Annotated in this window: 219 protein-coding genes, 1 other RNA gene and 1 pseudogene (2 of these 221 only partly in view); 127 read left to right on the forward strand and 94 right to left on the reverse strand. The window is 61.5% G+C overall.

The features are described from left to right. From HKK54_RS11625 to HKK54_RS11635, 3 genes are all read right to left on the reverse strand, one after another. A protein-coding gene (locus HKK54_RS11625) for a class I adenylate cyclase (RefSeq protein WP_169386848.1) crosses the window boundary here: on the reverse strand, positions 1–2170 show its 5' portion. It extends 671 nt beyond the left edge of the window; the window shows 2170 of its 2841 coding nt (coding positions 1–2170); its start codon is at positions 2168–2170; the stop codon falls past the left edge of the window. A gap of 168 nt (positions 2171–2338) precedes the next feature. Continuing rightward, the gene (locus tag HKK54_RS11630; protein ID WP_003208812.1) at positions 2339–2587 is read right to left on the reverse strand and encodes a TIGR02647 family protein; all 249 of its coding nucleotides are present in this window, start codon (positions 2585–2587) and stop codon (positions 2339–2341) included. A 148-nt stretch (positions 2588–2735) separates the two neighbouring features. Next, positions 2736–3020 (reverse strand): hypothetical protein, encoded by a 285-nt coding sequence (locus HKK54_RS11635; protein WP_010168009.1) that lies wholly within the window; start codon positions 3018–3020, stop codon positions 2736–2738. 125 nt (positions 3021–3145) lie between these two features. On the opposite strand from HKK54_RS11635, the gene HKK54_RS11640 reads away from it, so the two are divergent. Beyond that, entirely contained in the window at positions 3146–3805 is a 660-nt protein-coding gene (locus tag HKK54_RS11640) for a glutathione S-transferase family protein (RefSeq protein ID WP_169386849.1), read from the forward strand. Between the two features lie 145 nt (positions 3806–3950). Here the strand turns inward: HKK54_RS11640 and argH are convergent, their stop codons facing one another. Beyond that, positions 3951–5345, reverse strand: a complete 1395-nt coding sequence (gene argH / locus HKK54_RS11645) for an argininosuccinate lyase (RefSeq protein WP_010168005.1) — start codon at positions 5343–5345, stop codon at positions 3951–3953. Between the two features lie 564 nt (positions 5346–5909). Here argH and HKK54_RS11650 point away from each other — a divergent pair. The 7 genes from HKK54_RS11650 to rsd all read left to right on the forward strand — a co-directional run bounded on the left by HKK54_RS11650 (position 5910) and on the right by rsd (position 12304). Beyond that, positions 5910–6656: a LytR/AlgR family response regulator transcription factor gene (locus HKK54_RS11650; RefSeq protein ID WP_169386850.1), complete on the forward strand. Its 747-nt coding sequence runs from the start codon at positions 5910–5912 to the stop codon at positions 6654–6656. A 137-nt stretch (positions 6657–6793) separates the two neighbouring features. Next, on the forward strand, positions 6794–7735 hold the full coding sequence (gene hemC / locus HKK54_RS11655) for a hydroxymethylbilane synthase (protein WP_169386851.1): 942 nt from the start codon (positions 6794–6796) through the stop codon (positions 7733–7735). Further along, complete coding sequence (locus HKK54_RS11660; RefSeq protein ID WP_169386852.1) at positions 7732–8499, forward strand: uroporphyrinogen-III synthase; 768 nt, start codon at positions 7732–7734, stop codon at positions 8497–8499. The genes hemC and HKK54_RS11660 overlap by 4 nt, the downstream gene beginning before the upstream one ends. Before the next feature lie 18 nt (positions 8500–8517). After that, positions 8518–9633 carry a uroporphyrinogen-III C-methyltransferase gene (locus HKK54_RS11665; RefSeq protein ID WP_169386853.1) on the forward strand — a complete coding sequence of 372 codons (1116 nt, stop codon included), beginning with the start codon at positions 8518–8520 and terminating at the stop codon, positions 9631–9633. A gap of 5 nt (positions 9634–9638) precedes the next feature. Beyond that, positions 9639–10880: a heme biosynthesis protein HemY gene (locus HKK54_RS11670; protein WP_169386854.1), complete on the forward strand. Its 1242-nt coding sequence runs from the start codon at positions 9639–9641 to the stop codon at positions 10878–10880. 237 nt (positions 10881–11117) lie between these two features. Further along, entirely contained in the window at positions 11118–11639 is a 522-nt protein-coding gene (locus HKK54_RS11675) for a disulfide bond formation protein B (protein WP_010167993.1), read from the forward strand. Between the two features lie 206 nt (positions 11640–11845). Further along, a complete protein-coding gene (gene rsd / locus HKK54_RS11680) occupies positions 11846–12304 on the forward strand; it encodes a sigma D regulator (RefSeq protein WP_169386855.1) in 459 nt (152 codons plus the stop codon). A 53-nt stretch (positions 12305–12357) separates the two neighbouring features. Here the strand turns inward: rsd and HKK54_RS11685 are convergent, their stop codons facing one another. Then, on the reverse strand, positions 12358–13023 hold the full coding sequence (locus HKK54_RS11685) for an FKBP-type peptidyl-prolyl cis-trans isomerase (protein ID WP_169386856.1): 666 nt from the start codon (positions 13021–13023) through the stop codon (positions 12358–12360). A 192-nt stretch (positions 13024–13215) separates the two neighbouring features. Between HKK54_RS11685 and HKK54_RS11690 the strand changes: the two are divergent. Next, positions 13216–14238 (forward strand): annotated as a pseudogene (locus HKK54_RS11690) (AlgP family protein); the annotation flags it as partial. Positions 14239–14480: 242 nt separating this feature from the next. Here HKK54_RS11690 and HKK54_RS11695 read toward each other — a convergent pair. Next, positions 14481–14942: a TIGR02444 family protein gene (locus HKK54_RS11695; RefSeq protein WP_169386858.1), complete on the reverse strand. Its 462-nt coding sequence runs from the start codon at positions 14940–14942 to the stop codon at positions 14481–14483. 50 nt (positions 14943–14992) lie between these two features. On the opposite strand from HKK54_RS11695, the gene HKK54_RS11700 reads away from it, so the two are divergent. From HKK54_RS11700 to HKK54_RS11710, 3 genes are all read left to right on the forward strand, one after another. Further along, entirely contained in the window at positions 14993–16903 is a 1911-nt protein-coding gene (locus tag HKK54_RS11700; RefSeq protein WP_003208841.1) for an ATP-binding cassette domain-containing protein, read from the forward strand. Further along, on the forward strand, positions 16903–17466 hold the full coding sequence (locus HKK54_RS11705) for a mechanosensitive ion channel family protein (protein ID WP_010167981.1): 564 nt from the start codon (positions 16903–16905) through the stop codon (positions 17464–17466). Before HKK54_RS11700 ends, HKK54_RS11705 begins: the two co-directional genes overlap by 1 nt. A gap of 164 nt (positions 17467–17630) precedes the next feature. Continuing rightward, on the forward strand, positions 17631–18263 hold the full coding sequence (locus tag HKK54_RS11710; RefSeq protein ID WP_003208844.1) for a LysE family transporter: 633 nt from the start codon (positions 17631–17633) through the stop codon (positions 18261–18263). Positions 18264–18401: 138 nt separating this feature from the next. Here HKK54_RS11710 and HKK54_RS11715 read toward each other — a convergent pair whose 3' ends face one another. Genes HKK54_RS11715 through HKK54_RS11730 form a run of 4 tightly spaced genes read right to left on the reverse strand, consistent with a single transcriptional unit; the run spans position 18402 to position 21545 of the window. After that, positions 18402–19145 carry a penicillin-binding protein activator LpoB gene (locus HKK54_RS11715; protein ID WP_169386859.1) on the reverse strand — a complete coding sequence of 248 codons (744 nt, stop codon included), beginning with the start codon at positions 19143–19145 and terminating at the stop codon, positions 18402–18404. A gap of 3 nt (positions 19146–19148) precedes the next feature. Next, positions 19149–19736: a penicillin-binding protein activator LpoB gene (lpoB, locus tag HKK54_RS11720; RefSeq protein ID WP_169386860.1), complete on the reverse strand. Its 588-nt coding sequence runs from the start codon at positions 19734–19736 to the stop codon at positions 19149–19151. 29 nt (positions 19737–19765) lie between these two features. Continuing rightward, positions 19766–20137 (reverse strand): YcfL family protein, encoded by a 372-nt coding sequence (locus tag HKK54_RS11725; RefSeq protein ID WP_003214024.1) that lies wholly within the window; start codon positions 20135–20137, stop codon positions 19766–19768. Positions 20138–20147: 10 nt separating this feature from the next. After that, complete coding sequence (locus HKK54_RS11730) at positions 20148–21545, reverse strand: COG3014 family protein (protein WP_169386861.1); 1398 nt, start codon at positions 21543–21545, stop codon at positions 20148–20150. A 306-nt stretch (positions 21546–21851) separates the two neighbouring features. Here HKK54_RS11730 and HKK54_RS11735 point away from each other — a divergent pair, with 306 nt between their 5' ends. Next, on the forward strand, positions 21852–23747 hold the full coding sequence (locus HKK54_RS11735; RefSeq protein ID WP_169386862.1) for an FTR1 family protein: 1896 nt from the start codon (positions 21852–21854) through the stop codon (positions 23745–23747). A 2-nt stretch (positions 23748–23749) separates the two neighbouring features. Beyond that, the gene (locus HKK54_RS11740; RefSeq protein ID WP_010167973.1) at positions 23750–24202 is read left to right on the forward strand and encodes a YaiI/YqxD family protein; all 453 of its coding nucleotides are present in this window, start codon (positions 23750–23752) and stop codon (positions 24200–24202) included. Here the strand turns inward: HKK54_RS11740 and elbB are convergent. After that, on the reverse strand, positions 24199–24864 hold the full coding sequence (gene elbB / locus HKK54_RS11745; protein WP_010167972.1) for an isoprenoid biosynthesis glyoxalase ElbB: 666 nt from the start codon (positions 24862–24864) through the stop codon (positions 24199–24201). The genes HKK54_RS11740 and elbB overlap by 4 nt on opposite strands. A 115-nt stretch (positions 24865–24979) precedes the next feature. On the opposite strand from elbB, the gene HKK54_RS11750 reads away from it, so the two are divergent. Further along, on the forward strand, positions 24980–26215 hold the full coding sequence (locus HKK54_RS11750; RefSeq protein WP_169386863.1) for a sterol desaturase family protein: 1236 nt from the start codon (positions 24980–24982) through the stop codon (positions 26213–26215). On the opposite strand, the gene HKK54_RS11755 is transcribed toward HKK54_RS11750, so the two are convergent. Continuing rightward, the gene (locus HKK54_RS11755) at positions 26196–26834 is read right to left on the reverse strand and encodes a DedA family protein (protein ID WP_169386864.1); all 639 of its coding nucleotides are present in this window, start codon (positions 26832–26834) and stop codon (positions 26196–26198) included. The genes HKK54_RS11750 and HKK54_RS11755 overlap by 20 nt on opposite strands. 229 nt (positions 26835–27063) lie before the next feature. Here HKK54_RS11755 and hemB point away from each other — a divergent pair, with 229 nt between their 5' ends. Together hemB and ppk1 are read left to right on the forward strand one after the other, a co-directional pair. After that, positions 27064–28077, forward strand: a complete 1014-nt coding sequence (gene hemB, locus HKK54_RS11760; RefSeq protein ID WP_169386865.1) for a porphobilinogen synthase — start codon at positions 27064–27066, stop codon at positions 28075–28077. Positions 28078–28095: 18 nt separating this feature from the next. Continuing rightward, the gene (gene ppk1 / locus HKK54_RS11765) at positions 28096–30324 is read left to right on the forward strand and encodes a polyphosphate kinase 1 (protein ID WP_169386866.1); all 2229 of its coding nucleotides are present in this window, start codon (positions 28096–28098) and stop codon (positions 30322–30324) included. A 232-nt stretch (positions 30325–30556) separates the two neighbouring features. Here ppk1 and ppx read toward each other — a convergent pair whose 3' ends face one another. Beyond that, positions 30557–32059 (reverse strand): exopolyphosphatase, encoded by a 1503-nt coding sequence (ppx, locus tag HKK54_RS11770; protein ID WP_010167962.1) that lies wholly within the window; start codon positions 32057–32059, stop codon positions 30557–30559. Positions 32060–32539: 480 nt separating this feature from the next. Between ppx and HKK54_RS11775 the strand changes: the two genes are divergently transcribed. The 4 genes from HKK54_RS11775 (at position 32540) to HKK54_RS11790 (ending at position 37110) form a co-directional block, all read left to right on the forward strand. Continuing rightward, the gene (locus tag HKK54_RS11775; RefSeq protein WP_010167959.1) at positions 32540–33187 is read left to right on the forward strand and encodes a DUF1120 domain-containing protein; all 648 of its coding nucleotides are present in this window, start codon (positions 32540–32542) and stop codon (positions 33185–33187) included. A 141-nt stretch (positions 33188–33328) separates the two neighbouring features. Further along, on the forward strand, positions 33329–34021 hold the full coding sequence (locus HKK54_RS11780; RefSeq protein ID WP_218192521.1) for a fimbria/pilus chaperone family protein: 693 nt from the start codon (positions 33329–33331) through the stop codon (positions 34019–34021). 97 nt (positions 34022–34118) lie between these two features. Further along, positions 34119–36557, forward strand: a complete 2439-nt coding sequence (locus tag HKK54_RS11785) for a fimbria/pilus outer membrane usher protein (RefSeq protein WP_169389272.1) — start codon at positions 34119–34121, stop codon at positions 36555–36557. A 154-nt stretch (positions 36558–36711) separates the two neighbouring features. Then, positions 36712–37110: a hypothetical protein gene (locus tag HKK54_RS11790; RefSeq protein WP_337999221.1), complete on the forward strand. Its 399-nt coding sequence runs from the start codon at positions 36712–36714 to the stop codon at positions 37108–37110. Here the strand turns inward: HKK54_RS11790 and HKK54_RS11795 are convergent. From HKK54_RS11795 to HKK54_RS11810, 4 genes are read right to left on the reverse strand one after another with little or no spacing between them, the layout of a single operon-like run. Then, on the reverse strand, positions 37082–37819 hold the full coding sequence (locus tag HKK54_RS11795) for an amino acid ABC transporter ATP-binding protein (RefSeq protein WP_010167951.1): 738 nt from the start codon (positions 37817–37819) through the stop codon (positions 37082–37084). The genes HKK54_RS11790 and HKK54_RS11795 overlap by 29 nt on opposite strands. After that, positions 37806–38456, reverse strand: coding sequence for an amino acid ABC transporter permease (locus HKK54_RS11800; protein WP_010167949.1), 651 nt, complete (start codon positions 38454–38456; stop codon positions 37806–37808). Before HKK54_RS11800 ends, HKK54_RS11795 begins: the two co-directional genes overlap by 14 nt. After that, entirely contained in the window at positions 38453–39121 is a 669-nt protein-coding gene (locus HKK54_RS11805; RefSeq protein WP_003213995.1) for an amino acid ABC transporter permease, read from the reverse strand. The genes HKK54_RS11800 and HKK54_RS11805 overlap by 4 nt, the downstream gene beginning before the upstream one ends. A gap of 21 nt (positions 39122–39142) precedes the next feature. Continuing rightward, positions 39143–39928 carry a transporter substrate-binding domain-containing protein gene (locus HKK54_RS11810; RefSeq protein ID WP_010167947.1) on the reverse strand — a complete coding sequence of 262 codons (786 nt, stop codon included), beginning with the start codon at positions 39926–39928 and terminating at the stop codon, positions 39143–39145. A 254-nt stretch (positions 39929–40182) separates the two neighbouring features. On the opposite strand from HKK54_RS11810, the gene HKK54_RS11815 reads away from it, so the two are divergent. From HKK54_RS11815 to HKK54_RS11840, 6 genes are all read left to right on the forward strand, one after another. Then, positions 40183–40878, forward strand: coding sequence for a FadR/GntR family transcriptional regulator (locus HKK54_RS11815; RefSeq protein WP_169386869.1), 696 nt, complete (start codon positions 40183–40185; stop codon positions 40876–40878). A 121-nt stretch (positions 40879–40999) separates the two neighbouring features. After that, positions 41000–41329 carry a thioredoxin TrxA gene (gene trxA, locus HKK54_RS11820; RefSeq protein ID WP_003213989.1) on the forward strand — a complete coding sequence of 110 codons (330 nt, stop codon included), beginning with the start codon at positions 41000–41002 and terminating at the stop codon, positions 41327–41329. Between the two features lie 234 nt (positions 41330–41563). Beyond that, positions 41564–42823, forward strand: a complete 1260-nt coding sequence (gene rho, locus HKK54_RS11825; protein WP_008438874.1) for a transcription termination factor Rho — start codon at positions 41564–41566, stop codon at positions 42821–42823. Positions 42824–42979: 156 nt separating this feature from the next. After that, positions 42980–44965 (forward strand): acyltransferase family protein, encoded by a 1986-nt coding sequence (locus HKK54_RS11830; protein WP_169386870.1) that lies wholly within the window; start codon positions 42980–42982, stop codon positions 44963–44965. A gap of 89 nt (positions 44966–45054) precedes the next feature. After that, positions 45055–46521: a 4-hydroxy-3-polyprenylbenzoate decarboxylase gene (ubiD, locus tag HKK54_RS11835; RefSeq protein WP_169386871.1), complete on the forward strand. Its 1467-nt coding sequence runs from the start codon at positions 45055–45057 to the stop codon at positions 46519–46521. Next, a complete protein-coding gene (locus HKK54_RS11840; protein WP_010167939.1) occupies positions 46521–47489 on the forward strand; it encodes a CDP-6-deoxy-delta-3,4-glucoseen reductase in 969 nt (322 codons plus the stop codon). The genes ubiD and HKK54_RS11840 overlap by 1 nt, the downstream gene beginning before the upstream one ends. A 52-nt stretch (positions 47490–47541) precedes the next feature. On the opposite strand, the gene HKK54_RS11845 is transcribed toward HKK54_RS11840, so the two are convergent. Next, positions 47542–48018: a hypothetical protein gene (locus tag HKK54_RS11845; protein ID WP_010167937.1), complete on the reverse strand. Its 477-nt coding sequence runs from the start codon at positions 48016–48018 to the stop codon at positions 47542–47544. 327 nt (positions 48019–48345) lie between these two features. Between HKK54_RS11845 and HKK54_RS11850 the strand changes: the two genes are divergently transcribed. After that, on the forward strand, positions 48346–50739 hold the full coding sequence (locus tag HKK54_RS11850) for a TonB-dependent receptor plug domain-containing protein (RefSeq protein ID WP_169386872.1): 2394 nt from the start codon (positions 48346–48348) through the stop codon (positions 50737–50739). Positions 50740–50779: 40 nt separating this feature from the next. Continuing rightward, entirely contained in the window at positions 50780–51433 is a 654-nt protein-coding gene (locus tag HKK54_RS11855) for a gamma-glutamylcyclotransferase (RefSeq protein WP_169386873.1), read from the forward strand. Here the strand turns inward: HKK54_RS11855 and glpT are convergent. The 3 genes from glpT to HKK54_RS11870 form a co-directional block, all read right to left on the reverse strand. After that, entirely contained in the window at positions 51430–52767 is a 1338-nt protein-coding gene (glpT, locus tag HKK54_RS11860) for a glycerol-3-phosphate transporter (RefSeq protein WP_010167932.1), read from the reverse strand. The two genes, HKK54_RS11855 and glpT, sit on opposite strands and share 4 nt — an antisense overlap. 341 nt (positions 52768–53108) lie before the next feature. Then, positions 53109–53720: a flagellar basal body-associated protein FliL gene (locus HKK54_RS11865; RefSeq protein ID WP_169386874.1), complete on the reverse strand. Its 612-nt coding sequence runs from the start codon at positions 53718–53720 to the stop codon at positions 53109–53111. Between the two features lie 75 nt (positions 53721–53795). Further along, positions 53796–54773, reverse strand: coding sequence for an NADPH:quinone oxidoreductase family protein (locus HKK54_RS11870; RefSeq protein ID WP_010167930.1), 978 nt, complete (start codon positions 54771–54773; stop codon positions 53796–53798). A gap of 149 nt (positions 54774–54922) precedes the next feature. On the opposite strand from HKK54_RS11870, the gene HKK54_RS11875 reads away from it, so the two are divergent. Continuing rightward, complete coding sequence (locus tag HKK54_RS11875; RefSeq protein WP_010167929.1) at positions 54923–55330, forward strand: flagellar basal body-associated protein FliL; 408 nt, start codon at positions 54923–54925, stop codon at positions 55328–55330. Between the two features lie 79 nt (positions 55331–55409). Here HKK54_RS11875 and HKK54_RS11880 read toward each other — a convergent pair whose 3' ends face one another. From HKK54_RS11880 to HKK54_RS11895, 4 genes are all read right to left on the reverse strand, one after another. Next, a complete protein-coding gene (locus HKK54_RS11880) occupies positions 55410–56528 on the reverse strand; it encodes an ABC transporter permease (protein WP_169386875.1) in 1119 nt (372 codons plus the stop codon). Then, on the reverse strand, positions 56528–59248 hold the full coding sequence (gene rbbA / locus HKK54_RS11885; protein WP_169386876.1) for a ribosome-associated ATPase/putative transporter RbbA: 2721 nt from the start codon (positions 59246–59248) through the stop codon (positions 56528–56530). Before rbbA ends, HKK54_RS11880 begins: the two co-directional genes overlap by 1 nt. Continuing rightward, positions 59245–60210: an HlyD family secretion protein gene (locus tag HKK54_RS11890; RefSeq protein WP_169386877.1), complete on the reverse strand. Its 966-nt coding sequence runs from the start codon at positions 60208–60210 to the stop codon at positions 59245–59247. The genes rbbA and HKK54_RS11890 overlap by 4 nt, the downstream gene beginning before the upstream one ends. 139 nt (positions 60211–60349) lie before the next feature. Then, the gene (locus HKK54_RS11895) at positions 60350–60799 is read right to left on the reverse strand and encodes an EVE domain-containing protein (RefSeq protein WP_169386878.1); all 450 of its coding nucleotides are present in this window, start codon (positions 60797–60799) and stop codon (positions 60350–60352) included. A 196-nt stretch (positions 60800–60995) separates the two neighbouring features. Between HKK54_RS11895 and HKK54_RS11900 the strand changes: the two genes are divergently transcribed. Beyond that, a complete protein-coding gene (locus tag HKK54_RS11900) occupies positions 60996–61145 on the forward strand; it encodes a hypothetical protein (protein ID WP_003213959.1) in 150 nt (49 codons plus the stop codon). Positions 61146–61152: 7 nt separating this feature from the next. Here the strand turns inward: HKK54_RS11900 and HKK54_RS11905 are convergent, their stop codons facing one another. The 4 genes from HKK54_RS11905 to HKK54_RS11920 form a co-directional block, all read right to left on the reverse strand. Further along, complete coding sequence (locus tag HKK54_RS11905) at positions 61153–61782, reverse strand: 5-formyltetrahydrofolate cyclo-ligase (RefSeq protein ID WP_169386879.1); 630 nt, start codon at positions 61780–61782, stop codon at positions 61153–61155. Between the two features lie 56 nt (positions 61783–61838). Then, a non-coding RNA gene (ssrS, locus tag HKK54_RS11910) (6S RNA) lies at positions 61839–62017 on the reverse strand. Between the two features lie 30 nt (positions 62018–62047). Beyond that, on the reverse strand, positions 62048–62365 hold the full coding sequence (locus tag HKK54_RS11915) for a cell division protein ZapA (protein WP_003213956.1): 318 nt from the start codon (positions 62363–62365) through the stop codon (positions 62048–62050). Continuing rightward, complete coding sequence (locus tag HKK54_RS11920) at positions 62362–62571, reverse strand: TIGR02449 family protein (protein WP_003213954.1); 210 nt, start codon at positions 62569–62571, stop codon at positions 62362–62364. The genes HKK54_RS11915 and HKK54_RS11920 overlap by 4 nt, the downstream gene beginning before the upstream one ends. Before the next feature lie 138 nt (positions 62572–62709). Between HKK54_RS11920 and HKK54_RS11925 the strand changes: the two genes are divergently transcribed. The 9 genes from HKK54_RS11925 to gcvH all read left to right on the forward strand — a co-directional run bounded on the left by HKK54_RS11925 (position 62710) and on the right by gcvH (position 72068). Continuing rightward, positions 62710–63267 carry a YecA/YgfB family protein gene (locus HKK54_RS11925; protein WP_003213952.1) on the forward strand — a complete coding sequence of 186 codons (558 nt, stop codon included), beginning with the start codon at positions 62710–62712 and terminating at the stop codon, positions 63265–63267. A 20-nt stretch (positions 63268–63287) separates the two neighbouring features. Beyond that, a complete protein-coding gene (gene pepP, locus HKK54_RS11930; protein ID WP_169386880.1) occupies positions 63288–64610 on the forward strand; it encodes a Xaa-Pro aminopeptidase in 1323 nt (440 codons plus the stop codon). Next, complete coding sequence (ubiH, locus tag HKK54_RS11935; RefSeq protein WP_010167900.1) at positions 64607–65794, forward strand: 2-octaprenyl-6-methoxyphenyl hydroxylase; 1188 nt, start codon at positions 64607–64609, stop codon at positions 65792–65794. The genes pepP and ubiH overlap by 4 nt, the downstream gene beginning before the upstream one ends. Further along, entirely contained in the window at positions 65787–66272 is a 486-nt protein-coding gene (locus HKK54_RS11940; RefSeq protein ID WP_010167898.1) for a DUF4442 domain-containing protein, read from the forward strand. Before ubiH ends, HKK54_RS11940 begins: the two co-directional genes overlap by 8 nt. A 9-nt stretch (positions 66273–66281) precedes the next feature. Further along, positions 66282–67499 carry a 2-octaprenyl-3-methyl-6-methoxy-1,4-benzoquinol hydroxylase gene (locus HKK54_RS11945; protein ID WP_169389273.1) on the forward strand — a complete coding sequence of 406 codons (1218 nt, stop codon included), beginning with the start codon at positions 66282–66284 and terminating at the stop codon, positions 67497–67499. A gap of 95 nt (positions 67500–67594) precedes the next feature. Continuing rightward, positions 67595–68599, forward strand: coding sequence for an extracellular solute-binding protein (locus HKK54_RS11950; RefSeq protein WP_169386881.1), 1005 nt, complete (start codon positions 67595–67597; stop codon positions 68597–68599). A 178-nt stretch (positions 68600–68777) separates the two neighbouring features. Beyond that, positions 68778–70394, forward strand: a complete 1617-nt coding sequence (locus HKK54_RS11955; protein ID WP_169386882.1) for an ABC transporter permease — start codon at positions 68778–68780, stop codon at positions 70392–70394. Between the two features lie 156 nt (positions 70395–70550). Continuing rightward, positions 70551–71633, forward strand: coding sequence for a glycine cleavage system aminomethyltransferase GcvT (gcvT, locus tag HKK54_RS11960; RefSeq protein ID WP_010167890.1), 1083 nt, complete (start codon positions 70551–70553; stop codon positions 71631–71633). Positions 71634–71684: 51 nt separating this feature from the next. After that, the gene (gcvH, locus tag HKK54_RS11965; RefSeq protein ID WP_010167888.1) at positions 71685–72068 is read left to right on the forward strand and encodes a glycine cleavage system protein GcvH; all 384 of its coding nucleotides are present in this window, start codon (positions 71685–71687) and stop codon (positions 72066–72068) included. 42 nt (positions 72069–72110) lie between these two features. Here the strand turns inward: gcvH and HKK54_RS11970 are convergent, their stop codons facing one another. The 7 genes from HKK54_RS11970 to HKK54_RS12000 form a co-directional block, all read right to left on the reverse strand. After that, complete coding sequence (locus HKK54_RS11970; RefSeq protein ID WP_169386883.1) at positions 72111–73250, reverse strand: DegT/DnrJ/EryC1/StrS family aminotransferase; 1140 nt, start codon at positions 73248–73250, stop codon at positions 72111–72113. Between the two features lie 160 nt (positions 73251–73410). Next, positions 73411–74082, reverse strand: coding sequence for an outer membrane protein (locus HKK54_RS11975; protein WP_169386884.1), 672 nt, complete (start codon positions 74080–74082; stop codon positions 73411–73413). Between the two features lie 160 nt (positions 74083–74242). Then, on the reverse strand, positions 74243–74560 hold the full coding sequence (locus HKK54_RS11980) for a DUF2388 domain-containing protein (protein ID WP_010167882.1): 318 nt from the start codon (positions 74558–74560) through the stop codon (positions 74243–74245). Between the two features lie 69 nt (positions 74561–74629). Beyond that, a complete protein-coding gene (locus tag HKK54_RS11985; protein WP_010167880.1) occupies positions 74630–75076 on the reverse strand; it encodes an NfeD family protein in 447 nt (148 codons plus the stop codon). A 10-nt stretch (positions 75077–75086) separates the two neighbouring features. Then, the gene (locus HKK54_RS11990) at positions 75087–76007 is read right to left on the reverse strand and encodes an SPFH domain-containing protein (RefSeq protein WP_003213925.1); all 921 of its coding nucleotides are present in this window, start codon (positions 76005–76007) and stop codon (positions 75087–75089) included. A gap of 59 nt (positions 76008–76066) precedes the next feature. Further along, a complete protein-coding gene (locus tag HKK54_RS11995; RefSeq protein WP_169386885.1) occupies positions 76067–77770 on the reverse strand; it encodes a GspE/PulE family protein in 1704 nt (567 codons plus the stop codon). 84 nt (positions 77771–77854) lie between these two features. Then, a complete protein-coding gene (locus HKK54_RS12000; protein ID WP_169386886.1) occupies positions 77855–78193 on the reverse strand; it encodes a hypothetical protein in 339 nt (112 codons plus the stop codon). Between the two features lie 127 nt (positions 78194–78320). Here HKK54_RS12000 and HKK54_RS12005 point away from each other — a divergent pair, with 127 nt between their 5' ends. Then, positions 78321–78791 carry an Lrp/AsnC family transcriptional regulator gene (locus HKK54_RS12005; protein ID WP_010167872.1) on the forward strand — a complete coding sequence of 157 codons (471 nt, stop codon included), beginning with the start codon at positions 78321–78323 and terminating at the stop codon, positions 78789–78791. A 35-nt stretch (positions 78792–78826) separates the two neighbouring features. Here HKK54_RS12005 and HKK54_RS12010 read toward each other — a convergent pair whose 3' ends face one another. After that, complete coding sequence (locus tag HKK54_RS12010; RefSeq protein ID WP_169386887.1) at positions 78827–80194, reverse strand: CYTH domain-containing protein; 1368 nt, start codon at positions 80192–80194, stop codon at positions 78827–78829. A 158-nt stretch (positions 80195–80352) separates the two neighbouring features. Between HKK54_RS12010 and argE the strand changes: the two genes are divergently transcribed. From argE to HKK54_RS12060, 10 genes are all read left to right on the forward strand, one after another. Continuing rightward, complete coding sequence (gene argE, locus HKK54_RS12015; RefSeq protein WP_010167868.1) at positions 80353–81501, forward strand: acetylornithine deacetylase; 1149 nt, start codon at positions 80353–80355, stop codon at positions 81499–81501. A gap of 135 nt (positions 81502–81636) precedes the next feature. Continuing rightward, entirely contained in the window at positions 81637–82935 is a 1299-nt protein-coding gene (gene argA / locus HKK54_RS12020; protein WP_010167865.1) for an amino-acid N-acetyltransferase, read from the forward strand. A gap of 594 nt (positions 82936–83529) precedes the next feature. After that, positions 83530–84888, forward strand: a complete 1359-nt coding sequence (locus HKK54_RS12025) for an OprD family porin (protein ID WP_003213912.1) — start codon at positions 83530–83532, stop codon at positions 84886–84888. 273 nt (positions 84889–85161) lie between these two features. Beyond that, on the forward strand, positions 85162–85800 hold the full coding sequence (locus HKK54_RS12030; protein ID WP_010167863.1) for a peroxiredoxin: 639 nt from the start codon (positions 85162–85164) through the stop codon (positions 85798–85800). 317 nt (positions 85801–86117) lie between these two features. Next, a complete protein-coding gene (gene ssuE, locus HKK54_RS12035; protein WP_003213909.1) occupies positions 86118–86711 on the forward strand; it encodes an NADPH-dependent FMN reductase in 594 nt (197 codons plus the stop codon). A 107-nt stretch (positions 86712–86818) separates the two neighbouring features. Next, a complete protein-coding gene (locus tag HKK54_RS12040) occupies positions 86819–87787 on the forward strand; it encodes a sulfonate ABC transporter substrate-binding protein (protein WP_010167860.1) in 969 nt (322 codons plus the stop codon). A gap of 25 nt (positions 87788–87812) precedes the next feature. Continuing rightward, a complete protein-coding gene (ssuD, locus tag HKK54_RS12045) occupies positions 87813–88961 on the forward strand; it encodes an FMNH2-dependent alkanesulfonate monooxygenase (protein ID WP_010167857.1) in 1149 nt (382 codons plus the stop codon). A gap of 9 nt (positions 88962–88970) precedes the next feature. Then, on the forward strand, positions 88971–89759 hold the full coding sequence (ssuC, locus tag HKK54_RS12050) for an aliphatic sulfonate ABC transporter permease SsuC (protein WP_010167854.1): 789 nt from the start codon (positions 88971–88973) through the stop codon (positions 89757–89759). Further along, on the forward strand, positions 89756–90562 hold the full coding sequence (ssuB, locus tag HKK54_RS12055; protein ID WP_010167853.1) for an aliphatic sulfonates ABC transporter ATP-binding protein: 807 nt from the start codon (positions 89756–89758) through the stop codon (positions 90560–90562). Before ssuC ends, ssuB begins: the two co-directional genes overlap by 4 nt. A gap of 29 nt (positions 90563–90591) precedes the next feature. Next, the gene (locus HKK54_RS12060; RefSeq protein ID WP_003213899.1) at positions 90592–90807 is read left to right on the forward strand and encodes a TOBE domain-containing protein; all 216 of its coding nucleotides are present in this window, start codon (positions 90592–90594) and stop codon (positions 90805–90807) included. 117 nt (positions 90808–90924) lie between these two features. Here HKK54_RS12060 and HKK54_RS12065 read toward each other — a convergent pair whose 3' ends face one another. Together HKK54_RS12065 and HKK54_RS12070 are read right to left on the reverse strand one after the other, a co-directional pair. Then, positions 90925–91563: a TetR/AcrR family transcriptional regulator gene (locus HKK54_RS12065; protein WP_010167852.1), complete on the reverse strand. Its 639-nt coding sequence runs from the start codon at positions 91561–91563 to the stop codon at positions 90925–90927. A gap of 251 nt (positions 91564–91814) precedes the next feature. Next, positions 91815–93191: a glutamine synthetase family protein gene (locus HKK54_RS12070; protein WP_003213894.1), complete on the reverse strand. Its 1377-nt coding sequence runs from the start codon at positions 93189–93191 to the stop codon at positions 91815–91817. A gap of 278 nt (positions 93192–93469) precedes the next feature. Between HKK54_RS12070 and HKK54_RS12075 the strand changes: the two genes are divergently transcribed. The 8 genes from HKK54_RS12075 to HKK54_RS12110 all read left to right on the forward strand — a co-directional run bounded on the left by HKK54_RS12075 (position 93470) and on the right by HKK54_RS12110 (position 102641). Then, entirely contained in the window at positions 93470–94249 is a 780-nt protein-coding gene (locus tag HKK54_RS12075) for a gamma-glutamyl-gamma-aminobutyrate hydrolase family protein (protein ID WP_169386888.1), read from the forward strand. A gap of 39 nt (positions 94250–94288) precedes the next feature. Next, the gene (locus HKK54_RS12080; RefSeq protein ID WP_010167850.1) at positions 94289–95647 is read left to right on the forward strand and encodes a glutamine synthetase family protein; all 1359 of its coding nucleotides are present in this window, start codon (positions 94289–94291) and stop codon (positions 95645–95647) included. Between the two features lie 58 nt (positions 95648–95705). Next, positions 95706–97070, forward strand: coding sequence for an aspartate aminotransferase family protein (locus tag HKK54_RS12085; RefSeq protein WP_010167849.1), 1365 nt, complete (start codon positions 95706–95708; stop codon positions 97068–97070). A 207-nt stretch (positions 97071–97277) separates the two neighbouring features. Continuing rightward, positions 97278–98372, forward strand: coding sequence for a polyamine ABC transporter substrate-binding protein (locus tag HKK54_RS12090; protein WP_010167848.1), 1095 nt, complete (start codon positions 97278–97280; stop codon positions 98370–98372). 163 nt (positions 98373–98535) lie between these two features. Further along, a complete protein-coding gene (locus HKK54_RS12095) occupies positions 98536–99630 on the forward strand; it encodes a polyamine ABC transporter substrate-binding protein (protein ID WP_169386889.1) in 1095 nt (364 codons plus the stop codon). 67 nt (positions 99631–99697) lie between these two features. Beyond that, the gene (locus tag HKK54_RS12100) at positions 99698–100840 is read left to right on the forward strand and encodes an ABC transporter ATP-binding protein (protein WP_010167845.1); all 1143 of its coding nucleotides are present in this window, start codon (positions 99698–99700) and stop codon (positions 100838–100840) included. Further along, positions 100837–101757: an ABC transporter permease subunit gene (locus HKK54_RS12105; RefSeq protein WP_003213882.1), complete on the forward strand. Its 921-nt coding sequence runs from the start codon at positions 100837–100839 to the stop codon at positions 101755–101757. Before HKK54_RS12100 ends, HKK54_RS12105 begins: the two co-directional genes overlap by 4 nt. After that, on the forward strand, positions 101754–102641 hold the full coding sequence (locus tag HKK54_RS12110; protein WP_010167842.1) for an ABC transporter permease subunit: 888 nt from the start codon (positions 101754–101756) through the stop codon (positions 102639–102641). The genes HKK54_RS12105 and HKK54_RS12110 overlap by 4 nt, the downstream gene beginning before the upstream one ends. Positions 102642–102783: 142 nt before the next feature. Here HKK54_RS12110 and HKK54_RS12115 read toward each other — a convergent pair whose 3' ends face one another. Next, the gene (locus HKK54_RS12115) at positions 102784–103425 is read right to left on the reverse strand and encodes an HD domain-containing protein (RefSeq protein WP_010167840.1); all 642 of its coding nucleotides are present in this window, start codon (positions 103423–103425) and stop codon (positions 102784–102786) included. A gap of 265 nt (positions 103426–103690) precedes the next feature. On the opposite strand from HKK54_RS12115, the gene HKK54_RS12120 reads away from it, so the two are divergent. Next, entirely contained in the window at positions 103691–104656 is a 966-nt protein-coding gene (locus tag HKK54_RS12120) for a GlxA family transcriptional regulator (RefSeq protein ID WP_010167836.1), read from the forward strand. Here HKK54_RS12120 and HKK54_RS12125 read toward each other — a convergent pair. Further along, entirely contained in the window at positions 104634–104987 is a 354-nt protein-coding gene (locus HKK54_RS12125; RefSeq protein ID WP_010167834.1) for a carboxymuconolactone decarboxylase family protein, read from the reverse strand. The two genes, HKK54_RS12120 and HKK54_RS12125, sit on opposite strands and share 23 nt — an antisense overlap. Positions 104988–105087: 100 nt before the next feature. Between HKK54_RS12125 and HKK54_RS12130 the strand changes: the two genes are divergently transcribed. Further along, positions 105088–105990 (forward strand): AraC family transcriptional regulator, encoded by a 903-nt coding sequence (locus HKK54_RS12130; protein WP_010167832.1) that lies wholly within the window; start codon positions 105088–105090, stop codon positions 105988–105990. Between the two features lie 128 nt (positions 105991–106118). On the opposite strand, the gene HKK54_RS12135 is transcribed toward HKK54_RS12130, so the two are convergent. Further along, a complete protein-coding gene (locus tag HKK54_RS12135) occupies positions 106119–108473 on the reverse strand; it encodes a penicillin acylase family protein (protein WP_169386890.1) in 2355 nt (784 codons plus the stop codon). Between the two features lie 226 nt (positions 108474–108699). On the opposite strand from HKK54_RS12135, the gene HKK54_RS12140 reads away from it, so the two are divergent. Together HKK54_RS12140 and HKK54_RS12145 are read left to right on the forward strand one after the other, a co-directional pair. Then, positions 108700–109785 carry a GNAT family N-acetyltransferase gene (locus tag HKK54_RS12140; protein ID WP_050543200.1) on the forward strand — a complete coding sequence of 362 codons (1086 nt, stop codon included), beginning with the start codon at positions 108700–108702 and terminating at the stop codon, positions 109783–109785. Then, positions 109782–110663, forward strand: a complete 882-nt coding sequence (locus HKK54_RS12145) for a hypothetical protein (protein WP_010167825.1) — start codon at positions 109782–109784, stop codon at positions 110661–110663. The genes HKK54_RS12140 and HKK54_RS12145 overlap by 4 nt, the downstream gene beginning before the upstream one ends. Here HKK54_RS12145 and HKK54_RS12150 read toward each other — a convergent pair. The 4 genes from HKK54_RS12150 to HKK54_RS12165 all read right to left on the reverse strand — a co-directional run bounded on the left by HKK54_RS12150 (position 110653) and on the right by HKK54_RS12165 (position 113339). Next, positions 110653–111879 carry a DegT/DnrJ/EryC1/StrS family aminotransferase gene (locus HKK54_RS12150; RefSeq protein WP_010167822.1) on the reverse strand — a complete coding sequence of 409 codons (1227 nt, stop codon included), beginning with the start codon at positions 111877–111879 and terminating at the stop codon, positions 110653–110655. The two genes, HKK54_RS12145 and HKK54_RS12150, sit on opposite strands and share 11 nt — an antisense overlap. Continuing rightward, positions 111876–112289 (reverse strand): DMT family transporter, encoded by a 414-nt coding sequence (locus HKK54_RS12155; protein WP_008438917.1) that lies wholly within the window; start codon positions 112287–112289, stop codon positions 111876–111878. Before HKK54_RS12155 ends, HKK54_RS12150 begins: the two co-directional genes overlap by 4 nt. Continuing rightward, positions 112289–112645, reverse strand: coding sequence for an EamA family transporter (locus HKK54_RS12160; RefSeq protein ID WP_010167818.1), 357 nt, complete (start codon positions 112643–112645; stop codon positions 112289–112291). The genes HKK54_RS12155 and HKK54_RS12160 overlap by 1 nt, the downstream gene beginning before the upstream one ends. Positions 112646–112754: 109 nt before the next feature. Continuing rightward, positions 112755–113339, reverse strand: coding sequence for a DUF6436 domain-containing protein (locus tag HKK54_RS12165; RefSeq protein WP_010167817.1), 585 nt, complete (start codon positions 113337–113339; stop codon positions 112755–112757). 111 nt (positions 113340–113450) lie between these two features. Between HKK54_RS12165 and HKK54_RS12170 the strand changes: the two genes are divergently transcribed. Next, positions 113451–114392, forward strand: a complete 942-nt coding sequence (locus tag HKK54_RS12170; protein ID WP_010167816.1) for an alpha/beta hydrolase — start codon at positions 113451–113453, stop codon at positions 114390–114392. 103 nt (positions 114393–114495) lie between these two features. Here HKK54_RS12170 and HKK54_RS12175 read toward each other — a convergent pair whose 3' ends face one another. Continuing rightward, entirely contained in the window at positions 114496–115248 is a 753-nt protein-coding gene (locus HKK54_RS12175; protein WP_010167815.1) for a DUF2059 domain-containing protein, read from the reverse strand. Between the two features lie 131 nt (positions 115249–115379). Between HKK54_RS12175 and HKK54_RS12180 the strand changes: the two genes are divergently transcribed. Then, positions 115380–116012 (forward strand): 2OG-Fe(II) oxygenase, encoded by a 633-nt coding sequence (locus HKK54_RS12180; protein ID WP_010167814.1) that lies wholly within the window; start codon positions 115380–115382, stop codon positions 116010–116012. 2 nt (positions 116013–116014) lie between these two features. Then, a complete protein-coding gene (locus tag HKK54_RS12185) occupies positions 116015–116509 on the forward strand; it encodes a DUF523 domain-containing protein (RefSeq protein ID WP_010167813.1) in 495 nt (164 codons plus the stop codon). Positions 116510–116618: 109 nt separating this feature from the next. On the opposite strand, the gene HKK54_RS12190 is transcribed toward HKK54_RS12185, so the two are convergent. Next, positions 116619–117398 carry a transporter substrate-binding domain-containing protein gene (locus tag HKK54_RS12190; protein ID WP_010167812.1) on the reverse strand — a complete coding sequence of 260 codons (780 nt, stop codon included), beginning with the start codon at positions 117396–117398 and terminating at the stop codon, positions 116619–116621. Positions 117399–117532: 134 nt separating this feature from the next. Here HKK54_RS12190 and HKK54_RS12195 point away from each other — a divergent pair, with 134 nt between their 5' ends. Next, positions 117533–117973 carry a DUF4399 domain-containing protein gene (locus tag HKK54_RS12195; protein ID WP_017139512.1) on the forward strand — a complete coding sequence of 147 codons (441 nt, stop codon included), beginning with the start codon at positions 117533–117535 and terminating at the stop codon, positions 117971–117973. Positions 117974–118034: 61 nt separating this feature from the next. Here HKK54_RS12195 and serA read toward each other — a convergent pair whose 3' ends face one another. Further along, positions 118035–119264, reverse strand: coding sequence for a phosphoglycerate dehydrogenase (gene serA / locus HKK54_RS12200; RefSeq protein ID WP_010167810.1), 1230 nt, complete (start codon positions 119262–119264; stop codon positions 118035–118037). 204 nt (positions 119265–119468) lie between these two features. Here serA and HKK54_RS12205 point away from each other — a divergent pair, with 204 nt between their 5' ends. From HKK54_RS12205 to HKK54_RS12220, 4 genes are all read left to right on the forward strand, one after another. Next, positions 119469–120863, forward strand: coding sequence for an FAD-binding oxidoreductase (locus tag HKK54_RS12205; protein WP_010167808.1), 1395 nt, complete (start codon positions 119469–119471; stop codon positions 120861–120863). 22 nt (positions 120864–120885) lie between these two features. Then, positions 120886–121551 (forward strand): fumarylacetoacetate hydrolase family protein, encoded by a 666-nt coding sequence (locus HKK54_RS12210; RefSeq protein WP_010167806.1) that lies wholly within the window; start codon positions 120886–120888, stop codon positions 121549–121551. 210 nt (positions 121552–121761) lie between these two features. Beyond that, on the forward strand, positions 121762–122691 hold the full coding sequence (locus HKK54_RS12215; protein WP_169386891.1) for an SdiA-regulated domain-containing protein: 930 nt from the start codon (positions 121762–121764) through the stop codon (positions 122689–122691). Between the two features lie 118 nt (positions 122692–122809). Beyond that, positions 122810–123715 carry an SdiA-regulated domain-containing protein gene (locus HKK54_RS12220; RefSeq protein WP_010167803.1) on the forward strand — a complete coding sequence of 302 codons (906 nt, stop codon included), beginning with the start codon at positions 122810–122812 and terminating at the stop codon, positions 123713–123715. A 133-nt stretch (positions 123716–123848) separates the two neighbouring features. On the opposite strand, the gene rpiA is transcribed toward HKK54_RS12220, so the two are convergent. Next, on the reverse strand, positions 123849–124520 hold the full coding sequence (rpiA, locus tag HKK54_RS12225) for a ribose-5-phosphate isomerase RpiA (RefSeq protein ID WP_003213836.1): 672 nt from the start codon (positions 124518–124520) through the stop codon (positions 123849–123851). Positions 124521–124656: 136 nt separating this feature from the next. Between rpiA and ilvA the strand changes: the two genes are divergently transcribed. Then, positions 124657–126171 carry a threonine ammonia-lyase, biosynthetic gene (gene ilvA / locus HKK54_RS12230; protein ID WP_010167801.1) on the forward strand — a complete coding sequence of 505 codons (1515 nt, stop codon included), beginning with the start codon at positions 124657–124659 and terminating at the stop codon, positions 126169–126171. Positions 126172–126211: 40 nt separating this feature from the next. Next, positions 126212–126625 carry a DUF2269 family protein gene (locus HKK54_RS12235; protein ID WP_169386892.1) on the forward strand — a complete coding sequence of 138 codons (414 nt, stop codon included), beginning with the start codon at positions 126212–126214 and terminating at the stop codon, positions 126623–126625. 84 nt (positions 126626–126709) lie between these two features. Here the strand turns inward: HKK54_RS12235 and HKK54_RS12240 are convergent, their stop codons facing one another. Then, positions 126710–127366 (reverse strand): HAD family hydrolase, encoded by a 657-nt coding sequence (locus HKK54_RS12240; protein WP_169386893.1) that lies wholly within the window; start codon positions 127364–127366, stop codon positions 126710–126712. Between the two features lie 143 nt (positions 127367–127509). On the opposite strand from HKK54_RS12240, the gene HKK54_RS12245 reads away from it, so the two are divergent. Next, positions 127510–127989 (forward strand): RNA pyrophosphohydrolase, encoded by a 480-nt coding sequence (locus HKK54_RS12245; protein ID WP_003176750.1) that lies wholly within the window; start codon positions 127510–127512, stop codon positions 127987–127989. Between the two features lie 22 nt (positions 127990–128011). Then, on the forward strand, positions 128012–130291 hold the full coding sequence (gene ptsP / locus HKK54_RS12250; RefSeq protein WP_003213828.1) for a phosphoenolpyruvate--protein phosphotransferase: 2280 nt from the start codon (positions 128012–128014) through the stop codon (positions 130289–130291). Between the two features lie 99 nt (positions 130292–130390). On the opposite strand, the gene HKK54_RS12255 is transcribed toward ptsP, so the two are convergent. Continuing rightward, complete coding sequence (locus HKK54_RS12255; RefSeq protein WP_169386894.1) at positions 130391–131137, reverse strand: NRDE family protein; 747 nt, start codon at positions 131135–131137, stop codon at positions 130391–130393. Positions 131138–131226: 89 nt separating this feature from the next. Here HKK54_RS12255 and HKK54_RS12260 point away from each other — a divergent pair, with 89 nt between their 5' ends. The 3 genes from HKK54_RS12260 (at position 131227) to HKK54_RS12270 (ending at position 133773) form a co-directional block, all read left to right on the forward strand. Further along, on the forward strand, positions 131227–132009 hold the full coding sequence (locus HKK54_RS12260) for a sulfite exporter TauE/SafE family protein (protein WP_010167787.1): 783 nt from the start codon (positions 131227–131229) through the stop codon (positions 132007–132009). A 66-nt stretch (positions 132010–132075) separates the two neighbouring features. Beyond that, positions 132076–132888, forward strand: coding sequence for a prolipoprotein diacylglyceryl transferase (lgt, locus tag HKK54_RS12265; protein ID WP_010167785.1), 813 nt, complete (start codon positions 132076–132078; stop codon positions 132886–132888). Positions 132889–132939: 51 nt separating this feature from the next. Continuing rightward, entirely contained in the window at positions 132940–133773 is an 834-nt protein-coding gene (locus tag HKK54_RS12270) for a thymidylate synthase (protein ID WP_010167783.1), read from the forward strand. Positions 133774–133884: 111 nt separating this feature from the next. Here HKK54_RS12270 and cadR read toward each other — a convergent pair whose 3' ends face one another. Beyond that, the gene (gene cadR / locus HKK54_RS12275; RefSeq protein ID WP_017476559.1) at positions 133885–134334 is read right to left on the reverse strand and encodes a Cd(II)/Pb(II)-responsive transcriptional regulator; all 450 of its coding nucleotides are present in this window, start codon (positions 134332–134334) and stop codon (positions 133885–133887) included. A gap of 85 nt (positions 134335–134419) precedes the next feature. Here cadR and HKK54_RS12280 point away from each other — a divergent pair, with 85 nt between their 5' ends. The 7 genes from HKK54_RS12280 (at position 134420) to HKK54_RS12310 (ending at position 143456) form a co-directional block, all read left to right on the forward strand. Further along, on the forward strand, positions 134420–136702 hold the full coding sequence (locus HKK54_RS12280; protein ID WP_169386895.1) for a heavy metal translocating P-type ATPase: 2283 nt from the start codon (positions 134420–134422) through the stop codon (positions 136700–136702). 16 nt (positions 136703–136718) lie between these two features. Further along, entirely contained in the window at positions 136719–137582 is an 864-nt protein-coding gene (locus HKK54_RS12285; protein WP_010167778.1) for a LysR family transcriptional regulator, read from the forward strand. A 229-nt stretch (positions 137583–137811) separates the two neighbouring features. Next, positions 137812–138876 (forward strand): putative 2-aminoethylphosphonate ABC transporter ATP-binding protein, encoded by a 1065-nt coding sequence (locus HKK54_RS12290; protein WP_010167776.1) that lies wholly within the window; start codon positions 137812–137814, stop codon positions 138874–138876. A gap of 1 nt (position 138877) precedes the next feature. Then, complete coding sequence (locus HKK54_RS12295) at positions 138878–140602, forward strand: putative 2-aminoethylphosphonate ABC transporter permease subunit (RefSeq protein WP_169386896.1); 1725 nt, start codon at positions 138878–138880, stop codon at positions 140600–140602. Between the two features lie 23 nt (positions 140603–140625). Next, positions 140626–141651 (forward strand): putative 2-aminoethylphosphonate ABC transporter substrate-binding protein, encoded by a 1026-nt coding sequence (locus tag HKK54_RS12300; protein ID WP_010167772.1) that lies wholly within the window; start codon positions 140626–140628, stop codon positions 141649–141651. Between the two features lie 126 nt (positions 141652–141777). Next, positions 141778–142902, forward strand: coding sequence for a TIGR03364 family FAD-dependent oxidoreductase (locus HKK54_RS12305; RefSeq protein WP_169386897.1), 1125 nt, complete (start codon positions 141778–141780; stop codon positions 142900–142902). Then, positions 142902–143456, forward strand: a complete 555-nt coding sequence (locus HKK54_RS12310) for a phosphonate degradation HD-domain oxygenase (protein WP_010167769.1) — start codon at positions 142902–142904, stop codon at positions 143454–143456. Before HKK54_RS12305 ends, HKK54_RS12310 begins: the two co-directional genes overlap by 1 nt. On the opposite strand, the gene HKK54_RS12315 is transcribed toward HKK54_RS12310, so the two are convergent. Together HKK54_RS12315 and HKK54_RS12320 are read right to left on the reverse strand one after the other, a co-directional pair. Beyond that, the gene (locus HKK54_RS12315; protein WP_169386898.1) at positions 143453–144826 is read right to left on the reverse strand and encodes a DUF3482 domain-containing protein; all 1374 of its coding nucleotides are present in this window, start codon (positions 144824–144826) and stop codon (positions 143453–143455) included. The genes HKK54_RS12310 and HKK54_RS12315 overlap by 4 nt on opposite strands. Next, entirely contained in the window at positions 144819–146198 is a 1380-nt protein-coding gene (locus tag HKK54_RS12320) for a DUF2868 domain-containing protein (RefSeq protein WP_169386899.1), read from the reverse strand. The genes HKK54_RS12315 and HKK54_RS12320 overlap by 8 nt, the downstream gene beginning before the upstream one ends. Before the next feature lie 90 nt (positions 146199–146288). On the opposite strand from HKK54_RS12320, the gene HKK54_RS12325 reads away from it, so the two are divergent. Then, a complete protein-coding gene (locus tag HKK54_RS12325; protein WP_010167763.1) occupies positions 146289–146801 on the forward strand; it encodes a dihydrofolate reductase in 513 nt (170 codons plus the stop codon). 95 nt (positions 146802–146896) lie between these two features. Here HKK54_RS12325 and HKK54_RS12330 read toward each other — a convergent pair whose 3' ends face one another. Continuing rightward, complete coding sequence (locus HKK54_RS12330) at positions 146897–148288, reverse strand: L-cystine transporter (protein WP_010167761.1); 1392 nt, start codon at positions 148286–148288, stop codon at positions 146897–146899. 241 nt (positions 148289–148529) lie between these two features. Between HKK54_RS12330 and HKK54_RS12335 the strand changes: the two genes are divergently transcribed. The 4 genes from HKK54_RS12335 to HKK54_RS12350 all read left to right on the forward strand — a co-directional run bounded on the left by HKK54_RS12335 (position 148530) and on the right by HKK54_RS12350 (position 153858). Beyond that, on the forward strand, positions 148530–149588 hold the full coding sequence (locus HKK54_RS12335) for a phosphorylcholine phosphatase (RefSeq protein ID WP_010167760.1): 1059 nt from the start codon (positions 148530–148532) through the stop codon (positions 149586–149588). A 212-nt stretch (positions 149589–149800) separates the two neighbouring features. After that, positions 149801–150334, forward strand: a complete 534-nt coding sequence (locus HKK54_RS12340; protein WP_010167759.1) for an RNA polymerase sigma factor — start codon at positions 149801–149803, stop codon at positions 150332–150334. Then, on the forward strand, positions 150331–151278 hold the full coding sequence (locus HKK54_RS12345) for a FecR family protein (protein ID WP_169386900.1): 948 nt from the start codon (positions 150331–150333) through the stop codon (positions 151276–151278). The genes HKK54_RS12340 and HKK54_RS12345 overlap by 4 nt, the downstream gene beginning before the upstream one ends. Before the next feature lie 132 nt (positions 151279–151410). Next, on the forward strand, positions 151411–153858 hold the full coding sequence (locus HKK54_RS12350) for a TonB-dependent siderophore receptor (protein ID WP_169386901.1): 2448 nt from the start codon (positions 151411–151413) through the stop codon (positions 153856–153858). A 54-nt stretch (positions 153859–153912) separates the two neighbouring features. On the opposite strand, the gene ilvD is transcribed toward HKK54_RS12350, so the two are convergent. From ilvD to HKK54_RS12365, 3 genes are all read right to left on the reverse strand, one after another. Continuing rightward, positions 153913–155754 (reverse strand): dihydroxy-acid dehydratase, encoded by a 1842-nt coding sequence (gene ilvD, locus HKK54_RS12355; protein ID WP_169386902.1) that lies wholly within the window; start codon positions 155752–155754, stop codon positions 153913–153915. Between the two features lie 260 nt (positions 155755–156014). Next, entirely contained in the window at positions 156015–157208 is a 1194-nt protein-coding gene (locus tag HKK54_RS12360; RefSeq protein WP_169386903.1) for an MFS transporter, read from the reverse strand. Between the two features lie 199 nt (positions 157209–157407). Continuing rightward, positions 157408–158604, reverse strand: coding sequence for a class I SAM-dependent rRNA methyltransferase (locus HKK54_RS12365; RefSeq protein WP_010167754.1), 1197 nt, complete (start codon positions 158602–158604; stop codon positions 157408–157410). A 189-nt stretch (positions 158605–158793) separates the two neighbouring features. Between HKK54_RS12365 and HKK54_RS12370 the strand changes: the two genes are divergently transcribed. Beyond that, positions 158794–159606, forward strand: a complete 813-nt coding sequence (locus tag HKK54_RS12370) for an HDOD domain-containing protein (RefSeq protein WP_177324986.1) — start codon at positions 158794–158796, stop codon at positions 159604–159606. Between the two features lie 21 nt (positions 159607–159627). Further along, complete coding sequence (gene mutM / locus HKK54_RS12375; protein ID WP_010167752.1) at positions 159628–160440, forward strand: bifunctional DNA-formamidopyrimidine glycosylase/DNA-(apurinic or apyrimidinic site) lyase; 813 nt, start codon at positions 159628–159630, stop codon at positions 160438–160440. On the opposite strand, the gene HKK54_RS12380 is transcribed toward mutM, so the two are convergent. The 5 genes from HKK54_RS12380 to HKK54_RS12400 form a co-directional block, all read right to left on the reverse strand. Next, positions 160437–160688 (reverse strand): YfhL family 4Fe-4S dicluster ferredoxin, encoded by a 252-nt coding sequence (locus HKK54_RS12380; protein WP_003213796.1) that lies wholly within the window; start codon positions 160686–160688, stop codon positions 160437–160439. The two genes, mutM and HKK54_RS12380, sit on opposite strands and share 4 nt — an antisense overlap. Positions 160689–160951: 263 nt before the next feature. Then, positions 160952–161431, reverse strand: coding sequence for a pantetheine-phosphate adenylyltransferase (gene coaD, locus HKK54_RS12385; RefSeq protein ID WP_003176711.1), 480 nt, complete (start codon positions 161429–161431; stop codon positions 160952–160954). Positions 161432–161545: 114 nt separating this feature from the next. Next, entirely contained in the window at positions 161546–163141 is a 1596-nt protein-coding gene (locus HKK54_RS12390) for a GMC family oxidoreductase (protein ID WP_169386904.1), read from the reverse strand. Positions 163142–163174: 33 nt separating this feature from the next. Further along, positions 163175–163720: a twin-arginine translocation pathway signal protein gene (locus HKK54_RS12395; RefSeq protein ID WP_169386905.1), complete on the reverse strand. Its 546-nt coding sequence runs from the start codon at positions 163718–163720 to the stop codon at positions 163175–163177. 28 nt (positions 163721–163748) lie between these two features. Continuing rightward, positions 163749–165176 carry a coniferyl aldehyde dehydrogenase gene (locus HKK54_RS12400; protein WP_169386906.1) on the reverse strand — a complete coding sequence of 476 codons (1428 nt, stop codon included), beginning with the start codon at positions 165174–165176 and terminating at the stop codon, positions 163749–163751. Positions 165177–165323: 147 nt separating this feature from the next. On the opposite strand from HKK54_RS12400, the gene HKK54_RS12405 reads away from it, so the two are divergent. Together HKK54_RS12405 and HKK54_RS12410 are read left to right on the forward strand one after the other, a co-directional pair. Next, entirely contained in the window at positions 165324–165995 is a 672-nt protein-coding gene (locus HKK54_RS12405; protein WP_010167733.1) for a TetR/AcrR family transcriptional regulator, read from the forward strand. Positions 165996–166034: 39 nt separating this feature from the next. Beyond that, the gene (locus HKK54_RS12410; RefSeq protein WP_169386907.1) at positions 166035–166889 is read left to right on the forward strand and encodes a sulfurtransferase; all 855 of its coding nucleotides are present in this window, start codon (positions 166035–166037) and stop codon (positions 166887–166889) included. A 58-nt stretch (positions 166890–166947) separates the two neighbouring features. Here the strand turns inward: HKK54_RS12410 and HKK54_RS12415 are convergent, their stop codons facing one another. From HKK54_RS12415 to HKK54_RS12430, 4 genes are all read right to left on the reverse strand, one after another. Further along, positions 166948–167943, reverse strand: coding sequence for a hydrolase (locus tag HKK54_RS12415; protein ID WP_169386908.1), 996 nt, complete (start codon positions 167941–167943; stop codon positions 166948–166950). Positions 167944–168054: 111 nt separating this feature from the next. Further along, the gene (rsmD, locus tag HKK54_RS12420; protein WP_169386909.1) at positions 168055–168672 is read right to left on the reverse strand and encodes a 16S rRNA (guanine(966)-N(2))-methyltransferase RsmD; all 618 of its coding nucleotides are present in this window, start codon (positions 168670–168672) and stop codon (positions 168055–168057) included. Continuing rightward, positions 168672–170162: a M16 family metallopeptidase gene (locus HKK54_RS12425; RefSeq protein WP_169386910.1), complete on the reverse strand. Its 1491-nt coding sequence runs from the start codon at positions 170160–170162 to the stop codon at positions 168672–168674. Before HKK54_RS12425 ends, rsmD begins: the two co-directional genes overlap by 1 nt. Further along, the gene (locus tag HKK54_RS12430) at positions 170155–171510 is read right to left on the reverse strand and encodes a M16 family metallopeptidase (RefSeq protein WP_169386911.1); all 1356 of its coding nucleotides are present in this window, start codon (positions 171508–171510) and stop codon (positions 170155–170157) included. Before HKK54_RS12430 ends, HKK54_RS12425 begins: the two co-directional genes overlap by 8 nt. A gap of 232 nt (positions 171511–171742) precedes the next feature. Here HKK54_RS12430 and ftsY point away from each other — a divergent pair, with 232 nt between their 5' ends. The 4 genes from ftsY (at position 171743) to rpoH (ending at position 175841) form a co-directional block, all read left to right on the forward strand. Continuing rightward, on the forward strand, positions 171743–173170 hold the full coding sequence (ftsY, locus tag HKK54_RS12435; RefSeq protein WP_169386912.1) for a signal recognition particle-docking protein FtsY: 1428 nt from the start codon (positions 171743–171745) through the stop codon (positions 173168–173170). Continuing rightward, entirely contained in the window at positions 173167–173838 is a 672-nt protein-coding gene (gene ftsE / locus HKK54_RS12440; protein ID WP_003213784.1) for a cell division ATP-binding protein FtsE, read from the forward strand. Before ftsY ends, ftsE begins: the two co-directional genes overlap by 4 nt. Beyond that, a complete protein-coding gene (ftsX, locus tag HKK54_RS12445) occupies positions 173835–174857 on the forward strand; it encodes a permease-like cell division protein FtsX (RefSeq protein ID WP_169386913.1) in 1023 nt (340 codons plus the stop codon). Before ftsE ends, ftsX begins: the two co-directional genes overlap by 4 nt. Before the next feature lie 129 nt (positions 174858–174986). Continuing rightward, a complete protein-coding gene (gene rpoH / locus HKK54_RS12450) occupies positions 174987–175841 on the forward strand; it encodes an RNA polymerase sigma factor RpoH (RefSeq protein ID WP_003176698.1) in 855 nt (284 codons plus the stop codon). A gap of 195 nt (positions 175842–176036) precedes the next feature. Here the strand turns inward: rpoH and mtgA are convergent, their stop codons facing one another. Continuing rightward, entirely contained in the window at positions 176037–176759 is a 723-nt protein-coding gene (mtgA, locus tag HKK54_RS12455) for a monofunctional biosynthetic peptidoglycan transglycosylase (protein WP_169386914.1), read from the reverse strand. Positions 176760–176833: 74 nt separating this feature from the next. On the opposite strand from mtgA, the gene HKK54_RS12460 reads away from it, so the two are divergent. The 4 genes from HKK54_RS12460 (at position 176834) to trmB (ending at position 179078) form a co-directional block, all read left to right on the forward strand. After that, the gene (locus tag HKK54_RS12460; protein ID WP_169386915.1) at positions 176834–177211 is read left to right on the forward strand and encodes a DUF423 domain-containing protein; all 378 of its coding nucleotides are present in this window, start codon (positions 176834–176836) and stop codon (positions 177209–177211) included. A 71-nt stretch (positions 177212–177282) separates the two neighbouring features. Then, positions 177283–177483, forward strand: coding sequence for a sulfur carrier protein ThiS (gene thiS / locus HKK54_RS12465; RefSeq protein WP_010167710.1), 201 nt, complete (start codon positions 177283–177285; stop codon positions 177481–177483). A 65-nt stretch (positions 177484–177548) separates the two neighbouring features. Further along, entirely contained in the window at positions 177549–178343 is a 795-nt protein-coding gene (locus HKK54_RS12470) for a thiazole synthase (RefSeq protein ID WP_010167708.1), read from the forward strand. 9 nt (positions 178344–178352) lie between these two features. Next, positions 178353–179078, forward strand: coding sequence for a tRNA (guanosine(46)-N7)-methyltransferase TrmB (trmB, locus tag HKK54_RS12475; RefSeq protein WP_169386916.1), 726 nt, complete (start codon positions 178353–178355; stop codon positions 179076–179078). 133 nt (positions 179079–179211) lie between these two features. Here the strand turns inward: trmB and HKK54_RS12480 are convergent, their stop codons facing one another. The 9 genes from HKK54_RS12480 to HKK54_RS12520 form a co-directional block, all read right to left on the reverse strand. Beyond that, positions 179212–179535 (reverse strand): DUF3392 domain-containing protein, encoded by a 324-nt coding sequence (locus HKK54_RS12480; protein WP_003213776.1) that lies wholly within the window; start codon positions 179533–179535, stop codon positions 179212–179214. A 19-nt stretch (positions 179536–179554) separates the two neighbouring features. Beyond that, positions 179555–180757 (reverse strand): radical SAM family heme chaperone HemW, encoded by a 1203-nt coding sequence (hemW, locus tag HKK54_RS12485; protein WP_010167704.1) that lies wholly within the window; start codon positions 180755–180757, stop codon positions 179555–179557. Beyond that, positions 180754–181350 carry an RdgB/HAM1 family non-canonical purine NTP pyrophosphatase gene (gene rdgB / locus HKK54_RS12490; RefSeq protein WP_010167702.1) on the reverse strand — a complete coding sequence of 199 codons (597 nt, stop codon included), beginning with the start codon at positions 181348–181350 and terminating at the stop codon, positions 180754–180756. Before rdgB ends, hemW begins: the two co-directional genes overlap by 4 nt. Beyond that, positions 181347–181781 (reverse strand): DUF4426 domain-containing protein, encoded by a 435-nt coding sequence (locus HKK54_RS12495; protein WP_010167700.1) that lies wholly within the window; start codon positions 181779–181781, stop codon positions 181347–181349. Before HKK54_RS12495 ends, rdgB begins: the two co-directional genes overlap by 4 nt. Positions 181782–181802: 21 nt before the next feature. Then, complete coding sequence (gene metW / locus HKK54_RS12500) at positions 181803–182423, reverse strand: methionine biosynthesis protein MetW (RefSeq protein ID WP_010167698.1); 621 nt, start codon at positions 182421–182423, stop codon at positions 181803–181805. 25 nt (positions 182424–182448) lie between these two features. Further along, positions 182449–183591, reverse strand: a complete 1143-nt coding sequence (gene metX, locus HKK54_RS12505; protein WP_010167696.1) for a homoserine O-succinyltransferase MetX — start codon at positions 183589–183591, stop codon at positions 182449–182451. Positions 183592–183719: 128 nt separating this feature from the next. Continuing rightward, positions 183720–184307, reverse strand: coding sequence for a YggT family protein (locus HKK54_RS12510; RefSeq protein WP_003213764.1), 588 nt, complete (start codon positions 184305–184307; stop codon positions 183720–183722). 24 nt (positions 184308–184331) lie between these two features. Then, positions 184332–185150 (reverse strand): pyrroline-5-carboxylate reductase, encoded by an 819-nt coding sequence (proC, locus tag HKK54_RS12515; RefSeq protein ID WP_010167692.1) that lies wholly within the window; start codon positions 185148–185150, stop codon positions 184332–184334. Between the two features lie 33 nt (positions 185151–185183). Beyond that, a complete protein-coding gene (locus tag HKK54_RS12520) occupies positions 185184–185870 on the reverse strand; it encodes a YggS family pyridoxal phosphate-dependent enzyme (protein ID WP_010167690.1) in 687 nt (228 codons plus the stop codon). 57 nt (positions 185871–185927) lie between these two features. Here HKK54_RS12520 and HKK54_RS12525 point away from each other — a divergent pair, with 57 nt between their 5' ends. Continuing rightward, a complete protein-coding gene (locus HKK54_RS12525; protein WP_010167688.1) occupies positions 185928–186962 on the forward strand; it encodes a type IV pilus twitching motility protein PilT in 1035 nt (344 codons plus the stop codon). Positions 186963–187135: 173 nt separating this feature from the next. Here HKK54_RS12525 and HKK54_RS12530 read toward each other — a convergent pair whose 3' ends face one another. After that, positions 187136–187771 carry a C40 family peptidase gene (locus tag HKK54_RS12530; RefSeq protein WP_032881810.1) on the reverse strand — a complete coding sequence of 212 codons (636 nt, stop codon included), beginning with the start codon at positions 187769–187771 and terminating at the stop codon, positions 187136–187138. A 250-nt stretch (positions 187772–188021) separates the two neighbouring features. On the opposite strand from HKK54_RS12530, the gene HKK54_RS12535 reads away from it, so the two are divergent. After that, entirely contained in the window at positions 188022–188450 is a 429-nt protein-coding gene (locus HKK54_RS12535; protein WP_010167684.1) for an NINE protein, read from the forward strand. 143 nt (positions 188451–188593) lie between these two features. Here the strand turns inward: HKK54_RS12535 and HKK54_RS12540 are convergent, their stop codons facing one another. From HKK54_RS12540 to gshB, 7 genes are all read right to left on the reverse strand, one after another. Next, positions 188594–189865, reverse strand: a complete 1272-nt coding sequence (locus HKK54_RS12540) for a dihydroorotase (RefSeq protein WP_010167682.1) — start codon at positions 189863–189865, stop codon at positions 188594–188596. After that, entirely contained in the window at positions 189862–190866 is a 1005-nt protein-coding gene (locus HKK54_RS12545; RefSeq protein ID WP_010167680.1) for an aspartate carbamoyltransferase catalytic subunit, read from the reverse strand. Before HKK54_RS12545 ends, HKK54_RS12540 begins: the two co-directional genes overlap by 4 nt. Positions 190867–190890: 24 nt before the next feature. After that, a complete protein-coding gene (gene pyrR, locus HKK54_RS12550; RefSeq protein WP_010167678.1) occupies positions 190891–191397 on the reverse strand; it encodes a bifunctional pyr operon transcriptional regulator/uracil phosphoribosyltransferase PyrR in 507 nt (168 codons plus the stop codon). Between the two features lie 72 nt (positions 191398–191469). After that, complete coding sequence (gene ruvX / locus HKK54_RS12555) at positions 191470–191907, reverse strand: Holliday junction resolvase RuvX (protein WP_003213744.1); 438 nt, start codon at positions 191905–191907, stop codon at positions 191470–191472. Continuing rightward, entirely contained in the window at positions 191907–192476 is a 570-nt protein-coding gene (locus tag HKK54_RS12560) for a YqgE/AlgH family protein (RefSeq protein ID WP_010167675.1), read from the reverse strand. The genes ruvX and HKK54_RS12560 overlap by 1 nt, the downstream gene beginning before the upstream one ends. A gap of 67 nt (positions 192477–192543) precedes the next feature. Continuing rightward, positions 192544–193443 (reverse strand): energy transducer TonB, encoded by a 900-nt coding sequence (locus tag HKK54_RS12565; RefSeq protein WP_010167674.1) that lies wholly within the window; start codon positions 193441–193443, stop codon positions 192544–192546. Positions 193444–193520: 77 nt separating this feature from the next. Then, the gene (gene gshB / locus HKK54_RS12570) at positions 193521–194474 is read right to left on the reverse strand and encodes a glutathione synthase (RefSeq protein ID WP_010167673.1); all 954 of its coding nucleotides are present in this window, start codon (positions 194472–194474) and stop codon (positions 193521–193523) included. Between the two features lie 239 nt (positions 194475–194713). Here gshB and pilG point away from each other — a divergent pair, with 239 nt between their 5' ends. The 6 genes from pilG to HKK54_RS12600 all read left to right on the forward strand — a co-directional run bounded on the left by pilG (position 194714) and on the right by HKK54_RS12600 (position 204627). Next, the gene (pilG, locus tag HKK54_RS12575) at positions 194714–195121 is read left to right on the forward strand and encodes a twitching motility response regulator PilG (RefSeq protein WP_010167670.1); all 408 of its coding nucleotides are present in this window, start codon (positions 194714–194716) and stop codon (positions 195119–195121) included. 47 nt (positions 195122–195168) lie between these two features. Further along, entirely contained in the window at positions 195169–195534 is a 366-nt protein-coding gene (gene pilH / locus HKK54_RS12580) for a twitching motility response regulator PilH (protein ID WP_010167668.1), read from the forward strand. A gap of 12 nt (positions 195535–195546) precedes the next feature. Further along, the gene (locus HKK54_RS12585; RefSeq protein WP_010167666.1) at positions 195547–196071 is read left to right on the forward strand and encodes a chemotaxis protein CheW; all 525 of its coding nucleotides are present in this window, start codon (positions 195547–195549) and stop codon (positions 196069–196071) included. Then, positions 196068–198119: a methyl-accepting chemotaxis protein gene (locus HKK54_RS12590; protein WP_010167664.1), complete on the forward strand. Its 2052-nt coding sequence runs from the start codon at positions 196068–196070 to the stop codon at positions 198117–198119. The genes HKK54_RS12585 and HKK54_RS12590 overlap by 4 nt, the downstream gene beginning before the upstream one ends. A 219-nt stretch (positions 198120–198338) precedes the next feature. Continuing rightward, positions 198339–204179, forward strand: coding sequence for an Hpt domain-containing protein (locus HKK54_RS12595; RefSeq protein ID WP_169386917.1), 5841 nt, complete (start codon positions 198339–198341; stop codon positions 204177–204179). Then, positions 204172–204627: a chemotaxis protein CheW gene (locus HKK54_RS12600; protein WP_010167660.1), complete on the forward strand. Its 456-nt coding sequence runs from the start codon at positions 204172–204174 to the stop codon at positions 204625–204627. The genes HKK54_RS12595 and HKK54_RS12600 overlap by 8 nt, the downstream gene beginning before the upstream one ends. 122 nt (positions 204628–204749) lie before the next feature. Here the strand turns inward: HKK54_RS12600 and HKK54_RS12605 are convergent, their stop codons facing one another. Together HKK54_RS12605 and HKK54_RS12610 are read right to left on the reverse strand one after the other, a co-directional pair. Beyond that, entirely contained in the window at positions 204750–205385 is a 636-nt protein-coding gene (locus tag HKK54_RS12605) for a LysE/ArgO family amino acid transporter (RefSeq protein ID WP_169386918.1), read from the reverse strand. Between the two features lie 22 nt (positions 205386–205407). Further along, positions 205408–206214, reverse strand: a complete 807-nt coding sequence (locus tag HKK54_RS12610) for a 2OG-Fe(II) oxygenase (protein WP_169386919.1) — start codon at positions 206212–206214, stop codon at positions 205408–205410. 231 nt (positions 206215–206445) lie between these two features. Here HKK54_RS12610 and HKK54_RS12615 point away from each other — a divergent pair, with 231 nt between their 5' ends. Next, positions 206446–207138: an NBR1-Ig-like domain-containing protein gene (locus HKK54_RS12615; RefSeq protein WP_169386920.1), complete on the forward strand. Its 693-nt coding sequence runs from the start codon at positions 206446–206448 to the stop codon at positions 207136–207138. A gap of 19 nt (positions 207139–207157) precedes the next feature. Here the strand turns inward: HKK54_RS12615 and HKK54_RS12620 are convergent, their stop codons facing one another. Both HKK54_RS12620 and HKK54_RS12625 read right to left on the reverse strand, forming a co-directional pair. Further along, entirely contained in the window at positions 207158–207445 is a 288-nt protein-coding gene (locus tag HKK54_RS12620; protein ID WP_010167658.1) for a HigA family addiction module antitoxin, read from the reverse strand. 14 nt (positions 207446–207459) lie between these two features. Beyond that, a complete protein-coding gene (locus tag HKK54_RS12625) occupies positions 207460–207738 on the reverse strand; it encodes a type II toxin-antitoxin system RelE/ParE family toxin (RefSeq protein ID WP_169389275.1) in 279 nt (92 codons plus the stop codon). A 488-nt stretch (positions 207739–208226) separates the two neighbouring features. Here HKK54_RS12625 and HKK54_RS12630 point away from each other — a divergent pair, with 488 nt between their 5' ends. The 12 genes from HKK54_RS12630 (at position 208227) to madM (ending at position 217036) form a co-directional block, all read left to right on the forward strand. Next, entirely contained in the window at positions 208227–208553 is a 327-nt protein-coding gene (locus HKK54_RS12630; RefSeq protein WP_169386921.1) for a DUF6124 family protein, read from the forward strand. 61 nt (positions 208554–208614) lie between these two features. Continuing rightward, on the forward strand, positions 208615–209244 hold the full coding sequence (locus tag HKK54_RS12635; protein WP_169386922.1) for a nucleotidyltransferase domain-containing protein: 630 nt from the start codon (positions 208615–208617) through the stop codon (positions 209242–209244). Next, complete coding sequence (locus HKK54_RS12640; protein WP_169386923.1) at positions 209207–209635, forward strand: hypothetical protein; 429 nt, start codon at positions 209207–209209, stop codon at positions 209633–209635. The genes HKK54_RS12635 and HKK54_RS12640 overlap by 38 nt, the downstream gene beginning before the upstream one ends. A 235-nt stretch (positions 209636–209870) precedes the next feature. Next, a complete protein-coding gene (gene mdcA / locus HKK54_RS12645; RefSeq protein WP_169386924.1) occupies positions 209871–211541 on the forward strand; it encodes a malonate decarboxylase subunit alpha in 1671 nt (556 codons plus the stop codon). Next, a complete protein-coding gene (locus tag HKK54_RS12650) occupies positions 211542–212390 on the forward strand; it encodes a triphosphoribosyl-dephospho-CoA synthase (protein WP_169386925.1) in 849 nt (282 codons plus the stop codon). Continuing rightward, on the forward strand, positions 212390–212689 hold the full coding sequence (locus HKK54_RS12655; RefSeq protein WP_169386926.1) for a malonate decarboxylase subunit delta: 300 nt from the start codon (positions 212390–212392) through the stop codon (positions 212687–212689). Before HKK54_RS12650 ends, HKK54_RS12655 begins: the two co-directional genes overlap by 1 nt. Next, positions 212682–213524 carry a biotin-independent malonate decarboxylase subunit beta gene (locus tag HKK54_RS12660; RefSeq protein WP_169386927.1) on the forward strand — a complete coding sequence of 281 codons (843 nt, stop codon included), beginning with the start codon at positions 212682–212684 and terminating at the stop codon, positions 213522–213524. Before HKK54_RS12655 ends, HKK54_RS12660 begins: the two co-directional genes overlap by 8 nt. Further along, entirely contained in the window at positions 213521–214297 is a 777-nt protein-coding gene (gene mdcE, locus HKK54_RS12665; RefSeq protein WP_169386928.1) for a biotin-independent malonate decarboxylase subunit gamma, read from the forward strand. Before HKK54_RS12660 ends, mdcE begins: the two co-directional genes overlap by 4 nt. Beyond that, positions 214291–214887 (forward strand): malonate decarboxylase holo-ACP synthase, encoded by a 597-nt coding sequence (locus HKK54_RS12670; RefSeq protein WP_169386929.1) that lies wholly within the window; start codon positions 214291–214293, stop codon positions 214885–214887. The genes mdcE and HKK54_RS12670 overlap by 7 nt, the downstream gene beginning before the upstream one ends. After that, the gene (mdcH, locus tag HKK54_RS12675) at positions 214884–215789 is read left to right on the forward strand and encodes a malonate decarboxylase subunit epsilon (RefSeq protein ID WP_169386930.1); all 906 of its coding nucleotides are present in this window, start codon (positions 214884–214886) and stop codon (positions 215787–215789) included. Before HKK54_RS12670 ends, mdcH begins: the two co-directional genes overlap by 4 nt. A gap of 67 nt (positions 215790–215856) precedes the next feature. Further along, on the forward strand, positions 215857–216270 hold the full coding sequence (gene madL / locus HKK54_RS12680; RefSeq protein ID WP_003216818.1) for a malonate transporter subunit MadL: 414 nt from the start codon (positions 215857–215859) through the stop codon (positions 216268–216270). Position 216271: 1 nt separating this feature from the next. After that, the gene (madM, locus tag HKK54_RS12685) at positions 216272–217036 is read left to right on the forward strand and encodes a malonate transporter subunit MadM (protein ID WP_169386931.1); all 765 of its coding nucleotides are present in this window, start codon (positions 216272–216274) and stop codon (positions 217034–217036) included. A 271-nt stretch (positions 217037–217307) separates the two neighbouring features. Here madM and HKK54_RS12690 read toward each other — a convergent pair whose 3' ends face one another. The 3 genes from HKK54_RS12690 to HKK54_RS12700 are packed head-to-tail and all read right to left on the reverse strand — an operon-like array spanning position 217308 to position 219368. Beyond that, a complete protein-coding gene (locus tag HKK54_RS12690) occupies positions 217308–218222 on the reverse strand; it encodes a LysR family transcriptional regulator (RefSeq protein WP_010167642.1) in 915 nt (304 codons plus the stop codon). A 37-nt stretch (positions 218223–218259) separates the two neighbouring features. Next, positions 218260–218802 carry a chromate transporter gene (locus HKK54_RS12695; RefSeq protein WP_169386932.1) on the reverse strand — a complete coding sequence of 181 codons (543 nt, stop codon included), beginning with the start codon at positions 218800–218802 and terminating at the stop codon, positions 218260–218262. Continuing rightward, positions 218802–219368, reverse strand: coding sequence for a chromate transporter (locus HKK54_RS12700; protein ID WP_003216826.1), 567 nt, complete (start codon positions 219366–219368; stop codon positions 218802–218804). Before HKK54_RS12700 ends, HKK54_RS12695 begins: the two co-directional genes overlap by 1 nt. A 163-nt stretch (positions 219369–219531) precedes the next feature. Between HKK54_RS12700 and trhA the strand changes: the two genes are divergently transcribed. Next, positions 219532–220149 carry a PAQR family membrane homeostasis protein TrhA gene (gene trhA, locus HKK54_RS12705; RefSeq protein ID WP_008434116.1) on the forward strand — a complete coding sequence of 206 codons (618 nt, stop codon included), beginning with the start codon at positions 219532–219534 and terminating at the stop codon, positions 220147–220149. Here trhA and HKK54_RS12710 read toward each other — a convergent pair. Then, positions 220144–221046, reverse strand: a complete 903-nt coding sequence (locus tag HKK54_RS12710) for a LysR family transcriptional regulator (RefSeq protein ID WP_169386933.1) — start codon at positions 221044–221046, stop codon at positions 220144–220146. The two genes, trhA and HKK54_RS12710, sit on opposite strands and share 6 nt — an antisense overlap. Before the next feature lie 108 nt (positions 221047–221154). On the opposite strand from HKK54_RS12710, the gene HKK54_RS12715 reads away from it, so the two are divergent. The 3 genes in view from HKK54_RS12715 to HKK54_RS12725 are tightly spaced (at most 24 nt apart) and all read left to right on the forward strand, a layout consistent with a single transcriptional unit that may run on beyond the window. Then, on the forward strand, positions 221155–222396 hold the full coding sequence (locus HKK54_RS12715; RefSeq protein WP_169386934.1) for a D-amino acid dehydrogenase: 1242 nt from the start codon (positions 221155–221157) through the stop codon (positions 222394–222396). A 10-nt stretch (positions 222397–222406) separates the two neighbouring features. After that, complete coding sequence (locus HKK54_RS12720; protein ID WP_169386935.1) at positions 222407–222760, forward strand: RidA family protein; 354 nt, start codon at positions 222407–222409, stop codon at positions 222758–222760. Between the two features lie 24 nt (positions 222761–222784). Further along, positions 222785–223546: the 5' portion of a transporter substrate-binding domain-containing protein gene (locus HKK54_RS12725; RefSeq protein WP_169386936.1), read on the forward strand. Its footprint extends 174 nt past the window's final position; only the first 762 of its 936 coding nucleotides appear in the window; it begins with the start codon at positions 222785–222787; the stop codon falls past the right edge of the window.

Genomic DNA, 223546 nt, shown 5'->3' on the forward strand with positions numbered 1-223546 from the left:
CTTCGCTGAGGTAGGCGATCAGCGCGTCCTGGGTCGCCAACGACACGTGGTTGGCTTGGCCGGGCGTCAGCTCCATCACGTGGTAGTGCTGTTGCACTTGCACCAGATAGCGGTGGTTCTCCTGGCCCAGCAGCAGGTTTTGCGCGGTGTCGAAGATTTCTTCCACGCGCTGAGCAATGAATTGCGCGCGGTTGTGGCAGAAGCAGCGCACCCGCAACCGCGGCAAGTGGTCGGCCGGCAATTGATTGAGGTAATCCCGCAGGCAGTCGAGCAGCGCGTGGGGGCCGTCGTAGCGGCTGACCATCACCTCGTTCCAGCTGTTGACGGTGACCTGGTCCAGGGTCAGCACCAGGTTCTCCCGCACGCCCGCGTAACTCAGGGAGTCGGTGCGCTCGGTGGTCATCAGGATGTTCAGGTCGCGGTGGTGCTTGAGCGGGTCGACGCCTACGTTGATCAGCAGCAGCACCTCCTCGGGCACCGCTGAGCGCAGCAGGCGATCTTCATCGACGCTGGCCAGGGGCAGGACGACTGTCTGTTGCAGGCTGCCCAGCAGGTTGAACAGCTCGAACTCGGTCATGTCGCTGGTGCCGGGGTGCAGAGCCAGGCGGGTGCTGCTGTCGATCACGCCGTTGCGGTGGCACCAGGTGAGCATCTCCAGCAGGTCGCGGCTGCGCTTGATCGGCGCAAAGTGCTCCCATTCCAGCGCGGTGAGGCTGCCGTTGTACAGGCCCCAATGATGCTGGCCGGGTTCTTTGCGGTTGGGCGACTGCACCAGGGTCAGGGTGTCTTCGGCCAGGTCCGGGGCAATGCCGGGGTTGATGAACTCGACCTTGCCGGCCTTGCGCTCGAACGCCGCGTAGAGCCGTCGGCCGAGCACGTTGAGGTCGCGCTTGTTGATCAGGCTGACGGTCTGTTCGGTGCGGGCAAACTGAGTCAGGAAGCGGTAGCTGTAGTTCAGCTCGTTGACCAGCGCCCGGCGCTCGGAGGCCACCTGGCGGACTTTCCATTGGCTGCGGCTGTCCAGCAGGGCCAGTTGGCGCTGGTCCCAACCCCACTCATTGGCCAGCCGTTCCAGCAGGAAGCGCTGCCAGCGGTCGGTGCGTTGGCCTGCCGTGAGCTTGCGGTTGACCTTCAGGTACAGGGCGCGCCGCACCAGTTCCAGGCGTTCCGGCTCGTTGCGGGCCTTGAGGTATTCCTCGATCCGGCGGTAGACCACGATGTATGGGTCCAGCTCGTCCAGGTCCATCTGGTTGGCAAACACGGCACGCTTGAAGCGCAGGCTCAGGCATTGCACCTTCGGGTGCTCGCTGGCGTAGACCTCGGTCAGCAGGAGTTTGAGTACCGACTTGTAGGGCGATTCGATGCCTTTGAACAATTGCCACAGGCCGGCGCCGATAAATTCACCGGGCGGGATGTGGGCGAGGTGGCCCAGGTCGAGGGTTTCATCGGCGCGGATAAAACGCTTGGAGATCAGCGCATGGGTGAACTCGGTGTAGCGGGTTTCTTCATACACCGGCACCAGCCACCAGATCGGCGTGCGCCCGGCGAGCCAGATGGCGGTGCGGTAGAACTCGTCCAGCAACAGGTAATGCTGGCTGGTGCCGCAGTCTTCGGAGCTCAGTTGAGTGTCACGCTCGCCCTGCATGAACCGCGTCGGTTCGATCAGGAAGAAGTGCGCCTCGGCGCCCATGCTCAGGGCCCAGGTTTCCAGCAATTGGCATTTTTTGCGCAGCTCGGCCAGCTCGTTTTCGCTGAGGTCGGCGGCGTGGCAGACCCACACGTCCATGTCACTTTGATCGGCCTGGGCCAGCGTACCCAGGCTGCCCATCAGGAACAGGCCGTGAATCGGGCGTGGCGGGTTGCCGTGCCGAGGCTTGTAGGAAAACGTGCGGGTCAGGCGCTGGGCCTCGGCCAGGGCTTGCGCATCGGGTTCAAAATTCGACAGGCCAGCCGGCGTACTGCCCGACACATAGCCCGGCAGCAGCGGGTGATTGACGTGGAAAAACAGCGGCAGCAGCGTCAATACGCTTTGCTGGCGCGGCGTCAGCCCTTCAACGGCCCGGGCCATGCGGCCTTCGTTCAGGGCCAGAAATCGCGCGCGTAACTGGGCCAGCACCTTGCGGTCGATGCCTTCGTCCAGGTCGGGGCGGATTTCGTGGGTGCGGGTCATGTCGAACTCGGTGGCTCGCAGGGCCCGACGTGGGCGGCCGTTGGGGAGTTTACAGCCAGTAGCGTAGGAGGTTTAGAGGGATTTTGTTTTTGACGCCGGAATTTTATCCCGGGCACGGGAATGCCCGCGGAATCCGTGAAAAGAGGATCCCGTGGGCGATACGAGGTGTCAGGCGGCTTCTTTAGCGGTCGTCAGAATAGTCAGCAGGCTTTGTGCGTGTTCGGCAGCATCCCGGCCGAGGCTGGTGAGGTAACCACCGTCTGGCTGGTCGATCAGGTCTTTATCAAACAGGCGCCGGGCAGCGGCAATGGCAGTGGGAGCGGCAGTCTGATGAACTTTCAGACCTTCCTGGGAGCTGCCCAGGTTGAAGAGTGCAAGGATTTCCAGTTCGGCAACCAACTCAGGGGTATACGACATAAGGACTCCAGACTTTCTAGGAATTTTTAGACGTTAGCAGCCATAAGGTGAACGCACTTTGGCGGCCTGTCCAGTCGGAACTCATGCGGCGTTGATGTAGGGCAGAATTGTGGCCAGCAAGAGTTTGCTGGCCAGCGCGGTGTCGGGCTTATTGCTTCTCGGGCGGCAGCTCGGGCAGTGCACGCAAGGCAGTTTCATACCATTCGGTATTGAAAGCGCGGTCTTCTTCGAGCAGGGCGTCGATTTCGACGGCGAGTACGTGGGCCATCATTTGCAGGATGTCTTCGCGCTCGTAGCCCACCAGGGTCAGCTTGTTGAACGTGGCTTTGGCGGCGGGCGGGTTGTCGCTTTCGATCTGGTTTTCGATCGCTTCAATCAAGGTGGTCTCGGCGAACTCTTCTTCGTCGTTGTCGATATCGGTTGGCTCGCTCATGGCAGGCTCCTGGAGGAAAGGGCGCCAGTCTACCCCCATTCACTCGGGTGATGCTGCTGGTCAGGCGCGGCATCCCGATCTATAACCACTGCTGCCAACCCCGTACACGGCCTGGAGGCTTTGTGATGCTCAAGCTTTATGGATTTTCAGTCAGCAACTACTACAACATGGTCAAACTGGCACTGCTGGAGAAAGGGCTGCCCTTCGAAGAGGTGCCGTTCTATGCAGGCCAGACCCCTGAAGCGCTGGCTGTGAGCCCGCGGGGCAAGGTGCCGGTGCTGGGTGTCGAGCAAGGGTTCATCAACGAAACCAGCGTGATCCTCGAATACCTCGAACAGACCCAGGGCGGCCGTTCGCTGCTGCCGAGCGATGCGTTCCAGCGCGCTCAGGTGCTGGCGTTGTGCAGGGAAATTGAGTTGTACATCGAACTGCCAGCCCGGGCGTGCTTCGCCGAGGCGTTTTTCGGAATGCCGGTGCCGGAGGCGATCAAGGAAAAATCCAGGACGGAGTTATTGCTGGGGATCGCATCGTTGGGGCGACACGGCAAGTTCGCGCCGTATGTGGCGGGGGACAGCTTCACGATTGCGGATTTGTATTTTGTGTACAGCGTGGACCTGGCCTGCGCCGTGGCCGGGAAGCTGTTCGGGCTGGACTTGCTGGCTGAGTTGCCGAAGGCCAAGGACTTGTTGGCGCGCTTGCAGGCGCTGCCGAATGCCCAGCGGGTGGCGGCGGACAAGGAAGCGGCGATGCCGGCGTTTATGGCGATGATTGCTGCCAAGAAATAAAGACTGCTTTTGTGGCGAGGGAGCTTGCTCCCGTTGGGCACCGAAGCGGCCCCAAAAAAGGGACTGCTGCGCAGTCCAACGGGAGCAAGCTCCCTCGCCACAGGTTCAGTGTTCGCCCTTATTTGCCGGGGTACTTACCTTTGGGTTAGCGGCTGGCGAGCAATGCCTGGCCGCGAGCAACGGCCGCCTTCACCTGCGCCGGCGCAGTCCCGCCGATATGGTTACGGGCATTTACCGACCCTTCCAGAGTCAGCACAGCAAACACGTCCTGTTCGATCTGGTCGCTGAACTTGCGCAGTTCTTCCAGGCTCATTTCCGCCAGGTCCTTGCCGCTGTCCACACCGTATTTCACGGCATGCCCAACGATTTCGTGGCAGTCGCGGAACGGCAGGCCACGGCGTACCAGGTAGTCCGCCAGGTCGGTGGCGGTGGAGAAACCGCGCAGGGCCGCTTCACGCATGATGGCATGCTTGGGCTTGATCGCCGGGATCATGTCGGCAAAGGCCCGCAGCGAGTCGCGCAGGGTGTCGGCGGCGTCGAACAGCGGTTCCTTGTCTTCCTGGTTGTCCTTGTTGTAGGCCAGCGGCTGGCCTTTCATCAGGGTCAGCAGGCCCATCAGCGCGCCGAAGACACGGCCGCTTTTGCCGCGTACCAGTTCCGGCACGTCGGGGTTTTTCTTTTGCGGCATGATCGAGCTGCCGGTGCAGAAGCGGTCCGGCAGGTCGATGAACTGGAATTGCGCGCTGGTCCACAGCACCAGTTCTTCGGAGAAACGCGACAGGTGCATCATCGCGATGCTGGCCGCGGCGCAGAATTCGATGGCGAAGTCACGGTCCGACACACCGTCCAGGGAGTTGCCGCCCACGGCGTCGAAGCCCAGCAGTTGCGCAGTGTATTCGCGGTCGATCGGGTAAGTGGTGCCGGCCAGTGCCGCGCTGCCCAGAGGCATGCGGTTGGCGCGCTTGCGGCAGTCCACCAGGCGCTCGTAGTCACGGCTGAGCATTTCGAACCAGGCCAGCAGGTGGTGGCCGAAGGTCACAGGCTGCGCGGTTTGCAGGTGGGTGAAGCCGGGCATGATGGTGCCGGATTCACGCTCTGCCTGTTCCAGCAGGCCTTTTTGCAGGCGGGTGATTTCCGCCAGGATCAGGTCGATCTCGTCCCGCAGCCACAGGCGGATATCGGTGGCCACCTGGTCGTTACGGCTGCGACCGGTGTGCAGTTTCTTGCCGGTCACACCGATGCGGTCGGTGAGGCGGGCCTCGATGTTCATGTGCACGTCTTCCAGGTCGACGCGCCAGTCGAAGGTGCCGGCTTCGATCTCGCCACGGATGGTGGTCAGGCCGTCGATGATGCTGTCGCGCTCGGCGTCGGTCAGCACGCCGACCTTGGCGAGCATCGTGGCGTGGGCGATCGAGCCCATGATGTCGTGGCGGTAGAGGCGCTGGTCGAAGGTGACGGAGGCGGTGAAGCGCGCGACGAAGGCGTCGACGGGTTCACTGAAGCGGCCGCCCCAGGACTGGTTGGTCTTGTCGGTGCTCATGGATTCGCTCGTGATCTGCTGGAAAGAGGGCATGAAAGTGTGGCGCCGATAATAACAGGGTTGCCCCCGGAGGCGATGATGCCGGGGCGCGGCATTTTTATTTGTTTCCAAGATGGCTAAGTGCCTTGCCGCCGGCCTCGCGCAGGACGAGACTGGAGCCAGGACCGAACGGGGGTTTAAAACGTGCGGTCCTGAGCCTGACAAAGCGTGTTTATTGAAACGATATTTGACGATTGAGCAATATCGTCTTCGCGAGCGTCTACAGTTGCACTGATAGAGCGTCGCGCTGACAGAAGGTGCACTGCACCAATGCCAGGCGATGAGGTCGAACTCCAGGCTATCCATTAGAGAGGGGGTGTTCGTATTGTGTATCAGCAAACCCTACGACGATGCCCGAAGGCAGCAGGCTTTGGGCGCGATTGAACAGGTCCGGGTAAATATTGGTGCCACTCTCGGGGCACTTTTTGCCGCTCGCGCTAGTCTTAGCGTGGATCGCCGTGACGGAAGTCACCGCACCTGTCTACGCTATCCTTGTGCGAGACTCACGCAGGAATCCAGCGCAATATGAATGTCCTGATCGTTGATGACGAACCCCAAGCCCGCGAGCGACTGAGCCGTTTGGTCAGTGAACTCGAGGGTTACAGTGTCCTTGAGCCGAACGCCACCAGTGGCGAGGAAGCCTTGGCCCTTATTGACAGCCTCAAGCCAGATGTCGTTTTGCTCGACATTCGCATGCCGGGCCTTGATGGCTTGCAGGTGGCTGCCCGCCTGAGCGAGCGAGAATCGCCGCCGTCGGTGGTGCTGTGCGCTTCCCAGGATGAGTTCTCTGCCGAGGCTCTGGACGCCAGCGGTGTCAGCTTCCTGGTCAAGCCGATCAATGCCGATGCATTGCTTCGCGCCTTGAAGAAGGCCGAACGCCCCAATCGTGTCCAGCTCGCCGCCCTGACCCAGCCTGCAGCGCAAAGCGGCAACGGTCCGCGCAGCCATATCAGCGCCCGTACCCGCAAGGGCATCGAGCTGATTCCCCTGGACCAGGTGGTCTATTTCATCGCCGATCACAAGTACGTGACCTTGCGTCACGAGGCCGGTGAAGTGCTGCTCGATGAGCCGCTCAAGGCCCTGGAAGATGAATTTGGCGACCGCTTTGTGCGCATCCACCGCAACGCGCTGGTGGCCCGCGAGCGTATCGAGCGCCTGCAGCGCACGCCGCTTGGGCATTTTCAGCTGTTCCTGAAAGGCCTCAATGGCGACGCCTTGATCGTCAGCCGGCGCCATGTCGCCGGTGTGCGCAAGATGATGCAGCAGCTTTAGCCCGAGGGCTGACGCGAGCTTCACCCCCATATCCCGGTGCGACGCGGCCAGGGAGGCCCCGCACTTGCTGATTCAAATCAAAGCGCATTAGCCTGAGCTGTTATTATCTGCCGTATCTATTCAGTACGGATTGATCCATGTCCTCTCGCGAAATCCGCATCGCCACCCGTAAAAGCGCCCTGGCCTTATGGCAGGCCGAGTACGTCAAAGCACGCCTTGAGCAAGCCCATCCCGGCCTCAAGGTGTCCCTGGTGCCCATGGTCAGTCGCGGCGACAAGCTGCTTGATTCGCCGCTGTCGAAAATCGGCGGCAAGGGCCTGTTCGTCAAGGAACTGGAAACCGCGCTGCTGGAGCACGAAGCCGACATCGCCGTGCATTCGATGAAAGACGTGCCCATGGACTTCCCTGAAGGCCTGGGCCTGTTTTGCATCTGCGAGCGAGAAGACCCGCGCGATGCCTTCGTTTCCAACACCTACGCCTCTCTGGACGAACTGCCGCTGGGCAGCATCGTCGGCACCTCCAGCCTGCGTCGCCAGGCACAGTTGCTGACCCGTCGTCCGGACCTGCAAATCCGCTTCCTGCGGGGCAACGTCAATACGCGCCTGGCCAAGCTGGACGCCGGTGAATATGACGCGATCATCCTCGCGGCGGCCGGCTTGATTCGCCTGGGCTTTGAAGACCGCATCACCTCGGCCATCAGTGTCGAAGACAGCTTGCCGGCTGGCGGGCAGGGCGCCGTGGGTATCGAATGCCGCACCGCCGACAGCGAAATTCATGCGCTGCTCAAGCCTCTGGACCACCACGACACCGAAATTCGCGTCACCGCCGAACGGGCCCTGAACAAGCACCTCAACGGTGGTTGCCAGGTGCCCATCGCCTGCTACGCCGTGCTTGAGGGCGAGAACCTCTGGCTGCGTGGCCTGGTGGGCGACCCGAGTGGCGGGTTGCTGCTCACTGCCGAAATTCGCGGGCCGCAAAGCGAGGCGACCAGCCTTGGCATCAAAGTCGCCGAAGAACTGCTCGAAAAAGGCGCCGGTGCCATTCTGCAAGCGGTGTACGGCGAGGCCGGTCCGCAGTGACGCAATGGCGTGTGCTGCTGACGCGGCCTGCCGAGGAGTCGGCAGCCCTGGCGGCGACGTTATCCGAGGAGGGTATTTTCAGCAGCTGCCTGCCGTTGCTGGAGATTGAGGCGCTGCCTGTCACGGCTGAACAGCAGGCGGCTTTTCGCGTGCTGGACCGCTATGACGCAGTGATCGTGGTGAGCAAGCCGGCGGCGCGTCTGGGCTTGCAGTTGTTGGCTCAACACTGGCCACAACCTCCCACGTTGCCGTGGTTTACCGTCGGCGCTGCTACGGCCCAGGTGCTGGCCGACCACGGCCTCGATGTCAGCTATCCCGAGCAGGGCGATGACAGTGAGGCCTTGCTTGAGCTGGCCGCCTTGCGCGAGGCTATCGCAGGGCCCGGGGCGCGGGTGCTGATCCTGCGGGGCGAGGGTGGCAGAGAGCTGCTGGCTGAGCGTTTACGCGAGCAAGGTGCTAGTGTCGACTATCTGGAGTTGTATCGCCGTTTCCTGCCGGATTACGACAGTGCAACCCTGACCCAGCGCATAAACGTGGAACGCTTGAACGGCGTGGTGGTCAGCAGTGGGCAGGGTTTTTTACACCTGCAAGCCCTGGCCGGCGCAGATTGGCCCCTGGTGGCCCGGCTGCCGTTGTTCGTGCCCAGCCCGCGAGTCGCCGAGATGGCGCGTGCCGCTGGCGCGCAAGAAGTTGTGGATTGTCGTGGCGCCAGTGCCGCGGCTTTGTTAGTGGCGTTACGGAGTCATTCCGTTCCCACTCTCTAATACGCAAAGGATGGATACGTGAGCGAAACAGCCTTGCCTAAAGATGAAGCTCAGCCCGCGCTTGAAGCGCCTGTTGAGACCCCGGTCACAGCCCCGCGCCGTGGCAACGGCCTGGCTATCGTGGCCCTGTTGCTCGGTGCTGCTGGCGTTGCCGCCGGTGGATGGGGGATCTGGCAGGTCCGCGCACTGCAGGCGAGCAGCCAGCAACAGCTGGGCCAAGTGCAAACCCTGGACGATCAATCCCAGAGCCTCAAGCAAAGCCAACAGCAGCTGTCGGCACGCCTGGGGCAACTGCCAGGCGCTGATGAGCTGGAAGAGCGCCGTCGGTTGGTGGCGCAATTGCAGGGTGATCAACAGCGCTTGAGCCAGCGCCTGGAAACCGTGTTGGGGGCCAGCCGCCAGGACTGGCGCCTGGCCGAAGCCGAGCACCTGATTCGCCTGGCCAGCCTGCGGCTTTCCGCCTTGCAGGACATCAACAGCGCTCAGGCGCTGGTCCAGGGCGCTGACGAAATCCTCCGCGAGCAGAGCGACCCGGGTTCCTATGCCGCGCGTGAGCAGTTGGCCAAGAGCCTCGCTGCCCTGCGCAATATCGAACAGCCGGACCGCACCGGGCTGTACCTGCAACTGGCCGCCTTGCGCGACCAGGTCGTGCAACTGGCGGCCATCGCCCCGGAATACCAGCTCCCGGAAGCCGCCAATGAGGGCCGTCTGACCGCCGATACGGACAACCGCTGGAGCCAGTGGTGGGAGCAGATCTCGCGGTATTTTCGCATCGACTTCAACCCCGATGACAACATTCGCCCGCTCTTGGCGGGGCAGGGCCTGAACCAGGTCCGCCTGGCCCTGAGCCTGGCGCTGGAGCAGGCCCAATGGGCAGCGCTCAATGGCGAGCCGGCGGTGTATAGCCGATCCCTGGGCGAGGCCCGCAGCGTGTTGCAGGACAACTTCAATCAAGACAACCCGCAAAGCAAAGCCATGCTGGCGCGTATTGCCGAGCTCGAGCCCAAGGCCGTCTCGGTGGTGACGCCAGACCTGGCCGCGAGCCTGGCTGCCGTGCAGGCTTACCTTGACCGTCGCCACCTGTCTGCCGAAGAAGCCAAGGCTTCCGCTGGCAAGCCGGCGACCCAGGAGTAAGGCCGATGAAGCGTTTCTACGTGATCCTGGTGCTGGCGATTGCGATCGCCCTGGCGCTGGCTGTGGGCATTTCGAAACACACCGGCTACGTGCTGATTACTTATCCCCATGTGCTGCATTACGAGTCCGGGCTGTGGTCGACGCTGGTGGCGTTGTTTGCCATCGGCCTGGCGATCTACCTGGTCAGGGCGCTGTTGGGCCTGGTGCTGACCTCGGGTGGTGTGGTCAACCCGTGGTCGCGGCGCAATCGCAGCCGTCGGGTCCAGGTCGCCATCGAGCAAGGCCAGATGGACCTCGCCGAAGGGCGCTGGGCCAGTGCCGAGCGTCACTTGCACCGTGCCGCCGAAGCCGAACGCCAGCCCTTGCTGTATTACCTCGGCGCTGCCCGCGCGGCCAACGAACAGGGGCGTTATGAAGAGGCAGACGGCCTGCTGGAGCGCGCGCTTGAGCGCCAGCCCCAGGCCGAACTGGCGGTGGCGTTGAGTCATGCGCAGTTGCAGGTGGACCGTGGCGACACCGAGGGTGCGCTGGTCACCTTGCAAGCCATGCATGAGCGTCATCCGCATAACGTCCAGGTACTGCGCCAGTTGCAGCGCCTGTATCAACAGCGCGGTGACTGGTCTTCGGTGATTCGGCTGCTGCCGGAACTGCGCAAGGACAAGGTACTGCCACCTGCCGAGTTGGCCGACCTGGAGCGTCGCGCCTGGGGTGAGAACCTGACGTTGGCGGCCCAGCGCGAAGAGCAGGGTGAGGCGGGCCAGCAATCCCTTGAACGGGCGTGGCAGCAACTGACTTCGGCCCAGCGCCAGGAGCCGCAACTGGTTCTGGCTTACGCCGAACAGCTGCGTCAATTGAGCGCGGACGCCAAGGCCGAAGAAGTGCTGCGCGGTGCGCTCAAACGCGAGTACGACAGCCACCTGATCAGGCTCTACGGATTGCTGCGTGGCAGCGACCCGGCGAAGCAGTTGAAGTTTGCCGAAGGCTGGCTCAAGGACCATCCGGGCGATGCCAGCCTGCTGCTGACCCTTGGCCGCCTGTGCCTGCAAAACAGCTTGTGGGGTAAGGCGCGGGACTATCTGGAAAGCAGCCTGCAGGTACAACGCAACCCCGAAGCCTGCGCCGAACTGGCACGCTTGCTGGCACAGTTGGGCGACACCGAGCGCAGCAACCAGTTGTTCCAGGAAGGCCTGGGCTTGCTGGACAAGCGTTTGCTGGCGGCACCGCTGCCAGTGCCGGCGCGGGTTTGACGTAGGAATCAGCGTAAGGGTTGGCTCAGAACTGTCCTGCTGCCAACCCTTCAATATCGCCGAATAGCTGTAGTCAATACGGCTTGTAGTAAACTCCTACGCAGACGAGCGTTTAATCGCTCCACTTCTGACGGGATATCCCTACGCTCTCGCGGAATCGTCTGCTCCGGCGCGTATTGAAAGGGGTAAGGCCTTTCCTCTACCGTAACTACCTATCTCTTGCGTTGCGGATAAACAATGTCTTTGGCCCCCTCACGCTCCCTGTTCCTCCTGGCTTTTTTGGCCGGTGCGCTGACGCTGGGCGCGTCCTTTTACCTGGAATACGCCGCGCTTCTGCGTCCTTGTTTCCTGTGCCAGGTGCAACGCATTCTTGTGGCTGCCTTCACGCTGATCAATCTGGTGGCGGCGATTCACGGACCCAGGCGGTCCGGGATCTACCTGTATTGGCTGGCGAGCATGGGTTGCGCCGTACTGGGGGCTATCACCGCTGTACGGCAGGTGCTGCTGCAGAATACGCCGCCGGAACAGCTGCCGGCCTGTTGGCCCGGCCTCCAATACATGATCGAGAACCTGTCGCTTCGGGAGACGGTAGCGCTGATCTTCAAGGGCACCGTCGACTGCGTGGAAATCAACTGGACGCTGTTCGACTTGAGTATTCCCGAGTGGAGCCTGCTGTTCTTCGTCGCCATGTTGATCCTTGGCGTGGCGCAGTTCTCACGGTTGCTGCTAAGCCAGCGTTTTGGCCTTGCTCGGCACTGACAGGTGTCCGCTGGTTGTAGGAAGGGATTAAACACTTGTATGAACTTTCTCTCCTGCGTACCTTGATGCCATAGTCATGCGGGCATAATCTGGCCCGCACGCGTTATTGAAACAGACTGTTCGATGCACCTTTGCCCGGTGGCCGCTTTAACCTTGAAGTGTTGCGCGGGCAGTGGGTGGCGCCCCTATAGGGAAGAGAGATCATCATGCTGGAAAGTTGTCAGAATGCTCAGGAACGCTGGGGTGGGGTGCACAAACTGATCGATGGTTGGTTGAAAGCGCGTCACGAACTGGTTCGGGCCTTTGATGCTCTCGGTGCCAAGCCCGAAGCGCTAGGCGAGAACCGCAAGCCATTGCAGGAATTCTGCGGCGTACTGGTGGACTACGTCTCTGCGGGGCACTTCGGTGTCTACGAGCAGTTGACCAAAGAGGCCGAGGCCTTCGACGATCAACGTGGCCTGGACCTGGCCGAGACGATTTACCCGCGCATCGACGTCATTACCGAGAAGCTGCTGGCCTTCAATGACCTGTGTGATGCCGGCAAGTGTGTTGCAGAAAAATTCAAAGAGTTGGGCGGTTTGCTTCATGAGCGTTTCGAGCTGGAAGATTGCCTGATCGAAGTGCTGCACAACGCTCACAAGGAAGAGTTGACGGCCAAGGCCTGACTCGCCGCAACACAAAAAAACGGTGCGCATTGCGCACCGTTTTTCGTTGGGGTTCAGGCACCCGCGCCGAGCAATTCGATCTCGAATACCAGCGGCGTATAAGGCGGGATCAACTCGCCAGCGCCGTCAGCGCCATAGGCCTGGCTGGATGGAATCACCAGGCGCCATTTCGCGCCCACCGGCATCTGTTGCAACGCGCTGCGCCAGCCGCTGATCATACTGTCCAGACGAAACCACTGCGGCTGTGTGCTCTTGTCGAAGACGGTCCCGTCGGGTAACCGCCCCACGTAATTCACTTGCACGCGATCATCGGCCGCCGGCTTTTTCCCGGTGCCAGGGGCCAGTTCGGTCAGCAGGATGCCGTCTGCCAATTCGCGCACACCACTTTTGGATTTCTCGCTGGCCAAAAATTGTTGCTCGGCCGCGAGTGCCTTTTCACTTTGGGGGGCGCGATTGTCTGGTGCGTTTTGCGCTTCGTGCTGGGCAAGAATCTGTTCGATGCGTGTGTCGTCCAGGGCCAGCGGCTTGCCTTGGTAGGCCTGTTTGAGGCCGTCGATCAACGCCTCCATTTGCAGGCCCGGCATCTCCTGGCGCAGGCGTTCACCCAGGCTCGCGCCCAGGCTGTAGGCCAGGTCGTGGTCATCTTTGGACGGGGATTTCTCGCTCGCGTTGGCCACTGAAAGCGCCACGCTCAACACTAAAAAAAGGTAACGCGACATGGGCATTCTCCAGCCGAAAGTGCGATGGATTATGCCAGTGTGAATGCTTAAAAAGTGGCGTGGTTTTTCGTTATATCGATAAGAATTTTCGTGCGGTGCAACGCAAGCCAATCGATACTGTCAACATGCCCTAGCGGCGGTAAGAGCAGAGGGCTAGTATGAGCCGCACCCACGTCAGCCAGGAGGTAAACCATGTCGGCCAAACAGAAGCCTGTAAATACCCCGTTGCATTTGCTCCAACAACTTTCGGGCAGCCTGCTCGAACATTTGGAAAGCGCTTGTTCACAAGCCTTGGCTGATGCTGAGAAGTTGCTCGCCAAGCTGGAAAAGCAACGCGGCAAAGCTCAGGAAAAACTGCACAAATCCCGTACCAAACTGCAAGGCGCAGCGACCGCTGGCAAAGCCAAGGCACAAGCCAAAGCCAAGGACGCCGTCAAAGAACTTGAGGACTTGCTCGACGCCCTCAAGGATCGTCAATCCGACACCCGCACCTACATTTCCCAACTCAAGCGTGATGCTTCCGAGAGCCTGAAACTGGCTCAGGGCGTTGGTCGTGTGAAGGAAGCTGTCGGCAAAGTGCTGAGCACCCGTGCTCCGGCTAAAGCCGTTGCAGCCAGCGCGGCGAAAAAGCCAGCCAGCAAGGCAGTCGCCGCCAAGGCACCTGCAAAAGCTGCGACCAAGCCTGCGGTAAAAGCACCGTCCAAACCGGCTGCCAAAACGGCTGCTGCCAAGCCAGCCGCTAAAACTGCTGCTGCAAAACCGGCGGCCAAGCCAGCTGCTAAAACTGCTGCCGCGAAACCGGCTGCGAAGCCAGCCGCTAAAACTACTGCTGCCAAACCGGCAGCCAAGCCAGCTGCTAAAACCGCTGCTGCGAAACCGGCAGCCAAGCCAGCGGCTAAGCCTGCTGCTGCGAAACCAGCTGCCAAACCGGCTGCTAAAACTGCTGCTGCGAAACCAGCTGCCAAACCGGCTGCTAAAACTGCTGCTGCGAAACCAGCTGCCAAACCGGCTGCTAAAACTGCTGCTGCGAAACCAGCTGCCAAGCCAGCAGCTAAACCTGCTGCTGCGAAACCAGCTGCCAAGCCGGCTGCTAAACCTGCTGCTGCGAAACCGGCAGCCAAGCCAGCGGCTAAACCAGCTGCTGCAAAACCAGCCGCCAAGCCGGCTGCTAAAACTGCTGCTGCGAAACCAGCTGCCAAGCCAGCGGCTAAACCAGCCGCCGCAAAACCTGCTGCCAAGCCAGCCGCCAAGCCAGCTGCTGCAAAACCTGCTGCTGCAAAACCAGCGGTCAAGCCAGCCGCCGCCAAGCCTGCACCGGCCAAGCCAGCGACGCCAGCGACGCCAGCTGCAAAGCCTGCGACCCCGGCCGCACCTGCTGCCAGCACCGCAGCGCCAACCGCTCCGGCCAGCAGCACGCCTGCACCGGCAGCGCCAAGCGTCACCCCAACCAGCGCTTCCTAAGTGCCGGTGACCGAGGCGCGCAGCTGATGCAGCGCGTCGTGGTCAAGGTTGGCGGCTTCGGCCGCCAGTCCTTCAAGCCACGCTTGAGTTCCCCCCTCGGCCCTCGGCCAACCCTGCGTCACGTCTTCCAGGCGCGATAAGAGCAGCCGCTCTGCTTCCAGTTCCAAAGCCTTGACCTGTTCCCGCAACGCTCCCAGCTCAGCGTCGTGCTGCGCCATGGCCCGCCATTGCGTGCGTACCTGCCGCAGCGGTTCAACCACCTCGGCCTGCCACGGCCCGGCTATTTGCCGCAGTGCCTGCAAACGCGACGGCTGCGGCGCCACACCACGTTGCTCCAGCCATAGCCCGCACAGCACCAGGCACACATCAGCCCCTTGCGCCTGCAAGCGCAGGCACGCGTCCTCGACGCCCGGGCGGGCGTAAGTCGAGAGGGCAAAGCTCCACAGGTCAGCGCACATATTCACACCCAAGCCAGCGGCCAACGAAGCTGGTAGACTCCGCCGCCATTATGATCCGACTTCAAAGCCTAACATTACAGCGTGGCCCGCAACGTCTTCTTGAAGACGCCGAGCTGACCCTGCACGCCGGTCACAAAGCCGGCCTGATCGGTGCCAACGGCGCCGGCAAATCCACGTTGTTCGCCTTGCTGCTGGGTGAGCTGACGCCCGACTCCGGGGATTGTCTGCTGCCCGCCGACTGGCGCATCGCCCATATGCGCCAGGAGATCGACACCCTCGACCGCATTGCGATCGACTACGTGCTCGATGGCGACCTGCGCCTGCGCCAGGTGCAACACGACCTCGCCGAGGCCGAGAAAGCCCAGGACGGCGCCGCACAGGCCCGCCTGCACTCGGAACTGGACAGCGCCGACGGCTACACCGCCGACGCCCGCGCCCGCAAGATGCTTGCCGGCCTGGGCTTTACCAACGAACAGATGGATCGCCCCGTCGCCGACTTCTCCGGCGGCTGGCGCATGCGCCTGAACCTGGCCCAGGCGCTGATGTGCCCGTCAGACCTGTTGCTGCTCGATGAGCCGACCAACCACCTGGACCTTGATGCGATCCTGTGGCTGGAAGACTTCCTGAAAAGCTACCCGGGCACCTTGCTGCTGATTTCCCACGACCGGGATTTCCTCGACGCCGTGGTGGACAACATTGCCCACGTCGACCAGAAGAAAATCACCCTGTACCGCGGCGGCTACAGCGCCTTCGAGCGCGCCCGTGCCGAACGCCTGGCCCAGCAACAGCAGGCCTACGAGAAGCAGCAGGCGCAACGCGCGCACATGGAAAGCTACATCGCCCGGTTCAAGGCCCAGGCCACCAAGGCCCGTCAGGCCCAGAGCCGCATCAAGGCGCTGGAGCGCATGGAAGAACTGTCGGCGGCCCACGTCGATTCACCGTTCGACTTTGTGTTCCGCGAGTCGGTGAAAATTTCCAGCCCGCTGCTGGACCTGTCCGACGCTCGCCTGGGCTATGGCGACAAGACCATCCTTGAGAAGGTCAAGTTGCAGCTCACCCCCGGCGCGCGGATCGGCCTGCTCGGCCCCAACGGGGCGGGCAAGTCGACCCTGATCAAAAACCTCTCGGGCGAATTGCAGCCCCTGGCCGGTCGCCTGGTGCGCGGTGAGAACCTGGTGGTGGGCTACTTCGCCCAGCACCAACTGGACTCCCTCGATGCCAAGGCCAGCCCGCTGCTGCACCTGCAACGCCTGGCGCCGACCGAGCGCGAACAGACCCTGCGGGACTTCCTCGGTGGTTTCGACTTCCGTGGTGCGCGCATCGACGAGCCGGTGCTGAATTTCTCCGGTGGCGAAAAGGCCCGCCTGGCCCTGGCGTTGATCGCCTGGGACCGGCCAAACCTGTTGCTGCTCGATGAACCGACCAACCACCTGGACCTGGAAATGCGCCTCGCGCTGACCATGGCCCTGCAAGAGTTCAGCGGCGCGGTGTTGGTGGTGTCTCACGATCGGCACCTGCTCAAGAGCACGACCGATAACTTCCTGCTGGTGGCTGACGGCAAGGTCGAGGAATTCGACGGCGACCTGGAAGACTACGCCCGTTGGCTGTCGGACTACCGCTTGCGCAACGCGCCGGTCAGCAACACGCCGGTTAACCCGGACAAGACCGACAAGAAGGCCCAGCGCCAGGCTGCCGCTGCATTGCGCCAGCAACTGGCCCCGCACAAGCGCGAAGCCGACAAGCTGGAAGCCGAGTTGGGCAAGATCCACGAGAAGCTGGCGAAGATCGAAACCAGCCTCGGCGACAGCGCCGTATACGAGCCGGCCCGCAAGGATGAATTGCGTGACCTGCTGGCTGAACAGGCCAAGCTCAAGGTGCGTGAAGCCCAGTTGGAGGAGACCTGGATGGAAGCCCTCGAACTGCTGGAATCCTTGCAGGCGGAGCTGGAGGCGCTGTCCTGATGGAAGCGCTGCAACTGCCGCTGCCGGCACAATGGGTCGCGCCGATCTGGGTGGCCGTGCAAATTCTGCTGATCCTGCTGGCCGGCTACTTCGCCCAGCGTTTCGTCGCCAAATGCCTGAATCGCCTGGGGGAACGTTATCCGTTCCCGCCGCAGTTGCTGATGCCCCTGCGCGGCGGCCTGCGCTGGCTGATCATGGGCAGTGCGCTGATATTCGTGCTGGAGCGCCTGGGCGTGTCCGCCACGGTGTTGTGGACGGCGTTGTCGGGCTTTGTGGCAGTGGCGGCGGTGGCGTTCTTCGCCATGTGGTCGGTGTTGTCCAACCTGCTGTGCGCCATCCTGATCTTCACCGTCGGGCCGTTTCGCCTCGGTGATGTGGTCGAGTTGGTGGACACGGTCGACAAGCCCGGCGTCAAAGGCCGGGTGGTGGCGATCAACCTGCTCTACACCACGCTGATCGAAGTCGAAGAGGCCGGAACGGGCAGCGTCATGGTGCAAGTACCCAACAGCCTGTTCTTTCAGCGCTCGGTGCGCCGCTGGCGCGGCAGTGACGTGCTGCCTTAACCTGTGGCGAGGGAGCTTGCTCCCGGCTTTTTTTGGGGCCGCTGCGCAGCCCAGCGGGAGCAAGCTCCCTCGCCACAAAGGCGCAACCCAAAATTTTTGTAGCCATTTCTCGGCCGGCAGCGTTAGTTTAGAAACATTCAGCAAACTAAGCTCTGAGGTGGGTAATGGCACTCGACACGTGGCTGGCCTTTTTCCTGGCCAGTTGGATCATCAGTCTCTCTCCTGGCGCTGGCGCCATTGCGTCGATGTCCAGCGGCCTGCAATACGGTTTCCTGCGCGGCTACTGGAATGCCCTGGGCCTGCAACTGGGCCTGGCGATGCAAATCGCCGTGGTGGCCGGCGGCCTCGGTGCGATTCTCGCGGCATCCTCCACGGCGTTCTATGCGATCAAGTGGTTTGGCGTGGCTTACCTGGTGTATCTCGCCATCAAGCAATGGCGCGCGCTGCCCACCGACCTTAGCGATGACGCGGCGATTCGCCCGATCGGCAAGCCGATGGCGATGATGTTCCGTGGGTTCCTGGTCAACGCCAGCAACCCCAAGGCCCTGGTGTTCATGCTGGCGGTGTTGCCGCAGTTCGTGAACCCGCAGGCGCCGCTGCTGAACCAATACCTGATCCTGGGCGCGACAATGATCTGCGTGGACATGATCGTGATGGCTGGCTACACCGGGCTGGCCTCGAAAGTGTTGCGCCTGTTGCGCACACCGAAGCAGCAGAAGCGCATGAACCGTACGTTTGCCGGGTTGTTCGTGGGCGCGGCGGGGTTCCTGGCCAGCTTGCATCGCGCAACGGCGTAACTGACCAAACCGGATCAAACATGTGGGAGCGGGCTTGCCTGCGATAGCGTCACCCTGGTGTAACTGATACACCGAGGCGTCTGCATCGCAGGCAAGCCAGCTCCCACATTGGTTTTGCGTTGCCCGTGCGTTTGGTAATCAGCGCAAGATCTTCGGCGCTTCATCCCGTGGCAGGTTATTGCGCAATGCAGGCTGCCCAGGTGCTTCCTGATTACCACCGCCGAGTTGTTCGGCCAACTGCCGTGCCACATCCTCTCCCAACGCCTTCGACACTTCTCGCACCACACGCGGCCGGTTCAGGCTCACACGCACGTCACGGTTGTTCACCAGCTTGGTGTCCTGACCTTCGCCCATGGCGGTAAACGCCGAGGTGATTTCGAAGGTGCGGGTGTTGATCAGGCTGAAATCTGCCACCAGCGTCAGGCCCAGCACCGCCGAATAGCTGTTGGTGTGGTCCAGCGCATTCACATCCTGGGTGAAGTCGATGTCCGACAAGGTGCCGAACAGCACGTAGTCCGCGCCCTTGAAGTTGCCGGCCTTGATCCGCTTGATCACGTCGTACACATCGCCCTTGGCGTCAGCCGTGTAAGGCGTGCCCTGCACCAGCTGGAACTGTCGGGACTTGAGGATTTCACCCTTGATGTCGCCGCTGAACTTGCGCAGCTCGGTTTGCTCGATGTAGCTGGTGCGGCTTTCGTACTCGCTGTAGCTCGACCCGCCGCTGGCGTTGTAGGCGCTGGCCTGGAAGTTGTTGCTGGCCGCGACCTGGTGGATGTACTCCTCCACCCGGGCCTCGTAGGCCAGGTCGGTTACCGCGATCTTCGGTGCGGCCGAGGCGCCAAAGGCGCACAGCAGGCCGATCATGCCGATCCATGCACGCATTGCTTAGCGCTCCGTGGTCTTGCGGATTTCTTTTTCGTCCATCCATTCGGCCAGGCCGCTTTCCACGTCAACCAGTTGCAGGCTGAACTTGTAGAACACGTCCTTGTAGTCCGAGCTGCGCTTGACGATGGAACTGATGGAGCCTTCCAGGCGGTACTTGGCGGCGACCATGTTGCCGGTCTTGCTGACGGTCGACTTCTTGTACAGGCCGCTCTGGTTCTGCAACTTCAACTGGTCGACCTGGCTTTGCATGTCGGTGTTGTCGCTGGCGAAGCGGGCGGTGCTGGTCTTCATCAGCTGGGTCTTGATCGACGTGGTGATCTCGCGGGTGTCGATGTACTCGCTGGTTTTGTTCTTCACGTCATACACCTGCACCACCGGGCGGCCCTGGAGAATGCCGGACTGTGCCAGGGAGCGGGTCATGCTTTCGGCGATCATCTGCAGGTCGGTGGAACCGAACTCGTTGGTCACCAGTTCCACGGCCTTGGTGTCGCCGTAGCTGATGTTTTTACCGCCCAGTACCGGCGAGGTGTTGGCGCAGCCGCTGGCCAGAACGGCCACCACGGCGAGGAACGAGAAGCGTGCAAACATGGGGAACTCTCTTAAAAAGGGTGGACGGCTCAAGGGGTTTTGACTTCAAGACGGAAGTCCGCCGCCTGGGGCAGGTTGGCGATGGCCGGCAGGAAGGTCGCCTGGTTTGCGTAGAGGTTCAGCACCTTCCAGGTCTCTTCGTCGCCCACCGGAAAACCATCGGCGCCCAGCCAGGCGAAGCGGTAATACATCATCTGGTTGCTGCTGGTGATGTTGCTCAGCTGCACCTTGGCGGTCAGGAAACCGTTTTCCCGAGCGACGCGGATAGCGCCCACGGCGATGCCCTTGAACTTGCCCATCACCACGATTTTGCTCGCGGCGCTGCCGGGTTCCGGCGGGGGCGGGGTGGCGCAGCCGGCCAGCAGGATCAGCGCCAGGGCGCCGAGGATGAAATGACGCATAGCGTGCTCCTTAAGGTTGTTTGAGAGTGGCGACTGCCTGGGGCGGATGGCTCTGCACCACGTGGGCCGCAAGACCGCCGGCGAATACCTGGTTGCCGACCACGCGCAGGGTGATCACCTGATAGCGCTGGTCCGCCTTGACCGTCACCAGCGTGCCGCCCAGGGCGTTGGGCAGGCTGACCTGATGCTCGCCGTGCTTGAGGCGCAGGCGTGTCACCTGGGTCATGTCCGGCAAAGTGCGCCAGGTGCGGGTGTCGGCGCCTTCGGTGACGGCCGAGGCGATACCGAGTACCAGGCCGGCCATCGGGTTGGTCTTGTTCAGGTTGTTCTGGGTGATACCGCGAGTGACGGCGCGCACGGTGGTGCGCAGGATGATGCCCGGCATGTCATCCCGCAGGGCGCGGCGGGACATGGCGGTGGTGCTGTTGAGGGCGGTGAGGTTCTGCTGCTGGCCGTCGACACCGATCTGGGCGAAGGTCGCCGTGGTGGTGTCGGGCTTGATCACCGGGAACGACAGCGGGGTGATCACCAGGTGGCCGTCGATGGGGATCGGCAGGGGCAGGCGAATCGAGTCGCGGGCCGGTGCCAGGCCGCTTTGCACCACGATCAGCACGTCGGTCTCATCGGCGCCGACTTTGGATTTATCCAGGTCGAGCAGGGCCTGCTCCAGCAGCGGTGTGTTGGGGCGCAGTTCGGCGGCCTTGCGATAACCCGGTGCGGCCAGGTCCTTTTCGCCCAGGGCTTCGTAGACGAAACCGGCCAGGTAATGGCTGAACGCACTCTGGTAGCTGTTCTTCAGGCCCACCACTTCCGGGGCATTGAGGCTTTCCACCGGGTATCCGCGCAGGTCCTTGAACTGGGTCGCGATGCCCTGGCGCTCGGCTTCGTTTTCGCTCTTGAGGTATTCCTTGTCCCGAAGGTCTGCAATCACCGCTTCGCGTTCGTGGGTCTTCTTGATTTCGGTTCGGGCGCCGTCGAAGTCATTCAGTGCCAGCAGGTTCAGGGCCATCTGCGTGGTGAGCATGACTTTTTCGTAGTCGTAGCCTTCGTAGCGGCGGACCTTGTCATTGACCAGAAAGGCGCCGAACTGCGCGAGGTACTTGTCGGTGTCGAACTTGACCGATTCTTCCCACTTGTAGACTTGCAGGTCGGCACTGCGCCAGGCGGTCTGGCTGCCGGTCAGGTCGCCCTTGGCCCGCAGCAATTCGCCCTTTTCGAAGTAGTAGAGAAGGTCTTTGTCGTCGCCGGTGTTGTTCTTCTCAAGCAGGGTCAGCGCGCCGTCGACATTGCCGGTGGCCAACTGCTGGTTGGTGGCTTGCAGCTCGGTGTCGTAGCTGCGAAACATCGAACAACCGGACAACAACGTGACCGCCGCGAGCGCGAGCGAGGTAAAGGCGCGAGATGCCATCGAAGAGCTTCTTCCCTGAACGTAATCGGCCGAATGTGCTGGTCGGGCCGAATCACCCATGGCAGGAGCGCGTAGCGACCCTGCCAATTCCTCATAAAAAGAGGAGCCGAAATGCCAATTCGCAATAACGAAGGCGCGGCATTATAAGCTGCATTGCTGGCAAAACAATGGCCTTTTGGATCCGTTTTTCGATGAGATGCCACTACCTCTGTGTTGGGATTCCCACTCCCAAATCACTAACGCCTTGAGTCAAAGCCCTTAAGGTTTGACAATGTGTTACTTCGTATTTCCCTTTGAGATTCATTCATGATTGCCCCCTTCCGTTTTCTTGCCTGGCTGGTGTTGCCGGCGTTGATGTCGTGCAGTTTCAACCTGCTGGCCGCAACTGCCGAGGGTGCCCCCCAGGCCCTGCATTTACTGGACTACATCGGCGCGGACTACCCGCCGACGGTGGAGGCGGGCAAGGTCATCGATGATTCGGAATACCGCGAACAGGTGGAGTTTCTTGGGGTTTTGCAGGGGTTGGTGGCTGAGCTACCGGAAAAACCCGAGCGCGCCGAGCTGATAAAAGGCGTGGATGAACTGCTCGCAGCCGTGACGGCCCATCAGGATGGCGCGGCGGTTGCCCATCAGGCCCGGCAATTGGGCGCCAAGCTGGCGGTGGCATATGAAGTCAGCCAGGCCCCGGCCATTACCCCCGACCCGACCCGTGGCGCGCCGCTGTATGCCCAGAACTGCTCGGTGTGCCACGGCGCCTCTGGCGCGGGTGATGGCCCGGCAAGCGTCGGCATGACCCCGCCGCCCGCCAACCTGCGGGACGCGGCACGCCTCGACCGCTTGAGCCTCTACGCGATCTACAACACCCTTGGGCTGGGCGTGGAAGGCACCGACATGCCGTCTTTCGCCGATCAACTGGACGACCGCCAGCGCTGGGACCTGGCCACCTACATCGCCGGCTTCACCGCCGACCCGGCTGCCGCGAAAAGCGAAAAGTCCTTCAACCTCGCCGACCTTGCGCGCCAGACCCCCAATGAAGTGCTGGCCGCCGAAGGCCCGGACGCCGTCGCCACCTTCCGTGCCCAGCGCGCCCAACCGCCGCAGGTCAAGCGTGGCCCGGCGCAGTTGCTCGACTACACCGCGGCCACCCTCGACAAAAGCCTCGCGGCCTTTCGTAATGGCGAGCACGAGCAGGCCTACGACCTTTCGGTAGCCGCTTACCTGGAGGGTTTCGAGCTGGTTGAAAGCTCCCTCGACAATGTCGACGCCAACGTGCGCAAGGACACCGAAAAGGCCCTGATGGCCTACCGGCAGTCCTTGCAGGACGGTTTGCCGATCGAGCAGGTCCAGCAGCGCCTGGACGTGGCCAAGGGCAAGCTCACCGAATCTGCCGGGCTGCTGGGCAGCGATGGCCTGAGTTGGTCCCTGAGCTACATCTCCGGTTTGCTGATCCTGCTGCGCGAAGGCCTGGAAGCGATTCTGGTGCTGGCGGCGATCCTCGCGTTCCTGCGTAACACCGGCCAGCAATCGGCGGTGCGCAGCGTCAACGTCGGCTGGGGCCTGGCGCTGTTGGCCGGTCTGGCCACCTGGGCGTTGGCGGCGTATGTGATTGACGTCAGCGGTGCCCAGCGTGAGTTGCTGGAAGGCTGCACCGCGCTGTTTGCCAGCGTGATGGTGCTGTGGCTCGGGGTTTGGATGCACGACCGCCGTCACGCAGCGGCCTGGCAGGACTACATCAAGAGCAGCCTGGTGGGCGGTGGCGGGCGCTTCGGTTTTGCCATGCTGGCGTTCTTCTCGGTGTACCGCGAGCTGTTCGAAGTGATCCTGTTCTACGAAACCCTGTGGCTGCAGGCCGGCCCGGCCGGGCACAACGCGGTTTTGGCTGGTGGTGCCACGGCGCTGGTGCTGTTGGTGGGCCTGGCCTGGGTGATTCTGCGGGGCTCGGCGAAACTGCCGCTGGCGCTGTTCTTCGGCATCAACGCGGCGTTGCTGTGCGCGCTGTCGGTGGTGTTTGCAGGGCATGGCGTCAAGGCGTTGCAGGAAGCCGGGATCTTCGGTACCCGGCCGGTGGCGTTCTTTGACTTTGACTGGCTGGGTATCCACGCCGATGCGTATTCGTTGGGTGCCCAGGCCGTGGCCATCCTGGCGATTGTGGTGCTGTACGGCCGCAGCCGCCTGGCTGAAAAACGCCGCGTGGTGGCCTAGCCATGCGCGTGTGGATCGATGCCGACGCCTGCCCGCGGGCGGCCAAGGATCAGGTGGTGAAGTTCGCCCTCAAGCGCCAGTTTGAAGTGGTGCTGGTGGCCGGGCAGAGCCAGATCAAGCCGAGCTTCGCGTGTGTGAAGCTGATCGTGGTGCCCAGCGGCCCGGACGCCGCCGATGACTACCTGGTGGAGCACGCGGTGCCCGGCGAGTTGGTGATCTGCAGCGATGTGCCGCTGGCCGACCGCCTGGTGAAGAAGGGCGTGACGGCGCTGGACCCGCGAGGCAAGGAGTTCAGTCCGCAAAACATGAGCGAGCGGCTGGCGGTGCGTAACCTGTTCACCGACCTGCGCGAGCAAGGCCAGATGGGCGGTGGTCCGCCGCCCCATGGGGACAAGGAGAAGCAGGCGTTTGCCAACTCACTGGATCGGATTCTGACCCGGTTGATGAAGGCTTAGTCGTTCTCGTGGGTCAGCTCCAGCACCCGGTCCACCAGCTTGTTGATGCCTGACGCCACTTCGCTGATGCGCTTGCCCAGCATGTAGGCCGGGGTGCTCACCAGCTTGCGCGCTTTGTCTTCGACGATGTCGTCTACGGCGCATTCCTGGTGGGTGGCGCCCATCTTGTCCATGGCGGCCGCAGTGTCGGCATCGTTGCCGATGGTGCAGGTCACGCCCGGGCCATAGATCTTCGCTGCGAGGGCCGGCGAGATGCAGATCAGCCCGACTGGCTTGCCCGCTTCGGCAAACGCCTCAGCCAGTTCCAGCACCTGCGGGTTGACGCTGCAGCCGGCGCCTTCCACGGCAAAGTTCGACAGGTTTTTTGCCGCACCAAACCCGCCGGGCACGATCAGCGCGTCGAAATCCTCGGCGTTGGCGTCACGGATGTCCTTCACCTCGCCCCGGGCAATGCGCGCCGACTCCACCAGCACGTTGCGCGACTCGGGCATTTCCTCGCCCGTCAGGTGGTTGATCACATGCAACTGGGCAATGTTCGGTGCAAAACACTGCACCTCCGCGCCGCGCTGGTCCAGGCGCAGCAGGGTGATCACGCTTTCATGAACCTCGGCCCCGTCGTACACGCCACAGCCGGAAAGGATCACTGCAATCTTTTTGCTCATGGGCATTTCTCCTGATTCATGGCGTTAAATGTCTACTCATTTGTCACTCATTGCCAATGGGATATCCAGCCGCTACACCTACTCTAGATGTAACAATAATTGACCGGACTTGCCCATGGACTTCGTCCCTTACGCGGTACCGTTTTTCATTGCGTTGATTGTGGTCGAGCTGCTGGCCGACTACCGGCGCGGCCAGCGCAACTACCGGGTGGCCGACGCCATCAACAGCCTCAGCACCGGCGTGTTGTCCACCACAACAGGGCTGCTGACCAAAGGGGTGGGCATCCTCACCTACGCTTTCGCCCTCAAGCACCTGGCGATCATCGAACTGTCGGCCCAGAGCGTCTGGACCTGGGTGTTCGCCTTCGTGTTCTACGACTTCTGCTACTACTGGCTGCATCGCATGGGCCATGAGCGCAACATCCTCTGGGCCGCCCATTCTGTGCATCACCAGAGCGAGGACTACAACCTCAGCACCGCCTTGCGCCAGACCAGCACCGGCTTCCTGCTGAGCTGGATCTTCTACCTGCCGCTGGCCGTACTCGGCGTCCCGCTGGTGGTGTTTATCAGCGTGGCTTCCCTCAACCTGCTGTATCAATTCTGGGTGCATACGCGCCATGTGCCCAAGCTCGGCTGGTACGAGTGGTTCTTCGTCACGCCATCCAATCATCGGGCCCACCATGCACAGAACGCTCTCTACATGGATCGCAACTACGGCGGGGTGTTCATTATTTGGGACCGCCTGTTCGGCTCTTTCCAGGAAGAAGACGACAACGAGCCGGTGATCTTTGGCGTGACCACGCCGTTGGCCAGCTGGAACCCGCTGTGGGCCAACTTGCAGTTTTATGCACAGCTGTGGAGTGACGCGCGGCGTACTGAAAGCGGGTGGGACAAGCTGCGTATCTGGTTCATGCGCACCGGCTGGCGCCCGGCGGATGTGGCGGCGAAGTACCCGATGGCCAAGCCGGACTTGAGCCAGTTCCGTAAATTCGAGGTGCCGCTGGATGGGCGCCAACAGATTTACATCGCCCTGCAGTTTGCCGCGTACGTGGGGTTTGGCAGCTATCTGATGAATTTTGGCGAGGGTTTGCCGACCGCCGCCCTGGTGTTGGGCTGGAGCGCGATGGCGTTGGGGTTGTTCACCCTGGGTGTGGCTTTGGAGAATCGCCCGTGGGCGCTGAAGGCCGAGCTGGTGCGCCTGGCGTTGAATGTGCCATTGGTGTGGCTGGCGCCGCTGGTGGGGCTGTGGCCGGCCAGCTCTTTGGGCTGGCTGGGCCTGGTCAGTTACAGCTTGCTCAGCGGCATTGGCCTCTACTGTTGCAGAGGCCGGCTTACTCGACTGGCGTCGTAGGCTTTTCGGTCTTTTCCGGTTCGCCTGCCGCCAGGCGAACCTTTTCGGCGGCGCAGGCTTCACGGGTCAGGCGGGCGTTCTTGATGCGCCGGCGTAGCCACAGGCCCAGGCCCAGCACCAGCAGTGCGCCCAGTACCCACAGCTCATACTTCTTGACGCTGCCCAGCATGCCTTCCAATACCGCGCCAAAATGGTAAGCCGCAGCCCCCAGCGCGGCGGCCCATACGGCGGCGCCAATCCCGTTGAGCAACAGGTAGCGTCCCGGCGGGTAGCCCGACAAGCCAATGGCCACCGGCATCACGGTGCGCAAACCGTAGACAAAGCGGAAGCTCAGCACCCAGATGTCCGGGTGCTTGCGGATATGTTCCAGCGCGCGATCGCCCAGCAATTGCCAGCGCGGTTTGCGTGCCAACAGCTTGCGGCCGTGCTTGCGCCCCAGGAAGTACCACAACTGGTCGCCGGCGTAGCTGCCGAAAAAGGCAACGACCACCACCAGGTTGATATCCATGTATCCACGGAACGCCAGGAAGCCTGCGAGAACCAGAATGGTTTCGCCTTCGAAGAAGGTGCCTAGGAACAGCGCAAAGTAGCCGAAGTCATGCAGAAATTGTTGAAGCATGGTCTGGGTGCTGGCGAAATGAACGCGCAGCCTACGCCTTCGTGAACATTCATGAAAGTATCGAGATGTGTCACGAAGTGAACAATTCTTACATAAACGACGAATGCGACTACAGGTCGCACGACTGTTGCCTTACGGTGTATGAGCTAACCACAACTGTAATTCCTTCGTCATAATGGCCGCTTATAACTGTCACGCTCGCCCGTCAAGCCGGGCTCAGGAGTCTGCCGTGAGCTTTACCCCCGCCAACCGTTTGTTTCCCGCCACCCGTCTGCGTCGCAACCGTCGTGATGATTTTTCACGTCGTCTGGTGCGTGAAAACGTCCTGACGGTGAATGATCTGATCCTGCCGGTGTTTGTGCTGGACGGTGAAAATCGTCGGGAAGCGGTGGCGTCGATGCCGGGTGTGGAGCGCTTGACCATTGATGTGCTGCTCGAAGAGGCGGCGAACTGGGTCGAACTGGGGATTCCGGCGCTGGCGCTGTTTCCGGTCACGCCGTCCGGGTTCAAGTCCCTGGACGCCGCCGAAGCCTGGAACCCGGACGGTATCGCCCAGCGCGCCACCCGTGCCTTGCGTGAACGCTTTCCGGAACTGGGGGTGATCACCGACGTGGCCCTGGACCCGTTCACCACCCACGGTCAGGATGGCATTCTCGACGAAGAAGGCTATGTTCAGAACGACATCACCGTTGATGCGCTGGTCAAGCAGGCCTTGTCCCATGCGGCGGCGGGTGCCCAGGTGGTGGCGCCGTCAGACATGATGGACGGCCGCATCCAGGCGATTCGCGAAGCGCTCGAGCTGGCCGGCCACGTCAACGTACGAATCATGGCCTACTCGGCCAAATACGCCAGCGCCTACTACGGCCCGTTCCGCGATGCGGTGGGCTCGGCGCTGAACCTGGGCAAGGCCAACAAGGCCTCGTACCAGATGGACCCGGCCAACAGCCACGAAGCCCTGCACGAAGTGGCGGCAGACCTGGCCGAAGGCGCCGACATGGTCATGGTCAAGCCCGGGATGCCGTACCTCGACATCCTTTATCGGGTCAAAGAGGAATTCAAGGTGCCGACCTTTGTCTATCAGGTGAGCGGTGAATACGCCATGCACATGGCCGCGATCCAGAATGGTTGGTTGAGTGAAGGGGTGATTCTTGAATCCCTGACTGCCTTTAAACGCGCGGGTGCTGATGGCATCCTGACTTACTTCGCCGCCCGCGCCGCCCAATTGCTTAGAGAGCAACAATAGCCCTCACAGGAACACTCGATGAATACCGAAGGACTCACAGAAGTTGCCGTAAAAGACGCTCACCCGGTGGTCGAACAAGTCACCGAGACCCCGCCGGAGCTGGAGCCGGCTCCACCCGTTGCGGTAGCCGAAACGCCAGCTGCCGCGCCGGCGCCGGTGGTTGCGATTACCAACCTGGATGACAGCAGCCTGTACATCCATCGCGAGCTGTCACAACTGCAATTCAACATCCGCGTGCTGGAACAGGCACTGGATGAGTCCTACCCCTTGCTGGAACGGCTGAAGTTTTTGCTGATTTTCTCCAGCAACCTGGACGAGTTCTTCGAGATTCGTGTCGCCGGCCTTAAAAAGCAGATCACCTTCGCCCGTGAACAAGCCGGCGCCGACGGCCTGCAACCGCATCAGGCCCTGGCGCGTATCAGCGAGCTGGTGCACGGCCACGTGGACCGCCAATACGCGATCCTCAACGACATCCTGTTGCCGGAACTGGAAAAACATCAGGTCCGCTTCATCCGTCGCCGCTACTGGACCACCAAGCTCAAGACCTGGGTACGCCGCTTCTTCCGCGACGAAATCTCGCCGATCATCACCCCGATCGGCCTCGACCCGACGCACCCGTTCCCGTTGCTGGTGAACAAGAGCCTGAACTTCATCGTCGAGCTGGAAGGTATCGACGCCTTCGGTCGCGACTCGGGCCTTGCGATTATCCCGGCGCCACGGTTGCTGCCACGGATTATCAAGGTACCGGAAGAGGTGGGGGGGCCTGGCGATAACTATGTATTCCTTTCGTCGATGATCCACGCTCACGCCGACGACCTGTTCCAGGGCATGAAGGTCAAGGGCTGCTACCAGTTCCGCCTGACCCGTAACGCCGACCTCGCGCTGGACTCCGAAGACGTCGAAGACTTGGCCCGTGCCCTGCGCGGCGAACTGTTCTCCCGTCGCTACGGCGACGCAGTACGTCTTGAAGTGGCGGACACCTGCCCGAAACACCTGTCCGACTACTTGCTCAAGCAGTTCAACCTGAGCGAGAGCGAGCTGTATCAAGTCAACGGTCCGGTGAACCTCACGCGCCTGTTCAGCATTACGGGCCTGGACAGCCACCCGGAGCTGCAATACAAGCCGTTCACCCCGCAGATCCCGAAACTGCTGCAAAACAGCGAGAACATCTTCAGCGTGGTAAGCAAGCAGGACATTCTGCTGCTGCACCCGTTCGAGTCCTTCACCCCGGTGGTCGACCTGTTGCGCCAGGCCGCCAAGGACCCGCACGTGCTGGCTGTGCGCCAGACCCTGTACCGCTCCGGCGCCAACTCGGAAATCGTCGATGCGCTGGTAGACGCCGCGCGTAACGGCAAGGAAGTGACGGCGGTGATCGAACTGCGCGCGCGGTTCGACGAGGAATCCAACCTGCAACTGGCCAGCCGGCTGCAAGCGGCCGGCGCGGTGGTGATCTACGGCGTGGTCGGCTTCAAGACCCACGCCAAGATGATGCTGATCCTGCGCCGCGAAGCCGGTGAGATCGTGCGTTACGCCCACTTGGGGACCGGCAACTACCACGCCGGCAACGCCAAGCTCTACACCGACTACAGCCTGCTGACTTCCGATGACGCCTTGTGTGAAGACGTCGGCAAACTGTTCAGCCAGTTGATCGGCATGGGCAAGACGTTGCGCATGAAGAAGCTGCTGCACGCGCCGTTCACCCTGAAGAAGGGCATGCTCGACATGATTGCCCGCGAGACCCAGTTCGCCCTCGACGGCAAGCCGGCGCACATCATAGCCAAGTTCAACTCGCTGACCGATCCGAAGATCATCCGCGCGTTGTACAAGGCCAGCCAGTCGGGCGTACGTATCGACCTGGTGGTGCGTGGCATGTGCTGCCTGCGTCCGGGCATCGCCGGGGTTTCCCATAACATCCACGTGCGTTCGATCATCGGGCGCTTCCTGGAGCACACGCGGGTGTTCTACTTCCTCAACGGCGGCGAGGAGCAGATGTTCCTCTCCAGCGCCGACTGGATGGAGCGCAACCTCGACAAGCGTGTGGAGACGTGCTTCCCGGTGGAAGGCAAGAAGCTGATCATGCGGGTCAAGAAGGAGCTGGAGAGTTACCTCACCGACAACACCCACAGCTGGAGCCTGCAGTCGGACGGGCGCTACGTGCGCAACACCCCGACCGGCAACCAGAACCCGCGCAGCGCCCAGGCGACGTTGCTGGAGAAGCTGGGCAGCCCGATTCTGACGGTGAATTGAGGCTGGAGTTGGCGGCATAAAAAAACGGCCCTATCGAGGGCCGTTTTTTTTGGGGCGCATAGGCATCAACAGAGCAGGGGATGCTTTTGTGGTGAGGGGGCTTGTCCCCCGCTGGGCTGCGCAGCAGCCCCTGATAACGCTACATCGCCCTGTCTGTCAGATTAGTTTTGCAGGTTTTGGGGCTGCTTCGCAGCCCAACGGGGGACAAGCCCCCTCGCCACAGTAGATCGTATCAGCGAACGTTCAGCGTAAACCCAACCCGCGTCAGCCACTCCGCTTCCTGGGCGAAATCCGCCTGGGTCAGCTGGTTTTCATCCAGCCAGTTTTTCGGGAACACCACATCCAGGCTGTCGGCATTGGCGCGCAGCACCACTTGCGGCATTTCCTGGGTACCACGGATGTGGTGGAACAGGATCGCAAAGCGCAGCAGCGCGCACAGGCGAATCAGCTTGATGCCTTCATCACCGAACTCGGCAAACTTGTCCTTCGGAATATTGCGACGGTGGCCGCGTACGAGCAGTGCGAGCATCTGCTGGTCTTCCCGGGAGAAGCCCGCCAGGTCCGAGTGCTCGATCAGGTAGGCGCCGTGCTTGTGGTAATGGTAGTGAGCGATGTCCAGCCCCACTTCATGGACCTTCGCGGCCCAACCCAGCAGTTCGCGCCAGACGCCGTCTTCCAGGTCCCAATCCGCTGCTACCTGGTCGAAGGCATGCAGCGCCTTGCGTTCAACCCGCGCCGCCTGTTCCAGGTCGACGTGGTAACGCTCCATCAGCGAGCTGAGGGTGCGTTCACGGACGTCCTCGTGGTGATGGCGGCCCAGCAGGTCATACAGCACACCTTCACGCAGGGCGCCGTCACAGTGGTCCATGCGTTGCAGTTCGAGGGCATCGAAAATCGCTTCGAGAATCGCCAGGCCCGCCGGGAAAATGGTGCGGCGGTCAGGCTTGATGCCGTCGAAGTCGATCTTCTCGGCATCCCCCAGCTTGAACAGCTTGCGCTTGAGCCAGGCCAGGCCTTCAGCGTTGACCTCACCGGCGCCGTGGCCGCCGGCCTTGAGCGCCAGGCCGATGGCGCGAATGGTGCCGGAAGAACCGATGGCCTCATCCCACGTCAGGCGGTGCAGGGCGTGCTCGATGCTCATGATCTCCAGCCGCGCCGCCGTGTACGCCTGGGCGTAACGGGCCGGGGTGATCTTGCCGTCCTTGAAATAGCGTTGGGTGTAGCTCACGCAACCCATCTGCAGGCTTTCGCGCAGCAGCGGCTCAAAACGCTGGCCAATGATGAACTCGGTACTGCCACCGCCGATGTCGGCCACCAGGCGCTTGCCCGGCGTATCGGCGAGTGTGTGGGACACGCCGAGGTAGATCAGGCGCGCTTCTTCACGGCCGGAGATGACCTCTACCGGGTGCCCGAGGATCTCCTCGGCACGGCGGATAAATTCGCCACGGTTGCGGGCTTCACGCAAGGCGTTGGTCCCGACGATCCGCACGGCACCCGGGGGCATGCCGTTGATCAGTTGGGCAAAGCGCTTGAGGCAATCGAGCCCGCGCTGCATGGATTCTTCATTGAGCTGACGCTCGTCGTCGATCCCGGCAGCCAGTTGCACTTTCTCGCCGAGCCGCTCAAGGATGCGGATTTCGCCGTTCTGGGCCTTGGCCACGACCATGTGAAAGCTGTTGGAGCCCAGGTCGATGGCGGCGATCAGGGACAGATTCTTGGCTTGGGATTGCGGCATGGGTAAGGGGTCTCGGTCGATAACCTCGCCATCGTGCCACGATCAACCGCTGACGCCAACGCGTAGTGCTATGGGAATTCTCCTATAGCTGTCCTGGAGCAAGATTTGTAGGAAATGTAGGGCGATTACTTTTGCGTCTGACGTTAAGTCCGAAGGGTATATAGGAAATAATTAATTTCCTCGATTTGGATGTTTTTACTGAATTTGCCTACGCTGGCGTATTACTTGTCCGGTCGATATGTTGCTTAGGACTACCGGCAGATCGGTTTGCAATGACAATCACTTTTTACTGCTCTGACAGTAGTTAAGGGTTTGTCTTATTCTTTCTCTGGGTATTAAAGAGCGAGACTGTCACTCGGCAATTAGGCCGTGGTGCTATTTATTTATGGTTTTGTATTTCAAGGATGAAGTGCGGTAGGGCAGTGGAGCGGCCCTGGCGATAATAAAAGGCGCCTGATAACTTTTAGTGACAGGTTGAACATGAAGAAAATATTGGGTTTGACGATGGGCGTTGTTTGCCTGGCTGCAAGTATTGGTGCTCAAGCGACGACAAATGCACAGTTGATTGTCAGGGGCACTATTATTCCCGGCGCCTGCAATCTCAGCCTGGGCGCTGGCGGAATTATTGATTACGGCCCGATTCTCTCTGGTGAGTTGTCGCCGACGGCCTTTAACCCCCGCGAAGAAAAGATCACCTCGCTGGTCGTCAATTGCGGTACCACCCCAGCGCAGTTCGGATTGACCCTTACCGACCTGCAAGCCCACACCAAAGTCCCGGGCATCCTGGGTGCTGGTTACACTGAGGCGCAAAATTATGGCTTGGGCGCCGAAGGCTCACGGCGCACCGGTGGTTACTCGGTTACTCTCCGGGACCTCAGGGCTGCGGGTGTAGTTCTGAATCCGATCATGCGGGTCGGCGGCGGGGCTTGGCAGAACAGTGATGGCAAAGTGGCCCAAACCCCCAGTCAATACTCGTGGCGCAACGGGGTGACTATTGTACCGGCCCGTGTTGCGCAACTAACAGGGACACTCGCAGTAAAGGCGGTTATCAACCGGGGGCAAGACTTAAACCTTACCCAGGATATTACGCTCGATGGGCGCACGACTCTCGTATTGAATTACATCTAAACGCCTGAAACAGCCGGTATTGAAACGGGAGCTTCTAAAAGTTTTCCGTTTCCTATCGGCTGCGCTTATCGGTTTATTTGTTAGGCAGCTGTTACTTTTAATGTGCGGGAGAGCTCAGTGAGTAGTCTTTCAAGGGGCACTATGGCGCTGCTGTGGTGTGCAAGTTGTGCTTTATTTTTTTCCTGCATGGCAGTAGCAGACGGTATGCAGCCCGAAACAACGGTTGTCGTTCTTTATGAAGAGGATGGAGAGGCGACGATCAACATAAGAAACACGGATGCCGGCCCTGCGCTACTTCATTCGGTCATTGAGAATATCCCCGAGGACCAGGAACCACTGTTGATTGTCACGCCGCCCATTACCCGTGTAGAAAGCGGCGAAACGCAGCTTGTGCGTTTCATCGGTACTCTTAAAGAGCCCCTCAAGACCCAGCGGTTGAAGCGTATTTCGTTCGAGGGTATTCCCCAGGCGCGTGCACCGGGGGGCACCACCATCGGAATCACCCTACGACAGAACCTGCCGTTGATCCTGCACCCGAAGGGGTTGCCCCGGCATCAATCGCCGTGGGAGTTGCTCAAATGGAAGCGGGAAGGCGAGCAACTGACCGTTCATAACGACAGTGCCTACGTAGTTCGCCTGGGACTGGAAGTACAACTGCACCCGCAAAAGCACCTGGCCATCTTGCCGCGGACCTATATTTTGCCCGGGGAAGTACTGATCGCCCAGGTTGACGGATCATTAACGGGCGTGGCTTCGGTCGAGTTTCATCCGGCCACGGTCTACGGGTATATGGTCGACAGCTACCGCGCCGCTCTTGTTGCTGATGCAGGTTGAGCGGGCCATGAGAACAATGAATATCGCAGGGCTGCGGCCCTCGCGCCAACCAGTTGTCAGCACCCCGGTTTTCTGGGTTTGCCGTACGAAGATTTTCATGGGGCTTGCAACGCTATGGGGCCTGCCCGGCTACGCCCCGGCGATTGAGTTGGGGGAGGGCTTTGATCTTGCCGCCTTGACCAGTCATGGGATTGACCCGAAGGTCTCTGATTACTTTCGCAGTGCCGCGCGGTTTCGTGAGGGGGTCCATGTGGTGGGCCTGCGAGTCAACGGAGCCCCGCTGGGGCTGGTGGATGCACGCTTCGATTACCAGGGGCAACTGTGCTTTACCCGCGGGCTGCTGGAAAAGGCTGGTTTGTGGGTGCCCACTGCAGTGATTCGCCCGGGGATTGCACCGGATCAGGCTTGTCATGACTTTCTCGGCGAATATCCCGCGACGATGGTGAGACTGCGCCCTGGCAGCGATGAGGTCTCGCTGGTGGTGCCGACCCAGTCCTTGCGCGAGCCAGAATGGGAGCCCGGGAGTTTTTCCCAGGGTGGGGCCGCGGCCTTGTTCAACTATGACGTATTGGCGTTCGATACCCGCTCGCGCGGAGCGCCTAGCCGCTATGTATCTGCTTATACCGAGGCGGGGTTCAACCTGGGTAACTGGGTTGTCCGTAGTCGTCAGTTCTATGTTTCAGACAATGGCAAGACCAGCACCGAGCATGTGCATGCTTATGCCCAGCGCGATATTGCCGCGTTGCGGTCGACGTTCCAGGTGGGTCAAATTTCCAGCAACAATCCGGTATTTGGCGGGATTCAGTTGTCGGGCGTGCAGTTTTCCCCAGACGGGCAGTCTCGAACGCCTTCTGCTGGCAACGCCGTGGTAGTCGAAGGTCTGGCGCAGGGCCAGTCGCGTATCGAAGTGCGCCAGGCAGGTGTGTTGATTCACACCACGCTGGTACCGGATGGGCCATTCAGGCTGACTGGCTTGCCGTTGCTTAATGGCACCAGCGACCTTGACGTAACCGTGATTGACGTCCGGGATGCAAAGCGCAGTTTCGTGGTGCCGGCAGCGTCCTTTCGAGGGATGGCCCCGGTAACGCCTGGTTATTACTTCTCCCTTGGCAAAGTGCGCGAGCGCTCAACCGACGACATCGAGCAGCCGGTAGTTGCCATGGGCAGCGGGACCTGGGGTGTTGGGCGGGGTGCATCGGTGGGTTTCGGATTGCTCAGTACCGATGACTATCAAGCCGCAGGCGGCACCCTGAGCAGTGTCTTCTTCCAGCGGGTTTCCGTGGGCCTGCGCCACACTCTTTCCCGTGACGGGCTGGACGAATTATCCGGAGCACGCAGCACGCTGTCCCTTGGCAGTCCATTGGTCGCCGGTATCGACATCAGCCTGAGCGCCACCACACAGACCCGGGGTTACCGCGAGGTACTGGAAGCGGGACAGTCATCAAGGGTCGATGATCTGGACGCCCGCTTCAAGAATCAGTACACGGCGGGTTTGAGTTGGGCCGAGCCGTCACTGGGCGGCTTCTCAATCAGCTATACCCGCAGCTCACAATTTGACGGACAAGCAACCGGGCACCTGTTTGCCTCGTGGAACAAAACGTTCAGTGGCGTCGATGTTTCGTTGATTGCCGATTCCCAGGTCGGTGGATCGCAGCCGCGCAATCAAAACGGTTTTGTCAGGGTGCGCCGTGAGGAGCAGGGGCCGGGAGGCGTGTCGATGCGGCTTCAGGTCAGCGTCCCCCTGGGAGAAGACCGTCGCCTGAGATCCTACGCCAGCCGTCGTGGCGACAGGTTCGATGTGGGCACCGCGCTCAGTGAGCGAGTCAATGAGTATGTGAACTATGAGGTGGCTGCGGAGCGGGATGTTGCCGACCGTGAGCAAACGGTTCGCGGCCATGTGGACGTAATGCCGCGCTATACCCGTGTCGGGCTCGGCGTGAGCCGCGACCCGTTGGGCACCAGTTATACCGGGCAATTGCACGGTGGCGTTGTGGCCCATGAGCGCGGGCTGACGTTCTCGCCCTACAGCGTTCAAGACACCTTCGGCGTCCTCTCTGTGGGTGATATTGGCGCCGCGAGGGTAGCGACCCCTCAGGGGCCGGTCTGGACGGACTATCGAGGGCATGCGGTGATTGCCGGCCTGCCGGCTTATACCAGCAGCCGCATTGAGGTACAGACCCAATCCCTGCCCAAGCGCGTCGATCTGAAGAACGGGACCAAGGTCCTCGCCGCCGGTCGCGGGTCCTTCAATACTGTGGATTTCGATGTGGTGAAAGTTCGCCGCGTACTGCTTGAAGCGCAAGACGAACAGGGGCGTCCTCTGCCTCAAGGCGCCTCGGTGTTCAGCAGGGACAATACCTTCCTGACCAGCGTCGTGGGGGAGGGAATGATCTTCCTGAACAATCTCAGTGAGCAGCAAACCCTGCATGTCTCACTGCCAGACTCAAGCATCTGCCTGTTGCACCTGAACCCTGAGCAAGAGATCAACGATGACAAACTCTACGAAACGGCTGGGGCGGTGTGTGTTGCCCGCTGAGCCTGGAAGCCTGCGATTGGGGCTTATGCTGTACTTCTTGCTTTTTGTAATCGCCATGGCGAACGAGGCGCGTGCTGATACGTGTCGACTGTCCTTGAGTCAGCCGCGGATTGACTATGGTCCTGTTCGGCATGGGCAGCAGGATGGCCAATCGGTGTCCTTGGGCACGCGTACCCTGCACCTGAACGTTGTCTGTGCTGATGCGTCGGTGATGGCGTTGCGATTTAGCGGCGTGCCAGCGGATGGCCAGGGATTCCGCTTTGGTCGCCAGGGGCAATTCACCCTGAACCTCAAGCACGCCCAGGTCGATGGCCAGGCTGTTGAATGGGCAGTCGCCCACTTGCCCGTCGAACCTGCCACCGGGCGCCTGTTGCCTGGCCAGACGCTGGTTGCGCGAGCGGCAGGATTGCCGTTGGTGGGCCGTCGGTTGACGGCCCAGGTTGATGTTGAGGCGCACGTGCCTTCCGCGGCCCTCGGGGTACGCAGCGAGACGCTGCTGGAGGGGCTGGGAAACCTTGAGCTGGTCAGCCTGGCTGTTCCACCGAACCGATGAAATTGGCCAGCTCGGCGGTCTGCGGGTTGGCAAACAGGATTTTCGGGTCGCCGACTTCGTGCACCTTGCCCTGGTGCATGAACACCAGCTTGTCGCCCACTTCCCGGGCAAAACGCATTTCATGGGTGACCATGATCAGCGTCATCCCATCCTTGGCCAGTTGGCGCACCACGCTGAGCACTTCGTTGACCAGTTCCGGGTCCAGGGCCGAGGTGATTTCATCGCACAGCAACACCTTGGGCGACATTGCCAGCGCCCGGGCGATGGCTACCCGCTGCTGCTGGCCGCCGGACAAGCGATCGGGGAAGGCGTCGAACTTCTCCCCCAGCCCAACCCGTTCGAGCATTTGTCGCGCCAGCTGCGCGGCCTTGGCCTTGGGTACTTTCTGCACCACCTGGGGGGCGAGCATGACGTTTTCCCCCACGGTCAGGTGCGGGAACAGGTTGAACTGCTGGAACACCATGCCGACTTTCTGCCGCAAGCTGCGCAGGTCGGCGCGTGCGGCGTCGAGGTATTCGCCGTCCACTTCGATCACCCCGTCGTTGATCGACTCCAGGCCATTGAGGGTACGCAGCAAGGTGGATTTGCCCGAGCCGCTGCGGCCGATGATCGCCACCACCTGGCCTTCTTCGACACTCAGGTCGATGCCCTTGAGTACATGGTGATCGCCGTAATACTTATGCAGGGCGGAAATTCTAAGCAGAGGCATGCAGTCTCCTTTCCAGGTAGCGCGCACTGAGGGACAAGGGGTAGCAGAGCAGGAAGTAACCCAGCGCCACCAGGCCATAGACCATGAAGGGTTCGAAGGTAGCGTTGGCGAGCATGCCGCCGGTTTTGGTCAGCTCGGTAAAGCCGATGATCGAGGTCACGGCGGTGCCTTTGACCACTTGCACCGAGAAACCCACGGTCGGCGCCACGGCAATGCGCAGGGCCTGGGGCAGGATCACGTAGCGCAGTTGTTCAAGCGGATTCAGGGCCAGGCTCGCGGACGCCTCCCATTGCCCGTGGGCGATGGAGTCGACGCAGCCCCGCCAGATCTCGGCCAGGTAGGCACTGGTGAACAGGGTCAAGGCAATCGCCGCTGCCAGCCAGGGCGAAATGTCCACGCCGAGCAAGGCGATGCCGAAGAACACCAGGAACAGCTGCATCAGCAGCGGCGTGCCCTGGAACAGTTCGATGTAGGTGCGGGCGACGTTGCGCGGGAAGGCCTTGTTACTGATGCGCAGGGTCATCACCAGCAAGCCGATCACGCCGCCGCCGATAAACGCCACCAGCGACAACAGCAAGGTCCACTGCAAGCCGGTGGCCAGGTTGCGCACGATGTCCCAGAAGGAAAAATCACTCATCGGGCGTTCCTCATCACATAGCGCCGACCGATCCAGTTGAGCAATTGGCGGATCATCAGTGCCATGCACAGGTAGACCAGGGTGGTCAGCGCGTAGGTTTCAAACGCACGGAAGTTGCGCGACTGGATAAAGTTGGCGGCAAAGCTCAGCTCTTCAGTGGCGATCTGCGAGCAGACCGCAGAACCGAGCATCACGATGATGATCTGGCTGCTCAAGGCCGGCCAGACCTTGCCCAGTGCCGGCAGCAGCACCACGTGGCGGAACGCTTCGAAGCGCGTCATCGCCAGTGCGGCCGCCGCTTCCAGTTGCCCGCGAGGGATCGCCTGGATCCCGGCGCGGATGATCTCCGTGGAGTACGCCCCGAGGTTGATCACCATCGCCAGCACCGCCGCCTGCCATTCGGTGATTTTCAGACCGAGGGACGGCAGGCCGAAGAAGATGAAAAACAACTGCACGAGGAACGGCGTGTTGCGGATCAACTCGACATACACCCCGAAGATCCAACTGAACGGCTGGATCTTCCACGCCCGCACCACGGCGCCGACGATTCCCAGCGCCACGCCCAGCACCGCACCGATGGCGGTCAGTTCAAGGGTGAACAGCGCGCCGCGCAGCAACAGATCGGTATTGGCCAGAACCGGCACAAAGTCGAATTGATAGGCCATAGTTAACCCTCGTTACCGCGATCAGAGATCAGCCGGCAGCGGCTCTTTAAGCCACTGCATTGCGTTCTTTTCCAGGCTGCCGTCGGCCTTGGCTGCCACCAGGATCTGGTTGACCTTGTCCAGCAACGCCGGCTCATTCTTGTTCACGCCCACGTACACCGGCGAGTCCTTGAGCTTCACTTTCAGTGCCGGCACGCGCTTGGGGTTGCGCTCGCTGATAGCCACCATCACCACGTTGCCGCTGGCGATCAGGTCCACCTGGCCGGCCAGGTAGGCGGCGATGGTCGAGTTGTTGTCTTCAAAGCGCTTGATCGTGGCTTCTTTAGGCGCAACGGCGGTCAGCTCGATGTCTTCAATGGCGCCACGGGTCACGCTGATGGTTTTGCCCTTGAGGTCGTCAACGGTGCTGACCGGCGCATCCGGCGGGCCGAACACGGCGAGGTAGAACGGCGCGTAGGCCTTGGAGAAGTCGATGACCTTCTCCCGTTCGGCGTTCTTGCCCAGGCTTGAAATCACCAGGTCGACCTTGCCGGTGGTGAGGAACGGAATGCGGTTGGTGCTGTTGACCGGGGTCAGTTCAAGTTTGACCTTGAGCTGGTCGGCCAGCAGTTTTGCGGTGTCGATGTCCAGGCCGCGGGGCTTCATGTCGGGGCCGACCGAGCCGAACGGCGGGAAGTCCTGAGGCACGGCCACCTTGAGGGTGCCACGGGCGACGATATCGTCCAGACCGTTGGCCTGGGCGGGCGCCTGGCTCAGCATCAGGCTGGCAAACAGGGCAGTGAGCAGGGCGCTGCAACGCTTGGTCATGGCAACTCTCCGAAAAGGACGAAAGGATTTTCTGAGTTTTGCCAGTGCACAGCCCATGCCAGTACTGCTCTTATTCGCGCAAAGGCCGGTAGCCGTTGAGTTCTGGCGGTCTTACTGGTCTGAACAGTTGATGCGCTTTCTGCACCCTTTTCGAGCGCCGCCAAAACCGCGCGAGCCCCTTTGGGGCGTGGCTTGCCGGGCGTCGAGAATAGCTTTACAACTAGCCGCTCAGTTGACGGGAAATTTGAGTTTTTATGAATTCCATCGCCCAAGCCGTACCGGAAGTGGCGTTACAGGCCATCCGCAAATTGATCGCCGATGAGGGCTTCGGGCCGGGCGATGCATTGCCCTCCCAGCGCGATTTGGCGCTGCAATTGGGCGTGAGCCGGGCCTCGTTGCGTGAAGCCTTGTCATCGCTCAGTGCCCTGGGCTTGGTCAGTGTGCAGCCGGGCAAAGGCGTGTTTGTGCAAGCCGCCGAGGAAGCTCCGGGGTTGGCCTGGCCATTTACGGCACAGGCAACGCCGCTGGATATCTTTCAGTTGCGCTACGCGCTGGAAGGCTTTGCGGCGGGGCTGGCGGCAGTGACGTTGACCACCGATGAACTGGACATTCTGGAAGACAATGTCGAGGCGATGCGCAAGGAGTTAAAGACTGGCGACTTTGAAGCGGCAGCCCGGCTGGACTTCGAATTCCACCGGCGCATCCTGCTGGCCAGCGGCAATCAGGCGATGGTGAGCATCCTCAGCGCCAGTGCGGAGGTGTTTTTGGAGAGCCAGAAGCTACCGTTCATCCGGCCAGAGCGGGCCATGGAGACCTGGCAGGAACACCGCAAGATCCTCCGTGCACTGGCTCGGCGCGCCAGCGGGGCGGCGCAGAAAAGCATGCAGGAACACGTACGTAACGCGGCGCTGCGTACGGGCATTGCGTTCATCACTCCCGTGACCCCTTGAGTTGGGCTATACCCAAACTCATGCACCACCATAGCAAGAGTCAATCAGCTGCGGCTTCCTGAACGCGGGAAGGGCGGCTATGATGGGCAACGTTTTTTTTGCTTACAACCCGGAGACATCCATGAGCAACGATCTTATCAAGCACGTCACCGACGCGACCTTTGAGGCCGAAGTACTGAAGGCCCAGGGCCCGGTGCTGGTTGACTACTGGGCTGAGTGGTGCGGTCCTTGCAAAATGATCGCTCCGGTCCTGGACGACATTGCTACTACTTACGAAGGCAAGTTGACCATTGCCAAGCTGAACATCGACGACAACCAGGAAACCCCGGCCAAGCACGGCGTGCGTGGTATCCCGACCCTGATGCTGTTCAAGAACGGCAATGTCGAGGCCACCAAGGTCGGCGCGCTGTCGAAGTCCCAGCTGCAAGCTTTCCTCGACGCTAACATCTAAGCGTCCTCAAAAAGCCCCGCAAATAGCGGGGCTTTTTCGTGATACAGGGCTAGACGCTCCGAAACTCAGGTGGTACATTCGGCCCCGCACTGGTTTCTCCACTGCCCCCTGCAAGCCGTCGCCGACGCTCTCCTTTTCGATTAGTACGCGATCCTGTCGCCTTCTCTGCGGCGCGGCCTCATTAAGCCAAAAGCTTAATTTCCCCCCCTCCATAAATGATTACGTCATTCCTATATGAATCTGACTGAACTCAAGCAAAAGCCGATTACCGAACTGCTCGAATTGGCCGAACAGATGGGCATAGAAAATATGGCCCGTTCGCGCAAGCAGGACGTGATTTTCTCCCTGCTGAAAAAGCACGCGAAAAGCGGCGAGGAAATCTCCGGTGATGGCGTGCTGGAGATTCTCCAGGACGGCTTCGGCTTCCTCCGCTCTGCAGACGCCTCCTATCTTGCCGGCCCAGACGATATCTACGTCTCGCCGAGCCAGATCCGTCGCTTCAACTTGCGCACCGGTGACACCATCGTTGGCAAGATCCGCCCTCCAAAGGAAGGCGAGCGTTATTTCGCCCTGCTCAAGGTCGACACGATCAACTACGATCGTCCGGAGAACGCGAAAAACAAGATTCTCTTCGAGAACCTGACCCCGCTGTTCCCGACCGTGCGCATGAAGATGGAAGCCGGTAACGGTTCCACCGAAGACTTGACCGGTCGTGTGATCGACCTGTGCGCCCCTATCGGTAAAGGCCAGCGCGGCCTGATCGTCGCTCCGCCGAAAGCCGGTAAGACCATCATGCTGCAGAACATCGCAGCAAACATCGCCCGTAACAATCCTGAAGTTCACCTGATCGTATTGCTGATTGATGAGCGTCCGGAAGAAGTGACCGAAATGCAGCGCACCGTGCGCGGCGAAGTGGTTGCCTCGACGTTCGATGAGCCGCCAACCCGCCACGTGCAGGTTGCCGAAATGGTGATCGAGAAGGCCAAGCGCCTGGTCGAACACAAGAAAGACGTGGTGATTCTGCTCGACTCCATCACCCGTCTGGCCCGTGCCTACAACACCGTGATCCCGAGCTCCGGCAAAGTGCTCACCGGTGGTGTCGATGCCCACGCCCTGGAGAAACCGAAACGTTTCTTCGGCGCTGCGCGGAACATCGAAGAAGGCGGCTCGCTGACCATCATCGCCACCGCGCTGGTTGAAACCGGCTCGAAGATGGATGAAGTGATCTACGAAGAGTTTAAAGGTACCGGCAACATGGAACTGCCTTTGGACCGTCGTATCGCTGAGAAGCGTGTGTTCCCTGCCATCAACATCAACCGCTCCGGCACACGCCGCGAAGAGTTGCTGACCGCCGACGACGAACTGCAGCGCATGTGGATCCTGCGCAAGCTGCTGCACCCGATGGACGAAGTTGCGGCCATCGAGTTCCTTATCGACAAGCTGAAAACCACCAAGACCAACGACGAGTTCTTCTTGTCGATGAAGCGCAAGTAACACGACGCTTCAGGTCCAAAAAAATGGCGCCCTACAGGGCGCCATTTTTTTTGTTTCTGAAAAGGGAGGTTTGGCCTTAGTGTGTGTCTGTTTAGTAACAAATTGGCGTGTGTGACTACACTCGCTGTCAATCTGATCAGGCTAACAACAAGATTTATGACCATTCTCGCTTATCGCAGGGACATTGACGGCCTGCGTGCCATAGCCGTTCTCGCTGTTGTGCTGTTTCATTTTGGTGTACCGGGCTTTACCGGCGGTTTTGTCGGTGTTGACGTCTTTTTCGTGATCTCCGGTTACTTGATCACCTCGATCATCTGGCGTGAGCGTGAGGCTGGCCGCTTCAGTTTTGTCGGCTTCTGGGCTCGGAGAGCGCGGCGTATCCTGCCGGCAATGTTTGTGATGATGCTCGGCACGCTGGTGGTGGGTTGGTTTCTGCTGGCGCCCAAGGATTACAGCGAGTTGGGGCGCTCGATGCATAACCAGGTGGTGTTTATCTCCAACCTGTTTTTCATGCGCCAGGACGGCTACTTTGATGTGGCCTCCGATATCAAGCCGTTGTTGCATACCTGGTCATTGTCGGTTGAGGAGCAGTTCTACATTCTCTTCCCACTGTTGCTGACACTGCTGTCGAGCCGGCTCAAACACTGGCGTGCGGCGCTGTTTGGGTTGTTGCTGGTGTCATTCGGGATGAGTGTGTGGGCGGTGGCCCACTCTCCGGAAAGGGCTTTTTTCCTGCTGCAGATGCGTGCCTGGGAACTGTTGGCGGGCGCCATGCTGGCCGTCATGCCGGTACGTGAGTACCGCGCAAGCCCGGTGTTGGCGCAGGCCGTCAGCCTTGCCGGCCTCGGCCTGATCCTGCTGGCGGTCTTCGCCTATGACCCGAGCACGCCGTTTCCCGGCGCCGCAGCACTGTTGCCGGTAGTGGGCGTGGTCTGCCTGATTTGGGCCAACGGTCAGCAAGCTACCCTGGCGAGCAAGCTGCTGGGTAGCCGTTTGCTGGTAGGGATTGGCCTGATCTCGTACTCCTGGTACCTGTGGCACTGGCCGGTGTATGTGTTCGGCAAGTACGCCAGCGTCGACGGGCTGGGCCCGTGGGAGTTGGGCGGGTTGTTTGTGTTGAGCCTGCTGCTGGGTTATGGATCCTGGCGATTCATCGAGGCGCCATTCCGTGAGCGTCGGTTGCTGGCAGGGCGCAAGCAAATCCTGGTGGCGGCGGGTATCGCGCTTCTTGGGGTGGGACTGCTGGGCAAAGGCCTGGTCTGGACGAAGGGGTTGCCTTGGCGCCTTTCGCCCGAGGCCTTGCAGTTTGCCCAGGCGCGCGAGTGGAGCCCGGACCTCATGGCCTGTCTGGTGGATGGGGGGAAAAACCGCCACCATGGATTTTGTCATTTCGGACCTCAGTCCGGGCCAACACGTGCGTTGGTTTGGGGCGATAGCCATGCCACGGCTCTGGTTCCGGCGTTGCAAGACGGCGCGAGCAAGTACGGTGTCAGCGTCACTCAGGCAGGTTACGCCGGCTGCCTGCCGTTTAATCGTAAAGAGAGTGTTCCGGGCTGCTTGAGCTTTAACCAGCGAGTCAGCCAACTGCTGGGCCAGGAAACCTTTAGCGACGTGGTGCTGGCGGCGCGCTGGAGTCTTTATGTCTATGGGCAGCTCGATGGTGACACCGAGGCCTCACTGCTCAACCCGGCGACCGGCACCTACGATCGTGGCGTCGCCGAGCAGCGTTTCGCCGAAAGCCTGCGCGCCCTTGTGCAGCAATTGCGCGCAGGCGGCCATCGGGTGTGGTTGGTCAAGGAAGTCCCGCTGCAGGAATTCAGTCCGCCTTACCGTCTCAGTCGCCTGGCAATGCTCGACCGGCCCACCGACAGAGAGGGAATGCCCCTGGCTGAGCATCTTCAGCGCCAGGCCTATATCAGCCACGTATTCGAGCAAATCGCTGCTGCTGATCCCGAGGTAAAGGTGCTGGATCCGGCGCCGAAGCTATGCAGTGTGAATGATTGGTGCCGGGTGGAACTGGACGGTCGGTCGCTGTACACCGATGACAATCACCTCTCGGCGGTCGGCTCGCGGTATGTCGAAGGGTTCCTTGAGCCGTTGTTCAAGGCCTTGCGCAATCAAAGCCAGGCATCGGCTCGTTGAGTCGGTGTCGTCGGCAATACTGCTCAATAAGCTGCCAGCGACCGTAAGAGCAGGTAGGATGTACGCCTATTTTACGGGTGGCATGGTTAATGAAATTCAAGGATCTTCGGGATTTCGTGCAGCAACTTGAGCAGCGCGGAGAGTTGAAACGTATCCAGGTGCCGATTTCCCCGGTGCTGGAAATGACTGAGATTTGCGACCGTACCCTGCGCAACAAGGGCCCGGCGCTGCTGTTCGAAAACCCGGTGGGCTTTGATATCCCGATACTTGGCAACCTGTTCGGCACCCCCGATCGCGTGGCGTTTGGCATGGGCGCCGAGTCGGTCAGCGAACTGCGCGAGATCGGCAAGCTGCTGGCCTTCCTCAAGGAGCCCGAGCCACCCAAGGGCCTGAAGGATGCCTGGTCCAAGCTGCCGATCTTCCGCAAGATCATTGCCATGGCCCCCAAGGTCGTGAAAGACGCGGTATGCCAGGAGGTGGTCATCGAAGGCGATGACGTCGACCTCGGCATGCTGCCCGTGCAAACCTGCTGGCCCGGCGACGTCGGCCCGCTGATCACCTGGGGCCTGACCGTCACCAAGGGCCCGAACAAGGACCGCCAGAACCTCGGCATCTACCGTCAGCAAGTGATCGGCCGCAACAAGGTCATCATGCGCTGGTTGAGCCACCGTGGCGGCGCGCTGGATTTCCGTGAGTGGTGCGAAAAGCATCCCGGCCAGCCCTTCCCGGTGTCCGTGGCCCTGGGCGCAGACCCGGCGACCATTCTCGGCGCTGTGACGCCGGTGCCCGACAGCCTGTCCGAGTACGCCTTCGCCGGCCTGTTGCGCGGTAACCGCACCGAGCTGGTGAAATGCCGTGGCAACGACCTGCAAGTGCCGGCCACCGCAGAAATCATCCTTGAAGGGGTGATTCACCCGGGCGAGATGGCCGATGAAGGCCCGTACGGCGACCACACCGGCTACTACAACGAAGTGGACAGCTTCCCGGTGTTCACCGTCGAGCGTATCACCCACCGCATCAAACCGATCTACCACAGCACCTACACCGGCCGTCCACCGGATGAGCCGGCGATCCTCGGCGTGGCGTTGAACGAAGTGTTTGTGCCGATCCTGCAAAAGCAGTTTCCGGAAATCACCGACTTCTACCTGCCGCCGGAAGGCTGCTCGTACCGCATGGCCATCGTGACGATGAAGAAGTCGTACCCGGGCCACGCCAAGCGGGTAATGCTGGGTGTGTGGTCGTTTTTGCGACAGTTCATGTACACCAAGTTCGTTATTGTCACCGACGACGACATCAACGCCCGGGACTGGAACGACGTGATCTGGGCCATCACCACGCGCATGGACCCCAAGCGCGACACCGTGATGATCGATAACACGCCGATCGACTACCTCGACTTCGCCTCGCCGGTATCGGGCCTCGGCTCGAAAATGGGCTTGGACGCCACCCATAAATGGCCGGGTGAAACCACCCGTGAATGGGGCCGCGTGATCGTCAAGGACGAAGCGGTAACTGCTCGTGTCGATGCGCTCTGGAAAGAATTAGGAATAGATTGATGCGTGTAACCCTGCAGCCTTCCGGTGCGGTACTTGAGCTGACCCCCGGCGAGCGGATCCTCGAGGGCGCGCGACGCCTGGGCTACGATTGCCCTCAGGCGTGCCGCAATGGCGTGTGTCACGTGTGTGCGGCGCTGTTGGTGGAAGGCCGGGTGCAGCAAGCCGGTGAGGTGCGTGACCATGGCGAGTTCTATACCTGCATTGCCGAGCCGCTGGAAGATTGCATCGTGTTGTGGGATGGCGTGCTGGCGCCGGGAGAGTTGCCGGTGCGCAAATTGTCTTGCCAATTGAGTGAATGCGTTGAAGTGGGCGGTGACGTATGGCGCGTGCGCCTGCGGGCCCCGGCGGGCAAGCCGGTGCGTTACCACGCCGGGCAATACTTGATGATCGAGCGGGAAAATGGCGAGAAGTCGGCATTCTCCCTGGCCTCGGCGCCCCACGCCGGGCGTGAGCTGGAATTGCATGTGCTGGCCCGGGAAGACAGCGCCCGCAGCCTGCTGGAGCAATTGCAGCGCAACCAGATGGCGCGTATCGAGCTGCCGTTTGGCGACACCCACCTGGCGGAACTGCCCGACGGGCCGCTGGTGCTGATCGCCGCCGGTACCGGCATGGCGCAGATGCACAGCCTGATCGAACACTGCCGCGCCAGCGGCTTCAAGCACCCGGTGCATCTGTATTGGGGCGTACGCCGGCCAGAAGATTTCTACGACATCGAGCACTGGGACCAGTGGCTGCAACTGCCCAACCTGTTCCTGCACAAAGTGGTCAGCGACCTGTGCGGCTGGGAAGGGCGCTGCGGGTTGTTGCATGAAGCGGTCTGCGAAGACATCAGCGACCTCACGGCCGTGCACGTCTACGCCAGCGGTTCACCGGCAATGATCTATGGCACGCTGGATGCGTTGGTCGACGCCGGCATGGATGCGCACCAGATGCGCGCCGATGTATTTGCCTACGCGCCCCGTCCGTAACATGTGGTGAGGGAGCAAGCTCCCTCGCCACAGAAGCCCTTCAGCGGTTCAATCAGAACCGAACGCCTGTCGTCACCATCGCCGCATTGAACCCGAGCAACACCAGCTCGGCGGCGACCGGTCCGTAGTGAGTGCCCACCGACGGGATGATCACCGGCGCTACGCCCAGCCCATTCAGTGGAATCTTGTCGCGGTACTTGCCGCGATAGCCCTGGATCAGGCCGCCTGTCAGCTTCAAATACACTGGGTAATCGGTCATGTCGTAGCGCTTGCCGGCGTAGACGTAGTACGAACGCTGGCTGAACGAGTTGCGAAACGTTGCCCCGCCATACACCAGGCCTGACGCTTCATTGCGCTCCAGACCGATCAAATCCTGATGATTGTTGTGGTCCTTGTCCGGCGCAAAGTGCCGGGTGTAGACGCTTGTCTGGGCGTACCAGAAGCCTTTTTCGTCCTGGCTGGGTGCTTCGACCGCCAGGGCGGTGGTGGCCTGTGCCAGGAACAGCAGGCTGGAAAGTCGATATTTCATGGTGCGACCTCGATAGTCGGTGATTGGGCGGCTAAGTGGGTCGTGACAGGTGGCCATTTTGAAGGCTCAGGCCCCATAAAGGCTGAACGGGCGCTGAAGGTACCGGGCGTGCACGGCTCAATCCTGATGAGCGGACGGGCGGTGCTTATGCATTCGCTTATTCTTTAAAGGTATTTAATTTGTTACATAAATATCATTAAGCTATATGGCAACGGACTACCGACTTTCTGCCAATAACCAATAAATGACCGCCACCGTCCGCCACACGGATCGATCGTACGAGCTCAGAGCATTGACGTTCTGGCTTTTGATTCCAAGGGGAGCGGTATGGGGAGCAACAAGCAGCACCTGCTGTACACGGCGATTTTGTCGGCTAATTTGCTGACCGCTGTGGGATTCAATCCAGTGGCAGCCGCCGAAACGGCCACTGCCGATGTACCCAAACTCGACACAGTCATCGTCACCGGCACCCGCGCCCAAGAGCGCACCGCCAGTGCTTCGCTGTCACCCATCGATGTGATTTCCGGCGACACCTTGCGCAGCACCGGTTCTGACGAACTGGGCGCGGTGTTGGCCCGTTTGATTCCTTCCATCAACTTCCCACGCCCAAGCCTGGTGGACGGCGCCGAACTGGTGCGCCCGGCGCAATTGCGCGGTTTGTCACCGGACCAGGTATTGGTGCTGGTCAATGGCAAGCGCCGCCACACCAGCGCCTTCGTCAACCTCGGTGGCGCCGTGGGGCGCGGCTCGGCACCGGCGGATCTAAATGCGATCCCGCTGGCGGCGGTGGACCATATCGAAGTGCTGCGTGACGGCGCCTCCGCCCGCTATGGCTCGGATGCGATTGCCGGGGTGATCAACGTGATCCTCAAGCATGACGACCACGGCGGCTCGATCACCAGCAAGTTCGGTGAATACAAAAAGGGCGACGGCATCCAGCGCAATCTCAGCGGCAACACCGGCGTGGCGCTGGGGGATAACGGTTTTATCAACGTCTCCGCCGAAGGTGCCGACAACGATTACACCAACCGCGCCGGCAAGGATTTCCGGCCGGGCAGCGTCGGCTCGACGACCTATGGCCAGCGCGTATTCCGCCAGGGCGAACCGGCCACCGATCAGGGCAAGCTGTTTCTCAACTCGGCCTATTCCTTCAGCGACGCGGCTGAGTTCTACGCGTTTGGTGGCTACAGCAAGACCCGTGGTGAGACTGCAGCGTTCTACCGGGCCAGCAACGCGAGCAACAACATTCCTGCGCTCAACCCCAACGGTTACCTGCCGCTGATTCGCGGTGACGTGGAAGACACGTCCCTGGCGGTGGGCTTGCGCGGGTTGTTGGCCTATGACTGGCACTACGATGTGTCGATCAACTACGGCAAGAACCAGTACCAGATCGGCACTGAAACCATCAACACCTCGCTGGGCCTGGCCACGCCGCGCAAGTTCGACAACGGCACCCTGGTCAATGACCAGAAGCAACTCAGCCTGGACCTGTCGCGGGAATTCAGCCTGGGCTGGTTGCCGTACCCGGTGTCGGTCGCGTTTGGTGGCGAGTACCTGGACCAGGGTTACCAAATCAAGGCGGGTGATCCGGCGTCCTACTACCAGACCGGCAGTTCGGGCCTGGGCGGCTTCCGTGATTCCGACGCCGGCACCAGCACGCGGCATAACTGGGCGCAGTACCTCGACCTGGAAACCAACTTCACCGAAAAACTCAGCGCCTCGGCTGCCGTGCGTCACGAGGATTACAGTGATTTTGGCTCAAACGTCAGCGGCTCGCTCTCGGCCCGTTACGACTTCACCCCGCAAGTGGCCTTGCGCGGCAGTGTTTCCAACGGCTTCCGCGCGCCATCCCTGGCACAGCAAAACTTTGCCTACACCTCGTCGCAACTGATCGGCAACACCATTCAGGAAGCCGGCACCTTCCCGGCCAACAGCCAGGTGGCGCGCCTGCTCGGTGCTGAAGACCTGAAAGCCGAGAAATCCCGCAACTACAGCCTCGGCCTGGTGCTGGAGCCGACCGACAACCTGACGGTGACCGCCGACGTCTACCGCATCGACATCAGCGACCGCATCAGCCTGTCCTCCAACCTGGACCTGAGCAAGAACCCGGCGGCGCTCGCGTATCTGCAGGCCAACGGCGTCGGCAACATCAATTACACCACCGTGCGCTACTTCACCAACGCCACCGACACCACCACCAACGGCATCGACCTGGTGGCCAACTATCGCTATCAACTGGATAACGGTGTGCGCTGGAACAGCACCGTGGGCTACAACTACAACCACACCAAGGTCACCGACGTAAAAGCCAACCCGGCGGTATTGGATAGCCTGGGGGCGAGCCTGGTGCGGGTGGACCGTCGCGAGCGCATCGGCCTGTTGGGCGACACCACGCCCCAGCACAAGCTGAGCCTGGGCAACGACCTGAGTTTCGGCAATTGGGCGCTGCACAGTAATTTGGTGCGCTATGGTTCATTTACCAGCTATCAGGCAGACCCCACCAACGACCAGAGCTTCAAGGCAGCCTGGCTATTGGACCTGTCGGCCGACTACAAGCTGAAAAACTGGACCTTCACCGTCGGCGGCGACAACGTCACCGACAAGTACCCGGAAAAACTCAATGCCTACGCCAGCAGTGGTGGCAATTTGGCCTATAGCACTTTTTCGCCGTACGGTTACAGCGGCGCGTTCTATTACGGTAAAGTTGCTTACAACTGGTAACAGCTTCTCGTAACAACAAAGGAGACCTAAGCGATCTGCCATGACCGCCATTGAATCTGATCTTTTGCAATTGGCTTACCCTCCGCGGCTCGATCTGGGGCCGCAACTCACTCACGAACAGTTGATGAGTTCGATGCAGGCCACCATGGCCCGGCATAAGGGGGGACCGGTCTGGCTGTTCGCTTACGGTTCGCTGATCTGGCGACCTGAATGTTCGTCGACACAACGGATGCGGGCACGGGTCTACGGTTATCACCGGGGCTTGTACCTGTGGTCCCATGAGCATCGGGGCACGCCGGAAATACCGGGGTTGGTGTTTGGCCTGGATCGCGGTGGCTCGTGCAGCGGGTTCGCTTACCGCTTGCCGGAAGATCAACTGGATGCCTCGCTGTATGCCCTGTGGCAGCGCGAGATGCCTTACCCCTCCTACCGGCCACACTGGCTGACCTGCCGTCTTGAAGATGGCAGCCAGGTGCAGGCATTGGGATTTGTGCTGGAGCGGCACCTGCCCAGTTATGCCGGTAACTTGCCCGACATTGTGCTGAATCACGTGCTGCAAAGCGCTTGCGGGCGTTACGGTACTACGCGCGATTATGTCGAGCAGACCGTCAACGCCCTGCGTAGCCACGCCATGCCAGACAAGAATCTGGAGGCGCGGCTCAAGCGTTGTTCCAAAGGCTGTTCCGACGATTAACGTGCGGTACTGACGCTATTGGTGTGCCACAAGGTGGGGATCAGGAACGCGATCGCCAGCAGGCACGCGCCGATCAGCAGCACAAAACCACCGTCCCAGCCGAAATGGTCAACGGTGTAGCCCATGGCCGCACTCGCTGCCACTGAACCACCCAGGTAACCAAACAAGCCCGTAAAGCCCGCTGCGGTACCGGCGGCTTTCTTCGGTGCCAGTTCCAGCGCCTGCAGGCCGATCAGCATCACCGGGCCGTAGATCAGGAAGCCGATGGAGAACAGCGCGATCATGTCGATCATCGGGTTGCCCGGCGGGTTGAGCCAGTAAACCAGGGTCGCCACGGTCACCAGGCCCATGAACACAATGCCGGTCAGGCCACGGTTGCCACGGAAGATCTTGTCCGACATCCAGCCGCACAGCAGCGTGCCCGGAATGCCTGCCCACTCGTAGAAGAAGTACGCCCACGAGGTTTTATCCACGTCGAAGTGCTTGGCTTCCTTGAGGTACGTCGGTGCCCAGTCCAGCACGCCGTAGCGCAGCAGGTAGACGAAGACGTTGGCGAAGGCGATGTACCAGAGCATTTTGTTGCGCAGCACGTACTTGACGAAGATTTCCTTGGCGCTGAACTCGTCTTCGTGGCTGGCGTCGTAGCCTTCCGGGTAGTCGTTCTTGTATTGCTCGATAGGCGGCAGGCCCACCGATTGCGGGGTGTCACGCATGGTGATGAAGGCAAACGCCGCCACCAGCAGGGCCACGGTGGCCGGGACGTAGAACGCCGCGTGCCAGTCGTTGAACCAGGCCATGCCCAGCAGGAACAGCGGGCCGATCAAGCCACCGCCGACGTTATGCGCCACGTTCCAGACGGAAACCACGCCGCCGCGTTCCTTCTGCGACCACCAGTGCACCATGGTCCGCCCACTTGGCGGCCAGCCCATGCCCTGGGCCCAGCCGTTGATGAACAGCAAAATGAACATCATGGTCACGCTGGACGTTGCCCAGGGTGCGAAACCGAAAATGAACATCACCCCGGCGGACACCAGCAGGCCGAAGGGCAGGAAGTAGCGCGGGTTGGAGCGGTCGGACACCAGGCCCATGAGGAACTTGGACAGGCCGTAGGCAATCGCAATCGCCGACATCGCCAGGCCCAGTTGGCCGCGGGTGTAACCCTCGTCAATCAGGTAGGGCATGGCCAGGGAGAAGTTTTTGCGCAGCAGGTAGTACCCGGCGTAACCGAAGAAAATACCGGCGAAGATCTGCCAGCGCAGGCGTCGATACGTGCTGTCTATCTTTTCTTCAGGCAGGGGCGCCTGATGTGCGGCAGGACGGAAGAAAGCAAACATTCAAGAGCTCCAGATTTCTTGTTTTGACTGCGGATGCGAATGTTACAGTTTCGTTACCGAAAATAGCACCGCCTCTTATCTGCGGGCATAGGAATTGAGTGCAATTGCATGTTCTTTTACGAACATGTCGCTTAGAGGCAAGTGAGGGGCGTTTTCAGAGGGATGATCGCCTGGCTAACACCCTGTGGCGAGGGGGCTTGTCCCCCGTTGGGCTGCGAAGCGGCCCCAGAAAGGTATTGAGTTCTTTCAGAAAGACGGCGTGGGCTGATTCAGGGCTGCTTCGCAGCCCAACAGGGGACAAGCCCCCTCGCCACAGTTGTTATTCGATAGCTGTGAACGCTCTATCCATTCGCTGCAATATCCCCTGGAAGCAGGTGCTCCTGGACCTTCTGGCTGCGGGATTCCACCAGTTGGCCCTGATCGTCGAAGCGCAACACGATCAGCCAGTCATACACATTTTCCGGCCATTTCTTCATGCCGGTCAGCGCCGGGCCGTCGCCGCCGAAAGCTTCGATCAGCTTGTCGATATGCCCGTGATGCCAGGCGATCAGCACGGTTTGCGCCTGGTTGGACTTGCGCAGGGACTTCACCAGCTTGCCGACTTGATCGTCTGAGTAGGGGGTTTCAAGTGGGAGCTGCAGGCGCTGGGCCAGGGGTGTCAGGGTCAGGCGAGGACGGGAGCTTTCCTTGCTGTCGCTGGTGGCGATCAGCCGCTGGGGCACCACGGAGATGCCGCTCAACAGCAGAGGGTCGAAATAGCTGGCATAGGCCGCCGCCCGTTGTTCGCCCTTGGGGCTCAGCAGCGGGCCCTCATCGGGTTTTTCCGCATGGCGCACGATCAGCACCGTCACGTTGTTCAGCCCACGTACATCCTTGTCCTCTTTATGGGCAAGGGCTTGGGCCGACACCACCATCAACACCCCCAGGAACAGCGCGCGCAACCGTGTGACCATTATTCTTCCTGCCAATGAGTATGTGCCTCGGCCGATCATGGGCCCAGGCACCTCGTGGACAAAATGAAACAATCGTCAGCGTAGCTGCACCACGACCTTGCCGACAGCCTTGCGCTGGCCCAGGTCATTGATCGCCTGCGCGGCCTGCTCCAGCGGGTACACCTGAGATACCAGCGGCTTGAGCTTGCCCTCGGCAAACCAACCGAACAGTTGCTGGAAATTGGCCGCGTTGTCCTGGGGCTGGCGCTGGGCGAACGAGCCCCAGAACACCCCGACCACCGCGGCGCCTTTGAGCAGCGCCAGGTTGACCGGCAGCTCGGGAATGCGCCCGCTGGCAAAACCCACCACCAGCAGCCGGCCATTCCAGGCGATGCCGCGGATGGCCTGGTCAAACAGGTCGCCGCCTACCGGGTCGTAGATCACATCCACACCGTTGCCGCCGGTGAGGCGTTTGATCTCGTCCTTGAGGCTGGCTTCGCTGTAGTTGATCAACTCATCGGCACCGGCGGCCTTGGCCACCGCCAGCTTGTCGGCGCTGCTGGCAGCGGCGATCACCCGGGCGCCCATGGCCTTGCCGATTTCCACCGCGGCCAGGCCGACGCCGCCGGAAGCACCGAGCACCAGCAGGGTTTCCCCGGGTTGCAGGTTGGCGCGCTGCTTGAGGGCGTGCATCGAGGTGCCGTAGGTCATGCTGAAGGCGGCGGCGGTGTTGAAGTCCATGCTCGGCGGGATCGGCAGCACGTTGTAGCCCGGCACGGCGACCTGCTCGGCGAAGCTGCCCCAGCCGGTCAGCGCCATCACCCGGTCGCCGACTTTCAGGTGGCTGACCTTTTCGCCGATCTCGCTGACTACGCCCGCCGCCTCACCGCCCGGTGAAAACGGGAACGGCGGCTTGAACTGGTACTTGCCCTCGATGATCAGGGTGTCCGGGAAATTGACCCCGGCGGCATGCACGTCCAACAGGATTTCGTTCTTCTTGATCGCCGGGCTTTCGACGTCTTCCAGCACCAGGTTTTCGGCGGGGCCGAAGGCTTTGCACAGCACAGCTTTCATCGGACTATTCCTTTTGGCGTGTTGGCCGATAAGTGTAGGTGGGCAGGGCGACGGGTCAACGAGCATGCCCCGGCCTGATAAGTCGCCATAAGCTTGTGCTCAGGGCTGCTAGCGTTATGCTACTGGGCAACCGAATTGAGGAATGAACTGTGAAAGCGTGGATCCTGTTGATGCTGGCCCTGACACTGCCGACGGCAGCCCTGGCCGAAGAAGCCAAAGAAGGCGACGCGCCGAAGGTCAGCTATATCAGCCTGAGCCCGCCGTTCGTCGGCAATTACGGCCTGGATGGCACCGCGAAGCTGCGGGTATTCAAGGCGGATATCGCCCTGCGCGTGACCGGCCCCGAGGCGGCTGCTGCCGTCAAAGCCAACGATGCGTTGATTCGCAACCAACTGGTGGCGCTGTTTACCCAGCAAACCAACGACACCATGAGCAGCGTCGACGGCAAGGAAAAACTGCGCCAGGAAGCCCTGAAGCAAACCCAGCAAGTGATGAACGACGAGACCGGCAAACCGCAGGTTGAGGATTTGTTGTTCAACAACCTGATCATCCAGTAATCCCACGCAATTGACGTCTGGTAAAAGGGCGCCCCTGTGGCGAGGGAGCAAGCTCCCTCGCCACGAAAGCGCATCGCTCTCAGGAGGCAAGGCTCTTCCTGAACCGCATCAACGCCACCGCAAAAAACAGCAACCCAATCGCCGCCAGCGCCAGCAAGTCCGGCCACACCACGCTCACCCCCGCATCCCTGAACAGAATCGCCGCGCTCAGGCTCACAAAGTGCGTCGACGGCGAGCCCTGCATCACCCATTGCAACCACTGCGGCATGCTGTCCAGCGGTGTGCTGCCGCCAGACAACAACAGCATCGGGATAATCACCGGGATCGCCAGCAGGCCGAACTGCGGTGTCGAGCGGGCGAGGGTAGCGAGGAAGATACCCAAGGCGGTACTGGCAAACAGGTACAGCGCGGTCACCAGCAAAAACAAGGTCAGCGACCCGGCCAGCGGCACGCCGAGCAAACCTTTCACCACCACTTCCAGCGACAGCCAGGTGCACAGCACCACCACCAGCATGTTGCTCCAGATTTTCGCCAACATGATTTCCAGCGCCGTCAGTGGCAGCACCAGCAAATGGTCGAGGGTGCCGTGCTCGCGTTCACGCAGCAGTGCGGTACCGGTCAGCACGATGGCGAGGATGGTGATGTTGTTGACGATCTGAATCACCGCCAAAAACCAGCCGCCTTCCAGGTTGGTATTGAACAGTGCCCGGGTGGTCAGCAGCGCCGGGGCCTTTTGGGCGGCATCAGCCTGGTTGCCATAGGTCAGCAACTCACGCTGGAAAATCCGCCCGATGTACCCGGCGCCCATGAACGCCTGGCTCATGGCCGTGGCATCGACGTTGACCTGCACCCCCGGCTGGCGCCCGGCCAACAGGTCGGCCTGGAAATTCGCCGGCACGTTGATTACAAAGGTGTACTGGCCGCTGTCCATCACGTTGTCCAGTTGGTCATAGGGCAGCGGTACCGCTGGCTGGAACTCCGGCGGTTGCAGCGCTTCGGCCAGTTGGCGGGACAGCGCGCTGTGGTCTTCATCCACAAAGGCCACGCTGGCGTTGTGCACGCCGATCACCGAGCCGGCCGCGGGCATATAGATGGCGACGGTAAACGCGTAGAACAGGAACAGCAGCAACACGCTGTCATGGCGCAGGCTGGTCAGTTCCTTGATGCCAAGGCGCAGGATATGGGCGAACGTATGCATCAGGCCTCCTGCTTCTTGAGCATGATCAGGCTAAGCCCGGTGAACCCCAGGAAAAACCCGAACAGCGCCAGGCACTGTGGCCATAACTGGCGCAGGTCCAGGGCCTTGGTAAAGGTCCCCACCGCAATGTCGAGGAAGTAACCCGCCGGGAACAGCATGCCCATCAACGCGGCGGCACCTTCCAGGGACGAGCGCGGCACAATCAGCCCGGAGAATTGGATGGTCGGCAGGCTGGTGATGATCATGGTGCCGAGGATCGCCGCGATCTGTGTGCGGGTGAATGCGGAAATCAGCAGGCCCATGCTGGTGGTGGCCAACACGTACAGCAGGCCGCCAAAGGCCAGGGTCACGCCGCTGCCCTTGAACGGCACGCCGAATAGCCAGCGGTTCATCGCCACCAGCAGCCCCAGGTTGATCAGGCTTACGGCCAGGTACGGCGCCTGCTTGCCCAGCAGGAATTCCAGGCGGGTGAGCGGTGTGGCGTAGAAGTTGGTGATCGAGCCCAGCTCCTTCTCCCGCACGATTCCCAGGGCCGTGAGCATCGCCGGGATAAACGCGAGGATCAGGGCCATCACGCCGGGGCCGATGGCGTTCACGCTGACCACGTCCTGGTTGTAGCGAAAGCGGGTTTCCAGTTTGGCGGCGGCTTGCGGGTTCAGCGGTGTGCTGTTCAGTTCGGCCAGTTGCTGGAGATTGGCCTGATGCACGGCCTCGACATAATTGCGGCTGGTTTCCGCACGGAACGGCATGCCACCGTCGAGCCAGGCGGCCACGGCGGGTTGGCGGCCAGCGTAGAGGTCACGGCCGAACCCCGGCGGAATCTCCAGCGCCAGTTTGATTTCCGAGCGTTGCAGGCGTTTGTGCAGTTCGCTGGCGTCGGTGATCGGCGGCTGTTCGGCGAAGTAGCGCGAGCTGCGGAAGGCCTCCAGGTAGGCGCGGCTTTGCGGCGTCTGGTCCTGGTCGTAGACGGCGAAAGCGAGCTTTTCCACGTCCAGGGAAATGCCGTAGCCGAAGATCACCATCATGAAAATCGCACCCAGCAGGGCGAAGGCCATGCGCACCTTGTCCCGCAGCAGTTCCTTGCCTTCGCGGCTGGCGACGGCCAACAGGCGGGCGACGCTGAATCCGCGCTTGCTGACGGGCGGAGCCATGGGTTCGCTGACGGTTTCGGTGGGTGCGGCTGCGGCTTCAGGTGCGCCCTGGGCTTGCTCCAGGCAGGTGACAAACGCCGCCTCCAGGGTCTCGCCGTGGAACTGCTGTTGCAGCGCATCCGGCGTGTCGCAGGCCAGCACCTTGCCCGCGTGCATCAGTGAGATGCGGTCGCAGCGCTGGGCCTCGTTCATGAAGTGGGTGGACAGGAAGATGGTCACGCCCTGTTCCCGGGACAGCTCGATCAGCAACCGCCAGAAGTCATCCCGGGCGGCCGGGTCGACGCCCGAGGTCGGTTCATCAAGGATCAGCACTTCCGGGCGGTGCAGCACCGCCACCGCCAGGGACAAGCGCTGGCGCAGGCCCAGGGGCAACTCGCCGGAAGGCTGCTCGGCGACGTCGCCCAGGTCAAAACGCTCGATCAACTCGTCGATGCGCTGGCCGCTCTCGGCTTTGGGCAGGTCGAACAACTGTGCGTGCAGTACCAGGTTCTGGCGCACGCTGAGTTCGCCATACAGCGAGAAGCTTTGCGACATGAAGCCCACGCGCTTGCGGGTGGCCAGGTCCTTGGCGTTTACCGGGTTGCCCAGTAGCGTGGCCGTGCCCTCGGTGGCCGGCATCAGCCCGGTGAGGACTTTCATGGTGGTGGTCTTGCCGCAGCCGTTGGAGCCGAGGAAACCAAAGATCTCGCCCCGGCCAATGGCGAAGCTGACCTTGTTGACTGCCGTGAAGTCGCCGAAGCGCAGGGTCAGGTCGTGGGCTTCAATGGCAATGTCAGTGTTGTCGCCCTGGCGTGGCGGGATCACCAGTGGCTGGTTGTTGTGGGCGCTGTCGCCCTGGAAATGGGTGAAAGCTTCATCCAGTTTGCCGCTGGGCGTCGCGGCGGCCAGTTCGCTGCTCAGGCCTTCGGCGATCAGTTTGCCGCGGTCGAGCATCAGGCAGTGTTCGAACTGCTCGGCTTCTTCCATGTAGGCCGTGGCCACCAGCAGCGTCAGTTGTGGGCGTTCGCTGCGTACGGTTTCTACCAGTTCCCAGAAGCGTCGACGGGACAGCGGATCGACGCCGGTGGTGGGCTCGTCGAGGATCAACAGGTCCGGGTCGTGGATCAGCGCGCAGCACAGGCCGAGTTTCTGTTTCATGCCGCCGGAGAGTTTGCCGGCAGGGCGGTCTGCGAAGCGCGCGAGGTCGGTGGCCAGCAGCAGGTTGTGCATGCGCTGGTCGCAGTCGGCTTTCGACAGCCCGAACAGCGTGGCGAAGAACCGGATGTTTTCGCTGATGGACAGTTCGGGGTACAGGTTGCCGCCCAGGCCCTGAGGCATGAAGGCGATTCGCGGGTACAGGCTGTTGCGGTGACGGCGGTCTTCGATGGAGCCACCGAGCACTTCCAGCTCGCCTTGTTGAAGCTTTTTAACCCCGGCGATCAAACCCAGCAGGCTCGACTTGCCGGCGCCGTCCGGGCCGATCAGCCCGCAGCGGGTGCCGGCGGGCAGGCTGAAGGCGATGTCGATCAGCGCCTGTTGCTTGCCGTAGCGATGGTTGATGCCCGTGGCGTGCAGCGCCAGGCCGTTCATTGCAGGTTGGCCGGCCAGTCCAGGTCAGCGGTGCGCACATAGCCGGCGCCGGGCATGCCCGGTTTGGCTTGTGGCACGGCGCTCGGTTGGGTCAGGCGCAGTTTGACCCGGAACACCAGCTTCTGGCGCTCGTCACGGGTTTCCACTTCCTTGGGGGTGAACTGCGATTTGGCCGCGACAAAGCTGATTTTCGCCGGCAGCGGCTGCTTCGGCAGGGCGTCGAGGAGGATGCGCGCGTCACTGCCGACGGTCAGGCGACCGGTCACCGAGGCGGGCAGGTAGAGGTTCATGTATTGGTCGTTGGGGTCGATCAGCAGCAGCACGCGGCCACCGGCGCCGAGCACTTCGCCGGGTTCGGCCAGGCGCAGCTGGATGATGCCGTCGATGGGCGCCCGCAGGCTGCTGTCTTCGATTTCGCTGGTGAGTTGCGCGACCTGGGCCTGGGCGGTGCCGATGGCGGCTTTTACCGAATTGACCTGCGCTTGCGCAGCGACCACGGCGGCGTTGCCGGTGTTTTGCCGCGCCTGCTGCTGGTCGATCAGTTGGCCGCTGGCGAAACCGCGTTTGTACAGTTCCTGGGTGCGCTTGAGTTCCTGGCTGGCCAGCAGTTGCTCGCTCTGGCGCAGTTGCACATTGGCTTCGGCGGCCGCGAAATTCTCCCTGGCCCGCAGCACTTCGGCTTCAGCCTGGGCGCGCTGGGCTTCCAGGGTGCGGGTGTCCATGCGCGCCAGCAACTGGCCCTTGAGCACCTTGTCGCCTTCATCCACCCGCACTTCAGCCAGGCGCCCGGGGATCTTGGTGGCGATCTGCACTTCAGTCGATTCCAGCCGGCCATTGCCCATGCTCAAGCCTTCGGGCAGGCGGTCCTGGGTGGATTGCCAATAGCCGAAGCCGCCGGCAGCCAGCAGCAAGACAATCAATGGAATGGCGAAAAGATGGGAGGTGCGGTGGTTCGTCGACATGGGTGCATCCTGCGGCGTTAGCGTCCTAGTTTGACCGATCCTGCCCGAAGGCCCTTGATGCGGGTCAAATGAAGCGCCAGCCTAACCCGGTTGACGCGCAGATGCATGCGCCATGGGCGTGACCGCAGGGTTCTGCCTTTTAGCGCAGGCCGAGCACCGCGGCCCACTGCTCGGCGGTGACGGGCATCACCGAAAGGCGGCTGCCTTTTTGTACCAGGGGCAACTCGGCGAGGGCGGTTTGCTGTTTCAGATAACCCAGCCCCAGGACCTTCGGGAGCGTCTCGACGTGGGCGACATTGATTGCGCTCCACGGGTTCTTTTCGGGTGTCGCCCTGGCGTCGAAATAATGGCTGTCAGCCTCCAGTGCGGTGGGGTCCGGGTAGGCCGCCTCGACGATTTTGCCGATGCCGGCAATCCCCGGTTCCGGGCAACTGGAATGGTAGAAAAAGAAGTGGTCACCCACCGCCATCGCCCTCAGGAAGTTGCGTGCCTGATAGTTGCGAACCCCATCCCACCGGGCTTCTCCGAGCTTTTCCAGGCCGGTGATCGACAGTTCATCGGGCTCGGATTTCATCAGCCAATAGGCCATGTTTTTGCTCCTCAAAAGGCGATTGGGAAAGTTGTCCTGCAATTTTATGACAAACCGACAGTCGGTTGGCGTCAAGGTTTGCGTGTTGGTTCACGTTAACGCAGAATGCCGGGGTTTTGAGCTTGACGCAGCTGGCACGGACTACTAATGGAACGTTGCTGTCATCGTGTGCAAGATGCCTGAAGGGGGGCAATCGATGAAACGCAAACCGGATTTACTATGGATTTTGGTTATTTTGTTCGGCCTGGGCGTTGTGACCACCGGCTATGCGCAGAGCTTGTGGTCGAACAAGACTGACGCACCGATTGAACTCGCACAGCAACAGCCGCAACCGTTCAAGCGCTGACCCGTCTTTAAGGCGCTGCTGATTCCAGTAGCGTCTCTGCCCTATACCAATCCTTATCGGTGACTGTGCCCTCAAGCGGTACATCCCAGCTTGCCTGCGCCAATCGTTCGACCTTCTGGCATTCATGAGCCAGGCCCAACAGCGTCGGCTTGCGCCAGGATTTGCGGCGGGCCATGTAGGCCAGGCTGCGGTCATAAAAGCCGCCGCCCATGCCCAGTCGCCCACCCACATCATCGAAGCCCACCAAAGGCAGCAGCACCAGGTCCAGCGCCCAGACCTTGCGTTGGCGGCTGACATTCACCTGTGGCTCAAGGATGCGAAAACGGTTGGGGCTCAGCTTCTCGCCAGGGCGCACCCGCTGGAACACCATCTTGGTTCGCGGCCACGCGCTGAGCACCGGCAGATACGTCGCCTTGCCCCGGCGCTGTGCAGCGCGCAGCAGCAGGCGCGGATCGATTTCGCCGTCCGTCGGCAGGTATAAGGATATGTGTTTGGCCCGGCGAAACAGCGGGTGCTGTGCCAGTTGCCGATACAGGCCAAGGGCGGCCTGGCGTTGCTCGCTGGGCGTCAGGGCGCGGCGGGCTTTGCGCAGCATGCGTCGAAGTTGCGGGCGGGAAAGCGGCGCAGGTTCGGTCATGGTTTTCGGCTCATAAAACAATGCCAGTCCTGAGACTGGCATTGGATTTGGGAATCAGGCTCCCCGACAGAACCGCTGTCGACTTAGCCCTTGAACCCGAAAGTTCAAGGTGGAAGAAACAGTAGGCTTTAAGGCTTTCCGTCTAGCGGACATGCACACCAGCCCAACGTGTAACTTCCAGGGTAGTGCGAATCGGCTCAGGGACATCGCCGACTGGCAAGCACGCCAGGGAGTGGGGCGAGTATACCCGAAACCGACGCCGCAATCAGCCCTTGGGTGGCTCTGGATCGGTAGAAAGTACCAGATCGACCCGCTCCAGCAGGTCGCGTACCTGCTCACGCGTCGAGCCGCTGGCCTGCACGTCAGGCCGTTCCTGCTTATGCAGTAAATCGTGGGTAATGTTCAGCGCGGCCATCACGGCGATGCGATCGGCGCCGATGACTTTGCCGCTGCTGCGGATTTCACGCATCTTGCCGTCCAGGTAGCGGGCAGCGCTCACCAGATTGCTGCGTTCTTCCTGTGGGCAGATGATCGAATATTCTTTGTCGAGAATCTGCACGGTGACGCTATTGCTTGAACTCATGAGTCTTGCTCCAGGGCCTTCAGGCGCGAAATCATCGATTCGACCTTACGCCGGGCGATTTCGTTTTTTTCAATGAGGTGAGCGCGTTCCTCGCGCCAGGTCTTTTCCTGAGCTAATAGGAGTCCGTTTTGGCTCTTAAGTTGCTCGACCCGGTTAATTAGCAGCTCGAGTCTGGCCATCAGCGCTTGCAGGTCGGTGTCTTCCATTGGGTTCCACTGGATTTGTCTGATGAATGGCAACTGCTGGATAAACGATCTGACGCCCTCGATAGTCTTGGTACGTCTGCCGATGCTAGGATACAGCGCTTCATTCTAGACATTGCGCCGTCTGGCGCCTAGCTCACCATGCCCATTCAGAACTCCCCGTACGATGCTTTTTCCAAACTGCTGAGCTCCAGCGGTCATCCTTGCTCGCCTGCCGAGCTGCACGGCGTGCTGCTGGGCCGCAGTTGCACCGGTGTCGGCTTTGATGCCGACAACTGGCTGGCCGACGTCGCCGAGCTGCTGGAAACCGAGCCCACCGAAAACGTGCGCAACGCCCTTATCGGCCTTCAAGAGATGGTCAAAGGCGAGCTGACCGGTGATGACGTCACCGTTGTGTTGCTGCTGCCTACCGATGACGCACCGCTCACCGAGCGCGCTGCGGCACTGGGCCAATGGTGCCAAGGCTTCCTCCACGGCTTTGGCGTGAACGCCGGCGGCCTCGACCTGAGCACCGATGCCCAGGAAGTGCTGCAAGACCTGGCCGCCATCTCCCAGGTGCAAGACGCCCTGGAAGAGTCCGAAGACGGCGAAAGCGACTACATGGAAGTCATGGAATACCTGCGCGTTGCGCCGCTGCTGCTGTTCACCGAGACCCGTAAATCGGCTGAGCCCGCTGCACCCAAGCCGTCGCTGCACTAAGAAAGGAAGCCCATCTGCCCATGATCCATATCCCCAAAGCGGAATACACCCGGCGCCGCAAGGCGCTCATGGCGCAGATGGAACCCAACAGCATCGCCATCCTGCCGGCAGCCGCGGTTGCTATCCGCAACCGTGACGTCGAGCACGTCTACCGTCAGGACAGCGACTTTCAGTACCTGAGCGGCTTCCCGGAACCGGAAGCGGTGATCGTGCTGATGCCCGGCCGCCAGCACGGCGAGTACGTGCTGTTTTGTCGCGAACGCAATGCCGAGCGCGAACTGTGGGACGGCCTGCGGGCCGGCACCGAAGGCGCGATCCGCGAGTTTGGCGCCGACGACGCGTTTCCGATCACCGATATCGACGACATCCTGCCCGGCCTGATCGAAGGTCGCGACCGGGTGTACTCGGCCATGGGCAGCAACGCCGAGTTCGACCGGCACCTGATGGAGTGGATCAACGTGATCCGCTCTAAAGCGCACCTCGGCGCCCAGCCACCGAACGAATTTGTTGCCCTGGATCATCTGCTTCACGACATGCGCCTGTATAAATCGGCGGCAGAAGTGAAGGTGATGCGCGAGGCGGCACGGATTTCCTGCGCGGCCCATGTGCGGGCGATGCAGGCCAGTCGCGCGGGTTTGTATGAGTTCAGCCTGGAAGCGGAGCTGGACTACGAGTTTCGCAAGGGCGGGGCGAAGATGCCGGCCTATGGCTCCATCGTCGCCTCGGGGCGCAACAGTTGCATCCTGCATTACCAGCAGAATGACGCGGCGCTCAAGGACGGCGACCTGGTGTTGATCGATGCCGGTTGTGAGATCGACTGCTATGCCAGCGACATCACCCGCACCTGGCCGGTGAGCGGCAAGTTCTCCGCCGAGCAAAAGGCGATTTACGAAATCGTGCTGGCTTCCCAGGAAGCCGCCTTTGCCGAAATCGCCCCGAACAAGCATTGGAACCAGGCCCACGAGGCGACGGTGCAAGTGATCACCGCCGGGCTGGTCCAGCTGGGATTGTTGCAGGGTGACGTCGACGAGTTGATCGCCAGCGAAGCCTATAAAACCTTCTACATGCACCGCGCCGGCCACTGGCTGGGCATGGATGTGCACGATGTGGGCGAATACAAGGTGGGCGGCGAGTGGCGGGTGCTGGAAGTCGGCATGGCGCTGACCGTTGAGCCGGGGATTTACATCTCGCCCGACAACCAGAACGTGGCGAAGAAATGGCGTGGCATTGGCGTACGCATCGAGGACGACGTGGTGGTGACCAAGCAAGGCTGTGAAATTCTGACCGGTGGCGTGCCCAAGTCCGTTGCCGAGATCGAAGCACTGATGGCGAGCGCGCGATGAGCCGGGTCAACCTGGCGATTATCGGCGGCGGCCTGGTGGGCGCCAGCCTCGCGCTGGCGTTGCAGGCCGGGGCCAAGGCCCGTGGCTGGAAGATCGTGCTGATCGAGCCGTTCGCCCCCGGCGACAGTTACCAGCCGAGCTATGACGCGCGTTCTTCGGCGCTGTCGTTTGGCGCTCGGCAGATTTATCAACGGTTGGGCGTGTGGCAGGAGATTTCCCGCCGCGCCGAGCCGATCAAGCAGATTCATGTGTCGGACCGTGGCCGCTTCTCCACTGCGCGCCTGTCGGCGATGGAAGAAGGCGTGCCCGCCCTCGGCTACGTGGTGGAAAACGCCTGGCTCGGCCAATGCCTGTGGCAAGGCCTGGACAAGGAGGTGGTCAGCTGGCGCTGCCCGGCGGAAGTCACCCGCATGGAGCCGCTTGCCGATGGCTACCGCCTGACCCTGAATGACGAAACCGAGTTGGAGTGCGACCTTGCGGTGCTGGCCGATGGCGGCCGTTCCGGCCTGCGCGAACAGCTGGGTATCGGCGTAAAAAAACGCCCGTACAACCAGAGCGCGCTGATCGCCAACATCACCCCGAGCGAAGCCCACAACGGCGAGGCCTTCGAGCGTTTCACCGACGAAGGGCCGATGGCCTTGCTGCCGTTGCCGGACAACCGTTGCGCGCTGGTGTGGACCCGCATCGGCATGGACGCCCAGCGTCTGGCCGAGCTGGACGAGCGCAGCTTTCTCAGTGAATTGCAGGGCGTGTTCGGCTACCGCCTGGGCACCCTGAAGCAGGTCGGTGCACGTCACTTGTACCCGTTGACCCTCGTGGAGGCGGAAGAGCAAGTGCGCTCCCATCTGGCCGTGCTCGGCAATGCCGCCCACAGCCTGCACCCGATTGCCGGCCAGGGCTTCAACCTGTCCCTGCGCGATGCCTACGCCCTGGCCGAGGCCTTGTTGGCCGGGCCGGCAGTACCGGGCGACCTGGCGACACTGCAGGCGTACCGTGAGCGCCAGCGCGTGGACCAGAAACTCACGGTTGGTTTCTCGGATCAGGTGACCCGATTGTTTGGCAGTGCCCAGCCATTGGTGGCGCTGGGCCGCAACATGGGCTTGCTGGGCCTGGACTTGCTGCCGCCGGCCAAACGCTGGTTCGCCCGCCAGGCCATGGGCCTGGGCACCCGTCCCGATGCGTGAGTGGCTGACACAACGCCTGGGCAAGGCGCGGCTGCTGCGCTGGTTCCTGACCCTGTACCCGCCGTACCTCGGTGCCGGGGTTCGGGTGCAGCACCTCAGCGCCGATTTCCGTCACGCCAAGGTGCGCATGGGCCTGGGCTGGTACAACCGTAATTACGTGGGCACGCAGTTTGGCGGCAGCCTGTATTCGATGGTCGACCCGTTCTACATGCTGTTGCTGATGGAGAACCTGGGCCGCGACTACATTGTCTGGGACAAGGCCGCGAGCATCGATTTCATCTCGCCGGGCAAGGGCCCGGTGTATGCCGAATTCTCCATCGACGATGCCTTGCTGGACGAGATTCGCCAGCACACCGCCAGCGGCGACAAATACCTGCCGCAGCTCAAGGTGCAGATTCATGACGGCTCCGGCACCCTGGTGGCGCGGGTCGACAAAACCCTTTACGTGCGGCGCAAGCCGCAATCGAGACAGGCTTAAAGCATGGACATGCGCGCAGATGTGCTGATTGTCGGGGCCGGAATGGTCGGAAGCGCCCTGGCGCTGGCGTTGCAGGGCAGTGGCCTGCAGGTGCTGCTGCTCGATGGCAGCCCGCTCAGCGTCAAGCCGTTCGACCCGCAAGCCGCGTTCGAGCCGCGGGTGAGCGCCTTGTCGGCGGCCAGCCAGCGCATCCTCGAGCGCCTTGGCGTGTGGGACGGGATCGTCGAGCGACGCGCCAGCCCGTACGGCGAGATGCAGGTGTGGGACGGCAGCGGCACCGGGCAGATCCACTTCTCGGCGGCCAGCGTGCATGCCGAGGTGCTGGGACATATCGTCGAAAACCGTGTGGTCCAGGATGCCTTGCTCGATCGCCTGCATGACTGCGACCTCGGCCTGCTGGCCAATGCGCGCCTGGAGCAGATGCGTCGCTCCGGTGATGACTGGCTGCTGACCCTGGCCGACGGCCGCACCTTGCGCGCGCCGCTGGTGGTCGCAGCAGACGGTGCCAACTCGGCGGTGCGTCGCCTCACGGGCACCGCCACCCGTGAATGGGACTATTTGCACAACGCCATCGTCACCAGCGTGCGCAGCAGCCAGGCGCATCAGCGCACGGCCTGGCAGCGTTTTACCGATAACGGCCCGCTGGCATTCTTGCCGTTGGTGCGGGACGGTCAGGAAGATTGGTGTTCGATCGTCTGGTCGACCACCCCGAGTGAGTCCGAGCGTTTGATGGCGCTGGACGACGAAAGCTTCTGCCGTGAGCTGGAGCTGGCCTTCGAAGGCCGTCTGGGCACGGTGTTAAGCGCCGATCCACGGCTGTGCGTGCCGTTGCGTCAGCGTCATGCCAAGCGTTACGTGGCCGAGGGCCTGGCGTTGATTGGCGATGCGGCCCACGTCATTCATCCGCTGGCGGGGCAGGGCGTGAACCTGGGTTTCCTCGACGCGGCGGTGCTGGCCGAGGTGCTGTTGGCCGCTAATGAGCGCGGCGAGCGCCTGGCGGAGGTGAAGGTGCTCAGCCGTTACGAGCGTCGGCGCATGCCGCACAACCTGGCGCTGATGGCTGCGATGGAAGGTTTTGAACGGTTGTTCCAGGCCGATCAACTGCCGTTGCGCTGGTTGCGTAATGCCGGGTTGAAGGTGGTCGAGCAGATGCCCGAGGCCAAGGCGCTGTTCGTGCGCCAGGCATTGGGTTTGACCGGGGATTTGCCGGAGCTGGCCAAGGCCTGAGGGGGCAGTGCAACATCTGGTAACGCCTCCGCCGAGCGCTACCAAATGTGAGTCCTTATCATTTGCCCTCTTTTTGCAAATGAGAGACCGCACCCATGTTGGCACCCAAGCGCCTCCTGACTGCCCTGGCACTCACCCTTATCGGCAGCACCACCGTGCAGGCGGCCGACGAAGTCGTGGTCTACTCCTCGCGTATCGACGAACTGATCAAGCCGGTGTTCGACGCCTACACCAAGAAGACCGGCGTGCAGATCAAGTTCATCACCGACAAGGAAGCGCCGCTGATGCAGCGCATCAAGGCCGAAGGTGAAAACGCCACCGCCGACCTGCTGCTCACCGTCGACGCCGGCAACCTGTGGCAAGCCGAGCAGATGGGCATCCTGCAACCGTTCACCTCCGCGGTGATCGACAAGAATATTCCCCTTCAATATCGCTCTTCGGCCCATGCCTGGACCGGCTTGAGCCTGCGCGCGCGCACCATCGCCTACTCCACCGACCGCGTGAAGCCGGGCGACCTGACCACCTACGAAGCCCTGGCTGACAAGCAGTGGGAAGGCCGCCTGTGCCTGCGTACCGCGAAGAAGGTCTACAACCAGTCGCTGACCGCCACCCTGATCGAAACCCATGGCGCGGCCAAGACCGAGGAAATCGTCAAGGGCTGGGTCAACAACCTGTCCACCGACGTGTTCTCCGATGACATCGCCGTGCTGGAGGCGATCAATGCCGGGCAGTGCGACGTCGGTATCGTCAATACCTACTACTACGGCCGCCTGCACAAGCAGAAGCCGGACCTGGCGGTGAAGCTGTTCTGGCCGAACCAGGGCGACCGTGGGGTGCACGTCAACCTGTCGGGCATCGGCCTGACCAAACATGCGCCACATCCGGAGGCCGCCAAGGCGCTGGTGGAGTGGATGACCACGCCGGAAGCGCAGAAGATCTTTGCGGACGTGAACCAGGAGTTCCCGGCCAACCCGGCGGTGCCGCCGTCGGCGGAAGTCGCGACCTGGGGCAAGTTTGTGGCCGATACATTGCCGGTGGAAGTGGCGGGCAAACGTCAGGCTGAGGCCATTCGCTTGATGGATCGGGCTGGCTGGAACTAAGTAGACTCTTCAAGACACCGCAAGACAGTGTGGGAGCTGGCTTGCCTGCGATAGCATCACTACGGTGTGACTGACACACCGTGGTGCCTGCATCGCGGCGGTGCGACGGTTCGACAAGCCCGGCTCCCACACTGTGTTGTGGCGAGTTCAAGATATTATTCCCAGAGATCCGATCCTTTTGGCCCATCCCGCCCAACGCCGCTGGTACCTGCCGGTCTTCACCGTCGCCGCCCTGGTGCTGTTACCGCTGAGCGTCCTGTTGCTGTCGTGGCAGACCATCGACCACCAGATCTGGTCCCATCTTTGGGAAACCCAGATGCCGCGCCTGTTGGGTAACACCCTGACTCTGGTGCTGGGTGTCGGTGTGGGCGTCACGCTGCTGGGCGTCAGCCTGGCGTGGCTGACCAGCCTCTGCGAATTTCCCGGCCGGCGTTGGCTGGACTGGGCCTTGATGCTGCCTTTCGCGATTCCCGCCTACGTCCTGGCCTTCGTGTTCGTAGGCCTGCTGGACTTCTCCGGCCCGGTACAAACCCTGTTGCGCGACGTGTTCGGCATGAGCTTGCGCCTGCCACGCGTGCGATCAACCAGCGGCGTGATCATCGTGCTGGTGCTGGTGTTCTACCCCTACGTTTATCTGCTGGCGCGCACGGCCTTCCTGGCCCAGGGCAAAGGCCTGATGGAAGCGGCGCGGGTATTGGGCCAGTCGCCGTGGCAGGCATTCTGGCGCGTAGCCTTGCCCATGGCGCGCCCTGCCATCGGTGCGGGCGTGGCCCTGGCGTTGATGGAAACCCTGGCGGATTTCGGCGCGGTCTCGGTGTTCAACTTCGACACCTTTACCACCGCCATTTACAAGACCTGGTACGGCTTTTTCAGCCTTTCCAGTGCGGCGCAGTTGGCCAGCCTCTTGTTGCTGGTGGTGATGTTGGTGCTGTACGGCGAACGCCGTGCCCGGGGCGCCAGCCGGCCGAGCAATGAGCGGCCTCGCGGCAAGGCGCTGTACCACCTGCGCGGGTTCAAGGCGGTGGCGGCCAGCGGTTGGTGCGGCTTGGTGTTTGCCTGCGCGTTCGTGATTCCGATGCTGCAACTGGTGGCCTGGTTCTGGCAGCGCGGCCGCTTCGACCTGGACGAGCGCTACGCCGGTCTGATCGTCCATACCCTGTACCTGGGGGGGATGGCGGCCCTGATCACCGTCAGCGTGGCCCTGGTGCTGGCATTCGCCCATCGCCTGGCCCCCACGCGGGCCATCCGCTCCGGTATCAGCCTGGCCAACGTGGGTTACGCGCTGCCGGGCTCGGTGCTGGCGGTGTCGATCATGTTGGCGTTCAGCTACCTGGATCGCGAACTGGTGATCCCGGTCTCAGGCTGGTTGGGCGGCGCCGGCAAGCCGCTGTTACTGGGTAGCCTTTCGGCGCTCTTGCTGGCGTATCTGGTGCGTTTCATTGCAGTGGCCTATGGGCCGCTGGAAAACAGCCTTGCGCGAATCCGTCCTTCCTTGCCCGAAGCCGCGCGCAGTCTGGGAGTCAGCGGGCCGCGACTGTTTTGCAAAGTGTATCTGCCACTCTTGCTGCCGGGCACCCTGAGCGCGGCGTTGCTGGTGTTTGTCGATGTGCTCAAGGAAATGCCGGCCACCTTGCTGATGCGCCCGTTCGGCTGGGACACGCTGGCGGTCCGGATTTTCGAGATGACCAGCGAAGGCGAGTGGGCGCGGGCTTCTCTGCCGGCCCTGACCCTGGTGTTGGTGGGCCTGTTACCGGTCATCGGGCTGATCCGACGTTCGGCGAGACAAATCGGCTAGGTGCCAGTCCTACGCCTTGAGGCTACAATGCGCGGCATTCGGTGCGGTCGATCTTCCAGATCGGGTCGCTGAACGCGGCTACAGGCCTTGTATTTCAAGGTGTGTAGCCCGAACGGCAACCGTCCGCACCTTCGCCACGCCCGGAAGGAGAAACCCATGGGACAGCGCACGCCTCTGTATGACCTGCATCTCGCCCTTGGCGCGAAAATGGTCGATTTTGGCGGTTGGGATATGCCTTTGCATTACGGCTCGCAGGTTGAGGAGCACCATCAAGTGCGACGCGATTGCGGGGTGTTTGATGTATCCCATATGACCGTGATCGATATCACAGGCCCCCAGGCCAAGGAATGGCTCCAGCATTTGCTGGCCAATGATGTTGACCGATTGCACGGCTGCGGCCGTGCGTTGTACAGCGCCATGCTCAACGAGCAGGGCGGCGTGGTGGATGACATGATTGTCTACCGCACCGAGAGTGGTTACCGGCTGGTGGTCAACGCCGCTACCCGTGACCAGGACATGGCCTGGATGCAGGCCCGGCTTGGCAGCTATCAGGCCCGGCTTCACGAGCGTCCCGAGTTGGCCATGCTTGCCATTCAGGGCCCCCATGCCCGGCAGAAGATCGCCGAGCTGGTGACTCAGTCTCGCGCCACCTTGATCCACCAGCTCAAGCCCTTTGAAGGCCTGGCCGACGGCGATTGGTTTATTGCGCGCACCGGTTATACCGGTGAAGACGGCCTGGAAATTGTCCTGCCGGCCGAGCAGGCCCCGGCGTTTTTCAACGATCTGGTCGGCGCGGGCATTTCCCCCATCGGCCTCGGCGCCCGCGACACGCTGCGCCTTGAGGCCGGTATGAACCTCTACGGTCAGGATATTCACCAGGACGTATCGCCCTTGGCGGCCAACATGGCCTGGAGCATCGCCTGGGAGCCGGCCGGGCGTGATTTCATCGGCCGTGCCGCCCTGGAAGCCGAAAAAGCAGCAGGTGTGAAGTCCAAATTGGTCGGACTGGTGCTGGAGGAACGTGGGGTTTTACGCGCGCATCAAGTGGTTCGTATCGCCAATGTTGGCGAAGGAGAGATCACCAGTGGTAGTTTCTCTCCTACGCTAAGCAAATCCATTGCACTGGCACGTGTGCCGTCGGCGACTGCTGACCGGGCCGAGGTGGAAATCCGCGGCAAGTGGTACCCGGTTCGGGTGGTCAAGCCGACGTTCGTGCGCCATGGCAAAACATTGATTTAACTTTTCCGGCGGGCCAATGGCCGCTGACATTTTTTCTTGAGGACACAGACTATGAGCGATATCCCTGCCGACCTGCGTTTTGCCGAAAGTCACGAATGGGCCCGTCTGGAAGCTGACGGCACCGTGACCGTCGGGATCTCGGACCACGCCCAGGAAGCATTGGGGGATGTGGTGTTCGTTGAGTTGACCGAAGTCGGCAACGTGTTCAAAGCGGCTGACCAGGCCGGCGTGGTTGAATCGGTGAAGGCCGCTTCGGATATCTACTCGCCAATTGCTGGCGAAGTGATCGCGGTGAACGACGCCTTGAGCGGTGAGCCAGAGCTGTTGAACTCCGACCCTTACGGCGCCTGGATCTTCAAGCTCAAGCCAAGCAACCCGGCTGACCTGGAAAAACTGCTGGACGCTGCCGGTTACAAGGCTGCCATCGGCGAGTGATCCCGCTGCGGGAGCCGGCAACCGGCTCCCGCAAAGGTTTTGTCAGCGTGTCAACACCGCTTTTACCGCCGCTACCGAACGCTCTACGTCCGCTTTCGTCATCGCCGTGAACATCGGCAGCGACACAATCAAACGCCCCACTTTTTCTGCTACCGGGAACATGCCTTCCTTGAATCCCTGCGCCTTGTACAAGCTCAGCAGGTGGATCGGCGGGTAGTGATAGCCAATGCCGACGCCATGGGCCTGCATCTGCTCCATGAATGTGGCACGTGCCGGCAAACCGTCCTGGCGCTCTGGCAGTACCAGCTGGAACAGGTGCCAGTTGCTGTTTTCGAAGTCGGCTGGTGGCAATTGCGCACCGTACTGCGCTTCAAAATCACTGCCGAAACACTCGAAATAGTGCTGCGCCAGTGCCTGGCGGTGGGCGGTGATCTTCTCGATATGGGCAAACTGACCCAGGCCGATGGCCGCTGCAATGTCGGTCATATTGAACTTGCCGCCGAGCACGTCCACGTCCAGGCCGTCGAAGCCGGTGCGGGTAACGCCTTGCAGGCGATATTTCTCGGCCAGGCGTGCTTCTTCAGGGGTGTTCAACACCAGGCAGCCGCCTTCGGACGAGGTGATGTTCTTGTTCGCCTGGAAGCTGAATGACACGAAATCGCCCGTAGAGCCAATCCGCTCGCCATCCCAGCTGGAGCCCAGGGCCTGGGCAGCATCTTCGACAATGCGCAGGTTGTATTTGTTGGCCAGTGCGTAGAGCAGCGGCATGTCCACGGGAAGGCCGGCCAGGTACACCGGGATGATCGCCTTGGTGCGTGGGGTGATTGCCGCTTCTACCTGGGCCAGGTCGATATTGCGGGTGACCGGGTCGATATCGGCGAACACGGGCGTGGCGCCTACCTCCAGAATCACGTTGGCAGTGGCGACCCACGAGATCGGGGTGGTGATGACTTCATCCCCTGGCCCGATGCCGGCGATGCGCAAGGCAATCTCCATGGTGCAGGTGCCCGAGTTGAAGGTACGCACCGGGCGCCCGCCAAAGTATTCCGACAGCTGCGCTTCGAACGCCTGCACTTTCGGCCCGCTGGTGATCCAGCCGGAGCGCAGTACGTCGCCCACCGCCGAGATGGTGGCTTCATCAATGGTGGGCTTGGAAAACGGCAGAAAGGGCAGTTGGCTCATAGCGTTGAAGGCATCCGTTTCAGGTAGACGATGAGAAAAAAGCATATCAATGCCGGGCATGGTTGCACGGTTCGACTGAATATAGCCTGTCGTCTGTGAATGAATCGTCACCCTCTGGTCAAAAAATGCCGCCTTGGCGGCGGCATCCCTGGGGCTTGGCCTAGAAGGTTACGCGGGCCTCCAGAAACACATTCTGCTCCTTGAGCTTGCCCTTGAGCTGTTCGTCGCGGGCGTTGATACGGTTGGCGAAGGTGTTGTAGCCGGTTTCAATCCTGCCCATGTCCACGTAGCGCCAGCCGGTGCCCAGGGTCAGGGTTTCGCTGACCTTGGCGTCCAGCCCGAGGCCTACGCTGTAGGCGAAATTGTGCTGGCGGTTGCTGGCGAAGCGCCGGGTCTTGTTGGTCTGGTAACCCTCGGCGTCAATCTGGGCCAAACCCACTCCCGCCATGCCGTAGAACGACAGCCACTCGTTGATCGGGATGTTTTTATAACCATTGAGCATCAAGCGCTGGCTGTCGGCCTGCAGGCTGTTGACGTTGGCATTGAATGGCGCCCATTGGGATTTGAAGTTTGACTGGCTGGGGGTGGTGTATTCCCCTTCCAGGCGCCAGCCATCGGCAAAGGCATAACCCAAGGCGAATGATCCGGTGAATGTTTTGCTGCTATCGGGGGCCGACACTCGATCGGTGACCCGTGGGCTGGTCAACAGTGAGCTGGAGAGATTCTGGCGGGCACTGTTGAGCTTTGCCGACCCGTACCAGCCTTCTGCCTGGGCATAGGGGGTGGCAATCGCGGCGAGCAGAAGCGCGCAGGAGAGTTTTTGCATGGTCATCGATTCACTTGGTCTAAAGGGAATCGACAGCTTGTTGCCTGGCGTGCGGACTGCTCGACAGGACTTTTCCTGTTCGAATGCGGAATCGCCAGCGTTGGTCGTAGGAAAGTAGGGTAAAAAAATGCCGCTCCCAAAGAGCGGCATTTTTCAGGTGGCGATGTTACTCGGAAGCAATGGCGTTTTTCGCCAGAATCGCGTTGGCCAGGTCCATGTCCGTGGCTTTCAGGCCAGGATTATCGGCGCGGACCTTCTGCATCGCAGCTTCCAGGTATGGGCCACGGATGCTGCCGTCGCTGGCGACGAAGCTACCGGCGTCGTCTTGAGCGGCGACCACCATTTTGTGGTCCTTGAAGGTCAGGTACGTCGAGCCGGTGGTGGCACCCGATGAGATGACATTACGCCAGAAGCTGTCGGCCATGGCTGAACCGACAGGAAGGGAAAGCACAGCGAGGGTTGCGACAGCATATTTTAGACGCATGATGGGTGACTCCGACTGGGTTATCTGTACAGTTTGATTGTAGATAGCCCAGCCGAGTTCCATGGCTGACTAAACAGTTTCAACCTTCAGAATCACGCCGTCCTGACCGATGACACGCACGTGTGCTCCCACGGGCGCGTCCGGGCCGGCTGCGATCCATACACCATCGCCGATCTTGATCTTGCCACGGCCCTCGATAATTGCCTGATGCACCACAAAGGTGCGCCCCATCAACTCCGAGCCACGCATGTTCAGCCCCGGCTGGTCGCTGACCTTGGCGCTGCTGCGCTGGCGTCGCCACCAGTACACCGCCGTGAGGATCGAGAGCACGGCGAACAGCAGCAGTTGCCACTCAAGGCCCAGGCTGGGGATCAGGAACTTGATCACGCCCACGGCGGCGGCGGCGATGCCCATCCACAACAGATAACCACCGGCACCGAACACTTCAAGGATCAACAGCACGGTGCCCAGTGCCAGCCAGTCCCAAAACGACAGGTGCTGCAGGAATTCCCACATGGCGCGTGCCTCAGGCTTTCTTGTTGTCGAAGGTTGCCTTGACGATCTCGCCGATGCCGCCGACGGCACCAATCACCTGGCTGGCTTCCAGCGGCATCAGGATCACCTTGCTGTTGTTGGCCGAGGCCAGCTTGCCCAGTGCGTCGATGTATTTCTGGGCGACAAAGTAGTTGATCGCCTGCACGTTACCGGTGGCAATTGCTTCCGAGACCACCTGGGTGGCGCGGGCTTCGGCCTCGGCCTGACGTTCGCGGGCTTCGGACTCAAGGAACGCGGCCTGACGACCGCCTTCAGCTTCAAGAATCTGCGCCTGCTTCTTGCCTTCTGCGGTCAGGATCGCGGAGGCTCGCAGGCCTTCGGCTTCGAGGATCTGCGCACGTTTGATCCGCTCGGCCTTCATCTGGCCGGACATCGCGGCCATCAGGTCGGCTGGCGGGCTGATGTCCTTGATCTCGATCCGGGTGATCTTGATGCCCCACGGTGCGGTGGCTTCGTCGACGGTGCGCAGCAGTTTCTCGTTGATGCCGTCACGCTGGCTGAGCATCGCATCCAGCTCCATGGAGCCGAGCACGGTACGGATGTTGGTTTGCAGCAGGTTGCGGATGGCGTGTTCGAGGTTGTTCACCTCGTAGGCGGCCTGGGCCGTATTGACCACCTGGAAGAAGCACACGGCGTCGATCTGCACCGTGGCGTTGTCGGCGGTGATGACTTCCTGGGGCGGAATATCCAGCACGCTTTCCATCACGTTGATCTTGCGACCGATGCGGTCCATGACCGGGATGATGATATTCAGGCCCGGCTTGAGGGTGTTGGTGTAGCGGCCGAAGCGCTCGACCGTCCACTGGTAGCCCTGTGGGACAACCTTGAAACCCATGAAGAGGATGGCGACGGCCAAGCCTACAAATAGCAGCAGTACGGTTCCGATCTGCATAACGATTCCTTGTCTGGTGTTGGCGGTAACGCGAGGTTTGACCGATTGTAACGGTGTTGTCAGGGATAAGGACGGTTTACCGGCCCATCAATCAAAGGATTTGTTTCTGAATCCCCAGGCGTCACTCGCAGTACCTCTTCCAGCGTCGTCAGCCCTGCCATGACCTTGCGTGTACCGGCAGACCGCAAGCTGCACATTCCCTCGCCAAGGGCCGCATGGCGCAGGGCCTGGATGTCGGCGCCCGGGGTGATCAGGGCCTTGAGGCGATCGTTCAGCAGCATGACCTCGTAGATCCCGGCCCGCCCTCGATAACCACTTTCCCGACATTCCCCGCAACCGACGGCCTGATAGACCTGCCCGGCGGGCCGCTTGCAGTGCGGGCACAACACACGCACCAGACGCTGGGCCATCACCCCCAGCAGCGTGGCGTTGATCAGGTAATGGGGAATGCCCAGTTCCAGCAAGCGGCTGATGGCGCCGGGTGCGTCGTTGGTGTGCAGCGTCGACAGCACCAGGTGCCCGGTGAGCGCGGCCTGGATCGCCATTTCTGCGGTTTCCAGGTCGCGAATCTCGCCGACCATGATGATGTCCGGGTCCTGGCGCATCAGGGCGCGGATGCCGCTGGCGAAGGTCAGGTCGATGTTGTGCTGGACCTGCATCTGGTTGAAGGCAGGCTCGACCATTTCGATCGGGTCTTCGACGGTGCACAGGTTGACCTCACGGGTCGCCAGTTGCTTGAGCGTGGTGTACAGGGTGCTGGTCTTGCCCGACCCGGTGGGGCCGGTGACCAGGATGATGCCATTGGCCTGGCCGGTCATGGACTGCCAGCGTTGCAGGTCGTCGCTGGAGAGCCCCAGTTGCTGGAAATCCTTGTGCAGAACCTGCGGGTCGAAAATCCGCATCACCAGCTTTTCGCCGAAGGCCGTAGGCAGGGTCGACAGGCGCAGTTCCACTTCGCCGCCTGCGGGGCTTTTGGTCTTTACCCGGCCGTCCTGGGGTTTGCGTTTTTCCGCCACGTTCATCCGGCCAAGGCTTTTCAGGCGGCTGACCACCGCCGTCGTCACCTGGGATGGAAATTGATAGACGTCGTGCAGCAGCCCGTCAATGCGAAACCGCACGCGGCCCTGATCGCGCCCGGGTTCGATATGGATATCGCTGGCCCGCTGGGCAAAGGCGTACTGCAGCAGCCAGTCGACGATATTGACGATGTGCGCGTCATTGGCGTCGGGCTCCTGGTCGCTGGCGCCGAGGGTAAGCAGTTGCTCGATGTTGGGGGTGCCGGATGTCTTTTGATCAACCGCGCCGCTCACCGATTTAGCCAGCCGGTAAAACTCCACGGTGCAGCGCTGAATATCCTGGGGGTTGGCGACCACTCGCCGGATGGAACGCTTCAATACCTGGGCCAGGCCGGCTTCCCAACTGTTTACATACGGCTGGGCGCTGGCGACCGTGACGCTGTGGGCATCCACCGCCACGGCGAGGATCCTGTGCCGCTGGGCAAAGGCGTAGGACATCAGCGGCACTACCGCTGCAACGTCGATTTTCAACGGGTCGATACGCAGGTAGGGCTGGCCGCAGTGGCGGGCGAGCCATTCGGTCAGGGTTTCCAGGGACGGGCCCTGGCTGGCAATGCATTCAAGGGGATGCAGCCCGCTGTTCGCCGGTACGGTCAGGTCGGCGGGCACCAGGCCCTGGTCGATCAGGGCAGGCAACAGCTGATGGCTTTCCAGCCAGCGATCCTGGGCATTTGGCGCAACGGACATGGTGACGTTCCTGGCTAACGGTTAGGCGTAGTCCTCAGGCTAGTCACCCTTTGCCCGAAGGCCTCCAGGGTTTATTGCAGGCTATTACTGACCCGCCCCCTGTGCCGCCAGAGGCCGCGCGGCATCAGCTGGCTGCAGCTCCAGCGAGCACACGCTGATCAGGTTACGAAGTTTTTCACCGATCACCTGGGCGCGGTGCCAGCTCAGGCCATCCATCACGATCTCGATCGCCAGCAGGTCGTCTTCGCGCTGCACGTTCACGTGGCGAGGCACCAGGAACTGCAGGGCAAAATAGTTGAGCACCCGGCACAACACATCAGGCTCTGCCTCGGCGAGGATTTGATAGTGCGCCTGGCAGTGGGTACTGCTGACGGCCCAGGCATCGACGCGTGGGGCGGGGCTGGCGGCTTCGACGACGTGCATGATGATTCTCCGGATTCGACTGCAGAAATTTTTGCATTCGGCGCGGGAGATTTCTTATCTAAAAAAGCCGATATTGGCTTATAAGAGAATCATGTAATTCCAGAAAGCATGATTAATGGGTATTTCTATGCACAGTGAGTTGGACGTGTACGACCGGCGCATTCTGGCGCTGTTGCAGGAAGACGCTTCGCTTTCCAGCGCACAGATCGCCGAACAGGTCGGCCTGTCGCAGTCACCGTGCTGGCGGCGAATTCAGCGGCTGAAAGAGGAGGGGGTGATTCGCGGCCAGGTCACCCTGCTGGATCGCAAGAAAATCGGCCTGAACACGCAGATTTTTGCCGAGGTGAAACTCAACGCCCACGGCCGTTCCAACTTCACCGAATTCACCGAGGCAATTCGCGGCTTTCCGGAAGTACTGGAATGTTATGTGCTGATGGGGGCGGTGGATTTTCTACTGCGGATCGTCACGTCGGACATCGAGGCGTATGAACGGTTTTTCTTCGAAAAACTGTCGATGGTGCCGGGGATCCAGGAGGTCAACTCGATAGTGGCCTTGTCGGAGATCAAGTCCACCACGAGTTTGCCGGTGCTGCGCTAAGCGCGAGGGAGCAAGCTCCCTCGCCACCAAGGGGGTTACAGGCGCAGCAGGGTTTTCCAGGCGCGATTCTGATAAACCGCGATCGCCTGATGCATCCGCGCATCCAGCGACTCATCGGTAATCGGCTGGTTGGCCAGGTGTGCCAGCTTGTTCAGCTCGCCATACAAGCGGTCCAGCTCGGCGATCTCCAGCACCTGGCGTGCATGGTGCAGCCAGGCCAGGATGCGTTCGATGCGCGGCAGTTGCTCAGCCAGGTCTTCCGGCTGTTGCTGGTAGCGCGGCAGTTGCAGGGCAACGGCGTCGTCGGCCAGCAGGCGCGGCAGCCAGTTGGCGAGTTGTGCTGCGCCCTGGCGGTTGCCACGCACGTTGCGATCGACCGCCCAGGTGCGGGCGAGCAGCCAGCGGGAGGTGGTCAGGGAGAACAGGCCCCAGCGCACGTCTTCCAGTTCTTCGGCGAACTGTTCCGGCGCGGCCTTGCGGATGTCTTCATCGTCGTCGCCAGCCTGGACCAGCGGACGCCAGTCTTCCAGCAAGGCGTCCAGTGCGGCCCGCAGTTCGCTGGTGGACTGGCGTGGCGCGGCCTGGCCGAGGCTGCCGAGCAGGGCACGCAATTCGCCGAGGTTTTCCACCCAGTCTTGCAGCAGACGCCAGTGGCCATTGAAACGGTATTGCTCGGCCAGGCGCTGGCTGCTGCCCAACAGGTGCCACATGACAGCGGCGAACGCGTCGTCCAGCGGCATCTCGGCGTGCAGTACCGGTGCCGGCAGGCTCAGGGAGTAGCTGTTGGCGTCGAACAGGCGATAGCCACGCTCGGCCTTGCTGATATCGCATGGCATCAATGCCAGGGTCGCCGCCAGTTCAGCGGCCAGCTCCAGCAGGGCGGCCGGGTCGCCTTCGCGCAGCTCCAGTTCCAGTTCGCAGATTTCTTCTTTCTGCTTGCCGGCGACCACGTGACCGAGGTCCAGGGCCGCTTCGATCACGACCTTGGCCTTGCCACGGCCCCAGGCGATTTCGGCGCGTTCACGCACGAAATCGGTGGTGAAGATCGGCTTGAGGGTCTTTTTGTCCAGTTCAGCCAATTGCTCGGGCCAGCATTCGCCGTCGAGTTTCTTCACGTCGAGCTTGGCTTTGGCCAGGTCCCAGTTGTACTCATTGCGTTCCGACAGACCGGCGACGCTCTGGCCACGGGTCTTGAGGGTCTGGATCACTTCGTCGCCGTCTTTGCGCAGGCGCAGGGCAACCTTGGCCTGAGCCAGGTCGCGTTCCGGGGTGTCGAAGTACTGGTTCATCAACTCACGGCGTTCCCAGCCACTTTTGTTGCGTTTTTTCAGTAACGGGTGCTCACGCAGCGCGGCGAGGGTTTCGCGGCTGACGCGTAGCTTGATTTCGGTTTCTTTCTGCATGGCCGGAAAATCCAGGATCGGGAGCGCAGCCGGGGAAATGTGTGGCTGCCAAGGTCGTGCAGTGTACAGGACTGAGCCCGGCAACGTGCCGCAACGGTTTATTGTGCAACGCAGATAGCTCTATGATGGGGTTCGTCCGGGAAGTTAAGAGACAGCGCATGCCTTTACCGTCCATGAAAGAACAGTTCGCCGCGCTGATTGCCGCGCCTTCGGTCAGTTGTACCCAGGCCTCTCTCGACCAATCCAACCGCCCGGTCATCGATTTGCTCGCCACCTGGCTCGGGGATCTGGGTTTTGCCTGCGACATCCAGCAAGTCAGCCCCGGCAAATTCAATCTGTTGGCGAGCTTCGGTACCGGCCCTGGCGGGCTGGTGTTGGCGGGGCACAGCGATACCGTGCCGTACGACGGTGCCCTGTGGCAGACCGATCCGCTGAAGCTGACGGAAGTCGACGGCCGCTGGGTAGGCCTTGGCAGTTGCGACATGAAGGGCTTTTTCGCCCTGGTGATCGAAGCGGTGCAGCCGCTGCTGGACCAACCCTTCAAGCAACCGCTGCTGATCCTCGCCACGTGCGACGAAGAAAGCTCCATGGCCGGCGCCCGTGCGCTGGCCGAGGCGGGTCGCCCTTTAGGTCGCGCGGCGGTGATCGGTGAGCCCACCGGCCTCAAGCCTATCCGCCTGCATAAAGGCGTGATGATGGAGCGCATCGATATCCTCGGGCGCAGTGGCCATTCGTCGGACCCAAGCCTGGGCCACAGCGCCCTCGAAGCCATGCACGATGCCATCGGCGAACTGCGCGGCCTGCGCCTGGCCTGGCAGCGCGAATACCGCAACCCGCAATTCAGCGTGCCGCAACCCACCCTGAACTTCGGCTGCATCCACGGGGGCGACAACCCCAACCGCATCTGCGGCCAATGCTCCCTGGAGTTCGACCTGCGGCCCTTGCCCGGCATGGATCCCCAGGTGCTGCGTGCCGCCATTCGACAAAAGCTCGAGCCCCTGGCCGAGCGTCATCAGGTGAAGATCGACTACGCGCCACTGTTCCCGGAAGTGCCACCCTTCGAGCAGCCTGAGGATGCCGAGTTGGTGCGGGTTGCTGAACGACTTACCGGTCATCGCGCCGAAGCAGTAGCGTTCGGCACCGAAGCGCCTTATCTTCAGCGCCTTGGTTGCGAGACCCTGGTGCTCGGCCCTGGCGATATCGCCTGTGCCCACCAGCCCGGCGAGTACCTTGAAATGTCACGCTTGACGCCTACAGTGCGTCTATTGCGGGAACTGATTCAACATTACTGCCTGACACCTGCATAAATTAACCCCTGCCCATCCGTACATAGAAGGAGAGCGAGCGTGTCGCCAAGCCTGTTCCGACGATAACCAACAGCCCGCTGTGCGTTTCCATGATTCATCCTTTTTTGGCTGCTTTTTATTACAGGCCCAGGTTCTATGCCCGAATACGTCAATTGGCTTCGTCACGCTTCGCCTTACATCAATGCCCACCGCGACTGCACCTTTGTGGTCATGCTGCCGGGCGATGGTGTGGAACATCCGAACTTCGGCAACATCGTCCATGACCTGGTGCTGCTCCACAGCCTGGGCGTGCGGCTGGTGCTGGTCCACGGCTCACGCCCGCAAATCGAAACCCGCCTCGCTGCCCGCGGCCTGACCCCGGCTTACCACGAAGGCTTGCGCATCACCGATGCCGCGACCCTGGAGTGTGTGATCGATGCGGTCGGCCATCTGCGCATCGCCATCGAAGCGCGGCTGTCGATGGACATGGCCTCGTCGCCAATGCAGGGCTCGCGCCTGCGGGTGGCCAGCGGCAACCTGGTGACGGCGCGCCCGATCGGCGTGCTTGAGGGTGTCGACTATCACCACACCGGCGAAGTGCGCCGGGTCGATCGCAAGGGTATCAACCGCCTGCTGGACGAGCGCTCCATCGTGCTGCTGTCGCCGCTGGGCTACTCGCCCACCGGTGAAATCTTCAACCTCGCCTGCGAAGACGTCGCCACCCGCGCCGCCATTGACCTGGGCGCGGACAAGCTGCTGCTGTTCGGCGCCGACCTCGGCCTGATCGACGAACACGGCCGCCTGGTGCGTGAGCTGCGGCCGCAACAGGTGCCCGCGCATCTGCAACGCCTGGGCAGCAACTACCAGGCCGAACTGCTGGACGCGGCCGCCGAGGCGTGCCGTGGCGGAGTAGGGCGCAGCCATATTGTCAGTTATGCCGAAGACGGCGCCTTGTTGACCGAACTGTTCACCCGGGACGGCGGCGGTACGCTGGTGGCCCAGGAACAGTTCGAGCTGGTGCGCGAAGCGGCGATTGAAGACGTCGGAGGTTTGCTGGATCTGATCAGTCCGCTGGAAGAGCAGGGGATTCTGGTGCGTCGATCCCGGGAAGTGCTGGAGCGGGAAATTGAGCAGTTCAGCGTGGTGGAACGTGAAGGCATGATCATCGCCTGTGCGGCGCTGTATCAGATTGCCGACTCGGACGCGGGCGAGCTGGCGTGCCTGGCGGTGAACCCGGAATACCGCCATGGCGGCCGTGGTGATGAACTGCTGGAGCGCATTGAGACCCGTGCCCGGGCCCAGGGTTTGAAGACGTTGTTCGTCCTCACCACGCGTACCGCCCACTGGTTCCGCGAGCGTGGGTTTGTGCCGAGTACGGTGGATCGCCTGCCTTCGGCGCGGGCGTCGCTGTACAACTATCAGCGTAATTCGAAGATTTTCGAAAAGGCGTTGTAAGCCTGAAGGGGCGAGGGGGCAATCCTCTCGCCTGTCAATTTGGCGAGTCATGCATCCGGGGTGGGTGCATCGGCCCTGAATACAGGGTTTGCCGATTTATCCACAAAACGGACATCAAACTGACATTATCGCCGGGTACGGTGAGGTGGATTGTTGGGACGGCAAAAAAGTTTCATCGATACAGAAACTGTAACAAATTGACGGAATGATGTGCGTTTGGCCATGATGGCGTCGCATTTTTGATCGTGGGTGACGTATTGACCGTTAGGTCAGCGCGAAACGATCTAAAAAGGCGAAGAGACATGCGCTTCAGGAACACCCTTATGGAGCGGTTCCGCCTTGATGGCCCGACCGTCCCATGGAAAGCGTTATTCCTGAATCGTATGAAAAAGGATGAAACAATTCTTTTTGGGTGTATGAAAAACTCATTACCCTGCAGGGACCAAATTAACTGCGGTTAGACGAAAGTAGTAGACACACAAGGTTACGATTGACTTGTCGGTCACTATCCGGTGCTAATCGCGCATCTGTGGATCAAGGGCGTCAGACCCGAGACCTAAGAAATACAAAAATTAGAAATGAGAGGAGCGGTACATGAAGAAGTCAACATTGGCGTTGGCCGTAGCTTTGGGGGCAATCGCTCAACAAGCAGGCGCCGCAGGTTTCATCGATGACAGCAAGATCACGCTGGGCGTACGTAACTTTTACATCAACACCGACAACCGCGATCTGAAGCCATCGGCTACCTCGAACACCCGCAGCAAAAACGCTGAATGGGGTCAGGGTTTCGACCTGCGTTTCATCTCGGGTTTCACCCAAGGTACTGTGGGCTTCGGTCTTGACGCCATCGGCCTGTACGGCGTACGTCTGGATTCCAGCCGCGCTGATCACGGTAACTACACGGGCACTGCTTCCGGCGGCACCGTGTTCCCAAGTGATGGCAACAAGGCTGTTCACGATTTCGCCAGCCTGGGCGTGACCGGTAAGGTCAAGATCTCCCAGACCGTGCTGAAGATCGGTACCTTGCAGCCGAACAACCCGGTGATCAAGACCAACGACGGTCGTCTGTTGCCACAAACCTTCCAGGGCGGCGAGATCTCCTCGAACGAGTTCAAGGACCTGACCCTGACTGCTGGCCAGATCGAGCACTCCAAAGGCCGTAACTCCAGCAACAATGAAGGTCTGTCCCTGGCCGGTGCCAACGGCAGCTCGAACTATGACGCAGGTAACTTCGTCAACAAGTTCTACTACGCCGGCGCTGACTACAAAATCAACAAAGACCTGACTGCTTCGTACTACTTCGGCGAGCTGAAGGATTTCTACTCTCAGAACTTCCTGGGCCTGGTCCACAACTGGGCGATCGGTCCTGGCGTCCTGAAAAGTGACCTGCGCTACTACCGCAGCCGTGACAACGGTGCCAACGGTGATACTGCCGGTTACTACACCTCCGGCTACTACTCGGATCATCCGACCAACGCCACCAAGGTCAAAGGTAAGGTCGACAACGACCTGTACAGCTACCTGGCACTGTACTCGGTTGCCGGTCACACCTTCGGTGCTGGCTACCAGTACACCAAGGGCGACAGCGACTTCCCTTGGCTGAACCAAGGTGACGGCTCGTCGAACAGCACCATCACCGACATGCAAATCCAGAAGTTTGCCCGTGCTGGCGAACGTACCTGGCAAGCTCGCTACGCCTATGACTTCGCCAAGATCGGCGTACCTGGCCTGACTGCCGGTGTGGTTTACCTCAAAGGTAGCAACATCGACACCACCGTCGGCGAGCGTAACGAGTGGGAACGCGACCTGACCCTGGCTTACGTTGTTCCAGAAGGTCCGCTGAAAAACCTGGGCGTTGCCTGGAAAAACGCGATGTGGCGTACCGACCTGGCGAACACCCGTTCCCAGGACGAAAACCGCGTAATTCTGAGCTACACCTACGCGTTCAAGTAAGAGCGTAAAACCTTGCCCGGCGCAATGCCGGGCAGGGTGCTTTACTGTTCAAGTCGGGCTCAACCCCCGCAAGCCCTTCCTGAATCCCCTCTTTGTACAGCGTCTCAAGGCCTTCTCGAACCTTGAAGAGATGGTGCGCTTCGCCCGTTCGACTTTCCAATGAATAGATTTTTAATATTCCTTTATCGTCTAGATAAATCAATATTTATTCTTTTTAAATAATCCACAACGCAGGCACAGTGGGCTCCATAAGCACTCATCAGGAGCCACACCATGAGCCTCAGACTGGGCGACATCGCCCCCGACTTTGAACAGGATTCCAGCGCCGGCAAGATTCGCTTTCACGAGTGGCTGGGCGATAGCTGGGGTGTACTGTTTTCCCACCCGGCGGACTTCACCCCGGTGTGCACCACCGAGCTGGGCTTCACCGCCAAGCTCAAGGACGAATTCGCCAAGCGTGGCGTCAAGGCCATTGCCCTGTCGGTAGACCCGGTGGACTCGCACCACAAGTGGATCGAAGACATCAACGAAACCCAGAACACCATCGTCAACTTCCCGATCCTGGCCGACGCAGACCGCAAGGTCTCCGACCTGTATGACCTGATCCACCCGAACGCCAGTGACACCCTCACTGTGCGCTCGCTGTTCGTGATTGATCCGAACAAAAAGATTCGCCTGACCATTACCTATCCGGCCAGCACCGGTCGCAACTTCCACGAAATCCTGCGGGTGATCGACTCGCTGCAGCTGACCGACAGCCATAAAGTCGCCACCCCGGCCAACTGGCAGGACGGTGATGAAGTGGTGATCGTGCCGTCGCTCAAGGACGAGGAAGAGATCAAGAAGCGCTTTCCGAAGGGCTACCGGGCGGTGAAGCCGTATCTGCGGCTGACGCCTCAACCAAACCGTTAAGGCTGATACCGCCATCGCGGGCAAGCCCGGCTCCCACAGTTGATCGCATTCCCCTGTGGGAGCGGGCTTGCCCGCGATGGCGGCCTGACAGGCAACAAAGAGTTGATGCTGCAAACCGTCTCACAATGCAGGGGTTTTAAGGCCGTTTCGACGGCCTTTTTTTATGCCTGGAGTTTAGTGAACCGCATATGCATTTAAAGAATAAACAAATGAAAAAATAAGATTTATAGATATATAAATTGGCTGATATGGTCTGTTCCATCTTGGCGCCATCGCCACATAGCGAACCGCCGACACTTTCCAAAGGAATTTCCTACATGCTGGTTGTAACACTTGGTGGTAGCCCCAGCCAACGTTCCCGGTCCGGGGTCTTGCTGGATCACACCCGCAACTGGTTGCAGCAACAAGGCGTGGAAGTGGTGAGTTATCAGATACGGGACTTCCCGGCCGAAGACTTGCTGCACGCGCGGTTCGACAGCCCGAAGATCATCGACCTGCTGCAGCAAGTGGCGAACGCCGATGGCCTGGTGATCGCCACGCCGGTGTACAAGGCTTCGTTCTCCGGCGCCCTGAAAACCATCCTCGACCTGCTGCCTGAACGCGCCCTGGCCCACAAAATCGTATTGCCGATGGCCACCGGCGGCAGCATCGCCCACATGCTGGCGGTGGACTACGCGCTGAAGCCGGTGCTGTCGGCATTGAAAGCCCAGGAATTGCTCCACGGGATTTTTGCCGAAGACAGCCAGATCGCCTACGGCGAAGGCAGCGCCCAGGCGCAACTGGTGCCGGTACTGGAACAACGTTTGAGCGAGGCCCTGGAGACGTTCTACAGCGCCATGGCCCGCCGCCCGAAACCCCTTGACCCCAATGTGTTGAATGAACGTTTGTTGAGTGCTCGCTGGAGCATTTAAGCCTTACCCAGCTTTACCTGGATTCAACAAGTACTACTCACCTTACTCAGCCGCCAACGGCCAAGCAGGTGCAGCCAACCCCCTAATCGTATTGTGGAGAGAGCGCCATGCGCACTGTCATCTTGCGTCGTGGTCTGGTCGCACTGTTTGCTGCGGCTGTGTCCTTCGGCGCCATTGTTCAAGCTCAAGCGGCCGAAACCCTGCGAATCGGCTATCAGAAATACGGCACCCTGGTGCTGCTCAAGGCCAAGGGCTCGCTGGAGAAGCGCCTGGCCGAGCAGGGCGTCCAGGTGCAATGGACTGAGTTTCCCGGCGGCCCACAGTTGCTGGAAGGACTGAACGTCGGCTCCATCGACTTCGGCGTGACGGGCGAAACCCCGCCGGTGTTCGCCCAGGCCGCCGGTGCCGATCTGCTCTACGTCGCCTACGAGCCACCGGCGCCGACCAGTGAAGCGATCTTGGTGCCGAAAGATTCGCCGATCAAATCGGTGCAAGACCTCAAGGGCAAGAAAGTCGTCCTCAACAAAGGCTCCAACGTGCACTACCTGCTGGTGCGTGCCCTGGAAGATGCAGGCCTGAAATACACCGACGTGCAGACCGTCTTCCTGCCGCCCGCCGATGCCCGCGCCGCGTTCGAGCGTGGCAGCGTCGATGCCTGGGTGATCTGGGACCCGTACCAGGCGGCCGCCGAGAAACAGCTGCAAGCCCGCACCCTGCGTGACGGCACCGGCATCGCCGACAACCATCAGTTCTACCTGGCCACCAAGCCTTACGCCGAAAAACACCCTGAGGTGATCAAGGCGCTGGTGGAAGAAGTGCGCGCGGTGGGCGAGTGGTCCAAGGCCAACCCGGAGCAAGTCACCGAACAAGTTGCACCGCTGCTGGGCCTGCCGGCTGACATCACCCTGACCTCGGTGAAACGCCAGGGCTACGGGGCGCTGTTCCTGACCCCGGAAGTGGTTGCCGCGCAGCAGAAAATCGCCGACAGCTTCTACCAACTCAAATTGATCCCCAAACCCTTGAACATCAAGGACGTGATCTGGACGCCACCCGCCGCCGTTGCCAAAGCGCCGTAATCCGACTTCTTCAGGAGACAACTCCATGAGCCTCAATATTTTCTGGTTTCTGCCTACTCACGGCGACGGCCATTACCTTGGCACCGCCGAAGGCGCTCGCGCCGTAGACCACGGTTATCTGCAGCAAGTGGCCCAGGCGGCGGACCGCCTTGGCTTCGGCGGGGTGCTGATCCCTACCGGCCGCTCCTGCGAGGATTCGTGGCTGGTGGCGGCGTCGCTGATTCCGGTGACCCAACGCTTGAAATTCCTTGTCGCGCTGCGCCCCGGGATCATCTCCCCGACGGTGGCTGCGCGTCAGGCCGCGACCCTGGACCGGTTGTCCGGCGGCCGGGCGTTGTTCAACCTGGTGACCGGTGGAGACCCGGATGAATTGGCCGGCGACGGGTTGTTCCTGAGCCATGAAGAGCGTTACCAGGCGTCGGTGGAATTCACCCGCATCTGGCGTCGCGTGCTGGAAGGCGAAACCGTCGATTACGACGGCCAGCACATCAGCGTCAAAGGCGCCAAATTGCTCTACCCGCCGATCCAGCAACCGCGTCCGCCGCTGTATTTCGGTGGCTCCTCCGAAGCGGCCCAGGACCTGGCTGCAGAACAAGTGGAAATGGTGTTGACCTGGGGCGAGCCACCGGCTGCGGTGGCGGAAAAGATCGCACAGGTTCGCGCCAAGGCCGCCAAGCTCGGGCGTACCGTGCGCTTCGGCATTCGCCTGCATGTGATCGTGCGTGAAACCAACGCCGAAGCCTGGCAGGCCGCGGACAAACTGATCTCCCATGTGGACGATGAAACCATCGCTCGCGCCCAGGCCTCGCTGTCGCGCTTTGACTCCGTGGGTCAGCAACGCATGGCCGCCTTGCACGGCGGCAGCCGCGACAACCTGGAAGTCAGCCCCAACCTGTGGGCCGGCGTCGGCCTGGTGCGCGGCGGTGCCGGCACAGCCCTGGTGGGCGATGGTCCGACCGTGGCGGCACGGGTGAAGGAATACGCTGATCTGGGCATCGACACCTTTATCTTCTCCGGTTATCCACACCTGGAAGAGTCGTATCGCGTTGCGGAGCTGCTGTTCCCGCACCTGGACATCGAACGTCCCGAGTTGCCCAAAGGCGCCGGTTACGTCAGCCCGTTCGGCGAAATGGTCGCCAACGACATCCTTCCCAAAGCTGCGTCCCAGAGCTGAGGCGCCGCCATGAACCTTGAAAAATTAAGTCATCGATTGGCGCCCTGGGCGCTGCCGATCCTGTTGCTGGCGGTATGGCAGTTGTCGGTGTCGGCCGGTTGGTTGTCGACACGTATTCTGCCGGCACCCAGCGCGGTGATCGAAGCCGGTATCAGCCTGGTCCGCAGCGGCGAAATCTGGACGCACCTGGCCATCAGTGGCTGGCGTGCGGGCCTGGGTTTTGTGATCGGCGGCAGTATCGGCCTGGCCCTGGGCTTTATCACCGGCCTGTCGACCTGGGGTGAACGCCTGCTGGACAGCTCGGTGCAGATGATCCGCAACGTGCCGCACCTGGCGCTGATCCCGTTGGTGATCCTATGGTTCGGCATCGACGAGACGGCGAAGATATTTCTGGTCGCCCTCGGCACGCTGTTCCCGATCTACCTCAACACCTACCACGGCATCCGCAACGTCGACCCGGCGCTGGTAGAAATGGCCCGCAGTTATGGCTTGTCCGGTTTCAGCCTGTTTCGCCAAGTGATTTTGCCGGGCGCCTTGCCTTCGATTCTGGTGGGCGTGCGCTTCGCGCTGGGCTTTATGTGGCTGACGCTGATCGTTGCGGAAACCATCTCCGCCAGTTCGGGCATTGGCTACCTGGCGATGAACGCCCGGGAGTTCCTGCAAACCGACGTGGTGGTACTGGCCATCGTGCTGTACGCCGTGCTCGGCAAGCTGGCAGACCTGGCGGCGCGTGGCCTGGAGCGTGTCTGGTTGCGCTGGCACCCGGCCTATCAAGTGAATAAAGGAGGTGCGGCATGACCGCTCAACAACCTCCACGCCTGCTGCGGGGCATTCCCCTGGCAGTGCGCAAGTTGCGCAAGGCTTTCGGCGCGCGGGAAGTGCTGAAGGAAATCGACCTGCACATCCCGGCCGGTCAATTCGTCGCGGTCGTGGGCCGTAGCGGCTGCGGCAAAAGTACCTTGCTGCGCCTGCTGGCGGGCCTGGACAAAGCCAGCGGTGGCGAATTGCTCGCCGGTTCCGCGCCGCTGAGCGATGCGATTGAAGACACGCGGTTGATGTTCCAGGAAGCGCGCCTGCTGCCGTGGAAAAAGATCATCGACAACGTGGGCCTGGGCCTCAAGGGCAACTGGCGCCCGCAGGCGTTGGAAGCGCTGGAAGCGGTCGGCCTGGCCGAGCGCGCCAATGAGTGGCCGGCGGCGTTGTCCGGTGGCCAGAAGCAGCGCGTGGCCCTGGCCCGCGCCTTGATCCACCAACCACGTCTGTTGCTGCTGGACGAACCGCTGGGGGCCCTGGATGCCCTGACCCGGATCGAGATGCAGCAACTGATCGAGAACCTCTGGCAGAAGCACGGCTTCACCGTGCTGCTGGTGACCCACGACGTCAGCGAAGCCGTGGCCATTGCCGATCGGGTGATTTTGATCGAAGACGGCGAAATCGGCCTCGACCTGCACGTGGAACTCCCACGTCCGCGGGTGCGTGGCTCCCACCGCCTGGCGGCGCTGGAAACCGAAGTGCTTAACCGTGTGTTGTCGCTGCCCGGCACCCCGCCGGAACCCGAACCTGTTTCACCGCTGCCTACGCAATTGCGTTGGGCTCAATAACTCACTTGTCTTACACAGGAAGAACGACCATGACTATTAAAGCCATCAACGTACGTAACCAGTTCAAAGGCACCATCAAGGAAATCGTCGAAGGCGACGTGCTGTCGGAAATCGACGTACAGACCGCGTCCGGCATCGTCACTTCCGTGATCACCACGCGCTCGGTGAAAGAGCTGGAACTGGTGATTGGCAGCGAAGTGATTGCCTTCGTTAAGTCCACCGAGGTGTCGATCGCCAAGTTGTGATTGGCGTTCTTGAAACCGCCATCGCAGGCAAGCCAGCTCCCACATTTTGATCTGTGAACGCAGTCAAATGTGGGAGCTGGCTTGCCTGCGATAAGGCCTTTGTGAGCAACACATCAGTCAGGCAGTGACCACCCGCTTGGGCAGGAACGCCGGCAGATAAAGCCCCACATACGCATCAAATACCCGCATGCCTTCCTCGGCCATGCGCGGGGTGATTTGCCCGTGCTGGTGCACCGAGCGCGCATAGACCCGGTCGCTCAGCTCCAGGGCCAGGGCAAACACGTCGACATCGGCGGGCAGGCTCGGCACCTCGAAGTGCCGGTTGAACACCTCATACATCAGGTTTCCCAACTCCAGGTCGTGCTGGCGGTCGGCCTGTGTCACTTCGGTCAGCCCGTGCTGGGCCAGGATCAATTGCCGTGCGGCGGCGTCGTTGCTGTAGATGCTGAGCATGCGCTGCTCCACCACGCAGGACAGGTCGCGCCAGTGCTTGAGTGAGTCATGATCGATGGGCGCCTGAATGGCCGCGCGAAAGGCTGCATGGACATCAGCGGTCAGCGCCTCCAGCAACGCCGGCACGCTGGCGAAGAAGTGGTACACCGATGACGGCGGAATCTGCGCCCGTTCGGCCACGCTGTAGATCGACAGGCTCGCCACGCCTTCGGCGGCCAGCAAGGTGCGGGCGGCGTCGAGGATCGCGTCGATCCGGGCCTGGCTGCGGGCGCGGGGTTTGCGAGGGGCGACGGGGCGATTCATTGAAGTCTCCTACAGGGTAGCGGGCATTGTACGCAGAGCCACTGGATGATCCATACCCTGTGGCGAGGGAGCTTGCTCCCGCTGGACTGCGCAGCAGGCCCAAGACCTGCACCTCGGTTCCGCCTGAAAGAACCCGGTGTTCTTATTGGGGCCGCTTCGCAGCCCAGCGGGAGCAAGCTCCCTCGCCACCACAGGCATAAAAAACGCCGCAAGCCAAAAGCCTGCGGCGTTCTTTTTAACCCGACAACCGCTTACACGGTATGCAGGTACCAGTTGTACTCAAGGTCGGAGATGGAGTGTTCGAACTCTTCCAGCTCACTTTCCTTACAGGCGACGAAGATATCGATGTATTTAGGATCGATGTACTTGGCCATCACCTCGCTGTCGTCCAACTCGCGCAGGGCATCGCGCAGGTTGTTCGGCAGGCTCTGTTCGTTCTGCTCGTAGCTGTTGCCTTCCACCGGTGCGCCAGGCTCGATCTTGTTGGTCAGGCCGTGATGCACGCCCGCCAATACCGAAGCCATCAGCAGGTAAGGGTTGGCGTCGGCGCCGGCCACACGGTGTTCGATACGTACGGCGTCGGACGAGCCGGTCGGTACGCGAATCGCCACGGTGCGGTTATCCAGGCCCCAGCACGGCGAGTTCGGCACGTAGAACTGTGCGCCGAAACGACGGTAGGAGTTGACGTTAGGGCACAGGAACGCCATTTGGGCGGGTAGGGTCTCCAGCACACCGCCGATCGCGTGACGCAATGCGGCGTTCTGCTCGGGATCCTCGCTGGCAAAGATGTTCTTGCCGTCCTTGTCCAGGATCGAAATGTGCACGTGTAAACCGTTGCCTGCCTGGCCCGGGTAAGGCTTGGCCATGAAGGTGGTGTCCATCTCATGGTCGTAGGCGATGTTCTTGATCAGGCGCTTGAGCAGTACCGCGTAGTCGCAGGCCTTGATGGGGTCGGCAACGTGGTGCAGGTTCACTTCGAACTGCGCCGGGGCACTTTCCTTGACGATGGCGTCGGCAGGGATGCCTTGCTCTTTTGCACCTTCCAGAATGTCCTGGAGGCAGTCGACGTATTCGTCGAGGTCGTCGATCAGGTAGACCTGTGTCGAGTGCGGGCGTTTGCCGGAGATCGGCGAGCGGGGCGGTTGTGGCCGGCCATTCACGTTCTCCTGGTCAATCAGGTAGAACTCCAGCTCGAATGCGGCGCAGATGGTCAGACCGAGGTCGTCAAATTTGCTTACAACTTGGCGGAGGACTTCGCGAGGATCGGCGAAGAAAGGTTCACCTTCGAGTTCGTGCATGGTCATCAGCAGTTGCGCGGTTGGGCGCTTTTGCCAGGGTTCATTGCACAGGGTGTCGGGGATTGGATAACAGATTCGGTCAGCATCACCGATGTCCAGACCCAGGCCGGTGCTTTCCACCGTTGAGCCGTTGATATCCAGGGCAAATAGAGAGGCAGGCAGGTTAATGCCCTTCTCGTAAACCTTGTGGAGGCTGGTGCGTTCGATGCGCTTGCCGCGCACCACACCATTCATATCCGCAATTAGAAGGTCTACGTACAGAACCTCAGGATGATCCTTAAGGAACGCGTTCGCTTCGTTAAGCTGAACGGCACGCGGGGGTACCGACATGATGCAACACCTTTGTTGTTAAAAATATCAATCATTGATCTCTTCGGGTTTCAGTCAACCCGAACGGCATGCCGAAGTCAAGCGAGGCCTTTTTTGCCCTAAAAAAGCGCCTTGAGGGCTTTTTTGGGGCTTTTTGGGGCGGTTTTTTGGGTTTGGTGCTCTTGGAACCAGCACGTTTGAGCGGGCCGTGTTGTATTTTTTACGGGGGTGTTGTGTAAAAAAATGAACAAGGCTAAGCTCGATTCAAACCCATAACAGCAATAATACCGGGGTGCTTCATGTCTCGCCTGCCGTTAATCGGCGTCACCGCCTGCTCCAAACAGGTCGGTCTGCATGCTTATCACATCAGTGGCGACAAATACGTCCGTGCAGTGGCCACCGCTGCCAAGGGCTTGCCATTGATCATTCCGTCCCTGGCGGACCTGCTCGACCCGGCCAATATTCTTGACGGCCTGGACGGCATTCTTTTTACCGGATCACCTTCCAATATCGAACCCTTTCACTACGACGGTCCGGCCAGCGCGCCCGGGACTGCTCATGATTCTGCACGGGACCAAACCACCCTGCCGCTGCTGCGTGCCGCCATCGCGGCAGGCGTTCCGGTGCTGGGGATTTGCCGTGGCTTCCAGGAAATGAACGTGGCGTTTGGCGGCAGCCTGCACCAGAAGGTTCACGAAGTGCCGGGCATGATGGATCACCGCGAAGACGACACCCAGCCGCTGGACATCCAGTATGGCCCGGCGCACCCGGTGACGATCTCCCCGAATGGGGTATTGGCAAGCCTGGGCTTGCCGCCGACGATCCAGGTCAACTCGATTCATTCCCAGGGCATCGATCGCCTGGCGCCGGGTTTTCAGGTCGAGGCCACCGCCCCGGATGGCTTGATCGAAGGCTTTTCGATCCCCGCGGGCAAGGCTTTTGCTTTAGGAGTGCAATGGCACCCCGAATGGCAGGTAAGCTCTAACCCGCACTACCTCGCAATCTTCCAGGCATTTGGCAATGCCTGTCGAAAGCGGGTGATGCAACGCGACGCGGATGCTGCGTCAACTTACGCCTGACCTTTAATGGATGTCAGGAAACACAGCCCAGAGGCATTTATGAGTAACAACCTCGACCAGCTCACCGATTGGTTGAAAGACCACAAGATCACAGAAGTCGAATGCATGATTGGCGACCTCACCGGCATCACCCGGGGCAAGATCTCGCCGACCAACAAGTTCATCGCCGAAAAAGGCATGCGCCTGCCCGAAAGCGTTCTGTTGCAGACCGTGACCGGCGACTATGTCGAAGACGACATCTATTACGAATTGCTCGACCCGGCCGACATCGACATGATCTGCCGCCCGGACGAGAACGCGGTGTACCTGGTGCCCTGGGCCATCGAGCCTACCGCTCAGGTGATCCACGACACCTACGACAAGCAAGGCAACCCGATCGAGCTGTCGCCGCGCAACGTGCTCAAGAAAGTCCTCAAGCTCTACGCCGACAAAGGCTGGCAGCCCATCGTGGCGCCGGAGATGGAGTTCTACCTGACCAAGCGCTGCGAAGACCCGGACTTCCCGCTGCAACCGCCGATTGGCCGTTCCGGTCGCCCGGAAACCGGTCGCCAGTCCTTCTCTATAGAAGCGGCCAACGAATTCGACCCGTTGTTCGAAGACGTCTACGACTGGTGCGAGCTGCAGGAACTGGACCTCGACACGCTGATCCACGAAGACGGCACGGCGCAGATGGAGATCAACTTCCGTCACGGCGACGCACTGTCCCTGGCCGACCAGATCCTGGTGTTCAAGCGCACCATGCGCGAAGCGGCGCTCAAGCACAACGTGGCGGCCACCTTTATGGCCAAGCCCATGACCGGCGAGCCCGGCAGCGCGATGCACCTGCACCAGAGCATCATCGACATCGCCACCGGCAAGAACGTGTTCTCCAATGAAGACGGGACTAAAAGTGAGCTGTTCCTGCACCACATCGGTGGCCTGCAGAAATTCATCCCCGAGCTGTTGCCGCTGTTCGCGCCTAACGTCAACTCGTTCCGCCGCTTCCTGCCCGACACCTCGGCGCCGGTCAACGTGGAATGGGGCGAAGAAAACCGCACCGTTGGCCTGCGGGTACCGGACGCCGGCCCACAAAACCGCCGGGTGGAAAACCGCCTGCCGGGCGCCGACGCCAACCCGTACCTGGCGATTGCCGCCAGCTTGCTGTGTGGCTACATCGGCATGGTCGAAGGCATCAGCCCAAGCGCGCCGGTGGTTGGCCGGGGTTACGAGCGCCGCAACCTGCGCCTGCCGCTGACCATCGAAGACGCCCTGGAACGCATGGAAAACAGCAAGACCATCGAGAAATACCTGGGTCACAAATTCATCACAGGCTACGTCGCGGTCAAGCGGGCCGAGCATGAAAACTTCAAGCGCGTGATCAGTTCGTGGGAGCGGGAATTCCTGCTCTTCGCCGTCTGATGCGCCGGGCGCGCCCTTTAAACGGCGCGTCCTCACCTGAAACATCTAGGAGATTGGTATGTCCAGCAACAACCCGCAAACCCGTGAATGGCAAGCCTTGAGCAGCGATCACCACCTGGCGCCGTTCAGCGACTTCAAGCAATTGAAAGAGAAAGGCCCACGGATCATCACCAAAGCCCACGGCGTCTACCTGTGGGACAGCGAAGGCAACAAGATTCTCGACGGCATGGCCGGCCTGTGGTGCGTGGCGATCGGTTACGGTCGTGATGAACTGGCTGATGCGGCCGCCAAGCAGATGAAAGAGTTGCCTTACTACAACCTGTTCTTCCAGACCGCCCACCCGCCGGTGCTGGAACTGGCCAAAGCCATCTCCGATATCGCCCCGCAAGGCATGAACCACGTGTTCTTCACCGGTTCCGGCTCCGAAGGCAACGACACCATGCTGCGTATGGTCCGCCACTACTGGGCGATCAAAGGCCAGCCGAACAAGAAAACCATCATCAGCCGCAAGAATGGCTACCACGGCTCCACCGTGGCCGGCGCCAGCCTGGGCGGCATGACCTATATGCATGAGCAGGGCGACTTGCCGATCCCGGGCATCGTCCACATCGCCCAGCCTTACTGGTTCGGCGAAGGCGGCGACATGAGCCCGGAAGAGTTCGGCGTGTGGGCCGCGAACCAGCTGGAAGAGAAGATTCTGGAGCTGGGCGTGGACAACGTCGGTGCCTTTATTGCCGAGCCGATCCAGGGTGCCGGTGGCGTGATCGTGCCGCCAGACAGCTACTGGCCGCGCATCAAGGAAATCCTCGCCAAGTACGACATCCTGTTCGTGGCCGACGAAGTGATCTGCGGCTTTGGCCGCACCGGTGAGTGGTTCGGTAGCGACTTCTTCGGCCTCAAGCCCGACATGATGACCATCGCCAAGGGCCTGACCTCGGGCTACATCCCGATGGGCGGCCTGATCGTGCGCGACGAAGTGGTCGCGGTGCTGAACGAAGGCGGTGATTTCAACCACGGGTTCACCTATTCCGGTCACCCGGTGGCGGCAGCGGTCGCCCTGGAAAACATCCGCATCATGCGCGATGAACAAATTGTTAAGCGCGTTCATGACGAAACGGCACCCTATTTGCAAAAGCGTCTGAGGGAACTGGCTGATCACCCGTTGGTGGGTGAAGTTCGCGGTGTGGGCATGCTTGGTGCGATTGAGCTGGTTCAGGACAAGGCAACGCGCAAGCGTTACGAAGGCAAGGGCGTTGGCATGATCTGCCGCACGTTCTGCTTCGAGAATGGCCTGATCATGCGCGCCGTGGGCGACACCATGATCATTTCGCCGCCGTTGGTGATCAGCAAGGCCGAGATAGACGAGTTGGTGACCAAGGCGCGGCACTGCCTGGACCTGACTTTGGCGGCACTGCAGGGCTAAATGCTAGGCTCAGAACGCAGCGCCTGCTGGGCGCTGCTTCCGGGATGTTAGAAAAGTGGGGCATTGGTTGAAAGCCGGCCCTTGAACTTGCCAGACTGTCGCCCTGTTTTGTTGCCCTTAGACGGGCTGCGAAACACGTTGTACTTAAAGAACGAACGTGGCCCAAAAAAGAAAAAATTGGAGCATGACCGAATGAAGGCATTAGGTTTGAAGAACGCTGGCAAGACCCTCCTGGCCTTGTCCCTGATGGGGGCCATGGCAGGCGCGGCGCACGCCGACGATAAAGTGCTGCACGTTTATAACTGGTCCGACTACATCGCACCGGACACCATCGCGAACTTTGAAAAAGAGTCCGGGATCAAGGTGGTCTATGACGTGTTCGACTCCAACGAAACCCTGGAAGCCAAGTTGCTGGCAGGCAAGTCCGGTTACGACATTGTCGTGCCGTCGAACAACTTCCTCGCCAAGCAGATCAAGGCCGGTGTTTACCAGGAGCTGGACAAGTCCAAGTTGTCGAACTACGACAACCTGAACAAGTCGCTGCTTAAGGCCGTGTCCGTCAGTGACCCGGACAACAAGCACGCCTTCCCGTACATGTGGGGCTCGATCGGCATCGGCTACAACCCCGAGAAGGTCAAGGCCGCACTGGGCATCGACAAGATCGACTCGTGGGACGTTATCCTCAAGCCGGAAAACCTCGCCAAGCTCAAAGGCTGCGGTGTGAGCTTCCTCGATTCGCCAACCGAAATGCTGCCAGTGGCACTGCATTACCTGGGCCTGCCGACCGACACCCAGAAGAAAGAAGACCTCAAGCAAGCCGAGGCCCTGTTCCTCAAGCTGCGTCCTTCGATCGGTTACTTCCATTCGTCCAAGTACATCTCCGACCTGGCCAACGGCAACATCTGCGTCGCCGTGGGTTACTCGGGTGACGTGCAACAGGCCAAGTCCCGCGCGGCTGAAGCCGGTGGCAAGGTCAAGGTTGCCTACGACATTCCGAAAGAAGGTGCCGGCAGTTTCTACGACATGGTCGCCATCCCTAAAGATGCCGAAAACGTCGACGCTGCCTACAAGTTCATGAACTACCTGCTCAAGCCGGAAGTCATGGCGGGCATTACCAACAGCGTGCGCTTCCCGAACGGTAACGAGAAAGCCACCGCATTGGTCGACAAAGACATCACCAGCGACCCAGGCATTTATCCGCCAGCGGACGTGCAAGCCAAGCTGTATGCCATTGCTGACTTGCCGGCTGCTACTCAGCGGGAAATGACCCGCAGCTGGACCAAGATCAAATCGGGCAAGTAAGCCGCTTTGATAGCTGTTTTGCTAACTGCCGCGATGCGCGCGGTGGTTAGCGAAACAATTAAATGACAGAAAGTTTTGCCGGATCGGTTTATCGAGGGTAAGTTGCGCGCCGGTTTTGTTGCCGGGCAACAACTTCGGGCCCAACTATTAAGAGGACCTCCACTTGCCAATTTCTTTATTTCGCAAAGCCATGCTGGTGGGTGCAGGTATCACGCTGGCTGTCAGCGTGCAGGCCGCGCCGACGGTGCATATTTATAACTGGTCGGACTACATTGGCCCGGACACCCTGGCCAACTTTGAAAAAGCCACCGGCATCAAGCCGGTCTACGACGTGTTCGACTCCAACGAAACCCTGGAAGGCAAGCTGCTTGCTGGTCGTACCGGGTATGACGTGGTCGTGCCGTCCAACCACTTCCTCGGCAAGCAGATCAAGGCCGGGGCGTTTCAGAAACTTGATAAGTCGCAACTGACCCACTACGCCAACCTCGACCCGGCGCTGCTCAAGCGTCTGGAAAAGAACGACCCGGGCAACCAGTACGCCGTGCCGTACCTGTGGGGCACCAACGGTATTGGTTACAACGTCGATAAAGTCAAAGAAGTGCTGGGCGTCGACAAGATTGACTCCTGGGCCGTGCTGTTCGAGCCGGAAAACATGAAGAAGCTGGCGAGCTGCGGCGTGTCGTTCATGGACTCGGCAGACGAAATGCTGCCGGCGGTGCTCAACTACATGGGCCTGAACCCCAACAGCACCAACCCTGAAGACTACAAGAAGGCCGAAGAGAAACTGCTGAAAGTGCGTCCCTACGTGACCTACTTCCATTCTTCCAAGTACATCTCCGACCTGGCCAACGGCAACATCTGCGTGGCGGCAGGCTTCTCCGGTGATGTGTTCCAGGCCAAGGCCCGCGCGGCCGAGGCGGGCAAAGGCGTGAACATCGCCTACGTGATTCCCAAAGAAGGCGGCAACCTGTGGTTCGACGTGCTGGCCATCCCCAAGGATGCCACCAACGTCAAAGAGGCCCTCGCCTTCATCAACTATTTGCTGAAACCTGAGGTGATCGCTCAGGTCAGTGATTACGTCGGTTACGCCAACCCTAACCCAGGGGCGGACAAACTGATGGAGCAATCGATACGCACTGACGAAGCGGTTTACCCACCGCAGGCGGTTCTCGACCGGACTTTTGTCAACTTCGAGCTACCCCCGAAAGTGCAACGTTTGATGACCCGTAGCTGGACCAAGGTCAAGACGGGCAAGTAAGGCTCAAACTATCCAAGGCTGGCCCATTTTGGGCACGCTGCACTCTTTTTTTCTGGGAGTTTCGTAAATGGCAGTTGCCTCCGGCGCCTATAAGAAAGCCCTCGAGGGCGACCAGTCACCTAAAAAGGTGCTGGTCAAAATCGACCGGGTCACGAAGAAGTTCGACGAGACGATTGCCGTGGACGATGTGTCCCTGGAAATCAAGAAAGGCGAGATCTTCGCCTTGCTCGGCGGATCGGGTTCGGGCAAATCCACTTTGCTGCGCATGCTCGCAGGCTTCGAGCGCCCAACGGAAGGACGCATTTACCTCGACGGTGTGGACATCACCGACATGCCGCCGTACGAGCGGCCGATCAACATGATGTTCCAGTCCTACGCCTTGTTCCCCCACATGACCGTGGCCCAGAACATAGCGTTTGGCCTGCAACAGGACAAGATCCCCAAGGCCGAGGTCGACGCCCGCGTGGCCGAGATGCTCAAGCTGGTGCAGATGAGCCAGTACGCCAAGCGCAAGCCGCACCAGCTGTCTGGCGGCCAGCGTCAGCGGGTGGCCCTGGCGCGTTCCCTGGCCAAGCGTCCGAAATTGCTGCTGCTCGATGAGCCGATGGGCGCACTGGACAAGAAGCTGCGTTCGCAGATGCAACTGGAGCTGGTGGAGATCATCGAGCGCGTGGGCGTGACCTGCGTGATGGTGACCCACGACCAGGAAGAGGCCATGACCATGGCCGAGCGCATCGCGATCATGCACCTGGGCTGGATCGCCCAGATCGGCAGCCCGATCGACATCTATGAAACGCCTACCAGCCGCCTGGTGTGCGAGTTCATCGGCAACGTCAACATCTTCGACACCCAGGTGGTGGACGACGCCGAAGGCCACGCGGTACTCAAGTGCCCGGACCTGGACCGCGACATCTACGTCGGCTACGGCATCGCCACTTCGGTGGAAGACAAGTCGGTGACCTACGCCATCCGCCCTGAAAAGCTGCTGGTGACCACCGAAATGCCGACCTGCGAACACAACTGGTCCAGCGGCAAGGTGCACGACATCGCCTACCTCGGCGGCCACTCGGTGTTCTACGTCGAATTGCCGAGCGGCAAGCTGGTGCAATCCTTCGTGGCCAACGCCGAGCGCCGTGGCCAGCGTCCTACCTGGGGTGACCAGGTGTACGTGTGGTGGGAAGACGACAGCGGCGTGGTACTTCGCTCATGAACATGAAGAAGTTCAAACGCCAGCTGCAACGAATAACGCCCGGTGGCCGGCACGTGGTCATCGGGATCCCTTTCCTCTGGTTGTTCCTGTTCTTCATGCTGCCGTTCTTCATCGTCTTGAAGATCAGCTTTGCCGAAGCCGACGTGGCGATCCCGCCGTACACGGAGATCTACACCTTCGTTGAACAGAAACTGCAGTTGGTGCTGAACCTGGCCAACTACGGGATGCTCGGCGATGACGAGTTGTACATCGCGGCGTACCTGGGCTCGCTGAAGATGGCGTTTTTCAGCACCATCCTCTGTCTGTTGATCGGCTACCCGATGGCCTACGCCATTGCCAGCGCGCGCAAGGAAATCCAGACCGTGCTGGTGCTGCTGATCATGATGCCGACCTGGACCGCGATCCTGATCCGGGTGTATGCGTGGATGGGCATCCTCAGCAATAACGGTTTGCTCAACGGCTTTTTGATGTCCATCGGGCTGATCAACGAACCGCTGCAGATCCTCAACACCAACATCGCGGTGTATATCGGCGTGGTCTATTCGTACCTGCCGTTCATGATCCTGCCGCTGTACGCCAACCTGGTGAAGCACGACCAGAGCCTGCTGGAAGCCGCCTCGGACCTGGGCTCGAGCACCTTCAACAGCTTCTGGAAAATCACCGTCCCGCTGTCCAAGAACGGCATCATCGCCGGTTGCATGCTGGTGTTTATCCCGGTGGTGGGCGAGTTCGTGATCCCGGAACTGCTGGGCGGCCCGGAAACCCTGATGATCGGTAAAGTGTTGTGGCAAGAATTCTTCAACAACCGTGACTGGCCGGTGGCGTCTGCCCTGGCGGTGGTGATGCTGGCGATCCTGATCGTGCCGATCATCCTGTTCAACCGCAGCCAAGCCAAAGAGATGGAGGGCAAGATATGAAGCGCGTCAGTTTCTCAAGCTTCATGCTGGTGGCGGGGTTGCTGTTCATCTACCTGCCGATGCTGATCCTGGTGATCTACTCGTTCAACGAATCCAAACTGGTGACGGTGTGGGGCGGTTGGTCGGTGAAGTGGTACGTCGGCCTGTTGGACAACACCCAGTTGATGGGCTCGGTGGGTCGCTCGCTGGAAATTGCCTGCTACACGGCGATTGCGGCAGTGGCACTCGGTACGCTCGCGGCCTTCGTGCTGACGCGTATCAGCCAGTTCAAGGGCCGCACGCTGTTTGGCGGCCTGGTAACGGCGCCGCTGGTAATGCCGGAGGTGATCACCGGTCTGTCGCTGTTGCTGCTGTTCGTGGCCATGGCGCAGATGATCGGCTGGCCCCAGGAACGTGGCCTGGTGACCATCTGGATCGCCCACACCACGTTCTGTTCGGCGTATGTGGCGGTGGTGGTGTCGGCGCGCTTGCGTGAGCTGGACCTGTCGATTGAAGAGGCCGCCATGGATCTGGGGGCGCGGCCGTGGAAGGTGTTCTTCCTGATCACCATCCCGATGATCGCGCCGTCGCTGGCGGCGGGCGGCATGATGTCGTTCGCGTTGTCCCTGGATGACCTGGTGTTGGCCAGCTTCGTGTCGGGGCCGGGTTCGACCACGTTGCCGATGGAAGTGTTCTCGGCGGTGCGCCTGGGGGTTAAACCCGAGATCAACGCCGTGGCCAGCTTGATTCTGTTGGCGGTGTCGATCGTGACCTTCCTGGTGTGGTTCTTCAGCCGCCGTGCCGAAGAGCACCGCAAGAAAGCCATCCAGCAGGCGATTGAAGAAGCGGCTGCGGATGGTTGGGAGAAACCGGCGGACTCGCGTCGCGCACCGGCACCGGTCTAACTGACGGAACCGGCTTAAAAAATGTGGGAGCTGGCTTGCCTGCGATGGCGGTGTATCAGTCAACAAATTAGTCGACTGTCACACCGCCATCGCAGGCAAGCCAGCTCCCACAGTAGTTTTGGGGTGTTTATAAGATTGTGTTTCAGGCCACCCAAGGCGACTTGCGAATCACCTCGACAAAGTTCATCGGCTTGAACCCAGGCTCCTGATCCACCAGTACATCGGTCTTCACGTTGCCAAACGTGGTCTGCGGACGATGGCGCAAGCCGTCGGCAAACGCGCAGATGATGCATTCCTTGAACCCTTCACCCCGTGGGTGCGCATGCACTACGGCTTCGCGCTGCACGCTGCTGAACGCCGCGTACTCCATCCCCAGCACGTCCATTTCCACGCCGGCCGTCACCAGCGCCACGGTCGGACGCAGATGCTTGGGCACGCCCGGCGTAGTGTGCAGGGCAATCGACAGCCATACCTGCTCGATGTCGTCATCGCTCAGCCCGTACGGCTTGAGGAAATCCGCCGCTGCGTTGGCGCCGTCCACTTCAAAACGTTCGTCGTCACTGCGGTGGCCTTCCACCAGGCCCAGGTCGTGGAACATGGCGCCGACGTACAGCAGCTCCGGGTTATACGCCAACTGCTGGCGCTCACCGCTCAGGGCGCCGAACAGAAACACCCGGCGGGAGTGGTGGTACAGCAGGTCGGATTCGATGTCGCGGATGTATTCGGTGGTGGCCTTGGCCAGGGCGCTGTCCGGGATCTTGATGCCGGCGATGGTGGTGCTCATGGTCGTTCTCCTCAAGAAAGCGCCGGGTTGGCGCCGATGAGTCCAGTCTGGTCGCGCGCCCGCGGGGGGGCTACCGTGGCGAGGGCGCGATCCCGGCCAATGTGCCGCGATATCGCGCCAAGGCTATGCGCGATCAACTGTAGGAGCTGGCTTGCCTGCGATAGCATCACCTCGGTATACCTGCTACACCGAGGTGTCTGCATCGCCGGCAAGCCAGCTCCTACAAGGGTTGTGTTTATTCAGTTAGAAAAAGGTGTTCCTGCTCATGGGCAAAACCGTTGCCATCCTGATCTTCCCCGGCGTTCAGTCACTGGACGTGACCGGGCCCCTGGATGTGTTCTGCGAGGCCAACCGTTTTCTGCCGCCCGGGGAGCATTACCAGCTGGACGTGATTGGCCTGGGCCACGGCAACATGGCGTGCTCCAACGGCTTGTCGTTGCAGGCTCACCGGCATTTCAGCGAGGCCCTCGAGCCCTACGATTTGCTGTTGATGGCCGGCGGGCCGCAGTTGCCCTTCGAGGATTTCGGCCCGGCCTTCAATCAATGGCTGCGTGACGCCAGTGCGCGAGCCAAACGCTTCGGTTCCATCTGCAACGGTGCCTTCCTGCTCGCCCGCGCCGGTTTGCTGGACGGGCGCACCGTCACCACTCACTGGGGCGACGCCGCCGGTCTGGCCGGTTTGTGCCCGTCGGCCCAGGTGGAAGCCGACCGTCTCTACGTGCAGGACGGCAACCTCTACACCTCCGCCGGGGTGACGGCGGGCATCGACCTGTCGCTGTACCTGCTGGCCCAGGATCACGGCCCGGAAGTGGCCCTCAGCGTGGCCAAGCGTCTGGTGGTATTCACCCAGCGTTCGGGTGGGCAGTCGCAGTTCAGCCCGTTTCTTACGCCCCACGCCGAAGCCACCTCGGCGGTGGCATTGGTGCAGCTGTATGTATTGGCGAACCTGACGGGGGACCTGACCATCGCCGATCTGGCCAAGGCGGCGAACATGAGCGCGCGCAACTTCTCCCGGGTATTTGCCCGGGAAGCGCAGATCACCCCGGCGGAGTTCGTCGAGCGGGCGCGGGTGGACGCGGCGCGGGTGATGCTGGAAAGCACCCACGCGCCGCTCAAGACCGTGGCGTATCAATGCGGCTTTCGCGATGCCCAGCACATGCGCAGTGTGTTCAATCGCCGGCTGGGCGTGACGCCGCAACAATTCCGGCTTAACTTTGCGGCGCCGGTGTGAGCGTGTCGTAGGCTTCCAGGGCGCGCAGCGAGTAGATGTACGCCGCGCCGGCATTCAGCGAGATTGCCGTGGCCAGGGTCGCGGCCACTTCTTCGCGGGTGGCGCCGGCCTTGATCGCCGCGTCGGCATGCACGCCGATGCAACCGTCGCAGCGGGTGGTGATGGCCACGGCGATGGAAATCAGCTCACGGGTCTTGGCATCGAGGACGTTGTTTTCCTCGGCAGCTTCCCCCAGCGCCATGTAGGCTTTGACCATCTTCGGGTTGCTCTTGCCCAGTGCGCCAAAGGCTTTCTTCACGGTAGGCAGCAAGTCGGACCAGTTATTGAACATTGCGTTAACTCCTCAGCGGGTTTGGGTGTGAAACCAGTCTGCGCGGTTCAGGTTTGGCGCTTTTGTTCGATCCACTCACCTTTTTGACCGATGCTCGCAAATGAACTCCATCGACACCCTGATCGCCTTGGCCAACCTGCGGGGCAGCCTGGACCTGCGTTGCCAGTTCCAGGGCGCCTGGGCCATGGACCACGAGCCCGAGCCGCTGGGCGTGGCGCCGTATCACATTGTGCTGGCGGGCACCTGCCGCGCCGAATTGTCCGGCGGCCAGCAGGTGACACTGGAGGAAGGCGACATCCTGTTGATGCCCGGCGGCGCGACGCACCTGGTGCGCAGCCAGGGCGCGCGGGTGAAGCCGGTGGCGCAGACCGTGATCGAGGGCGGCCTGCTGCCGATCCATCGCCTGGGGAGCGATCAGCCGGACGTGGACATGCTCTGCGGCAGCTTTCGCTACAACCGCCAGTCGTTGTTGTTCAGTGCGTTGCCGGACTACCTGGTGGTGTCCAGCCGGCAGTGGCAGGCCGATGGGCAGTTGGCGGCACTGATCGCCTTGCTGCGCAGCGAGGCGGACGGTCAGCAGTTGGGCGCGCGGTTTTTTATCGATGCGCTGTCATCGGCGTTGTTCACCCTGATTTTGCGGGCCTGGCTCACGCAGCAAGCGCCGGCGGCGGGCACCTTTGCCTTGCTGGCCGACAAGCGCCTGGGCAAGGCCTGGCAGGCGATGCTGGCCGAGCCTGGCCATGAGTGGACCATCGACAGCCTGGCCAGCGCCGCGTCGATGTCCCGGGCGACGTTCATGCGGGCGTTTGTCAAAGTGGCGGGTGTGTCGCCGTGGGTGTTGTTGACGCAGTTGCGCATGGAGTTGGCGTTCAACCTGCTGCATCAATCGCGGCTGAGCCTGACGGATATTGCCGCCCAGGCGGGGTATCAATCCCAGGCGGCGTTCAGCAAGAAATTCAAGGAAACCTACGGTGAGGCGCCGGGGCGCATGCGCGCCCGGTAGACGCAACAACACAGGTCGAAATGTGGGAGCCGGGCTTGCCCGCGATGGCATCACCTCGGTTTAACTGAGACACCGAGGCGTCTGTATCGCAGGCAAGCCAGCTCCCACACAGTCCGTATTTCAACCACCTACCTGGCCGGCAACAGCTTCAACGTACTGCGAGTATTCGCCGTCACTTCCTCATCATTGAAATGCGCCTGCTCATACCCGCCTTCGATGTACGTTTCCGCCTGGTCGGCGTAGTGCTTGTCGAACGGCACGCCACTCTGCCCGACCGGGTTGATGGTCAGCGCATGCGCAGCATCGGCGAAGTCGATCAGGCGCCGGGTCGATGGGCCGTAGGTCACTGGCCATGGCGCCGGGCCGATCTGGGCGGATTGGTTGTTGGGCACTTCATGGGTGCCGGGGGCGGCAAACGGGCCGACGTTGACGATCTTGTCCAACGGCTTCTGCGAGCCCAGCGGATGGCCGTGGGTCAGGGTGTGGGCCTTGCCCCATTGCCATTGCGCCGGGTCATCGCCGAAGGTCGCCTTGAGGTGTTGCAGGCTGTTGTCCCAGGCGAGCTTGACGGTGTCGGCGCGGTGGCCGTCCCACCATGGCGAGTCCGGCGACGCGGCCAGGCGCGGCAAGGCGGCGTCCACGACGCGGGTGGTGAGCAATGTCTTGAACATCGCGTCGCCCAGTTTCGGGCGGAACGCCGCATCGGTAAGGTTGAACAGGAACTGGTTGAACAGCGTGGCACTGGTGGAGTCCAGCGGGTAATCGCCTTTCCAGGTTGCCAATTGCTCCACCAGTTTCAACTGCGCCGGGTCCTTGACCACTTCACGCAGCACCGGCAGCAGCGGCGCCAGCAGCCGTGGGCCGTAGGCGGTGGTGGTGCCGAGCTGCAAGGCCTGGCTGTTGTTCACGTCCCATTTCACGCTGTTGTCGCTCAGTTGGGCGTTCAACTGCTGGCCACGGTCGGCGAGGTTGTAATACCCGGGGATGGGCATGCCGGTAGGCGACGCCGGCTGGGCGTTGGCGGACACCACATAACCCCGAGTCGGGTTTTCTTCCTGGGGGTTGGCGCTGAACGGGTAGAACCCGAGCTTGTCCGCCTGGGCGGTGCTGCCGTCGAGGATAAAGCCCGGGTTGACCCCGGCCGGGCGGATCGGCAATTGCGCCGCCGCCCACCAGCCGATATCCCCCTTGGCATTGGCCCACACGATGTTCAAGCCGGGGGCCTGGACCTTGGCGGCTGCGGCCCGGGCCTTGGCCAGCGTGTCGGCACGGTTGAGCTGGTAGAAGCCTTCGAGGATCGGGTTCTCGGTATCCAGGAACGCCCACCACATGGCGATCGGCGTCTTGCCGGCATTCTCGCCGAGTACGTCATTGATGATCGGGCCGTGGGGCGAGCTGCGCAGGGTCAAGGTCACCGGGTCCTGGCCCTTGACCGCGATCTGCTGCTCGCTGCTGGTCATGTCCACCCATTTATCGTGGTACCAGACCTGGTTGGGATTGTCCGGGTTGACCTTCTCGGCGATCAGGTCGAGGTCATCGTTCTGGAACATGGTCAGGCTCCAGCCGAAATCCTTGTTGTGGCCCAGGAACGCCACCGGCACCAGCGCGTTGTGATACCCGTAAAGCTCGAAGCCAGGTGCCGACAGCTGCGCCTCGTACCACACCGACGGCACCGAGAAGCGGATGTGCGGGTCGCCCGCCAGCAATGGCTTGCCACTCTTGGTGCGGCTGCCGCTGATGGCCCAGGCGTTACTGCCTTCGAACTGCGGCAGGCCGTTGTCGGCTAGGGCCTGCTCGCTCAATTGGGCGATGGCGCCGAGGTCTTTCCAGTCACCGGCGGCCAGGTTCAGCGCGCCCTTGGGCTGCCAGTCGAGGTCGAAGACCTTCAGGTAATCGTTGCCCAGTTGATCGCGTACGTACGTCAGCAAGGGTTCGGTGCGAAAGGCGGCGGCAAAGCTGTAGGCCAGGTAGCCGGCGACGCTGATGGTGTCTTCGGCGGTAAACGGGCGCTTGGGGATGCCCAGTACGTCGAACTCCATCGGCCTGGCGTAGCTGTCCTGATACTGGTTGACGCCGTCCAGGTAGGCTTGCAGAGCCTTCCAGGAGGCCGACTCATGGTCCATGTGCTCCACGTAGCTCAGGGCGCGTTCGCGAATGCGCAGGCTGCGGAACAGTTTGTCGGTCTCCAGCAGCTTGGGGCCCAGCACTTCGGCCAGTTCGCCACGGGACAGGCGCCGCATGATCTCCATCTGGAACAGCCGGTCCTGGGCGTGCACATAGCCGAGGGCGCGGTACAGGTCGGTCTCGTTCTCGGCGCGGATATGCGGCACGCCACGGTCGTCGTAACGCACGGTGACCGAGCCTTGCAGGTGGGCCAGCTCCACCGTGCCCTGGCGGGTCGGCTGCTTGCTGTACACGTACCAGCCGGCACCCACCATAAGGGCGACGAGCAGGATGGCCAGCGCGGTCAGGATGCGTTTCATGGGGTGTCCCTTATGAGTGATCCGGGCAGTTTAGTGGGTTTGGCGAGCGGTGAGGAAGAAGCTGTTGGCTTCGTGTTCCCTGAACCTCACCTGCATGAAGTGGGGGTTCTGAAGTTCGACGCGGATGGGCGGGTTATTATGTTTACTCTGTTACATGAAACCAGCGGCGCCGTGATCAACCAGGCCATCCGGGCGCGCCTTTGCTATCACTTTCGGAATGCAATTTATGACAGATCCCAGCCGTGCACAGGTGCCTTATGCCTGCTGCATGGAAACGCCATCGCTGATCAGCAGCTTTTTGCGATACCCGCCGGTTGGCTTCAACGCCCAGCTGTCAGCACAGGGACTGCCGTACTTTTTCACCCGGTTTGACCTGCAAACCACCGCCGACGACGAGTTGCGTGCCCGCCTGCGCGGTTGGCCGGGGTACCGTTTGTGGCAGTCTTGGCTGCAGGTCGACAGCTGCTTTGTCGGCACCACGGTCAGCGAATATTCGCCGTTCCCGCAGGACGTGCCGCCCCAGGACATGGCGCAATGGCTGCAACAGGCGTTGGCGCCACAACGCGCACTCACCATCGTCAAAGATGTGCCGCTGGATTCTCCGCTGCTCAGCGTCGAGGACAATCGCTACGCACAGGCGCTGATCGAGGCCTGCACCCAGCGCGGGTTCATCAGTGTCGAGGGCCAGGCGCTGGCCTATGTGCCCATCGACTTCACCTCGGTTGACGAGTATCTGTCGCGGTTGTCCCACAGCCGCCGGCGCAATATCCGCCGCAAGTTGCGCAGCCGCGAGGCGTTGCGCATCGAGATCCTGGGCACTGGCGACGCGCGGTTCAGCGATGAGCAATGGCAGCAGGAACTGTATCGGCTCTACAAGGCAGTGTACGAACAGAGCGAAATCCATTTCGATTTGCTCACGCCTGAATTCTTCATCCAGTTGCTGACCGATGCCGACAGCGGTGGGCATGTGTTCTGCTATTGGGATGGGGATGAGCTGGTGGGCTATAACCTGTGCTACCAGCAAGACGGCAAGTTGCTCGACAAGTACATCGGCCTGAATTACCCGCTGGCGCTGGAGCACAACCTGTACTTCGTCAGCTGGTTTGTGAACCTGGAGTACGCGCTGGAAAAGGGCCTGGAGTTTTATGTGGCGGGCTGGACCGACCCACAGGTCAAGTCCAGCCTCGGCGCCAGGTTCACCTTCACCCGCCATTTGGTCTGGGTGCGCAACCCGCTGTTGCGCAAGGTGTTGAACCGTTTCCGACACCATTTTGAAAGCGACATGCAGTGGCAGCAGGAGCAAACCGCATGAGTCAGGCCCGCCCCGCATTGATCCTCGATTTTGATGGCGCCGTGAATAACATTCCCGGCGCCCTTACCCTGCCGCTGCAAGCCTGGCAGGAGAAGATCCGTTTCGGCTGCCGCTGGGCGCAGTTCAAGGAGCTGGAGCGCGCCCTGCACGCGCAGATGCCCAGCGACTACGGCTGTGTGTTTACCGGCAGCGGTGACTATCACCACCTCAGCCAGTTGCTGTTGAACCGCCTGCCCACCCAGCAAAAAATCCAGCTGATCATTTGCGACAACCACCCGGACAACATGCGCTATCCGTTTGGTATCCATTGTGGGTCCTGGGTTTACTGGGCCAGCCGCCTGCCGCAGGTCGAGCATGTTCACGTGCTGGGCATTGGCTCGCCGGACATTTCCCTCAAGCACGCCTGGGAGAATCACTGGTCACCGCTGGTGAAACGCAAGCTGACCTACTGGAACACCAACGTCGATACCCGCTGGTTGAACTGGATCGGCGCAGGCCGCAGCAATCGGGCCTTCAGCAATGCCGACGAGTTGATGAGCGCGTTCCTGGCGCAGCTCGACCGTTCGCTGCCGGTGTATCTCTCCATCGATAAAGACGTGCTGAGCCCGGAGGTGGTGAATACCAACTGGGACCAGGGCGAGTTTCTGGAGAAGCATTTGAATGCGCTGATCGATGCATGCCATGGCAGCATTATTGGCGCCGACATTACCGGCGACGTGTCGGCCTACCACTACCAGAGCAAGTTCAAGCGTTGGCTGAGTGCGTCGGATGGCCAGGAAGAGTTGCCGGAGAACCAGGTGGTCATCTGGCAACAGCAGCAGAATGAGTTGAATGCGCGCTTGTTGACCCGTATCGATCAGAGCTGGGTCAGCGCTTAAGAATCCGCCGTAGATGGTCCAGCACCTGCTCAAACAGCTCATCGGTCAGCCAGTGGCTGTTGCTGATCGAGAGCGTCTGGGCGGCGAAGCTTTGCGCGCAGGGGATAGCGGCGCCTGGCTGTAGCAGTGAAGTGAGTGCCGGGTAGCCCGGCAATACGTGGATAAACAGGCGGGTGACGCCCAGGCCTGCCGTCCACAGCTGCGCCATGGCGGTATCGCGGGTTTGTGCGCTGGGCATCACCACCATCAGGAACGGCCAGGTGCCTTGCTGGCTTGGGCCGTCGGTCAACACCGACACGCCGGGCAAGCAGTTGAGCTGCGCCACGCGGCGCAAGGCGCGCAGGCGGCCTTGCTGCAAATGCTCGGGCAAACGTGCCAGCGCGGCGGCGCCGACCTTCTGGCGATAGCCGCCCAGCCGGTGCAACGGAATATCGTTGACGGAAAAATCGTCGCCCACCGCCGCCACTTCATCGCCCCGCGCCAACGCCGCCCGCAGTGGCTTGCCATACACGTACTTCAGGCCGCGCGGCTGATACGCCACGGCATAGCCCCACAGTTCGGCGCTGCGTTGCAGCTCCCAGCGCAGGCTGAAGGGCAAGTCCTGGCGGCATTGCCGGTGCAACGCCTGGTGTAATTCCGGATTGCGGCTGAACAGTACACCGCCTTCCGCCGTGGTCAGGCCTTTGCCCAGTGCCATGCTGAAAAAGCCGATGTCACCTTTTAGCCCGACGCTTTTACCGTCATCCAGCGCACCCATGGCTTGGGCCGCGTCTTCGATCACCGCCACGCCGAACGGCGCGGCAATGCGATTGGCGGCATCCACATCCGCCACGCGCCCGGCCAGGTGAGTGACGACGATCGCCAGGGTGTTTTCGTTGCACAACTGCGCCAACTGTTGTTCGTCGAGGTCGATGCTACCCGGCTTTAAATCGCACGGCACCACGCGCAAAGGCGGGCAGTGATGGGCCGCCAGGGCCACCAGCGGGCAGGTATAGGCCGGCACGATCAGTTCGGTGCGCCCGGGCATGCGCTGCTGCAGCACGCGCAGCGCCATGATCAGGGCGGCGGTGCCGGAGCAGGGCAGGGCCGGCGGCGGAATATCGAGTTGGTGGGCCAGGTCGCGGGCCAGGTCACCTGAAGTGCTGAATAGATCCTGCCAGCGCAGGGGAAGCCCCGCCGTCGGCGGGATCTCCCGTTGGCCGGCCACGCGGGTCATGACGCCAGCGTCTGCGAGGGTTCGGCCTCGACGGTCTTGCTCTCTTTGTCTTCACTGCGCGCCAGGCACAGGATGCCCGCAATGATCAGCGCGCCACCGACGATTTTCGGCAGGGTCAACGTGTCGTTGAACAGCCAGACAGAGATCAGCGTCACGCTGATCAGCTCAAGGTGTGAGGCCGCAAACGCCGGGCCGACTGGCGCGTATTTCAATAACGTCATCCAGGTGAAAAATGCGCCGATGTAGCCCACAAATGCGCCGTAGATCCATGGCGCACCGAACACGCGGATCAACCAGGCGGCGTCCATCGTCAGTGGCTCGGCATGAATCGAGGCGAATTTGAAACTGACCTGCGCCAACGTATCGAAAATGATCAGCGACAGAAAACCCAGGATATAAAACCGTTTCATTACTCAAACCCCACGACGGTCACGCCACAGGCGATCAGCAGGATGCCGATCAACCGCCACTTGCTCAGGCTTTCCTTGAACAGGAAACGGCCCGCAATCATGATCACCACAATATTGATGGAGCCCAGCATCACGCCCACCGACAGCGGTACCAGCGTCAGGAAGGCCAGCCACAGCACGAATTCGAATACATAGCAGATGATGCCAAGCCAGATCCACGGGCGCTTGAGCATATGGCGCCAGTGGGCCATGCCGTCATGCTCGGCGCTGGCGGAGGCTGCGGCTTTGAACGCCAACTGGCCGGACGTATCAACGATAACGTTGAGGATCCAGAGGATGATGGTTAATTGGCTCATGTGTTCCCGTGTCGTCTGCTGGTACGGCTAGTCGCTTACGATACAGGAGCATGCCGATACAGTTGCTCGAGTTTGCCGAACGAACAGCGTCTGTTCAGCTTGCGCCCGGTCAGGGTGGAGAGGTTTCCCCGTTCCACTCGCAATAGCAGCCTACCGCCAGGGTGTGGGTCGCATTGACCTCGCGCCCGCCTTCGAGGGCTTGCAGGATGGGTTCGATAAAGCTGTTGCTCGAATTACACGTCAGCCCTTCGCTGTACGGCCCGAAATACGCGAGCTTGCCGCTGCGGTCCCAGATGCCCACGGCGGGGCTGGCAGGCAGGTGTTGGGCGCCGGGCACGGCCTTGAGGGGCTTCATCGCGCCGAGGGTGGCGGGCAGTTGGCCGTGGCTGCCGGCTTTTTGCAGGGAGTAGAACTCCACGCCCTGGGGCGCGTACTGCTCGATCAGCTCGCCGAGGTGCTGCTGGTTGCCGACGTTGCACGGGCAGGCCGGGTCCCAGAAGTGCACCAGGCGGATGGGGCCGGGGCCGGCAAGCTCGGCGGGCAGGCTCAGGCTGTCACCGGAAAACACCGCCGTATGCTCACTGAACGCCCGCAGGTAGCGCCCCTGGAACCAGTCATACGCCGCCCATAACACGCCGGCGCAAATAATCACGATCAGGCTGGCGAAGAGGGTGGTGCGGTAGGGCTGTCGCATCTGGATCAATCCTCGGAGGACGCGTAGCTTGCCATGCTTGCCCTGACAGATGAATATCGCGGCTCGATATTCATCTGTTCAACGCGTTGAAGCCACAGTCTGGAAGTTCTTATGCCCGTTACGTTTGACCCTGATCATCTACGCGAAAGCTTGCAGCCCCTGGTGGACGCGCAGCCGCTTTCTGCCGAGGCCCGGGTCTACCAGCGCTTCTACGGCCTCGACCTGGCGGCCCGCAAGGTGCCGGCAACAAGCCGCCTGGGGCGCTTTGCGGTGGACGGGTTCGAGGTGGTCTGCCAGGTCTGGTGGCCGCCCGTTCCGGTGGCGACGATGTTCCTGTTCCATGGCTTCTACGACCATATGGGCCTGTACCGCAACGCCGTGGATTGGGCGCTGGACCAGGGCTTTGTGGTGATCGCCTGCGACTTGCCGGGCCATGGCCTGTCCAGCGGCGAGCGGGCCAGCATCGATGACTTTGCGGTGTACCAGGACGTGGTGCAGGCGCTGTTTGAACAGGCCAGGGCCCTGCAATTGCCGCAGCCGTGGCATTTGTTCGGGCAAAGCACCGGCGGCGCTATCGTGGTGGATCACCTGCTGAATCACGGCGCCGACAGCCCGGCCCAGGGCAACACCTTCCTGCTGTCACCCTTGGTGCGGCCTCGCGCCTGGGGTTGGTCGCAGCTCAGTTATTACCTGCTCCGGCCGTTCGTCAAAGGTATCGCCCGGCGCTTCAGCGATAACACCAACGACCCGCAGTTCAAGCCGTTCCTGGAGGCCGACCCGCTGCAGCCCCGGCAACTGCCGACCGCCTGGGTGGGCGCCCTGGCGCGTTGGATCAAGCGCATCGAAGCGGCGCCACGCAGTACGCGACGGCCGTTGATCGTGCAGGGCGAGGAAGACATGACGGTGGACTGGCAGCACAACCTGAAGGTGTTGCGCAGCAAATTCGACCAGCCGGAAGTATTGATGCTGCCGCGCGGCAGGCATCATTTGGCGAATGAGATTCCAGAGATTCGGCAGCAATACTTCAGGTTTCTCACCGACCACCTGAAATAACGCTGTTCGCTGTGGGAGCTGGCTTGCCTGCGATAGCGGTGTATCAGGCCACACTTTCATTACTGACCCACCGCTATCGCAGGCAAGCCAGCTCCCACATCGTTTACGGTGCCAGGCTTGAGGTGCTTTGGCCGACGGCCAGCCCGGCCCGAATCGCCGCCAGAGCCGCCTTGTAGTAAGCCTTGCCATCCGGCGACTCCGCGAACGTCGCGAACTCTTCCAGCTCCGGGTCGGACAAATCCCGGTAGACGTACAGCAGCGTGTTGTTCAGGTCATTGCCAATCTGCTGCATCAGCCGCTCGCGCTGACCGTTCAACATGCCTTGGGCCTGACCGCCGCCCAACAGGCCGGGAATCATCTGGCTCAAACTGTCGGCGGCCACACCGGCGATCGCCAGGCTGACCTCAGCCCCGGCTTCCCGCGCGGGCAGGGCCTGGGCCAGGTGGCCGATGATCAGGCTGCGGGTGGCGTCGGCTTCCATATGCGGCAAGCCCTGGGCATTCTTCGCCAGTTGATCGCGACGGGTCGCCAGCAGCTCGGCGGCGACAATCTTGCGGCCAAGGGGCGACTGGAAAAAGGCCAGGGCCGGCTTTGGGTCTGCCAGGTTCTTGCGCAGTTGTGCCTCGGCCCGCTGGTCTACCGACTGGGGCGCAAAGCGTTTATTGCTGTTATCCACCAGCGCCTGATACACGGCGGGCGGCAAGCTGTTGCGGTAGCGTTGCTGGGCGGCACTGAGGGCGTCATTAAAATGCGCGCGCTGGTCTGCCCAGCCGGCGACCTTGTACAACTGGTCATGGCCGTCTGCCCAAGCGGGCAAAACGCAGAACATCAGCAGGGAAAAAAACAAACGACGCATAGGGACTCCTGTCAGTCGGCCACTATTGTCCGTGTCGGGCGTAGGATTTGTCGAGAAATCCTATCGGTCATCTGACTAAAGTGTATTCAGACGCTCGGCGGCTCTGTCGGATTCACAGGCGTATGGATACTATGCGCGCCATGCCCATACCCTCCGATCACCCGCTGCTGTTACGCATTGTCGATGACCTGGCCGCACAAGGCTGGTCGCAGCAGAATATCTTCCTGCCCGAGGCTCTGACCCTCGAACTCGCGGCTGAGTGCCATAAACGCGCCGCTGAAGGTGAATTGGCACCGGCAGCCGTCGGACGCGGGCCGTCCCAGGAGATTCGCGAGGGCATTCGGGGTGACCATATCCAGTGGCTGGAGCCGGGCGAAGTGGTGGCCTGCGACAACTACCTGGAGTTGATGGACAGCCTGCGGGTGGCGATGAACCGGGGTCTGTTCCTGGGCCTGGAAGACTTCGAAAGCCACTTCGCGATGTACCCGCCGGGGGCGTTTTACCTCAGGCATGTGGACCGCTTTCGCGACGACGACCGGCGCATGGTGTCGGCGGTGATCTACTTGAACAACGCCTGGCTACCGGAGCACGGTGGCCAGTTGCGCATGTACCTCAAGGGCGACGTCGAATACGATGTGGTGCCCACCGGCGGTTGCCTGGTGGTGTTCCTGTCGGGGGAAATCCCCCATGAAGTCCTGCCCGCCACCCGCGAACGCCTGTCCCTCACCGGCTGGTTTCGCCGGCGGGGTAACGAGCCGTTCTGATGATGCAAAAGATTCTGGTCAGCCGCTGCCTGCTGGGGCACCGGGTACGCTACGACGGAGGGGCCAGCGGGCCTTTCGACCAATTGGCCGCGTGGCAGGCCGAAGGGCGAGTGGTTGCCGTGTGCCCGGAAGTGGCGGGTGGCTTGCCGACGCCGCGCCCGTCTGCCGAGATTCCGGGCGGGCAGGGGGTTGATGTCTGGGAGGGTCGCGCCCAGGTGCTGACGGCCCTGGGCGAAGACTTCAGCGAAGCCTTTCTCGAGGGTGCCCGCCAGGCGCTGGCGTTGGTGCAACGCCACGACATCCGTATCGCCGTGCTCAAGGCCAACAGCCCGTCCTGCGGCAACCTGCTGACCTATGACGGCACGTTTACCGGCGTGAAGGTGACCGGCGAAGGCGTGACGGCGGCGCTGCTCAAGCGCCATGGGGTGCTGGTGTTCAGTGAGCTGGAGTTGCCTGAAGCGGCGGCGGCCCTGGCAAAACTCTCAAGCCCGACATAGATCAAAATGTGGGAGCTGGCTTGCCTGCGATAGCAGTGTATCAGCCTACATTTTTGGTGCTGACCCACCGCTATCACAGGCAAGCCAGCTCCTACACTGACCGAGTCGTTTATTCGGCCTTGGCCACTGGCTTGCTCGCATCCATCCCGAACCATTTCTCCGACAGCGCCGTCAGCCGGCCATCGGCCTTCACCCGTTGCAGGGCCTTGTCCAGGCTGGCCTTGAACGCCGGGTTACCTTTCTGGAACGGAATCGCCAGGCTCAACGTCGGGCCCACATCTGCGCCTCCCTTCACCGGTAACTCGCTGTCGCGAATCGCGTAGGGAATCAGCAACCGGTCACTGATGGCCGCGTCGATCTGTTGGTCGGCGACGTCCTTGATCGGCTGTTTGGCATCGGCATAACTGCGCAAATCAACGCCTTCGGCAGTGCGCGCCTGCTCGACAAACTGACTGCCCTGGGCCACGCCCAATGCCTTGCCCTTGAGCGCTGCAAAGCTGCCCAGCGGGCGTTGTTCCTGCTTGCGCACGATCAGCTGTGCGCTGGAGTAGCTGTAGGGCTCGCTGAAGTCGAAACGATCCGCCAGTTCAGGAGTCATAGCGATATGGTTGATTGCCACGTCGTACTTGGCGCTTTCCACGCCGGGCAGCAAGTCGGCGGCATCGACGGTGATAAAGGAGGGGCGTACGTCCATTTCCTTGGCCAGTAATTCACCCAGCTCCACTTCAAAGCCGGTGAGTTTGTCGCCTTCCTTGAAGTTGAATGGCGGGGTATTGGCTTCCAGGGCGATGCGCAGTTCCCCACGGTCAAACACATCGTCGATCAGTTCGGCATGGGCCAAGGGGCTCATAAGGGGCAGTAAAAGTAACAGGCCAGGCAGGAAACGCATGGTCTCTCCTAAAGAATTCGAATGAGCGAGGCGTTGTTCAAGCTCGCTTTGCTATGGTGTTGAGTGCCTTGGACAGCAATTTGTCGCGAAGTTGTCATAACCCTACAGATTTCCCGGAAAAACTGGAGAAGTGAATGAAAGCTCTTTTGTCTCGTGCAACCCTGGCCAGCCTGCTATTGGGCGCTTCGATGCTGGCAACCGCCGCCGATGGCATCCCGCGTAGCGCGCCGCCTGAAGGTGCCAAGGTGTTTATCGTGTCGCCGAAAGATGGCGCCACCGTCGATAAGACCTTCACCGTGAAATTCGGCATGGAAGGCCTGAAACTGGCACCGGCCACCAGCCAGGACCCGGGCACCGGCCACCACCACCTGCTGATCGACCAGAAAGAATTGCCTGACGCCAGCGTGCCGATCCCGGCCACCGACACCGTGATCCACTACGGCAAGGCCCAGACCGAAACCGAGCTGACCCTCACCCCGGGCAAACACACCCTGCAACTGGTCGCCGGCGACAAACTGCACATGCAGTTCAACCCGACTGTAGCCTCGAAAGTCATCACGGTTAACGTCAAGTAAGATTTGTTCAGACAAAAAAAGGGAGACCCGAGGGTCTCCCTTTTTTGTGCGCGTTTAACGATTAGAACAACACGCGGCTACGGATAGTGCCGTTGATGTGTTGCAGCTTCTCTTGCGCCAGGTCCGAGTACTCGGCGTCTACGTCGATTACTACGTAGCCGACTTTCTCGTTGGTCTGCAGGAACTGACCGGAAATGTTGATGCCGTTTTCCGCGAAGACCTTGTTGATCTCCATCATCACGCCAGGGATGTTCTGGTGGATGTGCAGCAGACGGTGCTTGCCAGGGTGAGCCGGCAGCGCTACTTCCGGGAAGTTGACCGAGGACACCGACGTACCGTTGTCGCTGTACTTGACCAGTTTCTCCGACACTTCCAGGCCGATGTTGGCTTGGGCTTCAGCGGTGGAACCGCCGATGTGTGGGGTCAGGATCACGTTGTCCAGGCCACGCAGCGGGCTTTCGAAGATGTCGTCGTTAGAGCGCGGCTCTACCGGGAACACGTCGATGGCGGCGCCGATCAGGTGCTTGTCCTTGATCGCGTCGGCCAGGGCGTCCAGCTCGACCACGGTGCCGCGTGCGGCGTTGATCAGGATCCCGCCCTTCTTGATGGCGCGGATTTCCTTCTCGCCGATCATCCACTGGGTCTCAGCGGTTTCCGGTACGTGCAGGGTCACGATGTCGGACATACCCAGCAGCTCGGTCAGGCTCGACACCTGAGTGGCGTTGCCCAGCGGCAGCTTGGTCAGGGTGTCGTAGAAGAACACCTGCATGCCCAGGCCTTCGGCCAATACCGACAGTTGAGTGCCGATCGAGCCGTAACCGACGATACCCAGCTTCTTGCCGCGGATTTCGAAGGAGTTGGCTGCGCTCTTGATCCAGCCGCCACGGTGGCAGGAAGCGTTCTTCTCGGGAATGCCGCGCAACAGCAGGATCGCCTCGGCCAATACCAGTTCGGCTACGGAACGGGTGTTGGAGTACGGTGCGTTGAACACCGCGATGCCGCGCTCGCGCGCTGCGTTGAGGTCGACCTGGTTGGTGCCGATGCAGAAACAGCCGACAGCCACCAACTTCTTGGCGTGATCGAAGATCTCTTCGGTCAGCTGAGTACGGGAGCGAATGCCGATAAAGTGCGCGTCGGCGATCTTTTCCTTTAACTGGGCTTCCGGCAGAGAACTGGTGATGTACTCAATGCTGGAGTACCCAGCGGCTTTCAGAACGTCGACAGCCGATGGGTGGACGCCTTCCAGAAGAAGGAACTTGATCTTGCTCTTATCGAGAGAAGTCTTGCTCATCTGCGTAAACCTGTATCCCGGAGAAAAATGGCAGGGAATCGAGCAGCGCGAGCTGACCCGGACGGCAGGAAAGCCGTCACCGCAGAACGCCCTTGGGCACTATCCTGCGGGGGCGGTATGCTAGCATACGTGCCCCGCTAAACACCCATTCCTGCGACGTGAAGCGTTCTCAGGATGACCATGAATTGTTCGAGAGTTCTGTCGATGACCCATCCTGCCCTGATTGATGAGCTGAAGACCCTGGTTGAGCCTGGCAAGGTCCTGACCGATGCTGACTCCCTTGAGGCTTACGGCAAGGACTGGACCAAGCATTTCGCGCCGGCCCCGGTCGCCATCGTCTTCCCGAAGACCACCGAACAGGTGCAGGCCATCGTCCGTTGGGCCAATGAACACAAGGTGGCGCTGGTGCCGTCCGGTGGCCGCACCGGCCTGTCGGCCGCTGCCGTTGCAGCGAATGGCGAAGTGGTTGTGTCCTTCGACTATATGAACCAGATCCTCGACGTGAACCTCACCGACCGCACCGCCGTGTGCCAGCCGGGCGTGGTCACCAAGCAATTGCAGAACGTCGCCGAAGAAAAAGGCCTGTACTACCCGGTGGACTTCGCCTCGTCCGGTTCCAGCCAGATTGGCGGCAATATCGGCACCAATGCCGGCGGGATCAAGGTTATTCGCTACGGCATGACCCGTAACTGGGTAGCCGGCATGAAGGTCGTCACCGGCAAGGGCGACCTGCTGGAGCTGAACAAAGACCTGATCAAGAACGCCACCGGCTACGATATGCGCCAGCTGTTCATTGGCGCTGAAGGCACCCTGGGCTTTGTGGTCGAAGCGACCATGCGCCTGGACCGTGCGCCGAAAAACCTCACTGCCATGGTGCTGGGCACCACCGATTTCGACTCGATCATGCCGGTGCTGCACGCCTTCCAGAGCAAGCTGGACCTGACGGCCTTCGAGTTCTTCTCCGACAAGGCCCTGGCCAAAGTCCTCGGCCGTGGCGATGTGCCGGCGCCGTTCGAGTCCGACTGCCCGTTCTACGCGCTGCTGGAATTTGAAGCGACCACGGAAGAGGTGGCCAATCAGGCCTTGGAAACCTTCGAGCACTGCGTCGAGCAGGGCTGGGTGCTGGACGGCGTGATGAGCCAGAGCGAAACCCAACTGCACAACCTGTGGAAGCTGCGCGAGTACATCTCCGAGACCATTTCCCACTGGACCCCGTACAAGAACGACATTTCGGTAACTGTGTCGAAAGTGCCGGCATTCCTGAAGGAAATCGACGCGATCGTCGGCGAACACTACCCGGACTTCGAAATTGTCTGGTTCGGCCACATCGGTGACGGCAACCTGCACTTGAACATCCTCAAGCCGGAAAACCTGAGCAAGGACGAATTCTTCGCCAAGTGCGCCACCGTCAACAAGTGGGTGTTCGAGACGGTGCAGAAGTACAACGGCTCGATCTCCGCCGAACACGGCGTGGGCATGACCAAGCGCGATTACCTGACCTACAGCCGTTCGCCGGTTGAAATTGAATACATGAAGGCAGTGAAAGCGGTGTTCGACCCTAACGGGATCATGAACCCGGGCAAGATTTTCGCTGTTTAACAGTCCCTGAAGGAGTCGGTCCATGAGCTACCAGCACAAGTATGTCGACGGCACCAATATTCACTTTCCCCTGGGGAAAGTGGTGTGCATCGGGCGTAACTACGCCGAACACGCCAAGGAACTGGATAACCCGGTACCGACCGAGCCGCTGCTGTTTATCAAGCCAGGCAGCTGCGTGGTGGCGCTGGAAGGCGGTTTCGCCATCCCTACCGAGCGCGGTTCGGTGCACTACGAAGCGGAAATCGCGGTGTTGATCGGCAAGCCGTTGTCGACCAAGCCCAGCCGTGAGGAAGTGCTGGACGCCATCTCCGGTTTTGCCCCGGCCCTGGACCTGACCCTGCGGGACAAACAGGCCGAGCTGAAAGCCAAGGGCCTGCCGTGGGAAATCGCCAAGTCGTTTGATGGCGCGGCGGTGATTGCCCCGTTCGTCGTCGGCAGCACCTTCCCGGACGTGACCGACATCGGCATTCGCCTGACCATCAATGGCGAAGTGCGCCAGGACGGCAACAGCGCGATCATGCTCAACCCGATCATCCCGATGATCCAGTACATGGCCGGCTGCTTCTCGCTGCAGGCCGGGGATGTGATCCTCACCGGTACACCGGCAGGCGTGGGCCCGCTGAATGTGGGGGATGAGCTGGTGCTGGAATTGCCGGGTGTGAGCCGCTTCGAAAGCAGCGTGCGCTAAACATGCCTTTGTAGGAGCCGGCTTGCCGGCGATGGCATCGACTCGGTGTACCTGTTGCACTGCAGTGATCCTATCGCCGGCAAGCCGGCTCCTACGGGTGTTATCTGTTTTTGCATTTTTTTCACACCCCATCCGGATAATCCTCAGCCTCCTGCGCGCGGACTCTCTGATCCTGTGCTATCCCCTAAAGCTGACTTTCTGGAAAGCGTAATGGCCGTGCCTCTCCCATCCGTAAAACCTACGCTGCGTTCCCGCCTCGCCATGCGCTGGTATTCCTGGTTGTTCCTGGCGGGCGCGATCATCTATGGCGTGGCCTGGGCGATGCACTGGGACGATCGCGGCTTGTTGTGGGTGGCGGAGCGCTTCGAGACCCCGACCGAGCGCCTGGAAAGCGTCTGGCTCCCGGACTATCACGCGGTGATCGACGCCAAGCTGTTACCCGGCATGGAGAAAGACGAAGCCTCGGACCTGACCTATAACCCGCAGACCAAAACCCTGTTTTCGGTGATGGGCAAGAACCCGTTCCTGGTTGAATTGACCCTGCAAGGCGACGTGCTGCGCAAGATGCCGCTCAACGGCTGGAACAACCCGGAAGGCGTGACCATGATGGAAAACGGCCTGATGGCCGTGGTCGATGAGCGCCAGCACAGCCTGACCATTATCAAGGTCGACCCCCAGACTCAGCAGTTGAACAAAGCCGACTTCCCGTCCTATGACCTCGGCCCGTCGAAAGACCAGAACAAAGCCTTCGAGGCGATCACCTGGGACAAGCGCAACCAACAGCTGATTCTCGGCGAAGAGCGGCCACCGGCGCTGTTCACCTGGAAAAGCGACGGCAGCCAGACGCTCACCGGCGACAAGCAAAAGCTCGCCAACAGTGAGTTGGACATGCGCAACCTCTCGGCGCTGACGGTCGACCCGCGTACCGGCCATCTGCTGGCGCTGTCGGCCGATTCCCACCTGCTGCTGGAGTTGGACGAGAAGGGCGAGCAAGTCAGCTTCATGACCTTGCTCGGCGGCTTCAATGGCTTGAAGAACACCATTCCGCGTGCCGAAGGCGTGACGATGGACGAGAACGGCACGCTGTACATCGTCAGCGAGCCGAATCTGTTCTATCGCTTCGAGAAGCAGGCACAGTAGTTCGATTACGTCAGATTTTTCTCTATCTGCGGCATTCGCCAGACACCCGGGGCGTTTAAGTTTAAATTCAGGCGACCGTGATATTCATTCGCCAGTTTTCACTTTGAGCCCCGCCCTGATGCGTCGACTTGCCCGTCCCAAACCTGCTTTTTTCATTCTGATCCTGATCGCCCTGGTGGCTGTCGGCGTGGTCGCTCAGCAACTGCGCCTGTTCGAGCGTGCCTGGTTTAACTGGCAGTCGTGGCGGCATCCCGCCGGTGAGCACTCCATTGGCCTGGGGGATTATCAGGTGAGCCTGGAAGCACAGGTGATCGACGGCCTCAACGATGATGTCTCGGCCCTAACTTTTGATCCGGTGCGCAACAGCCTGTTTACCGTCACCAACAAAAACGCCGAGCTGGTCGAGCTGTCCCTGGACGGCAAAATCCTGCGGCGTATTGCGCTGGTAGGCTTTGGCGATGCCGAGGCCGTGGAGTACATCAGCGACAACACCTACGTCATCAGCGACGAGCGCCAACAGCGGCTGATCAAGGTCCACGTGGATGACGACACCCGGTTCCTCGACGCCGCCGACGCCGAGCAGATGACCCTCGGCGTGCACCTGGGCGGCAACAAGGGTTTCGAAGGCCTGGCCTATGACTCGGTGGGCAAGCGCCTGTTTGTGGCTAAGGAACGCGACCCGATGCTGATCTACGAGGTCCACGGCTTTCCCCATTTCAAACCGGAAAAAACCTACTCGGTGCACGTGATCAACAACCCCAAGCGTGATGCCGGGTTGTTTGTGCGCGACCTGTCGAGCCTGCAATACGATGAGCGCAGCGGCCATCTGCTGGCGCTGTCGGATGAGTCATTCCTGGTGCTGGAACTGGATATCGACGGTCGTCCCCTGAGCAGTCTGTCGCTGCTCAAGGGGCGCCATGGCCTGAAGCAGCGCGTGCCTCAGGCCGAAGGGATTGCCATGGACAACGACGGCACGTTGTACATGGTCAGTGAGCCCAACTTGTTCTATGTGTTCAAGAAATGAACCCGATCCCAGCCATGGCGAGGATCGAATGTGGGAGCTGGCTTGCCTGCGATGCAGGCGACGCGGTCTTTCAGTAGTACCGGGGCGATGCCATCGCAGGCAAGCCAGCTCCCACACTGGGCCTGTGGTGCTTTTATGCCTTGAGGGTTTTCACGCCTTCCGCGGTACCCAGCAGCAATACGTCAGCCGGACGGGCCGCAAACAAACCGTTGGTGACGACGCCGACGATCGCGTTGATCTGGCGCTCCAGTTCCACCGGGTTGGTGATCTGCATGTTGAACACGTCGATGATGATGTTGCCGTTGTCGGTCAGCACGCCTTCGCGGTACACCGGGTCGCCGCCCAGCTTCACCAGCTCGCGGGCCACGTGGCTGCGGGCCATCGGGATGACTTCCACGGGCAGTGGGAACGCGCCGAGTACCGGCACCAGCTTGCTGGCGTCGGCGATGCAGATGAAGGTCTTGGCCACGGCCGCGACGATCTTCTCGCGGGTCAGGGCTGCGCCGCCGCCCTTGATCAGGTTCAGGTGGGCGTCGCTTTCATCGGCGCCGTCGACGTAGAACTCCAGGTCGCTGACGGTGTTCAGCTCATACACCGGAATACCGTGGCCCTTGAGCCGTGCAGCCGTGGCTTCGGAGCTGGCGACCGCGCCGTCGAACGCGCCCTTGTGCAGGGCCAGCGCATCGATAAAGCAATTGGCGGTGGAACCGGTGCCGACACCGACGATGCTTTTATCGTCGAGTTTAGGAAGGATTAAATCGACGGCGGCCTGGGCCACTGCCTGTTTGAGTTGATCCTGGGTCATGCGGGCTCCGGAACGGGCGGGGAGTAAAGAGGGGCGCGAGTATAACCCAACAAAACCTCGGTTTTCGTGTGGTCGCCCGGCCAAACGCTGGGTTAGACTCCTTGGCCCTGCCCAACCCGCCCAGTGATGCTTTCCGATGCTTGAACAGTACGTCAAAAAGATCCTCACCTCGCGCGTTTACGACGTTGCCGTAGAAACCCCGCTGCAGACCGCCCGCCAGCTCTCCGAGCGGCTGGGCAACACGGTCTGGCTCAAGCGCGAAGACTTGCAGCCGGTGTTCTCGTTCAAGATTCGCGGCGCCTACAACAAGTTGACCCAACTGAGCGCCGAAGAGCGTGCGCGCGGCGTGGTCACCGCCTCGGCGGGCAACCACGCCCAGGGCCTGGCCCTGGCGGCCAAGGTGCTGGGGGTCAAGGCCACCATCGTGATGCCCAAGACCACCCCCGAGATCAAGGTCGAGGGCGTGCGCTCCCGTGGCGGCAAAGTGGTGCTGCACGGGGATTCTTTCCCGGAAGCCCTGGCGTATTCACTGAAGCTGGTCGACGAAAAAGGCTACGTCTACATTCACCCCTACGATGATCCGCACACCATTGCCGGGCAGGGCACCGTGGCGATGGAGATCCTGCGCCAGCACCCGGGGCCACTGGACGCGATTTTCGTCCCGGTGGGCGGCGGCGGCCTGATCGCCGGTATCGCGGCGTACGTGAAGTACCTGCGGCCCGAAATCAAGATCATCGGCGTCGAGCCGGACGACTCCAACTGCCTGCAAGCCGCCATGGCCGCGGGCGAACGCGTGGTATTGCCGACCGTGGGCATCTTCGCCGACGGCGTGGCGGTGGCGCAGATCGGCCAGCACACCTTCGACATCTGTAAGGATTACGTGGATGAAGTGATCACCGTCAGCACCGATGAAATCTGCGCGGCGATCAAGGACATCTACGACGACACCCGCTCGATCACAGAACCTGCCGGCGCCCTGGGCGTGGCGGGTATCAAGAAATACGTCGAGACCCGTGGCATCACCGGGCAAACCCTGGTGGCCATCGATTCCGGGGCCAACGTCAACTTCGACCGCCTGCGCCACGTGGCCGAGCGCGCCGAGTTGGGTGAAGGCCGCGAAGCCATCATCGCCGTGACCATCCCCGAGAAGCCGGGCAGCTTCAAGGCCTTCTGTGAAGCCGTGGGCAAGCGCCAGATCACCGAATTCAACTACCGCTACCACTCCGGTCGCGAGGCGCACATTTTTGTCGGCGTGCAGACCCACCCGGAAAACGACCCGCGCAGCGCGCTGATCGCCAGCCTCACCCGCCAGGGTTTCCCGGTGCTGGACCTGACGGAAAACGAACTGGCCAAGCTGCACATCCGTCATATGGTCGGTGGCCATGCGGCGCACGTCAGCGATGAAGTGGTGTTTCGCTTCGAATTCCCGGAGCGTCCGGGGGCGCTGTTCAACTTTCTTAACAAATTGGGCGGGCGCTGGAACATCTCGATGTTCCACTATCGCAACCACGGCGCCGCCGACGGGCGTGTAGTGGCGGGCCTGCAAGTGCCGGCGGACGAGCGTCACCTGGTGCCAGCGGCGCTGGAGGCCATTGGCTACCCATACTGGGATGAAAGTGACAACCCGGCCTACCAACTGTTCCTCGGTTGAGCGACTACGCTGACTGGGCGGCCTTCAAGGAATCGAGAACATGGAAACGCTGACCACCCTTAAAGTTATCCACATCGCGGCCACGGTGTTGCTGCTGCTCAGCGGCCTCGCCCTGGCGGTGCTGGCCTGGCGCAAACGCAGCGCAGGGCCTGCCTATACCGTGCAGCGGCCGTGGGTGTTTGTGTGGCTGTTGATGGGCATTTGCGTGGTGAGCATGCCGTTCACCGGCTGGTGGCTGGTGCACTTGATCGGCTGGCCGCTGGGGCAAACGTGGATTCTGGGCTCCAGCGTGATCTACACCGTGGCGGCACTGAGCTGGTTCTGGCTGGTGGCGCGGCTTAATCGACTGCGGTTGGGCGGGGCGGGGAGTGTGAACTTCACCGTGGCGCTGGCGGTGGTGAGCCTGGTGGGGTTTGTGGCGATTGCCGGGTTGATGGGCGCCAAGCCGGTTTAAGGGCTGGCAAAACACTTGTGGTGAGCGGGCTTGCCTCGCGCGGGGCAGGCCCGCTCACCACAAAAAACCGATCAATGCAGGTTATCAGCCGCGCAGGGTGATCACCGGCCAGCCACGCTTTTCGGCTTCAGCGCGCAGATTCGGATCCGGATCCACCGCCACCGCATGCGTCACCTGCTCCAGCAGCGGCAGGTCATTCATCGAATCGCTATAGAAGTAGCTGTCCTCCAGGTTGTACCCGGTCTCTTCCAGCCAACGATTCAAGCGCGTCACCTTGCCCTCGCGAAAGCACGGGATATCTGTACTGCGCCCGGTGTAACGGCCATCCTGCATCTCGCATTCCGTGGCAATCAGGGTTTCAACCCCCAACCGCTCGGCAATCGGTGCGGTCACAAAGCGGTTGGTCGCGGTGATGATCACCAGCTTGTCGCCCGCCGCCCGGTGCTTGGCCAGCAATTCAACCGCCTGGGGCAGCAGGATCGGCTCGATGCAGTCGCGCATGTAGTCGCGGTGCCATTCATCCAGCTGGGCCATTTCGGTGCGGCCGAGGATTTCCAGGCAGAAGTTCAGGTACTCGGCGTTATCCAGCTTGCCGGCCAGGTAATCCTGGTAGAACTCATCGTTGCGGGCCTTGTAGGCCACCGCGTCGAGAATCCCGCGTTCACAGAGGTAATCGCCCCAGGCGTGATCGCTGTCACCCCCCAAAAGCGTGTTGTCCAAGTCGAATAAAGCCAGGCGCATTGCAGTTACTCGCTGAAAAGTCTGTAAAAAGGCGTCCAGAATACGGTCTTTTCACAAGAGTGCACATAAGGTAAGCAGCCTCGTTGCCGCTGTATCAATCTTTGTGGAACAATGCGGTGACATGCGTTTGCGAGGTTGTTGCCGTGATCGACCCCGATGGTTTCCGTCCTAATGTCGGGATTATTCTTACGAATGATGCCGGACAGGTGCTATGGGCTCGCCGTATCAACCAAGATGCCTGGCAGTTTCCTCAAGGCGGAATCAACCCCGACGAAACCCCTGAAGACGCCTTGTACCGTGAGTTGAACGAAGAAGTAGGCCTGGAACGCGAAGATGTACAAATTCTGGCCTGCACCCGAGGCTGGTTGCGCTATCGTTTGCCGCAACGTCTGGTCCGCACCCACAGCCAACCGCTGTGCATCGGCCAGAAACAGAAATGGTTTCTCCTGCGCCTGATCTCCAACGAGCAGCGGGTGCGGATGGATTTGACCGGTAAACCGGAGTTCGATGGCTGGCGCTGGGTCAGTTATTGGTATCCGTTGGGCCAGGTGGTGACATTCAAGCGCGAGGTTTATCGTCGCGCTCTTAAAGAGCTTGCCCCGCGCCTTTTAGCGCGCGACTGACGACGGAGTTCGACCCCGAGCCATGCTCAATACGCTGCGCAAGATCGTCCAGGAAGTTAACTCCGCCAAGGATCTCAAGGCGGCGTTGGGGATTATTGTGTTGCGCGTCAAGGAAGCCATGGGCAGCCAGGTCTGCTCGGTTTACCTGCTGGACCCCGAGACCAACCGTTTTGTCCTGATGGCCACCGAGGGCTTGAACAAGCGCTCCATCGGCAAGGTCAGCATGGCGCCCAATGAAGGTCTGGTGGGCCTGGTGGGGACGCGTGAAGAACCCCTGAACCTCGAAAACGCGGCCGATCACCCGCGTTATCGCTACTTTGCCGAAACCGGCGAAGAGCGTTACGCCTCGTTCCTCGGTGCGCCGATCATTCACCACCGCCGCGTTGTCGGCGTGTTGGTCATCCAGCAAAAAGAACGCCGCCAGTTCGACGAAGGTGAAGAAGCCTTCCTCGTGACCATGAGCGCGCAGCTCGCCGGGGTTATCGCCCACGCCGAGGCCACCGGTTCGATTCGCGGCCTGGGGCGCCAGGGCAAAGGCATCCAGGAAGCCAAGTTCGTCGGCGTGCCGGGTTCGCCGGGTGCTGCCGTCGGTACTGCCGTGGTCATGCTGCCGCCGGCCGACCTGGACGTGGTGCCGGACAAGACCGTCACCGACATCGACGCTGAAATCATCCTGTTCAAGACCGCCCTCGAAGGCGTGCGCAATGACATGCGCACCCTGTCGACCAAGCTGGCCACCCAGTTGCGGCCTGAAGAGCGGGCGCTGTTCGACGTGTACCTGATGATGCTCGACGACGCGTCCCTGGGCAGCGAAGTCAAGGACGTGATCAAGACCGGCCAGTGGGCCCAGGGCGCGCTGCGCCAGGTGGTCACCGATCACGTCAACCGTTTCGAATTGATGGACGACGCCTACCTGCGCGAACGCGCCTCCGACGTGAAAGACCTCGGTCGCCGTCTGCTGGCCTACCTGCAGGAAGAGCGCTCGACCACCCTGGTGTACCCCGACAACACCATCCTGATCAGTGAAGAGCTGACCGCCACCATGCTCGGCGAAGTGCCCGAAGGCAAACTGGTGGGCCTGGTCTCGGTATTGGGTTCGGGCAACTCCCACGTCGCGATCCTGGCCCGGGCCATGGGCATTCCGACGGTGATGGGCCTGGTGGACCTGCCGTATTCCAAGGTCGACGGCATCGAAATGATCGTCGACGGCTACCACGGCGAGGTCTACACCAACCCCAGCGAAGTGCTGCGCAAGCAATACGCCGAAGTGGTGGAAGAAGAACGCCAGCTGTCCCAGGGCCTCGACGCCCTGCGGGAATTGCCGTGCGTGACCCTCGACGGCCACCGTGTACCGCTGCTGGTCAACACCGGCCTGCTGGCGGACGTGGCCCGTGCGCAACAGCGTGGCGCCGAAGGGGTAGGCCTTTACCGCACCGAAGTGCCGTTCATGATCAATCAGCGTTTTCCGAGTGAGAAGGAGCAGCTGGCGATTTATCGCGAGCAACTGTCCGCCTTCCATCCGTTACCGGTGACCATGCGCAGCCTGGACATTGGCGGCGACAAGTCACTGTCGTATTTCCCGATCAAGGAAGACAACCCCTTCCTTGGCTGGCGCGGTATTCGCGTTACCCTCGACCACCCTGAAATCTTTCTCGTCCAGACCCGCGCCATGCTCAAGGCCAGCGAAGGCCTGAACAACCTGCGCATTTTGCTGCCGATGATCTCCGGCACCCACGAGCTGGAAGAAGCCCTGCACCTGATCCACCGGGCCTGGGGCGAAGTGCGCGACGAAGGCGCCGACGTGCCGATGCCGCCGATTGGCGTGATGATCGAGATTCCGGCGGCGGTGTACCAGGCCAAGGAGCTGGCGCGGCAGGTGGACTTCCTGTCGGTGGGCTCCAACGACCTGACCCAATACCTGTTGGCCGTGGACCGCAACAACCCGCGGGTGGCCGATCTGTACGACTACCTGCACCCGGCGGTGCTGCAAGCCCTGCAGAACGTGGTGCGTGACGCCCATGCCGAAGGCAAGCAAGTGAGCATCTGCGGCGAGATGGCCGGTGACCCGGCGGCGGCGGTGCTGTTGATGGCGATGGGCTTTGACAGCCTGTCGATGAACGCCACCAACTTGCCGAAGGTGAAATGGATGCTGCGCCAGATCAATCTGAGCCGGGCCAAGGAACTGCTGGCGGAGTTGATGACCATCGACAACCCGCAAGTTATCCACAGCTCGCTGCAATTGGCGCTGAAGAACCTTGGGTTGGCGCGGATGATCAATCCGGCGTCTGCAAAAAGCCTCTAAACCGAGGCGCCTTCATCGCAGGCAAGCCAGCTCCCACATTTGGAATGCATTTCCCTGTGGGAGCCGGGCTTGCCCGCGATGAGGCCAGTCCAGTCACAGCTAAAGCTTCAGTTCCACCTCGCCCAGCCTGCCACCATGGGGCCCAAAACTGCGCTCCACGATATGCCGTGTCCCGTCGGCACTCACAATCAGCGCCGTACTCGCCCGCGTCCCGTAACTGGGACTGGCAATAAACACACTCGACAGCAAACTCTCCGTCGCCAAGCCCACGCCGGTGTCCGGCAGGTCTGCAAACGGCGCCGTCTGCGGGTCGCTCAAAATCCCCAGCAAGGCTTCAGGCTGCGGATCTTCCAATGAGGCCTGCAACGCCGCTGTGGCCTTCAACAACTTCGGCCACGGCGTATCCAGCCCTGCATTGGATAACCCATAAACCCCCGCCCCCAATTGAGTCGGCGCTGATTCCTTGGCGTTGTAATGCCACAGTTCATCCCGCGTCCCGACCAACAGGTTAAACCCCGCATATTCAATTGATCGGCCGTTAACGTCGGCCAAATAGTCGTCAATCGGCAGCGAACCGCTGAGAAACCGCGCCACCAGCTCACCCCGAGACTTTCGCGCCGGCGGCTGGTGCGGATCCCGAATATTGGTCAGCGCCGCAAAGCGCCCATCGGCCCCAACTCCCAGCCAGGTCCCGCCCGCTTCCTGGTCCCTGCCTGCGTAAACATGGGGCGCATCCAGCCACTGGGCCAACGGCAGGCTGGGCCGGGCATAAAACTCATCACGGTTGGCCGCGACGATCAGCGGTTGGGCGTGGCCCGGCCGCCAGGCGAAAACAATCAGGCACATAAGGCGATCCCTTTGTGTTTTGCCCACTCTACCCATAGAACCCTGTGCTTTGCATCCGTTAACATGCCGGTCTGTTTTCGGGGGCTCCCATGGAATTTCTCCTGTATTTGCTGCTGGGTTCCTGTGCGGGCATGCTCGCCGGGCTGTTTGGCGTGGGCGGCGGGATCATTATTGTGCCGGTGCTGGTGTTCAGTTTCACCTTGCAGGGCTTCGATCCCTCGGTGCTGACCCATCTCGCTGTGGGCACGTCGCTGGCGTCTATTATCTTCACGTCGGTGAATGCGGTGCGCGAGCATCACCGGCGGGGTGCCGTGCGCTGGCCGATCTTTGTGTGGATGGCCGTGGGCATCCTGCTGGGCGCGGGCCTTGGTGCGCTGACCGCCGAGGCGATTTCCGGGCCGCACTTGCAGAAGATCATCGGTGTATTCGCCCTGGTGATCGCCGTGCAGATGACCCTGGAGCTCAAGCCCAAGGCCAGCCGCCAGGTACCGGGCAAGCTTGGCCTGACCCTGGCGGGCGGCGTGATTGGCTGGTCTTCGGCGATTTTCGGCACCGGCGGCGGTTCGTTGACCGTGCCGTTCCTGACCTGGCGCAGTGTGCCGATGCAGCAGGCGGTGGCCACTTCATCGGCCTGCGGCTTGCCGATTGCCCTGGCCAGTGCGTTAAGTTTCATGATTTTGGGCTGGCATGATCCGCTGCTGCCCGATCATAGTCTCGGCTTTGTGTACTTGCCGGCGCTGCTGGGCATTGCCCTGACCAGCATGGTGGCCGCCCGTTTCGGCGCGCGCCTGGCGCACCGGTTGTCGCCGCGCTTGCTCAAGCGGCTGTTCGCCGGGCTGCTGTTTTGTGTGGGGCTGAATTTTTTGCTGTAACGCAGACTTAATCGCGCACCGGCATGGTCCGATGCGCCAAGACTATTGATTTAACGAGGAGTCGCAATGCTGCCTTACCCGCAGATCAACCCGGTGGCCGTGGCCATCGGTCCGCTGCAAATCCACTGGTACGGGTTGATGTACCTGATCGGCATTGGCGGTGCCTGGTTGCTGGCTTCCCGGCGCCTGAACCGTTTCGACCCGACCTGGACCAAGGAGAAACTCTCCGACATGGTGTTCTGGATGTCGATGGGGGTAATCGTCGGCGGACGCCTGGGGTATGTGCTGTTCTACGACCTGCCAGCCTACATCGCCAATCCGACTTTGATCTTCGAGGTGTGGAAGGGCGGCATGGCGTTCCACGGCGGGTTTGTGGGCGTGATGATCGCGGCGTGGTGGTTTGGCCGGCGTAACGGCAAGTCGTTCTTCCAGCTGATGGACTTCGTCGCCCCGTTTGTGCCGATTGGCCTGGGTGCCGGGCGCATTGGTAACTTCATCAACGCCGAATTGTGGGGCAAGCCGAGCGATGTGCCGTGGGCCATGGTGTTCCCGCCGTTCAGCGACCCGGCGCAATTGCCGCGCCACCCGTCGCAGCTGTACCAGTTCGCCCTGGAAGGTGTGGCGCTGTTCCTGATCCTTTATATCTTCTCGCGCAAGCCACGCCCAACCATGGCCGTGTCGGGCATGTTCGCGTTGTTCTACGGGATCTTCCGCTTTATCGTCGAGTTTGTGCGCGTGCCGGATGCGCAGCTGGGCTACCTGGCGTGGGGCTGGGTGACCATGGGTCAGATTCTCAGCCTGCCGATGATCATCGCCGGCCTGGGCCTGCTGTGGTGGGCTTACAATCGCCCGCAAGGCATCAAGAACACCGCGCTTTAAATTCGAACGCCGGGGCCCGAGGGTCCCGGCTTCAACGATACAGGTATACACATGAAGCAATATCTCGAACTACTGAACGATGTCGTGACCAATGGCCTGACCAAGGGCGATCGCACCGGCACCGGCACCAAGGCCGTGTTTGCCCGTCAGTTTCGGCATAGCTTGGCCGACGGCTTCCCGCTGCTGACCACCAAGAAGCTTCACTTCAAAAGCATCGCCAACGAATTGATCTGGATGTTGAGCGGCAACACCAACATCAAGTGGCTGAACGAAAACGGCGTGCGGATCTGGGACGAATGGGCCACCGAAGACGGCGACCTGGGCCCGGTGTACGGCGAGCAGTGGACCGCCTGGCCGACCAAGGATGGCGGCAAGATCAACCAGATCGACTACATGGTCGAGACGTTGAAGACCAACCCCAACAGCCGCCGCATCCTGTTCCACGGCTGGAACGTCGAGTACCTGCCGGACGAGACCAAAAGCCCGCAGCAAAACGCCCGCGACGGCAAGCAGGCCCTGCCGCCTTGCCATTTGCTGTACCAGGCCTTCGTGCATGACGGTCATCTGTCGATGCAGCTGTACATCCGCAGCTCCGACGTATTCCTCGGCCTGCCGTACAACACCGCTGCCCTGGCCTTGCTGACCCATATGCTGGCCCAGCAATGCGACCTGATCCCTCACGAGATCATCGTCACCACGGGCGATACCCACGCCTACAGCAACCATATGGAACAGATCCAGACCCAGCTGGCGCGCACGCCGAAGAAACTGCCGGAGCTGGTGATCAAGCGTAAACCCGAGTCGATCTACGATTACAAATTCGAAGACTTTGAAATCGTGGGCTATGACGCCGACCCAAGCATCAAGGCCGATGTAGCCATCTGATCAATGTGGGAGGGGGCTTGCTCCCGAAAGCGGTGTGTCAGTCGCCGGAAATATGACTGATCTACCGCCTTCGCGAGCAAGCCCGCTCCCACATTTGTTGTGTGTACACATTCAATGCCCGTGGCTTCTGCCCACATGCGAGGGCTCCGCCTCGCTGGCCGCGACACTTCCGCTGACTTCCAGCCGCTGCAAAATCCCGCACTGATCCAGGTCCGGCCCGCCGCCACAGCGTTGGCGCAGGTCGAGCAACTGTTCCTGCAGCGCCAGCAGCCCGTCGATCCGCGCCTTGACGTGGTGGATGTGCTCGTCGATCAACGCATTCACGCTTTCGCACTGGTCCTGGGGGCTGTCCCGCAAGCCCAGCAGGCTGCGAATTTCCTCAAGGGTCATGTCCAGGCTGCGGCAGTTACGGATAAACACCAGCCGCTCGGTGTGCGCCTGGGTGTACAAGCGGTAGTTACCGTCACTGCGCGCAGGCGGCGGCAGCAGGCCTTCCTTCTCGTAATAACGGATGGTTTCCACCTGGCAATCCGTCAATTTTGCCAATTCGCCGATCTTCATCGCAGCAATCTCCAAAAGGGTGCTTGACCCTATAGTGGCTACAGGGTCTTTACTTGGCAACAGGCACCTTTACGGACGCGACAGAATGAGCGATTCCATCCACACCCCGCACAAGCACGACCACGACCACGACCATGATCATGACCACGCGCACGATCACGGCCCGAAGCTCAAGCCTGTGCAGAAGCACGACCATGGCAGCCATGGCGATTCCTGCTGCTCCAGCAAGGCCGCGCCTGCGCTGGTGAAGTTGACCGAAGCCCCGACAGCGGGCTCGCGGCTGAGCACCTTCCGCATCGAAGCCATGGACTGCCCCACCGAGCAAACGCTGATCCAGAACAAACTGGGCAAGCTCGCCGGCGTGCAGCAGCTGGAATTCAACCTGATCAACCGCATCCTGGGCGTAACTCACGACCTGCCGAGCACTGCGCCGATCGTCGAGGCCATCAAATCCCTGGGCATGCAGGCCGATCCCATCGAAGAAGGCGTAGCGCCGGCCGAGCCGCCCGCGAAGAAACACTGGTGGCCGCTGGCGCTGTCCGGCGTCGGTGCCTTGGGCGCCGAAGTGCTGCACTTCACCAACGCCGCCCCGACGTGGGTGATTGCCCTGGTCGCATTGATCTCTATCTTCAGCGGCGGCCTCACCACCTATAAAAAGGGCTGGATCGCCCTGAAAAACCTCAACCTGAACATCAACGCCCTGATGAGCATCGCCGTGACCGGCGCGATCCTGATCGGCCAGTGGCCAGAAGCCGCGATGGTGATGTTCCTGTTCACCGTGGCCGAACTGATCGAAGCCAAGTCCCTCGACCGCGCCCGCAACGCCATCAGCGGCTTGATGCAGATGACGCCGGAGCAGGCCACGGTGCGTCAGGCTGACGGCAGTTGGGTTGAACAAGACGTCAAAGTCATCGAACTGGGCGCCATTGTGCGGGTTCGTCCTGGCGAGCGCATTGGCCTGGACGGTGAAGTCACCTCCGGCCAGTCCACCATTGACCAGGCGCCGATTACCGGTGAAAGCCTGCCGATTGAAAAGACCGTGGGCGATAAAGTCTTCGCGGGCACCATCAACCAGGCCGGTTCCCTGGAGTACACAGTCACCGCCGCCGCCAACAATTCCACCCTGTCGCGGATCATCCACGCGGTGGAACAGGCCCAGGGCGCCCGCGCGCCAACCCAGCGTTTTGTCGACACCTTCGCCAAGGTCTACACCCCGGCAGTGTTCATCTTTGCCTTGGGCGTGGCCCTGATTCCGCCACTGTTCATGGGCGGCGTGTGGTTTGAATGGGTCTACCGCGCACTGGTATTGCTGGTGGTCGCGTGCCCGTGTGCGCTGGTGATTTCCACACCGGTGACCATCGTCAGCGGGCTGGCTGCCGCGGCGCGCAAAGGCATCCTGATCAAGGGCGGCGTGTACCTGGAGGGCGGTTACAAGCTCGACTACCTGGCCCTCGACAAGACCGGCACCATCACCCACGGCAAACCGGTGCAAACCGATTACCTGGCGCTGTTCCCGAACATGGAAGACAGCGCGCCGGCTTTGGCCGCGAGCCTGGCCGGGCGTTCCGATCACCCGGTGTCCCTGGCGATCGCCAACGCGGCTGTGGATAAAAACCTCACCGTGCACACTGTGGATAACTTCGAGGCCCTGACCGGTCGCGGTGTGAAGGGCGAAATCAACGGCGAAGTCTATTACCTGGGCAACCACCGCCTGGTGGAAGAGCTGAACCTGTGTTCGCCGGCCCTGGAGAAGAGGCTCTTCGCTCTGGAAAAACAAGGCAAGTCCGTGGTCCTGTTGCTGGACAAGTCCGGCCCGCTGGCGTTGTTCGCCGTGGCCGACACCGTGAAGGACACCAGCCGCGAAGCCATCCAGCAACTGCATGACCTGGGCATCAAGACCCTGATGCTCACCGGCGACAACACCCACACCGCCAAGGCGATTGCCGATCAGGTCGGCATCGACCAGGCCCAGGGCGACCTGTTGCCCACCGACAAGCTGCAAGCCATCGAAGCGCTCTACGCCAAGGGCCACCGGGTCGGCATGGTCGGCGACGGCATCAACGACGCCCCGGCGCTGGCCCGTTCGGAGATCGGTTTTGCCATGGCCGCCGCCGGTACCGACACCGCCATCGAGACCGCCGACGTCGCGCTGATGGACGATGACCTGCGCAAGATTCCGGCATTCATTCGGCTGTCGCGGCAAACGTCGAGTATCCTCAAGCAGAACATCGCCCTGGCCCTGGTGATCAAGGCGATCTTCCTGGCGGTGACCTTCCTCGGAATGGCCACCATGTGGATGGCGGTGTTCGCCGACATGGGCGTGAGCCTGCTGGTGGTGTTCAATGGTCTGCGCCTGTTGCGCAAATAGTCGATGAGAGGGTGGTGTGCTGAGTGCCGAGCTGAAGGCGTTTTACATGGTCGCCCGCCTGGGCAGCATTACCCAGGCGGCGAAAAAGCTCGGGCTGAGCCAGCCCACGGTGACCACCCAGATTCGTCACCTGGAAAGCCAGTACTCGGTGGAGTTGTTCTACCGCGGCGGGCGACGCTTGACGGTCAGCGACGAAGGCGCGCGGCTGTTGCCGATGGTCAAGGCGCTGTTGCAGCAGGAAGCGGATATCGAGTTTTTCCTGCGCAACAGTGGCCAGGTGCAGGGCGCGTTGAGGATTGCCGCGACGGCGCCGTATTACATCCTCGACCTGGTCAAAACCTTCCGCGAGCGGCTGCCACAGGTTGAGGTCTCGGTGGAAATCGGCAACTCCCAGCAAGTGCTGGAAGCGCTGGATGATTACCGCGTTGACGTTGCCGCCTCATCCCAGTTGCTTGAAGACCCGCGCCTGATTCGCCGGGTGTTGGGCATGGACCCGCTGGTGCTGGCGGTGCACCGCAACCATCCGCTGGCGGTGCTCGACCATGTACCGCTGACCGCGCTGGCCGGGCACACCCTGCTGATGCGCGAACCGGGCTCCACCACCCGCCGATTGACCGAAGAAATGTTGCAGGGCGCCGGCGTGAGTTACGGGCCGCTGCTGGAGATCGGCAGCCGGGAATCGATTCGTGAGGCGGTGCTGCGCAATATCGGCATCAGCATCATCGCCCGCCAGGAAGTGCCCCACGACCCGCAATTGCGGGTGCTGACCATCGAGAATGCCCCGCAGATTCCCGAGTACCTCTACTGCCTGAAAGAGCGAAAGGGCGCGCGGTTGCCAGCGGCTTTTCTGGGGTTGGCGCAGGAAATGTCCCCGATCTGAAGGCGCCATCGCAGGCAAGCCAGCTCCCACAGTTGGAATGCATTTCTCTGGCCCAACTCGATCAACTGTGGGAGCCGGGCTTGCCCGCGATGGCGCCAGTCCAGGCAAAACCTTCCTCAAGCCCTACCCAAATCCACCAATACCACTATCGCCACGTTTTGCCTTTCTGCCACATGAGGGACGCATTGCCTCCCTAGGATGACCTTCATCAGTTTGATGAGGTGCCTCCATGAACACAGCCATGACCAACCCCGGCGCGCCAATGAAAGTGCGCGGTGTGCAGAAACGCTTCGGCGCCTTTACCGCGCTGGATAACGTGTCTTTGGACGTCGCCGCCGGCGAACTGGTGTGCCTGCTGGGCCCGTCGGGCTGCGGCAAGACCACCTTGCTGCGCTGCATTGCGGGCCTGGAACGCCAGGACAGCGGCGAGTTGTACCTCGGCGAACGCGACGTTTCCCTGCTGGCACCGCAGGCGCGGGACTACGGCATTCTGTTCCAGTCCTACGCGCTGTTTCCCAATCTCACTGTCGAAGCGAACATCGGCTACGGCCTCACCGGCAGTGGTCGCGATGAAGTGCGCAAGCGCGTCGGGCAGATGCTGGAACTGGTCGGCCTGGTGGGCAGCGAAAAGAAATACCCCGGCCAACTCTCCGGCGGCCAGCAACAACGTGTAGCCCTGGCCCGCGCCCTGGCACCGGCGCCGTCCTTGCTGCTGCTGGACGAACCCATGTCGGCCCTCGACGCCCGGGTGCGCGAGCATCTGTGCACCGAGCTGCGCCAACTGCAACGCCGCCTGGGTATTACCACGTTGATGGTCACCCACAACCAGGACGAGGCCATGTTGATGGCCGACCGCATCGCCGTGATGAACAACGGCAAGGTCGAGCAATACGCCACGCCCCAGGAAATCTACGACCGCCCGGCCACACCGTTTGTGGCCGAGTTCGTCGGCCAGGGCAACTGGCTGCCGTTCAGCCGCAACAGCGCCAGCCACGCTCAGGTCGGCGGGATGAATATGCGTCTGGCAGACAACGCAGGCGTTGCCAAATCGGGTCGTCTGTTCTGCCGCCCGGAAGCCATCAGCGTCAACCCGCCGGTGCATGAAGAAAACCTGTTCCCGGCCAAGGTCCGCGAGATCACCTTCCTCGGCAACCGCTGCCGCATGAGCTTCGAACTGGACCAACTGCCCGGCCATCCGCTGCTGGCCGAACTGGCGCCGGAAGCCATGCCGCGCCTCGGCGCCCAGGACATCTGGGTCGCGCTGCCCCCGCGCAGCCTGCAGGTGTTTGCCTGAGATGGCCCGCGATATGACTCTGCCGATACCCGATAACGTGGCTCGACAGATTTCCCGTGCCGAACTCGGCGACCGTATTTTTGTTGTTGGCGGCAAGCTGCTCTGGCTGTGCCTGTTGGGCGTGGCGGTACTGATGCCGCTGCTGGCGATCTTCTGGCGCGGTTTCAGCAGTGAAGCCGGGCAGGGCGGTGGCCTGGTGGCGGCGTGGGAGTTGGTCACCAGCGATAACTTCCACTGGTTGCTGGGTAACAGCCTGAAGGTTTCCGTCAGCGTGGCGGCCATCGTCGTACCGCTGGCTTACCTGTTTGCCTACGCCCTGCAACGCACGTTGATTCCCGGCAAGGCGATCTGGCGCGGCATGTCGTTGCTGCCGTTGATGGCGCCGTCGATGCTGCCAGGGATTGCGCTGGTCTACCTGTTCGGTAACCAGGGCATGCTGCGCGGGCTGCTGTCGGACAACATCTATGGCTTCTGGGGCATCGTGCTCGGTGAAGTGATCTACACCTTTCCCCATGCCTTGATGATTTTGTTGTCGGCGCTTTCCCTGGCGGATGCGCGATTGTTCGATGCGGCATCGAGCATGGGCGCCAGCCCGTCCCGGGCGTTTCGCAGCATCACCTGGCCCGCGACGCGCCAGGCAGTCTTTGCCGCGTTTTGCCTGGTGTTCACCCTGACCATCACCGACTTTGGCGTGCCTGTGGTAGTGGGCGGCGACTACCAAGTGCTGGCACTGGAAGCCTACAAGGCGGTGGTCGGCCAGCAGCAATTTGGTCGTGGAGCCTTGATTGGTATGGTCCTGCTGCTGCCGGCGCTGTTCAGCTTCGGCGTCGACGCCTGGCTGCGCCGTCGTCATGGCGACTCCATGAGCGGCCGCGCCCAGGTGTTCCAGCCGGCGCCGTCGAAGCTGCGGGATGGCTGCTACCTGGCCATCGTCCTGCTGATCTGCGCGAGCCTGCTGCTGGTGTTCGGCATGGCGGTCTACTCATCGCTGGTGAAGTTCTGGCCCTACAACCTGTCGCTGTCGCTGGCCCACTACCAGTTCGAGGACACGGCCGGCGGCGGCTGGCTGGCCTATCGCAACAGCATCACCATGGCCCTGTGCACTGCATCGATCGGCAGCGTGCTGATCTTCACCGGCGCCTACCTGATGGAAAAAACCAAGGGCCAGAAGGGCCTGAACCTGGCGCTGCGCATGCTCAGCTTCGTGCCGATGGCGGTGCCGGGGTTGGTGCTGGGCCTGGGCTACGTGTTCTTTTTCAACCTCAACGGCAACCCGCTGCATGTGTTCTACGGCACCATGACCCTGTTGGTGGTGTGCACCATTGCTCACTATTTGACCACCGCACAAATGACCGCAACCACGGCCCTGCGCCAGATGGACGCCGAGTTCGAAGCCGCCGCGCTGTCGCTGAAGGCGCCGCTGTACCGCCATTACCTGCGCGTCACCGTGCCGATCTGCCTGCCGGCGCTGCTGGACATCGTGCGCTACCTGTTCGTGTCGGCTATGACCACCGTCTCCGCCGCGATCTTCCTCTACAGCCCCGACACCATCCTCGCCGCCGTCGCCGTGTTGAACATGGACGACGCCGGCAACGTGGGCGGTGCGGCGGCCATGTCGACCCTGATTCTGTTCACCTCGGCGGGCGTGTCCTTGCTGCTGGCGTGGGCCTCACGCGGCTTGTTGCGCCGCTCCCAGGCCTGGCGCCAAACCGCGCCCGGCCAATAATTTACCCATAAAGGAACTGCACCATGTTCAAGCCCCTGGCGTTAGCCGCTGCTGTGCTCACTGCGTTCAGCCTGAATGCCTTTGCCGCCAAGACCGAGTTGACCGTGTACACGGCCCTCGAAGCCGAGCAACTGAAGACCTACAAACAGGCCTTCGAAAAGGCTAACCCGGACATCGATATCAAATGGGTACGCGATTCCACCGGCATCATCACCGCCAAGCTGCTGGCCGAGAAAGCCCGCCCGCAGGCTGACGTGGTGTGGGGCCTGGCGGCTTCCAGCCTGGCGATTCTCGACCAGCAGGGCATGCTGCAAAACTACGCACCCAAGGACTTGGGCAAGATCGGCGCGAACTACCGTGACGCCGCCAATCCACCGGCCTGGGTGGGTATGGACGTGTGGGCGGCGACCATCTGCTTCAACACCGTCGAAGCCGAAAAGCAGGGCCTGAGCAAGCCGGTGAGCTGGCAAGACCTGACCAAGCCCGAGTACAAAGGCAAGATCGTGATGCCCAACCCGGCCTCGTCGGGCACCGGTTTCCTCGACGTCAGCGCCTGGCTGCAGACCTTCGGCGAGAAGCAGGGCTGGCAGTACATGGACGACCTGCACCAGAACATCGGCCAGTACGTTCACTCCGGTTCCAAGCCGTGCAAGCTGGCGGCATCGGGTGAATTCCCGATCGGCATTTCCTTCGAATACCCGGCCGTGCAGTTGAAACGCCAGGGCGCACCGCTGGACATCATCCTGCCGAAAGAAGGCCTGGGCTGGGACATCGAAGCCACCGCCGTAATCAAAGGCACCGCCCACGCGGACGCGGCACAGAAACTCGCCGACTTCTCCGCAAGCCCGGCGGCGATGGAGTTGTACAAAGAAAACTTCGCGGTACTGGCCCAGCCGGGTATTGCCAAGCCGCAGACCGAATTGCCGGCGGATTACGAGCAGCGGTTGATCAAGAACGACTTCGCCTGGGCCTCGAAAAACCGCGACAGCATCCTGACCGAATGGCGCAAGCGCTATGACGGCAAGTCGGAAAAGGTTGCCGGCCAGTAAGCATTTCATTGGGGCTGACGGCCTCATCGCGGGCAAGCCCGGCTCCCACATTTTGGATTGTGAATACCTTCCAATGTGGGAGCTGGCTTGCCTGCGATAGCGGTCTCAAATTCAGGACATCACTTCATGACACAACTGCTGATCATCGGCGCCGGCATCCTCGGCCTGTCCCACGCCTACGCGGCCGCCAAACGCGGCCTCAAGGTCAAGGTCTTCGAGCGGAGCGCCACGCCACTGGGTGCTTCGGTGCGCAACTTCGGCCAAGCCCTGGTCACCGGTCAGCCGCCCGGTCCGATGCTCGACCTGGCGCGGGAAAGCCACGATATCTGGGGCCAATGGGCACAACTGGCGGGTATTCAGCTCAAGCGCAACGGCTCCTACCTGTTCGCCCGCACCGAAGCCGAAGAGCACCTGCTTGAAGCCTTCTGCGCCGGGCGTGCCCAGGAGCACGGTTATCGTGTCGAGTTGCTGCAAGGCGCCGCCCTGGGCGACCTGTACGGTGGCCAGTTCAAACATCACCGCGCCGCCCTCCATGGCCTGGACGATCAACAACTGTATTCCCGCGAAGCCCTCCCGGCGCTGATCAACTACCTGAGCCGCGAACTCAACGTGGAGTTTCACTTCTCCACCCTGGTGCGCGACATCGAGCCCGGCCAGGTGCACACCACTGCCGGTTCCTTTCGCGGCGAGCAGATCATTGTCTGCTCCGGCCACGACTACCAGACGTTGCTGGCCGAGCAGATCGCCGAACTCAACCCGCAAATCTGCCGCCTGCAAATGCTGCGCGCCCGGCCACAGGTGGAGTTGAACCTGCAACACGCCCTGCTGACCGGGCTCAGTTGCGTGCACTACGGTGCCTTCGCCGACTTGCCGGAAGCCGCGCCGGTGCAGGCCGAGATCCTGCGGGACGTCCCGCACCTGCATGAAAACGGCATCCACCTGCTGATCAGCCCGACGCCTTATGGTGAGCTGATCATCGGTGATTCCCACCATTACGGCAGCGATGCTTCACCGTTCAACGCCGAACAGGTGGACAACTGGATGATCGAACTGGCCGAACACACCCTGGGCTGCAAGATCCAGGTCGTGGAGCGCTGGCAGGGCGTCTATGGTTCCCGTGGGCCGGGGCCGTTTTCGTTCCTGCGGGCGGCGCCGGGGGTGAGTGCGGCGTTGATGCACACCGGTGTGGGCATGAGCGTCGGGCCGGCGATGGCCGAGCGCAATATCACAGAGCTCTGGGGGAATGCGTGATGAACGCTGAACAGGCAATCACCGAAGTCTTTGGCTTATACGAACAACATGGCACCGCCGACTACATCGGTGAACCGGTGTCGCAGATCGAGCACATGTCCCAGGCCGCGCAGTTGGCCATGGCTGAAGGCTTCGATGATGAGGTGGTGTTGGCGGCGTTCTTCCACGATATCGGGCACATCTGCGGTCAAGGTGGCGAGAACATGGGGGGGTATGGCGTGGTCAGCCATGAACGGCTGGGCGCCGACTTTCTGCGCCGGGCGGGCTTCAGCGAGCGCATGGCCAAACTCGTGGAGTACCACGTGCAGGCCAAGCGTTACCTGACCTTCAGCCAGCCGGACTACTACGCGCGCCTGAGCGAAGCCAGCCGTCGCACCCTGGGCTACCAGGGCGGTGTGATGACGGCCGAAGAAGCCCGGGCGTTTGAGCAGGACCCGCTGTGCGCCGTGAGTTTGCGCATGCGTCACTGGGATGAACAGGCCAAGGAAATGCACGTGCCGGTGCTGGACCTTGAAGTGTTGAAGTCCAAGGCCCGGCAGCTGTTGGCGGCTTAAGTCTCGTCGAGGCGCTGGGCCAGGGCTTCGATCTGTTCCTGGCGCTCAGCCTGGCTCAATTTGGGATGAGGGTTGAGGGACGACCATTGCGGATGGGCACGGGCCTTGTTCAGGGCTTCCGGTAGTTTGCCTTCACGCCAGGTCTTGTCTTGAGGCGTGTCGACCTTGATGCTGTGGATTGCCGCATGGCCTCGCAGGTTCAGGGCCTTGAGCAGTTGCCGCTGGCGCAGGGCCAACAGGCGCAGCACGCTGTCGTCAACGGTCAGCTCGCGCTGGCCCTTGATCTTGCCCAGCAGGCGGCTGCCGTAACTGCGGGCGGTTTGCAGGGCGCCACCGGCGATGGCTCCGGCGAGGGCGGCGGCGCCGAGGGTCAGGCCGCCCACGAGTAAGTCCACGCCTGCACCGGCTGCGGCGCCGGCCGCGATGCCGCCACCGACCCGCACGCCCAGTTGCTTGAGGGTTTCGGGGTTGAACAGGTCATCGCCCCAACGGCCGTCCAGCAGCGGCAAGTCGCTGGCGGCGGCATCTTGCGGGCGGAAGCCGAACAGCTTGAGCAAGGCTTCCACGCAACGCTGTTCGCGCTGGCGCACGGCTTTGCGCAGTTCACTGATGGCGTGTTGTTCCACGTCGGCTTCGCTGACCACGCTGCGGCGGCAGGCGGCGCAGTCGATCAGCAGTTCGGCAATCAGCCGCGCCGCGCTTTGCTGGCGTGCCTGGCGCTGGGCTTCCTGGTCGAGGATCAGCCGCTCCAGTTGCCCACGGGCGTTTTCCAGCAGCAGAGCGAGGCTCTCATACAGGCGGCGCTCGCCGTCTTCCGGTGGCGCGACGCTGTCGAAACGCACCAGTGCGTGCAGGCCGAGGCGGGCCAAGGCTTCGCGCCAGTCTGGCTCGCGGTGGTCGGCGCTGCTGACAAAATTGAGCACCGGCAGTAGCGGTTTCCCGCAACTGGCCAGCACTTGCAGCTCATCGCGGTACTTGGCCAGCACCGGCTCCCGGGCATCAATCACATACAGCCCGGCGTCGGACGCCAGCAGTTGGCGCAGCACCTTGGCTTCCTGTTCGAAACGCTGCCGGGCTTCACTGCCCTCCAGGAAACGCGCGAGTCGTGCCGGGCCGTCGAGGCGTTCGCCGGGGCGATCCAGGCGTTCGAGGTAGTCGAGCAGGGCGATGGCGTCTTCCAGGCCGGGCGTGTCGTACAGCTCCAGCAACGCTTCGCCGTCCACCGACAGGCGTGCGCCCTCGACATGCCGGGTGGTGCTGGGCCGATGGGAGACTTCACCAAAGTCGACGTCTCGCGTCAGGGTGCGCAGCAACGAGGTCTTGCCGACGTTGGTGTGGCCGACCACCGCAAGTTTCAGGGGCTTAGTCATGACCGGTCTCCAGCCAAGTGAGCGGCGCGCAATCGGCGAATGGAATCTCCAGCTGTTGCAGTGCTGTGTGCCAATCACCCAGGCGTTCTGCGTCCAGGGCTTGGCCGGCCGGCGCTTGCAGCAGCCAGACCCGGGTAGCCGTGGCGCTGCGGGCCAGTTCGGCGATCAGCGCGAGGCTGCCGCGATCCGGCGAGCGGCGTGGGTCGCAGGCGATGGCCAGGCGTGCGGGCGGGAAGCGAGTGAGCTGTTCCAGCAGCTTGTTGCGGGATTCGCGGCTGTCAAGGATGCCCGCGTCCTTGACGCTGGTCGGGAGCTTCGGCGGCCACGGGCGTTGGTCGTCGAGTTCGATGGCCACCAACAGGGCGCCATCGCTTTCCAGTTCACTGACGCCGCCGGTCACGTGGTGCAACTGTTCGGGCGCCGCATCGTTGACCCCAAGCCGTTCGCTGCTGGGCATCAGCCGTTCACGCAGTTGGCTGTAACCGGGCAGGTTAAGGTCGAGGCTCAAGCCTGCGCGCCCGCGTTTCCAGCGCCACAGGCACAGCAGCGCGAGGATCAGCCGCGGCAGGATACCGTACACCAGCAGCACGCCCACCAGCCAGGCGGCCCAGGCCTGGCGGGCGCTTTCGATATTCAGGGCGACATCGCCGCTGGCGCGGATCATCTCGACAGTGGGTACGTTGAAGCCCAGCAAGGCGGGCAGGGCGCCGAGGGTTTGGGTGACGGCGACAAAGGTGTCGGCCTGCAGAATGGTGGTTTCCCAGACGAAGCCGTAGCGCCGGGTGGCCAGCAGCGTCAGCAGGATCACCATGGCGCTGAGCAGGGCCAGCAACCACAGGCTGTTGACCAGCACACCCACCGCCCAGCGATTAAGCTTGCGCCGTTGCAGCAACAGCAGCAGGGCCGGCGCCAGTTGCGCGGCCTTGGCGTCGCGGGCAAGTTTTTCGCTGAGCCATAACCACAGGCGACCAAGGCTGGCGCTGTGTTCACCGGCAAACAGCAGGCCCAGGGCCCAGCTCAACAGCAGGATCAGGTTCAAACCCAGCAGGCTGCCCAGGGCCCAGAACACATTCACCGGCACGAGGCCGTTGCCCAGCGCGGCAAAGGCCAGCCCGGCGCCGCTGAGAATGGCGACCACTGCCAGCAGGATCAGCGCCAGGCGCGCGCCTTGCAGCCAGCGGAGCAGGGCAGCGGTGAGGCCATCGCGCTCGGCCAGCCACAGCGCACGGTTTTGGATGCGCGTGGGCAAGTCACCGCCGGTGCTGCGGGCCAGACGATTGGCTTCCTGGTCTTCCAGCGCGCCCGCGTGTTCCTCCCGCAGGCGCACGGTTTCGGTCAGCCAGAGTCTTTGCAGGGGGTTCAGAGCTGTCACGCGTCGTCCTGTTGAGCCAGTGAGCCTGGAGCATAACCGCTGAAACGCCGGTTGGGGTATGCCGCGCGCGGCTCTGGTATTCTCGTCGCCATGAAAAAAACTCTCCCTTTAAGCCTGATCGCAGCCCTCGGTGAAAACCGTGTGATCGGCGTCGACAACAGCATGCCCTGGCATTTGCCGGGGGATTTCAAATATTTCAAGGCCACCACCTTGGGCAAGCCGATCATCATGGGGCGCAAGACCTGGGATTCCCTGGGTCGACCGTTGCCGGGCCGATTGAACATTGTGGTCAGCCGTCAGACCGATCTGGCGCTGGAAGGTGCGGAAGTTTTTCCGTCCCTCGATGCGGCAGTAGAGCGGGCTGAGGAATGGGCCAAGGCGCAGGGCGTGGATGAGCTGATGCTGATCGGCGGCGCGCAGTTGTATGCGCAGGGGCTTGCGCAGGCGGATCGCCTGTATTTGACGCGCGTGGCGTTGAGCCCGGAAGGCGATGCGTGGTTTCCCGAGTTTGATTTGAACCAGTGGAAGCTGGTGTCGAACGTCGAGAATGCGGCTGAGGGTGACAAGCCGGCGTACAACTTTGAGGTTTGGGAAAAAGCCTAAAAGCATCGCCGGCAAGCCGGCTCCTACAGTTAACCGGGTTGTTTTAAAGAACACGGTCCAAATGTAGGAGCCGGCTTGCCGGCGATAGCGGTCTGTCAGGCCTGCGCCAACTCCGCATGCTCATCCGCATTCAACAGCTCTTTATCCGTCTGCTGCATGATCTGGCTGGTAATCGCCCCCGCCGTCATCGAACCGTTCACGTTCAACGCCGTACGACCCATGTCGATCAGCGGCTCAACCGAAATCAGCAACGCCACCAGTGACACCGGCAAGCCCATCGCCGGCAGCACGATCAGCGCGGCAAACGTCGCACCTCCGCCCACACCCGCCACGCCGGCAGAACTCAAGGTCACAATCGCCACCAGCGTCGCGATCCACAGCGGATCCAGCGGGTTGATGCCCACCGTCGGCGCAACCATCACCGCCAGCATCGCCGGGTAAAGCCCTGCGCAACCGTTCTGGCCAATCGTCGCGCCAAACGAGGCGGCAAAACCGGCGATGGATTGCGGAATCCCCAAACGACGGGTCTGCGCTTCAATGCTCAGCGGGATGCTCGCGGCGCTGGAGCGGCTGGTGAAGGCAAACGTCAGCACCGGCCAGACCTTGCGGAAAAACCGCAGCGGGTTGATCCCGGCCAGGGACAGCAGCAGGCCATGCACCACAAACATCAGCCCGAGGGCCAGGTACGAGACCACTACAAAACTGCCGAGCTTGATGATGTCTTGCAGGTTGGAGCTGGCGACCACTTTGGTCATCAGCGCCAACACGCCGTACGGGGTCAGCTTCATCACCAGGCGCACCAGGCGCATTACCCAGGCTTGCAGGGTGTCGATGGCGTTGAGGACCTTCTGGCCTTTTTCCACGTCATCCTTGAGCAGTTGCAGCGCGGCGACCCCGAGGAATGCAGCAAAGATCACCACACTGATAATCGACGTCGGCTTGGCCCGGGCCAGGTCGGCGAACGGGTTCTGCGGGATGAACGACAGCAGCAGTTGCGGGATATTCAGGTCGGCGACCTTGCCCGCGTAATCACTCTGGATCACTTGCAGGCGCGCCATTTCCTGAGTGCCGGCCACCAGGCCTTCGGCGGTGAGGCCGAACAGGTTGGTCAGGCCGATACCGATCAGCGCCGCGATCGCTGTGGTGAACAGCAGCGTGCCGATGGTCAGGAAGCTGATCTTGCCCAGGGACGAGGCGTTATGCAGGCGAGCCACGGCGCTGAGGATCGAGGCGAACACCAGCGGGATCACGATCATTTGCAGCAACTGCACGTAACCGTTGCCGACCAGGTCGAACCAGCCGATCGAGGCCTTGAGTACCGGGTTGCCAGCACCGTAAATCGCGTGCAGCACCACACCGAAGATCACACCGAGTACCAACGCAAATAAGACCTTCTTGGCGAGGCTCCAGTGGGTTCGGCGGGTTTGTGCCAGGCCCAGCAACAGGGCCACGAACACCAGTAAGTTGAGAATCAGGGGCAGATTCATTGAAGCTCCGTTGAGAAGACAGCCAATCGCGTGAGCCTGCGATTGCGAACCGGCAAGCCTAACAGCTTGAAATATATTGATTTAATAACGTTATCGCATGTCGACTGTCGTTTTTGGAATAAGCGAGTGACGCCCAGACGTATGGCGTTGGCGCGATCACGACGAAAGCGGTCGCGCTCGGGCGATAACTGTCACACAGATTTGTTAGCGTCGATGTCTTTCACTCAGGGAGAAAACGCACATGAAGCTAGCGCCGAAACTGTTTGCCGCCGCGCTGTGCCTGGGCCTTGCGAGCCAGGCCTTTGCCGCCACCGAGTTGAAACATTGGCCGGCGGCTGCCGCCAAGCAACTGGACACGATGATTGCCGCCAATGCCAACAAGGGCAACTTCGCGGTGTTCGACATGGACAACACCAGTTACCGCTACGACCTTGAAGAATCGTTGCTGCCGTACCTGGAAAACAAGGGCCTGATCACCCGCGACACCATGGACCCTTCCCTGAAGCTGATCCCGTTCAAAGATACCGCCGACCACAAGGAAAGCCTGTTCAGCTACTACTACCGCCTGTGCGAAGTCGACGACATGGTGTGCTACCCATGGGTCGCGCAGATTTTCTCCGGCTTCACCCTCAAGGAACTCAAGGGCTACGTCGACGAGATGATGGCGTCGGGCAAGCCGGTGCCGGTCACCTACTACGAAGGTGACGTGGTCAAGAACATGGAAGTGCAGCCGCCGAAAGTCTTTACCGGCCAGGCTGAACTGTTCAACAAGCTGATGGAAAACGGCATTGAGGTCTACGTGATGACCGCCGCGTCCGAGGAACTGGTACGCATGGTCGCGGCCGATCCGAAGTACGGCTACAACGTCAAACCCGAGAATGTCATCGGCGTGACCACCCTGCTGAAAGACCGCAAGACCGGCGAGCTGACCACCGCACGCAAACAGATTGCCGCCGGCAAGTATGACGAGAAGGCCAACCTCGGCCTGGAACTGACCCCGTACCTGTGGACCCCGGCGACCTGGATGGCCGGCAAGCACGCGGCGATCCTGACCTATATCGACGAGTGGAAAAAACCGGTGATCGTCGGTGGCGATACGCCAAGCAGCGACGGCTACATGCTGTTCCATGACGTGGACGTGGCCAAGGGCGGCATTCACCTGTGGGTCAACCGCAAGGACAAATACATGACCCAGCTTAACGGCATGATGGCCAAGCACGCTGCGGCCCAGGCCAAGGAAGGGTTGCCGGTGACCGCGGATAAAAACTGGGTGATCGTCAAGCCGGACGAAATTCAGTAATACCGAGGCGTGGCCATCGCAGGCAAGCCCGGCTCCCACATCGACCGAGTTCGCTCAGGCAACTCGGTCGATGTGGGAGCCGGGCTTGCCCGCGATGAGGCCATCAGCAGCACAGCAAAACCCCAGCAAAAATAGATATCAATTGCGAACCAATCTCATCCTCTGCTAGCGTGCGCACTTCCTGAACATCCCGTTCTTCTCAAGGTAGTGCTGTGCTCTCCTGGAATTCTCAGATCGCGCGCCTGTTTGCGGAGCAGAAGAAGGCCCTCGAAGCCTTTGTCACCCGCCGTACCGGCAGCGCCCAGGTGGCCGCCGACCTGACCCAGGAATCGTTCCTGCGCCTGGCCCGGCTGGACTCCGGCGAGAAGATCGACAACCTCCCGGCGTTCCTCTTCACCATCGCCAGCAACCTGGTGCGCGACCATCAGCGCCAGGCCATCCGCCGTGAGCGCCTGGATGCCGGCGAGCCCAGTGAAGAACTGCCCTGCAGCAGCCCAGGTGCCGACGAGCAATTGGCCGCCTATCAACAGGAGCAACTGATGCAGGATGCGATCCTGGCGCTGCCCGAAGCGACTCGGCAGATCTTCCTGCTCTATCATGTCGACGAACTTTCCTACCGCGAGATTGGCGAACGTCTGTCGATCACCCCGCGCAGTGTGGAATACCAATTGCGTCGGGCCTTGATCGAATGCCGTGCCTTTATCAAGGCGCGACTGGCCTGTGATGAACAAGGACGCCGGTCATGATCGCCGCACCCACTGCCGACGAGTTGTTTGCCGAAGCGTCCGGCTGGTATTTCCGGCTCCAGGCCGACGACGTTACGGCGGCCGAAATCGAGGCCTTTTCCGCGTGGCTGGGGCAGGGCGCCGCCCAGGATGATGCGTGGCAGGAAGTCCAGGCGATGCTGGGCGGCCTGCGCGAACCGGCGCGGCTGATTCGCCGGGCCGAGCAAGCCGCCTGGCGCAAGCCGGTACGGCGTTGGGCATATGCTGCCGCGATGCTTTTGGCGGTCGGCCTGACGTTGCAAAACACGCCATGGCTGGATCGCCTGCGGGCCGACTATTCCACTGGTACTGGTGAATCGCGCACGGTCGAACTGGCGGACGGCTCGCAACTGCAGCTCAACACGGACAGCGCTGTGCAGGTCCGCATGAGTGCCGGTGAGCGTCAGATTCGTCTGCTGCGAGGCGAAGGTTTTTTCAGCGTGACCAAGGATCCCTCACGGCCCTTCGTGGTGCAGTCCGGCGATGGCTGGGTGAAGGTGGTGGGTACGCAATTCAGTGTTGCCCGCCGTGAGGCGCAGACTCAGGTGCTGGTCGCCCAAGGCAAGGTTCAGGTCAGTTCCGGCGTGGGTGAGCCGGTGTACCTGGAGCCGGGTCGTGCGGTGGAATATCAGGATCAACGCCTGACCGTAGTCCACCCATTCGACCCTGCCAGCGGTTTTGCCTGGCGCCAGCGACAACTGGTGTTTCGCCAGCAGCCACTGTCTGACGTGGTTGCCGAATTGAATCGCTACTGGCCCGGCAAGACGCTGGTGCTCGGCGACGCGTTGCGTGATCGCGTGGTGTCCGGCGTGTTCGAGATCGACAAGCCGGACGCCGTCATCAAGGCGCTGGAATACACGCTTAACCTGCGCGCCGAGCATTACACCCCGTATTTATTGGTGTTGCGCGAAGGCAAGGCGTCCTAGCCGAATCTTTTTCAAAAAACTTTCAGGGTTTCTCCCCAAGCCGTCGTCCTTGATCACTGAGGCGTAAATAATAAGCACTCTCAAATAGTGCGGCGCCCGTTCACTGACTTTTTGCACCGGGGAGCACCATCCATGGCACACCGATTTGCCGCACGGCCCTTGCTGACGCTGGCTATTTCCTTGGCTTGCGGCACTGCGCCGTTGTACCTGCAGGCCGCCGAGACCACGCAGGCCCAGACCTACCGCTTCGATATCCAGGAGCAAAGCCTGGACGGCGCGTTGGCGGCGTTTTCGGCGGTGACGCGGCTTCAGGTGTTGGTGCCCAGCGAGTTGACGCAGGGGCTGCTGTCGCCCGGGGTGAGTGGCAATCTGGGGCAACGGGATGCCCTGGCGAGGTTGCTTGCGGGGACGGGGTTGAGTGCGGCATTTATCAACGCAGATACCGTGACCCTGGAAAAGCGTGTGTCATCAGGCACAGCCCTTGAGGTGGGTGCCACCACCATCAGCGCCGAGCACCTTGGCGCTACAACCGAAGGCACCGGCTCCTACACCACCGGCGCGGTGACCCTCGGCAAGGGCGAACAGAAGATCAAGGACATCCCGCAATCGGTCAGCGTCATGACCCGCAAGCAGATGGATGACCAGAACACCACCAAGCTCTCCGAAGTGGTCAAGCGCACCCCGGGCCTGACAGCGACCAAATCTCCCGGCCCCGGCATGTTCATCTTCTCCCGAGGCTTCGAGGTGGGCACCCTGCAATACGACGGTGTGGGCATCCCGCGTAACACCTACGCGCTGGGCAGCTACCTCACTGAAAACATGGCGATCTACGACCGGGTAGAGACCCTGCGCGGCCCGGCTGCCTTACTACAGGGCGCCAACAGCCCCGGCGGCACCATGAACCTGGTGCGCAAGCGCGGGCAGGCGGCGCCGACGGTTACCATCAGCGCCAAGGCAGGCTCCTGGGATCACTACGGCACACAGGTTGACGCCGGTGGCCCGCTGAATGCCGAGGGCACCTTGCGCGGCCGGTTTGTGGCGGATTACGACACCACCAATTCCTTCGTCGACTACGCGGGCAGCTGGAACCAGACGGTCTATGCCGCCGTCGACTATGACTTCACCCCTGACACCACCGTCGGCGTGGGCATCAGCAACCAGAAAGGCCACGCCCGCCCGAACTTCATGTCGCTGCCACGCTATGCCAATGGCAGCGACATCGGCTTGCCACGCTCGACGTTTGTGGGGGCCAACTGGAACCGCAACGTCAATAACCAGACCCAGGTGTTTGCCGATATCGAGCATCGCTTCAACGATGACTGGAAAGTGAAGGCCGCCCTCGTGGCCATGGATGAACACAACGACGCGACCTACCAGGCGACGTGGGACACCATCCCCAACCCCGGTGACAGCGGCACCGTGCGTTACGTGGACTGGGTCACTGACTTCAACACCAAGAGTCGCGGTGTGGACGTGTATGTCGACGGCAAGTTCGAAGGCCTGGGTTTGCGCCAGGAGATGGTACTGGGCGCCAACTATTCCAAACTCACCACGGATGATTTCTGGGCGCGCGCGGCAACCCCGGGTGCGGACATCTTCAACATCGACCACAACCGGCCGCAGCGCGACAGGAACCAGTTGTTCCAGGCCGGGAACGCGACAAAGAGCTGGTATGACATTCGCCAGAAGGGGATCTATGGCACCTGGCGCGTCCAAGTACTGGACCCGCTGACGTTGATCCTCGGTGCGCGCACCAGTTGGTATGACTATTCCTACAAGGACGAGAGCGGTGCCAAAGGTGTGTACGGTGACCCGACCAGCAGCACCACGCAAAGCAATGGCCACGTCACGCCCTACGCCGGCCTAGTTTATGCGCTCAACGACCAATGGTCGGCCTATGCCAGCTATACCGACGCCTTTGAGCCCCAAACCAACCTGACCACTTCATTGACTGTGCTCAAGCCCATTGAGGGCCAGAACTACGAACTGGGCCTGAAGGGCGAACTGGCTGACGGCCGGCTCAATACGTCATTCGCTATCTTCCGCTATGACCAGGAAAATCGTGCGGCTCAAGACCTGCAAGGCGGCAAAGCCTGTGGCGGCTGGTACTGCTCGCTCGCGTCCGGCAAGGTCCGCAGCCAGGGCTTTGAAGCGACCTTGAGCGGTGAAGTGTTGCCTGGCCTGCAACTGGTCTCCAGCTACACCTACAACACCACCAAGTTCCTCAAGGACGACACCTACGAAGGCAAGATCTTCAGCACCTGGACCCCTAAACACCTGCTCAAGGTGTGGGGCGATTACCAGTTGCCGGGCGATTGGGAGAAAGTCAGCGTCGGCGCCGGCGTCACCGCGCAAAGCAGCACCGTCGCCTATGACCGCACGTTCAGCGTGCCGGGCAACGCGCTGTGGGATTCGCGGGTGGCCTACAAGATCAACCAGGAGTTCACCGTGGCGGCGAACCTGAACAATATGTTCGACAAGAAGTACTACATCCCTGCGTACAACGCGAACTGGGGCAGCAACTACTATGGCGATCCGCGCAACGTGATGTTCACCATGACCTACACGCCGCAATTCTGATTCGAGCAGGCAAAAAAATGCCCCGCACGTGCGGGGCATTTTTATGGGCGAGGCTTACAGGCCGTCCAGCATCGCCTTGTTACGCACAGCACCCTTGTCGGCGCTGGTGGCCAGCAGGGCGTAAGCCTTCAGCGCGGTGGTGACTTTGCGCGGACGCTTTTCCACCGGCTTCCAGCCTTTCTTGTCCTGCTCAACCCGGCGGGCCGCCAGTTCTTCATCGCTGATCAACAGGTTGATCGAACGGTTCGGAATGTCGATCAGCACTTTGTCACCATCCTGCACCAGGCCGATGGCACCGCCCGCAGCGGCTTCCGGCGAAGCGTGGCCGATGGACAGGCCCGAAGTACCGCCCGAGAAACGGCCATCGGTGAGCAAGGCGCAGGCTTTGCCCAGGCCTTTGGATTTCAGGTACGACGTCGGGTAGAGCATCTCTTGCATGCCCGGGCCGCCTTTCGGACCTTCGTAGCGGATGATGACGATGTCGCCTTCTTTCACTTCGTCCGCGAGGATGCCGCGTACCGAGCTGTCCTGGCTTTCGTAGATCTTGGCGCGGCCTTCGAACACGTGGATCGACTCGTCGACGCCGGCAGTTTTCACCACGCAGCCATCGAGGGCGATGTTGCCGTACAGCACGGCCAGGCCGCCCTCCTGGGAGTAGGCGTGCTCGACGCTGCGGATGCAGCCGTTTTCACGGTCGTCGTCGAGGGTGTCCCAACGGGTCGACTGGCTGAACGCGGTCTGCGTCGGGATGCCGGCAGGGCCTGCCTTGAAGAAGGTATGCACGGCTTCGTCGTCAGTCTGGGTGATGTCCCACTTGGCGATGCCTTCGGCGATGGATTTGCTGTGCACGGTCGGCAGGTCGGTGTGCAACAGGCCGCCACGGGCCAGCGAGCCAAGGATCGAGAAGATCCCGCCGGCGCGGTGCACGTCTTCCATGTGGTACTTCTGGATGTTCGGCGCGACTTTGCACAGTTGCGGCACGTGACGGGACAGACGGTCGATGTCCCGCAGGTCGAAGTCGATCTCGGCTTCCTGTGCGGCGGCCAGCAAGTGCAGGATGGTGTTGGTGGAACCGCCCATGGCGATGTCCAGGGTCATGGCGTTCTCGAACGCCTTGAAGTTGGCGATGTTGCGCGGCAGCACCGACTCATCGTTCTCGGTGTAGTAACGCTTGCACAGCTCGACGATGGTACGGCCGGCCTGCAGGAACAGTTGCTCGCGGTCGCTGTGGGTGGCCAGTGTCGAGCCGTTGCCCGGCAAGGCGAGCCCTAAGGCTTCCACCAGGCAGTTCATCGAGTTGGCGGTGAACATGCCGGAGCACGAACCGCAGGTCGGGCAGGCGCTGCGCTCGTATTCCGCGACCTTCTCGTCAGAAGCGCTGGAATCGGCGGCGATGACCATGGCGTCGACCAGGTCGAGGCCGTGGGAGGCGAGCTTGGTCTTGCCGGCTTCCATCGGGCCACCGGAGACGAAGATCACCGGGATGTTCAGGCGCAGGGCGGCCATCAGCATGCCGGGGGTGATCTTGTCGCAGTTGGAAATGCACACAATGGCGTCGGCGCAGTGGGCGTTGATCATGTATTCCACGGAGTCGGCGATGATCTCGCGGCTCGGCAGGGAATACAGCATGCCGTCATGGCCCATGGCGATGCCGTCGTCCACGGCGATGGTGTTGAATTCCTTGGCGACACCGCCGGCGCGTTCGATCTCGCGGGCGACCAGTTGGCCCAGGTCCTTGAGGTGGACGTGGCCGGGTACGAACTGGGTGAACGAGTTGGCAATCGCGATGATCGGCTTCTTGAAGTCGTCATCTTTCATCCCCGTGGCGCGCCACAGAGCGCGGGCGCCGGCCATGTTGCGGCCGTGGGTGGATGTTTTCGAGCGGTAATCTGGCATGGAACACTCCGGGCGGCTAATCAGGTGCTAAAGGGGAAGTGAGCTTCTATTGACGTCTGGAACACTCAGAAAATGGCCGTGTGTCCGGAAGTTGCCTCAAACGCTGCGGGATCGCCGTGCGCATTGGCCTTGAGCTCATAAACCCGCCGGGGGATGACTGGCGATGAATAGGTCCGATTCTACACCGCTGGCGGCCGGAGGGAATGGCCGCGAGCGTGTAGATAGCGCTTACGAGACGTGTGGGTGTGCAAGTTTCACGGTCAGCGACCGACTCGGGCGTTCGTCACCACACCCCAGACGCTGAACACGATGAAGCCGATGGCGATGGTCATCAGCAGGTTGCTTCCCGCTTGGGCGAGCGCGGCGCTGCTGATGGCGGCGGTGATGAACATGATGCTGTTGCCGGCCGAGGCGGCGGTGCCGGCGCTGCTGGAGAACAGCAACATCGCCGCAGAAATCGCGGCTGGGCGGACCAGAGTCACGGCAAGGGCGCTGATCAGCATCGGGATGAGCAGGCTGATGGTGGTCATGGCTTCATAGCGGATGATCAGCACCAGCAGCACGCCGGCGACGCCGAGCAGGACCAGGCCAATGTTGATTTGCCGCGTGAGGGCGATATGTTTTTGCAAGGCGCTCGCCGCAACGCCACCCAGCAGATAGGCGATGCCATACACCATCAGTACCACCGCGTACTGGTATTCGGACAGCTTCAACTCATCCATGAATATCAGCGGCGTTACGCTGATCAAGGCGAAGTAACAGGCGAACACCAACGCGGCGATCCACCAATAGCGGATGAAGTCCCGATTCCCGGCGATGGATTTCAGCGTGGCGATGATCGAGACGGGCGCTCTTTCAGGGCTGGCTGCCTTGGACGGCAATATCAGCCAGGCGTGGATAAACATGCCCAGCGCCATTACCGCAAACCCGTAGAAGCTGCCCTGCCAATCGAATGTGGTTTGCAGCCACGAACCCAAGAGCGGCGACAGCGCAACAAATGATCCGCTCAAGGTCATGTAATAGATACGGATGCGGGCGCGGTCCTGTTCTTCGAACAGGTCTTCCACCAGCGCATGGCCGAGTACAAAAAAGCCACAACCAATGGCTTGGACGGCGCGAAACAGCAGGAAGCTCGGGTAGCTGGTTGCGAGTGCGCAGCCGATCGAGCCGAGGGTGGAAACAACGATGCATCCCAGCAGTACTTCCTTGCGTCCGAATTTGTCTGAAAGCGGGCCGGCGATCAGTTGGGAAATCGCAAATACCAGAGTGAACAAACTGATGGATAAGGCGACCTCGGCGGTTGAGGTGTCGAACTTCACGGCCAGGGCAGGAAAGGAGGGCAGCAGGATATTGATCGGGAAAAAGCTGATCAGGGAGATGCAGGTGATGAGGACGAAGCGCGAGAATTGTTGGCGTTTTACATCGCCGTTGGGCTGGGCGTAGGACTCAGACATTGTTGTTGTTTTCCGGAGTTAAACCAGAAACCGATACTAGTCTGCGAAAAATGGAATTCAATCAAAACCGTTGCGGGAAGCTATATGGACTTGTGTGGGAGCCGGGCTTGCCCGCGATGCAAGCACCTCGGTATGTCAAATACCTTGCGGTGATGCTATCGCAGGCAAGCCAGCTCCCACATTTGGTCCGCGATGTTACTTAGCTATTCGGCAACAACCGGCAAGTAATGCTCTTGATATACCGCGTCTCGGCAATCGCCGGGTGCACCGGGTGATCCGGGCCCTGGCCGCCGCGTTCCAGCATCTGGATATTGCGGTCCAGGTGACGGGCGCTGGTCAGCAGGATGTTTTGCAGGTCATCTTCCGGCAAGTGCATGGAGCACGAAGCGCTGACCAGGATGCCGTCCTTGCTGAGCAGGCGCATGGCTTGCTCGTTCAGGCGGCGGTAGGCGCCTTCGCCGTTCTTCATATCTTTCTTGCGCTTGATGAAGGCCGGTGGGTCGGCCACGATCACGTCGAAACGCTCTTCGCTGGCTTTCAGCTCTTTGAGGGCCTCGAACACGTCGCCTTCGATGCAGGTCATCTTCTCGGCAACACCGTTCAGTGCCGCGTTGCGCTCAACACCGTCGAGGGCGAAGGCGGAGGCGTCGACGCAGAACACTTCACTGGCGCCGAAGGCCGCGGCTTGCACGCCCCAGCCGCCGATGTAGCTGTACAGGTCGAGTACGCGCTTGCCTTTGGCATACGGGGCCAGGCGGGCGCGGTTCATGCGGTGGTCGTAGAACCAGCCGGTTTTCTGGCCCTGAATGACCGGGGCTTCGAACTTCACGCCGTTTTCTTCGAGGGCAACCCACTCCGGCACCAGGCCGAACACGGTTTCGACGTAGCGGTTGAGGCCTTCGGCATCACGGGCGGCAGAGTCGTTCTTGAACAGGATGCCGCTTGGCTTGAGCACTTGGGTCAGTGCGGCGATCACGTCTTCTTTATGGGCTTCCATGGTCGCCGAAGCGATCTGCACCACCAGAATGTCGCCGAAACGGTCGACTACCAGGCCCGGCAACAGGTCGGAATCGCCGTACACCAGACGGTAGAACGGCTTGTCGAACAGGCGGTCGCGCAGGGATAGGGCCACGTTGATGCGGTGCACCAGCAGCGATTTGTCCAGCGCCAGCTTGATGTCGCGCGACAGCAGACGGGCGCAGATCAGGTTGTTCGGGCTCATGGCCACGATGCCGAGGGTCTTGCCGCCGGCGGCTTCCAGGATCGCCTGGTCGCCTGCCTGGAAGCCGTGAAGAGGTGTGGCGGCCACGTCGATTTCGTTGCTGTAGACCCACAGGTGGCCGTTGCGCAAACGACGATCGGCGTTGGCTTTGAGACGCAGGCTTGGCAGGGACATGACGTCGCTCCGGAAAAAAGAGCGGGAGTATACCGTGTTGCGTAGGAAATGACCGCGCCGCCGGATGTGCGGGGGAGGTGTCGGCCAATGCTTTATAAAGGTTAGAATCGCCGCCTAGTCCAGAGTGTGCCCCCTATGTCCCAAGAGCTATCCGCCGAACAGATCCAACAGAGCCTCCAAGGCATCAGTGTGCCGCCTCAACCGCAAATCATGGTGGATTTGCAGATGGAGCAGTACATGCCCGACCCGGACCTGGAAGTGATTGCCCGGTTGATCGGCCAGGACCCGGGCCTCTCCGGCTCGCTGCTGAAAATCGTCAACTCGCCGTATTACGGGCTGAGCAACAAGATTGTCTCGATCCAGCGCGCGGTGAACCTGCTGGGCAGCCGTTCGATCGTCAACCTGATCAACGCCCAGTCGATCAAGGGCGAGATGAGCGACGACACCATCGTCACCCTCAACCGTTTCTGGGACACCGCCCAGGACGTGGCCATGACGTGCCTGGCCCTGGCCAAGCGCACCGGCAGCCAGGCCGTTGATGAAGCCTACGCATTGGGGCTGTTCCACGATTGCGGCGTGCCGTTGATGCTCAAGCGTTTCCCCAATTACATGAGCGTGCTGGAAGAGGCCTATGCCAGCGCCGGCCCTGAATGCCGCGTGGTTGATACCGAGAACCGGGTGTTCAACACCAACCATGCCGTGGTGGGTTACTACACCGCCAAATCCTGGCGCCTGCCGGAGCATGTGACCGACGCCATTGCCAATCACCACAATGCCCTGGCGATTTTCAGCGACGAGTCCAACCACAAGCCGCAGCTGAAAAACCTGCTGGCGATCCTGAAAATGGCCGAGCACATTTGCGCGTCCTATCGCGTGCTGGGCAACCAGGCGGATGACCATGAGTGGAACGCCATCGGCCCGCTGGTGCTGGACCATATCGGCCTGTCGGACTACGACTTCGAGAGTTTGAAGTTGTCGATCCGCGAGCTGGGCGCGCACTGACCCTTTCCCCAAGAGGTACACATGCCCGAGTTACCGGAAGTCGAAACCACCCGGCGCGGTATTGCGCCGCACCTGGAAGGCCAGCGGGTCAGCCGTGTGGTGGTGCGTGAGCGGCGCCTGCGCTGGCCGATCCCGGAAGACCTGGATGTGCGGCTGTCCGGGCAGCGTATCGTGCTGGTGGAGCGGCGGGCCAAGTACCTGTTGATCAATGCCGAAGTCGGCACCTTGATCAGCCACTTGGGCATGTCGGGCAACCTGCGGCTGGTGGAAGCCGGCAGCCCGGCGGCCAAGCATGAACACGTGGACATCGAGCTGGAGTCGGGCCTGGCCCTGCGCTACACCGACCCGCGGCGCTTTGGCGCGATGCTCTGGAGCCTCGACCCGCTGAACCATGAGCTGCTGATTCGCCTGGGGCCGGAGCCGTTGACCGACCTGTTTGACGGCGAGCGGCTGTTCCAACTGTCCCGCGGGCGGTCGATGGCGGTCAAGCCGTTCATCATGGACAACGCGGTGGTGGTGGGCGTGGGCAATATCTACGCGACGGAAGCGTTGTTTGCCGCCGGGATTGACCCGCGTCGGGAAGCCAAGGGCATCTCCCGTGGGCGTTACCTGAAGCTGGCGATCGAGATCAAGCGCATCCTGGCCGCGGCGATCGAACGCGGCGGCACCACGCTGCGGGACTTTATCGGCGGCGACGGGCAGCCGGGGTATTTCCAGCAGGAATTGTTCGTCTATGGCCGCGGTGGCGAGGCGTGCAAGGTCTGTGGGACCGAATTGCGCAGTGTGACGCTGGGGCAGCGGGCAAGTGTGTTTTGCCCGCGGTGCCAGACTTAGGCCTTCCCGGTAATCAACCGGTACTTCTCCATCAGTTGCTCTTCCGTCTCCGGATGAGCCTCGTCCAGCGGGATGCAATCCACCGGGCAGACCTGCTGGCACTGGGGTTCGTCGTAGTGGCCGACACACTGGGTGCACAGGTTGGGGTCGATCACGTAGATCTCCTCACCCTGGGAAATGGCAGCGTTCGGGCACTCGGGTTCGCAGACGTCGCAGTTGATGCAATCGTCGGTGATGATCAGGGACATGGAAACTCCTGCCAGGGCTGTCAGCCAAGGCATCTGAAAACTAATGCGCGCAATTGTGCCGCATTGGCGCCCCTGTGGCGAGGGGGCTTGTTGTGGTGAGCGGGCTTGCCCCGCGCTGGGGCGCGCAGCGGCCCCAACCCAGGCGACGGGATTTTACCTGAAGCTACGCGGCGTCTTTATTGGGGCCGCTTCGCGGCCCAGCGCGGGGCAAGCCCGCTCACCACAGACAAGCCCCCTCGCCACAATAAGCCCAAAGACCAGAATTATTTCTTGAATCGCAGGGTTAGAGCATCCGCCACAGCCGGGTGCACAAACTTGGTGATATCCCCGCCCAGCGCGGCGATTTCCCGCACCAGCGTCGAAGAAATGAACGAATAACGCTCCGACGGCGTAAGAAACAGGCTTTCTACGTCCGGCGCCAGTTGGCGGTTCATGTTGGCCAGCTGGAATTCGTATTCGAAGTCCGACACCGCCCGCAGGCCACGCAGGAACACATTGGCGTTCTGTTCCTTGGCGAAATGCGCCAGCAGCGTCGAGAAGCCGACCACTTCAACGTTGGGCAGATGCTTGGTGACCTCACGGGCCAGCTCCACACGCTGTTCCAGGGGAAACAGCGGGTTTTTCTTGGGGCTGGCAGCGACCGCGATAATCACATGGTCGAACAAGCGCGAGGCGCGTTCGACCAGATCTCCATGGCCCTTGGTGATTGGGTCGAAGGTACCTGGGTACAACACTCGGTTCATCGCGTCGTCCTGGCGGAGTCCGTTGGGGAACCGGATGGTATCGCAGCATTACCGGTGGGCCAAGTCGACTTATTCAGAAGAAAGCACTATAGACATGACGAATACCCTGTTTTTTCACGCTGTTTTCAGACGTTCGGCCAACGCTGTCGCCAGTTGCGCCGTCAATCCGTACACCGACAACTGCGGGTTTGCCCCAATGCTGGTAGGGAACAGCGAGCCATCGTGAATCGACAGATTGCGCAGTTGGTGATGACGACCCAGGCTGTCCGCCACGGCGTTTTTCGGCTCTTCACCCATGGCACAACCGCCCATCACATGGGCACTGCCGAGCCGCGTGCGGTGCAATTCCAGGTTCAAACCGTCAATCATGCTGCGGGCTTCGGCCAGGGTGTTCACGTAGCGCGCATCGCCGTGCAGCGGCATCACCGACTTGGCGCCACCGGCAAACTGAATCTCCGCCATGCTGTGAAACGCCCGGCGCAGGCCGTCCCAGGCGTAGGGCGAGACTTGATAGTCGAGCACCGGCGTGCCATCGCCACGTAGTTCAACACTGCCGCCCGGGCTGTCGGGGTGGAAGCCGTCCCGCAACAGGGCAAGCATGGCGTGGGTCTTGGGCAACTGGCCCATGTCCAGCGCGTTCTGCGTGCCGTAGCCGCCGAGCAAGGTGCTGGCCAGGCCCGGGTGCAGCGGCGGCACTTCGAGCTTGTAGGACATTTTGCCGGTGGTGCCGTCCTGCCATTGGAAGTGATCGGAGTAGATGGACTGTGGCGCCCCGTAGAACGGGTTGATCACCTCGTCGAACAGCCCGGCGGAAAAATTCACCAGGTGCAAAAAGGTGCGTTTGCCCAGGCGTGAATGGGGATCGGGCGCATCCGAGCGCATCAGCAGCGCCGGGCTGTTGATACCCCCGCCGGCCAGTACGTAGTGTTTGGCTTTGACCGTGATCTTGCGGCCGGTGGGGGCCACGCAGTACTGATCCATGGCCACGCATTCGAGGCTGGTGATGGTGTCACCGCTGAATTTCAGGCGTTCGGCGCGGGCCAGGTACAGCAACTCGCCGCCTTTCTCCAAGGTGGACGGGATGGTCGTCACCAACATCGATTGCTTGGCGTTGACCGGACAGCCCATGCCGCAATACCCCAGGTTGAAACAGCCGCGCACATTGCGCGGGATCACGTGCCAGCTGTAGCCGAGCTTTTCGCAGCCTTTGCGGATCACGTCGTTGTTGGCATTCGGTGGCATGGCCCAGGGCGCGATGCCCAGGCGCTGTTCCATTTTTTCGAACCAGGGCGCCATCTCGGCGCTGCTGTGGCCCTTCACCGCGTACTCGCTGGCCCAGTGGGCGAGGGTCGGGTCCGGGGTGCGGAAGCTGGAGGTCCAGTTGATCAGCGTGGTACCGCCGACGGCGCGGCCCTGCAGAATGGTGATTGCGCCGTCCTTGCTCATGCGGCCGATGCCTTCCTGGTAGAGGCTGGCGTAGGCCTCGTCCTCCAGCAGCTTGAAGTCGTTGCTGGTTTTCAGCGGGCCTTCTTCGATCAACAGCACCTTGTAGCCGGCGGCGCTGAGGATCTCGGCGGTGGTGCCGCCGCCGGCGCCGCTGCCGATGATCGCGACGTCGGCTTCCAGCGTCAGGTCCTGGTCGAGGGCGGCGCCATTGTGGGTCTTCCAGCCGCGGGCCATGCCATCGCGGAATACGTCAGGTACAGGCATCAGGGTCTTCTCTTGTTTTTATCGGGATGCGAATCAGATTTTCGGTGGGCCGGGGTAACCGCAATGCGCCCAGGACTCGGGGCGGAAATACCAGGCCATGATCACCAGCTTGAGCAACGAGCCCTGGCCCATGCGGAGCAGGTTCAGGTAGCTGTTTTCCCAGCGGTGCAGGAAGTTGCGGATCTGCTCGCTGCTGGCGTTTTCCCAGCTTCCCCACACGCCGGTCAGCGGCCCGCGGGTGATGGCCATGCCCAACACGTCGAACAGTTGCTGGGTGAGCTTGAACATCTCCGGCGACAGGTGTTGCAGGCTGAAATCGAGTTTTTTCAGGGTGTCGTCGATGCCGGCCACCACCACGTCGGCGCTGGCCACGCCTTCCAGCAGCACCGGGATCACCGCCCGCAAAAACGGCAGGTCGCTGCTGCGCAACATCGCAAAGCCGCTGGCCGGGGTGCTGCTGGAGCAGCCGCTGAGGCTGGCGCCCAGCCCGGCGGTGGCCAGGAAGGCGCTGGCGCACAGGCCGATTTTCAGTACGCCGCGCCGTGACAGCGCGGGTGATTCAGTCAGGCTAGGGTTCATTCTTATTGTTATCCCGGTGATGGGTTTGTTAGCGGACGAACAGCTTCTGGATCAGCTTCTGGATGGATTTGCCGTAAGGCGGGTAAATCAGCTTGGCCGCGTTCAGGCGCTGCTTGATCAGCACACCCTTGGCCTTGCTGAAGGTCAGGAAGCCTTCATGGCCGTGGTAGTGGCCCATGCCCGACGGGCCGATGCCGCCGAACGGCATGTCGTCCTGGGCCACGTGCAGCAGGGTGTCGTTCAGGCACACGCCGCCGGAATGGGTCTCGTGCACTACGCGATTCTGTTCGCCCTTGTTGTAGCCGAAGTAATACAGCGCCAGTGGGCGAGGACGCTCATTGATGTAGGCGAAAGCCTGGTCGAGGCCGCGATACGGAACGATCGGCAACACCGGGCCAAAGATTTCGTCCTGCATCACGGTCATGTCGTCGCTGACATTCAGCAGCAGGCTGTGGGCCATGCGCCGGTCCTGGCCCTGGTCGTACAGTGGGATCAGGGTGGCGCCCTTGTCGGTGGCGTCTTTCACGTAGCCGTTGAGCCGGGCCAGTTGTCGTTCGTTGATGATCGCGGTGTAGTCAGGGTTGTCGGCCAGGGTGGGATAAAACCCGCGAACTGCCTTGCTGTAGGCCTCGACGAAACCGTCGACCCGGTCTTCCGGCACCAGCACGTAGTCCGGCGCTACGCAGGTCTGTCCGGCATTCAGCGCCTTGCCGAAGGCGATGCGTTCGGCGGCGTCCTTGAGCGGCACGTCGGCGGAAACAATCGCCGGTGATTTGCCGCCCAGTTCCAGGGTCACCGGCGTCAGGTGTTCAGCCGCCGCGCGCATCACGTGCTTGCCGATGCTGGTGGCGCCGGTGAACAGCAGGTGGTCGAAGCGCAGTTTGGAGAACGCCATGCCCACTTCCGCCTCACCGAGCACCACGCACACCAGGTCTTCCGGGAAGATTTTTGCCAGCAGCGCCTTGAGCAATTGACCGGTGGCGGGGGTGGATTCGCTGAGCTTGAGCATCACCCGATTGCCGGCCGCCAAGGCGCCCACCAGCGGGCCGATGGCCAGGTACAACGGGTAGTTCCAGGGCACGATCACCCCGACCACCCCCAGCGGTTGATAGATGACCTTGGCGGACGCGGGTTGGAAGGCAATGCCTACAGCGCGACGGGAAGGTTTCATCCAGCCCTTGAGGTGTTTGCTGGCGTAGTGAATGCCATGCAGGCTGGGCATCAGCTCGGCGAACAGGGTTTCGTCGGCGCTGCGGTGGCTGAAGTCACTGCTGATGGCGTTGATCAGCGCCTGGCGCTCATCGCTCAGCAGGTCGCGCAAGGCCTTGAGCCATTGCTGGCGCTGGGCCGCCGGCGGCATCGGGTTGGCCGCGTAGGCCCGGCGTTGAGCGTCGAACAGGTCCTGGAGCTGGTCCAGCGCCTGGGAATCTTGCAGGTAGGCAACGTTGGCAGACATGGCGAAGTTCCCGATTTTTATTGGAATGCTTCAGTTTTTAGAGTCATTGCTCTAAATTGTCAAATAACATTGCACGAACGTGCCGATTTATCCGGACAAGGATAGTCCGTAAGATGCCGCCATCACGGGTCTAGAAGTTGATTTCCCATGGCACCACGAGTCAAGACCAGCGAGCGCATTGTGCAAACCAGCCTGGAGCTGTTTAACCAGCAGGGCGAGCGCAGTGTCAGCACCAACCATATCGCTGCCCATATGGAAATTTCCCCGGGCAACCTGTACTACCACTTCCCCAACAAGCAGGCGATTATCGCGGTGCTGTTTCGTGAGTACGAAGCGTTGGTGGACAGCTTCCTGCGCCCGCCCCAGGGCCGCGCGGTGACGGTGGAAGACAAGCGCTTCTACCTGCAGGCGGTGCTCGCCGGCATGTGGCGCTACCGTTTTCTGCACCGCGACCTCGAACACCTGCTGGAAAGCGACCCGGAACTGGCCACTGGCTACCGGCGGTTTTCCCAGCGGTGCCTGATCCAGGGCGCCGCCATCTATCAGGGATTTGTCGACGCGGGCATCCTGAACATGGACCCGGTGCAAACCGAAGCCCTGACCCTCAACGCCTGGATCATCCTCACGTCGTGGGTGCGTTTCCTGTGCACCACCAATGAAAAGTCCACCCACCTGAGCGCCGAGGCGATCAAGCGCGGTGTGTACCAGGTGCTGGTGCTGGAGGCCGGGTTTATCACGCCCAAGGCCAGGGACGCGGTGGATGCGCTGTTCAAAGAGTTTTACGTGCCGTTGAATCAGGCGCTGGAAGAAGTGAAGTAGGATGTTTCCCGAACGCTAACCTAGCCACAGGAGTCAGTCATGCCGCTTGCCCAACTGATCAGCCCCCAGCAACTGGCCGAGCGCCAGAAGGCCGGCGGGCTGGTGATCCTTGATTGCCGCTTTGCCCTGGAAGACCCGGATTACGGCCTGTGCAGCTACGCCGAAGGGCATATCGAAGGGGCGCAGTATGCGGATTTGGAGCGCCACCTCAGCGGGCCGGTCACCAAGGGCGTGACCGGTCGCCATCCGCTGCCGGCGCCGGATGCGTTTATCCAGCAACTGCGGGCATGGGGCGTTAACGCCGACAGCGATATCGTTTTATATGACGACGGCCCCGGTGCCTACGCCGCCCGCGCCTGGTGGCTGCTGGCCTGGCTGGGCAAGCGCGACGGGGTGTTCATCCTCGATGGCGGCCTGAAAGCCTGGCACGCGGCGGGCTTCCCCCTGAGCCTGGACGCGCCGGTGATCGAGCCCGGGACCTTCAGCGGCACGCCGGACAACCACTTGCTACTGGACGCCGAACACCTGCAAAAACGCCTCGGCCAGCCCGGCCTGACCCTGATCGACGCCCGCGCCCAGCCGCGCTTTCGCGGTGAAGTGGAGCCGATTGACCCGGTTGCCGGGCATATCCCGGGCGCCCAATGTGCGGCGTTCAATGAAAACCTCGGCAGCGACGGTCGTTTCCTGCCGGCCGAGCAGCTCAAGCAACGCTTCGCCGCCAAGCTGCAGGACCGCTCGCCGGATGACCTGGTGGCGTACTGCGGTTCGGGCGTGACCGCCTGCCATAACCTGTTCGCCCTGTGCCTGGCGGGTTACCCGTTGGGCAAGTTGTACGCGGGGTCGTGGAGCGAGTGGATTACTGATCCAACGCGGGAAGTTGCAACCGGCGACTGAGGTCTACCTGACCCAGCCCAATCAAATTGTGGGAGCGAGCAAGCCCGCTCCCACAGTTTTATCGGCGTTGTGTCAGTAGCCACTCTGGGATTCGCCGCTCCAGGTAGTAAGTTGGCTGCTTCAACGTGCCATCCACAAACCCGACATGCCCGCCCTTGGCCAGCAATTCGAACTCGGTGCAATCCGACAGTTCGCTCGCCTCGGGCAGGCTGTGGGCGAACACGAACGGATCGTCCGCGGCCTGGATGATCAGGGTTGGCGTGCGAATGGTCCCCAGGTAATAGCGGCTGGAGGCGCGGCGGTAGTAGTCCTCGGCATTCAGGAAACCGTTCAGCGGCGCGGTGACCCGGCCGTCAAAGTCCCAGAATGTACGCATCTTCTCCAGCGAGCCCAGGTCGGCCAGGGCTTTCAGGCCCGCTTCGTGGCCATCCTTTAGAAACCGGCTCTGTTTGACGCGGATATAAGCCAGCATTTCGCGCATGAAATGCTTCTGGTAAACCCGTGAAAAGCCGAGACCAATGCGATCGGCGCACTGGTCCAGACGAAACGGCACCGACACCGCTGCCGCGCCTTGCAGCCCGGAGGCTTCGCCGGTTTCCCCCAGGTGCTTGAGCAGCACATTGCCGCCCAGTGAATAACCCACCGCATAGAGCGGCGCCAGCGGGCGCTTGGCCCGCAGGTGAGCGATGGTTTCGGCCAGGTCTTCACTTGCGCCGGAATGGTAGCTGCGGGCGAGCAGGTTGGGCTCGCCGGAACAGCCACGCCAGTTCAGCGCGACGCTGGCCCATCCCTGAGCCGCCAGGGCTTTTTGCAGGCCGGCCACGTAAGGTGAGTTGGAGGAGCCGGTCAGACCATGCAGGACCAGCACCAACGGGGTGGTCGCGTCATGCGGCCCATGCCAGTCGAGGTCGAGAAAGTCGCCGTCGGCCAGCCACAGTCGTTCGCGCTGGCGTTCGATGTGCGTGGTTTTGCGCCACAGCGGCCCCCACAACGTTTGCAGGTGCGGGTTGCCGAGGCCGAAGGCGGGGGTGAAGCGGTCGGGCGTTTTTGACACGATGGTTCTCGCGGCGGGTGGCAGGGCGGGTGAGCAACCTGTGGCGAGGGAGCTTGCTCCCTCACCACAGCAAGCTCCCCCGCCACATTGCGGCTGCGCAAGTTCAGGTGTTTATACGGCGCCCGACGTCGTACGTTGCCACAACGCGTAATACACCCGCCCGGATTTCTGCTCCCGGTGCAGGCGCCACGTGCCCGGCAGGCCCAGCGTTGACGGTGCCGTCTCGCTTTCAGTGTAGATCCAGGCATCCGGCGCCAACCACTGACGCTCTTCCAGCAGCGCACATACCGGCGGCAGCAGGTTCTGGTTAAACGGCGGATCGAGGAATACCACGTCAAACTCACGGGCTTCCTGGGTTTCCAGGTAGCGCAGGGCGTCGGCCGTCTGCACTTGCCCGGTGGTGCAACGCAGGGTGCCCAAGTGTTCCTTGAGGCTGGCCACCGCCACATTGCTGGCATCCAGCGCCTGGCCCAATGCGGCACCACGGGACAACGACTCCAGGAACAGCGCGCCGCTGCCCGCGAACGGGTCCAGCACCTTGGCCCCGGCGATGTACGGCGCGAGCCAGTTGAACAGGGTTTCACGCACGCGGTCCGGCGTCGGGCGCAGGCCCACGACGTCGGGGAAGCTCAGTTTGCGGCTGCCCCATTCACCACCAATGATGCGCAGTTGGCCTACACCGTTATGAACGTTGTGGACAGGTTTTTTGGGACGGGATGGACGGGCCATTAATGCTCCGGAACCCCGAGCGGCTGCTCGGCGGGTTTATCAGTGGGGGGCGGTAGTGGCTTTTGCGCAATCGTCGGGCCGGCGGTCACGATGACCATCTTGTCGGCACTCAAATGTTTGTTCAAAGCAGCTTTGACCTGATCTACGGTCAGCGCCTGGGATTGTTTCATGAAATCTTCCAGGTAGCTCAGCGGCAGGTTGTAGAAACCCATGGCGCCCAGCTGCCCGACGATATCGGCGTTGCTCGCGGTGGAAAGCGGGAAGCTGCCGGCCAGCTCACGCTTGGCGTCGTCGAGCTCCTTTTGTGTCGGGCCGGTCTTGAGGTAGTCGGCCAGCACGTCCTGCACCAATCGCAGCGTACCGGCGCTCATTTCGGCGCGGGTTTGCAGGTTGATCATGAACGGGCCACGCACTTGCATCGGCGAAAAGCCGGAGTATACGCCGTAGGTCAGGCCGCGTTTCTCGCGGACTTCGCTCATCAAGCGGGTACCGAAGCCACCGCCGCCGAGGATCTGGTTGCCCAGGGACAGCGCGGCGTAGTCCGGGTCGGCGCGGTCGATGCCCAGTTGCGCCAGCAGCAGCGTTGTCTGCTTGGACGGGAACTCGATATGCGTCGTCCCAGCCTTTGGTTCCACCGGTTGGGCGATCTTCGCCAGCGCCGGGCCTTTAGGCAGGGACGCGGACACCTTGGCGGTCATGGCTTCGGCTTCGGCGCGGGTCAGATCGCCGACCACAGAAATCACGGCGTTGCCGGCGGCGTAGGCCTTGGCGTGGAAGTCCTTCAACTGCGCGAGGGTCACCTTCGGCACGCTCTCGGCGTTGCCTTCGCTCGGATGGGCGTAAGGGTGGTCGCCATAGAGCTGTTTGAACAGCTCGATGCTCGCCAGTTTGCCGGGGTTTTGCTTCTGGTATTCAAAGCCGGCCAGCAGCTGGTTCTTGATCCGCGCCAGGGAGTCGGCCGGGAAGGTCGGCTTGCCGATCACGTCGTCGAATAGGGAAAGGGCCGCATCGCGCTTGTCGCTGGCACTCAGGCTGCGCAGGGAAACCAGCGCCATGTCGCGGTAAGCACCGTTGCTGAAATCAGCGCCCAGGCCGTCGAAACCGGCGGCAATCTGGCTGACGTCCTTGCCCGGCACGCCTTCGTTGAGCATGGCGTTGGTCAACAACGCGAGGCCCGGGGTGTTGCCGTCCTGGCTGCTGCCGGCGGCAAACAGGATGCGCATGTCGAACATCGGCAGCTCATGGGCTTCGACGAACAGCACCTTGGCGCCTTCGGCGGTGGTCCAGGTTTGCACGTCGAGCTTGCGGTTGGTCGGTGCCTTGTCGTCCAGTTCAGCCAAAGACTGCAGTTTGTTGGCCGACTTGGCCTGTTCCAGCGCCTGGCTGGCGACCGATTCGCTGGGGCGCAGGAAATACACCGCGCACGCGGCAGCCAGGGTGACCACGATCAGGCCGGGCAGCACCAGGCGGTTGTTTTTACGTTCACTCATGAGCGGTCTCCTCAGGCAAAACATGGGCGACGCTGAGACGTTCGCGGGTGAAGTAGGTGCGTGCAGCTTTCTGGATGTCTTCGGCGGTGACGCTTTGCAACTCGGCCAGCTCCGTGTCCATGAGTTTCCAGGACAGGCCGACCGTCTCCAGGGAGCCGATGGCGGTGGCCTGGCTGGTGATCGAGTCGCGCTGGTAAACCACGCCGGCGATGACCTGGGCGCGAATCCGCTCCAGTTCTTCAGCGCTCGGTGGCTTGGCCTTCAGTTCGTCCAGCAGGCGCCACAGGCCGGCTTCAGCCTGGGCGACGGTCTTTTTCTTTTGCAGGTTCGGTGTGGCGGTCAGGGTAAACAGGCTGTCACCACGGGTGTAGGCGTCGTAGCTCGACGAACCGCCGGACACCAGTTCTTCACCGCGCTCCAGTTGCGTCGAAATGCGCGCGCTGTAGCCGCCGTCCAACAGGGCCGAGATCAGGCGCAGGGCATTGACCGAGCGTTTGTCTTCAGTGGTGGCGAGGCTCGGCACGTTGAATCCGAGGATCACGCTCGGCAGTTTGGTCTGGACATGCAGGGTCAGCAGGCGTTCGCCGGGCTCGGCCAGCTCCAGGGGAATTTTCGCCGGTGGCACGTCGCGCTTGGGGATCGGGCCGAAGTAACGCTGGGCCAGGGCTTTGACTTCGTCCGGGGTCACGTCGCCGACCACCACCAGGGTGGCGTTGTTCGGCACGTACCAGGATTGGTACCAGTGGCGCAGTTCTTCCACCTTCATGCGGTCCAGGTCGGCCATCCAGCCGATGGTCGGCGTGTGGTAACCGCTGGCCGGGTAGGCCATGGCCTTGAAGCGCTCGTAGGCCTTGGACATCGGGTTGTCGTCGGTGCGCATGCGGCGCTCTTCCTTGATCACCTCGATCTCGCGGCTGAACTCGTCGGCCGGCAGGCGCAGGCTGGCCATGCGGTCGGCTTCCAGCTCGAAGGCAACGCCCAGGCGGTCGCGGGCGAGTACCTGGTAATAGGCGGTGTAGTCATCGCTGGTGAAGGCGTTTTCCTCGGCGCCCAGGTCCCGCAGGATCAACGAGGCTTCGCCGGGGCCGACTTTGGCGCTGCCCTTGAACATCATGTGCTCCAGGGCGTGGGACAAACCGGTCTGGCCCGGGGTTTCGTAGCTCGAACCAACCTTGTACCAGACCTGGGAAACCACCACCGGGGCGCGATGGTCTTCGCGCACGACGACCTTGAGGCCGTTGTCCAGGGTGAATTCGTGGCTGGGTTGTGGGTCGGCAGCCAAAGCTGAAAGGGGCAGACAAACTGTGCTGAGCAGCAGGCCTGCGGCGCGGCGGGCTAGAGCATTCATTCGTTTTTAAACCTGTTGAGCTGCCCGCTTGGTCTTAGCGTCGGCGGGCGAGGAGGTGCTAGGATACTGATCCGACCTAGGGACGGCCACTACGGCTGTCTTGTTGAGGCCCCATTTAGGCCTTACAAAATGTTGCGCATGAACGAGCTGGCTAAAAAACAGTCTGTTACGCATCGAATTTTATTTACCGACGCGCCCCTTGGCGCGTCGCTACCTTGAGATAGCCGTCTCCATGTTTGGTTCCAACGACGACAAGAAGACCCCAGCTGCGGCTGGCGAGAAAAAAGGCCTGTTCGGATGGCTGCGCAAAAAGCCGCAGGAAACCGTCGCCGAACAGCCGCAGGTTCAAGCAGAACCGATCCCTGAATCCCTGGTAGAAGCCGAACCGGTTGCCGAAACGCCGGCCCCGGTGGTGTTGCCGATGGCCGAGCCGGTGCTGCAGCCGGTGGTCGAGCCAGAGCCAGAGCTGGAACCAGAACCTGCGCCCGAGCCTGAGCACAAACCGTGGCTGGTTTTGCCGGTGGCGGAAGAACCCGTGGCATTGGTTGAAGACGAGCAAGCCGAGCACGTGGCGCCGCCGATTCCGGCTGTCGTGGAGCCCGTGGCCGTCGTGGTGCAAGCGCCGCCAGTGGTTGAGGTGCCTGCACCGGCAGTTGCCGAGCCGGTTCCGGTCGTTGTCGCAGCACCTGCGGTTATCGAAGCACCTGCTGCCCCCGCCGAAACCGGCAAGACCGGCTTCTTTGCCCGCCTCAAGCAAGGCCTGAGCAAGACCAGCGCCAGCATTGGCGAAGGCATGGCCAGCCTGTTCCTCGGCAAAAAGACTATCGATGACGAGTTGCTGGAAGACATCGAGACCCGTCTGCTGACCGCCGACGTGGGCGTCGAAGCCACCGCCGTGATCATCCAGAGCCTGACCCAGAAGGTCGCGCGCAAGCAACTGACCGACGCCGACGCGCTCTACAAGTCGCTGCAGGCTGAACTGGCCAACATGCTCAAGCCGGTGGAAGCGCCGCTGGTCATCGATACGCAGAAAAAGCCGTTTGTGATCCTGGTGGTGGGCGTCAACGGCGCCGGCAAGACCACCACCATCGGCAAGCTGGCCAAGAAGCTGCAACTGGAAGGCAAGAAAGTCATGCTCGCCGCCGGTGACACCTTCCGTGCCGCCGCCGTGGAGCAACTGCAGGTCTGGGGCGAGCGCAACAAGATCCCGGTCATCGCCCAGCACACCGGCGCCGATTCGGCCTCGGTGATCTTCGATGCGGTGCAGGCCGCCAAGGCGCGCAACATTGATGTGCTGATCGCTGATACCGCCGGTCGCCTGCACACCAAAGACAACCTGATGGAAGAACTGAAGAAAGTTCGCCGTGTGATCGGCAAGCTCGACGCCGACGCGCCCCACGAGGTGTTGCTGGTGCTGGACGCCGGTACCGGCCAGAACGCCATCAGCCAGGCCAAACAATTCCACCAGACGGTCCAACTGACCGGCCTGGCATTGACTAAGCTCGACGGCACGGCCAAGGGCGGTGTGATTTTCGCCCTGGCCAAGCAGTTCGGGTTGCCGATTCGTTACATCGGCGTCGGTGAAGGCATCGACGACCTGCGCACTTTTGAAGCCGAACCCTTTGTACAGGCACTGTTTGCCGAGCGGGAGCGTTCATGATTCGTTTCGAACAGGTCGGTAAACGCTACGCCAACGGGCATGTCGGCTTGCATGAGCTGAGTTTCCGGGTGCGTCGCGGCGAATTCTTGTTTGTGACCGGCCATTCGGGTGCCGGTAAAAGTACCTTGTTGCGCCTGCTGCTGGCCATGGAACGCCCAACCACCGGCAAACTGCTGCTGGCGGGCCAGGACCTGGCCACCATCAGCAATGCGCAGATTCCGTTTTTGCGCCGCCAGATCGGTGTGGTGTTCCAGAATCACCAGTTGCTGTTCGACCGCACGGTGTTCAACAACATCGCCTTGCCGTTGCAGATTCTCGGGCTGTCCAAGGCCGAAATCGTCAAGCGCGTGGATTCGGCGCTGGAGCGCGTTGCGCTGTCGGACAAGACCGACCTCTACCCCGGCGACCTGTCCACCGGCCAGCAACAGCGCGTCGGCATCGCCCGCGCCATCGTGCACCGCCCGGCCTTGCTGCTGGCGGACGAACCCACCGGTAACCTCGACCCGCGCCTGGCCGCAGAAATCATGGGCGTGTTCGAAGACATCAACCGCCTGGGCACCAGCGTGCTGATCGCCAGTCACGACCTGGCACTGATCGCCCGCATGCGCCACCGCATGCTCACCCTGCAACGCGGCCGCCTGATCGGTGACGGGGAGGCCGGGGTATGAGTGCGACACGCAGCCCGAAGGTTTCCGAGCGCGTTGCGCCAAAACCGGCCGACCCGCAACCGCAGAAGAAAAAACGCGACGAAGACGACGGCCCGGACTTTGGCACCCTGGTGCACGCCTGGATCGAAAGCCACCGTGCCAGCCTGGTAGACAGCCTGCGCCGCCTGGGCAAGCAGCCGATCGGCAGCTTCTTCACCTGCCTGGTGATGGCCGTGGCCTTGAGCCTGCCGATGGGGTTGTCATTGCTGCTGAATAACGTCGAGCGCCTTGGCGGTTCGTGGCAGCGGGCGGCGCAGATTTCCCTGTACCTGAACCTGGATGCCAGCGCCAAAGACGGCGAAGCCCTGCGGGACGAGATCAAAGGCCTTCCGGGTGTGGCCGAGGCTGAGTACATCAGTCGCGATCAGGCCCTGGAAGAGTTCCAGCAACAGTCCGGCCTGGGCGAGGCGCTCAAGGAGTTGCCGCAAAATCCGCTGCCGGGCGTGGTGCTGGTGACGCCGAACGAAGTCGACAAGGCGACCCTGGAAGCCCTGCGACAAAAACTCGCAGAGCTGCCCAAGGTCCAGCAGGCACAACTTGATCTAGTCTGGGTAGAGCGGCTGGCGGCGATTCTCAAGCTGGGCGACCGCTTTGTGTTCGGCCTGACGGTGTTGCTGGTGTCTGCATTACTTTTGGTGATAGGCAATACCATTCGTCTTCATATTGAAAACCGCCGCACCGAGATAGAAGTGATTAAACTCGTCGGCGGCACGGACAGCTATGTGCGTCGGCCTTTTCTGTACATGGGCGCGCTTTATGGCTTCGGTGCGGGGATTTTGTCCTGGGGCGTGCTGGCTTTTGGCCTGAACTGGCTGAACGACGCGGTGGTAGGGCTCGCCGGCTTGTACGGCAGTGATTTTGCCCTGGCCGGCGTGCCGGTAGCCGACGGTCTGTCATTGTTGCTTGGGGCGGTGCTCTTGGGGTATATCGGTGCTTGGATTGCGGTCGCACGGCATTTACGTGAGCTGGCACCGAAGTAGTTAATGTCAAGGTAATGTAGTTTCGTTTGTATTGGCCGTATCAGTGGTTTAGGGAACTTGTCCTACGGTTTCCGGTCAATTTTCGCAGTGCTGAACTGCACGAGTTATGTGAGTCGGAGGTTTTTTCGTATGACCACTTCTTTGCAACCTGCTTATGCTCTGGTCCCGGGTGCGAACCTGGAGGCCTATGTGCACACGGTCAACAGCATTCCATTGCTGACGCCCGAGCAGGAGCGTGAACTGGCCGAGAGTCTCTACTATGAGCAGGATTTGGGGGCGGCTCGGCAGATGGTGCTCGCCCACCTGCGTTTTGTCGTACATATCGCCCGTAGCTATTCCGGCTACGGCCTGGCCCAGGCTGACCTGATTCAGGAAGGCAACGTTGGCCTGATGAAAGCGGTAAAGCGCTTCAACCCGGAAATGGGTGTGCGCCTGGTGTCGTTTGCTGTGCACTGGATCAAGGCGGAAATTCACGAGTTCATCCTGCGCAACTGGCGCATCGTGAAAGTCGCGACCACCAAGGCCCAGCGCAAGCTGTTCTTCAACCTGCGCAGCCAGAAGAAACGCCTGGCGTGGCTGAACAACGAAGAAGTGCACCGCGTGGCCGAAAGCCTTGGCGTTGAGCCCCGTGAAGTGCGCGAGATGGAAAGCCGCCTGACCGGCCACGACATGGCCTTCGACCCGGCCGCTGAAGCGGACGACGACAGCGCCTTCCAGTCGCCGGCCAACTACCTGGAAGACCACCGGTACGACCCGGCGCGTCAACTGGAAGACGCCGACTGGAGCGACAACTCCAATCACAACCTGCACGAAGCGCTGGAAGTGCTGGACGACCGCAGCCGTGACATCCTCTACCAACGCTGGTTGGCGGAAGAAAAAGCCACGCTGCACGACCTGGCGCAGAAGTACAACGTGTCGGCTGAGCGGATTCGTCAGCTCGAGAAGAGTGCGATGAACAAGCTGAAACTGTCGATCGCCGCCTAAACAGCTGCGAAGTGACAAAAAAATGCCCCGATCGAGAGATCGGGGCATTTTTGTTTGTGTTCGCACAACTCGAATTCAGCTCGGTCCACTGTGGGAGCTGGCTTGCCTGCGATGAGGGGCTGCCAGCCAACACATCTGCAGGCCGGCACACCGCTATCGCAGGCAAGCCAGCTCCTACAGTTGTTTTGTGGGGTGTCAGTCCGCCCAAGGCGCTTTGCGCGAGTTATTGAGCTCATTCAAATAGCTGTCGCCACCCAACTGACTCATCTGCTGCCGAATCCACGCGGCCCGTCGCGCGACATACGACGTTGGATGGCTGGCACTCCACACCCGTGGATTAGGCAACACCGCCGCCAGGTAGCTGGCCTGCTGGCGGGTCAGCGCCTTGGCACTCACCCCAAAATGATGCCGCGCCGCCGCTTCAGCGCCGAACACGCCTTCATCCCACTCCACGCTATTGAGGTACACCTCAAGAATTCGCTGCTTCGACCAGAAGATCTCGATCAGCCCGGTAAACCAGGCTTCCAGACCCTTGCGGAAATAGCTGCGGCCGGTCCACAGGAACAGGTTCTTCGACACCTGCTGGCTCAAGGTGCTGGCGCCGCGAATCGAACCGCCGCGCTCGTTATGCAGGAGTGCCGCCTGGATCGCGTCGAAATCAAAACCCCAATGCTGCGGGAAGCGCTGGTCTTCGCCGGCCATCACTGCCACTTTCAAATCGTCGGAGATCTGATCCCACGGCACCCACGTGCGTTGTACGTCAATCGGCTCGCCGTCGACCCAGGATTCGACCTTGCGCTCGACCATCAGCGCAGTCCCCGGTGGCGGCACGAAACGAAACAGCAGCACCAGCAACACACTGCCGATGGCAAACCACTTGAGGGCTTTGAGAAAACGCTTGAAGAGGAGACGCAGCATAGAGATGGCTTGGCCGAACCCGTTGAGCGGGCCATTATACAGACCCTGCCCACTGAGTCTGACTGGAGTTCCTCATGTTGCGTGGCTTTCTGATGCTGGCTGCCTTTTTCGGTTTCACCGGCGTCGCCCTGGGCGCGTTTGCCGCCCACGGCCTGAAAAACCGCCTGAGTGCCGAGTACCTGGCGATTTTCCATACCGGCGTGACTTACCAACTGGTGCACACCCTCGCGCTGTTCGGCGTGGCCCTGCTGGCGGCGCACATTCCGGGGCGCCTGGTGACGTGGGCGGGCGTGTCGTTTGCCGTCGGTATCCTGCTGTTCTCCGGCAGTCTGTATGTGCTGACCATGACCGGCATCAGCAAGCTTGGCATCATCACGCCGTTGGGTGGCTTGGCCTTCCTGTTGGGCTGGTTCTTCCTCGGTTTGGCGGCGTGGCGTCTACAGGCTGCCTGACCAAGGGGCTTGGGCCAGCAACGTCAATCACGCTAGAATGCTGGCCCCTAAAAACGATGGCGGCCCGTGGCATGCGCATTCAGTTGAACGGCGAATCCTTTGAACTGCCCGACGGTGAAACCGTTGCGGCCCTGCTGACCCGTCTGGACCTGACCGGACGCCGCGTCGCAGTGGAGCTCAACCAGGATATCGTCCCGCGTAGCCAGCACGCCGAGACCGCGCTCACCGAAGGTGACCAGGTCGAAGTGGTCCACGCCATCGGCGGCGGCTAGCCGTCCGGCGCTCAAGGGCGCCAACCCGCATTCTGCAGAACCTCACCCCATTTCGAGGATTTCCCATGAGCATCGTTCGTAGCGACAAGCCTTTCGTCCTGGCCGGTCGGACCTTCCAGTCCCGTCTACTGGTCGGCACCGGCAAGTACCGCGACATGGAAGAAACCCGCCTGGCCATCGAAGCCTCGGGTGCCGAGATCGTCACCTTCGCCGTGCGCCGCACCAACCTCGGCCAGATCGAAGGCGAGCCGAACCTGCTCGAAGTGCTGTCGCCGGATCGCTACACCTTCTTGCCAAACACTGCCGGTTGCTATGACGCGATCGAGGCCGTGCGCACCTGCCGCCTGGCCCGTGAGCTGCTCGATGGCCACAACCTGGTAAAGCTGGAAGTACTGGCCGACCAGAAAACCCTGTTCCCCAACGTGATTGAAACCCTCAAGGCCGCCGAAACCCTGGTCAAGGAAGGCTTCGACGTGATGGTCTACACCAGCGATGACCCGATCATTGCCCGCCAACTGGCCGAAATCGGCTGCATCGCGGTAATGCCGCTGGCCGGCCTGATCGGTTCCGGTCTGGGCATCTGCAATCCGTACAACCTGCAGATCATCCTCGAAGAAGCCAGGATTCCGGTGTTGGTGGATGCGGGCGTAGGCACTGCCTCCGACGCCACCATCGCCATGGAGCTGGGGTGTGATGCGGTGCTGATGAACTCGGCCATCGCCCATGCGCAGCAACCGATCATGATGGCTGAAGCCATGAATCACGCGATTGTCGCGGGCCGCCTGGCGTACCTTGCCGGGCGCATGCCGAAAAAACTTTATGCCAGCGCCTCCTCGCCGCTGGATGGTCTGATCAAGTAAGAGCCATTGATGACTGAATCAAACGAAACGCCGAACACCCTGGAAGAAGGCGACGAGTCCAAGCACCGCCGGATCAAGAGTTTTGTGATGCGCGCCGGTCGCATGACCGAAGGCCAGCAAAAAGGCCTGGAGCAGGGCACGCCGCTGTTCGTCCTGCCGCTGGTGGATGCCCCGGTGGATTATGACCATGTGTTCGGCCGCTCGGCGCCACGCTCCCTGGAGATCGGCTTCGGCATGGGCCATTCCCTGCTGGAAATGGCTGCGGCTTCGCCGGAGCAGGATTTTATCGGGGTTGAAGTACACCGTCCGGGTGTCGGCGCGCTGCTTAATGGCGTACTGACTCAGGGCCTGACCAACCTGCGGGTCTACGACTGCGACGCGATCGAAGTGCTCAACCGCTGCATCGCCGACAACAGCCTCGACCGCCTGATGCTGTTCTTCCCGGACCCATGGCACAAGAGCCGCCACCACAAGCGCCGCATCGTCCAGGCTTCCTTCGCGGAACTGGTACGCAGCAAGCTGAAAGTGGGCGGCATCCTGCACATGGCCACCGACTGGGAACCGTATGCCGAATACATGCTGGAAGTGATGAACGTCGCCCCTGGCTACCGCAACCTGGCCGAAGACGGCAAATGCGTCCCGCGTCCGGCCGAGCGGCCGATCACCAAGTTCGAACGTCGCGGCGAGCGACTCGGGCATGGGGTTTGGGATTTGAAGTTCGTGAAAGTGGACTGATTAGCTAGAAGCCAATAACACAATCAACGGTGGGAGCTGGCTTGCCTGCGATAGCATCACCCCGGTATCACTGATACGCCGAGGTGTCTGCATCGCAGGCAAGCCAGCTCCCACATTTCGTTTTGTGTTGGCGTCAGCGGCGATCCGCCACCACCCCGATCAACACCAGCACCACCAACAACACCGGCGCCAGGCTGTAGTTGTTGAACTGGCTCAACCCGCGAACAATCCACGGCGTGGCATAGATCAACGCAGCGCCGCTGCCGATCATGCACACCAGCGCCATCAGCGGTACGCGCAGCGCGCCCGCGATGCTGCCCAAGCGTGCCTCGACCCAGCCCTTGATGTCGGCGCCAAACAGCACCAGCAGGCAGCCGACGAGCGCCAGGGAGATTTCCGACAGGTTGCTACGGCTCCAGCGGGACACGGTGGCGAGTAGATCGAGTACCAAATCCATTCGATTTCCTTAAGAGCAATCAGCTCAAAAACTTCTGCAGCAGGTCATTGAGAAAGAGTTGCCCGCGGTCGGTGGCCGCCAGGCGTGACGGTTCGACCTGCATTAAGCCACTTTGTTCGGCATCCTTGCGGGCTTCATCGAGGCTGGCCAGGTCCAGGCCGGTACGCTCTGCGTAAAGCTTCGCTTCGACACCGTCGGTCAGGCGCAGGGCGTTCATCAGGAACTCGAACGGTAACTCTTCGTTGGTCAGTTCTTTTGCGCCGGCCTGGTAGTTTTTCGCCGGGTTGAGGTAGTCCTTCGGCGCCCGGGTTTTCCAGGTGCGCACGATGCGCCCGTCCGGGTGGCTGAGCTTGCCGTGGGCGCCGGCACCGATGCCGATGAAGTCGCCAAAGCTCCAGTAGTTCAGGTTGTGCCGCGCCGGCCGGCCCGGTTGAGCGTAGGCCGAGACTTCGTACTGGGCGTAGCCGTGTTCGGCGAGCAATGCCTGGCCGGCTTCCTGGATGTCCCACAGGGTGTCGTCTTCTGGCAGCACCGGTGGCTGATTCCAGAACACCGTGTTGGGCTCCAGGGTCAGTTGGTACCAGGATAAATGCGTGGGCTTGAGGGCGATGGCCTGGCGCAGGTCGCCCAGGGCATCCTCCAGGGACTGATCGGGCAAGCCGTGCATCAGGTCCAGGTTGAAGTTGTCGAACCCGGCCTGGCGCGCCATGCCGGCGGCACGCACGGCTTCGTCACCGTTGTGGATGCGGCCCAGGGCTTCGAGTTTTTCCTGCTGGAAACTCTGGATGCCAATCGACAGGCGATTGATCCCCAGCTTGCGATACGCCACGAACTTCTCTTGCTCGAAGGTTCCCGGGTTGGCTTCCAGGGTGATTTCGATGTCGCTGGCAAACGGGATACGCGCTTCCACGCCCTTGAGCAGCCGGCCCAGTGCGGCGGCGCTGAACAGGCTCGGGGTGCCGCCGCCGAAGAAGATCGAACTCAGCTCACGGCCATACACCGCGTGCAGGTCCTGGTCGAGGTCGGCCAGCAACGCGTCGACGTACTCCTCCTCCGGCAGCACCTTGCTGGCGGTGTGGGAGTTGAAGTCGCAATAAGGGCATTTGCGCACGCACCACGGGATGTGGATGTACAGCGCCAAGGGCGGCAGGTGAGGCAGGGCCGCCCGAGGGGTTTGCGCGCCACCGTGAATCAGTGGCTGCGCGGAGGTGTTCTGGGTCATTTCAGGCCCAGACGCTGGCGCAGCAAATCCATTGCGCGGGCGCGGTGGCTGATCTGGTTCTTGTCGGCCGGGCTCAGTTCGGCGCTGGACACATTGCGCTCCGGCACCCAGAACAACGGGTCATAACCGAAACCGTGTTCACCGCTGGCGGCATGCAGGATGCGCCCGTGCCACAGGCCTTCGCAGAGAATCGGCAATGGATCATCGGCGTGACGTACCAGGGCCAGCACGCAGACGAACTGCGCGCCACGCTCGGCGTCCGGCACGTCCTTGAGGGCGTCCAGCAGCTTGGCGTTGTTGGCCGCGTCGCCTTTGCCATCGGCATAACGCGCCGAGTAGATGCCTGGCGCGCCGCCCAGGAAGTCCACCGCCAGCCCCGAATCGTCGGCCAGTGCCGGCAGGCCGGAAATGCGCGCGGCATTGCGGGCCTTGAGAATAGCGTTCTCGACGAACGACAGGCCGGTCTCTTCCGGCTCTACCTGGCTGAACTCGCCAATCGAGCGCAGTTGCACCGACTGGCCGAGCATGGCCTGGAGTTCTTTGAGCTTGCCAGCGTTATGGCTGGCCAGTACGAGTTGTGTGAGGTTCATCATTCGGCCGGAAACAGTTCCTGGTTGAAACTGAAACCGTGGGCTTTGCCGCCGGTTTCAACGTTGATCGTGAAAATTCGTACTTCCTGCTGCGGCACGGAGTACTGGGCGAGGTAGTAAATCGCACCTTTCTCGGTGATTTGCTTGAAGGTCAGCATCTCACTCTTGCCACTCAGGTCCTTGACGGTACCTGTCACCTGGGCCACCACGGGCGTGACGCCCTTGATCACCGACACATTGATCACACCCTTGTTCTTGCTGCGCACCAGTTCAACGGCCTGGGCCACGTCGGGCTGCAGGAAACTGGAGGTGAAAGTGTTGTAGTGCACAGTGATGTCGCCGAAATCTTTCTGGCGATTGGGGTCGATAACGTCCGCCGCCATGGCGCTGACGCCCAGGCAGGCAGTGAGTAGAAAAACAGCCAGGCGACTCATGATCGTCCTCCTTGAATATGGTTAGACGGCAATCTGGTGGTCCGTCAGGCCCGGGCTGCTGACCCGGTAGATCCCGATCTCACCCAACAGGTTAGGCCATAGCTTACTCGCCCAGCCGTGACGGTGCTGTTGATCGACGGCAAGGCGGTTGATGACTTTGGCATCACGCTCGCCACACAGCGCTTCGAAGTCTTCGAAGGTGCAGAAGTGGATGTTTGGCGTGTTGTACCAGGTGTACGGCAGGAAATCCGACACCGGCATGCGGCCCTTGGTGGCCAGGTACCAGCGGCAGCGCCAGTGACCGAAATTGGGGAAGGTGATGATGCACTGGCGGCCGACGCGCAACATTTCGTCGAGGATCCGGTCCGGGTAGTGCACGGCTTGCAGCGCCTGGGTCATGACCACGATGTCGAAACTGTTGCTGGCGAAGTTGCCCAGGCCCTTGTCCAGGTCCTGCTCGATCACGTTGATGCCCTTGGCCACGCACTGGGCGATGTTGTCCGGGTCGTTTTCCAGGCCATAGCCGGTGACTTGCTTGTTGTCGCGCAGCCAGCTCAGCAGTTCGCCATCGCCGCAACCCAGGTCGAGCACGCGGCTGCCGGCGGGGATCCAGTCTTGGATGATTTCCAGGTCGGCTCTCATGGCGTTCTCCCAAAGCGTAAGCAATTCATATAAGCGCTATTCGGTTCATGTAGTTGCGAAAGGCCTGCAGGTAGCGTGGGATCGGGATCAGGAAGGCATCGTGGCCCTGCGGTGCATCGATCTCCAGGTAGCAGACGTCTTTCTTGGCCGCCATCAGGGCATCCACCAGTTCCCGCGAGCGGGCCGGCGAGAAGCGCCAGTCGGTGGTGAACGACATCACGCAGAACTTCGATGTGGCGTTTTCGAAGGTTTTCGCCAGGTCATCGTCAAAGTTCGCCGCCGGGTCGAAGTAGTCCAGGGCCTTGGTCATCAGCAGGTAGGTGTTGGCGTCGAAACGTCCGGAAAACTCCTCGCCCTGATAACGCAGGTAGCTCTCGACCTGGAACTCGACGCTGTGGAAGTCGTAGTTGAGCTTTTCGCTCTTGAGCCCACGGCCGAATTTCTCGCCCATGGAGTCATCCGACAGGTAGGTGATGTGGCCGACCATCCGCGCGAGCATCAGCCCGCGCTTGGGGATCACGCCCGCTTCCTGGAACGAACCGCCGTGGAACTCGGGGTCAGTGAGGATCGCCTGGCGCGCCACTTCGTTGAAAGCGATGTTCTGCGCCGACAATTTTGGGGCCGAGGCGATTGCCAGGCAATGGCGCACGCGGTCCGGGTAAGTGATGGTCCATTGCAGGGCCTGCATGCCCCCCAGGCTGCCGCCGATCACGGCGGCCCATTGGGCGATGCCCAGTACGTCGGCCAGGCGCGCCTGACTGTGCACCCAGTCTTCCACGGTCAGCACCGGGAAATCGGCGCCAAACGGCTTGCCGGTTTCCGGGTTGAGGCTGCTGGGGCCTGTGGAGCCGTTGCAGCCGCCAAGGTTGTTCAGGCTGACCACAAAGAACTTGTTGGTGTCGATGGGCTTGCCGGGGCCGATGCAGCTGTCCCACCAGCCGGGCTTGCGCTCGTCGACGCTGTGGAAGCCCGCAGCGTGGTGATGGCCGGACAGGGCGTGGCAGATCAGCACGGCATTGCTGCCCGTGGCGTTCAGTTGGCCGTAGGTTTCATAGATCAGGTCGTAGGCGGGTAGCGAACGGCCGCAGGCCAGGGCCAGCGGTTCGCTGAAGTGCGCCACTTGGGGCACGACCAGTCCAACAGAATCGGGGGGGAAGGCAGCTGGCATCGACCCTGCTCTCGTTTAAATGAGGCGTAAGTCTAAAGACCGCTGCACCCAGCGGCAAGCAAAGGCCAGCGGCAGGTGTTTTTAGGGTTTTTTGGGGCAAGGGAGCAAGCTCCCTTGCCATCCAGCTATCAGATCAGACCGAACAGTTCTTTGGGCATGAATGCGTAGAACGCCAAGCGTGGAATCACCCAGCTTTGCAGCAACTGAATCGCGATAAACGCGAAGATCGGCGAGATATCCAGGCCACCCAGGTTAGGCACCAGGCGACGGAACGGCGCCAGCACCGGCTCGGTGATCTGGGCCACCAGCTCGGCGCCAGGGCTGCGGCTGCCCGGGGCAACCCAGGACAGAATCACGCTGATGATCATCGACCAGAAAATGATCTTCAAGAACAGCGAGAAAATCCCGATCAAGGCCCACGGCAGCAACAGCAGCGTGGTGGCCTGATAGCCATTGAGCAGCAGGATCACCGCGAACAGCAGGATCTGCAGCAGCAGCGCCAATACCAGTGACGACATGTCCAGGCCGAACAGGCTCGGGATCACCCGGCGCAATGGCTTGAGCAGCGGCTGCGTGGCCTTCACCACGAATTGGCACAGCGGGTTGTAGAAGTTCGCCCGCACCAGTTGCAGGATAAAACGCATCAGCACGATCAGCAGGTACAGGCTGCCCAGGGTCTGGATGATGAAAATGGCAGCGTCATTGATTCCGAGCATGTTTGATTCCTATGTGGGGGACGACTATTTGCCCAGCTGCTCGGCCATTTCGGCCGAACGATGTGCTGCGGCACCCAGTGCTTTTTCCACCAGGGCTTCAAAGCCCCCGGCCTGGAATGATTCGATGGCAGCCTGCGTGGTGCCACCCGGCGAGGTCACGCGTCGACGCAACTCGGCGGCATCCACATCGCTGCCGACCGCCATGTTCGCGGCGCCGAGGGCGGTTTGCTCGGCCAGTTGCTCAGCGATTTCGTGGGGCAAGCCCAGCTTCACGCCGGCGGCGGTCATGGCTTCGATCAGCAGGAAGAAGTAGGCCGGGCCGCTGCCGGACACGGCGGTGACCGCATCCAGTTGCTGCTCTTGCTCCAGCCACAGCGCGATACCCACGGCGGACAACAGCTCTTGTGCCTGATCGCGCTGGGCAGCGGTCACTTCGCGGGTGGCGTACAGACCGCTCACGCCCTTGCGCAGCAGCGCCGGGGTGTTGGGCATGCAGCGCACGATCGGCTGGGCACCGAGCCAGTTATTCATGCTGGCGCAGGTGATGCCGGCGGCGATGGACACCACCAGTTGATGGGGCTTGAGGCTGGGGCGCAGGCTTTCGCACACGGCTTTCATGGCTTGTGGCTTGACCGCCAGCACCACCACATCAACGCCTTCAATCGCTTGTGCGTTGTCGGCGAAGGTTTCGATACCGTGCTCGGCGCTGACGCGGGCACGGGTGTCGGCGCCCGGGTCGCTGGCGCGAATCTGTTGTGCTTCCAGGCCCTTGGCCCGCAGGCCGCCGATCAGGCTGGCCGCCATGTTACCGGCGCCGATAAAGGCAATACGCGTGTTGCTCATGACAGGTCCTTACTCAGATGGATGTCAGCCATTTCACGGCTGGCCGTAGTCGCGGGCACCAAACAGGGCGGTACCGATCCGCACCCAGGTGGCCCCTTGGGCGATGGCCGACTCAAGGTCATGGCTCATGCCCATGGAAAGTGTGTCGAGCGGCAGGTTCAGGCTCGCCTGCAGGTCTCGCACGGTGGCGAAGGCGGCGTCCTGCTCGGCACGGTCGTCGGTCGGCTCGGGGATCGCCATCAAACCGCGCAGCTTCAGGCGCGGCAGGGCGCTGATGGCTTCGGCCAGGGCGGGCAGGTCGGCGGGTGTACAGCCGGACTTGCTGGCTTCGCCACTGACATTGACCTGGATGCAGATATTCAGCGGTGGCAGGTCAGCCGGGCGTTGCTCGGACAGGCGTTGTGCGATTTTCAGGCGGTCCACGGAATGCACCCAGGCGAAGTTCTCGGCGATCGCACGAGTCTTGTTCGATTGAATGGGGCCGATGAAGTGCCAACTCAAGGGCAGGTCGGTTAATTCGGCCTGTTTGCCCAAGGCTTCCTGCAGATAATTCTCGCCAAAGTCCCGCATCCCGGCGGCATGGGCTTCGCGCACGGCGTGTGCCGGTTTGGTCTTGCTCACGGCCAGCAGGTGCACGCTGCTGGCATCGCGCTGCGAGGCCTCGGCCGCTGCCCGGATCCGCTCGGAAACCAGGCTGATGTTGTCTGCTATGGTCGACATTCAAGTTGCGCCCGTGGATATGGAGTCCGCGGCATTCTACTGGAAATGGAAAGCCCTATGGATATCACTGAACTGCTGGCCGCCGGCGTGCGCCTGCGGGCCTCGGACCTGCATCTGTCGGCCGGGCTGGTGCCGATGTTGCGAGTGGATGGCGAAGTCTGGCCCCTCGATTGGCCGGTGCTCGAGCCTGCGCAAGTGGCGGATTTACTCAGCCCTTTACTCAACAATCACCAGCAAAAGGATTTCGAAACATCTCTTGAAACGGATTTTGCCTTCGAGTTGCCCGAGGTGGCGCGGTTTCGGGTGAATGTGTTCCAGCAACACCGGGGCATGGGCGCGGTGTTTCGTACCATCCCGTCGACGGTGCAGAGCCTGGAGGGCCTGGGGTTGGGCGAGGTGTTCAGGCGCATCGCGGACCTGCCCCGAGGACTGGTATTGGTCACCGGGCCGACCGGTTCCGGCAAGTCCACGACCCTGGCGGCGATGATTGATTACCTCAACATCCATCGCCGCCAGCACATCCTCACCCTTGAAGACCCGATCGAGTTTATCCATCAACCGAAAAACGCCCTGATCAACCAACGGCAGGTGCATCGCGACACTCACAGTTTCTCGGCCGCCCTGCGTTCGGCATTGCGGGAAGACCCGGATGTGATTCTGGTGGGGGAGTTGCGGGACCTCGAAACTATCCGCCTGGCGCTGACAGCGGCAGAAACCGGGCATCTGGTGTTTGGCACGTTGCACACAACGTCGGCGGCAAAAACCGTGGATCGGGTGGTGGATGTATTTCCGGCCGGTGAAAAGGCCATGGTCCGCTCGATGCTCTCGGAGTCATTGCAGGCGGTGGTGTCCCAGGTGCTGGTGAAGAAAGTCGGCGGCGGGCGGGTGGCGGCGCACGAAATCATGCTCGGCACGCCGGCGATTCGGAACCTGATCCGCGAGGACAAGGTGGCGCAGATGTACTCGGCGATCCAGACCGGCGGGGCGCTGGGGATGACGACGCTGGACATGAGCTTGAAGGCATTGGTCAGCCAAGGGCTGATCAGCCGGGAACATGCCCGGGAGAAGGCGAGGGTGCCTGGGGATATTTGAGATCGCTTGGACGATGAACATTTAATGCAGGACTGGCTTATGTGGGAGCCGGGCTTGCCCGCGATGCAGGCACCCCGGTGTATCAGTCACACCGCGGTGATGCTATCGCAGGCAAGCAAGCTCCCACACAAGCCCGCTCACCACAGCAAGCCAGCTCCCACATCAGCCTCAGATCAGCGCTGCACAATCCGCAGATTGTTCTGTTCTTTAGGCAGGACACGCTTGGCAATCACGTAGTTCTTGTCCCAGAACGGCTTCTTCAGCGTATCGATGCTCACGGACTTGCCACGACGCGGTGCGTGGATGAAACGGTCGTTGCCCAGGTAGATGGCAACGTGGTTCACCTGGCGGCTCTTCAGTTTGAAGAACAGCAGGTCACCCGGTTTCAAATCCTTGCGCTCAACCTTCAGCCCATGGCCAGCGGCCATGGCGTTGGAAGTGCGCGGTAAATCCACGGCTTTTACGTCGTTAAACGCATATTTCACCAAACCACTGCAGTCGAACCCTTTACTTGGGCTGCTGCCGCCCCAACGATAAGGGGTACCGAGCACGTTAACGGCGCGGCTGAGGACGTTGCTGCTTTGTTTGGTGTTGACGGCCATCAGCCCTGGAGCTGTTTTACCGTGGGCCTTGCTCAGTTGAGTCGGGCGCTTCACGGTCAGCTTTACCGATTTGGCGGAGCTGGTGGCAGCGTGAACTTTAGGGGTGAAACCGTTAACTTCTGGAAGACGTTGCTCACGATTGGTGGCGTGGGCGGCCAGTGGCATTAATAGGCAAATGGTTAGCCATGTCTTGAAAAATGGTCGCATTAGGCGTGGCTCTTTTTGGTTTGCGCGCAACTTTATAACAGCTTTTTGTGTCGTTCTAAGGCCGTTTGTCGACTGAACCCTGGGGTCAAATTCAGGAAAACCGTGACGAATTGCCGCGATTGTCCTACACAAGTCAGGCGGTATAAGGCTTTGAGGGAAGCGAAGATACCATTTGCCGCATGTCGGGCGCCCGTAAAAAAGTCACAAAGAAACCAGAAATATTTATCTATCGAGGCAAAAGGGGTACTCCATGAACACCTATCGACAGGATGTTTCGCAACAAGACACCCACAGCAAGGTGATCGGTTACCTGCTTTGGATTTTCGGTTTTACCGGTGCTCACCGCTTTTATTACGGCAAGCCAGTGACCGGAACGATCTGGTTTTTCACCTTCGGGTTACTCGGGATTGGTTGGCTGATCGACTTGTTCCTGATTCCGGCGATGGACCGGGAAGCGGACCTGCGATTCACCGCCGGGCCCATTGAGTACAACGTGGCCTGGATCCTGTTGGCGTTCCTGGGTGTGTTCGGGTTGCACCGCATGTATCAGGGCAAATGGATCAGCGGGATCATTTACCTGCTGACGGGTGGTTTGTTCCTGATTGGCGTGCTGTACGACTTCTGGACGTTGAATACGCAGATTTCGATCCGCAATGCCGAGCGTAACGGCGGTCGTTAAGCACTCTAAACCAATGTGGGCGCGGTCAAGTGTAGGAGCTGGCTTGCCTGCGATGCGGGCACCTCGGTGTATCTGATGTACCGAGGTGATGCTATCGCAGGCAAGCCAGCTCCCACATTTACCGTGCCCACTTTGGATCGGGTTTAAGCCTGGTAGCTGATCCGCCCATCCACCAGCGTGTACCGCACAGTCGCCGGCAGGCTATGGCCGATGAACGGGCAGTTCTCGCCCTTGGACAGCCAGTGTTCCCCGGCAATCGTGGAGCTGGCCGGATCAAACAGCACCAGGTCCGCCGCCGAACCCACCGCCAGCTTGCCCGCCGGCAGGCGCAGCGCCTCGGCAGGGCCCGCACTGAGGCGTGCCAGCAGGGTCGGCAGGTCCAGCAAGCCATCCTCCACCAGCGTCATCGCCAGCGGCAGCAACAGCTCGACACTGCTGATGCCCGGCTCTGTCGCACCGAACGGCGCCAGCTTGGCATCCCGCTCGTGAGGCTGGTGATGGCTGGAAATCGCCGAAACCACCCCGGACTTCACCGCCGCGCGCAAACCGTCACGGTCAGCGCGGGTACGCAGGGGCGGCTGCACGTGATACAGACTGGAGAAGTCGATCAGTGCCTCATCCGTCAAAATCAGCTGATACAGCGCCACATCCGCCGTCACCGGCAAACCGCGGGCTTGCGCCTGAGCGATCAGGGCCACGCCACGAGCGCTGGTCAGCTGGCTGAAGTGCGCGCGTACGCCGCTTTGCTCCACCAGCAGCAGGTCCCGGGCCAGGGCCACGGTTTCAGCGGTTTCCGGGATGCCCGGCAGGCCGAGGAAGCTCGCCGTAGCGCCTTCGTGGGCCAGGCCACCTTCGGCCAGGTCACGGTCCTGGGAGTGGAAAATCACCGTCAGGTCGAAGGTCGCTGCGTATTCCAGCGCACGGCACAGGGTACGGGTGCTGCGAAAGCTCTCCAGGCCGTTGCCAAAGGCCACGCAGCCGGCGTCGCGCAAGGCGATCAGCTCGGCCAGCTGTTCGCCGTCCAGGCCTTTGCTCAGGGCGCCGATGGGGAACACTTTGCAGTTACCGGCTTCGCGGGCGCGGTCCAGGATCAGCTCGGTCACGGCCGAGGTGTCCAGCACCGGTTTGGTGTGGGGCGGGCAGCACAGGCTGGTGACGCCACCGGCCGCGGCGGCGCGGGTTTCGCTGGTGATGTTGCCCTTGCGGCTGTAACCCGGCTCGCGCAGGGCGACGTTCAGGTCTACCAGGCCGGGCGCGGCGATCAGGCCTTTGGCGTTAATGGTTTCGCTGGCGCTGAAGCCTGCGGGTGCGGTGCCGATGGCAATGATCTTGCCGGCTTCCAGGTGCAGATCGGTGACTTGATCCAGGCCGCTGGCCGGATCGATGACTCGGGCGCCGAGAATGCTGAGCTTCACTGGGCGTTCTCCTGCTCGAATTGACGTTGCGCGGTTTGCCCGCTCATGGCCATGGACAGCACGGCCATGCGGATGGCGATGCCGTAGGTCACCTGGTTGAGAATCACCGACTGCGGGCCGTCGGCCACCGCCGACTCAATCTCCACGCCACGGTTGATCGGCCCCGGGTGCATCACGATGGCATCCGGCTTGGCGCCGGCCAGGCGTGCGGTGGTCAGGCCGAACAGGCGATAGAATTCGCCCTCGCTCGGCAGCAGGCCGCCGGCCATGCGCTCGCGTTGCAGGCGCAGCATGATCACCACGTCCACATCCTTCAGGCCCTCGGCCATGTCGGTGTAGACCTTCACGCCGTATTGCTCGATGCCGATCGGCAGCAGGGTTTTTGGCGCGATCACGCGGATGTCCGGGCAACCCAGGGCTTTCAGGGCCAGCATGTTCGAGCGTGCAACCCGCGAGTGCAGGATGTCGCCGACGATGGCCACCGAGAGGTTTTCAAAGCTGCCCTTGTGCCGACGAATCGTCAGCATGTCGAGCATGCCCTGGGTCGGGTGGGCGTGGCGGCCGTCGCCACCGTTGATGATTGCCACGTTCGGGCACACGTGTTCGGCGATGAAGTGCGCGGCGCCGGAGTCGCCGTGGCGCACCACGAACATGTCGGCGGCCATGGCTTCCAGGTTGCGCAGGGTGTCGAGCAGGGTTTCGCCCTTGCTCGCCGACGAGGTGGACACGTTCAGTGTGATCACGTCAGCCGACAGGCGCTGGGCCGCCAGCTCAAAGGTGGTGCGGGTGCGGGTCGAGTTCTCGAAGAACACGTTGCAGATGGTCTTGCCGCGCAACAACGGGACTTTTTTCACCGCCCGGCCGCCGACTTCGAGGAACGAGTCGGCCGTGTCGAGGATTTCGGTGAGCAGTTCGCGGGGCAAGCCGTCGAGGGACAGGAAGTGTTGCAGCTGGCCCTGAGCATTGAGCTGCAGCGGGCGCTTGGCATCTAGAGGCGTCATCGCGGGGACTCTTTACAAGGCGGTTTAAAGGGCAAGGTCTTGCAGTTCGAGTTCGAGCGGCGTGGGACCGGACAATTTTACCCGCTGGTGGGCTTCGAGGGACAGTGTGGCGCCGACCACATCCGGGCTGATCGGCAATTCGCCGGCGTCCAGGTCCAGCAGGCAGACCAGGGTCACGCTGGCCGGGCGGCCGTAGTCGAACAGTTCGTTCATGGCGGCGCGGATGGTGCGACCGCTCATCAGTACGTCATCGATCAGCACCAGGTGCTGGCCTTCAATCTCGAACGGCAGGGCCGAAGGGCGCACTTGCGGGTGCAGGCCGTTCTGGCTGAAGTCGTCGCGGTAGAAGGACACGTCCAGGGTGCCGAGGGGCGAGTTGCTGCCCAGTTCTTCCAGCAGCGCCTGGGCCACCCACACGCCACCGGTGCGAATGCCGATAAAGCGCGGTTCGCTGATGGCACGGTGTTCCAGGTGCGCCTTGAGGCGGATCGCCATCTGGCTGATCAGATCGGCGGGATTGGGCAGGCTCATGGGTGCTCCTTCTAGGCCTCGCGCAGGCAAGGTCCGGGCTCAAACGTAAGAAGACGCGGCAAGCCGCGTCAGTCAGGATTCAAATAAAGCGGTGTTTTCATCCAGCCAGCCCTGCAACAGCAAGGCCGCGGCGATGGCATCCACCGGGTTGTCGCGGTAGCTGCCTTTCTGCCCGCCACGGTCGCGGCGCTCGCCCTTGGCTTCGAACGTGGTCAGGCGTTCGTCGTGGGTATAGAAGGGCAGGTTGTAGCGGCCATTCAGGCGGCGGGCGAATTTTTCGGCCCGCAGGCACATCTCGCTCGGGGTGCCGTCCATGTTCAAGGGCAGGCCGACGACTACGGCGTCGGGCTTCCATTCCTTGATCAGGGCTTCGACCTGGTTCCAGTCGGGCACGCCGTTTTGGGCTTTCAGGGTGCACAGCTCGCGGGCCTGGCCGGTGATGACCTGGCCGACAGCGACGCCAATCTGTTTGGTGCCGTAGTCAAAACCGAGGATCAGACGCAAGGCCATCAGGCGTGCCCCGCCTGGCTGGTCAGCAGGCTGAGGTTGATCCGCAGCTTGGCCGCGGCGGCTTCCAGGCGCAGTTCGCTGGGGGTGTTGAACAGGATGTCGGCGTCAAACGGGCAGGTCAGCCAGGCATTGCTCGCCAGCTCCGCCTCCAGTTGCCCGGCTTCCCAACCGGCGTAACCCAGGGTGATCACACTTTGATCAGGCCCGATGCCGTCCGCAATGGCGAACAACACGTCCTGGGACGTGGACAGGGACAACCCTTCAAGGTCCACGGTCGCCTGGAATTTCGGCCCGGTGGGGTGCAGCACAAAACCCCGGTCCGTCTGCACCGGCCCGCCGATGTAGATCGGTACGTGCTGGCAACTGGCGGGCGGGTCGATGTCCGGGCGCAGTTGCTCGAGGATATCGGCCAGGTTCAGGTCTTGCGGGCGGTTGACCACCAGCCCCATCGCACCATTGGCGGTGTGCTCGACGATGTAGGTCAAGGTCTGCGCAAAGTTCGGGTCGGCCATATGGGGCATGGCGATCAGGAATTGGTGCTTGAGGTAGGTCGGGCTGACATTTTTCATGTCCGCTAGTGTGGCGTTGGAGGGGCGAACTGACAAGCTGAGGATGTGCAGGAAATCAGTGACGCACTCAATTACTGGAAAGCCGATCACCCTTGGCAAAGCGCCAGGTGCGAATGATTTCCAGGCGGTCGATGTCGTTCAAGTCCCCGGTAAACGGCGCAAAAGGCGCCGCCAGGCGCACGATGCGTTGCGCCGCCTGGTCCAGCAGCGGCTGGCCGGAAGACTCCAGCACCTGCACTTCGTACAAGGTGCCATCGCGGTTGATCGACACCAGCAGTCGCAAATTACCGTAGATCTGCTGGCGGCGGGCTTCGTCCGGGTAGTTCAGGTTGCCGATGCGCTCGACCTTCTTGCGCCACTCGTCCTTATACCAGGCGCCTTTGTCGCGCATGGTGGAGGCGGCATTCAGGCGGTAGATGCGCGGGCGCTTGGCGTACAGCTGTTGTTCGTGGGCCAGTTCGGCTTCCAGGCTGGAGATTTCACTGGAGAGTTGCGAGCTGTCAAACGTCGGGGCCGGCGTAGTCGGCGCGGGTTCGGTCTTGGCCTTTTCGCGCTGGGTCGGGGCTTTTTGCGGTTTGGGCGCAACGGTGGTGACGGCGGCCTTGGGTGCAGCCTGTTTCACCTCCGGCTTGGGTGTCGGCGGTGGCGTGACCTTATTGACCTTGTTGTCCTGGAACGGTGCCACTTCGGTGGTCTTGGGCACGGCCTTCTTGTCGAGGGTGCCGCTGCCTTGCTGGTTGTCCTGGGCGAGAAAGTCAGCCTTTTCGGGCTTCTTTTCGCTTTTGAAGGTGGCGAGGGTGATTTCCAGGGTCTTGGTGATCTGCTTGGGTTCGGCAAAGGTGAAGCCCAGGCCGAGGATCAATGCCAGGTGAATCAACGCCGCCAGAAACAGGGTAAATCCGAGCCGATCAGCCGGGCGCACGCCGCTGTGGGAGAGTTCGGGGGGCAGATCGGACGGGAGCGTCATGACAAGAAAACCAACATCGCGCATTTCACAGGTGGGGCATGATAGCGCAATGTTGGTTTGTGTCCGGCTGTTCTATGTCACTTGGCTTGTAGCTTGGAGGCAATCGCCGCCATCAGCATTTCGCCGATGTTCGTGCCAAATGCATTGTCGATCTCGCGAATACAGGTCGGGCTGGTGACGTTGATTTCGGTGAGGTTCTCGCCGATAACGTCAAGTCCTACAAATAGCAGGCCTTTTTCGCGCAGGGTTGGGCCGACTTGGGCTGCAATCCAGCGATCCTTGTCTGTCAGCGGTCGGGCTTCACCACGGCCACCGGCCGCCAGGTTGCCGCGGGTCTCGCCGGCGGCCGGAATACGCGCCAGGCAGTAAGGCACCGGCTCGCCATCGATCATCAGGATACGTTTGTCGCCGTCCTTGATCGCCGGAATGTAGGCCTGGCCCATGATCTGCTGGGTGCCCAGCGCGGTCAGGGTTTCGAGGATCACCGACAGGTTCGGGTCGCCGGCGCGGTGGCGGAAGATCGAGGTGCCGCCCATGCCGTCCAGCGGCTTGAGGATCACGTCACCGTGCTTGGCGGCGAATTCACGCAGCACGTCGGCGCGGCGGCTGACCACGGTCGGCGGCGTGCACTGCGGGAACAGCGTGGCGAACAGCTTTTCATTGCAGTCGCGCAGGCTCTGGGGCTTGTTGACGATCAGCACGCCCGCGCGCTCGGCCTGCTCCAGCAGGTAGGTGGAGTAGACGAACTCCATGTCGAATGGCGGATCCTTGCGCATCAGGATCACGTCGAGGTCGCTCAGGGGGCTGTCGATTTCGTCTTGCAGTTCGAACCACTTCTCGGGGTTGGCAAACACCTGCAGGGGGCGCATCCGTGCCCGCGCTTCACCGTCACCCTGGTAAAGGTCCGGCTGTTCCATATAGAACAGGCTCCAGCCGCGGGCCTGGGCGGCCAGCAGCATGGCCAGCGAGCTATCCTTTTTATAGGAGATGCTGGCGATAGGGTCCATGACAATGCCGACGCGAACGCTCATGGGGGATTTCCTCTAGCAAATAAGGGCGCATAAAAGTGGCGTCAGAGTGGCGCTGCGGCTGTTGTGGGTCAAGGAAAAACCACCGCGCGGGTCGGCCGATAGATTGCGTTCTGAGACTGTGCTAAAAAGGCTGCCATGGCGTATCAGCCCTTGAATTCCAAGGCTTCTGGCGCTCATCCTGTGCAACATCAGGCAGTACACACCGAAAACCTATTCGCTGTGGCGATGGTAGAGCAGATATGGAACAGCATTCCAACGCCTTGAAAGTGATGGTGATCGACGATTCGAAAACGATTCGCCGCACGGCCGAAACACTGTTGAAGAACGTAGGGTGCGACGTCATCACGGCCATCGACGGTTTCGATGCCCTGGCCAAGATTGTTGACCACCACCCGCACATTATCTTTGTCGACATCATGATGCCGCGCCTGGATGGCTATCAGACCTGCGCGCTGGTGAAGAACAACCCGGCGTTCAAGTCGACCCCGGTGATCATGCTGTCGTCCAAGGATGGTCTGTTCGACAAGGCCAAGGGGCGTATCGTCGGTTCTGATCAGTTTTTGACCAAGCCTTTCAGCAAGGAAGAACTGCTGAGCGCGATCAAGGCCTATGTGCCGGGCTTCGCCGCAGTAGAACAAGCACACTGACGGGGGCCCCACGAGGGCTTGCGTCTACTAAAGAAGTGGGGAAAACCATGGCACGTGTTCTGATCGTCGACGATTCGCCGACTGAAATGTACAAACTGACCGAAATGCTCGAAAAGCACGGTCACACTGTCCTCAAGGCCCAGAACGGCGGCGACGGCGTTGCGCTGGCCCGCCAGGAAAAGCCCGACGCGGTCCTGATGGACATCGTCATGCCCGGGCTCAATGGTTTCCAGGCCACCCGCCAGTTGACCAAGGACCCTGACACCGGGCACATCCCGGTGATCATCATCACCACCAAGGACCAGGAAACCGACAAGATCTGGGGCGAGCGCCAGGGCGCCAAGGACTACCTGACCAAGCCCGTGGACGAAGAAACCCTGATCGCCACCCTGAACAAGGTGCTGGCCGGCTGACGGCACGTTCCCATGACCGAGTCGCAAACCGCCTTCGAGCTGCTGCTGGACATCGACCGCCGCTGCCGCTTGCTGGCCGCCGACCTGCCGTCCCAGGAAACCCGGCTGCACAGCTGGAGCGGGATCGGGTTTCGCCTGGGCGAGCACTGGTACGTGGCGCCCATGGGCGAAGTCGCCGAAGTGCTGCACGAACCACGCTGCACCTTGATGCCCGGGGTCAAGCCGTGGGTCAAGGGCGTGGCTAACCTGCGCGGGCGCCTGCTGCCGGTGATGGACCTGGGCGCTTTCCTCGGCCTTGAGCGATCGGTGGCGCGCAAGCAGCGGCGGGTGCTGGTGGTGGAATATCAAGACGTGTTTGTCGGCCTGTTGGTGGACGAGGTGGTGGGCATGCAGCATTTCGCACAAGACGCATTGTCGACGAGCACCGTGGCCGGCGCGCCGTTTATCCAGGGCCAGTTTGACGGCGACCAGTTGTGGCAGGTCTTCAGCCCCTTCGCCCTGGCCCAGGCTCCAGGCTTCATGGATGTTGCCGCATGAGTACCGTCACACCCGTCAAACCCCAGGAAGCGTCCCGCAGCCGCTCGCAGATCATCGTGCTGTTTATCGCGCTGATCGTGTTCATCATGCTGCTGTTCGCCAACTTCGCGTACCTCAACACCCAGTCCACCTACGATAAACAGTACATCGGCCATGCCGGTGAGCTGCGGGTGCTGTCCCAGCGCATCGCCAAGAACGCCACCGAGGCCGCCGCCGGCAAAGCCGCTGCGTTCAAGTTGCTGGGGGATGCGCGCAACGACTTTGCCCAGCGCTGGGGTTACCTGAAAAAAGGCGACCCGGCCACCGGCCTGCCCGCCGCACCCACCGCCGTGCGCGCAGAAATGCGCGCCGTGCAGACCGACTGGGAAGCGCTGCTGAAAAACGCCGATGCGATTCTGGCCAGTGAGCAAACCGTGCTGTCGTTGCATCAAGTGGCCGCGACCCTGGCGGAAACCGTTCCACAGTTGCAGATGGAGTCGGAAAAGGTCGTCGACATCCTCCTGCAACGCGGCGCACCGGCCAGTCAGGTGGCGTTGGCCCAGCGCCAGTCGTTACTGGCAGAACGTATTCTGGGGGCAGTGAACACCGTATTGGCGGGCGACGAGACCGCGGTGCAGGCCGCCGATGCCTTTGGTCGCGATGCCAACCGTTTCGGCCTGGTGCTCAACGGCATGCTCCAGGGCAATGCCGGGCTGCGCATCAGCCAGGTCGAAGACCACGACGCCCGTGCCCGATTGGCGGAAATTTCCGAGCTGTTCGAATTCGTGTCCGGCTCGGTGGACGAAATCCTCGAAACCTCGCCGCAGCTGTTCCAGGTGCGCGCCTCGGCGAGCAACATCTTCAACCTGTCGCAAACCCTGCTGGACGAAGCCTCGCACCTGGCCACCGGTTTTGAGAACCTGGCCGACGGGCGCACCTTCGACACCATCGGCGGCTACGTACTGGGCTTGCTGGCCTTGGCCTCGATCATCCTGATCGGCCTGGTGATGGTCCGCGAGACCAACCGCCAACTGCGGGAAACCGCCGAGAAGAATGAGCGCAACCAGAACGCGATCATGCGCCTGCTGGATGAAATCGAAGACCTGGCCGACGGCGACCTGACCGTCACCGCCTCGGTCACCGAAGACTTCACCGGCACCATCGCCGACTCAATCAACTATTCCGTGGACCAACTTCGCGACCTGGTGGCAACCATCAACCTCACCGCCGGCCAGGTCGCGGGCGCAGTGCAGGACACCCAGGCCACCGCCATGCACCTGGCCCAGGCTTCGGAGCATCAGGCGCAGCAGATTGCCGAGGCTTCCACGGCGATCAACCAGATGGCCCAGTCCATCGACCAGGTGTCGGCCAACGCCGCCGAATCTTCGGCCGTGGCCGAGCGCTCGGTAGAGATCGCCAACAAGGGTAACGAGGTGGTGCACAACACCATCCACGGCATGGACAACATCCGCGAACAGATCCAGGACACCGCCAAGCGCATCAAGCGCCTGGGGGAATCGTCCCAGGAGATTGGCGACATCGTCAGCCTGATCGACGACATCGCCGAGCAGACCAACATCCTCGCCCTCAACGCCGCGATCCAGGCGAGCATGGCCGGTGATGCCGGGCGTGGTTTTGCGGTGGTGGCCGATGAGGTGCAGCGGCTGGCGGAGCGTTCTTCGGCGGCGACCCGGCAGATCGAAACCCTGGTGCGGGCGATTCAGACAGACACCAACGAAGCCGTGATTTCCATGGAGCAGACCACCACCGAAGTGGTGCGCGGTGCGCGGCTGGCCCAGGACGCCGGCGTGGCGCTGGAAGAGATCGAAGGCGTGTCGAAAACCCTGGCGGCGTTGATCCAGAGTATTTCCAACGCGGCGCAGCAGCAGACGTCGTCGGCGGGGCAGATTTCCCTGACGATGAACGTGATTCAGCAGATCACCACTCAGACATCGTCGGGCTCCACGGCCACTGCCGAGAGCATCGGCAACCTGGCGAAAATGGCCAGTCAGTTGCGGCGGTCGGTGTCGGGCTTCACGTTGCCGGCGGCGAAGCAGGTGGATGAGTGAAATGCTATCTGTCAGGCACCACCGAACCCCTGTGGGAGCTAGCTTGTTGTGGTGAGGGGGCTTGTCCCCCGTCGGGTTCACCACTGATTGATGGGGCTGCTTCGCAGCCCAACGCGGGGCAAGCCCGCTCACCACAACAAGCCCGCTCTCACATTTGACCTCCATTGATTCTGGAATCGGTGGTCACACAGCAACTCATGAATTCAGACGGGAGCGGTTATGGTTGATCGGCACGACTACGTGGCCCTCGAATGGGTCAAGGGCGAAATTGCCGAAACCCTGAAACAGGCCCGTTCGGCGCTCGACGTCTATGTGGAAGACGGCAGCAGCGAGGCTATCGGCCAGTGCCTGGAATGCATCCATCAGGTCCATGGCAGCCTGCTGATGGTCGAGTTCTACGGCGCGGCGCTGTTCGCTGAAGAAATGGAACAACTGGCGCTTGCCCTGCAAGGCGCGCGCGTCAGCCAGCGCGATGAAGGCATTCGCTTGTTGCAACAGGGCCTCGGCCAACTGCCGCTGTACCTCGACCGCGTGCACAGCGCCCGGCGCGATTTGCCCTTGGTGGTACTGCCGCTGCTCAACGACCTGCGCAGCGTGCGCGGCGAAAGCCTGCTCTCGGAAACCAGCCTGTTCAGCCCGCAACTGTTGGTGATCCCGCCACTGCCCGAGGAAGCGCTGGCCCAGCGCACGCCGGAGGATTTCCCCGGGTTGCTGCGCCAGTGGCGGCAGATGCTGCAACAGGCGCTGGTCGGCTTGCTGCGCGAAGACCACGGCCCCAGCAACCTGGAAGACATGGCGCGGGTATTCGCCCGCCTCGAAGCCCTGTGCCATGGTGCGCCGCTGTTACCGTTGTGGCAGGTGACCTCGGCGCTGGTGGAAGGCATGCTCATTGGCGTGGTCGCCAACAGCCCGGCGTTGCGCAGTTTGCTCAAGGCCTGCGACAAGGAACTCAAGCGCCTGCTGATCCAGGGCATCAACGGGATCAACACCCCGGCCCCGGATGAGTTGCTCAAGAGCCTGTTGTTCTACGTCGCCAAAGTCACCCGACCGACTCCACGGATGCAAAGTTTGAAAGAACGCTATGGCCTCGATGAAGCCCTGCCCGACAGCGCCGTGGTGGATGCCGAACGCGCCCGCCTGGCCGGTCCGGACCGCGACGCCATGGGCTCGGTGCTCGGCGCGCTGTGCGAGGAACTGGTGCGGGTCAAGGAACGCCTGGACCTGTTCGTGCGCAGCGACCGTCAACACGCCTCGGACCTTGAGGCCTTGCTGGCGCCCTTGCGGCAGATCGCCGACACCCTGGCCGTACTGGGTTTCGGTCAGCCGCGCAAAGTGATCATCGACCAACTGGCGGTGGTGCTCGGCCTGGCCCAGGGGCAGCGCGAGCCCAACGACGCGGTGTTGATGGACGTCGCCGGTGCGTTGCTTTACGTCGAAGCCACGCTGGCCGGGATGGTCGGCACTGTCGAGCCGGAACGCCGTGAAGAAAGTCGCCTGCCCACCACCGACCTGACGCAGATCCACCACCTGGTGATCCGCGAATCCTGCCAGTGCCTGACCCAGGCCAAAGAGCTGGTGATCGACTGCATCGAGGCCCACTGGGACCGCCAGCGCCTGGAGTCGCTGCCCGAGTTGTTGACCCAGGTACGCGGCGCGCTGGCGATGATTCCGCTGCCCCGCGCGGCGAGCCTGATGCGTGGCTGCAATGATTACGTCAACGAGCAGTTGATGGTCAGTGACGCCGCGCCTTCCGAGGCGCAGCTTGAGCATTTTGCCGATGTGCTCACCAGCCTCGAGTACTACCTGGAACGCATGCTCCAGGACCATGACGCCCCGGGCGAACGTGTGCTGGAAGTCGCCGCCGAAGGCCTGGCTGCGCTCGGCTATTTGCCGGCCGAAAAACCCTGGCGCCAGGCACTGCTCGCTCAGGACGACTCGCCTTCGGAGCAAACCCCGTTTCTCGCGGATGCGCTGGCCAGCCCCACCTCGCGCCTCAACCCGCCGGCTCTCCAGCGTCCCGGCAGCCTGCTGCCGCCGCCTGCCGGCGAAGAAGCCATCGACGATGAATTGCGGGAAGTCTTCCTCGAAGAAACCGCCGAAGTCCTCGACGTGCTGCACCGCTACGTACCTGCCGGCACCGCGAGCCTTGAAGACAAGCCCACCCTGACCGAAATGCGCCGCGCCTTCCACACCTTGAAGGGCAGCGGCCGCATGGTCCGTGCCTTGGTGTTGGCGGAGCTGGCCTGGGCAGTGGAAAACCTGCTCAATCGCGTGCTGGAACGCAGCGTCGCGCCGGGCCCGGATGTGCAAGCGGTGCTGGATGACGTGGTGGAATTGCTGCCTGAGCTGATCACCGATTTCGCCGCCGATGCCCAGCGCCAGCGCGATGACGTAGACGAGCTGGCAGCACGGGCGCATGCCTTGGCCAGCGGTGTCGAACCGTCGGCCACAGACCCGGCCACCCTGGACCCGCAACTGCTGGAAATCTTCCGCAACGAAGCCCAGAGTCACCTCGACAGCCTCAACCATTTCCTGCAACAGGCCACCGAGCACCTGCCGCTGCAAGTCAGCGATGAACTGCAACGCGCGCTGCACACCCTCAAGGGCAGCGCCTACATGGCCGGCGTGTTGCCCATCGCCGAGCTGGCGCGCCCGCTCGACCACCTGACCCGCGAATACAAGGCCCACCGCCTGCCGCTGGACCTGGATGAAATCGAATTGCTGCTGGAGGCCGAGGCGCTGTTCCAGCGCGGCGTGCGCCAGCTGGACAGCGATCCCCATGCGCCCATCACCGGTGCGGCAGGCTTGATCGAACGCACACAGAACCTGCTGAGCAGCCAGCTTGAAGCCTTGCTGAATGCGCCCAACACCGGCCTGCGGATCAAGCGCGACCCGCAGTTGATTGCCAACTTCCTGGCCCAGGGCATGGACATCCTGCTGGACGCCGAAAGCCTGCTGCGCCGCTGGCAACAGCACCCCGGCGAGCGCCAGGAACTGAGTGCGCTGCTGGACGAATTGACCACCCTCGGCGAAGGCGCGCACCTGGCCGACCTGCACCCGATGGACGAACTGTGCGAAGCCCTGCTCGACCTCTACGGCGCGGTGGAAGAAAGCAGCCTGGCGGTCAGCGAGCGCTTCTTTCACGAGGCCGAACAGGCCCACGAAGCCCTGATCAACATGCTCGACCAACTGGCCGCCGGCCAGGAAATCAGCTCGGCCCCCGCACGGGTGCGAGCCCTGCGCGAGTTGCTGGATGAAGGCCTCGACCCGTCCGCCACCGGCCTGATCAAAAGCGATGGCAGCCGCGCCCTGAGCATCTCCGAGCTGGGCGCCGCCACGGCGAAGCTGGACCAGGGCTTTGCGGTGGATGACGAGATCGTCGAGATCTTCCTTGAGGAAGCGGTGGACATCCTCGACAGCGCCGGCCAGTCCCTCAAACGCTGGCTGCTGGACCCGGATAACGCCGCGCCGCTCTCATCCTTGCAGCGGGATTTGCACACCCTCAAGGGTGGCGCGCGTATGGCCGAGATCGGCGCGGTGGGCGACCTGGCACTCGAGTTGGAAAACCTTTACGAAGGTCTGGTAGACCGTCGCTACAGCTATTCCGGCGAGCTGGGGAACGTATTGATGGCCAGTCATGAGCGACTGGCGCTGCTGCTTGAACAGCTGCAACACCAGCAACCACTGAGCGACTCCAGCGACCTGATCAGCCACTTGCGTGAGTTACGCCAAAGTACCGGGCAAGCGGCGCCCGTAGTGGCAGCCGAAGTCGAGACGCCGGGCACTGATCCCGAGCTGCTGGATATCTTTCTCGAAGAAGCCGCCGACATCCTCGACAGCTCCGGTGCCGCGCTGTTGCGCTGGCAGGCCGAGCCGAAAAGTCGCCAGGAAGTCGAGACCCTGCTGCGCGACCTGCATACCCTCAAGGGTGGCGCGCGCATGGTCGAGATCGGTCCGATTGGCGACCTGGCCCATGAGCTGGAATTTCTCTACGAAGGCTTGTCGGCAGGTTTGCTGGCGCCCTCGGCGGAGCTGTTTGCGTTGCTGCAAGGTTGCCACGACCGTCTGGCGCAGATGATCGATGCGGTGGCGGCCGGGCTGCCGGTGGGCTCGGTGGACTTGCTGATCGAGCGGATCAAAAGCCTGGTGCATCCGGCTGAAGTGACCGCCTTACCGGTGGCGTTGGCGGCGACCAAAACCGAAGCGGCGCCGGCCAGTGATCCGGCCGCCGACATGGTGAAAATATCCGCTGACTTGCTGGACGATCTGGTCAACCTGGCCGGTGAAACCTCTATCTTCCGTGGGCGCATCGAGCAACAGGTCAACGATGCGAGCATCGCCCTGCATGAAGTGGAAACCACCATCGAGCGCATGCGCGATCAACTGCGCCGGCTCGACACCGAAACCCAGGGCCGCATCCTCAGCCGCCAGCAGGCTGAGGCCGAACGCCTGGGCTACGAGGAATTCGACCCACTGGAAATGGACCGCCATTCCCAGCTGCAGCAACTGTCCCGGGCCTTGTTCGAATCGGCCTCTGACCTGCTCGACCTCAAGGAAACCCTCGACCGTCGCAACCAGGACGCCCACAACCTGCTGCAGCAACAGGCACGCATCAACACCGAGTTGCAGGAAGGCCTGATGCGCACGCGCATGGTGCCCTTCGAACGCATGCTGCCGCGCCTTAAACGCATCGTGCGGCAAGTGGCGGGCGAGCTGGGCAAGGACGTGGAATTTATCGTCGGCAACGCCGAAGGCGAGATGGACCGCAACGTGCTGGAGCGCATGGTCGCGCCGCTGGAGCACATGCTGCGCAACGCTGTCGACCATGGCCTGGAGTCCCGCGATGCGCGTCTGCTGGCGGGCAAACCGGAAAAAGGTCGCATCACCCTGGACCTGACCCACGAAGGCGGCGACATCGTTTTCGACATGCGCGACGACGGCGCCGGCGTGCCGCTGGAAGCCGTACGGCGCAAGGCGATCAAGCGCGGCTTGCTCGACCCCAACCTGGAAATCAGCGACCGCGACGTGTTGCAGTTCATCCTGCAACCGGGGTTTTCCACTGCCGAAAAAATCACCCAGATTTCCGGGCGTGGCGTCGGCATGGACGTGGTGCATGAAGAAGTGCGCCAGCTGGGCGGTTCGATGGTCATCGATTCGACGCCGGGGGAGGGCGTGCACTTTCGCATTCGCCTGCCGTTCACCGTGTCGGTCAACCAGGCGTTGATGGTGCAGTGCGCGGACGATCAATACGCGATCCCGCTGAACACCATCGAAGGCCTGGTGCGGGTCATGCCCCATGAGCTGGAAGGGCACTATCAGCTGAATCCGCCGCGTTACGAATACGCCGGCCAGCGCTACGAACTGTTCTACCTCGGCGACCTGCTGCACACCGTCGGCCGCCCAAACCTGCTGGGCCAGTACCAGCCGCTGCCGGTGCTGCTGGTGCAGTGCAACGAGCGGCGCGTGGCGGTGCAAGTGGATGCCATGGCCGGCACCCGCGAGATCGTGGTCAAGGGCCTGGGGCCGCAATTTGCCGGGGTGAAGGGCTTGTCGGGCGCAACCATCCTGGGCGATGGCCGCGTGGTACTGATCATCGACCTGCTGGCGCACATCCGCGCGCGCCCACCAGCCTTACCGGCCCAGGCGGCCGACGCACCGTTGATCCTCAACGACCCTCTGAAAAAGCGCCCGCTGCTGGTGCTGGTGGTGGACGACTCGGTCACCGTGCGCAAAGTCACCAGCCGCCTGCTGGAGCGCAACGGCATGAACGTACTTACCGCCAAGGACGGCATCGACGCCATGGCCGTGCTGGAAGAACACACCCCGGACCTGATGCTGCTCGACATCGAAATGCCGCGCATGGACGGTTTCGAAGTGGCCATCCAGGTACGCGACGACCCACGGCTGATGCGCATGCCCATCATCATGATCACGTCGCGCACCGGGCAAAAACACCGCGACCGTGCCATGGCGATAGGCGTCAACGACTACCTCGGCAAGCCTTATCAAGAGTCGGTGCTGCTGGAAAGCATCGCTTACTGGAGCAAGTCCCGTGCTTGATCACCGCGCTACCCAACTCACCGGCTTGCTGCTGCCATTGGCTGACCGTCACCTGCTATTGCCCAACGTCGCCGTGGCCGAACTGATCGACTTCCAGCGCGGCGAACCGGCCAGCGACGCGCCGCCGTGGTACCTGCGGCAAGTCACCTGGCGGGATCGGCAGTTGCCGCTGATCAGCTTTGAGGCCGCGTGTGGCGAGTCGGGTGTGGTGGGCGAACGGGCACGGATTGTGGTGCTGAACGCCCTTGGAGGACGGCCGACGTTGAAGTTTATTGCGTTGGTGATCCAGGGGATTCCGCGTTCGTACAAGCTCGATAGCCAACTGAGTTATGTGGACGTGCCGTTGTGCCCCCTGGAACTGGCGGCGGTGCAGGTGGGGGAGCATGTGGCCAGGGTGCCGGACCTGATGGGGTTGGAAGCGTTGTTGGTCGAGGCCGGATTGGCCTGACCTCCACAGTTTTAAGCCCCATGATTTCCCCCGTGGCGAGGGAGCTTGCTCCCGTTGGGCTGCGAAGCGGCCCCAAAACCGGCAACCTCTTACAACCAGACAATCAAACGGCCCTTTTTCCTTCAGAGAGGGTGCAGCACTAGAAAATCAGCAATCAGCATCCCTGCCAGGTACACCATCAAAACCGCCACGCCCGCGTCCAATAAACGCCAGACCTTTGCCGAACGAAACAACCCCGTCAGCCTTTGACATCCCAATGCCAAAACCACAAACCACACCAGCGACGCGGTCATCGCCCCGCTGGCGAAGGACGCTTGTTGGCCGACGGGCTTTGCCGCACCAATAGAGCCAATCAGCACCACGGTATCCAGCCAGGCATACGGATTGGCAAATCCAAGTATCACTGCCGTGCGCAGTAATCCTCGTTGTGAGGTGAGGTCACCCTGAGTCTCTGGCATCGACTTGTTACGCACGCACGCCAATAACCTCTGCCCACCAAACCACAATAGATAGGCCGCTCCTGACAGCAGCAAAAAAGCTACCAAACCTGGCTGGCTGCCGAGCAATGAGCCCAAGCCCGTAACGCCAAGAGCGATGAGGATGATATCGGCGAACACGCATACCGCCACCACGCCCCAGACGGGACCGCGACTGACACCCTGGCGAATGACCAGGGTGTCCTTCGGTCCAGGAGCGGCGAACAATCCGATGCCTAATATCAGACCTTCAAGATAAAGGGCGTTGAAGTCAGGAATCATGAAGTGCTCGGCCACCTGGGTATCAGGTCAATTGAAGGGGTTGATTACCGAAACCGGTATGGCGCGCGTTGACGGCGCCTTTCAAGTCGATCGGCTGGTGGCGGAAAAAACCTGTCAGCTCCTGCTCCGCATCAGGGTTAACGAAGTAAATCAGAGAGCTGCGTGGTATTGGTGTTCGAGGAGTCAGAACCGCGTGGTATGCAGCGGGAATCGCATAGTCTGAGAGCTCAGTCAGTAACGATCCGGCCAAGATTGCTATCTCGTTCTCCAAGAGGCGTACCGGCTCCAGCGAGCTACCTCGAACCAGAACGAGGCCATCACGAGTAGGCTTGATAAACGACAACATATGACCATCCTCGTGAGGGTCTTGAGCAAACTTGCGGTTACCAGACCCGGAATTAGCTCCATAGACACACAGTTGCAGATAGGACGTTGCACGCAGAGAGGTCAACGAAGTGGCCCCAAACTCCGCGCAAACGCCATCCATCAGCTCTTGTGCAAGCTCGCTGATCTGTCGTTCAAAAGCATCAACGCCAGCAAAAAACGCACTTCTTGTGAACTCAAAAGCCTTTCGTTTTGATGAATGCGCAGGCCAGTAACAAAATCGCTCACACAGGTCTGGCTGATCATCAACGTTCGAGTACTCAGCGCCAAAGGGGAAAAATCCATCGGTGTCTTTCGCGAAGGAAAACGAGGCCTTGGTGGCTGCCGATATTGAGGAGTACCCATCAACGATTTTTTTGTAATCCAGCAGCATCGCTTCTGATATTTGCAGGGTGCCAAAGCCTGTTCGAGCAATGGATTCACAGCACGCTTTGATGTGGGTCATGGCTATATCCAAAAGTAGATGTAAAGGAATGCAACAAACACTAGGTTCGCAAGCATGCGAGAAACTACGACACTGGATATGACCGACTAAAAGGGCCCCATCCATGTCCTTCACAACATCGCCAGCAGGTGGCGAGTGTGCATGGTTCAAGACACGTGGCGACGGGCAGGTTGTCTTTTTTGGCGGACAAAGAAATGACGTTCACCTAAAAGTGGGAACCGAAAACTCCGTATGAATATAAAAACGCAAGATACCCTCAGGTCACTGGTTGCGCGACGCAGCCGAGAGTTGGGCAAGCCCCTGACGACGTTGGCCAAGGAGGCGGGAATCTCCAGGACCTACCTGTACGGTCTGGCGGGCGGTGCGTCCAAAGACCCGTCCGTACGCACGTTGATCAAGCTGGCCAAGGCGTTGCAGGTTTCTCCTTTGCTGCTGTTTCGCTACTTCGCTGACCTTACAGGTGCGCCCGCCAATGCGTGCTCAATGGCTGCCACCAATCGCGCTGTAGGTATTGATGATCCGGAAGACGTTGCGGTCTTCAATGCGGATGTCACGACGCCTGATCAGACGGTGGTGTTGCCGGGAGAGGTTTTTCAGAAAACCTGGGAGATTCAGAATCTGGGCACACGGCCGTGGCGTGGGCGGCGACTGGTGCGTGTTGACGGGGAATATGTGATTGCCCGTCGCGCTGACGCACAAGGCCAACTGGAGGTGGTGATGGATACTCACCTGCGTAGCCTGCACAGCGAACTCCCTATTGCCGATACGCTGCCGGGTCAGCCGGTGCATATCAGTGTGGAGTTTGCAGCACCCAGGGAAACCTGCACGGTGGCTTCAATCTGGAGAATTGAGGATGCGCAGGGGAAACCTTGTTATGGGCCTGCGTTCATTTTGCATGTGTTGGTTAATGTCATGGCGCGTTGAGTGCCCGGTCGGATTTTTGTCAGTCAATCCGTGCAAACCGCTCGATTCTCGGTTGCTCCCGATGTTCTGCTTGCCATAGGTCATACGCACTTTGCATCGATAGCCACAACCGAGCTTTGCTGATACCTGCCCGTTCAAGCCTTACGGCAAGATCCGGGCTGATGGGCGCATGTCCGTGGAGGATTCTAGAGAATGTCTCCCTGGCGAAGCCAAGACGCCGTGCCATCTCAGTAATGGTGATGCCCAAGGCCGGGATCACGTCCTCAAGCAGGATTTCGCCAGGGTGGGGAGGGTTATGCATGTCCATATCGATGCCTTTACTCAGTGGTAGTCCAGATAATCAACCAGTTCTACCTGGTCATTGAACATCCGAAAAATAATGCGCCAGTTACCGCTGATACTGACGGACCAGCAGTCGATCAGATCGCCTTTCAATCGGTGAAACCGCCAGCCGGGCAGGTCCAGTTCATCACGGTGTTTGGCTCTATTCAGAACCAGCAACACACGACGCAAGCGTTTTGCATGGTCTGCGTTGATGCCTTTGGTAGAGCCAGTCTCAAAAAAGACCTTGAGGCCTTTATGTTTCCAGCTAACGATCATGGCGAGATTGTGATGTGATACATCACGCTGTGCAATGGCCTTGTATCGGGTTTGGGTATCAGATTCATAACGCCCAGTCGGTGACATGATTCGGACCGAAAAGGCTAGAGAGGCAGGTTCCGAGCAACAACCCGAAAAGCTCGTAGGAACAATCGGCGCGTGTTTGCCTTCGGATTTTTCCTGCAACCTCTCGCGCTGTGCATGAACTTGTCGTGCCCTGCGATCGCGCCTAGTCTTCGTCCGTCATCGCAAAAAACGGTGACACGGACGTGCAAGTCCGGTTACATATCGGCGCACCAACGCCCATAGCCATTCAACGGGCGTTTTTTATGCCTGCTGTATTTCTTATGGCGGCTGCGCGTGGGAGATCCCTTGGGGTCTGCCGGGGTCCGATATGCCCGGTCTTGCACACCTGCGCACAGCTGCCACCTTATTCGCGTGCAAGCGGACGGTGTCAGCTTCCCTAATACATATCGGAGCTGCACATCATGTTCAAACCTACCCCTAATCCGCCCCACAACGCCGAAATCGAACGTCGCAAACTCCAGGCCGCCGCCGAGCGTGCCATGGATCATTACTTTCCGACTTCTGCTTCATCCTCACTTTTTGCCGTCTCTCCCTCTCAATCCACTGAAGCCTTGCTGGCCAACGCTTCTGAAACCTTTGCCTCACTCAACGCCCTGACCTCCAATCTGGCCTTTGAATTGGAAGGCTCGCAGCGCGGCGTGGTGCTGGCCATTCAACAGATGAGTGAGCTGGGGCAGTTGTTGGTGGATCAAGCATTGGAGCAGGTCGCTCCTTCTTCTGCAGGTTAAAACTTGATCGTTCCCAAAAAGGGACCTATCGTTCCCTTTTTGGGACTCTTCGATCACAGTCATGCAAACCTTGCCCCTTAGTACTGCGCTCTTCACCGTGACCCAGCAAAAAGTCTTGGGCTTGCTCTTTGGCAAGCCCGACCAAAGCTTCTTCACCAATGAAATCGCTCGCTGGGCAAAGGTGGGCAAGGGCAGCCTGACCCGCGAGCTGGAGCGTTTGCAGTTGGCAGGCATCCTGACGGTGACACGCCAGGGTAACCAAACCCACTACCAGGCCAATCCGCAGTGCCCCATTTATTCGGAGCTGTTGGCCATCGTGCGCAAGACCCTGAGCCTGGATGAGCCATTGCGCAACGCACTGGCTCCCCTTGCCGCGCAACTGAAGTGGGCATTTATCTACGGCTCTATCGCCAAGGGTGAGGCGCACTCATCCAGTGACATAGATCTGATGCTGATCGGCGAAAGCCTCAACTACAGTGAAGTCATGGAGCAGCTCATGCCGCTGGAAGAGCAACTGGGCCGCACCATCAACCCGACGCTCTATACCCCCGAAGACTGGATCGGCAAATGGGATGCCGGGAACAGTTTCGTGCGGCGGGTGGCGGAGCAGGACAAGATCAACCTGATCGGGGAAAACCCCGTGGAGTCCAAGGATGGACAGCAACGCGAATCTGGAGAACCTGCAACGTAGTGGTGGCTTGAAGGCGGAGCCGCCGGATCGCAAGGAATGTGATGGGTTGATGCGCTCTGCCTGTGATCGATTGACGGACGCCAAAACCCCGCAATTATCTTTCGCCAGCCGTTTTGATTTGGCTTACAACGCGGCCCACGCAATCGCTCTCACAGCCTTGCGCTTGCACGGCTATCGCTCGGACAAGCGCTATCTGGTGTTCCAATGCCTGGTTCATACCACCGGAGCCAACAAGGTTCAGGTAAGACTGTTTGCGCTATGCCACGAGCGCCGCAACCTGGCGGAATATGAAGGGTATATGGATGAGGATGAGGGGTTGTTGGAGCAACTGATTGCGCATACTCAAGCGCTGTTGATGGAGGTCGAACAGTTGGTGACTAATCAGAAATAGCGGCTGGGTGATGAAGTGAGATCAGTCCCAAAAAGGGACTGATCGTTCCCATTTTGGGACTTCTGCGCACGTTCTCACGAACAGCGCTCCCACATTTGATCTGTGTTGGGTCCGAGTCTCGTGTTTGCTGGCGAACCATTACTCCAATCGTAACGATCCACCGCCCAGCTTGATTGATGCCCCCCCATTACCCTCCTAAGGTACAGCCCACGACAGCACATCCCGTGGAGCGACCATGACAACAACAACTTCCCCCGACTCGCGCTGGACGCGGCGGCGCGACGAGAAGCAGCGTCGGCTGGCGTTAGTGCGATCTTTCGCCGATGGCGCCGTGCTCCCCAGCGACCGCATCGTCGAAGCCCTGGAAGCCCTGATCCTCCCCGGCGACCGTGTGGTGCTGGAAGGCAACAACCAGAAGCAGGCGGATTTCCTCTCGCGCTCCCTGGCCAAGACCGACCCCGCCAAGCTTCACGATCTGCACATGATCATGCCCAGCGTCGGGCGCTCCGAGCACCTGGACCTGTTTGAAAAGGGCATCGCCCGCAAGCTGGATTTTTCCTTCGCCGGCACTCAATCCCTGCGCATCAGCCAGTTGCTGGAAGACGGCCTGCTGGAAATCGGCGCGATTCACACCTACATCGAACTCTACGCGCGGCTGGTGGTGGACCTGATTCCCAACGTGGTGCTCTCCGCCGGTTTCATGGCCGACCGCGCCGGTAATATCTACACCGGCCCCAGCACTGAAGACACTCCAGCGTTGATTGAGCCGGCGGCCTTCAGCGATGGCATTGTTATCGTCCAGGTCAACCAACTGGTGGATGACGTCACCGACCTGCCGCGCGTCGACATTCCCGCGAGCTGGGTCGACTTCGTGGTGGTCGCCGACAAGCCTTTCTACATCGAACCGCTGTTCACCCGCGACCCACGGCACATCAAGCCGGTGCATGTGTTGATGGCGATGATGGCGATCCGGGGCATCTATGAAAAACACAACGTCCAGTCCCTGAACCACGGCATCGGTTTCAACACCGCCGCCATCGAATTGATCCTGCCGACCTACGGTGAATCCCTGGGGTTGAAGGGCAAGATCTGCCGCAACTGGACCCTCAACCCGCACCCAACCCTGATCCCGGCCATCGAAAGCGGCTGGGTCGAAAGCGTGCATTGCTTCGGCACCGAACTGGGCATGGAAAACTACATCGCCGCCCGGCCGGATGTGTTCTTTACCGGCCGCGATGGCTCGCTGCGTTCCAACCGGATGTTCTGCCAACTGGCTGGCCAATACGCGGTGGACCTGTTTATCGGCGCCACTCTGCAAGTCGACGGCGACGGGCATTCCTCCACGGTTACGCGTGGCCGCCTTGCCGGTTTTGGCGGGGCGCCCAACATGGGCCACGACCCGCGCGGTCGCCGCCATGGCACACCCGCCTGGCTCGACATGCGCCACGACGATGCCCCGGAAGCCTTGCTCGAACGCGGCAAAAAGCTGGTGGTGCAAATGGTCGAGACCTTCCAGGAAGGCGGCAAACCGACCTTCGTCGAAACCCTCGACGCGGTAGAAGTCGCACGCAAAAGCGGCATGCCCCTGGCGCCGATCATGATCTACGGCGACGACGTCACTCACCTGCTTACTGAGGAAGGAATCGCTTACCTGTACAAGGCCCGTTCCCTGGAAGAGCGCCAGGCGATGATCGCCGCCGTCGCCGGGGTGACTGCCATCGGCATGCGCCACAACCCCAAGGACACCGCGCGCATGCGCCGCGAAGGCTTGATCGCCTTGCCCGAAGACCTCGGCATCCGCCGCACCGACGCTACCCGCGAGCTGCTGGCCGCCAAGAGCGTGGCCGATCTGGTGGCGTGGTCCGGTGGTTTGTACAACCCGCCCGCCAAGTTCAGGAGCTGGTAAATGCACGCACTCAAACTGCACGACCTGACCCTGGCGGAACGCTTGGCGGATATGGCCGTCGATGCGCTGATTGATGAAGCCGACCTGTCGCCCAAACCTGCACTGGTGGACCGTCGCGGCAATGGCGCCCATACCGATTTGCACCTCGGCTTGATGCACGCTTCTGCGCTGTCGCTGTGGCCGGCGTTCAAGGAAATGGCCGAGGCCGCTATCGAATTTGGCGAAGTCGGTTTACCCCTGCGCGAAGCCCTCGGGCGAATTGGTCGCGAAGGCGAACAGGCGATGCTTGTCACCACCGATGGCGTGAACACCCATCGCGGCGCGATCTGGGCGCTCGGCTTGTTAGTCGCCGCCGTCGCACTGCAACCCGAGTCCAGCACCGCCAACGCAGTGACGTTACGCGCCGCCCGCCTGGCCCTGCTCAACGACCGCTACGCACCACAACCGCTGAGCCACGGCGCCCAAGTCGCACAACGTTATGGCGCTCGCGGTGCCCGTGAAGAAGCGCAACTGGGCTTCCCCTCGGTGCTGCAACGCGGCCTGCCACAGCTGAAAAAAAGCCGCCTGCACCAACACGGCGAACAGAACGCACGCCTCGACGCCTTGCTGGCGATCATGACCGACCTGGCCGACACCTGCGTGCTCTACCGCGCCGGGCCCGAAGGCTTGCAGGCCATGCAGCAAGGTGCCCAAGCGGTGCTGGACGCCGGTGGCAGCGCAAGCCTCGCCGGCCGCCGCCAACTGCACGAGCTGGACCAGCAACTGCTGGCGCTGAATGCCTCCCCCGGTGGCGCCGCCGACCTGTTGGCCGCCTGCCTGTTTATCGACCGCCTCGACGGAGCGCTGTGATGGAAACCTTATCCTTTGAATTCCCCGCCGGGCAGCCCGCCAAGGGCCGCGCGCTGGTGGGTTGCGTCGGCTCCGGCGACCTGGAAGTGCTGCTGGAACCGGGCACTGCCGGCACCCTGACGATTCAAGTGCAGACTTCGGTCAACGGTGCGCAGCTGCGTTGGCAGCACTTGTTTGAACGGATCTTCCAGGAGCAGACGCCTCCCGCGTTGAACATCGATATCCACGACTTCGGCGCCACCCCCGGCGTGGTGCGTTTGCGCCTGGAGCAAGGCTTCGAGGAGGTCGGTCATGACTGACTTGCTGAACACACACAGCTTCGTCGAACTCGGCGCCCGGCAGCGGGCCAAGGCCCTGCTCGATGCGGGTAGCTATCGCGAACTGATCGACCCGTTCCAGCGCGTCATGTCGCCGTGGCTGAGCCGTCAGGGCGTGGTGCCTCAGGCGGATGACGGCGTGGTGATCGCCAAGGGCAGCATCGCCGGTTTGCCGGTGGTCATCGCCGCCATCGAAGGCAATTTCCAGGGCGGCAGCCTCGGTGAAGTCGGCGGCGCAAAGATGGCCGGCGCTCTGGAGTTGGCCGCTGAAGACAACCGCAAGGGCATCCCGACGCGCGCCATCCTGCTGCTGGAAACCGGCGGCGTGCGCTTGCAGGAGGCCAATCTGGGCCTGGCCGCGATTGCCGATATCCACGCGGCGATTGTCGACCTGCGCCAGTACCAGCCGGTGATCGGCGTGGTAGCGGGCAGCGTCGGTTGTTTTGGCGGCATGTCCATCGCGGCCGGCCTGTGCAGTTACCTGCTGGTGACCCGTGAGGCGCGCCTTGGTCTGAACGGCCCGCAGGTGATCGAACAGGAAGCCGGGCTTGAGGAATATGACTCCCGCGACCGGCCCTTCATCTGGAGCCTGACCGGTGGCGAGCAACGCTTTAACAGCGGCTTGGCCGACCGTTATGTGGCCGACGATGTGGCACAGATTCAGCAGCAAGTCGCCGAACTGCTGCACCAGGGCTTGCCGGAAAAACAGCGCAGCCGTCAGGTCGATCACTACCTGGACCGCCTGGCCGCACTGAACGCCGAACCGCAAATCGACCCGGCGACGGTTCGCGATCTGTATCAGGGAGAACGCTCATGAGAGGTTTGCAGTGGTTCAACGCATTGAGCAGCGATGCAACGTCGGTGAGCGGTTTGCCGAACTCGCTGAAGGTCGCCGACGGTGTGCTCGGTGATCAATCCGTGCGGTTTATCGCTGTGGTCACTGACCCGGAAAACCGCTTCCCCCGCGCTCGCAACGGTGAAGTCGGTTTGCTCGAAGGCTGGGGCTTGGCCAAAGCGGTGGACGAAGCGATCAACACCGGCGCCAAGCGTCCGCTGATTGCGATCGTCGATGTGCCGAGCCAGGCCTATGGCCGTCGCGAAGAAGCCTTGGGCATTCACCAGGCTCTGGCCGCTGCCGCCGACAGCTATGCCCGCGCCCGCTTGGCCGGTCACCCGGTGATCGCGCTGCTGGTCGGCAAGGCGATGTCCGGCGCCTTCCTCGCCCATGGTTACCAGGCCAATCGCCTGATTGCCCTGCGCGACCCCGGCGTGATGGTGCATGCCATGGGCAAGGCCTCGGCCGCGCGGGTGACCCTGCGCAGTGTTGAAGAGCTGGAAGCCCTGGCCGCCAGCGTGCCGCCGATGGCCTATGACATCGACAGTTATGCCAGCCTCGGTTTGCTGTGGGAGACCTTGTCGGTCAGCCAGATTGAGCAGCCCACTCCTGAAGATGTCGCGCGAGTCAGCGATTGCCTGGTGCACGCGATCAAGGATGTGCAGGCGGGCGGCCGTGACCTGAGCGGTCGCCTGGGCGCCACCAACCGCTCGGCTTCCAGCCACGTGCGCCAACTGCTGCGGGAGCAATGGTGAACGCTCACGACTTGCTCTGGGGCATGACCCCGGCGCATGCGCCCGCCGATGCTCCGGCCTGGGTGCTGGAAGCGTTGGCCGCCGGGCATCCGGTGGTGGTACGGCGTGCGATTGCGCCGCCGGGCCAGGTGGCGGTGGGTGTACGCGGGCGCTTGCGCGAGCAGCGCTTCGCCGCCGTGATGCCGCTGGCAGCCGTGCAAAGATGCGTGGTGCCGGAAGACCTGCGCGGTGTGATTTCGCCACGGGATTTACCGGCGTTGCAGGCCCTCGCTCAGTTGCGCCCGGTGCTGGCGCATGAAAACTGGGGGGTCACTGGCAGTGCCGGCTTTGAGCTGGCCAGCGGTATTGAAGCGCTGCACGCCAAGAGTGATCTGGATTTGATTTTGCGCACGCCCGAGCCGCTTGATCGCGGCGATGCAGAGGACCTGCTGGCAATACTGGACACCGCGGTGTGCGCCGTGGACCTGCAACTGCAAACGCCTTTCGGCGCGGTCGCCTTGCGTGAGTGGGCCGGTGGTTCGCGTCGCGTACTGCTGAAAAATGCCAGCGGCGCGCAGTTGGTGATCGACCCTTGGCAGGCCGTGGCATGAGCAGCCTCCTGGCGTTCCCGGGGCAGGGCGCGCAGCGTCCCGGCATGCTCCAGCAACTGCCGCGCGCGGTGCTGGAAGAAGCCAGTGCAGCCTTGAACGAGGACGTTCTGACGCTCGATTCTGCCCAAGCGCTGGCCTCGACCCGCGCCGTGCAGCTCTGCCTGTTGATTGCCGGCGTGGCCAGTGCGCGCTGGCTGGAACACACCCCCGATTACGTCGCCGGCCTGTCCATCGGCGCCTATCCGGCCGCCGTGATTGCCGGCTCCCTGGACTTTTCCGATGCGCTGAAACTCGTCAGCCTGCGCGGCGAATTGATGCAGCAGGCGTATCCCCACGGCTACGGCATGACCGCCCTCATCGGCCCGGACCTGTCCACCGTCGAAGCCTTGCTCGCCCAGGTCCACAGCCCGCAAACCCCGGTGTACCTGGCCAATATCAACGCTGATAACCAGACGGTCATCGCCGGCAGCGACGAAGCAATGAACGCAGTCGCCCATCTGGTCAGTGGCAACGGCGTCGCCAAACGCCTGGCCGTCAGCGTGCCGTCCCATTGCGCGCTGCTGGAAAAACCCGCCGAGGCGCTGGCTCAAGCCTTCGCTGCAGTGACATTGAAACCGCCGAGCATCACCTACCTGAGCAGCACCCGCGCCCGGCCGATCCACAACACCGAACACCTGCGCGACGACCTCGCCTTCAACATGTGCCGCATCGTCGATTGGCGCGGCACCGTGCAAAGCGCCTATGAGCGTGGCGTGCGCCTGCACATCGAACTGCCTCCCGGCGCCGTGCTCACGGGCCTCGCGCGCCGGGTGTTCGAGCAAGGCACCGTCATCGCCTTCGAAGGCGCCCGCCTGGACACCTTGCAGGCCTTGCTGCGAGAGGAGGGCCGCCGCCACCGATAAAGCACTACCCAAGGCTTTCGAAGCACAAAAACAACAATTTCGATGAAGCACTTTGAGGACAACCATCATGATTATTTACGGTGTGGCGTTGCTGGCGATCTGCATGTTGGCCGGCGTGATTCTGGGCGACATGCTCGGCGTGCTGCTGGGGGTCAAATCCAACGTGGGCGGGGTGGGGATCGCGATGATCCTGCTGATCTGCGCGCGGTTGTGGATGCACAAGCACGGCGGCATGACCAAGGAATGCGAGATGGGCGTCGGCTTCTGGGGTGCCATGTACATCCCGGTGGTGGTGGCGATGGCGGCGCAACAAAACGTGGTGACTGCGCTGCACGGCGGCCCGGTGGCGGTGCTGGCGGCGATTGGTTCGGTGGTGGTATGTGGTTGCACGATTGCCTTGATCAGCCGTACGCACAAAGGCGAACCGCTGCCCGATGAAGAGCCGTTGATCGCGGCTGCACCTGTCGCGGGAGGTCGCTGATATGTGGGAACTCATCGAGAAAGGCCTGGCCAATAACGGCTTGGTGACTGCCTTTGCGTTTGTCGGCGTGGTGATGTGGATTTCGGTGGTGCTGTCCAGGCGCTTGACGTTCGGACGCATCCACGGCTCGGCCATCGCGATTGTGATCGGGCTGGTGCTGGCCTGGGTAGGCGGCACGCTGACCGGCGGGCAGAAAGGCCTGGCGGACGTGGCGTTGTTTTCCGGGATCGGGTTGATGGGCGGCGCCATGCTGCGGGACTTTGCCATCGTGGCCACGGCGTTTGAAGTGCAGGCCACCGAGGCGCGCAAGGCCGGGTTGATTGGTGCGATTGCCTTGCTGCTGGGCACGGTGTTGCCGTTTATTGTGGGTGCGAGCATCGCCTGGGCGTTTGGTTATCGCGATGCGATCAGCATGACCACCATCGGTGCGGGCGCGGTGACTTACATCGTCGGGCCGGTGACCGGGGCGGCATTGGGTGCAAGCTCGGATGTGGTGGCGCTGTCCATTGCCACCGGCTTGATCAAGGCGATCCTGGTGATGGTCGGTACGCCCATGGCGGCCCGCTGGATGGGCCTGGATAACCCGCGCTCGGCCATGGTGTTCGGTGGCCTGGCCGGTACCGTGAGCGGCGTGACGGCAGGCCTGGCCGCAACGGATCGTCGGCTGGTGCCGTATGGCGCGTTGACCGCCACCTTCCACACCGGGCTTGGCTGCCTGCTGGGGCCGTCGGTGCTCTACTTCATCGTGCGCGGGATTGTCGGCTAGAGAGATGGCTAGGGGCTTTTCGGTGTTGAGCGGGCCTCTGTGTTGAGCGGGCCTCTGTGGTGATCGGGCTTCTGTGGTGATCGGGCTTCTGTGGTGAGCGGGCTTGCCCCGCGCTGGGCTGCGAAGCGGCCCCAAAAACCTGCCCGCTCAGTCTGCCTGAAAGAACACCGCTGTCTTATTGGGCCTGCTTCGCAGGCCTGCGCCGGGCAAGCCCGCTCACCACAGAAGCTCCCTCATACAGGTTTTGCATCAGGCAGAGAGTGTTGTGGTGTCAGGCCTGCCGGTTGGCATACATCCGGCACTCTGCCAACAGCGCGAGCAAGTTCGGGTCGCGCTCCTTGGCTTTCAGAAACACCACGCCAATGTGCTGCTGCAAGCGGTAGCGCGGTTGCAGGGGAATCAGCTTTACCCGGTTCTCGTACACCGCCGCGATCCGCCCCGGCAGCAGCGCATACCCCACGCCCGAGCTGACCATGCTCAGCAGGGTGAAGATGTCGTTGACCTGCATCGCCACCTTTGGCTCGAACCCTGCCTGCTTGAACACGCGGTTGCCGTCCTGATGGGTGGCGAAGCCTTGGGTGAGGGTGATGAAGGTAGCGTCGCGTACATCCGCCAGGTCGATTTCCTGCTCGCGGTCGAAGGGGGAGTCGGCCGGGGTGGCGAGGAAGATGTCGTCGGAAAACAGCGCGATCTGTTCGCAGTCCGGGTCGTTGGCGTGCTCGTCGAGGGAGATCAGGATGGCATCGACTTCCATGTTCTTCAGCTTGTACAGCAAGTCGAAATTGGAGCCGAGGATCAAGTCGATGTTGAGTTCGCTGCGGCGAATCTTCAGGCCCATGATCAGCTGCGGCACGGTCTTCACCGTCAACGAATACAGCGAACCCAGCTTGAAGCGCTCGGCGGAGAAACCGGCGGCCTCGCGGGTCACCCGCACGCTGTCGACCACATCCTGCACCAGCTTTTGCGCACGCTCTTCCAGCACATAGGCGCTTTCCAGCGGCGTGAGATTGCGCCCTTCGTGCTTGAACAGCGGGCAGCGCAGGGCGTTTTCCAGGGAGTGGATCGCCCGGTGCACGCTGACGTTGCTGGTCTGCAATTCAGCCGCCGCCCGCGCCAGGTTGCCGGTGCGCATGAACGCCAGGAAGATTTCCAGCTTCTTGAGGGTGAATTCTTCGTCGATCAGCATGGCCGTGACTCTTGTTCGAATGCCGTCGATTGTGCCCCTAAAACCAGTTCACTCCCAGCCATGCACTGCACAAGCCCAAAACCACGCCGAGGATGATCAGCCAGATCGCATTGAGCCGCGTGTAATACACCACGCCGGCGCTGGCCAGGGTCAGCACCAGGCTGGTGGCGTTGTTTTCCAGGCTGTTCATCAGGATGTAGCTGGCGGCCAGGATCAGCCCGATGGAGATCGGCAACAGGCTGCCTTTGACTCGCTGTACCCACGGGGTGTTGGTGTGTTTTTCCAGCCAGCCGGCGCCGAAATAGGTCAGTACCGAGCAGGGCACCAGTTTGGCGGTCAGCGCCACCAGTGCGCCTGGCAACCCGGCGGCTTGCTGGCCGATAAACACCAGGAACATGCCATTGGGCCCCGGCAAGGCCTGGGACAGGGCGAAGAAGGCGACGAACTGGGCGTCGGTGATCCAGTTCATGTCGGTGACGGTGTAGCGATGGATATCGCTCAGGGCCACGGTGTTGCCGCCAATCGCCATCAGCGACCACAGCGCGCATTGGATCATCAGGTGAAACAGCACGCTTTGCATCAGCCGGCCACCTTCTGTTTGCCCATGAAGCTCAAGGCCAACGAACTGGGAATGCAGATCAGCAAGACCATCCACAACGGCAGCACCAGCACCGCCATCAACACAAACGTCAGGACAAACGCGCTGTAGTTGGCCAGGGTCCGCGGCATTGCCTTGAGCAGGCGCAGGGTGGTGCCGAGCATCAGCCCGGTGGCGATCGGCATCACTGCGCCGAAGATCTGCTGCACCACGTCATGGCTCCACCATTTGGCATAGGCGAAGCCCGCCAGCACGGTGATCAGCGAGGGGAACAGATACAACCCGACCACGGTCACAACCGCACCCGGCAAGCCGTGCAGGCGCCGGCCGTAGATGATGCCGACGTTGGCAATGTTCGGCCCGGGGAAGAATTGGCCGGTGGTCAGCAGCTCGTTGAAACCTTGCTCACTGACCCACTGCCGGCGGTCGACCATCATCTGCCGCGCCCAGGGCATTACGCCGCCGAAGCCAAACAGGCCGACCATGGCGAAGTTGTAAAACAACTGCCACAGACTGGGATGAGGCTGGGCAGGTTCGAGGTCAGGCATGGGGATTACCGATGGGTTCGGGAGCGAGGTGCTTTTATGTGGGATGAAGCGAATCATCTATCGGCGTGTGCATTTGGGCAAATGAAGAAAGGTTGTTACCTGATATTGGCCGGGTGACGTCAGAATGGACTAGGTGATAACGGTTATTCGAGGTGAGTGACACATGTATCACGGGGAACGATTCAACGCCTGGAGCCACTTGCTCGGGGCGGTTGCGGCTTTTGTGGGCGCGGTATGGATGTTGGTGGTGGCCGGTATGGACGGCAGCCCCTGGAAGATTGTCAGCGTGGCGATCTACGGTTTCACGTTGTTGGTGCTGTACAGCGCGTCGACCGTGTACCACAGCGTGCGCGGGCGCAAGAAAGCGATCATGCAGAAGGTGGATCACTTTTCGATCTACCTGCTGATTGCCGGCAGCTACACACCGTTTTGCCTGGTGACGCTGCGCGGGCCGTGGGGCTGGACGCTGTTCGGGATTGTGTGGGGGCTGGCGGTGATCGGCATCCTGCAAGAGATCAAGCCGCGCTCCGAGGCGCGAATCCTGTCGATTGTGATCTACGCCGTGATGGGCTGGATCGTGCTGGTGGCGGTCAAGCCGCTGATCGCGGCGCTGGGGCCCACGGGGTTTGCCTGGCTGGCCTCGGGCGGGGTGCTGTACACCGTGGGTATTATTTTCTTTGCCCTCGAGGACCGCCTGCGGCACTCCCACGGCATCTGGCATTTGTTCGTGATCGGCGGCAGCCTGCTGCATTTTGTGGCGATCATGGGGTATGTGTTATAGCCGGTCCAATTGCTCCTGGGCGCGGCTGCCGAAGATCTCCAGCAGGCTCGTCAGCATATGTGGCGGCGGTTCGTCGGTGCGGGTCAGGGCGTACAGCGTGATGGGCAGCGGCGGTGCCAGCGGGCGAATGCAGGTGGTCGCCGGTGATGCGCCGAGGGCGGTGAACGGGTCGATGACAGCCAGCCCGGCGCCCGACTCGACCATGGCCCTGGCCAGTGAATAGGTCTGCACCGCGATGCTGACCCGGGGCGGCGGATCCACCGCCTCCAGGTAGCTGTCCAGCTTGGCCGACAACGGGTCGGCGCTGGACAAGCCAATCAACGGCGCGCCCGCCAGCGCCATCAGCGGCAGCGGTTTGCCCAATTCGTTTTCCTTCCAGTAACCCAGCGGCGCCAGCGCCACCAAGACGCCGTGGGCCAACGCCTGGGCGCTCAGCCCCGGGTGATCGGGCGGCTGCAGGGTCAATGCCACATCGACTTCGCGCATCAACAGGTTTTGCACCAGCTCGCGGCTGTGGGCGCTGGACAGCTCGCAGGCGATGTCCGGGTAGCGATGGGTCCATTCGCGGATGGCCGGCGGCAGCAATGACAAGGCCAGCGCTGGTGTCGCGCCGATACGCAGGCTTTGGCCCGGCTCACGGCGCAGGTTCTGTGCCAGGCGCCGCACGCCTTGCAGGCTCTCGGTCACTTTGTCGACCTCCCGCTCCAGCGCCAACGCTTCCGGCGTCGGTTGCAGCTTGCCGCGGATGCGCAGGAACAGCGGGAAGCCCAGCTGCAACTCGGCGTGTTGCAGCACCTTGCTCACCGCCGGCTGCGAGACGTGCAGCAACTGGGCGGCGGCGCTGATGGAGCCGGTCTGGCGGATGGCCTGGAAGATTTCGATATGACGCAAGCGCATGGGCAGTCCATAACCTTTGTTTATGGGTGACCCATCTTTATTCATTGTCCCGCCGCTGTCACCTGCCCCTAACCTTCAACCCGGACAACACAGGGTTAAGGAACGGACATGGCTCAGCAGGTTTGCATCATCGGCGGTGGGGTTATCGGCCTGGCGAGTGCCTATGCGCTGGTGCGTGCCGGTATGCAAGTGACGGTGGTCGAGGCCCGGGAAACCCTGGGCAGCGAGACCAGTTTCGCCAACGGCGGGCAGTTGTCCTATCGCTATGTCGCGCCCCTTGCAGATAAAGGCGTGCCGCTGCAAGCCATCGGCTGGATGCTGCGCGGTGACTCGCCGCTGAAGCTGCGCCCGCGCATGGACCCGGCCCAGTGGCGCTGGATGGCTTCATTCCTGGGCGCCTGCCGTGGCTCGGTGAACCAGCGCAATGCGGCCCATCTGCTGCGCCTGGCGTCCCTGAGCCAGAACACCCTGCAACGCTGGCGTGAAGAAGACCAACTGGGCGACTTCCACTGGCGGCGCAACGGCAAGCTGGTGACCTTTCGCACCCTCGACAGCTATGAGCGCGCACTGAATAAAGTCACCGACCCGTTGCAACAGCAAGTGCTCTCGGCGGCGGACTGCGAGCGGCTGGAACCGACCCTGGACGGCGGCCGTTTCTTTGGCGGCATCTACACGCCCAACGAAGAGGTGGGCGACTGTCATGCCTTCTGCCAGCAACTGGCGGCGCGCCTCGAAGCGTCGGGGCGCTGCACATTTCTGCTGGGACGCAAGGTGACGAGAATCCATCATCACGCAGGCCGTGTGCATTCGATTGAAATGGGCGACGAGGCGCTGTCTGTCGAGCACCTGGTATTGGCCGCCGGACACCGCAGCCCCGAGCTGGCCTTGCCCGGCATGTCATTGCCGCTCTATCCCCTCAAGGGCTACAGCCTGAGCGTGCCGATTGGCGCGCAGCATCAGGCGCCGAATATCAGCATCACCGACTACGACCGCAAGATCGTCTACGCGCGCATCGGTGAACAACTGCGGGTGGCGGCGATGGTGGATATCGTCGGCTTCGACACCCGGCTTGAACCCAAGCGCCTGGCGCTGATTAAACGCCAGGCCCTTGAGACTTTCCCGCTGGCCGGTGACTACCCGCATGCGGTCGAATGGGCCGGCATGCGCCCGGCCACACCTACCGGCGTGCCGCTGATTGGTGCCAGCGCCTGCAGCAACCTGTGGCTGAACCTTGGCCACGGTGCCCTCGGGTTTACCCTGGCCTGCGGCAGCGGGCAGGTGCTGGCCGAGCTGATCGGCCAGCACACGACTTCCATTGATATGCAGGGCTTCGCGCCCCGTGCCGCTTGAGGATATTCCGATGACCATCACCCGAATCAACAGCAACAATCGCCTGTCTGGCGCCGTGGTGTTTCAGGATCTGGTGTTCCTGTCCGGACAGGTGCCGGGGGAGGGCCGGGATGTGACGACACAGACCCAGGAGGTGCTGGCCAAGATTGACGCGTTGTTGGCCGAGGCCGGCAGCGACAAGGATCATCTGCTGAACGCAACGATCTACCTCAACAACATCGAGCAGGGTTTTGCGCCGATGAATGAAGTCTGGTCCGCCTGGTTGTCACCGGGGCAGGCACCGACGCGTACCACATTGCAGGCACAACTGGCCCGGCCCGAAGTGTTGGTCGAGATCAGCGTCATCGCTGCCCGCCGTCCATAACTAAAACAAAAACGGAGAATACCAATGCAAAAACTGTGGCGAGGGGGCTTGTCCCCCGTTGGGCTGCGCAGCAGCCCCATACTCTTCCTGGCCCTGATATTGAGCGCTCAGGCCCAGGCAACCGAGGCCCCCCTGGAAGGCACGCTGAGCAAGATCGCCTCCACCAAAAGTATCACCCTCGGCTACCGCGATGCCTCGGTGCCGTTCTCCTACGTCGGTGACCACAGCGGCAAGCCCATGGGTTATTCGGTGGAGTTGGCGAACAAGATCGTCGAACACATCCAGCAGAAAACCGGGGTGCCGAAGCTCAACGTGAAGTACAACCTGGTGACCTCCCAGACCCGGATTGCCCTGGTGCAGAACGGCACCGTGGATCTGGAATGCGGTTCCACCGGCGTGACCGCCGAGCGGCAGAAGCAGGTGGCGTTTTCCTACGGGTTTATCTACGTGAAGGGCCAATTGCTGACCGCCAACGACAGCGGTATCAAGAGCTTCGCCGACCTTAAGGGCAAGAACGTGGTGACCACCGCCGGCACCACCAACGAGCGTTTCCTCAAGAGCTACAACGTTGATCACAAACTGAACATGTCAGTGATCAGCGCCAAGGATCATGGCGAAGCGTTCCAGATGCTGCAATCCGGCCGGGCGGCGGCGTTTTACATGGACGACGCGTTGCTCTACGGCGAGCGCGCCAAGGCCAGGGACCCGCACAAGTGGGTGGTCGTCGGGGAAGAACAGTCGCGGGAAATCTACAGCTGCATGGTGCGCAAGGACGACCCGCAGTTT

Source organism: Pseudomonas sp. ADAK13 (assembly GCF_012935715.1).
GTDB lineage: Bacteria > Pseudomonadota > Gammaproteobacteria > Pseudomonadales > Pseudomonadaceae > Aquipseudomonas.

Coding starts and splice junctions, on each gene's coding strand:
- HKK54_RS11950 (WP_169386881.1), top strand. CDS start 67,595: ATGTTGGCACCCAAGCGCCTCCTGACTGCCCTGGCACTCACCCTTATC.
- HKK54_RS12290 (WP_010167776.1), top strand. CDS start 137,812: ATGAACACAGCCATGACCAACCCCGGCGCGCCAATGAAAGTGCGCGGT.
- HKK54_RS12545 (WP_010167680.1), bottom strand. CDS start 190,866: ATGACGCCTCTAGATGCCAAGCGCCCGCTGCAGCTCAATGCTCAGGGC.
- rsd (WP_169386855.1), top strand. CDS start 11,846: ATGCTGGAAAGTTGTCAGAATGCTCAGGAACGCTGGGGTGGGGTGCAC.
- HKK54_RS11925 (WP_003213952.1), top strand. CDS start 62,710: ATGCCCATTCAGAACTCCCCGTACGATGCTTTTTCCAAACTGCTGAGC.
- thiS (WP_010167710.1), top strand. CDS start 177,283: ATGCGCATTCAGTTGAACGGCGAATCCTTTGAACTGCCCGACGGTGAA.
- HKK54_RS11830 (WP_169386870.1), top strand. CDS start 42,980: ATGACCATTCTCGCTTATCGCAGGGACATTGACGGCCTGCGTGCCATA.
- HKK54_RS12070 (WP_003213894.1), bottom strand. CDS start 93,191: ATGTCGGTACCCCCGCGTGCCGTTCAGCTTAACGAAGCGAACGCGTTC.
- HKK54_RS12470 (WP_010167708.1), top strand. CDS start 177,549: ATGAGCATCGTTCGTAGCGACAAGCCTTTCGTCCTGGCCGGTCGGACC.
- HKK54_RS11695 (WP_169386858.1), bottom strand. CDS start 14,942: ATGTGCGCTGACCTGTGGAGCTTTGCCCTCTCGACTTACGCCCGCCCG.
- HKK54_RS11810 (WP_010167947.1), bottom strand. CDS start 39,928: ATGACCAAGCGTTGCAGCGCCCTGCTCACTGCCCTGTTTGCCAGCCTG.
- argA (WP_010167865.1), top strand. CDS start 81,637: ATGCCCGAATACGTCAATTGGCTTCGTCACGCTTCGCCTTACATCAAT.
- HKK54_RS12560 (WP_010167675.1), bottom strand. CDS start 192,476: ATGAAAAATGTCAGCCCGACCTACCTCAAGCACCAATTCCTGATCGCC.
- lpoB (WP_169386860.1), bottom strand. CDS start 19,736: ATGTTTGCACGCTTCTCGTTCCTCGCCGTGGTGGCCGTTCTGGCCAGC.
- HKK54_RS12380 (WP_003213796.1), bottom strand. CDS start 160,688: ATGTCCCTGATCATCACCGACGATTGCATCAACTGCGACGTCTGCGAA.
- HKK54_RS11805 (WP_003213995.1), bottom strand. CDS start 39,121: ATGGCCTATCAATTCGACTTTGTGCCGGTTCTGGCCAATACCGATCTG.
- HKK54_RS11785 (WP_169389272.1), top strand. CDS start 34,119: ATGGGGCTTGCAACGCTATGGGGCCTGCCCGGCTACGCCCCGGCGATT.
- HKK54_RS11975 (WP_169386884.1), bottom strand. CDS start 74,082: ATGACCATGCAAAAACTCTCCTGCGCGCTTCTGCTCGCCGCGATTGCC.
- HKK54_RS12640 (WP_169386923.1), top strand. CDS start 209,207: ATGGACAGCAACGCGAATCTGGAGAACCTGCAACGTAGTGGTGGCTTG.
- HKK54_RS12040 (WP_010167860.1), top strand. CDS start 86,819: ATGCGCACTGTCATCTTGCGTCGTGGTCTGGTCGCACTGTTTGCTGCG.
- HKK54_RS12315 (WP_169386898.1), bottom strand. CDS start 144,826: ATGACTAAGCCCCTGAAACTTGCGGTGGTCGGCCACACCAACGTCGGC.
- HKK54_RS12495 (WP_010167700.1), bottom strand. CDS start 181,781: ATGAGTCGCCTGGCTGTTTTTCTACTCACTGCCTGCCTGGGCGTCAGC.
- hemC (WP_169386851.1), top strand. CDS start 6,794: ATGTCCTCTCGCGAAATCCGCATCGCCACCCGTAAAAGCGCCCTGGCC.
- elbB (WP_010167972.1), bottom strand. CDS start 24,864: ATGAGCAAAAAGATTGCAGTGATCCTTTCCGGCTGTGGCGTGTACGAC.
- HKK54_RS11970 (WP_169386883.1), bottom strand. CDS start 73,250: ATGAGCCAACTGCCCTTTCTGCCGTTTTCCAAGCCCACCATTGATGAA.
- HKK54_RS11980 (WP_010167882.1), bottom strand. CDS start 74,560: ATGCGTCTAAAATATGCTGTCGCAACCCTCGCTGTGCTTTCCCTTCCT.
- HKK54_RS12425 (WP_169386910.1), bottom strand. CDS start 170,162: ATGAGTGAACGTAAAAACAACCGCCTGGTGCTGCCCGGCCTGATCGTG.
- HKK54_RS12140 (WP_050543200.1), top strand. CDS start 108,700: ATGACAGATCCCAGCCGTGCACAGGTGCCTTATGCCTGCTGCATGGAA.
- HKK54_RS11640 (WP_169386849.1), top strand. CDS start 3,146: ATGCTCAAGCTTTATGGATTTTCAGTCAGCAACTACTACAACATGGTC.
- cadR (WP_017476559.1), bottom strand. CDS start 134,334: ATGAAGATCGGCGAATTGGCAAAATTGACGGATTGCCAGGTGGAAACC.
- ssuD (WP_010167857.1), top strand. CDS start 87,813: ATGAGCCTCAATATTTTCTGGTTTCTGCCTACTCACGGCGACGGCCAT.
- HKK54_RS12120 (WP_010167836.1), top strand. CDS start 103,691: ATGGGCAAAACCGTTGCCATCCTGATCTTCCCCGGCGTTCAGTCACTG.
- HKK54_RS11995 (WP_169386885.1), bottom strand. CDS start 77,770: ATGTCCGTTGCGCCAAATGCCCAGGATCGCTGGCTGGAAAGCCATCAG.
- ftsE (WP_003213784.1), top strand. CDS start 173,167: ATGATTCGTTTCGAACAGGTCGGTAAACGCTACGCCAACGGGCATGTC.
- HKK54_RS12700 (WP_003216826.1), bottom strand. CDS start 219,368: ATGCCTGACCTCGAACCTGCCCAGCCTCATCCCAGTCTGTGGCAGTTG.
- HKK54_RS12565 (WP_010167674.1), bottom strand. CDS start 193,443: ATGACGCTCCCGTCCGATCTGCCCCCCGAACTCTCCCACAGCGGCGTG.
- madM (WP_169386931.1), top strand. CDS start 216,272: ATGTGGGAACTCATCGAGAAAGGCCTGGCCAATAACGGCTTGGTGACT.
- trmB (WP_169386916.1), top strand. CDS start 178,353: ATGACTGAATCAAACGAAACGCCGAACACCCTGGAAGAAGGCGACGAG.
- HKK54_RS12610 (WP_169386919.1), bottom strand. CDS start 206,214: ATGACCCACATCAAAGCGTGCTGTGAATCCATTGCTCGAACAGGCTTT.
- HKK54_RS12405 (WP_010167733.1), top strand. CDS start 165,324: ATGGCACCACGAGTCAAGACCAGCGAGCGCATTGTGCAAACCAGCCTG.
- rsmD (WP_169386909.1), bottom strand. CDS start 168,672: ATGGCCCGTCCATCCCGTCCCAAAAAACCTGTCCACAACGTTCATAAC.
- HKK54_RS11710 (WP_003208844.1), top strand. CDS start 17,631: ATGGCACTCGACACGTGGCTGGCCTTTTTCCTGGCCAGTTGGATCATC.
- HKK54_RS12215 (WP_169386891.1), top strand. CDS start 121,762: ATGGCCGTGCCTCTCCCATCCGTAAAACCTACGCTGCGTTCCCGCCTC.
- madL (WP_003216818.1), top strand. CDS start 215,857: ATGATTATTTACGGTGTGGCGTTGCTGGCGATCTGCATGTTGGCCGGC.
- HKK54_RS11990 (WP_003213925.1), bottom strand. CDS start 76,007: ATGCAGATCGGAACCGTACTGCTGCTATTTGTAGGCTTGGCCGTCGCC.
- HKK54_RS11775 (WP_010167959.1), top strand. CDS start 32,540: ATGAAGAAAATATTGGGTTTGACGATGGGCGTTGTTTGCCTGGCTGCA.
- HKK54_RS11800 (WP_010167949.1), bottom strand. CDS start 38,456: ATGAGTGATTTTTCCTTCTGGGACATCGTGCGCAACCTGGCCACCGGC.
- HKK54_RS12620 (WP_010167658.1), bottom strand. CDS start 207,445: ATGGACATGCATAACCCTCCCCACCCTGGCGAAATCCTGCTTGAGGAC.
- HKK54_RS12145 (WP_010167825.1), top strand. CDS start 109,782: ATGAGTCAGGCCCGCCCCGCATTGATCCTCGATTTTGATGGCGCCGTG.
- HKK54_RS12125 (WP_010167834.1), bottom strand. CDS start 104,987: ATGTTCAATAACTGGTCCGACTTGCTGCCTACCGTGAAGAAAGCCTTT.
- HKK54_RS11670 (WP_169386854.1), top strand. CDS start 9,639: ATGAAGCGTTTCTACGTGATCCTGGTGCTGGCGATTGCGATCGCCCTG.
- lgt (WP_010167785.1), top strand. CDS start 132,076: ATGCTGCCTTACCCGCAGATCAACCCGGTGGCCGTGGCCATCGGTCCG.
- ftsY (WP_169386912.1), top strand. CDS start 171,743: ATGTTTGGTTCCAACGACGACAAGAAGACCCCAGCTGCGGCTGGCGAG.
- HKK54_RS12195 (WP_017139512.1), top strand. CDS start 117,533: ATGAAAGCTCTTTTGTCTCGTGCAACCCTGGCCAGCCTGCTATTGGGC.
- HKK54_RS12715 (WP_169386934.1), top strand. CDS start 221,155: ATGGCTCAGCAGGTTTGCATCATCGGCGGTGGGGTTATCGGCCTGGCG.
- mdcE (WP_169386928.1), top strand. CDS start 213,521: ATGAGAGGTTTGCAGTGGTTCAACGCATTGAGCAGCGATGCAACGTCG.
- HKK54_RS12260 (WP_010167787.1), top strand. CDS start 131,227: ATGGAATTTCTCCTGTATTTGCTGCTGGGTTCCTGTGCGGGCATGCTC.
- rdgB (WP_010167702.1), bottom strand. CDS start 181,350: ATGATGAACCTCACACAACTCGTACTGGCCAGCCATAACGCTGGCAAG.
- argE (WP_010167868.1), top strand. CDS start 80,353: ATGCCTTTACCGTCCATGAAAGAACAGTTCGCCGCGCTGATTGCCGCG.
- HKK54_RS11895 (WP_169386878.1), bottom strand. CDS start 60,799: ATGGCCTATTGGCTGATGAAATCCGAGCCCGATGAACTGTCGATCACC.
- HKK54_RS12295 (WP_169386896.1), top strand. CDS start 138,878: ATGGCCCGCGATATGACTCTGCCGATACCCGATAACGTGGCTCGACAG.
- HKK54_RS11985 (WP_010167880.1), bottom strand. CDS start 75,076: ATGTGGGAATTCCTGCAGCACCTGTCGTTTTGGGACTGGCTGGCACTG.
- HKK54_RS11920 (WP_003213954.1), bottom strand. CDS start 62,571: ATGGAAGACACCGACCTGCAAGCGCTGATGGCCAGACTCGAGCTGCTA.
- HKK54_RS12310 (WP_010167769.1), top strand. CDS start 142,902: ATGAACGCTGAACAGGCAATCACCGAAGTCTTTGGCTTATACGAACAA.
- HKK54_RS12325 (WP_010167763.1), top strand. CDS start 146,289: ATGAAAAAAACTCTCCCTTTAAGCCTGATCGCAGCCCTCGGTGAAAAC.
- serA (WP_010167810.1), bottom strand. CDS start 119,264: ATGAGCAAGACTTCTCTCGATAAGAGCAAGATCAAGTTCCTTCTTCTG.
- HKK54_RS12585 (WP_010167666.1), top strand. CDS start 195,547: ATGACCGAGTCGCAAACCGCCTTCGAGCTGCTGCTGGACATCGACCGC.
- HKK54_RS12605 (WP_169386918.1), bottom strand. CDS start 205,385: ATGATTCCTGACTTCAACGCCCTTTATCTTGAAGGTCTGATATTAGGC.
- HKK54_RS12115 (WP_010167840.1), bottom strand. CDS start 103,425: ATGAGCACCACCATCGCCGGCATCAAGATCCCGGACAGCGCCCTGGCC.
- HKK54_RS12535 (WP_010167684.1), top strand. CDS start 188,022: ATGAACACCTATCGACAGGATGTTTCGCAACAAGACACCCACAGCAAG.
- HKK54_RS12135 (WP_169386890.1), bottom strand. CDS start 108,473: ATGAAACGCATCCTGACCGCGCTGGCCATCCTGCTCGTCGCCCTTATG.
- HKK54_RS12000 (WP_169386886.1), bottom strand. CDS start 78,193: ATGCACGTCGTCGAAGCCGCCAGCCCCGCCCCACGCGTCGATGCCTGG.
- HKK54_RS11755 (WP_169386864.1), bottom strand. CDS start 26,834: ATGCTTCAACAATTTCTGCATGACTTCGGCTACTTTGCGCTGTTCCTA.
- rho (WP_008438874.1), top strand. CDS start 41,564: ATGAATCTGACTGAACTCAAGCAAAAGCCGATTACCGAACTGCTCGAA.
- HKK54_RS11705 (WP_010167981.1), top strand. CDS start 16,903: ATGGAAGCGCTGCAACTGCCGCTGCCGGCACAATGGGTCGCGCCGATC.
- HKK54_RS12480 (WP_003213776.1), bottom strand. CDS start 179,535: ATGGATTTGGTACTCGATCTACTCGCCACCGTGTCCCGCTGGAGCCGT.
- ppx (WP_010167962.1), bottom strand. CDS start 32,059: ATGCCGCAATCCCAAGCCAAGAATCTGTCCCTGATCGCCGCCATCGAC.
- HKK54_RS11685 (WP_169386856.1), bottom strand. CDS start 13,023: ATGTCGCGTTACCTTTTTTTAGTGTTGAGCGTGGCGCTTTCAGTGGCC.
- HKK54_RS12430 (WP_169386911.1), bottom strand. CDS start 171,510: ATGAATGCTCTAGCCCGCCGCGCCGCAGGCCTGCTGCTCAGCACAGTT.
- HKK54_RS12100 (WP_010167845.1), top strand. CDS start 99,698: ATGGCAGTTGCCTCCGGCGCCTATAAGAAAGCCCTCGAGGGCGACCAG.
- pilH (WP_010167668.1), top strand. CDS start 195,169: ATGGCACGTGTTCTGATCGTCGACGATTCGCCGACTGAAATGTACAAA.
- HKK54_RS12110 (WP_010167842.1), top strand. CDS start 101,754: ATGAAGCGCGTCAGTTTCTCAAGCTTCATGCTGGTGGCGGGGTTGCTG.
- HKK54_RS11700 (WP_003208841.1), top strand. CDS start 14,993: ATGATCCGACTTCAAAGCCTAACATTACAGCGTGGCCCGCAACGTCTT.
- HKK54_RS11905 (WP_169386879.1), bottom strand. CDS start 61,782: ATGACCGAACCTGCGCCGCTTTCCCGCCCGCAACTTCGACGCATGCTG.
- HKK54_RS11890 (WP_169386877.1), bottom strand. CDS start 60,210: ATGTCGACGAACCACCGCACCTCCCATCTTTTCGCCATTCCATTGATT.
- HKK54_RS12530 (WP_032881810.1), bottom strand. CDS start 187,771: ATGCGACCATTTTTCAAGACATGGCTAACCATTTGCCTATTAATGCCA.
- HKK54_RS12695 (WP_169386932.1), bottom strand. CDS start 218,802: ATGCAAAGCGTGCTGTTTCACCTGATGATCCAATGCGCGCTGTGGTCG.
- HKK54_RS12710 (WP_169386933.1), bottom strand. CDS start 221,046: ATGCGCTTGCGTCATATCGAAATCTTCCAGGCCATCCGCCAGACCGGC.
- HKK54_RS12130 (WP_010167832.1), top strand. CDS start 105,088: ATGAACTCCATCGACACCCTGATCGCCTTGGCCAACCTGCGGGGCAGC.
- glpT (WP_010167932.1), bottom strand. CDS start 52,767: ATGTTTGCTTTCTTCCGTCCTGCCGCACATCAGGCGCCCCTGCCTGAA.
- HKK54_RS12105 (WP_003213882.1), top strand. CDS start 100,837: ATGAACATGAAGAAGTTCAAACGCCAGCTGCAACGAATAACGCCCGGT.
- HKK54_RS12060 (WP_003213899.1), top strand. CDS start 90,592: ATGACTATTAAAGCCATCAACGTACGTAACCAGTTCAAAGGCACCATC.
- HKK54_RS12650 (WP_169386925.1), top strand. CDS start 211,542: ATGCACGCACTCAAACTGCACGACCTGACCCTGGCGGAACGCTTGGCG.
- ubiD (WP_169386871.1), top strand. CDS start 45,055: ATGAAATTCAAGGATCTTCGGGATTTCGTGCAGCAACTTGAGCAGCGC.
- HKK54_RS11635 (WP_010168009.1), bottom strand. CDS start 3,020: ATGAGCGAGCCAACCGATATCGACAACGACGAAGAAGAGTTCGCCGAG.
- HKK54_RS12085 (WP_010167849.1), top strand. CDS start 95,706: ATGTCCAGCAACAACCCGCAAACCCGTGAATGGCAAGCCTTGAGCAGC.
- HKK54_RS12080 (WP_010167850.1), top strand. CDS start 94,289: ATGAGTAACAACCTCGACCAGCTCACCGATTGGTTGAAAGACCACAAG.
- pepP (WP_169386880.1), top strand. CDS start 63,288: ATGATCCATATCCCCAAAGCGGAATACACCCGGCGCCGCAAGGCGCTC.
- HKK54_RS12590 (WP_010167664.1), top strand. CDS start 196,068: ATGAGTACCGTCACACCCGTCAAACCCCAGGAAGCGTCCCGCAGCCGC.
- pyrR (WP_010167678.1), bottom strand. CDS start 191,397: ATGAGCCTGCCCAATCCCGCCGATCTGATCAGCCAGATGGCGATCCGC.
- HKK54_RS12410 (WP_169386907.1), top strand. CDS start 166,035: ATGCCGCTTGCCCAACTGATCAGCCCCCAGCAACTGGCCGAGCGCCAG.
- HKK54_RS11845 (WP_010167937.1), bottom strand. CDS start 48,018: ATGAAATATCGACTTTCCAGCCTGCTGTTCCTGGCACAGGCCACCACC.
- HKK54_RS12030 (WP_010167863.1), top strand. CDS start 85,162: ATGAGCCTCAGACTGGGCGACATCGCCCCCGACTTTGAACAGGATTCC.
- HKK54_RS12630 (WP_169386921.1), top strand. CDS start 208,227: ATGTTCAAACCTACCCCTAATCCGCCCCACAACGCCGAAATCGAACGT.
- HKK54_RS12720 (WP_169386935.1), top strand. CDS start 222,407: ATGACCATCACCCGAATCAACAGCAACAATCGCCTGTCTGGCGCCGTG.
- HKK54_RS12350 (WP_169386901.1), top strand. CDS start 151,411: ATGGCACACCGATTTGCCGCACGGCCCTTGCTGACGCTGGCTATTTCC.
- ilvA (WP_010167801.1), top strand. CDS start 124,657: ATGCTTGAACAGTACGTCAAAAAGATCCTCACCTCGCGCGTTTACGAC.
- gcvH (WP_010167888.1), top strand. CDS start 71,685: ATGAGCGATATCCCTGCCGACCTGCGTTTTGCCGAAAGTCACGAATGG.
- HKK54_RS12525 (WP_010167688.1), top strand. CDS start 185,928: ATGGATATCACTGAACTGCTGGCCGCCGGCGTGCGCCTGCGGGCCTCG.
- HKK54_RS11715 (WP_169386859.1), bottom strand. CDS start 19,145: ATGCGTGCATGGATCGGCATGATCGGCCTGCTGTGCGCCTTTGGCGCC.
- HKK54_RS12165 (WP_010167817.1), bottom strand. CDS start 113,339: ATGCGACAGCCCTACCGCACCACCCTCTTCGCCAGCCTGATCGTGATT.
- rpiA (WP_003213836.1), bottom strand. CDS start 124,520: ATGACCCAGGATCAACTCAAACAGGCAGTGGCCCAGGCCGCCGTCGAT.
- HKK54_RS12280 (WP_169386895.1), top strand. CDS start 134,420: ATGAGCGATTCCATCCACACCCCGCACAAGCACGACCACGACCACGAC.
- ssuC (WP_010167854.1), top strand. CDS start 88,971: ATGAACCTTGAAAAATTAAGTCATCGATTGGCGCCCTGGGCGCTGCCG.
- HKK54_RS11940 (WP_010167898.1), top strand. CDS start 65,787: ATGCGTGAGTGGCTGACACAACGCCTGGGCAAGGCGCGGCTGCTGCGC.
- HKK54_RS12005 (WP_010167872.1), top strand. CDS start 78,321: ATGCACAGTGAGTTGGACGTGTACGACCGGCGCATTCTGGCGCTGTTG.
- HKK54_RS11730 (WP_169386861.1), bottom strand. CDS start 21,545: ATGGCATCTCGCGCCTTTACCTCGCTCGCGCTCGCGGCGGTCACGTTG.
- HKK54_RS11725 (WP_003214024.1), bottom strand. CDS start 20,137: ATGCGTCATTTCATCCTCGGCGCCCTGGCGCTGATCCTGCTGGCCGGC.
- HKK54_RS12660 (WP_169386927.1), top strand. CDS start 212,682: ATGACTGACTTGCTGAACACACACAGCTTCGTCGAACTCGGCGCCCGG.
- HKK54_RS11915 (WP_003213956.1), bottom strand. CDS start 62,365: ATGAGTTCAAGCAATAGCGTCACCGTGCAGATTCTCGACAAAGAATAT.
- HKK54_RS12670 (WP_169386929.1), top strand. CDS start 214,291: ATGGTGAACGCTCACGACTTGCTCTGGGGCATGACCCCGGCGCATGCG.
- metX (WP_010167696.1), bottom strand. CDS start 183,591: ATGCCAGCTGCCTTCCCCCCCGATTCTGTTGGACTGGTCGTGCCCCAA.
- HKK54_RS12025 (WP_003213912.1), top strand. CDS start 83,530: ATGAAGAAGTCAACATTGGCGTTGGCCGTAGCTTTGGGGGCAATCGCT.
- HKK54_RS12240 (WP_169386893.1), bottom strand. CDS start 127,366: ATGCGCCTGGCTTTATTCGACTTGGACAACACGCTTTTGGGGGGTGAC.
- HKK54_RS12615 (WP_169386920.1), top strand. CDS start 206,446: ATGAATATAAAAACGCAAGATACCCTCAGGTCACTGGTTGCGCGACGC.
- HKK54_RS11650 (WP_169386850.1), top strand. CDS start 5,910: ATGAATGTCCTGATCGTTGATGACGAACCCCAAGCCCGCGAGCGACTG.
- ruvX (WP_003213744.1), bottom strand. CDS start 191,907: ATGGCCTTGCGTCTGATCCTCGGTTTTGACTACGGCACCAAACAGATT.
- ilvD (WP_169386902.1), bottom strand. CDS start 155,754: ATGCCAGATTACCGCTCGAAAACATCCACCCACGGCCGCAACATGGCC.
- HKK54_RS11795 (WP_010167951.1), bottom strand. CDS start 37,819: ATGCCTCTGCTTAGAATTTCCGCCCTGCATAAGTATTACGGCGATCAC.
- coaD (WP_003176711.1), bottom strand. CDS start 161,431: ATGAACCGAGTGTTGTACCCAGGTACCTTCGACCCAATCACCAAGGGC.
- ptsP (WP_003213828.1), top strand. CDS start 128,012: ATGCTCAATACGCTGCGCAAGATCGTCCAGGAAGTTAACTCCGCCAAG.
- HKK54_RS12510 (WP_003213764.1), bottom strand. CDS start 184,307: ATGCTCGGAATCAATGACGCTGCCATTTTCATCATCCAGACCCTGGGC.
- mtgA (WP_169386914.1), bottom strand. CDS start 176,759: ATGCTGCGTCTCCTCTTCAAGCGTTTTCTCAAAGCCCTCAAGTGGTTT.
- HKK54_RS11865 (WP_169386874.1), bottom strand. CDS start 53,720: ATGGTCACACGGTTGCGCGCGCTGTTCCTGGGGGTGTTGATGGTGGTG.
- HKK54_RS12155 (WP_008438917.1), bottom strand. CDS start 112,289: ATGAAACGGTTTTATATCCTGGGTTTTCTGTCGCTGATCATTTTCGAT.
- HKK54_RS11780 (WP_218192521.1), top strand. CDS start 33,329: ATGGCGCTGCTGTGGTGTGCAAGTTGTGCTTTATTTTTTTCCTGCATG.
- HKK54_RS12395 (WP_169386905.1), bottom strand. CDS start 163,720: ATGAACCCTAGCCTGACTGAATCACCCGCGCTGTCACGGCGCGGCGTA.
- HKK54_RS12220 (WP_010167803.1), top strand. CDS start 122,810: ATGCGTCGACTTGCCCGTCCCAAACCTGCTTTTTTCATTCTGATCCTG.
- HKK54_RS12075 (WP_169386888.1), top strand. CDS start 93,470: ATGTCTCGCCTGCCGTTAATCGGCGTCACCGCCTGCTCCAAACAGGTC.
- HKK54_RS11675 (WP_010167993.1), top strand. CDS start 11,118: ATGTCTTTGGCCCCCTCACGCTCCCTGTTCCTCCTGGCTTTTTTGGCC.
- HKK54_RS12335 (WP_010167760.1), top strand. CDS start 148,530: ATGAAGCTAGCGCCGAAACTGTTTGCCGCCGCGCTGTGCCTGGGCCTT.
- HKK54_RS11740 (WP_010167973.1), top strand. CDS start 23,750: ATGCGCGTGTGGATCGATGCCGACGCCTGCCCGCGGGCGGCCAAGGAT.
- HKK54_RS11945 (WP_169389273.1), top strand. CDS start 66,282: ATGCGCGCAGATGTGCTGATTGTCGGGGCCGGAATGGTCGGAAGCGCC.
- rpoH (WP_003176698.1), top strand. CDS start 174,987: ATGACCACTTCTTTGCAACCTGCTTATGCTCTGGTCCCGGGTGCGAAC.
- mdcH (WP_169386930.1), top strand. CDS start 214,884: ATGAGCAGCCTCCTGGCGTTCCCGGGGCAGGGCGCGCAGCGTCCCGGC.
- HKK54_RS12190 (WP_010167812.1), bottom strand. CDS start 117,398: ATGCGTTTCCTGCCTGGCCTGTTACTTTTACTGCCCCTTATGAGCCCC.
- ppk1 (WP_169386866.1), top strand. CDS start 28,096: ATGAATACCGAAGGACTCACAGAAGTTGCCGTAAAAGACGCTCACCCG.
- HKK54_RS12690 (WP_010167642.1), bottom strand. CDS start 218,222: ATGCTGATCGACGAAGAATTCACCCTCAAGAAGCTGGAAATCTTCCTG.
- HKK54_RS11900 (WP_003213959.1), top strand. CDS start 60,996: ATGAAACGCAAACCGGATTTACTATGGATTTTGGTTATTTTGTTCGGC.
- HKK54_RS11750 (WP_169386863.1), top strand. CDS start 24,980: ATGGACTTCGTCCCTTACGCGGTACCGTTTTTCATTGCGTTGATTGTG.
- mdcA (WP_169386924.1), top strand. CDS start 209,871: ATGACAACAACAACTTCCCCCGACTCGCGCTGGACGCGGCGGCGCGAC.
- proC (WP_010167692.1), bottom strand. CDS start 185,150: ATGAGCAACACGCGTATTGCCTTTATCGGCGCCGGTAACATGGCGGCC.
- gshB (WP_010167673.1), bottom strand. CDS start 194,474: ATGAGCGTTCGCGTCGGCATTGTCATGGACCCTATCGCCAGCATCTCC.
- HKK54_RS12210 (WP_010167806.1), top strand. CDS start 120,886: ATGAGCTACCAGCACAAGTATGTCGACGGCACCAATATTCACTTTCCC.
- metW (WP_010167698.1), bottom strand. CDS start 182,423: ATGAGAGCCGACCTGGAAATCATCCAAGACTGGATCCCCGCCGGCAGC.
- HKK54_RS12360 (WP_169386903.1), bottom strand. CDS start 157,208: ATGTCTGAGTCCTACGCCCAGCCCAACGGCGATGTAAAACGCCAACAA.
- trxA (WP_003213989.1), top strand. CDS start 41,000: ATGAGCAACGATCTTATCAAGCACGTCACCGACGCGACCTTTGAGGCC.
- HKK54_RS12065 (WP_010167852.1), bottom strand. CDS start 91,563: ATGAATCGCCCCGTCGCCCCTCGCAAACCCCGCGCCCGCAGCCAGGCC.
- gcvT (WP_010167890.1), top strand. CDS start 70,551: ATGGGACAGCGCACGCCTCTGTATGACCTGCATCTCGCCCTTGGCGCG.
- HKK54_RS12595 (WP_169386917.1), top strand. CDS start 198,339: ATGGTTGATCGGCACGACTACGTGGCCCTCGAATGGGTCAAGGGCGAA.
- trhA (WP_008434116.1), top strand. CDS start 219,532: ATGTATCACGGGGAACGATTCAACGCCTGGAGCCACTTGCTCGGGGCG.
- HKK54_RS12655 (WP_169386926.1), top strand. CDS start 212,390: ATGGAAACCTTATCCTTTGAATTCCCCGCCGGGCAGCCCGCCAAGGGC.
- HKK54_RS12520 (WP_010167690.1), bottom strand. CDS start 185,870: ATGTCGACCATAGCAGACAACATCAGCCTGGTTTCCGAGCGGATCCGG.
- pilG (WP_010167670.1), top strand. CDS start 194,714: ATGGAACAGCATTCCAACGCCTTGAAAGTGATGGTGATCGACGATTCG.
- HKK54_RS11735 (WP_169386862.1), top strand. CDS start 21,852: ATGATTGCCCCCTTCCGTTTTCTTGCCTGGCTGGTGTTGCCGGCGTTG.
- mutM (WP_010167752.1), top strand. CDS start 159,628: ATGCCCGAGTTACCGGAAGTCGAAACCACCCGGCGCGGTATTGCGCCG.
- argH (WP_010168005.1), bottom strand. CDS start 5,345: ATGAGCACCGACAAGACCAACCAGTCCTGGGGCGGCCGCTTCAGTGAA.
- rbbA (WP_169386876.1), bottom strand. CDS start 59,248: ATGAACGGCCTGGCGCTGCACGCCACGGGCATCAACCATCGCTACGGC.
- ftsX (WP_169386913.1), top strand. CDS start 173,835: ATGAGTGCGACACGCAGCCCGAAGGTTTCCGAGCGCGTTGCGCCAAAA.
- HKK54_RS12390 (WP_169386904.1), bottom strand. CDS start 163,141: ATGCCTGTACCTGACGTATTCCGCGATGGCATGGCCCGCGGCTGGAAG.
- HKK54_RS11880 (WP_169386875.1), bottom strand. CDS start 56,528: ATGCATACGTTCGCCCATATCCTGCGCCTTGGCATCAAGGAACTGACC.
- HKK54_RS12400 (WP_169386906.1), bottom strand. CDS start 165,176: ATGTCTGCCAACGTTGCCTACCTGCAAGATTCCCAGGCGCTGGACCAG.
- HKK54_RS11815 (WP_169386869.1), top strand. CDS start 40,183: ATGAATTCCATCGCCCAAGCCGTACCGGAAGTGGCGTTACAGGCCATC.
- HKK54_RS12345 (WP_169386900.1), top strand. CDS start 150,331: ATGATCGCCGCACCCACTGCCGACGAGTTGTTTGCCGAAGCGTCCGGC.
- ssuB (WP_010167853.1), top strand. CDS start 89,756: ATGACCGCTCAACAACCTCCACGCCTGCTGCGGGGCATTCCCCTGGCA.
- HKK54_RS12185 (WP_010167813.1), top strand. CDS start 116,015: ATGCAAAAGATTCTGGTCAGCCGCTGCCTGCTGGGGCACCGGGTACGC.
- HKK54_RS12635 (WP_169386922.1), top strand. CDS start 208,615: ATGCAAACCTTGCCCCTTAGTACTGCGCTCTTCACCGTGACCCAGCAA.
- HKK54_RS12365 (WP_010167754.1), bottom strand. CDS start 158,604: ATGTCCCTGCCAAGCCTGCGTCTCAAAGCCAACGCCGATCGTCGTTTG.
- HKK54_RS12180 (WP_010167814.1), top strand. CDS start 115,380: ATGCGCGCCATGCCCATACCCTCCGATCACCCGCTGCTGTTACGCATT.
- HKK54_RS12305 (WP_169386897.1), top strand. CDS start 141,778: ATGACACAACTGCTGATCATCGGCGCCGGCATCCTCGGCCTGTCCCAC.
- HKK54_RS12175 (WP_010167815.1), bottom strand. CDS start 115,248: ATGCGTCGTTTGTTTTTTTCCCTGCTGATGTTCTGCGTTTTGCCCGCT.
- HKK54_RS12460 (WP_169386915.1), top strand. CDS start 176,834: ATGTTGCGTGGCTTTCTGATGCTGGCTGCCTTTTTCGGTTTCACCGGC.
- HKK54_RS12160 (WP_010167818.1), bottom strand. CDS start 112,645: ATGAGCCAATTAACCATCATCCTCTGGATCCTCAACGTTATCGTTGAT.
- HKK54_RS12205 (WP_010167808.1), top strand. CDS start 119,469: ATGACCCATCCTGCCCTGATTGATGAGCTGAAGACCCTGGTTGAGCCT.
- HKK54_RS12170 (WP_010167816.1), top strand. CDS start 113,451: ATGCCCGTTACGTTTGACCCTGATCATCTACGCGAAAGCTTGCAGCCC.
- HKK54_RS12010 (WP_169386887.1), bottom strand. CDS start 80,194: ATGCAGAAAGAAACCGAAATCAAGCTACGCGTCAGCCGCGAAACCCTC.
- HKK54_RS12625 (WP_169389275.1), bottom strand. CDS start 207,738: ATGATCGTTAGCTGGAAACATAAAGGCCTCAAGGTCTTTTTTGAGACT.
- HKK54_RS12235 (WP_169386892.1), top strand. CDS start 126,212: ATGGAAACGCTGACCACCCTTAAAGTTATCCACATCGCGGCCACGGTG.
- HKK54_RS12300 (WP_010167772.1), top strand. CDS start 140,626: ATGTTCAAGCCCCTGGCGTTAGCCGCTGCTGTGCTCACTGCGTTCAGC.
- ubiH (WP_010167900.1), top strand. CDS start 64,607: ATGAGCCGGGTCAACCTGGCGATTATCGGCGGCGGCCTGGTGGGCGCC.
- HKK54_RS12330 (WP_010167761.1), bottom strand. CDS start 148,288: ATGAATCTGCCCCTGATTCTCAACTTACTGGTGTTCGTGGCCCTGTTG.
- HKK54_RS11850 (WP_169386872.1), top strand. CDS start 48,346: ATGGGGAGCAACAAGCAGCACCTGCTGTACACGGCGATTTTGTCGGCT.
- HKK54_RS11855 (WP_169386873.1), top strand. CDS start 50,780: ATGACCGCCATTGAATCTGATCTTTTGCAATTGGCTTACCCTCCGCGG.
- HKK54_RS11840 (WP_010167939.1), top strand. CDS start 46,521: ATGCGTGTAACCCTGCAGCCTTCCGGTGCGGTACTTGAGCTGACCCCC.
- HKK54_RS12270 (WP_010167783.1), top strand. CDS start 132,940: ATGAAGCAATATCTCGAACTACTGAACGATGTCGTGACCAATGGCCTG.
- hemW (WP_010167704.1), bottom strand. CDS start 180,757: ATGACCCAGAACACCTCCGCGCAGCCACTGATTCACGGTGGCGCGCAA.
- HKK54_RS12255 (WP_169386894.1), bottom strand. CDS start 131,137: ATGTGCCTGATTGTTTTCGCCTGGCGGCCGGGCCACGCCCAACCGCTG.
- HKK54_RS11630 (WP_003208812.1), bottom strand. CDS start 2,587: ATGTCGTATACCCCTGAGTTGGTTGCCGAACTGGAAATCCTTGCACTC.
- HKK54_RS12150 (WP_010167822.1), bottom strand. CDS start 111,879: ATGACCCGCGTGGCCGGCCAACGGGAGATCCCGCCGACGGCGGGGCTT.
- ssuE (WP_003213909.1), top strand. CDS start 86,118: ATGCTGGTTGTAACACTTGGTGGTAGCCCCAGCCAACGTTCCCGGTCC.
- HKK54_RS11870 (WP_010167930.1), bottom strand. CDS start 54,773: ATGAAAGCTGTGCTGTGCAAAGCCTTCGGCCCCGCCGAAAACCTGGTG.